General features: G+C 34.7%; 214 protein-coding genes, 9 tRNA genes, 1 rRNA gene, 1 other RNA gene and 15 pseudogenes (1 of these 240 only partly in view). 121 read left to right on the top strand and 119 right to left on the bottom strand.

Going from position 1 to position 230,686, the window contains the following annotated elements; genetic code table 11:
• Positions 1-31 precede the first annotated feature (31 nt).
• From AAGD87_RS01775 to ruvC, 4 genes are read left to right on the top strand one after another with little or no spacing between them, the layout of a single operon-like run.
• The gene (locus AAGD87_RS01775) at positions 32-715 is read left to right on the top strand and encodes a TenA family protein (RefSeq protein ID WP_038249063.1); all 684 of its coding nucleotides are present in this window, start codon (positions 32-34) and stop codon (positions 713-715) included.
• 44 nt (positions 716-759) lie between these two features.
• Positions 760-1,410, top strand: coding sequence for a TenA family protein (locus AAGD87_RS01770; protein WP_264339253.1), 651 nt, complete (start codon positions 760-762; stop codon positions 1,408-1,410).
• A gap of 57 nt (positions 1,411-1,467) precedes the next feature.
• A complete protein-coding gene (locus AAGD87_RS01765; RefSeq protein ID WP_006279354.1) occupies positions 1,468-2,295 on the top strand; it encodes a cytochrome c oxidase subunit 3 in 828 nt (275 codons plus the stop codon).
• Positions 2,296-2,784 carry a crossover junction endodeoxyribonuclease RuvC gene (gene ruvC / locus AAGD87_RS01760; RefSeq protein WP_038199503.1) on the top strand — a complete coding sequence of 163 codons (489 nt, stop codon included), beginning with the start codon at positions 2,296-2,298 and terminating at the stop codon, positions 2,782-2,784.
• Between the two features lie 44 nt (positions 2,785-2,828).
• Here the strand turns inward: ruvC and ruvX are convergent, their stop codons facing one another.
• Positions 2,829-3,296: a Holliday junction resolvase RuvX gene (ruvX, locus tag AAGD87_RS01755; protein ID WP_264339254.1), complete on the bottom strand. Its 468-nt coding sequence runs from the start codon at positions 3,294-3,296 to the stop codon at positions 2,829-2,831.
• Between the two features lie 370 nt (positions 3,297-3,666).
• A pseudogene (locus AAGD87_RS01750) lies at positions 3,667-4,976 on the bottom strand (IS4 family transposase).
• Positions 4,977-5,895: 919 nt separating this feature from the next.
• Between AAGD87_RS01750 and gatB the strand changes: the two are divergent.
• Positions 5,896-7,317: an Asp-tRNA(Asn)/Glu-tRNA(Gln) amidotransferase subunit GatB gene (gene gatB / locus AAGD87_RS01745; protein ID WP_341817684.1), complete on the top strand. Its 1,422-nt coding sequence runs from the start codon at positions 5,896-5,898 to the stop codon at positions 7,315-7,317.
• 73 nt (positions 7,318-7,390) lie between these two features.
• Entirely contained in the window at positions 7,391-10,219 is a 2,829-nt protein-coding gene (locus tag AAGD87_RS01740) for an ankyrin repeat domain-containing protein (RefSeq protein WP_341817683.1), read from the top strand.
• A gap of 83 nt (positions 10,220-10,302) precedes the next feature.
• Here AAGD87_RS01740 and AAGD87_RS01735 read toward each other — a convergent pair whose 3' ends face one another.
• The 7 genes and pseudogenes from AAGD87_RS01735 to AAGD87_RS01705 form a co-directional block, all read right to left on the bottom strand.
• Complete coding sequence (locus tag AAGD87_RS01735) at positions 10,303-10,722, bottom strand: DedA family protein (protein WP_155968794.1); 420 nt, start codon at positions 10,720-10,722, stop codon at positions 10,303-10,305.
• 6 nt (positions 10,723-10,728) lie between these two features.
• On the bottom strand, positions 10,729-12,102 hold the full coding sequence (gene cysS / locus AAGD87_RS01730) for a cysteine--tRNA ligase (protein ID WP_265023951.1): 1,374 nt from the start codon (positions 12,100-12,102) through the stop codon (positions 10,729-10,731).
• On the bottom strand, positions 12,095-12,751 hold the full coding sequence (locus AAGD87_RS01725; RefSeq protein WP_007549323.1) for an exopolysaccharide biosynthesis protein: 657 nt from the start codon (positions 12,749-12,751) through the stop codon (positions 12,095-12,097). The genes cysS and AAGD87_RS01725 overlap by 8 nt, the downstream gene beginning before the upstream one ends.
• 211 nt (positions 12,752-12,962) lie before the next feature.
• Positions 12,963-14,272: pseudogene (locus tag AAGD87_RS01720) on the bottom strand (IS4 family transposase).
• 88 nt (positions 14,273-14,360) lie between these two features.
• Positions 14,361-14,921 (bottom strand): annotated as a pseudogene (locus AAGD87_RS01715) (exopolysaccharide biosynthesis protein); the annotation flags it as partial.
• 166 nt (positions 14,922-15,087) lie between these two features.
• Positions 15,088-15,255, bottom strand: a complete 168-nt coding sequence (locus AAGD87_RS01710; protein WP_006013840.1) for a twin-arginine translocase TatA/TatE family subunit — start codon at positions 15,253-15,255, stop codon at positions 15,088-15,090.
• Positions 15,256-15,383: 128 nt separating this feature from the next.
• Entirely contained in the window at positions 15,384-16,157 is a 774-nt protein-coding gene (locus AAGD87_RS01705; RefSeq protein WP_006280146.1) for an ABC transporter ATP-binding protein, read from the bottom strand.
• 147 nt (positions 16,158-16,304) lie between these two features.
• On the opposite strand from AAGD87_RS01705, the gene AAGD87_RS01700 reads away from it, so the two are divergent.
• A tRNA-Arg gene (locus AAGD87_RS01700) sits at positions 16,305-16,381 on the top strand.
• A 101-nt stretch (positions 16,382-16,482) separates the two neighbouring features.
• Here AAGD87_RS01700 and uvrC read toward each other — a convergent pair.
• From uvrC to AAGD87_RS01660, 8 genes are all read right to left on the bottom strand, one after another.
• Positions 16,483-18,300: an excinuclease ABC subunit UvrC gene (uvrC, locus tag AAGD87_RS01695; protein ID WP_341817682.1), complete on the bottom strand. Its 1,818-nt coding sequence runs from the start codon at positions 18,298-18,300 to the stop codon at positions 16,483-16,485.
• Positions 18,284-20,401, bottom strand: a complete 2,118-nt coding sequence (gene glyS, locus AAGD87_RS01690) for a glycine--tRNA ligase subunit beta (protein ID WP_338482050.1) — start codon at positions 20,399-20,401, stop codon at positions 18,284-18,286. Before glyS ends, uvrC begins: the two co-directional genes overlap by 17 nt.
• 3 nt (positions 20,402-20,404) lie before the next feature.
• On the bottom strand, positions 20,405-21,244 hold the full coding sequence (locus AAGD87_RS01685; protein ID WP_264339262.1) for a glycine--tRNA ligase subunit alpha: 840 nt from the start codon (positions 21,242-21,244) through the stop codon (positions 20,405-20,407).
• A 44-nt stretch (positions 21,245-21,288) separates the two neighbouring features.
• A complete protein-coding gene (locus AAGD87_RS01680; protein ID WP_341817681.1) occupies positions 21,289-22,047 on the bottom strand; it encodes a phosphatidylglycerophosphatase in 759 nt (252 codons plus the stop codon).
• A 146-nt stretch (positions 22,048-22,193) separates the two neighbouring features.
• The gene (gene hemB, locus AAGD87_RS01675) at positions 22,194-23,189 is read right to left on the bottom strand and encodes a porphobilinogen synthase (RefSeq protein ID WP_264339263.1); all 996 of its coding nucleotides are present in this window, start codon (positions 23,187-23,189) and stop codon (positions 22,194-22,196) included.
• The gene (nuoH, locus tag AAGD87_RS01670; protein ID WP_341817680.1) at positions 23,182-24,207 is read right to left on the bottom strand and encodes an NADH-quinone oxidoreductase subunit NuoH; all 1,026 of its coding nucleotides are present in this window, start codon (positions 24,205-24,207) and stop codon (positions 23,182-23,184) included. Before nuoH ends, hemB begins: the two co-directional genes overlap by 8 nt.
• The gene (gene nuoG, locus AAGD87_RS01665) at positions 24,191-26,239 is read right to left on the bottom strand and encodes an NADH-quinone oxidoreductase subunit NuoG (protein ID WP_338482047.1); all 2,049 of its coding nucleotides are present in this window, start codon (positions 26,237-26,239) and stop codon (positions 24,191-24,193) included. The genes nuoH and nuoG overlap by 17 nt, the downstream gene beginning before the upstream one ends.
• 5 nt (positions 26,240-26,244) lie before the next feature.
• The gene (locus AAGD87_RS01660; RefSeq protein ID WP_006279675.1) at positions 26,245-26,457 is read right to left on the bottom strand and encodes a hypothetical protein; all 213 of its coding nucleotides are present in this window, start codon (positions 26,455-26,457) and stop codon (positions 26,245-26,247) included.
• 261 nt (positions 26,458-26,718) lie between these two features.
• Between AAGD87_RS01660 and AAGD87_RS01655 the strand changes: the two are divergent.
• Positions 26,719-28,028: pseudogene (locus tag AAGD87_RS01655) on the top strand (IS4 family transposase).
• 141 nt (positions 28,029-28,169) lie between these two features.
• Here AAGD87_RS01655 and glmU read toward each other — a convergent pair.
• Positions 28,170-29,462: a bifunctional UDP-N-acetylglucosamine diphosphorylase/glucosamine-1-phosphate N-acetyltransferase GlmU gene (gene glmU / locus AAGD87_RS01650; protein ID WP_341817679.1), complete on the bottom strand. Its 1,293-nt coding sequence runs from the start codon at positions 29,460-29,462 to the stop codon at positions 28,170-28,172.
• Positions 29,463-30,506: a phenylalanine--tRNA ligase subunit alpha gene (pheS, locus tag AAGD87_RS01645; protein WP_265024249.1), complete on the bottom strand. Its 1,044-nt coding sequence runs from the start codon at positions 30,504-30,506 to the stop codon at positions 29,463-29,465.
• A 146-nt stretch (positions 30,507-30,652) separates the two neighbouring features.
• Here pheS and AAGD87_RS01640 point away from each other — a divergent pair, with 146 nt between their 5' ends.
• From AAGD87_RS01640 to ispG, 17 genes are all read left to right on the top strand, one after another.
• Positions 30,653-30,883, top strand: coding sequence for a hypothetical protein (locus AAGD87_RS01640; RefSeq protein ID WP_341817678.1), 231 nt, complete (start codon positions 30,653-30,655; stop codon positions 30,881-30,883).
• Between the two features lie 32 nt (positions 30,884-30,915).
• Positions 30,916-32,457: a hypothetical protein gene (locus AAGD87_RS01635; RefSeq protein ID WP_341817677.1), complete on the top strand. Its 1,542-nt coding sequence runs from the start codon at positions 30,916-30,918 to the stop codon at positions 32,455-32,457.
• 67 nt (positions 32,458-32,524) lie between these two features.
• Positions 32,525-33,121, top strand: a complete 597-nt coding sequence (locus AAGD87_RS01630; RefSeq protein WP_151808045.1) for a riboflavin synthase — start codon at positions 32,525-32,527, stop codon at positions 33,119-33,121.
• Positions 33,122-33,178: 57 nt separating this feature from the next.
• Positions 33,179-33,769 carry a CvpA family protein gene (locus tag AAGD87_RS01625; protein WP_015588828.1) on the top strand — a complete coding sequence of 197 codons (591 nt, stop codon included), beginning with the start codon at positions 33,179-33,181 and terminating at the stop codon, positions 33,767-33,769.
• 124 nt (positions 33,770-33,893) lie between these two features.
• Positions 33,894-34,224: a transfer-messenger RNA gene (ssrA, locus tag AAGD87_RS01620) on the top strand.
• A gap of 22 nt (positions 34,225-34,246) precedes the next feature.
• Complete coding sequence (locus tag AAGD87_RS01615) at positions 34,247-34,684, top strand: ClpXP protease specificity-enhancing factor SspB (RefSeq protein WP_006279412.1); 438 nt, start codon at positions 34,247-34,249, stop codon at positions 34,682-34,684.
• 200 nt (positions 34,685-34,884) lie between these two features.
• Positions 34,885-35,103, top strand: a complete 219-nt coding sequence (locus AAGD87_RS01610; protein ID WP_006279413.1) for a hypothetical protein — start codon at positions 34,885-34,887, stop codon at positions 35,101-35,103.
• A complete protein-coding gene (locus AAGD87_RS01605; RefSeq protein ID WP_306700832.1) occupies positions 35,084-35,377 on the top strand; it encodes a type II toxin-antitoxin system RelE family toxin in 294 nt (97 codons plus the stop codon). Before AAGD87_RS01610 ends, AAGD87_RS01605 begins: the two co-directional genes overlap by 20 nt.
• A gap of 102 nt (positions 35,378-35,479) precedes the next feature.
• Entirely contained in the window at positions 35,480-35,701 is a 222-nt protein-coding gene (locus tag AAGD87_RS01600; protein WP_095742622.1) for a hypothetical protein, read from the top strand.
• Complete coding sequence (locus tag AAGD87_RS01595) at positions 35,682-35,993, top strand: type II toxin-antitoxin system RelE family toxin (protein WP_253303024.1); 312 nt, start codon at positions 35,682-35,684, stop codon at positions 35,991-35,993. Before AAGD87_RS01600 ends, AAGD87_RS01595 begins: the two co-directional genes overlap by 20 nt.
• A gap of 83 nt (positions 35,994-36,076) precedes the next feature.
• Positions 36,077-36,298: a hypothetical protein gene (locus AAGD87_RS01590; RefSeq protein WP_006279415.1), complete on the top strand. Its 222-nt coding sequence runs from the start codon at positions 36,077-36,079 to the stop codon at positions 36,296-36,298.
• Positions 36,289-36,564 carry a type II toxin-antitoxin system RelE family toxin gene (locus AAGD87_RS01585; RefSeq protein WP_264723710.1) on the top strand — a complete coding sequence of 92 codons (276 nt, stop codon included), beginning with the start codon at positions 36,289-36,291 and terminating at the stop codon, positions 36,562-36,564. The genes AAGD87_RS01590 and AAGD87_RS01585 overlap by 10 nt, the downstream gene beginning before the upstream one ends.
• A 171-nt stretch (positions 36,565-36,735) precedes the next feature.
• Positions 36,736-37,014: a YggT family protein gene (locus AAGD87_RS01580; RefSeq protein ID WP_006279515.1), complete on the top strand. Its 279-nt coding sequence runs from the start codon at positions 36,736-36,738 to the stop codon at positions 37,012-37,014.
• Positions 37,015-39,129 (top strand): FtsK/SpoIIIE family DNA translocase, encoded by a 2,115-nt coding sequence (locus AAGD87_RS01575; RefSeq protein WP_182309617.1) that lies wholly within the window; start codon positions 37,015-37,017, stop codon positions 39,127-39,129.
• 154 nt (positions 39,130-39,283) lie between these two features.
• Complete coding sequence (locus tag AAGD87_RS01570) at positions 39,284-39,820, top strand: hypothetical protein (protein WP_155968266.1); 537 nt, start codon at positions 39,284-39,286, stop codon at positions 39,818-39,820.
• 197 nt (positions 39,821-40,017) lie between these two features.
• Complete coding sequence (locus AAGD87_RS01565; protein WP_070356736.1) at positions 40,018-40,638, top strand: TRP75-related protein; 621 nt, start codon at positions 40,018-40,020, stop codon at positions 40,636-40,638.
• Between the two features lie 25 nt (positions 40,639-40,663).
• On the top strand, positions 40,664-41,944 hold the full coding sequence (gene ispG / locus AAGD87_RS01560; RefSeq protein WP_341817676.1) for a flavodoxin-dependent (E)-4-hydroxy-3-methylbut-2-enyl-diphosphate synthase: 1,281 nt from the start codon (positions 40,664-40,666) through the stop codon (positions 41,942-41,944).
• 101 nt (positions 41,945-42,045) lie between these two features.
• Here the strand turns inward: ispG and AAGD87_RS01555 are convergent.
• The 11 genes and pseudogenes from AAGD87_RS01555 to AAGD87_RS01520 all read right to left on the bottom strand — a co-directional run bounded on the left by AAGD87_RS01555 (position 42,046) and on the right by AAGD87_RS01520 (position 50,653).
• A pseudogene (locus tag AAGD87_RS01555) lies at positions 42,046-43,355 on the bottom strand (IS4 family transposase).
• 242 nt (positions 43,356-43,597) lie between these two features.
• Positions 43,598-43,762 carry an IS3 family transposase gene (locus tag AAGD87_RS07750; protein WP_080717620.1) on the bottom strand — a complete coding sequence of 55 codons (165 nt, stop codon included), beginning with the start codon at positions 43,760-43,762 and terminating at the stop codon, positions 43,598-43,600.
• Positions 43,752-43,916 carry a DDE-type integrase/transposase/recombinase gene (locus AAGD87_RS07745; protein ID WP_156768648.1) on the bottom strand — a complete coding sequence of 55 codons (165 nt, stop codon included), beginning with the start codon at positions 43,914-43,916 and terminating at the stop codon, positions 43,752-43,754. The genes AAGD87_RS07750 and AAGD87_RS07745 overlap by 11 nt, the downstream gene beginning before the upstream one ends.
• An 84-nt stretch (positions 43,917-44,000) precedes the next feature.
• On the bottom strand, positions 44,001-44,216 hold the full coding sequence (locus AAGD87_RS07740) for an IS3 family transposase (RefSeq protein ID WP_353286574.1): 216 nt from the start codon (positions 44,214-44,216) through the stop codon (positions 44,001-44,003).
• 122 nt (positions 44,217-44,338) lie between these two features.
• Positions 44,339-44,641, bottom strand: a complete 303-nt coding sequence (locus AAGD87_RS01550) for a transposase (RefSeq protein WP_151807816.1) — start codon at positions 44,639-44,641, stop codon at positions 44,339-44,341.
• A gap of 337 nt (positions 44,642-44,978) precedes the next feature.
• The gene (locus AAGD87_RS01545; protein ID WP_010962372.1) at positions 44,979-45,236 is read right to left on the bottom strand and encodes a hypothetical protein; all 258 of its coding nucleotides are present in this window, start codon (positions 45,234-45,236) and stop codon (positions 44,979-44,981) included.
• A 93-nt stretch (positions 45,237-45,329) separates the two neighbouring features.
• Positions 45,330-47,717 (bottom strand): DNA topoisomerase (ATP-hydrolyzing) subunit B, encoded by a 2,388-nt coding sequence (gyrB, locus tag AAGD87_RS01540; RefSeq protein ID WP_265024254.1) that lies wholly within the window; start codon positions 47,715-47,717, stop codon positions 45,330-45,332.
• A gap of 22 nt (positions 47,718-47,739) precedes the next feature.
• A complete protein-coding gene (locus AAGD87_RS01535; protein WP_341817675.1) occupies positions 47,740-47,868 on the bottom strand; it encodes a hypothetical protein in 129 nt (42 codons plus the stop codon).
• A 761-nt stretch (positions 47,869-48,629) separates the two neighbouring features.
• Positions 48,630-49,238: an SCO family protein gene (locus AAGD87_RS01530; protein WP_155968286.1), complete on the bottom strand. Its 609-nt coding sequence runs from the start codon at positions 49,236-49,238 to the stop codon at positions 48,630-48,632.
• A 44-nt stretch (positions 49,239-49,282) separates the two neighbouring features.
• Entirely contained in the window at positions 49,283-49,978 is a 696-nt protein-coding gene (dnaQ, locus tag AAGD87_RS01525) for a DNA polymerase III subunit epsilon (RefSeq protein WP_006280142.1), read from the bottom strand.
• A 24-nt stretch (positions 49,979-50,002) separates the two neighbouring features.
• On the bottom strand, positions 50,003-50,653 hold the full coding sequence (locus AAGD87_RS01520; protein ID WP_006280141.1) for a Tim44/TimA family putative adaptor protein: 651 nt from the start codon (positions 50,651-50,653) through the stop codon (positions 50,003-50,005).
• Between the two features lie 164 nt (positions 50,654-50,817).
• Between AAGD87_RS01520 and secB the strand changes: the two genes are divergently transcribed.
• The 4 genes from secB to AAGD87_RS01500 all read left to right on the top strand — a co-directional run bounded on the left by secB (position 50,818) and on the right by AAGD87_RS01500 (position 57,545).
• Positions 50,818-51,321, top strand: coding sequence for a protein-export chaperone SecB (gene secB, locus AAGD87_RS01515; RefSeq protein ID WP_341817674.1), 504 nt, complete (start codon positions 50,818-50,820; stop codon positions 51,319-51,321).
• Positions 51,322-51,335: 14 nt separating this feature from the next.
• On the top strand, positions 51,336-53,930 hold the full coding sequence (gene acnA, locus AAGD87_RS01510; RefSeq protein WP_338482065.1) for an aconitate hydratase AcnA: 2,595 nt from the start codon (positions 51,336-51,338) through the stop codon (positions 53,928-53,930).
• Between the two features lie 134 nt (positions 53,931-54,064).
• Positions 54,065-57,205: a bifunctional proline dehydrogenase/L-glutamate gamma-semialdehyde dehydrogenase PutA gene (gene putA / locus AAGD87_RS01505; protein WP_341817673.1), complete on the top strand. Its 3,141-nt coding sequence runs from the start codon at positions 54,065-54,067 to the stop codon at positions 57,203-57,205.
• A gap of 190 nt (positions 57,206-57,395) precedes the next feature.
• Positions 57,396-57,545, top strand: a complete 150-nt coding sequence (locus AAGD87_RS01500; protein WP_341817672.1) for a hypothetical protein — start codon at positions 57,396-57,398, stop codon at positions 57,543-57,545.
• 73 nt (positions 57,546-57,618) lie between these two features.
• On the opposite strand, the gene AAGD87_RS01495 is transcribed toward AAGD87_RS01500, so the two are convergent.
• Positions 57,619-57,915 carry an IS3 family transposase gene (locus AAGD87_RS01495; protein ID WP_231115910.1) on the bottom strand — a complete coding sequence of 99 codons (297 nt, stop codon included), beginning with the start codon at positions 57,913-57,915 and terminating at the stop codon, positions 57,619-57,621.
• Between the two features lie 122 nt (positions 57,916-58,037).
• The gene (locus AAGD87_RS01490; protein ID WP_007548709.1) at positions 58,038-58,331 is read right to left on the bottom strand and encodes a transposase; all 294 of its coding nucleotides are present in this window, start codon (positions 58,329-58,331) and stop codon (positions 58,038-58,040) included.
• A 194-nt stretch (positions 58,332-58,525) separates the two neighbouring features.
• Between AAGD87_RS01490 and AAGD87_RS01485 the strand changes: the two genes are divergently transcribed.
• From AAGD87_RS01485 to AAGD87_RS01465, 5 genes are all read left to right on the top strand, one after another.
• The gene (locus AAGD87_RS01485) at positions 58,526-58,801 is read left to right on the top strand and encodes an HNH endonuclease (protein ID WP_341817671.1); all 276 of its coding nucleotides are present in this window, start codon (positions 58,526-58,528) and stop codon (positions 58,799-58,801) included.
• On the top strand, positions 58,798-59,208 hold the full coding sequence (locus AAGD87_RS01480; RefSeq protein ID WP_410541884.1) for a hypothetical protein: 411 nt from the start codon (positions 58,798-58,800) through the stop codon (positions 59,206-59,208). Before AAGD87_RS01485 ends, AAGD87_RS01480 begins: the two co-directional genes overlap by 4 nt.
• Positions 59,209-59,290: 82 nt before the next feature.
• Positions 59,291-60,301 carry an Mrp/NBP35 family ATP-binding protein gene (locus AAGD87_RS01475; RefSeq protein WP_265023942.1) on the top strand — a complete coding sequence of 337 codons (1,011 nt, stop codon included), beginning with the start codon at positions 59,291-59,293 and terminating at the stop codon, positions 60,299-60,301.
• A 530-nt stretch (positions 60,302-60,831) separates the two neighbouring features.
• A complete protein-coding gene (gene ubiH, locus AAGD87_RS01470) occupies positions 60,832-61,980 on the top strand; it encodes a 2-octaprenyl-6-methoxyphenyl hydroxylase (protein ID WP_341817670.1) in 1,149 nt (382 codons plus the stop codon).
• Positions 61,981-62,425: 445 nt separating this feature from the next.
• Entirely contained in the window at positions 62,426-63,388 is a 963-nt protein-coding gene (locus AAGD87_RS01465; protein WP_012673056.1) for an IS481-like element ISWpi4 family transposase, read from the top strand.
• 2 nt (positions 63,389-63,390) lie between these two features.
• Here AAGD87_RS01465 and pth read toward each other — a convergent pair whose 3' ends face one another.
• Both pth and AAGD87_RS01455 read right to left on the bottom strand, forming a co-directional pair.
• Positions 63,391-63,939, bottom strand: a complete 549-nt coding sequence (pth, locus tag AAGD87_RS01460; protein WP_065094970.1) for an aminoacyl-tRNA hydrolase — start codon at positions 63,937-63,939, stop codon at positions 63,391-63,393.
• Complete coding sequence (locus AAGD87_RS01455) at positions 63,939-64,550, bottom strand: 50S ribosomal protein L25/general stress protein Ctc (RefSeq protein WP_010962412.1); 612 nt, start codon at positions 64,548-64,550, stop codon at positions 63,939-63,941. The genes pth and AAGD87_RS01455 overlap by 1 nt, the downstream gene beginning before the upstream one ends.
• A 145-nt stretch (positions 64,551-64,695) precedes the next feature.
• Between AAGD87_RS01455 and AAGD87_RS01450 the strand changes: the two genes are divergently transcribed.
• Positions 64,696-64,995, top strand: a complete 300-nt coding sequence (locus tag AAGD87_RS01450) for an NADH dehydrogenase ubiquinone Fe-S protein 4 (protein ID WP_010962411.1) — start codon at positions 64,696-64,698, stop codon at positions 64,993-64,995.
• 300 nt (positions 64,996-65,295) lie between these two features.
• Here the strand turns inward: AAGD87_RS01450 and AAGD87_RS01445 are convergent, their stop codons facing one another.
• Both AAGD87_RS01445 and rsmH read right to left on the bottom strand, forming a co-directional pair.
• Complete coding sequence (locus tag AAGD87_RS01445; RefSeq protein WP_007548286.1) at positions 65,296-65,607, bottom strand: hypothetical protein; 312 nt, start codon at positions 65,605-65,607, stop codon at positions 65,296-65,298.
• Entirely contained in the window at positions 65,604-66,548 is a 945-nt protein-coding gene (gene rsmH, locus AAGD87_RS01440) for a 16S rRNA (cytosine(1402)-N(4))-methyltransferase RsmH (RefSeq protein ID WP_182309154.1), read from the bottom strand. The genes AAGD87_RS01445 and rsmH overlap by 4 nt, the downstream gene beginning before the upstream one ends.
• Before the next feature lie 218 nt (positions 66,549-66,766).
• On the opposite strand from rsmH, the gene AAGD87_RS01435 reads away from it, so the two are divergent.
• Positions 66,767-68,014 carry an MFS transporter gene (locus AAGD87_RS01435; RefSeq protein WP_264339267.1) on the top strand — a complete coding sequence of 416 codons (1,248 nt, stop codon included), beginning with the start codon at positions 66,767-66,769 and terminating at the stop codon, positions 68,012-68,014.
• 27 nt (positions 68,015-68,041) lie between these two features.
• On the opposite strand, the gene map is transcribed toward AAGD87_RS01435, so the two are convergent.
• Both map and ftsA read right to left on the bottom strand, forming a co-directional pair.
• Positions 68,042-68,824 (bottom strand): type I methionyl aminopeptidase, encoded by a 783-nt coding sequence (gene map, locus AAGD87_RS01430; RefSeq protein ID WP_155968820.1) that lies wholly within the window; start codon positions 68,822-68,824, stop codon positions 68,042-68,044.
• A 132-nt stretch (positions 68,825-68,956) separates the two neighbouring features.
• A complete protein-coding gene (gene ftsA, locus AAGD87_RS01425) occupies positions 68,957-70,195 on the bottom strand; it encodes a cell division protein FtsA (protein ID WP_155968818.1) in 1,239 nt (412 codons plus the stop codon).
• 138 nt (positions 70,196-70,333) lie between these two features.
• Here ftsA and def point away from each other — a divergent pair, with 138 nt between their 5' ends.
• Together def and AAGD87_RS01415 are read left to right on the top strand one after the other, a co-directional pair.
• Positions 70,334-70,873 (top strand): peptide deformylase, encoded by a 540-nt coding sequence (gene def / locus AAGD87_RS01420; protein WP_182309147.1) that lies wholly within the window; start codon positions 70,334-70,336, stop codon positions 70,871-70,873.
• Positions 70,863-71,684 carry a uracil-DNA glycosylase family protein gene (locus AAGD87_RS01415; protein WP_182309146.1) on the top strand — a complete coding sequence of 274 codons (822 nt, stop codon included), beginning with the start codon at positions 70,863-70,865 and terminating at the stop codon, positions 71,682-71,684. The genes def and AAGD87_RS01415 overlap by 11 nt, the downstream gene beginning before the upstream one ends.
• A gap of 764 nt (positions 71,685-72,448) precedes the next feature.
• Here AAGD87_RS01415 and AAGD87_RS01410 read toward each other — a convergent pair.
• The 6 genes and pseudogenes from AAGD87_RS01410 to AAGD87_RS01385 all read right to left on the bottom strand — a co-directional run.
• Positions 72,449-72,727, bottom strand: a pseudogene (locus AAGD87_RS01410) (IS4 family transposase); the annotation flags it as partial.
• 14 nt (positions 72,728-72,741) lie between these two features.
• Positions 72,742-74,051, bottom strand: a pseudogene (locus AAGD87_RS01405) (IS4 family transposase).
• A gap of 426 nt (positions 74,052-74,477) precedes the next feature.
• Positions 74,478-75,254 (bottom strand): hypothetical protein, encoded by a 777-nt coding sequence (locus tag AAGD87_RS01400; RefSeq protein ID WP_264339289.1) that lies wholly within the window; start codon positions 75,252-75,254, stop codon positions 74,478-74,480.
• 65 nt (positions 75,255-75,319) lie between these two features.
• Entirely contained in the window at positions 75,320-75,709 is a 390-nt protein-coding gene (locus AAGD87_RS01395) for a phage tail protein (RefSeq protein WP_265023954.1), read from the bottom strand.
• Positions 75,684-76,094: a DUF3168 domain-containing protein gene (locus AAGD87_RS01390; protein ID WP_341817668.1), complete on the bottom strand. Its 411-nt coding sequence runs from the start codon at positions 76,092-76,094 to the stop codon at positions 75,684-75,686. The genes AAGD87_RS01395 and AAGD87_RS01390 overlap by 26 nt, the downstream gene beginning before the upstream one ends.
• 306 nt (positions 76,095-76,400) lie before the next feature.
• Positions 76,401-76,697 (bottom strand): head-tail connector protein, encoded by a 297-nt coding sequence (locus AAGD87_RS01385; protein ID WP_341817667.1) that lies wholly within the window; start codon positions 76,695-76,697, stop codon positions 76,401-76,403.
• A gap of 87 nt (positions 76,698-76,784) precedes the next feature.
• Between AAGD87_RS01385 and AAGD87_RS01380 the strand changes: the two are divergent.
• Positions 76,785-78,094: pseudogene (locus AAGD87_RS01380) on the top strand (IS4 family transposase).
• 60 nt (positions 78,095-78,154) lie between these two features.
• On the opposite strand, the gene tldD reads toward AAGD87_RS01380, so the two are convergent.
• Positions 78,155-79,573 (bottom strand): metalloprotease TldD, encoded by a 1,419-nt coding sequence (tldD, locus tag AAGD87_RS01375; protein ID WP_341817666.1) that lies wholly within the window; start codon positions 79,571-79,573, stop codon positions 78,155-78,157.
• Between the two features lie 62 nt (positions 79,574-79,635).
• Here tldD and AAGD87_RS01370 point away from each other — a divergent pair.
• The 4 genes from AAGD87_RS01370 to AAGD87_RS01355 all read left to right on the top strand — a co-directional run bounded on the left by AAGD87_RS01370 (position 79,636) and on the right by AAGD87_RS01355 (position 82,028).
• Positions 79,636-79,720, top strand: a tRNA-Leu gene (locus AAGD87_RS01370).
• 70 nt (positions 79,721-79,790) lie between these two features.
• Positions 79,791-80,288 carry a hypothetical protein gene (locus tag AAGD87_RS01365; protein ID WP_010962975.1) on the top strand — a complete coding sequence of 166 codons (498 nt, stop codon included), beginning with the start codon at positions 79,791-79,793 and terminating at the stop codon, positions 80,286-80,288.
• Between the two features lie 253 nt (positions 80,289-80,541).
• Positions 80,542-81,249: a uroporphyrinogen-III synthase gene (locus tag AAGD87_RS01360; RefSeq protein ID WP_010962976.1), complete on the top strand. Its 708-nt coding sequence runs from the start codon at positions 80,542-80,544 to the stop codon at positions 81,247-81,249.
• Positions 81,249-82,028, top strand: coding sequence for an exodeoxyribonuclease III (locus AAGD87_RS01355; RefSeq protein ID WP_006280373.1), 780 nt, complete (start codon positions 81,249-81,251; stop codon positions 82,026-82,028). Before AAGD87_RS01360 ends, AAGD87_RS01355 begins: the two co-directional genes overlap by 1 nt.
• A gap of 36 nt (positions 82,029-82,064) precedes the next feature.
• Here AAGD87_RS01355 and AAGD87_RS01350 read toward each other — a convergent pair whose 3' ends face one another.
• The 13 genes from AAGD87_RS01350 to AAGD87_RS01300 all read right to left on the bottom strand — a co-directional run bounded on the left by AAGD87_RS01350 (position 82,065) and on the right by AAGD87_RS01300 (position 93,955).
• Positions 82,065-83,204 carry a hypothetical protein gene (locus AAGD87_RS01350; RefSeq protein WP_264339616.1) on the bottom strand — a complete coding sequence of 380 codons (1,140 nt, stop codon included), beginning with the start codon at positions 83,202-83,204 and terminating at the stop codon, positions 82,065-82,067.
• A 49-nt stretch (positions 83,205-83,253) separates the two neighbouring features.
• Entirely contained in the window at positions 83,254-85,839 is a 2,586-nt protein-coding gene (gene polA, locus AAGD87_RS01345; protein WP_338481758.1) for a DNA polymerase I, read from the bottom strand.
• A 214-nt stretch (positions 85,840-86,053) separates the two neighbouring features.
• Positions 86,054-86,218 (bottom strand): IS3 family transposase, encoded by a 165-nt coding sequence (locus AAGD87_RS07735; protein WP_010082072.1) that lies wholly within the window; start codon positions 86,216-86,218, stop codon positions 86,054-86,056.
• Positions 86,211-86,372 (bottom strand): DDE-type integrase/transposase/recombinase, encoded by a 162-nt coding sequence (locus tag AAGD87_RS07730; protein ID WP_010082071.1) that lies wholly within the window; start codon positions 86,370-86,372, stop codon positions 86,211-86,213. The genes AAGD87_RS07735 and AAGD87_RS07730 overlap by 8 nt, the downstream gene beginning before the upstream one ends.
• 3 nt (positions 86,373-86,375) lie before the next feature.
• Entirely contained in the window at positions 86,376-86,723 is a 348-nt protein-coding gene (locus AAGD87_RS01340) for an IS3 family transposase (RefSeq protein ID WP_082246251.1), read from the bottom strand.
• Positions 86,724-86,794: 71 nt separating this feature from the next.
• Positions 86,795-87,088: a transposase gene (locus AAGD87_RS01335; protein ID WP_007548709.1), complete on the bottom strand. Its 294-nt coding sequence runs from the start codon at positions 87,086-87,088 to the stop codon at positions 86,795-86,797.
• Positions 87,089-87,320: 232 nt separating this feature from the next.
• Positions 87,321-88,127 (bottom strand): SDR family oxidoreductase, encoded by an 807-nt coding sequence (locus AAGD87_RS01330; protein WP_182309590.1) that lies wholly within the window; start codon positions 88,125-88,127, stop codon positions 87,321-87,323.
• A 5-nt stretch (positions 88,128-88,132) separates the two neighbouring features.
• Positions 88,133-88,777 carry an alpha/beta hydrolase gene (locus AAGD87_RS01325; RefSeq protein WP_319606718.1) on the bottom strand — a complete coding sequence of 215 codons (645 nt, stop codon included), beginning with the start codon at positions 88,775-88,777 and terminating at the stop codon, positions 88,133-88,135.
• A 397-nt stretch (positions 88,778-89,174) separates the two neighbouring features.
• Positions 89,175-89,540: a hypothetical protein gene (locus AAGD87_RS01320; protein ID WP_064125381.1), complete on the bottom strand. Its 366-nt coding sequence runs from the start codon at positions 89,538-89,540 to the stop codon at positions 89,175-89,177.
• A gap of 121 nt (positions 89,541-89,661) precedes the next feature.
• Positions 89,662-91,329: an aminopeptidase P family protein gene (locus AAGD87_RS01315; protein WP_341817665.1), complete on the bottom strand. Its 1,668-nt coding sequence runs from the start codon at positions 91,327-91,329 to the stop codon at positions 89,662-89,664.
• An 8-nt stretch (positions 91,330-91,337) separates the two neighbouring features.
• Entirely contained in the window at positions 91,338-93,260 is a 1,923-nt protein-coding gene (mnmG, locus tag AAGD87_RS01310; RefSeq protein WP_264339611.1) for a tRNA uridine-5-carboxymethylaminomethyl(34) synthesis enzyme MnmG, read from the bottom strand.
• A 110-nt stretch (positions 93,261-93,370) separates the two neighbouring features.
• Complete coding sequence (locus tag AAGD87_RS01305) at positions 93,371-93,814, bottom strand: hypothetical protein (RefSeq protein WP_264339610.1); 444 nt, start codon at positions 93,812-93,814, stop codon at positions 93,371-93,373.
• Positions 93,815-93,879: 65 nt separating this feature from the next.
• Positions 93,880-93,955: transfer RNA gene (locus AAGD87_RS01300), tRNA-His, on the bottom strand.
• A gap of 150 nt (positions 93,956-94,105) precedes the next feature.
• On the opposite strand from AAGD87_RS01300, the gene murJ reads away from it, so the two are divergent.
• Together murJ and AAGD87_RS01290 are read left to right on the top strand one after the other, a co-directional pair.
• A complete protein-coding gene (murJ, locus tag AAGD87_RS01295) occupies positions 94,106-95,593 on the top strand; it encodes a murein biosynthesis integral membrane protein MurJ (protein WP_264339609.1) in 1,488 nt (495 codons plus the stop codon).
• 3 nt (positions 95,594-95,596) lie between these two features.
• Complete coding sequence (locus tag AAGD87_RS01290) at positions 95,597-98,140, top strand: AsmA-like C-terminal region-containing protein (protein ID WP_338481766.1); 2,544 nt, start codon at positions 95,597-95,599, stop codon at positions 98,138-98,140.
• A 54-nt stretch (positions 98,141-98,194) separates the two neighbouring features.
• Here AAGD87_RS01290 and AAGD87_RS01285 read toward each other — a convergent pair.
• Positions 98,195-98,419: pseudogene (locus AAGD87_RS01285) on the bottom strand (phage portal protein); the annotation flags it as partial.
• A gap of 90 nt (positions 98,420-98,509) precedes the next feature.
• Here AAGD87_RS01285 and AAGD87_RS01280 point away from each other — a divergent pair.
• A pseudogene (locus AAGD87_RS01280) lies at positions 98,510-99,819 on the top strand (IS4 family transposase).
• Here AAGD87_RS01280 and AAGD87_RS01275 read toward each other — a convergent pair.
• Both AAGD87_RS01275 and hemF read right to left on the bottom strand, forming a co-directional pair.
• Complete coding sequence (locus AAGD87_RS01275) at positions 99,796-99,969, bottom strand: hypothetical protein (RefSeq protein ID WP_264339667.1); 174 nt, start codon at positions 99,967-99,969, stop codon at positions 99,796-99,798. The pseudogene AAGD87_RS01280 and the gene AAGD87_RS01275 overlap by 24 nt on opposite strands.
• An 81-nt stretch (positions 99,970-100,050) precedes the next feature.
• Positions 100,051-100,875: an oxygen-dependent coproporphyrinogen oxidase gene (gene hemF, locus AAGD87_RS01270; protein ID WP_155969192.1), complete on the bottom strand. Its 825-nt coding sequence runs from the start codon at positions 100,873-100,875 to the stop codon at positions 100,051-100,053.
• A 160-nt stretch (positions 100,876-101,035) separates the two neighbouring features.
• Here hemF and AAGD87_RS01265 point away from each other — a divergent pair, with 160 nt between their 5' ends.
• From AAGD87_RS01265 to AAGD87_RS01255, 3 genes are all read left to right on the top strand, one after another.
• Entirely contained in the window at positions 101,036-103,516 is a 2,481-nt protein-coding gene (locus AAGD87_RS01265) for a response regulator (RefSeq protein ID WP_341817664.1), read from the top strand.
• Positions 103,517-103,606: 90 nt separating this feature from the next.
• Positions 103,607-104,449: a ParA family protein gene (locus tag AAGD87_RS01260; protein ID WP_006280226.1), complete on the top strand. Its 843-nt coding sequence runs from the start codon at positions 103,607-103,609 to the stop codon at positions 104,447-104,449.
• On the top strand, positions 104,446-105,297 hold the full coding sequence (locus AAGD87_RS01255) for a ParB/RepB/Spo0J family partition protein (protein ID WP_264339670.1): 852 nt from the start codon (positions 104,446-104,448) through the stop codon (positions 105,295-105,297). The genes AAGD87_RS01260 and AAGD87_RS01255 overlap by 4 nt, the downstream gene beginning before the upstream one ends.
• A gap of 800 nt (positions 105,298-106,097) precedes the next feature.
• On the opposite strand, the gene AAGD87_RS01250 is transcribed toward AAGD87_RS01255, so the two are convergent.
• Complete coding sequence (locus AAGD87_RS01250) at positions 106,098-106,712, bottom strand: hypothetical protein (protein ID WP_264339671.1); 615 nt, start codon at positions 106,710-106,712, stop codon at positions 106,098-106,100.
• A gap of 153 nt (positions 106,713-106,865) precedes the next feature.
• Here AAGD87_RS01250 and AAGD87_RS01245 point away from each other — a divergent pair.
• The 17 genes from AAGD87_RS01245 to rnc all read left to right on the top strand — a co-directional run bounded on the left by AAGD87_RS01245 (position 106,866) and on the right by rnc (position 124,973).
• Positions 106,866-108,370: ribosomal RNA gene (locus tag AAGD87_RS01245) — 16S ribosomal RNA — on the top strand.
• A 99-nt stretch (positions 108,371-108,469) separates the two neighbouring features.
• Positions 108,470-108,847 carry a succinate dehydrogenase, cytochrome b556 subunit gene (gene sdhC / locus AAGD87_RS01240; protein WP_007548462.1) on the top strand — a complete coding sequence of 126 codons (378 nt, stop codon included), beginning with the start codon at positions 108,470-108,472 and terminating at the stop codon, positions 108,845-108,847.
• Entirely contained in the window at positions 108,844-109,200 is a 357-nt protein-coding gene (gene sdhD, locus AAGD87_RS01235; protein WP_010963113.1) for a succinate dehydrogenase, hydrophobic membrane anchor protein, read from the top strand. The genes sdhC and sdhD overlap by 4 nt, the downstream gene beginning before the upstream one ends.
• An 84-nt stretch (positions 109,201-109,284) precedes the next feature.
• Positions 109,285-110,523, top strand: a complete 1,239-nt coding sequence (locus AAGD87_RS01230) for a hypothetical protein (protein ID WP_264339673.1) — start codon at positions 109,285-109,287, stop codon at positions 110,521-110,523.
• Positions 110,524-110,635: 112 nt separating this feature from the next.
• Positions 110,636-111,925 (top strand): sugar phosphate nucleotidyltransferase, encoded by a 1,290-nt coding sequence (locus AAGD87_RS01225; RefSeq protein ID WP_006280310.1) that lies wholly within the window; start codon positions 110,636-110,638, stop codon positions 111,923-111,925.
• A gap of 133 nt (positions 111,926-112,058) precedes the next feature.
• A complete protein-coding gene (locus AAGD87_RS01220; protein WP_012673387.1) occupies positions 112,059-113,288 on the top strand; it encodes a lipoprotein-releasing ABC transporter permease subunit in 1,230 nt (409 codons plus the stop codon).
• Entirely contained in the window at positions 113,281-114,012 is a 732-nt protein-coding gene (locus AAGD87_RS01215; protein ID WP_038250643.1) for a hypothetical protein, read from the top strand. Before AAGD87_RS01220 ends, AAGD87_RS01215 begins: the two co-directional genes overlap by 8 nt.
• Complete coding sequence (locus AAGD87_RS01210; RefSeq protein WP_264339675.1) at positions 114,009-115,229, top strand: heme biosynthesis protein HemY; 1,221 nt, start codon at positions 114,009-114,011, stop codon at positions 115,227-115,229. Before AAGD87_RS01215 ends, AAGD87_RS01210 begins: the two co-directional genes overlap by 4 nt.
• 198 nt (positions 115,230-115,427) lie before the next feature.
• The gene (gene atpG / locus AAGD87_RS01205) at positions 115,428-116,300 is read left to right on the top strand and encodes an ATP synthase F1 subunit gamma (RefSeq protein ID WP_341817663.1); all 873 of its coding nucleotides are present in this window, start codon (positions 115,428-115,430) and stop codon (positions 116,298-116,300) included.
• A gap of 18 nt (positions 116,301-116,318) precedes the next feature.
• The gene (locus tag AAGD87_RS01200; RefSeq protein WP_341817662.1) at positions 116,319-117,653 is read left to right on the top strand and encodes a TldD/PmbA family protein; all 1,335 of its coding nucleotides are present in this window, start codon (positions 116,319-116,321) and stop codon (positions 117,651-117,653) included.
• A 174-nt stretch (positions 117,654-117,827) separates the two neighbouring features.
• Entirely contained in the window at positions 117,828-118,079 is a 252-nt protein-coding gene (locus AAGD87_RS01195) for a cold-shock protein (RefSeq protein WP_006279919.1), read from the top strand.
• Between the two features lie 35 nt (positions 118,080-118,114).
• Positions 118,115-119,341 carry a DEAD/DEAH box helicase gene (locus AAGD87_RS01190; protein ID WP_338481939.1) on the top strand — a complete coding sequence of 409 codons (1,227 nt, stop codon included), beginning with the start codon at positions 118,115-118,117 and terminating at the stop codon, positions 119,339-119,341.
• A 203-nt stretch (positions 119,342-119,544) separates the two neighbouring features.
• Positions 119,545-121,851 (top strand): AAA family ATPase, encoded by a 2,307-nt coding sequence (locus AAGD87_RS01185; RefSeq protein ID WP_155969133.1) that lies wholly within the window; start codon positions 119,545-119,547, stop codon positions 121,849-121,851.
• A 64-nt stretch (positions 121,852-121,915) separates the two neighbouring features.
• Complete coding sequence (locus AAGD87_RS01180; RefSeq protein WP_341817792.1) at positions 121,916-122,812, top strand: class I fructose-bisphosphate aldolase; 897 nt, start codon at positions 121,916-121,918, stop codon at positions 122,810-122,812.
• Positions 122,813-122,817: 5 nt separating this feature from the next.
• A tRNA-Cys gene (locus tag AAGD87_RS01175) sits at positions 122,818-122,889 on the top strand.
• A gap of 130 nt (positions 122,890-123,019) precedes the next feature.
• The gene (locus AAGD87_RS01170; protein ID WP_338481942.1) at positions 123,020-124,087 is read left to right on the top strand and encodes a quinone-dependent dihydroorotate dehydrogenase; all 1,068 of its coding nucleotides are present in this window, start codon (positions 123,020-123,022) and stop codon (positions 124,085-124,087) included.
• Between the two features lie 187 nt (positions 124,088-124,274).
• Positions 124,275-124,973, top strand: a complete 699-nt coding sequence (gene rnc, locus AAGD87_RS01165) for a ribonuclease III (protein ID WP_006279914.1) — start codon at positions 124,275-124,277, stop codon at positions 124,971-124,973.
• 442 nt (positions 124,974-125,415) lie between these two features.
• On the opposite strand, the gene AAGD87_RS01155 is transcribed toward rnc, so the two are convergent.
• The 3 genes from AAGD87_RS01155 to AAGD87_RS01145 all read right to left on the bottom strand — a co-directional run bounded on the left by AAGD87_RS01155 (position 125,416) and on the right by AAGD87_RS01145 (position 128,280).
• Complete coding sequence (locus AAGD87_RS01155) at positions 125,416-125,958, bottom strand: hypothetical protein (RefSeq protein WP_264339681.1); 543 nt, start codon at positions 125,956-125,958, stop codon at positions 125,416-125,418.
• Between the two features lie 109 nt (positions 125,959-126,067).
• Positions 126,068-126,598: a phospholipase D family protein gene (locus AAGD87_RS01150; RefSeq protein WP_015589462.1), complete on the bottom strand. Its 531-nt coding sequence runs from the start codon at positions 126,596-126,598 to the stop codon at positions 126,068-126,070.
• Positions 126,599-127,455: 857 nt separating this feature from the next.
• Complete coding sequence (locus AAGD87_RS01145; RefSeq protein ID WP_022626161.1) at positions 127,456-128,280, bottom strand: hypothetical protein; 825 nt, start codon at positions 128,278-128,280, stop codon at positions 127,456-127,458.
• A gap of 159 nt (positions 128,281-128,439) precedes the next feature.
• Between AAGD87_RS01145 and AAGD87_RS01140 the strand changes: the two genes are divergently transcribed.
• From AAGD87_RS01140 to AAGD87_RS01125, 4 genes are read left to right on the top strand one after another with little or no spacing between them, the layout of a single operon-like run.
• A complete protein-coding gene (locus AAGD87_RS01140) occupies positions 128,440-129,078 on the top strand; it encodes an HAD family hydrolase (RefSeq protein ID WP_264339684.1) in 639 nt (212 codons plus the stop codon).
• Positions 129,078-129,572 (top strand): RDD family protein, encoded by a 495-nt coding sequence (locus tag AAGD87_RS01135; RefSeq protein WP_077188432.1) that lies wholly within the window; start codon positions 129,078-129,080, stop codon positions 129,570-129,572. Before AAGD87_RS01140 ends, AAGD87_RS01135 begins: the two co-directional genes overlap by 1 nt.
• 59 nt (positions 129,573-129,631) lie before the next feature.
• Entirely contained in the window at positions 129,632-130,108 is a 477-nt protein-coding gene (gene bfr / locus AAGD87_RS01130) for a bacterioferritin (RefSeq protein ID WP_077188433.1), read from the top strand.
• Between the two features lies 1 nt (position 130,109).
• Positions 130,110-130,727: an SURF1 family protein gene (locus AAGD87_RS01125; RefSeq protein ID WP_213863315.1), complete on the top strand. Its 618-nt coding sequence runs from the start codon at positions 130,110-130,112 to the stop codon at positions 130,725-130,727.
• A gap of 30 nt (positions 130,728-130,757) precedes the next feature.
• Here the strand turns inward: AAGD87_RS01125 and AAGD87_RS01120 are convergent, their stop codons facing one another.
• Together AAGD87_RS01120 and AAGD87_RS01115 are read right to left on the bottom strand one after the other, a co-directional pair.
• Positions 130,758-132,476 (bottom strand): monovalent cation:proton antiporter-2 (CPA2) family protein, encoded by a 1,719-nt coding sequence (locus AAGD87_RS01120; protein WP_010963130.1) that lies wholly within the window; start codon positions 132,474-132,476, stop codon positions 130,758-130,760.
• A 5-nt stretch (positions 132,477-132,481) separates the two neighbouring features.
• Complete coding sequence (locus AAGD87_RS01115; protein ID WP_006279694.1) at positions 132,482-133,054, bottom strand: thioredoxin family protein; 573 nt, start codon at positions 133,052-133,054, stop codon at positions 132,482-132,484.
• A 108-nt stretch (positions 133,055-133,162) separates the two neighbouring features.
• Here AAGD87_RS01115 and tmk point away from each other — a divergent pair, with 108 nt between their 5' ends.
• A complete protein-coding gene (gene tmk, locus AAGD87_RS01110; protein WP_182309943.1) occupies positions 133,163-133,753 on the top strand; it encodes a dTMP kinase in 591 nt (196 codons plus the stop codon).
• Here tmk and AAGD87_RS01105 read toward each other — a convergent pair.
• The 5 genes from AAGD87_RS01105 to AAGD87_RS01085 form a co-directional block, all read right to left on the bottom strand.
• The gene (locus AAGD87_RS01105; protein ID WP_338481950.1) at positions 133,746-134,000 is read right to left on the bottom strand and encodes a hypothetical protein; all 255 of its coding nucleotides are present in this window, start codon (positions 133,998-134,000) and stop codon (positions 133,746-133,748) included. The two genes, tmk and AAGD87_RS01105, sit on opposite strands and share 8 nt — an antisense overlap.
• Before the next feature lie 95 nt (positions 134,001-134,095).
• Positions 134,096-134,518, bottom strand: a complete 423-nt coding sequence (locus tag AAGD87_RS01100) for a hypothetical protein (RefSeq protein WP_341817661.1) — start codon at positions 134,516-134,518, stop codon at positions 134,096-134,098.
• Positions 134,519-134,672: 154 nt separating this feature from the next.
• A complete protein-coding gene (ftsH, locus tag AAGD87_RS01095) occupies positions 134,673-136,511 on the bottom strand; it encodes an ATP-dependent zinc metalloprotease FtsH (protein WP_012673393.1) in 1,839 nt (612 codons plus the stop codon).
• Between the two features lie 12 nt (positions 136,512-136,523).
• Positions 136,524-137,819: a tRNA lysidine(34) synthetase TilS gene (gene tilS / locus AAGD87_RS01090; RefSeq protein ID WP_007548788.1), complete on the bottom strand. Its 1,296-nt coding sequence runs from the start codon at positions 137,817-137,819 to the stop codon at positions 136,524-136,526.
• Between the two features lie 184 nt (positions 137,820-138,003).
• On the bottom strand, positions 138,004-138,483 hold the full coding sequence (locus AAGD87_RS01085) for an OmpA family protein (RefSeq protein ID WP_182309861.1): 480 nt from the start codon (positions 138,481-138,483) through the stop codon (positions 138,004-138,006).
• Positions 138,484-138,758: 275 nt separating this feature from the next.
• On the opposite strand from AAGD87_RS01085, the gene AAGD87_RS01080 reads away from it, so the two are divergent.
• The 9 genes from AAGD87_RS01080 to AAGD87_RS01040 all read left to right on the top strand — a co-directional run bounded on the left by AAGD87_RS01080 (position 138,759) and on the right by AAGD87_RS01040 (position 148,528).
• The gene (locus AAGD87_RS01080) at positions 138,759-140,186 is read left to right on the top strand and encodes a carboxypeptidase (RefSeq protein WP_341817660.1); all 1,428 of its coding nucleotides are present in this window, start codon (positions 138,759-138,761) and stop codon (positions 140,184-140,186) included.
• A 23-nt stretch (positions 140,187-140,209) separates the two neighbouring features.
• Entirely contained in the window at positions 140,210-141,286 is a 1,077-nt protein-coding gene (locus tag AAGD87_RS01075; protein WP_007548791.1) for a rod shape-determining protein, read from the top strand.
• A gap of 316 nt (positions 141,287-141,602) precedes the next feature.
• Positions 141,603-142,715, top strand: coding sequence for a tRNA 2-thiouridine(34) synthase MnmA (gene mnmA, locus AAGD87_RS01070; protein ID WP_182309863.1), 1,113 nt, complete (start codon positions 141,603-141,605; stop codon positions 142,713-142,715).
• 949 nt (positions 142,716-143,664) lie between these two features.
• On the top strand, positions 143,665-144,879 hold the full coding sequence (locus tag AAGD87_RS01065) for a hypothetical protein (RefSeq protein WP_264339702.1): 1,215 nt from the start codon (positions 143,665-143,667) through the stop codon (positions 144,877-144,879).
• 69 nt (positions 144,880-144,948) lie between these two features.
• Positions 144,949-145,455 carry an inorganic diphosphatase gene (gene ppa / locus AAGD87_RS01060; RefSeq protein WP_151807542.1) on the top strand — a complete coding sequence of 169 codons (507 nt, stop codon included), beginning with the start codon at positions 144,949-144,951 and terminating at the stop codon, positions 145,453-145,455.
• A gap of 399 nt (positions 145,456-145,854) precedes the next feature.
• Positions 145,855-145,945, top strand: a tRNA-Ser gene (locus AAGD87_RS01055).
• Between the two features lie 184 nt (positions 145,946-146,129).
• Positions 146,130-147,275 (top strand): SurA N-terminal domain-containing protein, encoded by a 1,146-nt coding sequence (locus AAGD87_RS01050; protein WP_182309700.1) that lies wholly within the window; start codon positions 146,130-146,132, stop codon positions 147,273-147,275.
• A 97-nt stretch (positions 147,276-147,372) separates the two neighbouring features.
• A complete protein-coding gene (locus AAGD87_RS01045) occupies positions 147,373-147,993 on the top strand; it encodes an oxidoreductase (RefSeq protein WP_182309699.1) in 621 nt (206 codons plus the stop codon).
• Positions 147,977-148,528: a 5-formyltetrahydrofolate cyclo-ligase gene (locus tag AAGD87_RS01040; RefSeq protein ID WP_341817659.1), complete on the top strand. Its 552-nt coding sequence runs from the start codon at positions 147,977-147,979 to the stop codon at positions 148,526-148,528. The genes AAGD87_RS01045 and AAGD87_RS01040 overlap by 17 nt, the downstream gene beginning before the upstream one ends.
• 188 nt (positions 148,529-148,716) lie before the next feature.
• Here AAGD87_RS01040 and AAGD87_RS01035 read toward each other — a convergent pair whose 3' ends face one another.
• The gene (locus AAGD87_RS01035) at positions 148,717-149,703 is read right to left on the bottom strand and encodes a hypothetical protein (RefSeq protein WP_341817658.1); all 987 of its coding nucleotides are present in this window, start codon (positions 149,701-149,703) and stop codon (positions 148,717-148,719) included.
• A 136-nt stretch (positions 149,704-149,839) separates the two neighbouring features.
• On the opposite strand from AAGD87_RS01035, the gene elbB reads away from it, so the two are divergent.
• Positions 149,840-150,547 (top strand): isoprenoid biosynthesis glyoxalase ElbB, encoded by a 708-nt coding sequence (gene elbB, locus AAGD87_RS01030; RefSeq protein ID WP_039963711.1) that lies wholly within the window; start codon positions 149,840-149,842, stop codon positions 150,545-150,547.
• Positions 150,548-150,722: 175 nt separating this feature from the next.
• Positions 150,723-151,031 carry a hypothetical protein gene (locus AAGD87_RS01025; RefSeq protein ID WP_010081942.1) on the top strand — a complete coding sequence of 103 codons (309 nt, stop codon included), beginning with the start codon at positions 150,723-150,725 and terminating at the stop codon, positions 151,029-151,031.
• A 2-nt stretch (positions 151,032-151,033) separates the two neighbouring features.
• On the opposite strand, the gene AAGD87_RS01020 is transcribed toward AAGD87_RS01025, so the two are convergent.
• Entirely contained in the window at positions 151,034-152,599 is a 1,566-nt protein-coding gene (locus AAGD87_RS01020; RefSeq protein ID WP_265024186.1) for a peptidoglycan D,D-transpeptidase FtsI family protein, read from the bottom strand.
• 2 nt (positions 152,600-152,601) lie between these two features.
• Between AAGD87_RS01020 and ispH the strand changes: the two genes are divergently transcribed.
• From ispH to AAGD87_RS01005, 3 genes are all read left to right on the top strand, one after another.
• Positions 152,602-153,531, top strand: a complete 930-nt coding sequence (gene ispH, locus AAGD87_RS01015; RefSeq protein ID WP_264339733.1) for a 4-hydroxy-3-methylbut-2-enyl diphosphate reductase — start codon at positions 152,602-152,604, stop codon at positions 153,529-153,531.
• Between the two features lie 1,593 nt (positions 153,532-155,124).
• Positions 155,125-155,322, top strand: coding sequence for a hypothetical protein (locus tag AAGD87_RS01010; RefSeq protein ID WP_155968442.1), 198 nt, complete (start codon positions 155,125-155,127; stop codon positions 155,320-155,322).
• A gap of 303 nt (positions 155,323-155,625) precedes the next feature.
• Positions 155,626-156,525 carry a DMT family transporter gene (locus AAGD87_RS01005; RefSeq protein WP_141457073.1) on the top strand — a complete coding sequence of 300 codons (900 nt, stop codon included), beginning with the start codon at positions 155,626-155,628 and terminating at the stop codon, positions 156,523-156,525.
• Positions 156,526-156,649: 124 nt separating this feature from the next.
• On the opposite strand, the pseudogene AAGD87_RS01000 reads toward AAGD87_RS01005, so the two are convergent.
• Together AAGD87_RS01000 and AAGD87_RS00995 are read right to left on the bottom strand one after the other, a co-directional pair.
• A pseudogene (locus AAGD87_RS01000) lies at positions 156,650-157,407 on the bottom strand (IS4 family transposase); the annotation flags it as partial.
• 104 nt (positions 157,408-157,511) lie between these two features.
• Positions 157,512-158,063, bottom strand: a pseudogene (locus AAGD87_RS00995) (IS4-like element ISWen1 family transposase); the annotation flags it as partial.
• Between the two features lie 233 nt (positions 158,064-158,296).
• On the opposite strand from AAGD87_RS00995, the gene AAGD87_RS00990 reads away from it, so the two are divergent.
• The 4 genes from AAGD87_RS00990 to sucD all read left to right on the top strand — a co-directional run bounded on the left by AAGD87_RS00990 (position 158,297) and on the right by sucD (position 160,838).
• A tRNA-Pro gene (locus tag AAGD87_RS00990) sits at positions 158,297-158,370 on the top strand.
• A 199-nt stretch (positions 158,371-158,569) separates the two neighbouring features.
• The gene (gene rpsU / locus AAGD87_RS00985; protein WP_006279819.1) at positions 158,570-158,770 is read left to right on the top strand and encodes a 30S ribosomal protein S21; all 201 of its coding nucleotides are present in this window, start codon (positions 158,570-158,572) and stop codon (positions 158,768-158,770) included.
• Between the two features lie 37 nt (positions 158,771-158,807).
• Positions 158,808-159,959, top strand: a complete 1,152-nt coding sequence (gene sucC, locus AAGD87_RS00980; protein WP_341817657.1) for an ADP-forming succinate--CoA ligase subunit beta — start codon at positions 158,808-158,810, stop codon at positions 159,957-159,959.
• A 3-nt stretch (positions 159,960-159,962) separates the two neighbouring features.
• Positions 159,963-160,838, top strand: coding sequence for a succinate--CoA ligase subunit alpha (sucD, locus tag AAGD87_RS00975; protein WP_264339708.1), 876 nt, complete (start codon positions 159,963-159,965; stop codon positions 160,836-160,838).
• Between the two features lie 8 nt (positions 160,839-160,846).
• Here the strand turns inward: sucD and dapF are convergent, their stop codons facing one another.
• Together dapF and AAGD87_RS00965 are read right to left on the bottom strand one after the other, a co-directional pair.
• The gene (dapF, locus tag AAGD87_RS00970) at positions 160,847-161,635 is read right to left on the bottom strand and encodes a diaminopimelate epimerase (RefSeq protein ID WP_338482134.1); all 789 of its coding nucleotides are present in this window, start codon (positions 161,633-161,635) and stop codon (positions 160,847-160,849) included.
• Entirely contained in the window at positions 161,616-162,203 is a 588-nt protein-coding gene (locus tag AAGD87_RS00965) for a nitroreductase family protein (protein ID WP_151807513.1), read from the bottom strand. Before AAGD87_RS00965 ends, dapF begins: the two co-directional genes overlap by 20 nt.
• Positions 162,204-162,288: 85 nt before the next feature.
• On the opposite strand from AAGD87_RS00965, the gene AAGD87_RS00960 reads away from it, so the two are divergent.
• The 6 genes from AAGD87_RS00960 (at position 162,289) to petA (ending at position 167,839) form a co-directional block, all read left to right on the top strand.
• A complete protein-coding gene (locus AAGD87_RS00960) occupies positions 162,289-162,816 on the top strand; it encodes a biotin transporter BioY (RefSeq protein ID WP_338481770.1) in 528 nt (175 codons plus the stop codon).
• Positions 162,813-163,202 (top strand): DUF1284 domain-containing protein, encoded by a 390-nt coding sequence (locus AAGD87_RS00955; RefSeq protein ID WP_319606716.1) that lies wholly within the window; start codon positions 162,813-162,815, stop codon positions 163,200-163,202. Before AAGD87_RS00960 ends, AAGD87_RS00955 begins: the two co-directional genes overlap by 4 nt.
• Before the next feature lie 160 nt (positions 163,203-163,362).
• The gene (locus AAGD87_RS00950) at positions 163,363-164,238 is read left to right on the top strand and encodes a tetratricopeptide repeat protein (protein WP_264339711.1); all 876 of its coding nucleotides are present in this window, start codon (positions 163,363-163,365) and stop codon (positions 164,236-164,238) included.
• A gap of 81 nt (positions 164,239-164,319) precedes the next feature.
• Positions 164,320-164,392, top strand: a tRNA-Val gene (locus AAGD87_RS00945).
• A gap of 52 nt (positions 164,393-164,444) precedes the next feature.
• Positions 164,445-167,153: a DNA topoisomerase (ATP-hydrolyzing) subunit A gene (gyrA, locus tag AAGD87_RS00940; protein ID WP_341817656.1), complete on the top strand. Its 2,709-nt coding sequence runs from the start codon at positions 164,445-164,447 to the stop codon at positions 167,151-167,153.
• A gap of 86 nt (positions 167,154-167,239) precedes the next feature.
• On the top strand, positions 167,240-167,839 hold the full coding sequence (petA, locus tag AAGD87_RS00935; RefSeq protein ID WP_182309809.1) for a ubiquinol-cytochrome c reductase iron-sulfur subunit: 600 nt from the start codon (positions 167,240-167,242) through the stop codon (positions 167,837-167,839).
• 9 nt (positions 167,840-167,848) lie between these two features.
• Here petA and priA read toward each other — a convergent pair whose 3' ends face one another.
• Positions 167,849-170,191 (bottom strand): primosomal protein N', encoded by a 2,343-nt coding sequence (gene priA, locus AAGD87_RS00930; RefSeq protein ID WP_341817655.1) that lies wholly within the window; start codon positions 170,189-170,191, stop codon positions 167,849-167,851.
• A gap of 144 nt (positions 170,192-170,335) precedes the next feature.
• On the opposite strand from priA, the gene AAGD87_RS00925 reads away from it, so the two are divergent.
• A complete protein-coding gene (locus tag AAGD87_RS00925) occupies positions 170,336-172,120 on the top strand; it encodes a hypothetical protein (RefSeq protein WP_010963093.1) in 1,785 nt (594 codons plus the stop codon).
• Here the strand turns inward: AAGD87_RS00925 and AAGD87_RS00920 are convergent.
• From AAGD87_RS00920 to AAGD87_RS00905, 4 genes are all read right to left on the bottom strand, one after another.
• Positions 172,096-172,224, bottom strand: a complete 129-nt coding sequence (locus tag AAGD87_RS00920) for a hypothetical protein (RefSeq protein WP_259366097.1) — start codon at positions 172,222-172,224, stop codon at positions 172,096-172,098. The two genes, AAGD87_RS00925 and AAGD87_RS00920, sit on opposite strands and share 25 nt — an antisense overlap.
• 72 nt (positions 172,225-172,296) lie before the next feature.
• The gene (thyX, locus tag AAGD87_RS00915; protein WP_341817654.1) at positions 172,297-173,151 is read right to left on the bottom strand and encodes an FAD-dependent thymidylate synthase; all 855 of its coding nucleotides are present in this window, start codon (positions 173,149-173,151) and stop codon (positions 172,297-172,299) included.
• 9 nt (positions 173,152-173,160) lie between these two features.
• The gene (gene murA / locus AAGD87_RS00910; RefSeq protein WP_006279833.1) at positions 173,161-174,438 is read right to left on the bottom strand and encodes a UDP-N-acetylglucosamine 1-carboxyvinyltransferase; all 1,278 of its coding nucleotides are present in this window, start codon (positions 174,436-174,438) and stop codon (positions 173,161-173,163) included.
• A gap of 155 nt (positions 174,439-174,593) precedes the next feature.
• Positions 174,594-175,169, bottom strand: coding sequence for a CPBP family intramembrane glutamic endopeptidase (locus tag AAGD87_RS00905; protein WP_341817653.1), 576 nt, complete (start codon positions 175,167-175,169; stop codon positions 174,594-174,596).
• Between the two features lie 106 nt (positions 175,170-175,275).
• Between AAGD87_RS00905 and AAGD87_RS00900 the strand changes: the two genes are divergently transcribed.
• A complete protein-coding gene (locus AAGD87_RS00900; protein ID WP_265024127.1) occupies positions 175,276-175,500 on the top strand; it encodes a hypothetical protein in 225 nt (74 codons plus the stop codon).
• Positions 175,501-175,669: 169 nt separating this feature from the next.
• On the opposite strand, the gene fabF is transcribed toward AAGD87_RS00900, so the two are convergent.
• Entirely contained in the window at positions 175,670-176,941 is a 1,272-nt protein-coding gene (gene fabF / locus AAGD87_RS00895; protein WP_010082030.1) for a beta-ketoacyl-ACP synthase II, read from the bottom strand.
• Between the two features lie 13 nt (positions 176,942-176,954).
• The gene (acpP, locus tag AAGD87_RS00890; protein ID WP_213863337.1) at positions 176,955-177,179 is read right to left on the bottom strand and encodes an acyl carrier protein; all 225 of its coding nucleotides are present in this window, start codon (positions 177,177-177,179) and stop codon (positions 176,955-176,957) included.
• Between the two features lie 181 nt (positions 177,180-177,360).
• Here acpP and AAGD87_RS00885 point away from each other — a divergent pair, with 181 nt between their 5' ends.
• Positions 177,361-178,368 (top strand): polyprenyl synthetase family protein, encoded by a 1,008-nt coding sequence (locus AAGD87_RS00885; protein ID WP_341817652.1) that lies wholly within the window; start codon positions 177,361-177,363, stop codon positions 178,366-178,368.
• The gene (locus tag AAGD87_RS00880; RefSeq protein ID WP_010963087.1) at positions 178,361-179,302 is read left to right on the top strand and encodes an FKBP-type peptidyl-prolyl cis-trans isomerase; all 942 of its coding nucleotides are present in this window, start codon (positions 178,361-178,363) and stop codon (positions 179,300-179,302) included. The genes AAGD87_RS00885 and AAGD87_RS00880 overlap by 8 nt, the downstream gene beginning before the upstream one ends.
• A 68-nt stretch (positions 179,303-179,370) precedes the next feature.
• On the opposite strand, the gene hslU is transcribed toward AAGD87_RS00880, so the two are convergent.
• Both hslU and hslV read right to left on the bottom strand, forming a co-directional pair.
• Positions 179,371-180,861, bottom strand: coding sequence for an ATP-dependent protease ATPase subunit HslU (gene hslU, locus AAGD87_RS00875; protein ID WP_264339718.1), 1,491 nt, complete (start codon positions 180,859-180,861; stop codon positions 179,371-179,373).
• A gap of 1 nt (position 180,862) precedes the next feature.
• A complete protein-coding gene (gene hslV / locus AAGD87_RS00870) occupies positions 180,863-181,417 on the bottom strand; it encodes an ATP-dependent protease subunit HslV (RefSeq protein ID WP_182309841.1) in 555 nt (184 codons plus the stop codon).
• Positions 181,418-181,532: 115 nt separating this feature from the next.
• Between hslV and gshA the strand changes: the two genes are divergently transcribed.
• A complete protein-coding gene (gene gshA / locus AAGD87_RS00865; protein WP_264339719.1) occupies positions 181,533-182,693 on the top strand; it encodes a glutamate--cysteine ligase in 1,161 nt (386 codons plus the stop codon).
• 3 nt (positions 182,694-182,696) lie between these two features.
• Here the strand turns inward: gshA and AAGD87_RS00860 are convergent, their stop codons facing one another.
• The 3 genes from AAGD87_RS00860 to AAGD87_RS00850 all read right to left on the bottom strand — a co-directional run bounded on the left by AAGD87_RS00860 (position 182,697) and on the right by AAGD87_RS00850 (position 185,310).
• Positions 182,697-183,494: a hypothetical protein gene (locus AAGD87_RS00860; RefSeq protein ID WP_341817651.1), complete on the bottom strand. Its 798-nt coding sequence runs from the start codon at positions 183,492-183,494 to the stop codon at positions 182,697-182,699.
• 70 nt (positions 183,495-183,564) lie between these two features.
• The gene (hemH, locus tag AAGD87_RS00855; RefSeq protein WP_007548918.1) at positions 183,565-184,512 is read right to left on the bottom strand and encodes a ferrochelatase; all 948 of its coding nucleotides are present in this window, start codon (positions 184,510-184,512) and stop codon (positions 183,565-183,567) included.
• Positions 184,513-185,310: a hypothetical protein gene (locus AAGD87_RS00850; RefSeq protein WP_264339722.1), complete on the bottom strand. Its 798-nt coding sequence runs from the start codon at positions 185,308-185,310 to the stop codon at positions 184,513-184,515.
• Positions 185,311-185,423: 113 nt separating this feature from the next.
• Here AAGD87_RS00850 and ndk point away from each other — a divergent pair, with 113 nt between their 5' ends.
• A complete protein-coding gene (gene ndk, locus AAGD87_RS00845) occupies positions 185,424-185,843 on the top strand; it encodes a nucleoside-diphosphate kinase (RefSeq protein ID WP_182309846.1) in 420 nt (139 codons plus the stop codon).
• 311 nt (positions 185,844-186,154) lie between these two features.
• Here the strand turns inward: ndk and AAGD87_RS00840 are convergent, their stop codons facing one another.
• On the bottom strand, positions 186,155-186,331 hold the full coding sequence (locus AAGD87_RS00840; protein ID WP_179945710.1) for a hypothetical protein: 177 nt from the start codon (positions 186,329-186,331) through the stop codon (positions 186,155-186,157).
• Positions 186,332-186,938: 607 nt separating this feature from the next.
• Between AAGD87_RS00840 and recR the strand changes: the two genes are divergently transcribed.
• Positions 186,939-187,544 (top strand): recombination mediator RecR, encoded by a 606-nt coding sequence (gene recR, locus AAGD87_RS00835; protein ID WP_006280217.1) that lies wholly within the window; start codon positions 186,939-186,941, stop codon positions 187,542-187,544.
• Positions 187,545-187,547: 3 nt separating this feature from the next.
• Entirely contained in the window at positions 187,548-188,768 is a 1,221-nt protein-coding gene (locus tag AAGD87_RS00830; RefSeq protein WP_341817650.1) for a P-loop NTPase fold protein, read from the top strand.
• Positions 188,769-188,813: 45 nt separating this feature from the next.
• Here the strand turns inward: AAGD87_RS00830 and AAGD87_RS00825 are convergent, their stop codons facing one another.
• Together AAGD87_RS00825 and AAGD87_RS00820 are read right to left on the bottom strand one after the other, a co-directional pair.
• Complete coding sequence (locus AAGD87_RS00825) at positions 188,814-189,638, bottom strand: hypothetical protein (protein WP_341817649.1); 825 nt, start codon at positions 189,636-189,638, stop codon at positions 188,814-188,816.
• Between the two features lie 69 nt (positions 189,639-189,707).
• Positions 189,708-191,072 carry a pyruvate dehydrogenase complex dihydrolipoamide acetyltransferase gene (locus AAGD87_RS00820; RefSeq protein ID WP_341817648.1) on the bottom strand — a complete coding sequence of 455 codons (1,365 nt, stop codon included), beginning with the start codon at positions 191,070-191,072 and terminating at the stop codon, positions 189,708-189,710.
• A 70-nt stretch (positions 191,073-191,142) separates the two neighbouring features.
• On the opposite strand from AAGD87_RS00820, the gene AAGD87_RS00815 reads away from it, so the two are divergent.
• A complete protein-coding gene (locus AAGD87_RS00815) occupies positions 191,143-191,634 on the top strand; it encodes an SH3 domain-containing protein (protein WP_007551030.1) in 492 nt (163 codons plus the stop codon).
• On the opposite strand, the gene AAGD87_RS00810 is transcribed toward AAGD87_RS00815, so the two are convergent.
• The 7 genes from AAGD87_RS00810 to AAGD87_RS00780 form a co-directional block, all read right to left on the bottom strand.
• Positions 191,631-192,116 (bottom strand): hypothetical protein, encoded by a 486-nt coding sequence (locus AAGD87_RS00810; protein WP_265024126.1) that lies wholly within the window; start codon positions 192,114-192,116, stop codon positions 191,631-191,633. The genes AAGD87_RS00815 and AAGD87_RS00810 overlap by 4 nt on opposite strands.
• A 120-nt stretch (positions 192,117-192,236) precedes the next feature.
• Complete coding sequence (locus tag AAGD87_RS00805) at positions 192,237-195,074, bottom strand: hypothetical protein (RefSeq protein ID WP_341817647.1); 2,838 nt, start codon at positions 195,072-195,074, stop codon at positions 192,237-192,239.
• Positions 195,034-197,388, bottom strand: coding sequence for a type VI secretion protein (locus AAGD87_RS00800; RefSeq protein WP_141456684.1), 2,355 nt, complete (start codon positions 197,386-197,388; stop codon positions 195,034-195,036). Before AAGD87_RS00800 ends, AAGD87_RS00805 begins: the two co-directional genes overlap by 41 nt.
• Before the next feature lie 44 nt (positions 197,389-197,432).
• Positions 197,433-197,807 (bottom strand): hypothetical protein, encoded by a 375-nt coding sequence (locus AAGD87_RS00795; protein WP_022626145.1) that lies wholly within the window; start codon positions 197,805-197,807, stop codon positions 197,433-197,435.
• 94 nt (positions 197,808-197,901) lie between these two features.
• Positions 197,902-199,302, bottom strand: a complete 1,401-nt coding sequence (locus AAGD87_RS00790; protein WP_341817646.1) for a hypothetical protein — start codon at positions 199,300-199,302, stop codon at positions 197,902-197,904.
• Between the two features lie 123 nt (positions 199,303-199,425).
• Positions 199,426-200,454, bottom strand: coding sequence for a nitronate monooxygenase (locus AAGD87_RS00785; protein ID WP_341817645.1), 1,029 nt, complete (start codon positions 200,452-200,454; stop codon positions 199,426-199,428).
• Between the two features lie 5 nt (positions 200,455-200,459).
• Positions 200,460-200,981, bottom strand: coding sequence for a cytochrome b (locus AAGD87_RS00780; protein ID WP_010082022.1), 522 nt, complete (start codon positions 200,979-200,981; stop codon positions 200,460-200,462).
• Between the two features lie 836 nt (positions 200,982-201,817).
• On the opposite strand from AAGD87_RS00780, the gene AAGD87_RS00775 reads away from it, so the two are divergent.
• The 5 genes from AAGD87_RS00775 (at position 201,818) to AAGD87_RS00755 (ending at position 204,300) form a co-directional block, all read left to right on the top strand.
• Positions 201,818-203,014 (top strand): phosphoglycerate kinase, encoded by a 1,197-nt coding sequence (locus AAGD87_RS00775; protein WP_341817644.1) that lies wholly within the window; start codon positions 201,818-201,820, stop codon positions 203,012-203,014.
• Positions 203,015-203,063: 49 nt separating this feature from the next.
• Positions 203,064-203,351, top strand: coding sequence for a hypothetical protein (locus tag AAGD87_RS00770; protein ID WP_012673373.1), 288 nt, complete (start codon positions 203,064-203,066; stop codon positions 203,349-203,351).
• Entirely contained in the window at positions 203,348-203,692 is a 345-nt protein-coding gene (locus tag AAGD87_RS00765; RefSeq protein ID WP_264339560.1) for an EndoU domain-containing protein, read from the top strand. The genes AAGD87_RS00770 and AAGD87_RS00765 overlap by 4 nt, the downstream gene beginning before the upstream one ends.
• On the top strand, positions 203,670-203,858 hold the full coding sequence (locus AAGD87_RS00760; protein WP_041573545.1) for a hypothetical protein: 189 nt from the start codon (positions 203,670-203,672) through the stop codon (positions 203,856-203,858). Before AAGD87_RS00765 ends, AAGD87_RS00760 begins: the two co-directional genes overlap by 23 nt.
• 97 nt (positions 203,859-203,955) lie before the next feature.
• Positions 203,956-204,300: a diacylglycerol kinase gene (locus tag AAGD87_RS00755; protein WP_341817643.1), complete on the top strand. Its 345-nt coding sequence runs from the start codon at positions 203,956-203,958 to the stop codon at positions 204,298-204,300.
• Between the two features lie 121 nt (positions 204,301-204,421).
• Here the strand turns inward: AAGD87_RS00755 and AAGD87_RS00750 are convergent, their stop codons facing one another.
• The 8 genes from AAGD87_RS00750 to AAGD87_RS00715 form a co-directional block, all read right to left on the bottom strand.
• A complete protein-coding gene (locus tag AAGD87_RS00750; protein ID WP_182309806.1) occupies positions 204,422-205,366 on the bottom strand; it encodes an RluA family pseudouridine synthase in 945 nt (314 codons plus the stop codon).
• Entirely contained in the window at positions 205,357-207,054 is a 1,698-nt protein-coding gene (locus AAGD87_RS00745) for a hypothetical protein (RefSeq protein WP_341817642.1), read from the bottom strand. Before AAGD87_RS00745 ends, AAGD87_RS00750 begins: the two co-directional genes overlap by 10 nt.
• A 61-nt stretch (positions 207,055-207,115) precedes the next feature.
• Positions 207,116-208,795: a ComEC/Rec2 family competence protein gene (locus AAGD87_RS00740; protein ID WP_338482150.1), complete on the bottom strand. Its 1,680-nt coding sequence runs from the start codon at positions 208,793-208,795 to the stop codon at positions 207,116-207,118.
• 61 nt (positions 208,796-208,856) lie between these two features.
• Positions 208,857-209,249, bottom strand: a complete 393-nt coding sequence (locus AAGD87_RS00735; protein ID WP_338481864.1) for a transposase — start codon at positions 209,247-209,249, stop codon at positions 208,857-208,859.
• Between the two features lie 19 nt (positions 209,250-209,268).
• Complete coding sequence (locus tag AAGD87_RS00730; RefSeq protein WP_010082383.1) at positions 209,269-209,469, bottom strand: hypothetical protein; 201 nt, start codon at positions 209,467-209,469, stop codon at positions 209,269-209,271.
• On the bottom strand, positions 209,453-209,782 hold the full coding sequence (locus AAGD87_RS00725) for a transposase (protein WP_007548762.1): 330 nt from the start codon (positions 209,780-209,782) through the stop codon (positions 209,453-209,455). Before AAGD87_RS00725 ends, AAGD87_RS00730 begins: the two co-directional genes overlap by 17 nt.
• Positions 209,783-210,154: 372 nt before the next feature.
• A complete protein-coding gene (gene ltrA, locus AAGD87_RS00720; RefSeq protein WP_341817641.1) occupies positions 210,155-211,297 on the bottom strand; it encodes a group II intron reverse transcriptase/maturase in 1,143 nt (380 codons plus the stop codon).
• A gap of 43 nt (positions 211,298-211,340) precedes the next feature.
• Positions 211,341-211,490 carry a hypothetical protein gene (locus AAGD87_RS00715; RefSeq protein ID WP_341817640.1) on the bottom strand — a complete coding sequence of 50 codons (150 nt, stop codon included), beginning with the start codon at positions 211,488-211,490 and terminating at the stop codon, positions 211,341-211,343.
• Between the two features lie 154 nt (positions 211,491-211,644).
• On the opposite strand from AAGD87_RS00715, the pseudogene AAGD87_RS00710 reads away from it, so the two are divergent.
• Positions 211,645-212,954, top strand: a pseudogene (locus tag AAGD87_RS00710) (IS4 family transposase).
• 284 nt (positions 212,955-213,238) lie between these two features.
• On the opposite strand, the pseudogene AAGD87_RS07725 reads toward AAGD87_RS00710, so the two are convergent.
• Positions 213,239-213,727, bottom strand: a pseudogene (locus AAGD87_RS07725) (competence protein ComEC); the annotation flags it as partial.
• Between the two features lie 62 nt (positions 213,728-213,789).
• On the opposite strand from AAGD87_RS07725, the gene AAGD87_RS00700 reads away from it, so the two are divergent.
• Positions 213,790-213,866: transfer RNA gene (locus AAGD87_RS00700), tRNA-Met, on the top strand.
• A 3-nt stretch (positions 213,867-213,869) separates the two neighbouring features.
• On the opposite strand, the gene pdxH is transcribed toward AAGD87_RS00700, so the two are convergent.
• A complete protein-coding gene (gene pdxH / locus AAGD87_RS00695; protein ID WP_022626142.1) occupies positions 213,870-214,463 on the bottom strand; it encodes a pyridoxamine 5'-phosphate oxidase in 594 nt (197 codons plus the stop codon).
• A 16-nt stretch (positions 214,464-214,479) separates the two neighbouring features.
• Positions 214,480-215,295 carry a bifunctional DNA-formamidopyrimidine glycosylase/DNA-(apurinic or apyrimidinic site) lyase gene (mutM, locus tag AAGD87_RS00690; RefSeq protein ID WP_341817791.1) on the bottom strand — a complete coding sequence of 272 codons (816 nt, stop codon included), beginning with the start codon at positions 215,293-215,295 and terminating at the stop codon, positions 214,480-214,482.
• Positions 215,296-215,542: 247 nt separating this feature from the next.
• Between mutM and AAGD87_RS00685 the strand changes: the two genes are divergently transcribed.
• Positions 215,543-215,615, top strand: a tRNA-Thr gene (locus AAGD87_RS00685).
• Positions 215,616-215,668: 53 nt separating this feature from the next.
• Here AAGD87_RS00685 and AAGD87_RS00680 read toward each other — a convergent pair.
• The 3 genes from AAGD87_RS00680 to AAGD87_RS00670 all read right to left on the bottom strand — a co-directional run bounded on the left by AAGD87_RS00680 (position 215,669) and on the right by AAGD87_RS00670 (position 217,986).
• Positions 215,669-217,195, bottom strand: coding sequence for an acyl-CoA carboxylase subunit beta (locus AAGD87_RS00680; protein ID WP_264339556.1), 1,527 nt, complete (start codon positions 217,193-217,195; stop codon positions 215,669-215,671).
• Positions 217,196-217,302: 107 nt separating this feature from the next.
• Positions 217,303-217,605 carry a hypothetical protein gene (locus tag AAGD87_RS00675; RefSeq protein WP_231115838.1) on the bottom strand — a complete coding sequence of 101 codons (303 nt, stop codon included), beginning with the start codon at positions 217,603-217,605 and terminating at the stop codon, positions 217,303-217,305.
• 24 nt (positions 217,606-217,629) lie between these two features.
• Positions 217,630-217,986 carry a hypothetical protein gene (locus AAGD87_RS00670; protein WP_227738564.1) on the bottom strand — a complete coding sequence of 119 codons (357 nt, stop codon included), beginning with the start codon at positions 217,984-217,986 and terminating at the stop codon, positions 217,630-217,632.
• Positions 217,987-218,307: 321 nt separating this feature from the next.
• On the opposite strand from AAGD87_RS00670, the pseudogene AAGD87_RS00665 reads away from it, so the two are divergent.
• A pseudogene (locus tag AAGD87_RS00665) lies at positions 218,308-219,443 on the top strand (transposase).
• Between the two features lie 350 nt (positions 219,444-219,793).
• Entirely contained in the window at positions 219,794-221,119 is a 1,326-nt protein-coding gene (gene der, locus AAGD87_RS00660; RefSeq protein WP_012673406.1) for a ribosome biogenesis GTPase Der, read from the top strand.
• Positions 221,120-221,129: 10 nt separating this feature from the next.
• Here der and AAGD87_RS00655 read toward each other — a convergent pair whose 3' ends face one another.
• Positions 221,130-221,252, bottom strand: a complete 123-nt coding sequence (locus tag AAGD87_RS00655; protein WP_255511218.1) for a hypothetical protein — start codon at positions 221,250-221,252, stop codon at positions 221,130-221,132.
• On the opposite strand from AAGD87_RS00655, the gene AAGD87_RS00650 reads away from it, so the two are divergent.
• From AAGD87_RS00650 to AAGD87_RS00635, 4 genes are all read left to right on the top strand, one after another.
• Positions 221,194-221,637, top strand: coding sequence for a disulfide bond formation protein B (locus AAGD87_RS00650; protein ID WP_341817790.1), 444 nt, complete (start codon positions 221,194-221,196; stop codon positions 221,635-221,637). The two genes, AAGD87_RS00655 and AAGD87_RS00650, sit on opposite strands and share 59 nt — an antisense overlap.
• Entirely contained in the window at positions 221,612-222,154 is a 543-nt protein-coding gene (locus AAGD87_RS00645; protein WP_006279362.1) for a demethoxyubiquinone hydroxylase family protein, read from the top strand. Before AAGD87_RS00650 ends, AAGD87_RS00645 begins: the two co-directional genes overlap by 26 nt.
• 580 nt (positions 222,155-222,734) lie before the next feature.
• Positions 222,735-223,715 (top strand): phospho-N-acetylmuramoyl-pentapeptide-transferase, encoded by a 981-nt coding sequence (gene mraY, locus AAGD87_RS00640; RefSeq protein ID WP_341817638.1) that lies wholly within the window; start codon positions 222,735-222,737, stop codon positions 223,713-223,715.
• A gap of 6 nt (positions 223,716-223,721) precedes the next feature.
• A complete protein-coding gene (locus AAGD87_RS00635; RefSeq protein WP_341817637.1) occupies positions 223,722-224,318 on the top strand; it encodes a ribonuclease HII in 597 nt (198 codons plus the stop codon).
• A 14-nt stretch (positions 224,319-224,332) separates the two neighbouring features.
• Here AAGD87_RS00635 and virB9 read toward each other — a convergent pair whose 3' ends face one another.
• From virB9 to AAGD87_RS00620, 3 genes are all read right to left on the bottom strand, one after another.
• A complete protein-coding gene (gene virB9, locus AAGD87_RS00630) occupies positions 224,333-225,118 on the bottom strand; it encodes a P-type conjugative transfer protein VirB9 (RefSeq protein WP_064125428.1) in 786 nt (261 codons plus the stop codon).
• A gap of 185 nt (positions 225,119-225,303) precedes the next feature.
• Positions 225,304-225,759 carry an outer membrane lipid asymmetry maintenance protein MlaD gene (locus AAGD87_RS00625; RefSeq protein ID WP_264339538.1) on the bottom strand — a complete coding sequence of 152 codons (456 nt, stop codon included), beginning with the start codon at positions 225,757-225,759 and terminating at the stop codon, positions 225,304-225,306.
• A 2-nt stretch (positions 225,760-225,761) separates the two neighbouring features.
• The gene (locus AAGD87_RS00620) at positions 225,762-226,076 is read right to left on the bottom strand and encodes an NADH-ubiquinone oxidoreductase subunit NDUFA12 family protein (protein WP_182309790.1); all 315 of its coding nucleotides are present in this window, start codon (positions 226,074-226,076) and stop codon (positions 225,762-225,764) included.
• A gap of 64 nt (positions 226,077-226,140) precedes the next feature.
• On the opposite strand from AAGD87_RS00620, the gene AAGD87_RS00615 reads away from it, so the two are divergent.
• Genes AAGD87_RS00615 through purF form a run of 3 tightly spaced genes read left to right on the top strand, consistent with a single transcriptional unit; the run spans position 226,141 to position 230,175 of the window.
• A complete protein-coding gene (locus AAGD87_RS00615; protein WP_155969254.1) occupies positions 226,141-227,607 on the top strand; it encodes a proton-conducting transporter membrane subunit in 1,467 nt (488 codons plus the stop codon).
• Between the two features lie 53 nt (positions 227,608-227,660).
• A complete protein-coding gene (gene rodA, locus AAGD87_RS00610; RefSeq protein ID WP_341817636.1) occupies positions 227,661-228,764 on the top strand; it encodes a rod shape-determining protein RodA in 1,104 nt (367 codons plus the stop codon).
• 25 nt (positions 228,765-228,789) lie between these two features.
• Positions 228,790-230,175 carry an amidophosphoribosyltransferase gene (gene purF / locus AAGD87_RS00605; protein WP_065094852.1) on the top strand — a complete coding sequence of 462 codons (1,386 nt, stop codon included), beginning with the start codon at positions 228,790-228,792 and terminating at the stop codon, positions 230,173-230,175.
• A gap of 19 nt (positions 230,176-230,194) precedes the next feature.
• Here the strand turns inward: purF and AAGD87_RS00600 are convergent, their stop codons facing one another.
• A protein-coding gene (locus tag AAGD87_RS00600; protein ID WP_264339539.1) for a DNA-3-methyladenine glycosylase crosses the window boundary here: on the bottom strand, positions 230,195-230,686 show its 3' portion. Its footprint extends 18 nt past the window's final position; only the last 492 of its 510 coding nucleotides appear in the window; its start codon lies off the right edge, out of view — the gene reads right to left on this strand; the stop codon is at positions 230,195-230,197.

The following is a 230,686-nucleotide window of genomic DNA, read 5'->3' as shown; positions in this document are numbered from 1 at the left end:
TATATTCAATTTTTATTGTGAGGCTTATAAAGTGTATAACGAAATAGAAGGAGAACTGTACAACGTAATTGTAAAAGAGTTTTCTGATCTTATTGATAAAATAAAAGAACACCCTTTTAATGTTGAATTGATAAATAATACATTAGATTATGAAAAATTCAAATTCTACCTTCAGCAGGATTTTCTGTATTGTATAGATTGCGCTCGTGCTTTTTTAATTGTTGCAGCTAGAGTTGATGATATTGAAATGATGAGTAGTTTAATCAATTTGGCACAAGGAGCATTTTATGTTCGAGAACAGTATAAAAAATATTTTGAAGATTGTGATCTATCTGATGATCACAAAAAGTCAAGAGCTTGTTCTGCCTTTACTGACTTTTTCATGAGTGCCGCATATCACAATTCTGTTAATGAAGCTTTAGTAGCATCTTATTCTTGCTTTAACATATACCAAATCGTTATACGCCATATGGTAAATGAGATAACAACTAAAGGGGTTAAAAATAACAAATACAAAGAGTGGATCAACATTTATAGTAGCGAAACAGTAAATGCTGTAATTGATGAGGTTACTGATATTACAAATAAGCTATATAAAAAAGCTAGTGACTGTGAAAAAAAGAGGATGTATGAGTTTTTTAAGAAAGGGCTGGAATTAGAAATAATGTTTTGGGATGAGGCATATTACTCTAATATATCTAGCAAAGAATATTAGCAGCGGATTATTTACGTTAACTTGATCTTTTATCGGTAACTACAGTGTTCAGTGGCATAATTAGGAGCTGTTACGGGTCAAATCTTTTAAAGGATATAATTGAGCATCCTTTTAATGTTGAGTTAGCGAATAACACCCTAAATATAGAGAACTTCAAATTCTATGCTCAACAAAAGACGTTGTTCTTAGGTGATTATATTCGTACCACCTTAATTACTGCATCCAAAATGGAAGATTATAGTAGTATTATCTCGCTTGCTGAAGTAGCCCAAAGAGTAGTGACTGTTAATAGAATGCTATATGACTACTACTTTACTATGTACGGTATAAGTCGCGAAAAGAAATCTCTTGAGTGTTTTAATTTCACTAATTTTCTTTTATCCATCTCGCATAGTAATACCTATGAGGCTATGACGGTTTTGTATTCTTGCATGTTTATATACGAGACTGTCGTTGATAGCATGAAAAATAGATTCAAGAAAAATAATAGATATAGGGATTGGTTTAATTTTTGTTACAGTGATTCAGTAAAGTCTGGATGCATTATTTTGGAAAATATTGTTGATGGATATTGCAGCAGAGCAAGAGAAAACGAAAAGAGCAGAATGCTTGAGTTGTTTAGAATAACTGCACAATTTGTGTTAGATTTTTTGAACGGTGCATATAATTTTTCAAGATTCAATCCAATTTCCTAAGGAACATTGACAATTTTAAGCTAATTTGTATCCTTAATAAGTATTTTTTAAAATGCTATGAAAAGTAAAGAACATGATTTTCATTTAGTGGATCCAAGCCCTTGGCCAATTGCTGTATCAGCAGCAATTCTTATTCTTGCACTTGGATTAGTTGGCGCGCTTCATAAACAAATTGTCGGAATGTTTTGTTTAGTTTTGGGAATCTCCGCAGTATCAGGGGTGCTGTTTTATTGGTGGAGAGATGTAATAAGGGAGGCCATTTATGACAAATGTCACACTGCCATTGTAAAACATGGACTCAAATTTGCAATGTACTTGTTTATTCTCTCGGAGGTCGTATTTTTTATAGTGTTCTTTTGTTCATTCTTTAAAGCCTGGCTTGATCCAGTTTTTTTATTTGAGGCGTTTTCTCCTGCAAAAAAAGTTGAATGGCCCCCTGAGGGAATTTTGCCACCTGATCCGTGGTCACTACCATTCATGAATACATTAATATTATTGCTTTCTGGTACAACAATTACTTGGGCAAATCACTCTTTACTTAAAAATGATAAAAAGAGCATGATTAAAATGCTGTCCATAACTATATTGCTTGGAGTTTTTTTTATAATAGTGCAAGCAATAGAGTATCATGAAGCGAGTTTTTCTCTACAAGAAACAGGAGAAAAGCTTATTTATACATCCAATTTTTATATGATTACCGGTTTTCACTGCGCACACGTTATAATAGGAATAATATTTTTATCAGTGTGTTTATTTAGAGCACGGAAAGGCCAATTTACACTTCAGGACCATTTGTGCTTTGAGTTTGCCTCCTGGTATTGGCACTTTGTAGATGTAGTCTGGATATTTTTATTTTTGTTTGTCTATTGGTTAAGCGTTTATTAAGTGGTTAAAATAATAGGTCTAGATCCAGGAATAAGCAAGACTGGGTGGGCCATTATCAGCCTGAACGAAAAAAATAATATTGAATTTTTGGGCGGCGGTACCATATCAACTGATGGTAAATTGGGTACAGGTGAACGCCTACATATAATTTTTGAACAATTAAAGAAAGTAATTTCCCTATACTCTCCGAATGAAGCTGCGGTGGAGAAAATTTTTGTTAATAAAAATCCTAAATCTTCACTAACTTTAGGATATGCAAGAGGGGTTGTAATTTTAGCGTTAAAAATAACAAAGCTAACTATGAATGAATATGATGCAAACTATGTAAAAAAAAGCATTACCGGAAATGGCCATGCTGATAAGGATCAGATTATATTTATGGTGAAGCAAATAGTTAAAAATTTGAGTATAAAATGCCACCATGCTGCTGACGCTCTTGCTGTAGCAATTTGTCATGCTTATACGAAAGGTTCTTGTTTTGTTGAGTAACTTTTATATGGGATTCAGTTTGAAGATTTCCAGATCTGGAAAAACTATTTGATTGTATTTATCTTGTCTAACGTTCGTTGCAAAATAATACATGCGGAGATTTTATCATCTATTTTTTTCGATTTTGTGATTGATATTCCAGTAATTTTTAGTGTATGAGTTGCGATAGATGTTGAGAAGCTTTCGTCTTGTAAGTATATATTTACTTTATATTTTTTTATTATTTTATTTGCGAATTGGATTATAGTTTTACACCATTTAGTTTCTTGCTCGTCCATTTTTAATGGTAGTCCTATTACCATTGATCCAGATTCATTTTCTTTGAATATTCTATGCAGATAACCTAAATCTTTGCTCATATTTCTTCTGTGATATATGCTATGAGCTGTGGCTATGAGCTGTGTTTTATCGCTAAATGCTATGCCTATTTGCTTTTCTCCCATGTCAAGGCACATTATGCGCTTATCTTTTGGAATAGACTTTAGAAACTCATCTGGATTTCTATGTAGCATCTATTAGACTTCCTTTAAAGTGACCTTACCAAAAAAGTGGAGAGAAAGTTAAGAAAATTTTTTACAAAAAGAATAATGAATCAAATTGCTCAGGAATGCAATAGACTTCTTGCATAACCCAAACTAAGTAGAAAAAAGGTATCATCTAAGTAGCTGACACTGGTTTCCATCCAAAAGGGCAGTGTCCCTATGATGTCATTCCAGTGCTTGACACTGGAATCCAGACTTCAATTGTTATACTTGTAAATAAGTCTGGAACGTTCATCTCAAAATGTAGTATTTTTGTTGAAATAGCTCAACTGGATTCCAGCGTCACGCGCTGGAATGACACCTTTGTGTTTGCATAGCTGTACGAACCATACGCGTCAAGTTAAGAGATTGTGAGCAAATTTAGAGAGGTTAAAGTGGATACTCTAGCCCTTCTACGTTTGTCTTTTAATGAAAATCGCGACCAAGTTATAGTGAGTTTTTTAAGAAATGCTTTTAAACTATTAATTTTGGTTAATACTAAAAATAACTCTCTAACCCGCCTTTTTAGCTCAATAAATGCCTTTGTTAAGCTAAGTTCTGTATTCTTTTTCACTTCTGTGCAACCAACTATGCCGTGAAATATAAGAATTGCGCACAATTTAGCATATAGTTCACATAATACTCTGCATGGCTTTCCTTTTAGCTTATCAAGCCTGATATGGCTTTTATACAATTTAAATAATAACTCAATTTGCCACCTTACTCTGTAAATCGTTAATACTTGCTCAGCACTAATTTTATTTTCTGGAACATTAGTTATAAATATTGACCAGTTCAACAATTTTTGATTTCTTTTAGAGGATCTGCGATCTTGCTAATCTATTAGCTTTCCTTCTTCTGCCCATAGACTGTTCTTCAGTTAGTTTCTGACATATAATTCTTACTCTAATTTTTGCTTCTTTTCCTAACAATACCTCGTTTTCTAAAAATAACTTATCCTCTCAACATTCTAATAACTCCATTTTTTGATTTGTTTCTACATCATATATGTTGGTATCGACGACTTATGAAATAAGCTCCTATTTCATTGATTTGTTTAAAAGAACTTGGCACAAAATAACCGAGATCAGATATTAGCAAATCATTGCTTAATATATTACTTAAATGTTTCCTATATCCCTGGTCTGATCTTACCCCCTCCGTTAAATTAAGTTGGTCTATTATCTGATTCATGTAGTCGAAAACTAATTGTAACTTTATTCCAGACTTAGTATTGCTTTCATAGCCACTGTAGCTAGTACCATAACCTTTATACATCTCTTCCATACTGTTAGGTAGAGTAATATAGCTACTGTCCAATAATTTAACACTATTAAATTGCTGTAAGATTTTGCAATCAACTTGCAAGATATTTTTAAAGAGAATCACAGATTCATTATACATCCTTTTCATAAATTCCACTGCTTCTTCAGTAAATCTAAAATCCAAACCTTGTTTTGTTATATCTATCGAGTCCTCGTTTAGTAATTGACACATTGTTTCTACGCTACAATTATCAACTCCTATATTACCCAAGACCATGGCTTTTACGAATGATGAACCTTTTAGCTTTCTCTTTCTTTTTATAAACCTTGTTGTAATTGAGATTTTCTCTGCTTTTTCATTAAAAAATTCTTTGAGCTTTTTTGATAAGCAAGTTATTTTATTCATTGGTTCTCTCACTAAAAGTATATCTGGGAGAACTTATACCTTATTATTCTATCTCTTTCATACCTTTATTTCCTTAACTTGACGCGTATGGCTGTACGAACATTGTGATTTGAGAGCAATCTCCACAAGGGAGGATGTCATTCCAGTGCCCAGACACTGGAATCCAGGAAAAAGAATGGTGTCATCCAAGTAGCTGACACTGGGATCCAGAAGACTTAATTTCAACCAAATAATAAAGGCTGGATCCCAGTGCTTGGCACTGGAATGACAGCAATCCTACGTCATACCGCGATTCATTCGCGGTATCTCGGCCGCTAACAAGTAGCGGGATGACGGTTATCGTTTAGCTACAAACATTAAGAAATTTACCAAACGAAAAAAAAGGCAAAAGAAGCCCCGTGGTTGGCTAATTACTTACATTATACTTTCAAGTATGGCGTTTTTTTATTCTAAACACTTAATAACCGCGATTCAGTTGCTTTTAAACCGCAACTAATCTAAATCATAAACGTTAAGAAATTTACTAAACAGAAAAAAAGGCAAAAGAAACCCTAGGGTAGCTAGTTATTCACTATCCATTTTTTAAGTTGGCGTTTTTTTATGTTTTAAACGCTTTATAAGCGCGTTTCAGCTTATGTAGGTAGAAGTTTTATAAAGACATAAGGTGCACATAGTGCAAAAAATTAAACATGAGACGCCAGATACGTGAGTTTTTTTGTCATTTAATCTGTACAGAGAAGATAAATAAATAGCTTCAATTTTATGATAAGAGGGCTGGCGAAGCTTGTCAAGTAATCTTTTGCATTTAACCCGTTTCTATGGGTAAAACAATCTGCATACCACTTAGCTAACATGAGTTTTGTTTTGACTTTTTGTGCTAATTTTGCAGAATATTAAGATTATCATTTAAATAAAATACATGACGAAAGAGGATTGGGAAGCAGTAATTGGGCTTGAGGTGCACGCTCAAGTTTCTTCTAATACGAAGCTATTTTCTAGCTCATCAACGGAGTTTGGTGCTGAGCATAACACTCAAGTTTCTCTAGTTGATGCGGCAATGCCAGGTACGCTGCCAATACTAAATTATTACTGCATAGAGCAAGCAATACGCACCGGTCTTGCACTTTCTGCAGAAATTAATAAGTATTCTTACTTTGATCGGAAAAATTATTTTTATCCTGATTTACCGCAAGGGTACCAGATAACCCAGTTTTTTGAGCCAATAGTTAAAAATGGTAGAATATTTATCAACGATAATGAAAAAGAAATAAGAATCGCGAGAATTCATTTAGAGCAAGATGCAGGAAAGAGCGTTCATGAGGAAAGCAAAACTTATGTGGATTTAAATCGTGCAGGGGTTGCTTTAATGGAAATTGTTTCAGAACCAGATCTCCGTTCATCTGCGGAAGCTGCAGAATGCATGAAAAAATTGAGGCAGATTTTGCGTTATATTGGTTCGTGTGATGGTGATATGGAAAAGGGATCACTTCGTTGTGATGCAAATGTTTCTGTCCGCCTAAAAGGCAGTAGCACATTTGGCACTCGTTGTGAGATAAAAAATCTGAACTCGATACGTTATATTGTGCAAGCTATAGACTATGAAATACAAAGACAAATTGAAATTTTAGAAAGTGGAGAAGAAATAAGTCAAGATACCTTATTGTTTGACGTTGCTTCGGGAAAAACAAAAGTGATGCGAAACAAAGAGGATGCAAGCGACTATAGATACTTCCCTGAGCCTGATTTATTACCTGTTGAGGTAAGCCAGGAGAAAATTGATTTAATTCAATCATCTTTGCCCGAGTTGCCAGATCAAAAAAAGCTGCGATACATTGAGGAATTGGGTATCAACGAATACGATGCAAACGTCATTACCTCCGATAAAGCAATTGCTGATTATTTTGAGGAATTGATAAAAAAACATGATTCAAAGCTCGCGGTCACCTGGTTAACTATAGAGCTTTTCGGTCGTTTAAATAAAGCAAATATTGATATTGTAAGCTCTCCAATCAAAGCCAATGCCCTGTCCGAGCTCTTAGATTTTATCGTTGATGGAACGATCTCTGCTAAACTTGGTAAACAAGTTTTTGATATTATGTTTGAAACTGGCAAACCTGCATCTTTAATTATAGAAGAGCAAGACCTAAAACAAATAACCGATAGAGGTCAAATATCAGGAGTTATCGACACAATCGTCAATAACAACCAAGATAAAGTTCAAGAATACAAAAGCGGTAAAACAAAGTTATACGGATTCTTTGTCGGCGAAGTTATGAAACTTACCAAAGGAAAAGCCAGCCCTGATGTGGTGAATTCAATTTTGAGTGAGAGATTAGAGTGAGGTGCCTGTAAGATTATCCTGCTCGGCGGTTAAGCGCACCTTTCATGGTATTATGTATCAAGCGAGATGGCTAATGCTGTTTCCTAAACATGCAGTAGATAGAGAGTATTCTTTCCGCCTATTCACAGAGAAAAAATCAGCTAAGGATTTTGATGATATTGTTCTTCGGTATGAACAAGATGGGAAAATAGTACATAGATTCATACAAGTCAAGCACAGGCAGGGTAGGCACAAAAAGATCAGTATAGGTGACTTATTAACACCGGGAAAGAATGGTGCGTTTGGCTTAATAAAATATCTCATTGCTTATTTAAAGATCAAAAGTAGTGGAGAGTTTGAGGGTGAAATAGAGGATTTTGTCATTATTACAAATGATGATTTTGATTCCGCGGATTCGACATCGCATCCAGTAAGAAAGCTGAGAATGATGCCGAGTGGGAAGAATAAAGGAAAGGAAATTTCAGTCATAAGAATAGACACACAAGATGAGTTTCTGGATGTAGGTGATGGTGTAAGATATAAATTTGATGATAGCATTATCTCATATTTGCAGGAGAATAAGAATTTTATAAAGCGTGAGGTAGGTAGAGAAGTCAGCGATAAAGAAATAGAAGACTTTTTAAATAAATTAGTATTTGCAGTCAATTTGCCAAGCGGAACTGAACTTAGTGAAATTATTAAGAGTGAATTGGGCAAGGAATTCAGCAATACTGATGCAAAGCACTTTTACAGCCGTTACCAGGAAGAAGTGCTGATTTTGCTGGAGAAAGAAGAAGAGGAGTTTCTATCATATGAGAAAGCAAAAGCTCTTCTTGAAGAAATAAGAGAGGAAATTTTAGGGGCGGTTTGGTTTGGCATAATAGAGCCAGTGGCATCTTTTACTGGTAGAGGCAGAGTGTTAACAGCTCTGCATAATATGCTACAAAGAAGTACAAAAAAACAAGCGGTGATATCGCAGGTTGCCTCTATTAGCGGTCTTGGAGGAGTAGGTAAAAGTGAGTTGGCTAGGAAATATACTTACAAATATGGAAAGGATTATTATGTTAATGCTATCTGGATAGATGCTGAAAGCACTGAAACTATGAAAAATTCTTTCCTGGATTTAGCTAATAATAGATTAGGCATTCCTACCAAAGATAGGCACGAAAGGGACAAGACGATAGAAAACATTGTTAGAGAAGTATATGCTTTTTTTGCAAGAAGGGGAAGGAGAAGCCTGTTCATTTTTGATAATGCTGAGGGATATGAAGACATTAAAAGGTTTTTACCTTCATCTTTACACCCTAGACATAAAAAACCTTACATTTTAATTACTTCTCGTAATAAAGATTGGAGAATAGCAGAAGACGAGGAAAAAATAAAAACAATACAGCTAGGTGTATTCAAAAAAACGGAGGCTATAAGGTTTGTCAAGAGGGCTTTAAATATAAAAGATAATTTACAAGATGAAGAAATAAAAAAACTAACAGAGGAGTTACAATATTTCCCACTAGCTTTGGGGCAAGCAATTGCATATATAAATGAAAGCAACATTGTATTAAGTCGCAGAGGTGAAGAAAGAGTTGAGGTTAGTGACTACCTAAAAAGGTATGAAAAAGAAGCAGAGAAACTGCTCGACTTTGAGTCTAAATATAAAAGTGACCGTTATACTAAAACAACATTCATAGCTTGGAAAATTACGATTGATGCTATAGCAAAAAGAGAATGTGGGCCAGAAGCATTGAAGATTCTAGAAGTAATGGCTTATCTTGCTCCTGACAAGATTCATATAGAAGAAGTCTTTTCAAAGTTAATAGCAGAGGATAAGGAAAAGTTATGGAAGGCTGTTGAGCTACTCGATAGATATTCAATAATTGACTTAAAAAAAGGAGTGGCAAACATTCACAGACTAGTGCAGAAAGTAACTGAGTTGAATTTACAAAAGGCAGTCCGGGAAGAAGAAGTTCTTAGAAAAGCTCTGGAATTGATAAATAGTGGTGATATAGCAATCAGTCACATTGTGTCTATTTGGGAATATGCAAGTAAATATGGTAAGTTGATTGATGATTTTTACTTTAACTCATCTTGTATACATAGGAAACCATTTTTTATAAAGAAAAGTACTCCTTTGCACTTGCTTGCTGCAAGTGGTGATTTTAAAGCAATTAAGGCTATACTCACACATATATCAACACATTTCCCAGGTAAATTGATAATGGCTGTTAATGTTGAAAATAATTCTGGTCACGCTCCATTACACTTTGCTGTTTATAATGGAAGATTAGATGTAGTAAAGTACCTTGTTAGTAAAGGTGCTGACATTAGTGCTAAGAGCAAAGACGGCAGTACTCTGTTGCACTATGCTGCTCAGGGTGGAAGCTTGAATGTAGTAGAATACTTGATAGATGAAAAGGGTACAGACATTAACATAAAAGATAATGACGGTACAACTCCTCTACACTCGGTTGCTTATCTAGGCTACTTAGCTGTAGTGAAAAAGTTTATAGAGAAAGGAGCTGATATTAATTCTAGGGATATTTATTATAAAACACCTCTGCATTTAGCTGCTAGTAATAGTGATTTAGATGTAGTAGAACATCTTGTAAACAAAGGCGCTAATGTCAATGCTATGGATAAAGATGGCTTGACTCCATTACACTGTGCTGTTTTTCGTGAAAATTTGGAAATAGTAGAATACCTTGCCGAAAAAGGTGTTAATACCAAGAACAAAGATGACGATACGCCACTACACTTTGCTGCCGTAATGGGAAAAGTTGCTGTGGCAAAAATACTGCTAAAACACAACGCCGATGTTAACGCTAAAAATAATGAAGGAAAAACAGCATTGTATTATGCAGCTAATAATAATCACCAAGAGCTTGTGGAATTGCTTTTAGCTCATGGTGCATCCTATGACTACTGAATTTTGCATTTAATTTATAGCTCCGCTTCTATCAAGGCATAGAATGACGGAAGTGGGCTTTAATAGCTGTAATACTATAGCTGTTATACTCCAAAAGTAAGTATTAGATATAATAAATAGAAGAAATTAGATAGAATGATTAAAGGGGCAAGGATATAAAGGTTTAACTTGAAATAACCTGATAAAATTTGAATCACACTTCCAAGTGCTGGCACCCACGAAAGTAATAAAGTTGCAAAAATTAGCAAATTTTTTGTAACTTTTGGCGTTGTATATTCGTTTTCTAATTTGTGGTATGATTTTCGTATAGAGATTGTTATTCTACCTAAGTACCAGTTAACTATTCCACCAAGGCTTGATCCTAGTACTCCAAAAAATAACATAAGTAGTGGAGTGTGATACGACCTGAAATAAAGCATGGTATTGAACACAAAACCTTGATGTATGGGTAAGACTAATGATGATACTAGACTATCTGTGAATAACAGGAAGTAGTTTTCCATATGAATTTACCAGGTTGTTGTACCATCTTCATTGTCAGAAATTGTAATCCCCATTTGTTTCAACTGATTTCTTATTTTGTCTGCAGTATCGTAATTTTTATTTTTTTTTGCAATTTTTCTTAAGTCTATCAACCTTTCTATTTCTTGATGATTTACATCCACAGCAAACCACTTTTCATAACTTGACTCAAGAAGACCAATAAATCTGGCACTCTTAACAAAACTCTCAGTTAATTTAAGCTTTTCACTTTCATTACTCATTTTGTTGATTTTTGCAGCCATTTCATGTAATATAGCTAGAGCTTCAGGAATGTTTAAGTCGTTTTTTAAAGCGTCTATAAAATCTTTAGAAATCTCTGCGTTACTTTCATCAATATTTGTTGTATCTAAACCACGTGATAATCGATTAAATTTATTTAAGGTTTCCTGTGCATCAGAAATAACGTTTTCTGTCCAATCAAGTGGTTTTCTGTAGTGAGTTTTGAGCAGTGCATAGCGTATTACTTCACCCTTTATTCCACTATCTAGCAAATCCCTTACTTTGACTATATTAAATAAGGACTTGCTCATTTTCTCTTCATTTACTGTAAGAAAACCGTTATGTATCCAGTATTTTGCAAACATTGATCCAGCAAATGCAGACTTACTCTGTGCAATTTCATTTTCATGGTGAGGAAATTGTAAATCTATGCCGCCACCATGAATATCAAAATCTTTGCCAAGGTAAGCATATGACATTGCTGAGCATTCTATATGCCATCCAGGTCTGCCCTCTCCCCATGGGCTATTCCAATAACTTGAAAGTTTGTAGTCAATATCATTTGCAGGCTTCCACAGCACAAAATCTCCCGGGTGCTTTTTATTTTCATTAACTTCAACTCTGCTACCTGGAACCAATTCATCAGTTTTTTTTCCTGATAAAGCACCATATTCATGGTAAGATTCTATATTAAAATACACATGTTTGTCAGATTCATAAGCGTGGCCTGATTGCAGCAAATGTTCAATTAATTTTATAATATAATCTACGTTTTTCGTTGCTTTTGGCTCGTGTGTTGGCTCTGCACAATTTATGCTTCTCATATCTTCATGAAAAGCCTTGGTGTAATATGTGCTGATACTTTCTATGTTGCTATTTTTTTCACTTGCTGCATTAATTATCTTATCATCAATGTCGGTTATGTTACGCACATAGGTAACTTTGCCATAACAAAACTTAAGTAGCTGAAATAACACATCATACACAACAACAGACCGTGCATTGCCTATATGTGCTGTGTCATATACTGTTGGTCCGCAAACATACATTTTCACATGATCTTTATCGATTGGTGTAAAAAGTTCCTTTTTTTTTGTTAAGGTGTTGTAAAGCCTAACCATATACGAAGCTTTTGAGAAAAGAAAATGCCCCAATTATAAGTTGTGGCCCTTTGACTACTACAACAAGAGTAAGCAATAGCCCACACAATGATATTAGAACTCCCAATATGGATAGAAACCCATCTTTACTCATGATACCAAGCGAAATAAGAGTCGTACCAATTGCAGGAATGAAGTTAGTAAGAGGTAGTGGAAGAGCTATTGATAACGCACAAAGCAGCATTATAAAAGCTAAAATTTTTTCACCGGGCCCATAGAAAATAAAAGACATTCTTGGTCTCATGAACTTTTCTATTTTTTTTAATGCTGGAGAAGTTTTTTCCACCACAAGAGCTAGTGTTGAACGCTGAAAAGATTTTCTTTCTAGCCAACTGGGCATCCAAGGAGAATCAAATCCAAATAAAAGCTGCAGTGAGAATAAGATTAAAGGTATAGAAAGAATAGTTGTATAACCAGGTGGAACCGGTATAGGCACCGATAGCGGCAAGGAGAAGATGATTATTAAAATACCAAAACCACGCTCATGCAAAGCTGTTTTAATGTCAAACAAAGTTACTTTATCGCTATCATTGTTATTGGTATCTGCAACTTCTTTTAGAATATCAGAAGCTAATTTATCACTTTTAGTCAACTTATCATTTTTTGACACGAAAAACCTTTGATAAAAATAATTCTTAACACAATTATTGTTTTATTTCAATATGCATTATTCATTTTGCGCTAGTAATTCGTTCTTTTGTTAAAGTGTTGTAAAGCTTTTAAGAAGAGAAAGTGCTCCGGTTATAAGTTGTGGTCCTTTGACTATTACAACAAGAGTAAGCAACAACGCGCACAATGATACTAAAACCATACGCGTCAAGTTAAGAGATTGTGAGCAAATTTAGAGAGGTTAAAGTGGATACTCTAGCCCTTCTACGTTTGTCTTTTAATGAAAATCGCGACCAAGTTATAGTGAGTTTTTTAAGAAATGCTTTTAAACTATTAATTTTGGTTAATACTAAAAATAACTCTCTAACCCGCCTTTTTAGCTCAATAAATGCCTTTGTTAAGCTAAGTTCTGTATTCTTTTTCACTTCTGTGCAACCAACTATGCCGTGAAATATAAGAATTGCGCACAATTTAGCATATAGTTCACATAATACTCTGCATGGCTTTCCTTTTAGCTTATCAAGCCTGATATGGCTTTTATACAATTTAAATAATAACTCAATTTGCCACCTTACTCTGTAAATCGTTAATACTTGCTCAGCACTAATTTTATTTTCTGGAACATTAGTTATAAATATTGACCAGTTCAACAATTTTTGATTTCTTTTAGAGGATCTGCGATCTTGCTAATCTATTAGCTTTCCTTCTTCTGCCCATAGACTGTTCTTCAGTTAGTTTCTGACATATAATTCTTACTCTAATTTTTGCTTCTTTTCCTAACAATACCTCGTTTTCTAAAAATAACTTATCCTCTCAACATTCTAATAACTCCATTTTTTGATTTGTTTCTACATCATATATGTTGGTATCGACGACTTATGAAATAAGCTCCTATTTCATTGATTTGTTTAAAAGAACTTGGCACAAAATAACCGAGATCAGATATTAGCAAATCATTGCTTAATATATTACTTAAATGTTTCCTATATCCCTGGTCTGATCTTACCCCCTCCGTTAAATTAAGTTGGTCTATTATCTGATTCATGTAGTCGAAAACTAATTGTAACTTTATTCCAGACTTAGTATTGCTTTCATAGCCACTGTAGCTAGTACCATAACCTTTATACATCTCTTCCATACTGTTAGGTAGAGTAATATAGCTACTGTCCAATAATTTAACACTATTAAATTGCTGTAAGATTTTGCAATCAACTTGCAAGATATTTTTAAAGAGAATCACAGATTCATTATACATCCTTTTCATAAATTCCACTGCTTCTTCAGTAAATCTAAAATCCAAACCTTGTTTTGTTATATCTATCGAGTCCTCGTTTAGTAATTGACACATTGTTTCTACGCTACAATTATCAACTCCTATATTACCCAAGACCATGGCTTTTACGAATGATGAACCTTTTAGCTTTCTCTTTCTTTTTATAAACCTTGTTGTAATTGAGATTTTCTCTGCTTTTTCATTAAAAAATTCTTTGAGCTTTTTTGATAAGCAAGTTATTTTATTCATTGGTTCTCTCACTAAAAGTATATCTGGGAGAACTTATACCTTATTATTCTATCTCTTTCATACCTTTATTTCCTTAACTTGACGCGTATGATACTAAAACTCCCAATATGGATAGAAACCCGTCTTTACTCATAATGCTAAGTGAAATAAGAGTTGTGCCAATTGCAGGAAGGAAGTGAGTAAAAGGTAATGGAAGAGCTATTATTATTGCACAAAGCAACATCATAAAAGCCAGAATCTTCTCACCAGGCCCATAGAAAATGAAAGACAGTCTTGGCTTCATGAATTTTTCTATTTTTTCTAATACAGGGGAAGTTTTCTCTACCACAAGAGCTAGTGTTGAACGCTGAAAAGATCTTCTTTCTAGCCAACTGGGCATCCAAGGAGAATCAAATCCAAATAGAAGCTGCAGTGAGAATAAGATTAAAGGTATAGAAAGAATAGTTGTATAACCAGGTGGAACCGGTATAGGCACCGATAGCGGCAAGGAGAAGATGATTATTAAAATACCAAAACCGCGCTCATGCAAAGCTGTTTTAATGTCAAACAAAGTTACTTTATTGCTATCATTGTTATTGGTATCTGCAACCTCTTTTAGAATATCAGAAGCTAGTTTTTTATCTTTAGTTAGTTTCTCACTTTTTTGCACAATTATCCTTTAATAAAATATTCCTCTTAAGCTAACATAGTTGTTGCTGTATTTCAATATTTGTTATTTATTTCATACCAACACTTCATCTCTTTCATTCTTTAACCTGACTAAGTTTTTAAACAGATGACATGCACTAAGGTGCATGTCACGAAGTATGAGGACGCTAACGATCTGGTTCATTAGACGATAATTTTTCTGAGTCCTTAAGCTCCTGTTTAAGGTTTTTGATGCCTTTTCCTAAATCACCCATAACTTGCGGTAATCTGCCTGCACCAAACAGAACTAAAATTATTATTAAGACTAGAAACAATTGCCATGGTCCTAAACTCATTTTCACCTCCATTTAAAATATTGACCTTTAAATATTAAAACTTGACTGAAGTCAAGTAACACATAGATTATATCACCTTTATTTAATTATAAATCAAGGTTTTTTAATTATTTTATAACAATCCCAAACTAGATTATTTTCTTGCAGCGAATAAGTGGAAACTTTTCGCTTAACTGTAGAGTAGAAGAGAGCTCACTAAAAAACTTTGCTAGCGTATCATCTTTAGGCTTATGGTATATATCGCTAGAAACTCCTGATTGAATAATTTTACCATTTTTCATTACGTAGATAAAATCTGCAACTTTCAATGCTTCTTGCGGGTCATGAGTTACCATTAGCACAGGGATATTTTTACTTCTGAAAAGGGACAATATATGTTGTCTTATTCGGCACTTGAGCAGTATATCTAAATTAGAAAATGGTTCATCTAACAACACAACATCAGGGTTTTGTGCCATCACTCTTGCTATTGCAACTAATTGTTGCTGTCCTCCAGATAAGGCGTTAGGGTACATATTTTCATATTTTTCTATATTGAGTAACTTCAAGATTTCCAATGCAATTAGGTGCTTTTCTCTCTTGGAAGAGCTGCGGATAGCAAAGGTTATATTTTCTACTACTGTTTTATGAGGAAATAATGCAGAATGCTGAAAAATCAATCCGATATTTCTATGCTCTATAGCGACTGATGCCTTATTACTTGCAACTAACCTATCATTTATAAAAATAGTTCCAGATTTTGGATTTTCTATCCCCGCAATTAATTTCAAAATTGTTGACTTGCCACAGCCAGAATGCCCCAATAAACATGCAACATTTCCTTTCTTTACTTTAATGTTTATATTGCTTAAAGCAAAGTCGTTTTGATTGTTATAGAAATAACCAATATTGTTAACTAGCATTAATCTTACTTAAACCATGTTATTAAATATAATAGCATTATACTCAAGAAGTACAGAAATGTTTTTTGTCGTCATAAATTGGTTATGCAAGAAATCTAGAAAAGAAAGGATTTTTTGCTATAACTTTACATGAATGGTAGGAAACACGGGACTATAGCTCAGCAGGATAGAGCGTTGGACTCCTAATCCGAAGGTCGTGCGTTCGAATCGCACTAGTCCCACCACATTGCTTCACAAATTTTATGGAGATTTTTTTTCACAAATACGCACACCTTTTTTTGCGGTTTTAAGATATAAATTCCCTAATAATAAAACGGGTTTTGTGTCATTCCAGTACTCCTCTCTTATAATTTACGTGTTTAAGAATAACTTCTGCTAAACCTTTACTAATTCCAGGTATGTTTTGAATTTCAGCCAGAGAAGCTTTGCTTATATTTTTCACTGAACCAAAATAAGACATCAACGCTTTTTTTCTTTTGTTGCCAATGCCGGGTATTTTGCTTAATTGTGAAACTATAAACTGTTTATCGCGTTTTTTTCTATGTGAAGTTATCGCAAAACGGTGGGCTTCATTACGCAGCGATTGTAAGTAAAGCATGACTTTGCTGTCATTTGCCAGACTGAATTCTTCCCTGCCCAGCATATAAAATCTTTCATTTCCTGCGTTACGATCAGGACCTTTTGCCATACAAGCAAAAGGAACGTTTATATTCAATACTTCCAGTACATTCTGTACTATGGAAACATGTCCTGGTCCACCATCAATCAGTAAAAAATCAGGTATTATGCCTTTTATATTGCCGGAGAAACGTCTGGTTAGCACTTCCCTCATCATTTTATAGTCATCGCCTGAAAATTTTTCCTTTATAGTAAATTTTCTGTACTCACTTTTTAAAAAACCCTCCTGCCCTGCAACAACCATTACACCAATTTGTTGGTTTCCAAATATATGGCTATTGTCATAAACCTCAATACGCTTTGGAATATTTGGTAACAAGAAGATTTTGCTAAGCTCTTCAAGCTTTTCTAGGTTATTTCTATAATCGATAAGCTTCTGCTCTAAGCTATGCTGAGAGTTATCATAAACAAATTTCAATAAATCACGCTCTTTTTTATTCTTTGCATGCAGAACTTTTACTGGCTTTTGAGCAACCTGATATAGTGCTTGTTCTATAATTTCCTTATCCACAATAGAATCTGGAACGTAAATTTGTATTGGAGGTATGTTAGCTGAATTATAAAAATTGACCAAAAAGGTGGATAAAATTTCATCATTTGAGTGATCACCACAGTTCTCGGCAAAGTAAGGAGTGCTGCCGTAGTTGTCTTTATTTCTAAACGATAACACACTAATACATGCTAGATCCTCTTCACGTACAATACTGAAGAAATCTGCATCTTTTTCAAAAGAAAAATCCGTGTGCTGTATTTGAATTTGCTCAAGAAACTTTACCCGATCTCTATATATAGCAGCAAGCTCATAGTTTTCTTCACTGCTGCACTTTCTCATTGTGAAAAGTAACTGTTCTTTCACTTCCTTATTTCTTCCAAGCAATGTATTTCGTGCCTGTTTTACTGATTGGCAGTAGTCGTCTTTTGTGATTTTGTTTATGCATGGTGCTGAGCAGCGCTTAATTTGATATTCAATACATGGTCTTTTTGTTGAGGAAAAGTATTGATCTGAACATACTCTTAGGAGAAAAGCTTTTTGCAATGACAATATAGTTTGCTTAACAGCAGCGGCAGATGTAAAGGGACCATAATAATAAAACTCATTCTTCTTAAATTTGCCTCTATATTTTGCTATTCTTGGATAATCGTGCTTGGAAATTGTTATATAAGGATAAGATTTTCCATCCTTAAGCACAATATTATAAAGTGGTTTCAATGATTTTATTAGCTGTGCTTCAAGAAGCAGTGCTTCGATTTCATTCTCAGTGATGAATATTTCAACCTTAATAACCTGTGAGAGCATAACTCTAATTCGTTCAGAAAGGTTTTCGAATTGAAGGTAGTCGGATAACCTTGACTTTAAGTTTTTTGCTTTTCCAACATATAAAACTTTATTCTTATCTCCGACCATCTTATACACGCCACAGGACTGTGGAGATGATTTGATTTGTTCTTTATATTGCCTGAGCATTTATCCATTGCTTAACCTGTATGAGGTTAAAATCTGCTACTAAATGAAAGATGGAAACTACATTTTCAAGCAAAGATAATCTGTTTCTTCTCAGCTTATCAGAATCACAGTTAATCTTTATACTGTCCATAAACTGATTGATAAACGGAGCAAAACCAGCAAGTTCATCAAGTGCTACATTAAAGTGGTTATTTTTTATCGCTTGTTTTATGTTTTTACAAGCAGTTATAGCACAATTTGATAGCGCAATTTCTTCACTTTCAATCAAAAACCTCTTACCGTAAGATGCACTATAAGTAGTGCCATCACTTTTCCTTGCTTTGCTCATCATGTTACTGACTCTTTTGTAAGTGCTTAGAATTTGTTCACCTTCTGGAGTACTAAGATAACGATCCAATATAACAGTTTGCTTTTCTGCTGTCAGCAGATCATTAATATCGATTTTATATAGTATTGAATCTACAACATCTTGCCTTATATCTCTATTTTTTAAAATAACCTTGAATCTTTCTAAGCAAAATCTAAATACTAGTTCTGAAATTTGTTTTCTATTCGGCTTATCAACTGACGCTGTATTTTTATTAAATAGAAGCCTTGAATATAAAGATACTGACTTGTCTATCATTAGCCTAATTGGAACATGCAAATTATTTTCAAGTATTGTCCTAATTATACCAATTGTCATTCTCCGCAAACCAAATTGATCATACGAACCAGAGATTTTCTCACCTGCTGCAATTAAACCAACTAAGCTATCCACTTTGTCTGCAATTGACACAGCAATTGCAGAAGGAGATTTAGGACACTCCTGCTCTGGCCCGATTGGCTTATAATGCTCAGTTATAGCTTCCACTATTTCTCTATCTTCTTGAAAATAAGAAGCATAATATCCACCCATTACTCCTTGTAATTCTGGAAACTCTCTTACTATCGATGTTGCCAAATCAGTTTTTGCCAAATATGCAGCACGTTCAACTTTTATCAGCGAAGCATGTGGAATAAATATAGCTATATACTTTGACAGAGCCGTAATACGCTTCACCTTTTCCCCCACGCTGCCAAGTGAAGCATGAAATAATATCGAACCTAATTTTTTGACATAATGATCCAGATCTTCCTTTTTGTCCTGAGATATCAAAAATTGTGCATCAGCAAGACGTGCTTCTAATATTCTTTCGTGCCCTTTAACAACTTCACCATTGTTGACGTTGACAACAGTGACAAAGTGTGAAATTCTCTTTCCATTACTTAAAGCAAGGTATTTTTGTTGTGTATTAACTATACTAAGTATTACTTCCTTCGGTAATCCAAATGACTTTTCTTGATTCACTTCACCAAACAGTACGATTGGCCACTCTATAAGCCCTGTCAATTCATTTAGTAAATAATCATTTTTCTCAAGTTGTAAATTCTGCTCTTTTGTGAATTTATTAATCTGATCTAGTATAAATTGCTTTCTTTTGTCCATTTGGAGAATTACACTGTTTTTTTCTAGCAATTCAAAATAGTCTTTAGGTGCTTTAACAGTTAACGCTGTACCACTTGAGAGAAATCGATGGCCATATGTTGTGTTAGATGCTGTGATCCCTGCAAAAGACACAGGTATTATTTCGTCATTTAAAATGCATAAAATGTTTTTGATTGGCCTAACCCACCTTTCTTTTCCTTTGCCCCATCTCATGCTCTTCAACCAAGAAAAGTTTTTGAGCATTTCCTCCAGTTGATTTTTGAGGAATTCTCTGATGTTAAATGAGCAGCTTTCTCTTTTAATGAAGTAAAAATCCTCATTATTTACTTTTCGAACGAGCAAATCTTCTTCATTTTTCTGATATTTTCTTAAAAAACCTTCGATAGCACTTTTTGGTGCGTTAATGTTTGGTCCCTTAACTTCGTTATTGGAATCCTTTAGCTCCAAAGCATTTATGTTGTCAACAAATAGAGTAATGCGACGTGCCGTTATAAAAACCTCCATTGATGTAAATTTTACATTATTTTTGTTAAAAACATTGGCAATACAGCTTTTAACTTGAGTTGCAACTACATTCTGCATTCTCGGTGGTATTTCTTCTGAAAGGCACTCAAATAATAACTGCAACGACATACGCTATTTACTCATGTACAATTCACAACATTTTTTTGTTAGCTCTCTAACTTTACCAATATAAGCTGTACGTTCATTCACACCAAGCACACCTCTTGCATCAAGCAGATTAAGTAGGTGACTAGTTTTAATACATTGGTCATAGGCTGCCATTGGTAGCTCCTTTTCAATAAGGAACTTACACAATTTTTCCGTATCTTCGAATTGCTGCTGTACCACTTTAGTATCATAATAATCTAACGCTAGATAAGAAAATTCATATTCTCTTTGTTTAAAAATATCTCCGTAAGTTACACCGTTATCGTTCCAAATTATATCGTAAACATTATCTACACCTTGTATGCACATTGCTAAACGTTCCAACCCATATGCCACCTCACCAGGAATCATCTTGCAGTCAATCCCTCCAACTTGCTGTATATAAGTAAGCTGTGTTACTTCCATTCCATTGCATGTAACTTCCCATCCAAGTCCTGATGCACCAACACTTGGATTTTCCCAATCATCTTCAACAAACTTAATATCATATTTTTCTGTAGATATGCCAAGAACTTTTAAGCTATCTAAATAGACGTCTTGTAAATTATTACCAGATGGCTTTATTATAACTTGATATTGGTGATGTTGATACAAGCGATTAGGATTATCACTATAGCGTCCATCTGCTGGCCTAATTACTGGTTGTAGATATGCAATTTTTGTCGGTTTTGTATCAATTGCAGACATAATTGTTGCAGGATGTAATGTGCCAGCACCAACTTCAGATGTGTATGGGTGAAGTATAACACATCCTTCACTAGCCCAAAAATCTTGTAACTCTTTTATTATACTTTGTAAGTTCACACAAATTGCACACTTTTTATACTAAATATATAAATAAATAAGTACTATTCAATACCTATTTTTTTAACAGTATCATGTAAATAATCACCTAAGACTGCTGAACTTTCTCTCACATACTGAATTATGCTTTTATTTAGGACAATTGCATCATGCATAGTTAAATCGCAGAATATAAATGCTGTTAAAGACAGTAAAATCACCGCATAAAATGTGTGAAAAATCCCCTCAAATGTAATTGACATTGCATTATTATAGCTGAGCTGTATTGAACTTATTGGCCATGGTTTTATCACTTCTACGACATTAAAAAATACGTAAGGTATCATAAGAAAAAAGAAAAAGTGCATAAAATCATTAAACCAAAATGGGCATTGAAACATCTGCTTACATATATTCCCATAGAGTTTACTTACAGCATAATAAATTGACATTATTGCTGGCATTGAAAGTGCTACAGTCAGTACTTGCCCTGACGCTATTTGTATTACTATTTCTTCACCACTGTTTGCTGAAGGGTCTTGAGCATGAAAAATAAATATTCCAATTAATTGCATTACTAACATAACTATTGCCAATTTTGTAAAAACAGCAGCTACGACTATTCCTGAGTCTGGCATTTTATATAGTAAGTATTCGCCTCCATATGTAAGAATTAATATAACATCGACAATAAATAATATTAAAAAAGAAGACCAATAGTTCTGCCAACTTGGTAAATATCCTATTCCTAAAAGAGAGCTTACTGTTTTAGCAGGAAAAACCTTGCCTAGCATCTTCCCCAAAAATTTAAAAAAAATCCCCATGTTCTAAGTAACACTTGGTTTATATTATTTATAATACTGTATTGTAACGGACTTATCAATAACTTAAAACATGTATTGGAAGATTTTAGGTAATATGCAGCAACAGTAGAAGAACGTGCGCCAAAAATTTAATAATTTTATAGGGCTTATGCACTTAAATTTTTTGCAATATCAAGTGCAGCGTAAGTGAATATTGCACTTGCACCCGCACGTTTGAAACCAATCAAAGACTCATAAATCACCTTGTCATAATCTAGCCAGCCATTATTTGCAGCAGCTTTTATCATTGCGTACTCACCGCTTACTTGGTAAGCAAAAATCGGAAAATTAAACTTATCACTTGCTGTTTTGATAATATCTAAATATGGCATACCTGGTTTAATCATAATAAAGTCTGCACCTTCATTTATATCCATTTCAATTTCGCACATTGCTTCGCGCGCATTTTTATAATCCATTTGATAACCACTTTTGTCTATAGAATGTGATAGCCCACATGAACCAACGACTTGCCTGAATGGAGCATAGAAGCTAGAGCAGTATTTCACTGCATAAGATAATATTAATACGTCTTGAAAGTTGTTATCATCTAATGATTTTCTGATTCTTCCTATTCTACCATCCATCATATCAGAAGGAGCAACTATATCACATCCTGCTTTCGCTAAAGCAAACGCTTGCTTACACAGCACTGATATAGTTTCATCGTTTTCTACATCCATCTGATTATCTTTTAAAATGCCGTCATGGCCATGAATAGTGTATGGATCCAGTGCAACGTCTGCAATAATACCAATTTCAGGTACCTTTAATTTTACAGCACGGATTGCTTTGCAGATTAAGTTGTCAGAATTATATGCTCCCTCAGCGTTTTCAGATTTTAGTTTACTATCAACTACAGGAAAAATTGCAACAGCATTAATTCCTAAATCTTTAGCTTCCTTAACTATAGACACTAATCCATCTATTGAATAACACTTTACGCCTGGTAAGCCAGAAATTGGTTCAGTTGTTTCTTCTCTGTCATGAACAAACAGAGGAAGAACCAGATCATTTACTGATAAACTATTTTCACTTGTTAAATTGCGAACCCATTTGCTCGAGCGCCTGCGTCTTAATCTTGTATTTGGGAAATTAAACATTGGATCCAGGCAAATTCCCAGTAAAGAGCAACACCCCTGAAATGAGTATCACCCAAAACACTGATATTGGTAAAAATACTTTCCAACCAAGGCGCATTAGCTGATCATATCGATAACGAGGTATTGTTGCTCTAATCCAAATAAATACGAATAAAAGTATAATTATCTTCAAAACGAACCAAATTAAACCTGGAATTTTATAAAGCAAACCAAGTTCTAACGGAGGATACCACCCTCCTAGAAAGAATATCGTCATCATAGCACTTGCTAAAATCATATTTGCATATTCTCCAAGAAAAAAGAGGGCAAAAGGCATGGATGAATATTCAACGTTATATCCAGAGACAAGCTCTGCTTCAGCTTCTGGTAAATCAAATGGGTGACGATTAGTTTCTGCAAGCAAAGAAATAAAAAATATTATTCCTATAGGCATTAGTAGCAAATCAACCCAAAATGGCATATTGTGTTTCGCTACCACCATCTCTCCAAGATTTAATGTTCCAGTGGTAATAACGACTGCAGCAACTATTAAGCCTATTGAAACTTCATATGAAATCATCTGAGCAGCCGACCGTATAGCGCCAAGGAATGCATAATTGGAGTTGCTTGACCAGCCTGCAATAATCACGCCGTATACTCCCAGCGACGATATAGCTAGCACGTAAAGCACTCCAACATTAATATTTGCTATAACCTTAGGAATAACTATTTGCTGGCCATTTTCTACAATTACTTCAGCACCAAACGGTATAACTGCCCAGGCAATTAATGCCAAGATAAAGGTAAGCATTGGAGCCATAATGAACAGTATGGTGCTCGCTCTAAATGGTATTATCGGCTCTTTAATCAGTAGTTTAATAGCATCTGCAAATGGCTGCAATAGCCCAAAAGGTCCAACTACACTTGGGCCGTGCCTCAGTTGAATTGCAGCAAGGACCTTACGCTCAAAGTATGTCAAATATGCAACTGAAAGTAGTAGCGGTACTAAAATAAATAAAATATTAACTAGCGTGTTCATAAAAAGCTTTAGTACAATCTGCCATTATTTTTGAAGCGCGACTTATTGAATCCGTCATATAAAAATTACACTCCTTTAAAGTAAAAGGTGTATTACTTAAATTTATTTTACCATTGCTAATTGGCACCCATGTGTTTTTTATCACTTGATCAGCATTTCTAAACTGTGGACCGATAGTATCTAATTTTTTTCTCACGTCAAATAAACTATCATATGGTAAGGAGAGATCCAAATATTGCGAGAGATTTTTAATAATTAACCAGTCCTCCTTTGCTTCACCTGGAGGAAATACAGCTAAATTTGTTCTTTGCACTCGACCTTCAGTGTTTACATAAGTTGCATATTTTTCTGTATATGCAGCACCAGGCAAGATAACATCTGCCACATGTGCACCCTTATCACCGTGATGACCTTGATAAATTACAAATGTGTTTTCTAACTTTGATGTGTCAAATTCATCTGCACCAAGAAGATAAACAACTTCTATTTCACCACTTTCTGCATGTTCCAATATTTGATTAATATCCCTTTCGCCTTTTTTAGGAACAAACCCAATATCTAGCCCACCAACTCTTGCTGCAGCTTTATGCAGCACATTAAAGCCATTCCAGTCATCTCTGATCATGTTAAATTTTTCTGCAATTTTGCCAGCCAGAACTAGAACTAATTCAGAATCATCTCTTACTAATGCATCTTGACCGATAATCAGCATAGGGTTTTGAGCAGCTACCAGCAGCTCACAGAATTTATGACTTCCATTTGCTATTTCACTCAAAATATCAGGATTATCGCCCAATTTCTCAACATGATACAAATATTCAATGTTAGGACCAACACTTGCAACAGGAAAGTTGCCCTGTAAATATCTCTTTCTCAATCTTACGTTAATGATCGGTGCTTCTATCCTTGGGTTTGTATTTATAAGCAGACACAAATCCGCATTCTCTATACCTTCAATAGTGGTATTGAACACATACGATCCACGATTATTTGGTATAAGTTTTGCACCATCTTGCCTACAGTCTATATTCCCCGAGCCGAGCTTCTGCATCATTTCTTTAAGTAGAAGCATAGACTCACAATCTGCTAAATCACCTGCAATTGCAGCTATTTTATTTGATTTTGTATTCTTTAATTTCTTTGCAGCAACAGTTAATGCCTCATTCCAATCAACTGGGGCTAATTTACCATCTTTTTTTACATAAGGTCGATCAAGACGCTGAACTTTTAGTCCATCATAGGCAAAGCGGGTTTTATCTGATATCCATTCTTCATTTACCTCTTCGCTCAGCCTTGGCAATATCCTCATAACTTCCGGGCCACGATAATCAACTCTAATACTACTTCCCACAGCATCTAGTACATCTATAGTTTCGCAATGTGATAGCTCCCATGGACGCGCTGTAAAGGAGTAAGGCTTTGAAGTTAAAGCCCCTACCGGGCAGAGATCTATGATATTTCCGGATAATTCAGAACTAATATGCCTTTTTATGTAAGTGCTAATCTCTACATTTTCTCCCCTTCCGATTCCTCCAAGTTCATTTGTACCTGCAACATCAGACAAAAATCTAACACACCGAGTGCAATGAATGCATCGATTCATCGCAGTCTCAATCAATGGTCCAAAGTGTTTTTTTGGCACAGCCCTCTTATGCTCATCAAGTCTGCTGGTTCCTTTCCCATAAGCCATCGTGATATCTTGCAAATCGCATTCACCACCCTGATCGCAAATTGGGCAATCAAGCGGGTGGTTAATTAGCAAAAACTCAAGCACACCTTCACGTGCTTTTTTAACCTTAGGGGTATCAGTGTGAATAACCATCCCTTCTGCAACTGGCATTGCACAAGAGGCTACTGGTTTTGGAGGTCCACCCTCCACTTCAACCAAACACATTCTGCAATTACCAGCAATTGCTAAACGCTCATGATAACAAAAACGTGGAATTTCAACGCCCACGACTTCACAAGCTTGAATTATAGTGAGCCCATGCTCTACTTCACATTCCTTAGAATTAATAGTAACTTTAACCACAACTATTATACAGCTTCCCACTTTATAGGATTGCCGCTTACCTCATCTTCAACCAGATTGCCGTTGTCATATTGAGCAGACATATAATTCATGCGCGAGTCACGATCTATATATCTAACAGGTTTTACCGGTTTATCTTTATACATTTTTTGCTCGGCCTTCTTACGCTGAGTAGGGTTATTTTTACTAGCTGTCTTTGCTTTCCCACCTGCTGCCATATAAACTCCTAAAAACTTTTCATTCTATTTTAACACTTAAGTATACAGCGTCAATATTTAATAACTTTAAAATTTCAATAGATCTCTTATTATAATCATTTTACAATCATTGTTTAAATAAAAAGTTACCCCTTGATGCCATTCCAGCGCATGACGCACAGCTGTACGAACCATATGCGTCAAGTTAAGGAAATAAAGGTATGAAAGAGATAGAATAATAAGGTATAAGTTCTCCCAGATATACTTTTAGTGAGAGAACCAATGAATAAAATAACTTGCTTATCAAAAAAGCTCAAAGAATTTTTTAATGAAAAAGCAGAGAAAATCTCAATTACAACAAGGTTTATAAAAAGAAAGAGAAAGCTAAAAGGTTCATCATTCGTAAAAGCCATGGTCTTGGGTAATATAGGAGTTGATAATTGTAGCGTAGAAACAATGTGTCAATTACTAAACGAGGACTCGATAGATATAACAAAACAAGGTTTGGATTTTAGATTTACTGAAGAAGCAGTGGAATTTATGAAAAGGATGTATAATGAATCTGTGATTCTCTTTAAAAATATCTTGCAAGTTGATTGCAAAATCTTACAGCAATTTAATAGTGTTAAATTATTGGACAGTAGCTATATTACTCTACCTAACAGTATGGAAGAGATGTATAAAGGTTATGGTACTAGCTACAGTGGCTATGAAAGCAATACTAAGTCTGGAATAAAGTTACAATTAGTTTTCGACTACATGAATCAGATAATAGACCAACTTAATTTAACGGAGGGGGTAAGATCAGACCAGGGATATAGGAAACATTTAAGTAATATATTAAGCAATGATTTGCTAATATCTGATCTCGGTTATTTTGTGCCAAGTTCTTTTAAACAAATCAATGAAATAGGAGCTTATTTCATAAGTCGTCGATACCAACATATATGATGTAGAAACAAATCAAAAAATGGAGTTATTAGAATGTTGAGAGGATAAGTTATTTTTAGAAAACGAGGTATTGTTAGGAAAAGAAGCAAAAATTAGAGTAAGAATTATATGTCAGAAACTAACTGAAGAACAGTCTATGGGCAGAAGAAGGAAAGCTAATAGATTAGCAAGATCGCAGATCCTCTAAAAGAAATCAAAAATTGTTGAACTGGTCAATATTTATAACTAATGTTCCAGAAAATAAAATTAGTGCTGAGCAAGTATTAACGATTTACAGAGTAAGGTGGCAAATTGAGTTATTATTTAAATTGTATAAAAGCCATATCAGGCTTGATAAGCTAAAAGGAAAGCCATGCAGAGTATTATGTGAACTATATGCTAAATTGTGCGCAATTCTTATATTTCACGGCATAGTTGGTTGCACAGAAGTGAAAAAGAATACAGAACTTAGCTTAACAAAGGCATTTATTGAGCTAAAAAGGCGGGTTAGAGAGTTATTTTTAGTATTAACCAAAATTAATAGTTTAAAAGCATTTCTTAAAAAACTCACTATAACTTGGTCGCGATTTTCATTAAAAGACAAACGTAGAAGGGCTAGAGTATCCACTTTAACCTCTCTAAATTTGCTCACAATCTCTTAACTTGACGCGTATGGTTATGATAAGGGGGCTGGCGGAGTTTGTCAAGGAAGTTTTTTTGTTTCTATTCCCAATAAAAGTTTGTTATATGGTTATGCAAGAAGTCTAATATTAAAAATGACACAACAACATAATTAAATTAGACTACTTTATTCTCTTAGTTACTTGCTTTTCTCTTGCTATTGCAAGGCTTTTTTCTGGTACATCCTCAACTATAACACTACCTGCTGCAATTACAGATTCATCATGAATATTAAGCGGCGCAATTAGTGAGCTATTGGCGCCAACAAAGCAATTGCTCCCTATATTCGTTTCATGTTTATTTTTCCCATCATAATTACAAACAATAGTGCCTGCTCCTATATTACTCTCCTGCCCTACTTTAGCATTTCCTATATAACTTAAGTGTTTTATTCTAGTGTTTTGACCAACTTCACTTGTTTTCACTTCCACAAAATTTCCTATTTTTGCCTTATTACCAATTGTTGTGTTTCCGCGTATTCTGGTAAATGGACCGACCTCAGCATTACTTTTAATTAAGCAGTTTTCTAAATGCGAAAATGGCAGTATTTTCGCACCAGACTCTATTTTCACTCCAGTACCGAAAAAAACATATGGGTAAATAACTGAATCTCTGGCAATTTGCGTATCAAGAGAAAAGAAAACAGTCTCTGGTGCAACAAGCGTTACTCCGGAGTCGGTAAAAATTTTTCTTCTATTTTCTTGAAAGTAAAACTCAGCTTTTATAAGGTCATTTCTGTTATTTATTCCCGTTGCTTCTTCTCCACCGGTAATAACGTAACCGACATTTAAATTACTCTTCACTGCAATGGAAACTATATCGGTCAAGTAATATTCATGAGTTGAGCTATTGCACTCTATTTTCTCCACCAATTCACGTAAATTCTTTGCACATGCAACCATTATTCCAGCATTTGCAAGAAATTCTTCATGATTATTTTTATCACTCTTTGCTTCTACGATTTCTCTTAAGGAACCATTCTCAATAATTAACCTACCGTATTCTTTATTGCTTGTCCTAAAACCTAGGCAAACTAGAGCCTTGCCTTCTAAATAACTAATCATTTTAGTTATTGTGCTGCTTTTTATGAGCGGAGTATCCCCATACTGCACAACAACTATGCTTGAATCTGGCAATTCTCTTAGGTTTCTCATCGCAGTTTTGACCGCATCTCCCGTGCCAAGTGTTAATTCTTGTGTAATTAACTGTATATCCTTAAAACACTTTAGTCTTTCAATTAAAGGCTGATCAACTACAACAGCAATATTTTCAGGATTTAACTGTTTTGCATTGTAAATGACATGCTGGAGCATGGAAAAACTGCCTATTTTGTGTAGGAACTTAGGCAAATCTGAATTCATCCGCCTGCCATGCCCTGCAGCAAGTATAACGAACGTATGAGTTTTACTTATCACTTATCTTAAAGATGAAAAATGAAAACCGTAATGATCAAGCCAGCTGATTTTGTTGTCATAAAAGCTCCTCAAGTCGCTAATTTGATATTTTAGCATTGCAAGCCTTTCTATACCAATGCCAAACGCAAAACCGTTGTATTTAGTATGGTCTATTCCAACATTTTGAAATACATTTGGATGCGTCATACCGCATCCCAGTACTTCTATCCATTTACTACCTTTATAACTTATGTCCACTTCCGCAGAAGGCTCGGTAAAAGGGAAAAAACTATTACGAAAACGTATCTTCAGCCCTTTATCGCCAAAGAACTTATTAAGGAAGTGATGAATAGTAAATTTTAACTGGCCCATATTGACATTCTCATCGACATATAACCCCTCTATTTGATGGAACATAGGGGTGTGAGTTGCATCAAAGTCGTTTCTGTATACTCTACCTGCGGCTACTATTTTAATTGGGAATTTTTTTGTTTTTTCCATGGTTCTAATCTGTACAGATGAAGTGTGAGTGCGCAGTACCATTCTTTTATCGTTTATTTTATTCTTTAAGTAGAAGGTATCTTGCTCCTCTCGTGCAGGATGATGACTTGGAGTATTCAGTGCATCAAATACATGAAATTCATCTTCAATATCAGGGCCATCAACTGCTTTAAAACCCATATGTGCAAAAATAAGCTTTACTTCATTTATAACCTTACTGAGTGGATGGACCTTGCCCATTTTTTCTGGTCTAACGGGCAACGTGATATCAACTGCCTCGTTCTGCAATTTAAAGTTAACTTCTTCTGTTTTTAGCACATTTTCCCTATTCATGATAAGATGATCTATCTTATCACGTAAAGCGTTAATCACTGCACCTAAATCACGCTTTTTCTCTGCATTTTCTATCTTTTTTAAGTTATCAAAATACGCTCTAACTACACCCTTTTTTCCCAAATATAATAGCCTAACTTTTTCTAAATCTTGCAAAGAAGAAGCATTCTCAATTTCGGAAACTGCTTTATCTTCAAGTGAAAGTATGTCATCTAATAACTCTTTATTCATCTTAAAAACGCTGGCTTAAACTTTCATTATAGTGAAATTTTAAATATCATCAACAATCCGAAAAATTGCCCTATTCTGATTATTAATTTATTGACTAATTAATCTTTTTTATTTACCTTTGCGTTGATGAATTTGCTGTATCAACTATGCACAACAGTAACACTGAAACTAAGAATAAGTATAAAATAGAGGATTTACCTAAGCTCTTTAAGGAAAAATCCAGAAACATAAGTAAAGCATTTTCTAGCGAAACAATTAAGATCAGTGCTATTCGCTCGAGAAGTATTGAAAGCAATATACAAAAATTTTCATTTGAGCTAACAGCAACAGATAAAGACACCTTTAATATAAGATTATTTCGAATAAACCCTTTATAGCTCTTTTTACAATAATCCGAACAGATCATAATATGCTACTGCTCTACCATAGCCATAAGCACATATCTTATCCTATTCGGACTATTGCGAGAAGTGCTATAATTGATTTTTTCAAAATCTGCCTTTCCCGGGAAAAAAAATTTACAGCCAACATAAAAGTGCCCAAAGAAAGCAGTGAACTATATAATAACTACTGTAAAACTAACAGTTATAAAACTGTAGAAGAATTCGTAAATAGTGCTCCGCCTCAAATCCTTCTGCAGGGCACAACGATAACGCTACAAACAGACGTTGAAAACATTAACCTGGACAACTTGTACCAAATCGAGTTATTTCTAAATGAGAAGCTACAACATGCAGAAAAAACTGAAAATGAAGACAAAAAAGAACAGAGTGAAACTAACCAAAAAAATGCACAAAATAAACAAATCGTACCAGTTACAGGCCTGTTTGGCTATAATTTAACAAGTAGTAAAAAGCAAGTGATGCGGGTTCCAATAGTTGTTGCTGCAATGCGTGACAATTTTTTTTGGTTTGGATCTTCTTTTCGGCTATCCAATTTTTTTAATACAATACAATTCTTCTTTCAACAGCCACCAAAACTGTCCATACGAAACCAGAGGGCTTTGACTTACCATCCAACACTTCAAGAGACAAAACAGGACAAGGTAACACAAAAAGATGGAATCGACGAAAGAAGAATAGAAGACGTCACAATGCTTATTTCTGATTTCGGTCAAACTACTTCGCACACAGAGTATTTTAAGGCTAACAGAAAAAAGAAGTCAAAAAAGCAGACCAAAGAACTATCAGAGAAAGAAAAACCATTAGCCATAAAACAAGCACAAAATGATGCTAGAGTAGCTATGATAGATAACCAAATTGAGCACAGGGGGAAAAAACTCGATAAAATATTTATTGAAGTGATGAGTGGATACAAAAATCAAGATCCAGAAACATTTTGCAATATTTTCAGCTCAGTATTCAATATTGTTTACTTTCAAGATAAACAATTACATGCAATATTAGAGCCAGGCGAAATATCAGAAGTATTACAGATACTCGAAAGGCCACAACCTCTTAGTAACTCACTTTTAGGTAAAGAATATTTACAAAAACAAGTATATAGAAAAAAAGAGCAATTGCTTAAATTAGTTTCAGGTGTTTATATACAACAACCTTCTCCACAACATGAAAATACTCCTCATAAATCTACAAACCCTTTACCAATTAAAGATCTTTCACCAGCAACAAATGAAGCTAAAACTCTACCACCTACTAACATTACACTCAAATCACCGTTAAAAACTGTATTTTCCTCAAAAAAGGCTTATTTTTGTCTATTTATAATAGTAGCATCTGCATCAACACTTTGCTTATGGCATTTTCCATTAGGAAAAGTGTCAATGTTAAAAGGATTAGTGCCACCAGAAAAAAGGGAAAGTATTGGGTTAGCATTGAACATAGGGTTGCCAATATTAATCGCGCTGTGTATTTTGAATTTAGCTCGCTTTATATATTCTGAATATTCTATAGAATCTATTGAACAGAACAAATCTCCTTCTCGCATTTAAACTTACCCAAAATGTAAACAAGTTGTCCTAAGAGATCTTTCATGGTAAAATTATTTATTTTCACCATATGTTTAAAGGAATTATCACGGATATCGGGACTATAACTGATACTACCACTCACTCCAACTCTGATCAAATTTTCCATATCAAGACACAAAATTTATCCTCTATAAATAAAGGAGATTCAATAGCTTGCTCTGGTGTGTGTTTAACTGTTGTTGATATAATGAGCGATATATTTACAGTCCAAGCATCTCAAGAAACTATGAAGGTTGCTAACTTAAATACGTGGAGAATAGGAAAAAAAATAAATCTCGAACAAGCAATGAGATTAAGCGATAAGATCGATGGCCACCTGGTTCAGGGTCATGTTGATGGGATAGTAAAATTTTTAACAATTAATCAAAATTTAGATTCTCATGAAATCAAACTATCGTGCCCACAAGAATTAATTAAATTTGTTGCAAAAAAAAGCTCCGTTACACTAGATGGGGTTTCCCTCACAGTGAATTCAGTTATTAATCAGGAATTTACAGTAAATATCACTCCCTATACATGGGAAAATACAACTTTTCAGTACAACAAAGTAAATGATTATTTGAATTTAGAAATTGACATGATCGCTAGGTATTTAGATCAATTGATGCAGCATAAATACAATTAATTTTACAACCTTGTTATTTACAACTATTATATCTTGAAAACCATATAGATATAAAACATGCTTTTCGATAGCCTAATTATCTTCATTGTTGTTCTATGCGTAATAATCTCGGTAACTAGAGGCTTTATAAAAGAGCTATGCGCACTAATGTTTCTATTTTTATCGGTCTTTCTGACAGCTAATCACTATGATTTTTTTACTCCAAATTATAGTAAATATTTTGATTCTAAAGTTACACTAAACATACTTTCTACAATCTCTGTATTTATTATACTTAATCTTATATTCATGATAATAAATAACTGGCTAATGTACATATTATTACCCATAAGGTTGGGGTTTATCGATAGAGTTACTGGAATCTTTCTCGGAGTGCTTAAAGGAATATTGCTCTCTTATGTATTATTTTTTGCTGTGCACTTATATTGCTACACAGTATATGACAAAAAAGAGGGAGAGTATAAAATAGAAGCAGAAGACATATTGCCTAATTGGATAATAAATTCACACTCTTATCAGGCTTTATTTGTGACAGCAGAAGAAGTAATTGACATGTATGTACCAGAGTCGTTGATACTAAAAATAAAAGAGATCGGTGGAGAAATGGTTGATCAAGAAAAACCTAAAAACAATAAAAAAGAAGAGTAAATATTTATTTATAAATATTTTCATTGGGAGTATTCAAAAAGCCATATGTGTCAGGTTAAGAGCACAGAATTTTTTACTGGAAATATTAATTTTGTTTTAGCAATAAATCAACTTAAGGTCATAATATCTTGACATTTATTTAATGTTGCTATATAATAGCTATGTACATTTTGTGTACTATAGCAATAAAATTACCTTGTAATAGGTGTATTGGACCCGAGGGCAGTACTCGGCGCCTCCACCATGTTTTTTAATTATACGGGGGCGATTAAGGATCGACATGCATAGTAAAGATGGTAGCTTTGCTCGGTTAGACACCACCGCTAAGAGTTCATAATTTAAATGCAAACGATAATTTTGCTGCTGAAGAATATCGTGTTGCTGCTTAATTTAGCACAACCGGTTTATTACTAAAGCACGGTTTAGGGAACGCCGGGTAACAGAAGTTCCCCCAAAATTTACGTATGTGAAAGTTATATGGAGCAAACAGATTACAAAAAACTGCTTAATTCTGCTAAGTTTCAAGTTATCAAAAAGACTTTAGATGTTATATCAGGTAATGGTTTTATCCCTCACTTAGAAATATTATTTTTCACATATTTTAATGGTGTGACCATGCCAGATCGTTTGAAAAAGTCATACCCTACTCAAATGCTTATTATATTACAGCATCAATTCTATGATTTAAAAGTTTCTGAGGATAAATTTAGCGTCAGTTTGAGTTTTCAAGGAAAACAAGAGCGAATTACTATACCGTTTTTTGCTATTAGTGAGTTTCGTGATAAAATTTCAGGAGATGTTTTAATATTTGACAAAATCAGTATCGACTCTGATAAAGAATACAAAAGTGAAAAATGTACTGAAAAACTATCAAACGGTAGTATTATATCCATAGATCAACTGCGTGATGAGTAACTGCTCATCTTTATAAACAAAAAATATTAATAGAAAAAAGTGGTCTAACTTAAGTAATAGAATAGAGGGTAGATAAATATGCTAAATCTTTAATTATTTATTAACGCAGGTGGCAAAATTTTTCTTACATATCATCAACTTCCTTTATTGAAAAATTCAGAAAAATGTTGTATAATTATTAGTAGACTTTGGTAAAACATATGACAGATTCAGGAATTAGTATAACTTTTGACCCAAAAACTTCACATAACCTTACTAAGTTAGCTGAAATCACCAAGGAATCCGTTCAAGAACTAGCAAAAAGGTTAGTCATCGAAGGAATCGAGTGCGAAGTAGAAGATATTGCGTTATATAAAACTATTAAGGAATGTGAGGATGTAGACTGGAACACAGTACTATCTGAAAGGGAGAGGACATAAACTGAAATACGATATTGTCTACTCAAAAAACTTTACTGAAAGAGATTTTCTAAATCTTCCAAAAACAATAAGATCAAGGATTACAAAAGCGATAAACGAGCGGCTTACAACTGATCCAATTAAATTTGGTAAACCATTACGTGGCAGGCTAAAAGGGTATAGAAGAATAAGGGTTAGTGATTATCGAATTATTTATACTGTAAATATTGCAAAACATAAGGTGTTTGTTGCTACAGCAGGACATAGAGACACCATTTATGAGAAGGCTACTTGATAAACATTAAATATATTTTTATACAGCCCTCCTTCCTTTCTTTATTGAAAAATTAAAAAAAATGTTGTAAAATAGCTATAGTAGTAGACTTTGGTAAAGCTTATGGTAAATTCAAAAGTTAGTGTAACTTTCAACCCAGAAACTTCGCAGCATCTTGTTGAACTAGCTAGAGCCACCAAGCAGTCTGTTCAAAAATTAACAGAAAAGCTAGTCAAGGAAGCAATCGAACTTGAAGCGGAAGATATTGCATTTTCCAAAATTATTAGGGAGTTAAATTCTGATGATGCAGAAGAAGTAGAGGATAGTGAAGACATCTGGAAATAAGCAATACACCATTAAATATCTAAAGCATGTTCTTAAAAGAAATTTGCCTTCCTTGCCGGAAGATGTAAAGCCAAGTATTAAAGATGCAATAAAAGAGTATCTTGAGACTGATCCTATTGGTAACGGTGTGTTGCTACGCAAGAGATTAAAGGAACATAGAAGAATAAAAGTTGCTGATGATTATCGTATTGTCTACCGTGTAAATATTGTAAAACGTATAGTAATTATTGTTTCAATAGGACACAGGGACAATATTTACAAGCAGGCAATATTGGACCTACTGAAACATTAAATATATTTTTATACACCACTCCTTTCTTTATTGAAAAATTAAAAAAAATGTTGTATAATTATTAGTGGACTTTGGTAAAACATATGGCAAATTCAGGCATTAACATAGCTCTTAGCGAAGAAACTTTAAAGCATCTTGCTGAATTATCTGAATTTACTAAACAGCCCGTTCAAGAATTAGCAGGAAAACTATTTAGAGAAGCAGTTGAGCTTGAAATGGAGGATTTTTTAGTATCTAAAATTTCTGATGAGCGTGATGTTGAAGGTGCAGAAACAGTTGATTTTGAAGATATTAAGTGGGATTAGAGCGTTACAAGGTTAAGTCTCTAAAGAGTGTTGTTGAAAAAGATTTACCAAACCTTCCAAAGACAATAAGGCTAAAAGTTCAAAAGGCTATAAAAGAACGTCTTACAGTTGACCCAATAAATTTTGGTGAACCACTACATCATAACTTAAAAGGACGTAGAAGGCTAAGAGTTGGTGACTATCGTGTAATTTACAGAGTAAATCAATTAGATCATATAGTAACTATCACAGAGATAGGACATAGAGATGATATTTATAAGAAATAAATATCAACATTAATATATATTATACACCCCTCCTTCCTTGTCCATTCTCTACTTTAGGTGGCTTTGCGCAGCTCAAAAAATGAAGTTTTTTTTGGTTCAGCAAAAACAACATTTTGAGTTTGAAAAGGCTAAATACTTGTCTTTTATATAACTTTCGTGTAATAGATATGTATGCATCCAATCATATATCTACTCAATACGTTACTTGATCTTTATAGCTTCATTCTAATATGTTGGGTTGTCCTAAACTGGCTGGTTAAACTTAATATGGTGAACATATATAATGAAACTGTCAGTAGCATAATGCACATCTTGAACCAATTGACATATCCACCACTAAAGATTATTAGAAGATATATACCACCGTTCAACGGATTAGATTTATCTATAATGATATTGCTAATAACAATTCACTTTGTAAAATATACAGTAGCTTACTACTTTAGGTAGATGTTAAAAAAATATCTAAAATCAGCAATATATCTATCCCTTTTAATATATATATATATATCAGTTTTTAGCTATAACTATAAAGATCCTTCCTTAAACACGGCTACAAATGAGGAAGTGACAAATTTAGGTGGAATAGTAGGTTCATATTTAGCTGATATATTGGTTCAATTTCTTGGATTAACTAGTGTTACAATAGCTACAACCATAGTTTACTTGTTGATCTTCAGGCCAGCAAAAATACTGCTGAAAATTCTCTATTTAATATTAATCAATTTAGGGGTATGTGCTATATTACCACAACTTTCGCTAGGCATCACAGCAAGGTACAGACACAGTGGAATAATAGGGAATGCACTCGTTAATAACTGCCCGTTTTATGTATTTGTGATAGTAACATTAATAGGTCTTGTAGGATCTGTTGGTTGGAAGAGAACAATTTACTCTCTATTCTTCTTATGTAAAAAAATAGCTTGCTTATTTGTAAATGTTCCATTCTTCAGATCACATAAAACTGCTGAATATTCAGTTGCACCATTAGTAGTAGAAGAAAAACATAAAACTAAAATCACTACTAAACAACAACCAAAAGAAAGACAGAAAAAAGCCACCAAAGAAATTTTCAGTGAGTTCGAATTTCCAAGCATTCATTTACTTTCCAAAGCAGAGGAGTCTTTGCAGAGAAAACAGCTGAATGAAATGGAGAGCAATAAAAATTTATCTCTGCTGGAACAAGTCCTGAGTGATTTTGGCGTGCAAGGAAAAATTATCAGTGTATGCTATGGGCCGGTTGTGACTTTATACAAACTTGAACCACAAGCTGGTACGAAATCTGCAAGAGTAATTGGCCTTGCAGATGACATTGCACGTTCGATGAGTGCACTCTCTGCACGTATTTCAATAATTCGTGGGCAAAATGCTATGGGAATAGAGTTGCCGAACAAGGAACGGGAAATTGTAATGCTGCGTGATTTGCTTGAATCACCAGAATACCAAAATGCAAACTTAAATCTTCCAATTGCGCTTGGCAAAGAAATAAGTGGAAAACCAGTTATTGCAGATCTAACTAAAATGCCTCACTTGCTCGTTGCTGGAACCACAGGGTCTGGTAAATCAGTTGCGATTAACACTATGATTCTTTCACTCGTTTATCGATTAAGTCCTGACGAATGCAAGATGATAATGATCGACCCCAAAATGCTTGAGCTTTCAATATATGATGCAATACCACATCTAATAACGCCAGTAGTAACAGAGCCAAAAAAGGCTGTAGTCGCTCTTAAGTGGATAGTGAAAGAAATGGAAAACCGCTATCGCATGATGTCGTATTTGAATGTACGCAATGTTATAAACTATAATCAAAAAATCACAGAAGCGATGAATAGTGGAATAGAATTGGAGCGCGTTGTGCAGATTGGCTTTAACTCAACAACAGGCAAACCTCTGTTTGAAAAAATACCAATCAAGATGGAAACATTTCCGTATATTGTAGTGATCGTGGATGAAATGGCAGATTTGATGCTTGTTGCCGGCAAAGAAATAGAGTGCTCTATTCAACGCTTAGCTCAGATGGCTCGTGCTGCAGGAATACACATCATAATGGCAACACAACGCCCATCTGTGGATGTGATCACAGGTGTGATAAAGGCGAACTTTCCAACGAGAATCAGTTTTGCTGTTACTTCTAAGATAGATAGCCGTACAATACTTGGCGAACAAGGGGCTGAACAATTGCTCGGCATGGGTGACATGCTCTATATGGCCTCTGGTGGTAAGATCATTCGAGTTCACGGCCCATTTGTAAGTGATAATGAGGTGCAAGATATAGTTGATCATCTGAAAATGCAAGGTGAGCCAAACTACATGGAGGAAATCACTAAAGAAGATGAAAATTCTTCTACAGAGTCACACGATGAAACGGAGGATGAAGAAAATGACCTCTATAACCAAGCAGTGGCCATCATTCAAAGAGATCAAAAAGTTTCAACCAGTTACATTCAAAGGCAGCTTAGAATAGGCTATAACAGAGCAGCAAACATCGTTGAAAGAATGGAAAAGGAAGGTATTGTCAGCGCTCCAAATTACTCAGGGAAAAGAGAGATATTGGTTGAATAACAATCTTGTAATACCTTAATTTAAGTTTCCGCACTTTCAAAAAGCAAGTCAAACAAAATTATTAAAAGGTCAATACATAATGACAGTTAATTTAATAATAATTTAAACATTAGGAATGTAAAATTATAATATATTAATTAACTAGGGGGTTAAAATGGTAAAAGGAATTTTGTGCAATTGGTTAGGTGTAACAGAATTGCAAGAAAGTCAAAAAATTGATGCTGAGCAGTTTGAAAAAGTTTTTGGTGCATTAAAAGAATGGCAAGAAGCTCAAAAGATAGATGCTAAACAGTTTGAAGAGGTATTTAGTGCATTAAAAGAATGGCAAGAAGCTCAAAAGATAGATGTTGAGCAGTTTGAAAAAGTTTTTAGTGCATTAGAAGACAAGATTGGTACTAAGCAGTTTCAAGCTATGCAAGAGCACTTAAACGGCCTGCAAGAAAAAGTGGAAACACTTGCAGAGGCAGTAGCAGATCAACAAAAAATAATGGCAATTTGTATCATAGTCAGTGCTGTTGCCGCAATAGCAATAACTAGTTTTGTTGCATTCTGTATCTATCAGGGAGTTAAGCTTGATAAAGAGAAGAAAAACGACTTATCTAAAGATACGCCAGACGCAAAACTTAGTAATGTAGATACTACCGATGGTACTGAAAAACTACAGAATAACTTAAAAGTTGCAAACATATAGCTGCATAACACTTTTCTTGAAAAGGTGTTACGCAACTTGTAACACCTTACTCTTCTCTTAGTCTGCGTAGGTTTTTTTGATAGCAAACATATCACTTTTTAGAAAAATATTTGTATTGTAAAGTTAGTAAAGATTCTGGTTTACTTAAAGTTTGTTAATTGCTATCTTTTAAAACACGATATTTACTATAGCACCATATGCTTAGGGTTTTTTCTAAAATTTTATTTATATTAATGTTTTTGGTTTCTAGCTTTTTTACTGTGCATAGTGCTGAAGCTAAATCTAAGCTCAGTAAGAGATACATACCTCCTGGTAACCCTGGTGGTGCAAACTTTCATACAGATGAGGATTTTGCTGAGTCATATAAACTGTATGAGAAGCGTAGGGAATTGCTCAAGAAAAAAAAATTACAAGATCGAGCTATAAATAAAGAAGATCTAATCAAAAAATTAAAAGAGAAAAAAATTGCTAGTCTTGATAATGAGCCAAATGACATGGAAGCTTGCATAGTCGACGATGAAGAGAGCACTATGATAAATCAGCATGGTATTAATATCGCACGTTTAAGGGGTGCTGTATTTATAGATCAAGAGTCAGTTTTCCAGTATGAAAATAAGCAGCATGAAAGTGAACAACAAGAAGAGAAGAAAGTTACTTCAACACGAGAAAAGAAAGTTTCTCCTATAAATGTCACTATAAAAGAAACTCCATCAAGAAGAACGTGCTCACATGATTCTATTGCTAATTTGGATAACGTAGATGCTTATAGTTTGAATGGTTCAAGTTCATTTGGCAGTGTAGCTGACACAGTAAAATAGTATCACAATATTGGCCATTAATAATATGCTAGATAAAGACCTGATGTTGAATGATAATACATATGAATTATCGCAGATTTCCAGGCACAAAACTCATGTTGTAGAAGTTGGAAAAGTAAAGATAGGCGGAAATAATCCTGTAGTTGTACAATCTATGGCGCTTGGTGTGCATATAGATTCTGATAATATAAAAAGTAGCGCAAAACATTATGCAAAAGAAATAACAGAACTAGCGCGTACAGGTTCAGAATTGGTGCGAATTGCCTTGAACTCAGAGGAGGTAGCAAGAGCCATACCTTATATAGTAGAAGAGATAAATAAAGAAGGTTTTGACGGTAAAATATTGGTAGGCTGTGGTCAGTATGAGCTAGATAAATTAGTTCAAGATTATCCAGACAACATCAAAATGCTGGGTAAAATTAGGATAAACCCAGGCAATATAGGTTTTGGCAACAAACGTGATGAGAAGTTTGAAAGGGTTATAGAGTATGCAATAATGCACGATCTTCCGGTTAGAATTGGGGTAAATTGGGGTAGTCTTGATAAATACCTTTTGCAAAAATTGATGGATGAAAACTCTTCGCTTAGTAATTCAAGGCCTTCTGACGTTATACTGCGCAAAGCACTTGTAATGTCTGCTCTTGATAGTGCAAAAAAAGCTGAAGAAATTGGTCTAAATTCAAACAAAATAATCATTTCATGTAAAGTTAGCAAAGTACAAGATTTAATTTTAGTTTATATGGCACTTGCAAAATCTTCCAATTATGCGCTGCATTTGGGTTTAACTGAGGCTGGTATGGGCAATAAAGGTGTGGTAAATACCGCAGCAGGGCTTACTTATTTATTGCAAAATGGCATTGGAGATACAATACGGGCTTCTTTGACTCAACGTCCTGGTGAATCGCGTACTAATGAAGTGGTGGTGTGTCAGGAAATATTGCAGTCTATAGGCTTGCGACACTTTAACCCTCAGGTTAATTCATGTCCTGGTTGTGGGCGCACGAGTAGCGATCGTTTTCGTATATTAACTGAAGAGGTGAATGGCTATATAAAAACTCATATGCCGATGTGGAAGAAAAAAAATCCAGGTGTAGAGCATATGAACATTGCTGTTATGGGATGCATAGTAAATGGTCCTGGAGAAAGCAAACACGCAAATTTGGGAATCAGCTTACCTGGATATGGAGAAAAACCTGTTTCAGCAGTCTACAAAAACGGCAAATATTTCAAAACTTTACAAGGTGATAATGTCTCTGAAGAATTTAAGGCAATTATTGATAATTATGTGAAGAAGCATTACACGTAACCTTTCACGGTTAATTAATAGATAAATCGCAAATAAAAAAGAAAATTAAACCTTGTTTTTCTTTTTTCGTTGGGAATGTTCAAAAAAGCATACGCGTCAAGTTAAGAGATTGTGAGCAAATTTAGAGAGGTTAAAGTGGATACTCTAGCCCTTCTACGTTTGTCTTTTAATGAAAATCGCGACCAAGTTATAGTGAGTTTTTTAAGAAATGCTTTTAAACTATTAATTTTGGTTAATACTAAAAATAACTCTCTAACCCGCCTTTTTAGCTCAATAAATGCCTTTGTTAAGCTAAGTTCTGTATTCTTTTTCACTTCTGTGCAACCAACTATGCCGTGAAATATAAGAATTGCGCACAATTTAGCATATAGTTCACATAATACTCTGCATGGCTTTCCTTTTAGCTTATCAAGCCTGATATGGCTTTTATACAATTTAAATAATAACTCAATTTGCCACCTTACTCTGTAAATCGTTAATACTTGCTCAGCACTAATTTTATTTTCTGGAACATTAGTTATAAATATTGACCAGTTCAACAATTTTTGATTTCTTTTAGAGGATCTGCGATCTTGCTAATCTATTAGCTTTCCTTCTTCTGCCCATAGACTGTTCTTCAGTTAGTTTCTGACATATAATTCTTACTCTAATTTTTGCTTCTTTTCCTAACAATACCTCGTTTTCTAAAAATAACTTATCCTCTCAACATTCTAATAACTCCATTTTTTGATTTGTTTCTACATCATATATGTTGGTATCGACGACTTATGAAATAAGCTCCTATTTCATTGATTTGTTTAAAAGAACTTGGCACAAAATAACCGAGATCAGATATTAGCAAATCATTGCTTAATATATTACTTAAATGTTTCCTATATCCCTGGTCTGATCTTACCCCCTCCGTTAAATTAAGTTGGTCTATTATCTGATTCATGTAGTCGAAAACTAATTGTAACTTTATTCCAGACTTAGTATTGCTTTCATAGCCACTGTAGCTAGTACCATAACCTTTATACATCTCTTCCATACTGTTAGGTAGAGTAATATAGCTACTGTCCAATAATTTAACACTATTAAATTGCTGTAAGATTTTGCAATCAACTTGCAAGATATTTTTAAAGAGAATCACAGATTCATTATACATCCTTTTCATAAATTCCACTGCTTCTTCAGTAAATCTAAAATCCAAACCTTGTTTTGTTATATCTATCGAGTCCTCGTTTAGTAATTGACACATTGTTTCTACGCTACAATTATCAACTCCTATATTACCCAAGACCATGGCTTTTACGAATGATGAACCTTTTAGCTTTCTCTTTCTTTTTATAAACCTTGTTGTAATTGAGATTTTCTCTGCTTTTTCATTAAAAAATTCTTTGAGCTTTTTTGATAAGCAAGTTATTTTATTCATTGGTTCTCTCACTAAAAGTATATCTGGGAGAACTTATACCTTATTATTCTATCTCTTTCATACCTTTATTTCCTTAACTTGACGCGTATGGTTCAAAAAAGTGTGTCAAACCGAAAAAAAAGTAATAAATTGATATAAAAAAAATGGAGGTTTGACTGACCTTACCCAGAAAAAGTGGAGAGAAAGTTTGGAATGTTTTTCACAAAGAGAATGATGAATCAAAATGCTCAGGAATGCAATAGTTAATAGTGACGTTGTTTGTTATAAAAAATTTCTATATATTCAAATATAGCAGTTTTGATATGCTGTTTAGAGTGCCGAGAGGTGTCTATTGGTAACTCCCTTTTTAGAGAACTGAAGAAGCTTTCCACAACAGAATTGTCGTAACAACAACCTTTATAACTCATCTATGTTTTTTATGGATAAGAGATATTGATAACCTTGCGAAGTATATTGTGAACCTTGATCACTATGTAATAGTAGATTTTTGGCAGGTTTACGCTTGTTAACGGCCATTAATAAAGAGTCCATAACCAATTGTTTATTTATTGAACTGCTCATTAACTACCATGCGTGAATATAGATCGATTATTGTTGCCAAATATAGCCATCCTTCTTTGGTTTTTATATAAGTAATCCCATACTTTATTTGGTTGATCGACAATAAAGTTTTGGTCTAATATATTGGGAGCTACTGTCCGTTTGTTGTTTCTTAATTTTAAATTTTCTTCTCAATATAGCCTGAATACCATTTTTCTGCATAATACTTTGCACTGTTTTTAAGTTGCAACTTTTACCCAAAGCCTTCAATTCAGCATGAATTTTAGGAGCTCCATATCTACATTTAGAAACTTGATATATTTTTTGAATAGCTGCGAGTAGCTCTTTATTTGCTGATTCTCTACTGCTTATTTTTCTTGTGGTCCACTTATAGTAGCCACTAGCAGAAAATCCTACATAATTCCTGTACTTTATAGCAGTTACTATATAAAAAAATATTTTACTCTTTTTGACTGGCCAGGGCTTTTTTTTAAATGTCTCTTTCCCTTGTTACTCTTGCTTTGTAAATCAAACCTCTCTTTGTCGTAAGGAGCCATGTTACCTCTACCTGGAAATGCATTTGCCGCTGACTTTTTTTCGTTATATTTCTTCATCCATTTTCCTAATACACTATCCCTTATTCCTAGATCTCTTGCTACTTTTGCAACTGGTTGACCTACCTTTCTTTGTTCATTTGCCAGCTTAACAGCTTCCAATTTGAATTCTGCCGTATATTCTCTTACCATTTCTAATCCTCCAAAATTTTATTTTACCCGAAAAAACTCCTTTCTTTCTCTCCACTTTTTCTGGGTAAGGTCACTTGGCAACAGTTGCTCTACTTTCTCCTTCATCCAATGCTTCCATTGCTTTTTTCCTTAAGTCGTAACTATACGCTGCTGGCATACAAACCCCTCTACCATAAATCCATTCTTACCTTATTGGGATTATTATGAGAAGAGCTATAACTCTATGGGAGGGAAGCAAAATCTGGGATTCGGCCTTAATGGCATTAGCGTTGCATCAGCTTCACCCTCCCTGTGAGGTATTTTAGCTCTAATGCCTCACATCATAAAGATACAAGTGTCAAGCTACTTGGATGACAGGGGAGGGAGGCACTGGGATGACAGGAGAAGGTAGTGGGATGACACCCTGACAACCGTCATCCCGCTGCTTGTTAGCGGGATCTAGAGATACCGCGAATGAATCGCGGCATGACGTAGGACTGCTTTCATTCCAGTGCTTGACACTGGAATCCAGCCTTTCTGCAATCTCATCGAAAACGTTGTAACCACTTTCTATGCTAGTTTGCTTGTGAGCAACCTGGATTCCAGTGTCAAGCACTGGAATGACACCGTTATAAAGGAACCAGTGTCAGCTACTTGAATGACACAGTCTTTGCTTAAACCCGTAACGTTCGTACATTTTGCTAAAAGTTCAAATATCAACATCATGCACATTAAGTGCATTGCTATTAATAAAATCACGGCGTGGTTCAACTATATCACCCATTAATATTGAAAATATGGAATCAGCTTCTTCACAATCTTTTATTTCAACCTTTAATAAAGTTCTAGCCTCAGGATTTAACGTAGTATCCCATAGCTGATCAGCATTCATTTCACCAAGACCTTTAAATCTCTGCAGAGTTAAACCTTTTTTACCATAGTCCATTATTATTTTTGCAAGCGTACTTGGAGAAGTGATTCTTATTTCAGTTTCTTGTGACTTTAAAAATGAATCACCATTAAATAAATTACTTATACCATCAAGCAAACTTAATATGTTTTGCATATCTTTGCCTTCAAGCATACTAAGTGCAAATATATATTTGTCTGCCAATCCTTGAAACAATTTAGAGATATGAATTTCTTTTTCTTCATCTTTTATTTCCACTTCCCAAGTGTATTCGCTGTACATTAACTTCAAATACTTTAATATCTCATCAGCCGATGATAGAGCATTCTTTTTGCTTAAAATTAGCAATGACTCTAGGAGATTTTGTGGTATTTCTCTATCATAATTTTTGCTAATATTAGAAGTGCTAACGCATTTATTCAAAATAAGGCGCAAGTCGTTAAATTCTGTAGCTGTACCACTTAGTGTTAGTCTTTTAACTGCTGAGTTTATTATATACTCTTCAAAAGTTTCGTCATCTTTAATATAAGTGTCTTTGGCATTCTTTGTAACTTTATAGAGAGGTGGCTGTGCTATGTATAAGTAACCTTTTTCAATAACTTCACGCATATGTCTAAAAAAGAAAGTTAGAATCAAAGTTCTTATATGTGAACCATCAACATCTGCATCTGTCATGATGATAATTTTATGATATCTAGCTTTTTCAATATCGAAGTGTTCACTCCCTATTCCAGCACCAATTGCAGTGATTAAAGAGCCTATTTCTGCAGATGAAAAAATACGATCTAAACTTACACGTTCTACGTTTAGAATTTTTCCTCTTAAGGCAAGCACTGCTTGTGTTTTACGATTACGCCCCTGCTTTGCAGTACCACCTGCTGAATTACCCTCTACTATAAATAATTCCGATAACTCAGGGGCTTTTTCCTGGCAATCAGCAAGCTTTCCTGGCAGAGTTGCAATATCAATATTGTTTTTGCTTTTAACTAACTCTCGTGCTTTTCTTGCGGCTTCTCTTCCTTTTGCTGACCTAATTGCTCTTTCTACTATGCTTGCTGCCAATTTGGGATCAGTTTCAAGGATTGTGCTCAATTTATCAGAAACTATACTTTCTACAACTGCACGTGCTTCAGAACTAACTAGTTTATCTTTTGTTTGTGAAGAAAATTTAGGATCAGGCATCTTGAGAGATAAAACACAAGTTAAACCTTCTCTAACGTCCTCTCCAGTTAAATTTACTTTTGCTTTCTTTAAAAACCCTTCATTAGTTGCATAGGTATTGATACATCTAGTTAGTGCAGATCTAAATCCTGCCAAATGCGTACCACCATCTCGTTGCCGTATATTATTAGTGAAACACAACATATTCTCATAGTAGGAATCATTCCATTCCATCGATATTTCCAAGCTGATGCCAAGATCGTCTGCATCTCCTTTCATACTGGCAATTTTAGTTACATGTGTCTTATTCTTATCTAAATACTGCACAAAATTTGCTGTACCAAAATTGTCTTTAGATTGATTGCTCTGATTGAAATGAGATTCTGTATATGGTTCATTGCGCAGATCACGTAAAGTAATGTCGATATTTGAATTTAAAAATGCTAATTCTCTTATACGACTTTCAAGCGTTGAGTAACTGAAATTAATGCCATTAAAAGTCTCTGTTGATGGCATGAACGTGACTTTAGTTCCTCTTTTGTTTGTATTTTCGTTGACTACCTTTAAAGGTTCAATAGACTCACCATCTTCAAAACGCATAAAGTGTTCTTTCTTATTGCGCCAAATAGTTAATTCCAACCAGCTTGATAATGCATTCACAACTGAGATTCCAACACCATGTAATCCCCCAGAAACTTTATAGGTATTACTGTCAAATTTACCACCAGCATGGAGTTGAGTCATTATTACCTCTGCTGCTGATATTCCTTCTTCTTCATGAATGTCAGTTGGAATGCCACGACCATTGTCGGTTACTGATACTGAACCATCTTTATTTATGCTAACTTCAATTTTATCACAATATCCAGCTAAAGATTCATCTATTGCGTTATCAACAACCTCATATACCATGTGGTGCAAGCCAGATCCATCGTCAGTGTCACCAATGTACATACCTGGACGTTTCCTTACAGCATCAAGACCCCTTAAGATTTTTATTGCATCGGCATTATAACTATTTTCCATGGTATTGCTTCGTTTATGAATGTTAATTAATATTACATTCATATATGCTGATTAGCAACATTTTTAAACTGATAACCCATATTATAGCCTTTCTTATAATAGTCCGAATGCGATAAGATATGTGTTTATGGCTATAGCAGGCCAGTAGCATATTACGGTCTGTTCGGATTATTGTAAAAAGAGCTATAAAAGCACAACTTTACGAATGTTTATTTTTGAAGACAGCAAATAGTGTCATTCCAATGTGTCTTCCATAACTGTACGAACATTCATTTTTGAAGGTAAATTGCACAACAGATGATGTCATTCCAGTGCTTGACACTGGAATGGCTTTGTTGCATCGCTAGCTATGATGGATTAAAGATAAAAAAGATGGAGAATATCAGTAGCTTATTATTCTGGTATTTATAACAAGAACGGTCAGTGAATACCTAAATTTGAGTAAAAGAAATTTCACTACCACTCACTAATCCGGCTAAAATTCAAGAATTTCAATGCTTTAGCTATTTTCAATAGAATTAAATTTATTAATGTAAATAATAAATTACTATTCTTAAATTTGATCAGATTGATTGCAAAAAAACAAGATTTTCAATAGGTTACTTATAATCCTAACTATAGTTAGCCTTTCATAAGTAGCGATGCAACAAAGCCCACTGGAATCCAGAAATTTTGCTTATAACTGAGCTGATGAGCTAAAGGTAGTTGTCTTACGCTAAAACAAACGTTTTTAATTAAGTTGCATAGAAGCTGGATCCCAGTGTCTGGGCACTGGGATGACACCCCACTGGTGGGAATTGCTCCCAAACTACAACGTTCGTACAGTTGTGTGTGTCTTCCCATGGAGATTGCTCTCAAATCATAATGCTCATGCAGTTGCATGCTCGACTAATTAACAGAAAAATCTATAATTCAGTTTACGTATTTTCTTATCTCAGCCAAAATCTTATCAGATTGACTTTCGTCTGAATTTAAATCAGCTGCAAAGTGTGTAACATATTTTCCTCCAGGGCCAATAAGGTACATTATTGAAGAATGGTTGATTTCTTCTTCTCCACCAACTTTGCTAGCATATACTTTATACTTTGCAATTACTTCGTCTATTTTTTCTCTTTCACCAGTTAACATTTGTATTCTGTGGTCAAATTGCTGCTGAAATTCTTTAAGTCTTTCCGTGCTATCGCGCTCAGGATCGACTGTGATGAAGAATGTTTGTAGCTTGTTGTTAGTTTTCTCATCTAACTTTGCAAGTGTTTCTGAAATTATTCCAAGGTTCATAGGGCAAATTCTTTTGCATGAGGAAAACCCAAAGAAAATCATCATGTATTTATCTTTAAAATCACTACTGCGCAAGATCTGTCCGTCCTGATTAATTAAAGAAAAATCTCCGCCTATCTTAACTTCTGCGTTGTGAATCGCTGCTGGGGCAAATATGCCTTTTTTAGTGAAATAACAATAACCTAAAAAAACAACTGCTAATGCTACTAGCATATTAGATAACAATCTTATAAACCTTACCATTAGGGTGCTCTCAGTAAAATTAAATTGTATCTTTATTGGTTGATCTATTCAATATATTTATTCCAAAGTGTATTGTTAATTTTGTCTAACAGTTTCTTATGTTCATCAATTTCTTCACTATTTGGTGAATGTTCTCTGGGAGTTAGATTACGCACTTTATGCTGAACGAATGTAGAGTTACTGTCCTGATTGCATTCATTATCAAACAGAAAGGTTTGTAACCCTCCTGTAAGTTCAACATATACCTTTGCAAGCAATTGAGCATCAACTAGTGCTCCGTGCAATTCTCTATTCTCTAGCGATATATCAAAACGCTTACATAATGCATTCAAAGAAGCAGGTGATCCTGCGAATTTTTTCCTCGCAAGAGGTAATGTATCTAGCACTCTATCTGAGGAAATTAACCCAGCATTCAGCTTGCTTAGCTCCATGTTAAGGAACTTAACATCGAATTCAGCGTTGTGAATTACCAAAATATCATTAGATATAAAGTCAAGAAATTCAAGTGCAACATCTGAAAATAATGGTTTATCTTCTAAAAATTCTTCACTAATACCGTGAATCTTAAACGAGTGATAAGGTATATCTCTTTCTGGGTTAAGGTACCGATGGAATACTTTACCTGTTGGAATACGATTAATTAATTCCACACACCCTATTTCAATAATTCGATGACCAGATTCAGTGTCAAGACCTGTCGTTTCAGTGTCAAGTACTAGTTCGCGTAGCTTGCTTTCCATGGTTAACTCTAAATAAAACTAATCTTACTTGTCATTTGTCTTATCGTTACTTGTCTTTTTATAGTGAATAGAAACAAGCAACCAGCTTGGGTCTGATGAATTAACATTTTTTTTGAATTGCCATACATCCTCAACTTTATTAATAGTGGATGTACTACCTGATATGATATCTCCTTCATTGTTCTTAACGAAGTTAATTTGCTCTGAAAGGAAATATACTGCAATAAACACTACATTTTTTACTAGCTTTATTTCTAAAATCTTTTGTGAAACGATAGAAACAATGATAGACTCGTGCACCTCTTTACGATGTTTAATCTTCTCTGCAAAATTATCATATAAGTCTTTATCGAGAAGTGGTTTTAACTGAGACAAATTTCCTTGATTGAAATACTTTATTATTAATTCAAAAGCTATGCTTGAACCTTCTATAAAGTGGGAAATAGAAAAATCTTTATTTTTTTTTAATATTTGTTCATAAGTAACTTTTATTGAATTTTCATCATTGCTATCAATGTAACCCTCAATGTTTTCTACTACGTCTTCTCTACTTCGGCTTACATCCAATACACTAGTTAGCTTTTTTAGGTTGAGGTTGGCTGACCTTCCTAAAGAATTATACAAACGTGAAAAAATGAACGCCGCTAATAAAGCATATATTACAAGCTCTATCATAGTAACTCAACTCCTTGGCATATAAAGTATCCGAACATTATTAATTATTAATGAAAATATGTTTTTCATATCAACTTATAATCAGGTTTGCTATTCGTTTGTAAATGAATATATTATATAAGAAAGTATTAAATATCTCAACTTAATTAAAGGAGACGTAAGAAATGCCACAACAAAAAATGAGAATTCACAGTCAATATGTTAAAGATCTATCATTTGAGAATCCGAATTCGCCATTCCTTTCTTCTAGTAAAGCTCCAGATATTAACGTAATGGTTAATATCAATTCAGCAAAATTAGAAGGGACGAAAAACAAAGAAGAAGTGAATGAAGAAAAATCTTTCCATGAAATTACTTTGCATATAGAAGTCAAAGCAACGGTAAAAGATGAAGGCATAAAAGATGGCGTAGCTTTCATTTGTGAAACGAAATATTGTGGCATTTTTTCAATAGAAAATTTAAAAGAGTTGAGTGAGGAAGAAGTAAGACAAGCTTTGTTTATTGGCGGACCTACTTTTCTTTTCCCTTTTGCAAGAGAAATAATTGCAAGAGTTACAAGTAGTGGTGGATTTCCCCCACTGATGCTAGATCCTATAGATTTTGAAACTATGTATGAGCAGCAAGGTCAACAACAAAAAAGTAACGGTAGTAATTCCAATTTTAACTAATATAGTGTGATAGGATGAACAATTCTTTAAATGCAAAAACGACTTTAAACATTGACGGGAAGTCATACAACTATTTTAGCCTAAGTAGTGCTAGTGAATTTTTAGGAATAGATGTGACTAAATTGCCTTGCTCACTTAAGGTTCTGCTTGAAAATTTATTGCGCAATGAAGATGGAGTAAACGTAAAGCTAGATGACATAAGAGTACTAGCAGACTGCGTTAATAAACACACTAATCACGAAATTAGCTATAAACCAGCAAGGGTGTTGATGCAAGATTTTACAGGGGTTCCTGCTGTTGTTGATCTAGCTTCAATGCGGGACTATGTTAAGAAAAATGGAGGAAACCCAAGCAATATAAATCCGTCTGTACCGGTTGATCTTGTGATTGACCATTCTGTTCAAGTAGATAGTTATGGAAGTGTTTCTGCATTCAGTAAGAATGTTGAGCTAGAAGTAAAAAGAAATTTGGAGAGATATCAATTTTTAAAGTGGGGAGAATCGTCCTTCACAAATTTTAGAGTAGTGCCGCCTGGCACAGGGATTTGCCACCAAGTGAATCTTGAATATTTAGCGCAAGTTGTGTGTAATAATGATGGAGTCATATATCCTGATACTTTAGTTGGTACTGACAGCCATACTACAATGGTTAACGGATTATCAGTTCTTGGTTGGGGTGTTGGAGGCATAGAAGCTGAGTCTGTGATGCTTGGTCAACCAATTAGTATGGTGATTCCAGAAGTAGTTGGATTTAAATTAATTGGCAGATTGTCGGAAGGAGTAACTGCGACCGATTTAGTGCTGACGGTTACCAATATCCTAAGAACAAAAGGCGTTGTTGGTAAGTTTGTAGAATTTTATGGTGATGGTTTAGATTATTTATCTTTGGCAGATAGAGCCACTATAGCAAACATGGCCCCGGAGTATGGCGCAACTTGTGGATTTTTTCCAATTGATCAAAAAACGCTAGATTATTTAAGCTTAACCGGAAGGCCAGAAAAGCTGATTAAGCTAGTTGAGGCTTATGCGAAAGAGCAAGGACTGTGGCGTAGTAGTGACGAGTTAGCATTTTTTGACACACTAGAGCTTGATTTATCAAGCGTGGAGCCAGTAATGGCTGGTCCCAAAAGACCACAAGATAAGGTTTTTCTTTCACAAGTGGCAGAGTCTTTTTCTAAATCATTTTTAGTTAATGAGTCAAAGGAAAGTGATAAACTCCAAGATGGAAGTGTAGTTATTGCAGCAATAACAAGCTGCACTAATACTTCTAATCCAAGTGTGATGATTGCTGCAGGTCTTGTAGCTCGTAATGCAATTAAACTTGGATTAAAATCAAAGCCTTGGGTTAAAACTTCTCTTGCTCCAGGGTCACAAGTTGTAACAGAATATTTAGAAAAGTCTGGATTGCAGGTAGATCTAAATGCTTTGGGTTTTAATCTAGTTGGATATGGTTGCACAACTTGCATTGGGAATTCTGGTCCACTTAATAAAGATATAGAAGATGGCATTAAAAACAAAAACTTAACCGTTGCTGCAGTTTTATCTGGCAATCGTAACTTTGAAGGAAGAATTCATCCGTTAGTCAAAGCTAATTACTTGGCATCTCCGCCACTTGTTGTTGCATATGCACTTGCTGGTACTGTGCAAATTGATCTGACAAAAGATTCAATATGCAAAGATAAGAATGGAAATGATGTCTATCTCAAAGATATATGGCCAACAAACAATGAAATCGAAGATTGTGTTAAAAGTGTGGTAACACGTGAGATGTTCATACAAAAGTATAAGGATGTTTTTTCTGGTGATGAACATTGGCGAAAGATAAAGTGTGAAAAAAGTGAAATCTATAATTGGGATGCAAACAGCACTTACATACAAAATCCGCCTTATTTTGATAACTTATCACCTAAAAATAATAAAATCGATATAAAGGGTGCACAAATATTGGCAATGTTTGGCGATAGCATAACTACTGATCATATTTCCCCTGCGGGAAATATTGCCTCGAGTAGTCCTGCCGGTCTATATTTAAAAGGGCTTGGAATTGAACCACAGGATTTCAATTCATATGGGTCTCGCCGTGGTAATCACAATGTAATGATGCGTGGCACTTTTGCTAACATTAGAATAAAAAATGAAATGGTTAGCACCGAAGGTGGATATACAAAATATATTCCTTCTCAAGAAATTATGTCAATTTTTGATGCAGCAATGCGTTACAAGGAAAATAATGTACCTCTAATCATTGTTGCAGGAAAAGAATATGGCACAGGTTCAAGTAGGGATTGGGCAGCAAAGGGTACTTTATTGTTGGGGGTTAAAGTTGTCATTGCAGAAAGCTTTGAGCGTATACATAGGTCCAACTTAGTTGGTATGGGTGTTCTTCCACTTGTATTTCAAAATGGAATAACCAGAAAGATATTTGATGGTAGTAAGGTAATAAGCATAAAAGGTGAAATAGTGCCAGGTGGAAATCTAGAATGTATCATCAAAAGAAAGGATAATTCAAGGCAATCAATTCAACTCAAATGCTGTGTACAAACCGCAACTGAGACTAAATACTTGATGTGTGGTGGAGTGTTGAGCTACATACTTGCACAATCTTTTTGATTTAGTGAAGTTATTGCATGGACTTCTTTTAGCCAGCCCTGATCCCTTTGTAAATAGCAATTTGCTCTGCGCAAAGTTATGATATAATTTCACCATACATATGGTGTCGGAGTATTTTTTGGAGATAATTATATATGATAAGCTCTATACAAGAACCTAATGAACTCAGAAAACGTTTACAAGGATTTTATCGTACTGATGAAAAGAGTTATATACGTTATCTTGTAGAAAAAGCAGAGCTTTCGGCTGATTCAAAAAATAGAATTTATAATATTGCAAAACAAGTTATTGAAAAAATCAAACACAATAAATTAAGTATTGTAGATTCCTTTATGCAGCAATACTCGCTTTCCAATGATGAAGGAATAGCGCTTATGTGTCTTGCTGAGTCACTACTTAGAATACCAGATGATTATACAATAGACGAGCTAATCAAAGATAAAATTGCCAATCAAGAATGGAGTAAGCACTTAGGACATTCCTCTTCATTGTTTGTTAATGCTTCTACATGGAGTTTAATGATAGGGAGCAGTATATTGAGAGATAATGAAGGCGATTCGAAGTTCTATTACGCAATTTCTAAGTTACTTAAGAATTTAGGAGAACCGATCATTCGCAAAGCAGTAAAACAAGCAATGTCTATGCTTGGTAATCATTTTGTTGTTGGAGAAACCATAGAAGAAGCTTTAAGGTACGCAAAACTAGATGACAATAGTAAGTTTTTATACTCTTTTGATATGCTTGGCGAAGCTGCTCACACAACTGAGGATGCAGAAGAGTATTTTAATTCATACATGCACTCAATAAAAGCTATAGGTGAATCCACTGAAATAAATGATTGTTTTAAATCCCATGGAATTTCAATCAAACTTTCTGCTTTACACCCACGTTATGAATTTAGTCAATTTGGCCGAATTGCTGGTGAGATATTCACTAAGGTTTTAGAGCTCTGCCGCGAGGCAAAAAAATACAACATTTCACTATGCATAGACGCAGAAGAAACAGAAAGGCTTGAAATTTCCTTAATCTTGTTTGAACAATTACGGCTTGATGAATCACTTTCTGAGTGGGAAGGGCTCGGCTTGGCTGTACAAGCATATCAAAAACGTGCTTTATCTGTTCTTGACTTTGTAGAGGATGTTGCTATTCGATCAAAGCACAAAATTATGGTGAGGCTTGTAAAAGGTGCATATTGGGATTCAGAAATCAAGTGTACGCAAGAATTGGGATTAAATGATTACTCAGTATTTACAAGAAAAAGCTATACTGACGTATCTTACCTCGTGTGCGCACAGAAACTTTTGAGTAAACCAAACAGCTTTTACCCATGCTTTGGAACTCATAACGTCTATACTTTTGCTTCTATCATGGAACTTGCTGATAAAAACCACCCTGGATTTGAATTTCAACGCTTACATGGAATGGCAAAAGACTTATATGATTATGCAATGTCAGAGCTTGTAACAAATGTTAGCTGTCGTGTCTACGCACCCGTTGGGGAACATAGTGACTTGTTGCCTTATCTTATAAGACGCCTTCTTGAAAATGGAGCTAATAGTTCGTTTGTTAATCAAATAAGTGATCCTAACGTTAAAATCGATGAGTTAATTTCAGATCCACTGGAAAAAGCTATAAATTTTAATTATGAACCTCATCCAGGCATTCCATTACCACAAGATATTTTGGGACCAGAAAGAAAAAATTCCTTGGGGATGGATATTAGTGATTCTGTGATAGTCTCACAATTTGCAGATGATATAAAGGGTTTTAGTGAAAAAAAGTGGCAAGTTGGACCAATAATTGATGGAAAAGCACTATTTGATAATGCTGAATTTATCGAAGTAGTGAATCCTGCACATTTGGAAAATGTAATTGGAGAAGTGTCAAGTGCAACAAGCGATCAAGCTTTAAACGCTCTTGAAATAGCACATAGTGCTTTTGCTAAGTGGCAGAATGTTTCAGCAGAAGAGCGCGCTAAATGCCTTGAAAAAGCTGCAGATTTGCTTGAGGAAAGGATGAAAGAGTTAATTTACATTCTGATTGTGGAAGCAGGAAAAATTTTATCCGATGCAATAGCAGAAGTAAGAGAGGCAATCGACTTTCTGCGTTATTATGCAATGATAGCAAAAAATGAACTGAGCGACTGGAAAAAATTGCCGGGCCCAACAGGTGAAGATAACTTCATCTTTTTTGAAGGCAGAGGAGTTTTCTTATGCATATCACCGTGGAATTTTCCGCTCGCTATCTTCATTGGGCAGGTCTCAGCTGCACTTGCAGCAGGTAATGCAGTGCTGGCAAAACCGGCAGAGCAAACGCCGATTATTGCCTACGAAGCTGTTAAGATACTACATGAAGCTGGGATACCAAAGAATGTGTTACACCTCATTCCTGGGGATGGTGGATATTTAGGCAAAATATTAGTTCCAGACAATAGAATTGCCGGAGTAGCTTTTACTGGCTCAACACAAACTGCTCAAATAATCAATAAAATGCTTGCAAATAGGGATGGTCCTATCGTACCACTTATTGCTGAAACAGGAGGGCTCAATGCTATGATAGTTGATAGCTCTGCTCTCTTAGAGCAAGTGACTACGGATGTTTTGCTTTCTGCGTTTCGCAGCGCTGGCCAACGCTGTTCTGCGCTTAGAGTGCTGTTTATTCAAGAGGACATAGCAGAGAAGCAGATAAAAATGATATGCGGTGCAGCGCAAGAACTCAAGATTGGTGACCCAATACAAATTAGTACTGATATTGGTCCAATAATTGATAAAGCATCTATCGATATGCTCACTCAACATACGCAAAAAATGTCAGAGGATAAAGATTCAAATCTGTTATTTAAAGTACCCATGGATACAAATTCTCATAATGGTTATTTCTTTCCTCCATATATTTATGAGATACAAAAAATTTCGCAATTAAAGCAAGAAGTATTTGGTCCTATTTTACATATCATACGTTTTAACAAGTCACAATTAAATGAAGTTATAAGTGATATAAATAGTACTGGATATGGGCTTACGTTTTCTTTGCAGAGTCGTATACAAAGTCAAATTGACACTATAAGTAAAAAAATATCAGTTGGAAATGTCTACATCAACCGTAACCAGATAGGTGCAGCAGTTGGGATACAACCATTTGGTGGTAGAGGACTATCTGGCACTGGGCCAAAAGCTGGTGGTCCTCATTATTTACAGCGTTTTTCTACAGAAAAAGTTGTAAGTGTTAACACTACAGCATTTGGTGGTAACACTACACTTATGTGTTTGGATTAATTTGCGGGCCCTAATTTTTCTTACCCCTAAACTAGACGTTCGTGCAGTTATGTACACAGCGCTAAAATCCGAAAAGGACCAGCTCATGCACTGAAATAAATCGTATCCGTTCAGCCAATGGCGTCAACTTAAGAACTTTCATTAGCAAACTCTCCTAAAGACATGATGGCGTTTAGGCTTATCTACTTTATTGCGGCTGTCCCGGTCGGATTTTAACTTTATAGCTCTTTTTACAATAATCCGAACAGACCGTAATATGCTACTGGCCTGCTATAGCCATAAACACATATCTTATCGCATTCGGACTATTATAAGAAAGGCTATAATAGTAGATTTTTAACAGGTTTACGCCTATTAATGGCCATTAATAAAGAGTTCATAACCAATTGTTTATTTATTGCACTACTCATTAACTACCATACGTGAGAATTATTGCTGCCAAATATAGCCATCCCTCCTTGGTTTTGATGTAAGTAATCCCATACTTTATTTGGTTGATCAACAATAAAGTTTTGATCTAGTATATTGGGAGCTACAGCTCTATTATCTGTTTGTTGTTTTTTAATTTTAAACTTTCTTTTCAGTATAGCCCTGATGTCATTTTTCTGCATAATACTTTGCACCGTTTTCAAATTGCAACTTTTACCCAAAGCCTTCAATTCAGCATGAATTTTAGGAGCTCCATATCTACATTTAGAAACTTGATATATTTTTTGAATAGCTTCGAGTAGCTCTTTATTTGCTGATTCTCTACTGCTTATTTTTCTTGTGGTCCACTTATAGTAGCCACTAGCAGAAAATCCTACATAATTCCTGTACTTTATAGCAGTTACTATATAAAAAAATATTTTACTCTTTTTGACTGGCCAGGGCTTTTTTTTAAATGTCTCTTTCCCTTGTTACTCTTGCTTTGTAAATCAAACCTCTCTTTGTCATAAGGTGCTACATCTGGAAATGCATTTGCCGCTGACTTTTTTTCGTTATATTTCTTCATCCATTTTCCTAATACACTATCCCTTATTCCTAGATCTCTTGCTACTTTTGCAACTGGTTGACCTACCTTTCTTTGTTCATTTGCCAGTTTAACAGCTTCCAATTTGAATTCTGCTGTATATTCTCTTACCATTTCTAATCCTCCAAAATTTTATTTTACCCAAAAAAACTCTTTTCTTTCTCTCCACTTTTTCTGGGTAAGGTCAGTCTTTAGGCACCCAAACAAAGGGAAATGCTGGATAAAAAGAAAATACTTTAAAAAGTATAATAACGATAACTGGAGTTTTATGACAAGTAACAAGATACATCTTATTATACACAGCGATCATGTTATTAAACAAAGTGCAAAAAACCAGATCTCCATATGATGGTGATTGGGTATATTGGGGTAAACGTCTGAGAAAAATACCAGATAAGCCATTAAGAGTAATAAAACTATTGAAGTTACAACAAAGTAAATGTGATAATTGTAGACTATGGTTTAAAAGTGATGATACAATAGAAATACATCACAAAGACCGGAATAGACGAAACAATATGATCAAAAACTTATCTTTGTTACATGGACATTGTCACGATGAATTATACAGGAGGTGTGCATGAAAAGCACCAAATTGGAGAGAAGCCTTATGAGGCGCAAAGTCTCACGTACGGTTTTGAAGTCGAGTGAGGAGGGGCGACCTTCTTCACTTAGACAACAGCATGCAAGTGAAACTAGTGAAGAGGATCTAAAAAAAGTGGTAGGAAGTGATGTAATTATTGGCAAGGCTTATAATGAGTTGAATCAATATAATTGGAGTGAAGAAGAGCGTTTTACTTATGATCAAGATAAGAAACGTGAGGATGATAATTTATCCTGCATCATGCAAAGTAGAATTGAAGGAAAAATTGAAGGAAAAATTGAAGTTGCAAAAAACTTACTTAAAGCTGGCATCTCTATTGATATTATCTCTCAGACAACCAGCCTTCCTCAAGCTAAAATTGAACAACTTCAGGAAGAAATTGCCTAAAAGGCTTGTTGGTTTTTGAATTTATTTCGTGTAACATTGTTGCAATGATACCCTTCCTGGCGCATCAAACAACAGAGGTCTAATGATCAACGAAGAAATTGTAAGAGAGAACTTAAAAAAAGTCATAGAGCAAAAAAGCGGTAAAGATGTGATCGCTCTTGGCATAATATCCTCAATCATTATTAAAGGCTGGGACATTGGTTTTGCGCTTGAAGTTGCCGGTGACACGCAAGCAAACGAAGAATTAAGAAGAAATTGTGAGCAAGCTGTTAAAGCTATACCGGGGGTGACAAAAGTGATCGTGGTTGCTACTTGTCAAAAACAAACTGGGCAACAAAAAGCTAAATTACATATCGAAGGAGTGAAAAATATAATTATTGTGGCCTCTGGTAAAGGAGGCGTAGGTAAATCCACAGTTGCGCTAAATCTTGCTCTCTCATTAGCAAAGTTAAAACACAAAGTTGCGCTGGTTGATGCAGATATATATGGTCCTTCAATTCCTAAAATGCTTAGCACTGAAAAATTAAAGCCAGAAATACAGGGTGGAAAAGCAATACCTATAGAAAGGTATGGACTGCATACTATTTCAATCGGCTATTTTGTTGACAAGGATCGTGCAGCAATATGGCGCGGACCTATGATTACAAAAGCACTTTATAATCTGCTCATGGGAACAAAATGGTCCGATATAGAGTATTTGATAGTTGATACACCACCTGGAACTGGCGATGTGCATTTAAGTCTTATGGAAAATTTTAACTTAACCGGGGCGATAATAGTTTCAACTCCACAGGAGCTCTCTTTAATCGATGCTCGCAAAATTTATGATATGCTTAAAAAGCTCAGTATACCGATTATTGGCATTGTGGAAAATATGAGTTATTTCATTCAAAATGACTCAGAAATATACATATTTGGAAAAGACGGCGCAAAAAGAATGTCTGAGGAGCTGAGCATCAAACTCCTAGGCAGGATTCCTCTGGATCCACAAATATGTCATGCTTCTGATTGTGGAAATCCTTTAATGCTAAGTGAAGATTTGGCAGAGATTTATGAAGACATTGCTAAAGATGTTATAGCTAAAGTGGCTTAGGTTTACCTACAATTTGAAAAACCGTCATTCCGCTACTAGTTAGCGGAATTTATACCGCGAATGAATCCACAACTGTACGAACATTGTCTACCAGAAGGGTGTCATCCCAGTCTGGGATCCAGGAATTTTATTAAGTATAAAAATAGCTGTTTTATGTTAAAATACAACGTTTTGATGATTATGGAAAGGCTGGATTCCAGACTGGAATGACATCATCCTTTTTTCTGAATTCCAGTGTCAGCTACTTCCATGACATCATTATAAAGTAAAATGAGATCCCAGTGTCACGCACTGGGATGACAAGAAGAGGGCTACTGGGATGACAGGGGAGTTGCCTTTTTTCTACTTAGTTTGGGTTATGCAAGAAATCTAATATGATTACTTCTATGCTTAGCCATTTTCAAGACAGGTTCTAAGAGACTTAATTTGTATATAGGAAAACCTTAAAGTCTTTTACTCATAGTATACAAAGTTTGTTTAAACTATTTTCAAAATAGATAAAATATAATTTTACAATTAGCGTAAATAAAATGAATTATGATGTAATCATTTCAGGTGGTGGGTTGCTTGGTCTTATTACTGCAATTGGCCTCAGTTGTAACTCTGTGTCTGTAGCTGTAATTGAAAAAAATAGTTTGCCACGTGTAGTAGATGACAACCGAGCATTTGCTATTTCTCAAGGCTCGAAAAAAATATTGGAAAAATTAGGGATTTGGCAGTTTATAGAAAGCGAAGCTGAGCCAATACTTGATATATGCATATTAGATGCGGTTACTGTGCATTACAATCATAAAATGGTTGGTGAAGAGCCAATGGGTTATGTTATTAACAATGCTACTATATGGAATGCAATCAACAATAATTTTCTGAATAAACTAAATATATACTCTCCACATTCCTATAAAACAATTGCTTGTGATTCAGGATATGTGGAAGTTATTCTTGATAATAACCAGGAATTAATATCATCGCTACTTATCTGCGCTGAAGGCAAAAACTCTAAACTACCAGAGTTATTTTCTATACCGACAGTGAAATTTGATTATAAACAAAGTAGCATAGTATTTAATGTAAAGCATGAACTGCATCACCAAAACTTAGCTGTAGAGGGTTTTTTTCCTGGCGGTCCATTTGCAATTCTACCGATGAAGGGTGGCCATACTTCTTCAATAGTCTGGACAGAAAAATCTGAAATTTCAAAAATGCTAATGGATCTGTCTGAAGAAGAATTTATTATAGAGCTTAAAAAAAGATTTGGTTCTTATTTAGGAGAGATAAAACTAGAGGGTGAAAGAAAACTTTATCCTTTAAGTTTTGTTTTCGCAAAAAAGTTATATAAGGGTAGAGTTTTGCTTATCGGCGATGCAGCACATTCAATTCATCCAGTTGCAGGTCAAGGGCTTAATCTTGGAATTAGAGATGTAGAAAGTATTATAAAGCACGTAGTTGCTGCAAAAGCATCTGGTATTGATGTTGGCAGTAGTTATTTATTAAAGAAAATTTCACGTAACAGATACTTTGATAATTTTACAATGGCGCTTGCAACTGATGGATTAAATAGGATGTTCTCCAACAGAATATTCTGCGCTAAAGCACTAAGAAATCTTGGCTTGATTGCAGTTGAAAATTCAAATTTTCTCAAAAAAAGCTTCATTCGGCATGCTATGGGGTTTATATAAACCACTATTTTATAGTTAATGCAAGTCAGGTTTCCCACGTTATACCGCCGCGGTATCTTGGCCGCTAACACGTAGCGGGATGACGAATGTATCTGTTTAGCAGTTGTGTTAAAAGTCAATAGAAAAATTGATGTAGCTGTGGATAAGTACTTTTATCTGTATAAACGTGCTTATCCACAGCTATACTGGCTCTTAGATAGAAACAGACAGAGAGTTATATTCCTCAGTAAAAACCCTGTCATCTCTGACTAAAGAGTTAGCAAGAATAAGCAATTTCCTCATGGCAGCAGTGGAAGCAATTTTATATGGCTTTTTATATTGACTATATAATCTAGTAAAGAAAGGTTTGATATAGGAATTAGGGGGGGAGGGGGGGGGGATGTATGGTCCCAGAGTGTGATGGTATGATAAAATATGAGAAAACAATACCATCAAAGGAGGAATTATGGGACAAATATTACATGGGTGCGCCAAAACAACAGAGACAATTCGTAGAGCAATACAAAATAGTAAAGAGAGCATAGCAAAACTCTCCAGGTACTATAACCTTAATCCAAAAACTATCATTAAATGGAGAAAACGGTCTTTTGCCAAAGACGCTGATATGGGTCCGAAGCATGCAAGATCAACTGTTTTAACTTTAGAAGAGGAGGCTGTAATTGTTGCATTTCGTAAGCATACTCTATTGCCATTAGATGATTGTCTCTACGCTTTGCAAACCTCAATCCCACACTTGACTCGCTCTAGTCTACATCGTTGCTTACAGAGGCACAGCATTAGCAGACTACCAGATGTTGATGGCGAAGTTAAACCAAAAAAGAAATTCAAACAATATCCTATAGGCTATTTCCATATTGATATTGCAGAAGTCAGAACAGAAGAAGGAAAGTTATATTTGTTTGTTGCAATAGATAGAACATCCAAATTTACGTATGTTGAGTTGCATAAAAGTGCTACAAAACCTATAGCTGCTGAGTTTCTACGTAATTTGATTAAAATTTTACCATATAAAATCCACACTATTTTGACAGATAACAGTGTACAATTTACCAACCAAAAACGCCATAAATACGCTTTTCAACATATATTTGATAGAGCTTGTGAAGAAAATGACATTGAACACCGTCTAACAAAAGTTAGCCATCCTTGGACAAATGGGCAAGTTGAGCGTATGAACAAAACTTTAAAGAATGCCACTGTTAAGAAGTATTACTATCAGTCTCACCAGCAACTCAAAGAGCATCTTTATGACTTTGTTATGGCCTACAATTATGCTAAAAGACTCAAAACTCTTAAGGGTCTTACACCTTTTGAGTTTATATCTTTACAGTGGACAAAATCTCCTGAATTGTTCATACTAAATCCACACCATCACACTCTGGGACCATACACTCCCTGTGTTTCGTAATATTATACAATCAAATTGATAAAAGCTGTATTATCTCCTTGCAGCATTAAGTGTATATTTTTTGCTATTTTTTCCACTAAGGGAGTAACATTATCAAAATTTGAAAATTTTGATAACACATAATCTGCTAAGCTTCTTTGATCTTCAGGTCTACCCACTCCAAATCTCAAGCGCCAATAATCGTTGCCAATAAAACTATCTATGGATTTAAGTCCATTATGTCCAGCAGAGCTACCACCTTTCTTTATTTTTATTCTTCCAAGTTCCAAATCAGCGTCATCGTGTATGACAACAATATTATCTAGCGATAATTTGTAAAAATTTCGTATTTTTGCAACAGGGATGCCTGAATTATTCATAAATGAATAAGGCTTTATTAACATGATTTTATTATCATTAATTATGCCAGAGGTTATTAGATAATCGGCTTTTTTAGAGAACGACTGGAAATTCCAATATTTGCAAATTGTATCAACTACGATGAAGCCGATATTATGATAAGTTAACTCATATTGACCACCAGGGTTACCAAGCCCAACTATCAGGTGCACTATTCCTCTGTTTCTGCTTGAGGTTCTTCAACGTCACTATCGGCAGCAGAAATTGTAACAATGGTAAAATTTTCTTCTTCATGAGCTACAAACTTAACACCTTCTGGTAATTTTACATCATTGATATGTATAGATTGGCCAATCATTTTACCGGATAAATCAACTTCAATAACCTGAGGTATTTTATCAGGAGAGCATTTAACAGCAATAGAACGACACAAAACATTAAGCACTCCACCTAATTTGATTCCTGGAGCTTTACTTTCATTCACAAATGATAGAGGTATGTCTATTTTAATTTCACTGCCTTTATCAACAAACTGAAAATCAACATGTTGCACAGTATCCTTTACTACATGCAATTGGATATCGCGAACAAGAGCATATTCCTTTTTGCCCGAAATATTCAGCTCTATCAAATGTGCAGAAAGAGAACCTGATTTATATTGCTTCGTGAATTCCTTTGCAGACAATGTCAAATTTACATTATCATGGCCCTTTCCATATATTATTCCAGGGATGTTTCCTTTCTTCCTTAGAGAATGCATCGCTTTTGTTTTTGTTATATCACGTAACTCTGCATTAATTGTTACTATTTCCTGTTGCGTCATCGATTACTCCTATTCAGCTAATCCTTTTAATATAATTTAATAATAATATAACATAAAAATATTTATTTCAAACTTCATTCTTTCATACTAATTGTTTGTGAAAGGATTTATTTAGATATATATTTAAACTTATTTAACAAGAACTATGGGCATTGACGATAAAGTAGTTTTTAGGATTTATAAACCAACAAGAACTGCAACACAATCTGGTTTAGGTAATACAAATTTCTGGCACCTAAAAATTGAATCTGGCTCTTACTACATTGAACCTTTGATGGGGTGGGTTGGCTCAAAAGATCCAAAAAAACAGATTGTATTAAAGTTTGATTCTCTTGAAAAAGCAGTATTCTACGCAAAAAAACGCAACGTTAAATACATAATTGAAATGCCAAAAAATGTTAAGAGGCTGCCAAAATCTTACGCAAGCAATTTCATACTAAAGTAAGTTGCACAACAAATGGTGTTATGCAAGTAGCTGACACTGCTCTCCTTTGTCATCCCAGTGCCCAGACACTGGGATCCAGGAATTTTATTAAGTTGGTAAGCATAAAAATAGCTGTTTTACGTTAAAATACAATGTTTTGATGATTATGGAAAGGCTGGATCCCAGTGTCAAGCACTGGGATGACACCATTTGTTGTAAACTCACTTTTACTCTATGGTTATACTACCTTGCCGCTATCCTGAACGAATACAAAGTAAGTTTTATTGTGATGTGCTCATCTGTAAAAAATAAGACTTAATCTCACTGTTGATCATGGATTTTAAGTTGTGCTAGTACACTGCGGCCATTTAGAGAGTCAAGATTTTTAACCTGGCTAGCCAGTATTAAAGAGTTATTTTTCAGGTATTTCTTTACAAGGCTTGCAAGCCTTTTTGGATTATTCAAATAGCTCCATTCTGCTTGTAAAACTTTTATATCACTTTGCACTAAATTAATTTCACTTTTTATTTTTATTAGCTCTCTATTTAATGACTGAACATGTAATTTTACCTTAAATAGTCCTACAATGCTAAGAAAAAACATAACTATTGAGATGATGCAGAAAGTTCTCATGACAACCTCTGTATAGCTCTTAGTTTTGCTGAGCGTGAACGCGGATTTGCACTTACTTCTTCTATACTTGCTTCGATCACTTTTTTATTTAGAAGAGAGAATGTCTTGCAATCAGTAGCACATAAATCTTTAAAAAAAGTTTTGACTATACGATCTTCTAAGGAATGAAAGGTGACGACAATTAATTTGCCATTCTCACTTAAAATCTCAGATGCAGCTTTAATGCCCTTTTCAAGTTCTCCCAGCTCATCGTTTACCCATATTCTGATTGCCTGAAATGTTCTGGTTGCAGGATCAATTTTGCTTTTTCCACGAAATACCACGGAACGTACAATATCCGCAAGCTCAAATGTAGTTTTGATAGTTTTCTTCTTCCGTGCATTTACTATTGCTCTTGCGATTTTGCGAGAATGACGTTCGCCTCCGTAGTTATATATAGTATTTGCGATTTCTTCTTCGCGTAAAGCGTTAACAAACGTTGAAGCGTTTATATAAGAAGAGTTATCCATGCTCATATCGAGTGGACCATCATGTAAAAATGAGAACCCTCTATCTCCGTTATCAAGCTGCATAGATGAAACTCCGATGTCAAAGACCACTCCATCCACTCCGTTTGATGTCATTCCAGCGCGTGACCAGTTATTTTTTCCAGTATCAAGTACTGGGATGACAGGAGATGGCTCAACGCTGCTTAGTATACTTTTAATATTACTAAACTTCTCAATGAATAGTTTTATTCTATCTGGATATCTAACGCTTAAATCATCATAAAACTTAGTTACCGTTTCATCTCTATCAATTGCATATACTTTGCAATCAGCTGACTCCAATATTGCTTTGCTATACCCTCCAGCTCCAAATGTGGCGTCCACGTATATGCCACCATCCTGCGGTGATAGTAGTGATAGCATCTCTTTTAACAAAACTGGAGTGTGTGTCATATCAAAAAATTTAAGTACAGTTGGTGTAGATATCCTACTCTACTCTACTCTTCACATCAATTTTATTTATGTACATAGATTTTCTTGCCAAAATATGGTATCTTATCGGAATATATGAGCAATAATATTAAAATTAAGGTTTAATATTGTTAATATAATATTCACATAACGTTCACATTTTTTTTTATATATAAGATCAAACAGGCTATAGGGAAATTATGCAGCAAATAACAAAAGTAATATTTTCAAGTTTGATTTGTAACACTTTATTGTGGTATGACCACATGCTTTTTGGCCACTTAATAAACATAATAGGTGGTGTGTTTTTTCCATCGGATGATCAACTAACCAGCGTATTGAAGGCTTTTGGAGTGTTTGCAGTGGGTTTCTTAATGAGACCAGTCGGTGCTGCTATATTTGGTCACATTGGTGATAAGCATGGCAGAAGAGTTGCCTTATTGCTCTCGATTATATTAATGACTTTATCAACCATATTAATTGCTTTTGTTCCAGGTTATCAAAGCATTGGAATACTAGCGTCAATGCTGGTAGTTTGTTTAAGGCTATTGCAGGGTATATCCCTTGGAGGAGAAGCAGGAAATGCACCATTTTTAATAGAACATGCTCCTAAAAACAAAAAAGGATTTTTTGGCAGCATTGAAGTATTAAGTGCAATTCTTGGTTCAATATTAAGCCTGATGGCGGTACTCATATGCAAAAAAGTATCTGATTTTGAATCTTGGGGGTGGAGATTACCTTTCATTTTCAGTTTAGCAATGGGATTAATCAGCATATATATGAGATATATACTTGATGAAAGCCCAGAGTATAAAAGACAAAAAAATCCGTCTAAATTGCCATTAAAAGAGTTATTAAACAATTACAAAAAGCCTGTTCTAATATCAATAGGTATTGACTTGGTTGAAAATGCGTCTCTCTATATATATTTGGTCTTTTTCAATGTGCTTACGAATAAAATATTAACAGTAAATACTCATTTTAATCATATAGTGGAAATACTGAGTCAAATTGCACTTGGAGGATTGACAATATTGTTTGCAATACTTTCTGATAAGGTAGGAAGAGAAAAAGTTATGAAGTTTGCATTTATAGCTTTTGTAATAGTGAGTTATCCAGTTTTTTCAATGTTATGTAGTGGCAATTACTTGCTGGCACACATTCTTTTTATAATTCCAATAGCTGCATCGCTTGGTCCTCTCAGTGCACTTATGTGCGAATTATTTCCAACAAAGGTTCGGTACAGTGGATTTGGTTTATCAAGAAATATAGCTGCTGGATTTTTTGGCGGCCTTGCACCATTTATATGCACAACAATTATCAAGGTTACAGGACAAGAGACTTCAGCTAGTTTTTACATGATTTTCTGTGCATTAATTGGGCTAGTTGCTATATCGCAAATTAAGGGTGAGCTTTCTTCAAAATTACCCAAAGTAAACCAAGTATAGTTGCAGTATAGCAGAATTTAAAAAAATCTAATTATAAGGTGGGAAATGCCAATTCTTAGGTGATAATGTGAATATTTCAGCACCATCTTTTGTTACTCCAATCGTATGCTCAAATTGAGCAGAAAGTGAAAGATCGCGTGTTGTTACTGTCCAGTCATCGAGTTTACTGAGCAGAGTCTCATGTTTTCCAGCATTAATCATTGGCTCTATTGTAAAAAACATACCTTCCTTCAAGACGAGATTTTCATCTTGATCATAGAAATGCACTACATTTGGTGGAGCATGAAAGACTTTTCCTATACCATGTCCGCAGTAGCTGCGTACGATAGAATATCCAAAATCTCTAATATATTTCTCTATAGCAAGCCCTATTTCATTTAACTTATTGCCGGGCTTAACTTGTTTGATTGCTTCCATCAATGCATGATAAGTAGCGTCACACAAGCGTTTTGCTTTTATTGATGGCTTGCCAACCCAAAACATGCGACTTGTATCACCATGCCAGCCATTTAAAATCACCGTGACATCAATATTTAAAATATCTCCATCTTTAAGTGGTTTATTATCGGGAACACCATGGCACACAACTGCATTTTTTGAAGTGCAAATCGATTTTGGATACCCCCTATAGTTTAGTGGTGCTGGAATTGCACCTGCATTAATTATAAAATCATGACATAGATCATTTAACTCATTAGTTGTCACCCCTACCTTTACGTACGGTGCAATGAAATCAAGAGTTTCAGCAGCAAGCCTGCCAGCCTTGCGCATAAATTCAAAATCTTCTTGTGAGTGTATAGTTATGTTCATATTTTCCATGTCTTATTGTAATTGGTACGCTTACTCGCAAGTACATAAACATAATAATTTTACATATTATAAAAATAAGTCCTATGGATCCTAGTGTCAAGTCATTTGTATGAAAGGTGGTAAAACAGAAATCTAGACTGTAACTTTTGATTTAACCCAATTATACAATTTACTCATTTTACCATCCTGACCTAAAATACCAGAATTATTTTTATAAAAAGTGTCAACTATTAGCTTTATAGAGCCTATAGCAGCAGAAAATACAGGATTTTTATCATATTCGCCATCAAGACCGCTACAAGACTCAGGGCACCCAATTCGAACTTGCTTATTGAATATATAGCCTGCAATTTCCTTCATGCTTGTGAGTTGACTAGTTCCGCCTGTAATCACTACTTTATTAATTGGATCTTTCTGCTCTTGAAATTGCTCTCTTACCATTTCAAGTATTTCTTCAACTCTTGGTCTTATGATGTTAATAAGCTCAGATTTGAATACTTGAGTAGGTTCATCATTTTCGTTGTTTTGCATTGTAATGTACTCATTCTCATCTATTGAAGTTACGATAGTGCTACCATACAGTATTTTTATATACTCTGCACGTTCTATGCTTGTGCATAGCCCGTAAGCAATATCTCGAGTGATATGAACGCCACCAATTGGAACGCTGCTTGCATACACAAGTTTCCCTCTTTTGAAAATTCCAATTGCAGTGCACCCACCGCCTATATCAACAATAGCAGTCCCGAGCTCTTTTTCATCTTCACTGAGACACGCAAGACCTGCAGAATATGCAGAAGCAATACAACCTGCCATATTTAATCCACCATTATTGGTAATACAGTTTTCAATATTGGTAAGCGCTGGACGCGAAGCAGTGACAACATTAACATCAGCAGATAGTCTTTTTCCGTACAATCCACCAACTTCTTTTATGTCAGTCATGTCATCTAAGTGATATTTCAGTGGTATATTGTGAATGATAACATTTTCTTCAATATATTTCTCAAACGTCTGAAAAACTACACGTTTTATATCCCGGTCAGAAATTTCATGATTAGCTGCAATAATTTCATTATGTACATTGAAAGATGAGATGCCACATCCAGCAATGCTCACATATATCTGGTCTATAGTTTCCTCTGACACTTGCTCAGCTAAACCTATAGTTGATGAGATGGAGTAATTTGCGTGTTTTACATTAGTTATCGACCCACCGTTTACACCTTCTGCAATCTTATAGCCCGTTCCTGTTACTTTATAGCTGAAGTTGCCATTTATTTTAACGATTAGACAAATAATCTTTGTTGTACCTATGTCTAAAACAGCAAAAACATTTCTCTTTGGTTTTGCTATTACTGCAGAGTACATTAGTTAACCTTATTACGCAATTTCATTTAAATTGTAGCTTTCTTTAATAATTTATATTTCTATTATAGATATAGCAACATTTTAATATACACTAAATTCTGGACAAAAGGAAAAGCAAAACATAGAATTATAATTTTTATGTCCATATTACCAATTGTAATTGCCCCTGATGAAAGACTAATCACACGTGCCAGTGAAGTAACAGATATAAACGATAAAATTAAAGAATTAGTAAACGACATGTTCGAAACTATGTATGATGCAGAAGGTCTTGGCCTTGCTGCAGTGCAAGTTGGAGTGTTAAAGAGAATTTTTGTTATGGATATTCAGCTAGAAACGATTGAAAATGAGCCAGCAGGATATGGCTCAACTGGCAAATTTTACATGATTAATCCTGAGATTACAGAATTATCCGATGAACAAGTGACTCTCAAGGAAGGGTGCCTTTCAATTCCAGAGCAAAGCTATGAAATTAAGCGTCCAAAGTATTTAACTGTGAAATACAGAGACTTAAATAACGAAGAACAGACGCTAAAAGCTAGTGGTTGGCTTGCAAGGTGTATTCAGCATGAATTAGATCACTTAAACGGCATATTATATATTAGACATTTATCTAAATTAAAGTATGATATGGCCATGAAAAAAGCACAAAAGGTTAAAAAGCATTATGAGCAATAAAGACCTAGAATTATTAAAATTTTACCATGAAGTGGGCGTTGATTGCACACTAATGGAGGGTGAAGAGGAAAAAAAATTGGAGAGCAAAGAGAGTGTACAACCCTCTGTTATCCAAACTGGGACCAAGAAGAAAGATGCAGATATGCGCTGGAATGACACTAAAGATGGAAAAGACATGTTTCCAAGTGATTGGATAATTGAAGCAAGGAAACTTGCAGGTAAATGTGGTAGTGTAGATGAATTAAGAAGTGCAGTTGAATCATTTGAAGGTTGTGAGATAAAAAAAACTGCAACTAATACTGTCTTTTCCGATGGTAATCCAAATGCAAAAATTATGCTCGTTGGTGAAGCTCCAGGAGCAAATGAAGACCTTCAAGGCATACCATTTTGTGGTGCAAGTGGAATGTTGCTCGATAAAATGTTAAATGCAATCAATCTTGATCGCACTAAGGTATACATAAGCAATGCTGTATTTTGGCGTCCACCTGGCAATAGAAAGCCAACCGACCTAGAGCTTGATATGTGCAGACCATTTGTCGAAAAACACGTTGCACTAGTTTCACCACAAATTTTAATTTTGGTCGGGGGAATCGCATGTTATAGCCTTCTTGACAGCACAAAAACTATATCGAATTTGCGTGGCAGATTTCATACGTACACTAACCAATATTTGTCCAATTCAATCACCACAGCCGCTATATTTCATCCAGCTTACCTACTTCGCCAACCGGCACAAAAACGTTTAGCCTGGGAGGATTTGAAGAAGATTAGGGAGTATCTTGATAACACCAATAACTGTACGAATACTTAACACCACTGGTGTCGGAAAGTAGCCTGCAGAAACGAAAAAACTTCCTTGACAAACTCCGCCAGCCCCCTTATCATGAAACTGAAGCTATTGTATTTGCTTTCGCCAATCTGCAGATTAAAAGGTAAGGATTACTTAATGTATCGGCGTCTTATGTTCAATTTTTTGCAGTATATAGATACTGTATGTCTTTACAAAACTTCATCTACATCTAGATTTTTATCTAAATAAGCTGAACGCGCTTATAAAGCGTTACAAGACATCAAAAAATGCCAATACTCGACAGAGATAGTAAAAGACTAGCTAACTCGGGGATTCTTTGTCTTTTTTTCTGCTTAGTAAATTTCTTAAACATTTGCAGCGTAGGTTAGTTGCAATTAAAAGCAGCTAAATTTCGCTTGTCAAGCGTTTAAAACATAAAAAACGCCAATATTTTAAAGCAGATAATAACCCCAGGGCTTCTTTTGCCTTTTTTTTTATTTGGTAAATTTCTTAATGTTTATAGCTAAACGACAATCGTCATCCCGCAGCGGGATCTATGCTTTGAGATACCGCGAATAAATCGCGGTATGACGTAGAGCTCGCGTTAGCTATACTTTTATGCTTACCAACTCAGTATCCAATCAAAATCCTGGATTTCAGTGTCAAGCACTGAAATGACACCAAAAGGGCTACTGCTGTTTTGGATGGAAACCAGTGTCAGCTACTTGAATCTGCCACGCAAATTGCCTGCAAATTGCAATGTTCGTACAGCCATACGCGTCAAGTTAAGAGATTGTGAGCAAATTTAGAGAGGTTAAAGTGGATACTCTAGCCCTTCTACGTTTGTCTTTTAATGAAAATCGCGACCAAGTTATAGTGAGTTTTTTAAGAAATGCTTTTAAACTATTAATTTTGGTTAATACTAAAAATAACTCTCTAACCCGCCTTTTTAGCTCAATAAATGCCTTTGTTAAGCTAAGTTCTGTATTCTTTTTCACTTCTGTGCAACCAACTATGCCGTGAAATATAAGAATTGCGCACAATTTAGCATATAGTTCACATAATCATACGCGTCAAGTTAAGAGATTGTGAGCAAATTTAGAGAGGTTAAAGTGGATACTCTAGCCCTTCTACGTTTGTCTTTTAATGAAAATCGCGACCAAGTTATAGTGAGTTTTTTAAGAAATGCTTTTAAACTATTAATTTTGGTTAATACTAAAAATAACTCTCTAACCCGCCTTTTTAGCTCAATAAATGCCTTTGTTAAGCTAAGTTCTGTATTCTTTTTCACTTCTGTGCAACCAACTATGCCGTGAAATATAAGAATTGCGCACAATTTAGCATATAGTTCACATAATACTCTGCATGGCTTTCCTTTTAGCTTATCAAGCCTGATATGGCTTTTATACAATTTAAATAATAACTCAATTTGCCACCTTACTCTGTAAATCGTTAATACTTGCTCAGCACTAATTTTATTTTCTGGAACATTAGTTATAAATATTGACCAGTTCAACAATTTTTGATTTCTTTTAGAGGATCTGCGATCTTGCTAATCTATTAGCTTTCCTTCTTCTGCCCATAGACTGTTCTTCAGTTAGTTTCTGACATATAATTCTTACTCTAATTTTTGCTTCTTTTCCTAACAATACCTCGTTTTCTAAAAATAACTTATCCTCTCAACATTCTAATAACTCCATTTTTTGATTTGTTTCTACATCATATATGTTGGTATCGACGACTTATGAAATAAGCTCCTATTTCATTGATTTGTTTAAAAGAACTTGGCACAAAATAACCGAGATCAGATATTAGCAAATCATTGCTTAATATATTACTTAAATGTTTCCTATATCCCTGGTCTGATCTTACCCCCTCCGTTAAATTAAGTTGGTCTATTATCTGATTCATGTAGTCGAAAACTAATTGTAACTTTATTCCAGACTTAGTATTGCTTTCATAGCCACTGTAGCTAGTACCATAACCTTTATACATCTCTTCCATACTGTTAGGTAGAGTAATATAGCTACTGTCCAATAATTTAACACTATTAAATTGCTGTAAGATTTTGCAATCAACTTGCAAGATATTTTTAAAGAGAATCACAGATTCATTATACATCCTTTTCATAAATTCCACTGCTTCTTCAGTAAATCTAAAATCCAAACCTTGTTTTGTTATATCTATCGAGTCCTCGTTTAGTAATTGACACATTGTTTCTACGCTACAATTATCAACTCCTATATTACCCAAGACCATGGCTTTTACGAATGATGAACCTTTTAGCTTTCTCTTTCTTTTTATAAACCTTGTTGTAATTGAGATTTTCTCTGCTTTTTCATTAAAAAATTCTTTGAGCTTTTTTGATAAGCAAGTTATTTTATTCATTGGTTCTCTCACTAAAAGTATATCTGGGAGAACTTATACCTTATTATTCTATCTCTTTCATACCTTTATTTCCTTAACTTGACGCGTATGTTGGCTAGACTTTGCCTAAGTTGGATTTTCACCAACTGTATTCTAAACGCTTACTTGGCGCACCCATAACAAAAATGCCTGAAAAACGTTAATAATTATATACTATTATTAATAATTATTCAACCATATTTTAAGCTTACAATTTTGAGCTTAACTGACGCTTATGGATAGGGGCAACTCTATCACCCTGTGTTATGTTTATTTTCTAACGGACGCTGATTTTTGTATCGTAATTTCTTGCTATAAATTGGTTATATAAGAGCTGGCTTCTAAAATTTTATAACCCTAATTTGAATTAACAGACAGTAGAATCGAAAGATTATTACAAGGAGAAATCTACACAGATCGACCCTTTTGTGAATCTGCGTTTCTGCTTTCTTCAACTTGTTTTGCAAAAGATGTTTCCTGTTTCTGAAGTGGTTTAGCAATTTCGCGCACAATGGCAGTAACTGCTGTTAAAAATGTTTTTAACAATGCACCTAAAACTCCACCAACTGCTTCCCTGCCATGTATATGAGCTTGCTTTTCGTTACCGTCAGCAGTTTCCCCTGCCCTCCTTCTTGGATCCATCCTATGAGCAATCACCGAAAACAACACTCCCCTGATTGAAGACTTCACTCGTTTCTTTGCTTCATCATCATGTGTTGTTTCATGTCCATGACTTAAGTGTTTAGCGTTCATTAACTCCTTCTGTTGCTGGGCAAACATGCTACTTAACACTTCTTCTATTGCTTGCTTCCTTCTTTTCTCTCTAACTCTTTTCATAGATTCTGATTTATCGCGAGTATGCTTTGTGGTTTCAAATTCTGCATCAATATCTTCGGACGCAGCCTGACTATATAAAGTCTCTATGAGCCTATCTATACTTCGCTTTATTTGCATAGTCCTTTCGTAACTATCTAAATTGTCAATTCCTTCGTCGATCTGATTTAGAATATCCTCAAAAGCTTTTAAATATTCTTGAATATACTGTATTATGTATTGCTTATCTTCCTCTTTGTGTTGTTCTTCTTGATTTTGCTGATTTTCATTTTCTAAACTTCTCTCTCTTTTATCATCGTTATTTTCTTCAATATTATCACCGTCTTCCTCGAAAAGGTCTTTGTCGTTCATGATTTTTTTTAATTTAGTTAAAATTCTCACCAGTTACTATTGTATATGAAAAAATTAAATTAACATTAATGAAAAGCGTTTACAACTTCAGCACTAGTTAAAACGACAGTAAAACTGTCAAAAGTAACAGGATCATAATACCTCTCATACAATTCAACTGAACACCTAAGCCTGATTTTTTCCTTAGTGTTAAAACTAATTTCATAATCATTATTAGAGTTTAATATAGCAGAATTACGTAATAATTCATCAGCTAATACAGAGTCTAAAATTCCATTAATTTTTATCGTAATATGTCTGCTTCCAGCAGAATCCAATACTTTTCTCCAGCCAAAAGAAGAAATATCTTTTACCTCTTCTCTGTTATTACGCAAAGTAAACCTTAGGTTTCGTATATTATTTAACACAATAAAATTATTGTCATGATCTTTAATTTTTAGCTGTAATTTGCTCATTATCACCTCCTTTTATTAAAATATCAAAATTAATTGTTGAATGTAAAATTTCATCGTGCTGATCCATAGCACAATTACTTTCTAAAATGACCTCATTATTAAAATCTTCAATGCTCTTAAGTATCAAGTTAATATGCCTTATAATGGCAAACATACTGTTTATATGATAAGTATATATGTCGCATGAAAATCTTGCCTTTGTAGCAAAATTGGACAGCATATGCAGGTTGCTATAATTCACTGCGCGCAATCTCAAGTAAGGAATGGTGACCTGTTTAGGTAAGTAGTCATAAATGTTAGTAACATATTTTCTTAAATCAGAATTTGCTTTTAGTGCTTCATAAACGCTATTGTACAACTCGTTTATAGCTTGAATTTTTTCCATGATTAACCCTCAAAAGATATATAGAAACTCGTCATCCCGCTGCTTGTTAGCGGGATCTATGTTAAGAGATACCGCGAATGAATCGCGGTATGACGATAAGGTTTATACCTCGTCATCCCGCTACTTGTTAGCGGGATCTATCCGTGACGGTATGACGTAGGACTGCTGTCATTCCGCTACGTGTTAGCGGCTGAGATACCGCGGCGGTATGACGATAAGGTTTATACCTCGTCATCCCGCTGCTTGTTAGCGGGATCTATCCGTAACGGTATGACGTAGTAGCCCAGTTTGGATGACAAGAAAGAGCTACAACACAACCTTTGGTTCGCGAAACGGAGAATAAACCTTCTTCACTTCAGATAAATGGCTACTTACCTCCGATTCACGATTTTTGTAAAGAGCAGAAACATGCCGCATAATACCTAGTTTTATCTGCTCAGGAACATTGTCATAACCAGCTTCGTATACAACATCAACTCTTATTGCATTCAAACAATTGAAAAACTCAACGTAGCCCCCTACATCACTAAAATAATACTTAAGTGTTCTCTTCTCTTGATTTTTAGACATCATTGCAGTAGCCAATACTATCTTACTCACCATACGCGTCAAGTTAAGGAAATAAAGGTATGAAAGAGATAGAATAATAAGGTATAAGTTCTCCCAGATATACTTTTAGTGAGAGAACCAATGAATAAAATAACTTGCTTATCAAAAAAGCTCAAAGAATTTTTTAATGAAAAAGCAGAGAAAATCTCAATTACAACAAGGTTTATAAAAAGAAAGAGAAAGCTAAAAGGTTCATCATTCGTAAAAGCCATGGTCTTGGGTAATATAGGAGTTGATAATTGTAGCGTAGAAACAATGTGTCAATTACTAAACGAGGACTCGATAGATATAACAAAACAAGGTTTGGATTTTAGATTTACTGAAGAAGCAGTGGAATTTATGAAAAGGATGTATAATGAATCTGTGATTCTCTTTAAAAATATCTTGCAAGTTGATTGCAAAATCTTACAGCAATTTAATAGTGTTAAATTATTGGACAGTAGCTATATTACTCTACCTAACAGTATGGAAGAGATGTATAAAGGTTATGGTACTAGCTACAGTGGCTATGAAAGCAATACTAAGTCTGGAATAAAGTTACAATTAGTTTTCGACTACATGAATCAGATAATAGACCAACTTAATTTAACGGAGGGGGTAAGATCAGACCAGGGATATAGGAAACATTTAAGTAATATATTAAGCAATGATTTGCTAATATCTGATCTCGGTTATTTTGTGCCAAGTTCTTTTAAACAAATCAATGAAATAGGAGCTTATTTCATAAGTCGTCGATACCAACATATATGATGTAGAAACAAATCAAAAAATGGAGTTATTAGAATGTTGAGAGGATAAGTTATTTTTAGAAAACGAGGTATTGTTAGGAAAAGAAGCAAAAATTAGAGTAAGAATTATATGTCAGAAACTAACTGAAGAACAGTCTATGGGCAGAAGAAGGAAAGCTAATAGATTAGCAAGATCGCAGATCCTCTAAAAGAAATCAAAAATTGTTGAACTGGTCAATATTTATAACTAATGTTCCAGAAAATAAAATTAGTGCTGAGCAAGTATTAACGATTTACAGAGTAAGGTGGCAAATTGAGTTATTATTTAAATTGTATAAAAGCCATATCAGGCTTGATAAGCTAAAAGGAAAGCCATGCAGAGTATTATGTGAACTATATGCTAAATTGTGCGCAATTCTTATATTTCACGGCATAGTTGGTTGCACAGAAGTGAAAAAGAATACAGAACTTAGCTTAACAAAGGCATTTATTGAGCTAAAAAGGCGGGTTAGAGAGTTATTTTTAGTATTAACCAAAATTAATAGTTTAAAAGCATTTCTTAAAAAACTCACTATAACTTGGTCGCGATTTTCATTAAAAGACAAACGTAGAAGGGCTAGAGTATCCACTTTAACCTCTCTAAATTTGCTCACAATCTCTTAACTTGACGCGTATGGTTTGTACAGCTGTGCGCCGTGCGCTGGAATCCGTTTTAGCCCTTATCTATATCTCAGTTCCACCAACAGTTATTGCGTCGACTTTGAGTGTCGGCTGACCAACTCCAACGGGCACATTTTGTCCATCTTTCGAGCATGTGCCAACACCAGGATCTAACTTTAAGTCATTACCAACCATAGATACTTTTTTCAACACTGTTGGACCGTCACCAATTAGTGTTGCTCCTTTTACTGGCTGTGTAATTTTGCCATTTTCTATTAGGTAAGCTTCCGAAGATGAAAAAACAAATTTTCCTGACGTTATATCAACCTGCCCACCACCGAAATTTACTGCATATAGACCTTTCTTTACGCTAGATATTATTTCCTTCGGTGTATACTTTCCGGGCAACATATAGGTGTTTGTCATGCGCGGCATAATAACTTCTTTATAACTTTCTCTTCTACCATTACCAGTTGGGCTTACACCCATGAGTTTAGCGTTCATATGATCCTGCATGTATCCTTTTAGGATCCCATCCTCTATCAATATATTATAACTGGGTGGAGTGCCTTCATCGTCTACGCTGATAGAGCCGCGCAAATTGGGCAGAGTTCCGTCATCAACTACTGTGATGTCACTAGCTGCTACTTGTTTACCCACAGAATTTGAAAATGCTGAGACTTTTTTGCGATTGAAGTCGCCCTCAAGTCCATGACCCACGGCTTCGTGTAACAATATTCCTGGCCAGCCTGGACCTAAAACGACTGTCATTTCTCCGGCTGGAGTTGGAATTGCTTCAAGATTTACCAGTGCTTGTTCTAACGCTTGGTTTGCAACTTCTTTCCACTTTTTCTCAGAAATAAACTTACTATAAGAGTCCCTTCCACCATGCCCTGCAGAACCTCTTTCGGTACGGCCATCTTTTTCTACAATGACTAGCACATTAAAACGTACCAGAGGCCTGATATCGCTTAATCTGTGATCACTCTTTATTATTTGTACAACTTGCCATTCTCCACTTAGAGTTATTTTTACTTGCTTCACGCAGTTATTTTTGGACCTTACATACTCATTAACCTCATTGAGTAGCTTAATCTTTGAATTCAGATCCATTTCATTTATAGGGTTAATCCTCGAATATAGGCTTTTTGTCTCTTCGTTTAAATTTATTGAATTTGTCTTGTTTAAAGACACTGAGCTTTTTACCATAGAAGCAGCATTACTAATTTCTTTTTCGCTGATCTCAGAAGAACAAACGAAAGATGTACTATCTTCACAAAAAGACCTTAAACCAAATCCCCTTCTAGTATTCAAGTCCATGTGTTTTAATATGTTATCCTCAAAAACCAGGGACTCCGACTGGCAAAATTCTAGAAACAGCTCACCACCATCGCTATTGCTCAAAGCGTTATTGACTATTTTATATACGTTATTAATATTAACATTGTTTTGAGCAAAAAATATTTGATCTAGATTTGGCATTACCTTTGAACTAAAAATTGTTTAAGTATATTATTTAACTTTAACATAGTAAACTATAAAAAGCCCGGGTGGCGGAATTGGTAGACGCGCTAGCTTCAGGTGCTAGTAACTTTTTAAGTTGTGGAAGTTCAAGTCTTCTCTCGGGCACTCTTAGCTTCCATATTGCTTATTGAATTAATTAATGTTATAATATAACATATTAGGTAATATTTATGCTATGTATGGTGAAAAAGATAAGTTAGCCTACAGAAAGAAGGTACGAACTTACTCGAAACGCTTAGTTACTACACTATCTACTATCTCTTTCATTGGATACATAGCGGCATTGGTCTTGAATATTCCTGTCTTAAGTCTGTATTTTAGTATTGCCGGCACTATATTCAGTGCACTTTCGTTTGCTTTAAATATATGGTCACTAAATGATCATTCCCGACAACAGAATCTTAATAAGAAATCTGGCATAAAAAACACTCCAGGACAAAAAAAGTTAACAAAGATCTATCTTGATATAGCATCCAGTGCTTCATTTCTAATAGGAGGTATTGCATCTATGTCGCTTTTTGAGTCTTCTGTTATTTATTTTGTTTCTACGCCTTTTTTTATTCTAGGCTGTGTTATTATGGCAGCTAATATCGTTCAAACTATGATTAGTGAACCACAGACAAAAAACGTCCTTGAGAATCTCTCTTCAAATACTGCAAGAGTACAAGCTTAAGTATTAACTTATTTAACTTATACAGGAATATTAGCTATATAATTCCACTGAAGGAAGCCATTCAAAAGAGTTCGATGTAATTAGCGTCAAAAAAGTGTAAGCAGAAATTGTGGGCTTATTGAGGTAGGAGCGCTTAGTACTCCTACTTCCACATCAATTACTTGAATAATTGCTCAAGCTATCAAAATAAAAGTTTTTATTCAGTAATTTGTGTATAAAGGGTACTATTTTACTGGTAGTAAAATAAATCAGAATGAAGTCTATTTTATTAACGAGGCCTTTATTGGATTCGTTCAATACAAGAAATATATTGAGAAAGTATGGATACAAAGTTTATATAGAACCAGTATTCACAATAAAGTACTTAAATCCTGATATATCTGCACACGAATTTGACGTTGTAATATCCACAAGTAAAAACAGTGTAAAGGCTTTTAGTCAAATATGCAAAGTGGATGACTTTCCGATTATTACAGTTGGTAATTCAACCATGCAGGCTGCAAAAAATTTGGGATTTTCTGATATAATCTCAGCAGACAGCAACGTTGATGGTCTGATATCATTCATAAAAGCTCACTATTCAAGTGCAATAAAGTTCTTATATATAAGAGGACAAGAAGTATCATGTGACCTAAAAAAGAGATTATCTGAAGAAGATTTTAACGTAAGAGAAGTTGTACTCTATAAAACAATCATTAAAAGGAGTCTAACTAATAGGTGTAAAAATTTACTGTTGGATGGTAAAATTGGTAGTGTTGCTTTTTTTTCCTCACAGACAGCAAGGGTATTTTGTTCATTAGTTCTAAAAAGTGGGCTATCTCATGTGATGAATAATACAGTTGCATATACCATGAGTAAAAACATTGCTGATAGTTTAAAGTTAATCAAGTGGAAAAAAATTATAACATCGAGGTTGCCTACTGGGGAGAGTTTAATTGATATAATTAATAAGGATTGCTGATGCTAAAGATTGCAACTTGGAATGTAAACTCCATACGTAAAAGAGTTAACCAACTTTGTAGTTTTATAGTTGATAGTCAGATAGATATAGTTTTGCTGCAAGAGATAAAATGTACGGAAGAGCAATTTCCTTATGCGGAGATAGAAAAGTTAGGATATGAATATGCTATCTATGGACAAGTTGCAAGAAATGGCGTTTGTGTTTTATCTAAATATCCGATACTGGAGAAGTTTAAGATTGATATCGTAGAAGGTTATCAAGAAGCGCGTTATATAGAGTGCATAATAAAGCACAATAATCAGAAGGTAAGGGTGGGAAGTGTATACGTTCCAAACGGTCAAAGCCCGGACTCTCAAGCATTTGAATATAAACTCAAGTTTTTTGATAATCTATATGAAAGGATGAGCACTTTGTTAAAGAATGAAGAGTTAACTATTATAGCTGGCGATTATAATGTTGCACCGGATGAAATTGATGTCTTTGATTCAAACTTATTGAATGGCCAAGTGTGCTTTCATATAAGAGAACGTGAGAAGTTAAGAGCGATCTTGAATCTTGGGTTTAAAGATGCGTTTAGAATATCTCACCCAAATTTGCAACAATTCACTTGGTGGCATTATCAAGGCAATTCACTCAGAAATAATCAAGGAATGCGAATAGATTATATGCTGTTATCACCACAAGCTGTAGATAAATTGGAAACATGCTACATAGATGATAGATTGCGTAAGCTAGAAAATCCGTCTGACCATACTCCTGTTGTATGTGCTATAGAATAATAGTAGACCTCTTACACAACTCACTTTTTGGCAAACCTAAGGAGTCTTACTTGTCTGCCGCACTGTGTTTTTAGCTTGCTGACCAACACTAATTTTTTCAAGCATAGGGTTAGGTTGTTGTTCACTCTTTTCATTTTTCTGGGAAACTTTCTCAGGAACATGCTGTTGTTCACTCTTTTCTTTTCCTTGGGAAATTTGTTCAGAAACAGAGGTGCATTTCTCAGCTCCTTTGACTGAAGTTTTTAAAATTGTATTGATACCATCAAGAACTTTCCCATCCCATCCTTCTTTTTTCTTTTCATCTTGCGAATGAGGGTTATATAAAGTACCTTTTTTGTCATTTGAAAAAAGAACCTCCACTCCTCCTTTTATGACGAATATTGCACCAATAGCAGCAACAACTACTCCGAGTGTAGTAGGACCAAAAATTAACATTGGAATAGTGGAAAGAAGGACAGGAAAAAAGATCTTGCTTAAGAACGTTGTTACCATCTCTTCATCACTAAGTGGTGGTTCATCTTCCTCTTTTTTGTCTTTACCTAAGAATGGTATTTTTTCTTTCACCCCATCCATAAAGGAGCCAGAAATATTTTTCGGGTCTATTTTGATCCCTCCAATTAGCAGCAGCGGCATTTCCAATACGAACTTTATGGATGAATCTTTAGCTTCTGTACCGCGTATATCAGCTACACAGTCATCTACTACTTCTTTTATTTTACCATTCTTGAGATTCTCCTCATTAGCTAATTTTTTCTCTCTAATTTTCTCAAATACGGAAAGTAAAAACTGAGAAAAATTCTCTTCACTGAGTGATTTTATATCTTCTGGATTGACATTGTTGAATATCTTTCCACTATTCTCAAATACAAAAGTAAAAATTTTCTTTTCATTTTCATCCTGTAATCGAGGTAACCGTTCCTTTAATGACTTCAGATCACTCTGTAATTTTTGTTTTTCTTTCAATTTCTGTTTCTTCTTTTCTATTTCCTGTTCCTTCTTTTCTATTTCCTGTTTCGTTTGCTCTTCTAGTTTTTCTGGATTTTTAAAAATATCTAGGAAAGTACGATAGATTAACTGATGTTTCTCTTTTTCAAATTTAAAAACTTTCTCATCTTTGTTAGTTACCTGAGTAGGTAACTTTGGAGGTTTTGAACTTTTTACTTGTGGGCCTATCATGGCTGACCTATTTGCATTTGCTATGTTCTATTCTAACATATTTTTCGTATTAGTTCAAATGATTTATACTCCTAGAATTCACGATGTTTAAGTCATAATTAAGGGAATTTAGACCCCAGTTGTCGCCAACTTTTATTTCTACTTCAAGTGGTACAGAAATTTCTATTGCATTTTCCATTATATCTTTCATAAGTTTTGCTGTTTCTTGTACCTTTTCGTCCTCTACTTCAACCAGTAGTTCATCGTGAACCTGGAGGATTATTTTACCTACTTTCAATTGGTCAAAAAGCTGAATTGTCGCACGTTTTATTATATCAGCAGCGGTTCCTTGCAGTGGTGCGTTTATTGCTGCCCTTTCTGCAAATTGTCTTATATAAGGAATTGTATTGTTTATGTCTCTTACAAAGCATCTCCTGCCAAACAAAGTTTCTACATAACCATGCAATCTTGCGATAGACACTGCTTTTTCCATATAGGCCTTTATTTCTGGGTAACAGGAAAAATAGTAATTAATGTATTCAGCAGCTTCCGCAATGGTAATTCCAAGCCGCTTTGCAAGACCAAATGGGCTAATGCCATATATAATTCCAAAATTGATGGATTTTGCTTTGCGTCTTAATTGCTCATCTATTTCTTGCACTCCAAAAACTTGCCTAGCGGTGATCTCATGAATATCTTGTCCGTTTGCAAAAGCTTCTTTAAATGCTGCAACGTTTGCAACGTGTGCCAGGAGTCTTAACTCTATTTGTGAATAGTCAGCAGAAATTATCTTATGCCCTTTTGGCGCAATAAATGCTTGTCTGATAAGATTTCCCTCTTCGCTTCTGATAGGAATATTCTGTAAATTAGGATTGCTGGAGCTCAGCCTTCCAGTTGCAGTTGCAGTCGTTGAAAAGCTTGTGTGTATTCTACCATCAAGTGGATCAACTTGCTTTATTAATGCATCAGTGTAGGTGCCTTTTAATTTACTTAAATGTCGCCAATTTAAGATTTTACTTGCGATTTCTACCCCTTCTTCTTCGAGTGCCTCTAGAACTTCATAATTGGTGCTATACGATCCAGATTTTTTTGACTTTTTCTTTTTATTAAGCCCCATTTTGTTAAACAAAACATCACTTAATTGTTTTGGCGAAGCAATATTAAATCTTTCTCCTGCCAAATTATATATCTCATCTTCAAGCACGGCAATTACCTGCTGAAATTTATCGGACAGCTCCTGTAATTTTTGTATGTTCAGTAATATCCCATTTTTCTCCATATCAAATATTACTTTCATAAGTGGCTTATCGAAGCGCTCGTAAATTGTGAGCAATTTTTCCTGAAATAACCTTTGCTTTAGCTTTTCATGAATTGCTATTAAAGTTTTTGCCGAGAAAATTTCTGCATTTTCACTCAAATTATGCGCAACTATGTTTGGAATACTGTGATCATGCTTTCCTGTATCCAAGCTATACGACATTATCATCAAATCATCAACTGAATCTAGCATCTTCTCTACTGTAGGGAAGATTTTCCTGATTTCTTTAATGTTATGTATTATTTTAAGCGCCCCATTTGAGAGTAAAGTTGAGTTAATTATAATGAGTGCATCTTGTATGCTGTCTTGCTCTATATAAAAAATATTACTTTCGCTATAAGATAAGGAAATTTTATTTAATAAGTTGTCTTCAAAGTGGCAATGAATTGCAATTCTGCCTTCATATCTACAATGCTCCAAAAATTTCTCTAACTCTTCACTACTATATTCTATTTTCTCTTTTGTGCTAGACCCATTATAGGAAAAAAGCTTTTCCACTTTCCCTATTAAGGAATTGAATTCATACTTCTTTAAAAAGGATAATAGTTTTTCCATATTTGGAGAATGGACTTCATATTTTGCAATATCATGTTGAAGGTCTACTTTTTCGCATAGTGATAAAAGTTCTCTTGAAATTAGAGCTTTTTCCTTATGTTCGGTGAGAATATTACGAATCCTCGTTTGCTCGATATTATCAATGTTCTCTATAATATTATTCAATGAATCAAATTCATCCAGTAATTTAGCTGCAGTCTTCGGACCTATTCCCGGAACGCCTGGAATGTTGTCAGATGCATCACCAGTTAGAGAAAATAAATCAAGAAGCTTGTGTGAGTTTACACCAAATTTTTCTATTACTTGTTTTTCATCTATGTATATATTTTTAATAGGATCAAATATTAGAATGTTGTAATTCAAAAGCTGGAACAAATCTTTATCTGATGAAACGACTACCACTTTAAAGTCTTGGTGGTTGGCGTATTTTGCAGCTAGTGTTGCGATTATATCATCTGCTTCATAACCTTCAATCTCTTCATAGCTGAGGTTAAAAGCTTCTACCGCTTCCCTCAGTATGGTGAACTGTGGAGTTAGATCCTCAGGAGGCGTTACTCTGTTCGCTTTGTACTCAGGATATAAATTGTGCCTAAAATTCTTTTTCCCTGCATCAAGTGCTATAGTTAAGTAGTCCGAATGGGCAATGTACTTAAGAACCATATTCAGAAAGCCATATACACCACCTATTGGCATTCCTGTTGTGGTAATTAAGTGAGGTAGTACATAGTAAGCTCTGAAAAGAAAACCATAGCCATCGATGATTGTGAAAGTTTTTTCTTTCATTGTAGATATTTATGCGTGCTTTTGATGGTCCACTATTTAGCTGAGAAAATCAAGTTTTTGTTTTTCTGCTTTTGAGCGTTGTAAGAGATTTTACCGAAAATAGTATTCATGATGGGGATGTACACATATGACCTTACCCAGAAAAAGTGGAGAGAAAGTGTGGAATGTTTTTCACAAAGAGAATGATGAATCAAAATGCTCAGGAATGCAATAGTTAATAGTGACGTTGTTTGTTATAAAAAATTTCTATGTATTCAAATATTGCAGTTCTAGTTTGTTGAGCAGAGTGTTGTGAAGTATCAATAAGTATTTCTCTTTTCAATGAGCTAAAGAAGCTTTCTGCAACAGAATTGTCGTAACAACAGCCTTTATTACTCATCTATATTCTTTACAGCTAAGAGATATTGATACCCTTGCGCAGTATATTGTGAACCTTGGTCACTGTGCAGCAGTAGATTTTTAACAGGTTTACGCCTATTAATGGCCATTAATAAAGAGTTCATAACCAATTGTTTATTTATTGCACTACTCATTAACTACCATACGTGAGAATTATTGCTGCCAAATATAGCCATCCCTCCTTGGTTTTGATGTAAGTAATCCCATACTTTATTTGGTTGATCAACAATAAAGTTTTGATCTAATATATTGGGAGCTACAGCTCTATTATCTGTTTGTTGTTTTTTAATTTTAAACTTTCTTCTCAGTATAGCCCTGATGTCATTTTTCTGCATAATACTTTGCACCGTTTTCAAATTGCAACTTTTACCCAAAGCCTTCAATTCAGCATGAATTTTAGGAGCTCCATATCTACATTTAGAAACTTGATATATTTTTTGAATAGCTTCGAGTAGCTCTTTATTTGCTGATTCTCTACTGCTTATTTTTCTTGTGGTCCACTTATAGTAGCCACTAGCAGAAAATCCTACATAATTCCTGTACTTTATAGCAGTTACTATATAAAAAAATATTTTACTCTTTTTGACTGGCCAGGGCTTTTTTTTAAATGTCTCTTTCCCTTGTTACTCTTGCTTTGTAAATCAAACCTCTCTTTGTCATAAGGTGCTACATCTGGAAATGCATTTGCCGCTGACTTTTTTTCGTTATATTTCTTCATCCATTTTCCTAATACACTATCCCTTATTCCTAGATCTCTTGCTACTTTTGCAACTGGTTGACCTACCTTTCTTTGTTCATTTGCCAGCTTAACAGCTTCCAATTTGAATTCTGCTGTATATTCTCTTACCATTTCTAATCCTCCAAAATTTTATTTTACCCAAAAAAACTCTTTTCTTTCTCTCCACTTTTTCTGGGTAAGGTCACTATTTCTTAAGTAATTTACACTTCAGAGTTTATCTACTTTAAAGTTTACTCTATTCTGTTTCAGCATTTGTCATAAATCCTTAATTATTTCTGACTTTTTAGTTCAGTTTTTAACCATTCTTTCCTTAACTTAATGGCAGTGACAATAAGCCTATCTATCATTCTGATGTGATTTCAGTTTTGTTTACGTGCAAACTCTCTAATCCCACCTTGTAGTTAGGATAAATTAGAGAGACATTAAGATCTTTTTTAATTTTAACATTACTTACTTTTTTTGATCCTAAATAAAAACTCTGTGCATAATCTGGTAACTCAATTGGCTCTGGAGGGCTAACATTGAGAAGTTTGGCCGCATACATTATCACTTCAGATCGTGTAGTGGGTAAATCGTCTGCACAATTGTATATTTCACCAGGTTTTATGTTTTGCATGGAAGAAAATAAAATATTCGATATATCTTCAACGTGAATACGAGAAAAAAAATGCCCTTCTTTTTTCACATTTCTTGCTTTGCCAAGCTGCAAGTCAATTAACACGTTCCTACCAGGACCGTATATTCCAGCTAAACGAAAAATATGTACAGGCAATCTGCTATTTAGCCACTTCCTTTCAGATTTAAGGCGCTTTTCTCCTCTGATTTCTATAGGTTTTGTTTTAGATTCCTCATCAACCCAATTACCAGAGTGATCACCATAGACGCTAGTTGCAGACAAATAACCAAGCCATTTAACATTTTGCAGGCAATCACCGTATCTCTCCACAACATCATCGCCATCTGGAGGAATAGAAATTAAAACGTGCGTTGCACTTTTAAGCAGACCTTGGCTAACTTTCTCATAATTACAGAGGATTACATTTTGTATATTTTTACTTCTTGATGTGCCACTAACTTTCCAACCTAAGTTCAGTAGTTTTTTCGATAAAAATTTAGCTACATATCCATAACCAAAGCAAAACAAGTGCATGAAAATTAATTTTTAAAGTTCTTCTTGATAAATTCTACTCCTAATTTTATTCCCTCTTCATTGATAATATGCCCTAATCCATGAATTGGGTGCCCTTCAACATTTACTCCATTTTCTTTCAGAGCTTTAACCGCTAAGTCGAGGGACGAAAAAGGTACCACGTCGTCAGCATCACCATGGATAACACATATGTTAGGTTTTGATTTGATCTCTGGTGCAGTTTTTGAAGGTAAAAGAAACCTACCAGAGTATGCAACAACTGATGCACAGGATTGAGAGCGGGTGAGAGCTGTATGTATTGCAAGCATTGCTCCTTGAGAAAATCCAACTAAAGAAAGTTGCGTATCTTTTAAATTAAGCTCCTTTAATTTTGTATCAATGAAATGATTTACAATTGATGTAGCATTTTTTACTCCATTATATAGCGCTTCCTCACTACGATCTTCCAAACTGAACCACTGATAACCATCACCTATTTCTCTCTCAAACGGAGCATTGGGTACTGCAAAATATGAACCCAGTAAAAACTTGCTCATAACTTTGGCAAGGTGAATAAAATTATCGCCACTTGAGCCCCAACCATGTAAAAAAATAATCAAATTTTTCTTATTTCCGCCTGCACAAATTTCTGGGCCTTTAAGTTCAATCATTTCTTTTCCTTTTGCGTTTATATTTTTATTTAACACTAATTTTCACATTTGTAAAACCAATGTGCAATTACGTTCCCGATACTACAGATAAAGTAACTTAGGTTCATCGACGATTTGAAAAACCGTCATTCCGCTACTCGTTAGCGGCTGAGATACCGCGAATGAATCGCGGTATGACGTAGGGAAAACCTTAGCTATAAACCTCAGAAATAAGAAAACAAACTAGAAAAAATACCTCACTATAACTGCAGCCTTAAGCAACGTACCTTATTTATTTACGAAAACTGGTATAAATGCTATGCAAGTAGCTACACTACTTGCATGGCATCAATAATTGACCTCGACTTACCGTCCAACTAGAAAGTTGTATATAGAATGACAGAAATCCAGATGTTATTTACTTACTTTCGATCTTTTCTATCAATTTTTTAACTAAGCCTCTTAGCTTTTTACTGGATTCATCAAGCTCTTGAATCTGCGAGCTGTGCTCTTTCATTAGTTCCTTATAGTTACCTCTTATGTAGTCAATCATTTCCTTCATCTGAGCAATCATCTTGTTAACATCCATACTGCCCAAATCAGGTATCATGCCAGGCATAGCCCCTTCTAACATACCGCCAGCCATAAGCTGCTGAGACATTTGCATAAATGGTTTTAAAGTCTGATTAAGCAATTCAGGATCCTTGGCTAATTTTTCTATTTGCTCTTTGCAAGTATCCATATACTGCTTCATAAATTCATCTTCTTGCCCTTTGTCTATCATAATTATAACCTACCTAAAAATACGTGTTCTTTATTATATATTATTTTAAAATTAAAAACAATACAAAATACCTGTCACAATTGCATTAATACTTTTTAAATAATAAAAAATGCTCCTTTGCTTATAAAGGGTCACATACCTTCTTTAACCATTCCTTATCTTTTACGCTATTTTCTAAGTTTTTATAGACAAATTGATGGTAGCCATTTATCCATTCAATTTCATCCTTAGTAAGCATTTGCACATTTATTAGTCTTCTATCATATGGAATAGAGGTCAGTTGTTTAAAGTTTAAGAAGCCATTCTCTTGCCTGTCAACATACATCAGATTTTCAATTCTTATTCCATACTCTCCCGGAATGTAATAGCCAGGTTCGTTGGATAGTATCATACCTGGTACTAATTTTACTTTATTACTTTTTGATATTGCTTGTGGTCCTTCGTGTACTGATAGGTAACTTCCTACTCCATGCCCTGTACCATGCATATAGTCCATTCCAAATTTCCATAAATGCGTACGTGCCAATATATCCAATTCTCCACCAGTAGTGCCGGGGGGAAAGACGACACTTGCTATAGCAATGTGAGCTTTGAGTACTATTGTATAGTGGGTTATTTGTTCATCAGTTGGATTACCAACTACTACAGTTCTTGTCACATCAGTTGTGCCGCCAAGGTACTGGCCACCAGAGTCAATCAAATATAGTCCATTTTTCTGAATTACCTTATTCGTCTTACTGCTTGCACGATAGTGAATTATTGCACCATTTTCATTAAATGCGGAAATTGTTGGAAAGCTCAATTGTTTAAACAAATTCTGCTCTTTTCTGTATTCTAAAATCTTTTCTTCAGCTTCAAGTTCTGTACCAACATTATTTTCAAGCCAATATAGAAAATTTGTAACTGCCACTCCATCTCTGATATGCGCATTTATAGCCCCAGCTATTTCAGTTTGGTTTTTTGCTGCTTTATAAATTAGACAAGGATCTTCTCTCTCAGCTACCTGTTTATCTTTTATTACAGCCATGATACTCATTGGAGTTGTGTTTGGATCTATAACTATTGAATTTAGCTTGTGCAGCGAATTTTCTAGCTCACTAATATCAAAAATATTTATATGGTTGCCTAAATTTGCTTCTATAGTTGAATGTTCTTTATCTTGAATAAACAAATCAACATTACCGCTTTTATACAATATAGCACGGCCCAATATACATGGAGTATATTTAGCATTTTCATTTCTTAAATTTAATAACCAAGAAATTGAATTTGGATCAGTTAAAAGTACTGCTTCAGCTTCTTTATCTATACTTTTAGCGACTTTTTCACATTTGTCCTTACTACTTTTACCAGCATATTTAATAGAATGTAAAACCACTGCTTGTTTTCGATAGTCACTTTTTTTTCCAGCTAAACAGGGTATTAATTTACAGATATTCTCATACTTTCTTATATCTTCGATGGTAAAATATTGCAAATAATAACCTAGTGAGGCAGTCGATGTTAAGTTTGCTTTTATCCATTCGCGTGGATCCTCTTCTTGTATATTATATACTTGAAAATTGCCCCGATCGAGCTGATTGCGAGCTTGTGTAATATAGCGTCCATCCGTAAAAAATGGGCACTTGTTGTCTTTTGTAACGATAAGTAGCCCATTTGTTCCTGTAAAGCCACACAGCTTTGTTAGCTCCTCTGAATACTCATTTAAATATTCATCTTTAGTATGCAACATAAATGCATCAACGTTTATCTCGTGCATAAAAGAACGAAATTCTTCGATTTTTGACATAGAACACCTCATACAAAATTAGCAGCCACTTTCGTTTTCCTGTTTCTCAAATACACTAATATGCTCACTATCGCTGCAGGAGTGATGCCTTGTATTTGCTTTGCAATGCCAATCGTCGCTGGTTTTATCGTCTGCAACTTTTCTATTACTTCACTTGACAGGCCTTTAACTTGTGAATAGTTAAAATCAATTGGAATTTGAGTGTTAATTTCCTCTCGTAAAAACTTCATATCCGCTTCTTGTCTTATTAGATAAGGTTTGTATTTTGCTTCAATTTCAACCGCTTCACATATTTCATTCTTAGTTATGCTACCCATTGCGGTGCCATCCCAGCGCGTGATGCTGCTTAACTCCGGCCATATTTCTTGTAATTTATTCCAGTCGATGTTTGGATAGCTAAGTAAATCTAGTGCCGTTTTTCTTATCCCATCATAAGATATTTTGATACCATAAGACCTAAGCTGCTCAGGAGTAATCGTCAGACTCCCTAACTTCTCTTCAAGCTGCTTAATGGATTCAAGTTTATTCTGTAAAACAGAGTATCTCTCATGCGAAACAAGGGAAATATCATAACCTTTTTGTGTTAATCTTCTATCTGCATTGTCTGACCTGATAGCTAGCCTATATTCTGCACGTGAGGTAAATAATCTATAAGGTTCGATCACCCCTTTGGTGACTAGATCATCTATCATTACGCCGATATATGAGTCTGTGCGATGAAGAACAAAGCTTTCTTTTTTTTCAGATGCAGAGAGTGCTGCATTAATTCCGGCAATAATTCCTTGCCCTGCTGCTTCTTCATATCCAGTAGTGCCATTAATTTGGCCAGCAAAATATAGGCCTTTAATTTTCTTAGTTTCAAGAGTATGGCTTAGTTCTCGTGGATCAATATAGTCATACTCAACTGCATATCCAGGTCTTAGTATTTCTGCATTTTCAAGTCCCTTGATACTCTTTATCATTTCACACTGCACTTCAATAGGCAATGAATTTGAAATTCCGTTCGGGTATATAGTATCATCATTCAAGCCCTCTGGTTCTAAAAATATTTGATGACTACTTTTTTCTGCGAATTTTTTAACCTTAGTTTCAATGGATGGGCAGTATCTTGGTGCTATAATATCATCCAAATACGAAGAAGCTGACCTGTGCAGATTCTCTCTAATTATTTTATGCGTGTTTTCATTAGTATGGGTAATAAAGCATGATACCTGAGGTTGGTTAATTTTTTCTGTGAGATAAGAAAACGGCACAGGTGGATTATCACCCACTTGTTCTTGCAATATTGACCAGTTTATAGTGCCACGATCAAGCCTTGGCGGAGTTCCGGTGCGCAATCTACCTAATTTAAAATTATATTTCTTCAACGTATTTGCAAGTTCTACTGCAGGCTTATCTCCCATTCTCCCTGAAGGAGTTACCTGCTCTCCTATATGAATTACACCTTGCAGGAAAGTTCCCGTAGTTAAAACAACTTTACCTGTTAGTATATGTTCCCCTGAGCTTGTTATTACAGCTTTAATGCACAATTCTCCATTGTTATTACTCTCTATAAGGAAATCGTCAACCGACTCTTCTTTTACCGTCAAATTGTTATAATTTAGAATAATTTCCTGTATTGCTTGCTTGTACAATTTTCGGTCTGCCTGTGCACGTGGTCCCCACACCGCCGCACCTCTGCTGCTATTTAAAATGACTGAGTGTATACTTGCTTGATCGATTGCTCTTCCCATTATTCCATCAAGAGCGTCAACTTCCCTGACTACAACGCCCTTTGCAACTCCTCCGATTGCTGGATTGCAGGACATTTCCCCTATAGTTGAAATTTTATGAGTTATAAGCAGCGTGTTTGCACCAAGGCGAGCTGCAGCAGCAGCAGCTTCGCACCCTGCATGACCACCACCTACTACTACTACATCATATTTATGCATGCCTTCTTGAGTAATTCTTACTCTACTAATATTCTAACTATTAGCGGTTAATGTCAAATCTTGTTATTCCAATGTTGCACACTGGAATAACAGAAACCTTTTTGGTTAGCTTAAACGTCCTGCTTTTTTGAAGAAAAACACTCAACTATAGGAGAGATGATGTATTCATTTACTTTTTCAGCAGCAGATAGTGTAGCTATGGCTGCAAAGACCCCTGCAATTGGTGCTATGGCTCCTATTACAGCACCTGCTAAAGCTGCAGAGCCCATTCCAAGCATTGCGCCAGGAAAAATAGCAGTTGCGGCTGCAGCAAGGCCAACTCCAATTGCAGCACTTGCAACGCAGAAACAAGCAAGCATGAAAAGATCTGTTTTGGAGAATTCTCCTATTTTTACATCATTGTATATCAAATATGCAGCGAATAATATTGAAGGAACGGCAGCAACAATTCCACCTATAACCAAAGGTGACAAAGCTGTAAAACTCAATCCCAAACCTGTCAATGCTCCTATTACTGATACTGCACCTAAAAGTATTAAATCTCCTTTATCCATACAACCTCCATAATAAATTGATATATTACCATTTGTTCATATTTCTGTAAAGTAGAAAACTTTAGTGGGGCGAGCGACCAGGATCGAACTGGCGACATTCAGTACCACAAACTGACGCTCTACCAACTGAGCTACGCCCGCCAAGGTATAAAATTTCTAACATAAGAGCGCAAATAGTCAATTGATTATTTAACTCTCCTTTTGCAGAGGGTTTTAAGTTTAGCCAATAAATATTTTCATTGATACTTTTACCATTATAATTAATTGTATTGACACTAATGAAGTAGTGGTATGTTTAAAAGTATTTTCACATTTAGTTTTTTTACGGCTATTTCAAGGATCTCAGGGTTAATAAGAGATGTATTGATTGCTACGGTTATTGGTGCAAACTCTCTTGCAGACATATTTTTTTCTTCGTTTCGCTTTGCCAATCTATTTCGAGCATTTTTTGCAGAAGGAGCGTTCACTACCTCATTCATACCGTTATATTCGACAGAATCATATGATAATAAAAAGGCATTTAATTTTGCAAGTAGTGTAATATCCATTACGTTTATCATCTTAGTAATTTTTTGCCTTATCATGCAAACTTTCTCCCCTTATATGATTCAAATTTTTGCTCCTGGATTTGACCAAAGTAAGTTTACCCTTACTGTTACTTTATCAAGAATTATGATGCCATACATAATCTTTGTTTCAATTGCATCACTTATTGGTGGAATGCTGCAAGTAAAGCAGCATTTTGCTTCAACAGCTATTGCACCAATCGTTTTGAATCTCTGTTTAATCATCAGTTTGTTTGTGCCTTACGTAAAAACTCCAGCGCACAACCTTTCTATAGCTGTCCTTATAGGAGGAATTTTCCAGCTACTTTTGATACTATTTAGTGCATACAAGTTAAAGGCAGCTTTTTCTTTTAGCCTTGAATTAAGCAATGAAGTAAGGTTGTTTTTTAAGCGTGTGGTACCTGCAATTATCAACAATTGTGTAACTCAAATAAGCTTATGGATTGATACAATCATGGCGAGTTTTATACCAAATGCGGTGTCCTATATATATTATGCCGATAGACTAAATCAACTACCGCAGGGAATAATCGGTACTGCAATTGGTACAGTGCTTCTTCCTTTAATTTCAAAACAGGTGGATAATACTGAAAATATAGTCAAAATACAGAACAAGGCTCTCAACATAGGATTAATGTTAATTATGCCAACAACTGCTGCCTTTATCATTATTCCCGACATAATTTTACTTACGCTTTTTTCTTACGGCCGGTTTGATCATTATGCAGTGCAGCAAACTGTTCCCACTTTAATAGCATTTTCTCTTTCTTTACCTGCATTTATTATAAATAAAGTATTGCTACCTACATTTTTTGCTAAAGGCAATCTGAAAATACCAACCATATTTTCGCTAATGTGTCTTGGAATTAATGTAGTGCTAAACCTTTTGTTAATGAACGAGTATCAGCATACGGGGATTGCTATTGCTACTTCCGTTTCCACTTGGATAAACTCTATTCTATTAATTAGTTATTTAACAATAAATAAAATGTATAAGGTTAGCCAAGCGTTATTGTTAAATGTCATGAAAATTTTTGTAGCAACGGCAGTCATGTCAATAGCCCTTTATATTTTTAATTCTTTGTTGGCAGGATTATTTTTTGATAAAATGTTGGCTCGTATTGTTTATTTAACGACTTTAATAGCTTTGAGTGTTATTGTTTATTTTGGTATTCTCTATTTAATATTTAAGGGAAACTTTAAGCATGTGTAAATTATGAGACTTTCTTTATATGCTATATTATCAATCTCACTGCTATTAATTCTCATGCATGTTGCTGCAACTTTTAAGGATTGGAGTGGCTACAGGAAATATATCATAAAAGAGTTAGAGAAGACGTATGATGCTAAAGTGCATATTGGGGGAAAAATTAAAGTTTCGTTGATTACCCCAAAGCTCACTATTTATAATGTATACGTACAATACAACGAAAATAAAGAGCAAAAGTTGTCAGATTTAATTAGTGTAAGAAAAATTGAAATAAGGCCATCGTTCCTATCGTTGTTTTTATTTTCGTTGCAACCAAAGTCAATCACATTGTTTGGCATGAAAAGCAACAAAGAAAATTTACTTAATATTATAAATACAAACGCCAGTGGTAACACAGTCAATATAGTAATAAAAGACAGCCAAGTAAGTTTCAAGAATGATTTCGCTGATATTGTTAACATAAAGGAAGTTGCTGTAAAAAAAAATAAGCAGTTTTTTGGTAAAGTAAAGGTAGGTGATAATAATTACGATTTTTCAGGAAAGGTTAATATCACAAAAAGGAATGTACACATTAGTGTTGAATCAAATTTTGTAAATTTGCTATTTACAGGTAATAGAAATCAAGAAGAACTCCAGGGTAATTTAACATTAACAATTAATAACAGTTCCGGTTCTGTGAGTGATTTAGCAAAAATCATTAATCTTAGCTTTCTCTCTTGTGTTATTCCTAGCGAAAATATCAAGATATCATCCAATATAAGTCTTAATGAAAGTGAGTTTACGGCAACTGACTTAAAAATTGATTCCAAAAGCATGCAAGCCAGCGGTACAATACAAAATGATAGAAAAGGCAATCACACTAATTTCAATATTAGCTTCAGTAAAGTTGATTTAGATTCCATACAAAATGATTCACAAAGAACAATGAATATGAAGGATCTTCTGGAATGTTTTAGAGCAGTTGTGCCAAAGAACTTGAGCTTAAATTTTAATATGGAAGCTTCTAACATTCAATATCAAAACAAAATATTGGACAATTTCCGTGCTGTACTAAAATCCACTGATGGCAAAGTAAAAGTTAATACGCTTCTTAAATTTCCTGGAATCAATAATATATCTTACTTATCAGGAGAGATCTCAAACAATAATGTCCTATCTGAATTCAACGGCGATTTATTAGTCGAAGGAAATGATTTTGGGTCATTCATTTCATGTTTTTTCCCTTCTATAAAGATGAAAGAAAACCAGAAAAATCAATTTACACTAAGTTCTAAACTGCACCTTGCACCAAGAATATTATCTATCTCAGACATTAGACTGCTAAATAATAAGGAATCCTTGCAAGGGTCAATTAGAGTAAGCCATACAAAAAAACACAATGTGGTCAATGGTGAATTTAGCATGCATAATCTTGATGCAGATAAATATGATCATTCATTATTTAGCAGTTTACCTAAAATGCAATGGCTGAAAAATTTTCAGTATGATGCAAATATAAAGGCCCGTGTTAATAACCTTACATTGAATGATACGAAAATTAAAAATTTGGATTTTTTGCTGAAAATGGAAAAAGGTAAGCTAGTTGCAGATAAAATAAAACTATCTGGAGAAGATTTCGATATTACCGGTAATGCAAAAATATTAGCAGATCAAAAATACGCCAAACCTTTATTAGATGTTAACCTTACGGGCAGTAAATTTAATGGAAAAATTATTACATTACCAAATTTAGTAGAGACGAAAAGAAATTCAAGAAATGAGATAGATCAAATTCAATGGTCAACAAAGCAGCTTGATTTTTTGGATGACAAAGAAGGCTTTGATGCAAATGTGCAAATCAATACTGCAGAATTTAAAACCGAGCATAATGTTTTGAAAGATTTTAATTTGGATGCGGTAATGAGAAACAACACTATCACTATCAGGCAGGCAAGTTACGTATTAGAACGCGGGCAAGTGTTTTTTCAGGGTTATTTAAGATCAGACTCAATAAATACAAGGTTTTCTATTGTAAATTTGGACACTAAAAAGATTGGTAAGGTTATAGGAATTGACAATGTAAATGGTCAGGTAAGCTTAAATGGTGAAATCAAAACTCAAGGAAAAAGTTTTCATGATTGGGCTAGTAACTTATCAGGAGATATAAATTTACAAGCACAGGGAATAGAATTTACTAATGTGGATTTTAATTCATTTATCACTAATTTGTTAAGCAGTAAGAATAAGTCTGAAATTTCCACACTTGCTTATATTGATATATATAATGGTAAAACATTTTTTGAAAATATTAGCGGAAAAGCAAGTATTAAGAGTGGTATATGTTCAACTAGTTTACAGTTCGGGATTGATCAAGCATCAGGATCAATCTCTTCTAATTTAACCTTATCTAACTTCACTTTAAATTCTATATTCAGGTTCTTTTTCATATCACCAGGTTATAGTAATCCAATCTATATCGATATGCATTTGGATGGCCCTATTTGGCGTCCTAAGATGAGTTTTGATGTAGACCAAATCTTCACCGCTCTGGTTGGCAAGAAAAATAGTTGATTTACTTAGGCGTACGGTTTAGGGGACAATGAACTCATCTGAACGGATACAAACTTAACCTAACTCATCACCACCTGGCAGTGGTGGCAAGCCAAATGCTTCTCTCTTTTCGTTGAGCGTCATGAAGCTTGCGTTTTCTACGTATTTCCACAACTTTTGTCTTTTTTCCATGAGAATTTCTATTGCATCTTTGTCATACGACAAGCACAGATCTTCACCAAATTTTGGTGTTAGCCAAGAATTCAGGTGACAGATAATATTTTCTAGCGTTGGTAAAACCATACGCGTCAAGTTAAGGAAATAAAGGTATGAAAGAGATAGAATAATAAGGTATAAGTTCTCCCAGATATACTTTTAGTGAGAGAACCAATGAATAAAATAACTTGCTTATCAAAAAAGCTCAAAGAATTTTTTAATGAAAAAGCAGAGAAAATCTCAATTACAACAAGGTTTATAAAAAGAAAGAGAAAGCTAAAAGGTTCATCATTCGTAAAAGCCATGGTCTTGGGTAATATAGGAGTTGATAATTGTAGCGTAGAAACAATGTGTCAATTACTAAACGAGGACTCGATAGATATAACAAAACAAGGTTTGGATTTTAGATTTACTGAAGAAGCAGTGGAATTTATGAAAAGGATGTATAATGAATCTGTGATTCTCTTTAAAAATATCTTGCAAGTTGATTGCAAAATCTTACAGCAATTTAATAGTGTTAAATTATTGGACAGTAGCTATATTACTCTACCTAACAGTATGGAAGAGATGTATAAAGGTTATGGTACTAGCTACAGTGGCTATGAAAGCAATACTAAGTCTGGAATAAAGTTACAATTAGTTTTCGACTACATGAATCAGATAATAGACCAACTTAATTTAACGGAGGGGGTAAGATCAGACCAGGGATATAGGAAACATTTAAGTAATATATTAAGCAATGATTTGCTAATATCTGATCTCGGTTATTTTGTGCCAAGTTCTTTTAAACAAATCAATGAAATAGGAGCTTATTTCATAAGTCGTCGATACCAACATATATGATGTAGAAACAAATCAAAAAATGGAGTTATTAGAATGTTGAGAGGATAAGTTATTTTTAGAAAACGAGGTATTGTTAGGAAAAGAAGCAAAAATTAGAGTAAGAATTATATGTCAGAAACTAACTGAAGAACAGTCTATGGGCAGAAGAAGGAAAGCTAATAGATTAGCAAGATCGCAGATCCTCTAAAAGAAATCAAAAATTGTTGAACTGGTCAATATTTATAACTAATGTTCCAGAAAATAAAATTAGTGCTGAGCAAGTATTAACGATTTACAGAGTAAGGTGGCAAATTGAGTTATTATTTAAATTGTATAAAAGCCATATCAGGCTTGATAAGCTAAAAGGAAAGCCATGCAGAGTATTATGTGAACTATATGCTAAATTGTGCGCAATTCTTATATTTCACGGCATAGTTGGTTGCACAGAAGTGAAAAAGAATACAGAACTTAGCTTAACAAAGGCATTTATTGAGCTAAAAAGGCGGGTTAGAGAGTTATTTTTAGTATTAACCAAAATTAATAGTTTAAAAGCATTTCTTAAAAAACTCACTATAACTTGGTCGCGATTTTCATTAAAAGACAAACGTAGAAGGGCTAGAGTATCCACTTTAACCTCTCTAAATTTGCTCACAATCTCTTAACTTGACGCGTATGGTATTCTTGAGAGACATAGTCTTTGAAAAGAATTTTCTAAAACTATTTAATGCATCATAGAGAATTAGAGTCAGTTTAACACCTTTTATGTCATTGTTTTTGACAGATTTAATTAAAAAATTATCTATTATGCCCATGATTATACCCCCTATATAAAAGCTCACTACCATGGTACAATTTTAAACTATGATGATTTATTTTCTACTAATAGCAGCTCTCTATAACCACTTAACAAGTGGTGGCATTGACATCATAATTGCATCTGGATTGCCGTCAGTCATTAAACCAAACCTTGTGCCACGATCGTATAACAGATTGAATTCTACATATCTGCCACGTTTTATTAATTGATTTTCTCGTTGTTCTTTTGTCCAAGATTTTTGCATATGTTTACGTATGACGTGCGAATAAATTTCCAAAAAGGCTTCACCTACTGCTTTTGTGAACTCAAAATCATTTTCCCAATTACCAGAACTCAGATTATCATAGAAAATACCACCAATGCCACGTGGCTCTTTTCTGTGTTGTAAGAAAAAATAATTGTCACATTGCTCTTTAAATTTTGGATAATATCCGGTGTCAAATCTATCACATGTCATTTTGATTGATTCATGAATATACTTGCAATCTTCTTCATTTCTATATATTGGCGTAAAATCCATTCCTCCACCAAACCATTGTTTTGAAGTATATATCAGCCTTGTGTTCATATGTGCTGCAGGGATAAGGGGCGATTGCATATGAGACACTAAAGATATACCGCTTGCCCAGAACTCTCCGTTACTTTCACTTGCACCAGGAATTTCATTAATGGCTGAATCTGCAAATTTTCCGTGTACTTTTGAAACGTTTACTCCAACTTTTTCAAAAACATTACCAAAAATAATTGTAGATTCACCACCTCCACCACCTGGGCGATCCCACTTTCTCTTTTCGATCTTTGGCTCTGCGGATGATTGTTTTTCAATTAATAAGAAAGATTCTATGATCTTATCTCTTAGTGCACAGAACCATTTAAATGCTTGTGTTTTTTGTTTTTCCATAATATCCTCTTGCTAGCTTATTAACATTGTTATATCTGATATTTAAGGAACTTAATTAGATTTGGATGATAATTATCTATCAAAGACGTTAATAAATCTATAATAATTAAATCAATATAATAGAACATTTTCGTATGTACAACAATGCCAAGTAACAATAATGAATAAAAGATACATAGATAACAAAAAAGAGAACAGGGTTGACTTCATACTAAGAAATTATGGAATGTCAATTGTTGTGATGGCAGTTATTATGCTCTTACCTCCAGTAGCAATATCGATACTCTACTTTTTTGATATATATAGTCAGCATATTAATATAGAGATTAATTTATTAGTTAGCATTCTAACAACTCTCTTTATGATGTATAATGTAAAACGCTACAGATACCTACTTAATACTATAGAATTTCAAAATGCAATATTTGCAAATGCACTAAATCATAATACAGAATTTTGCCTTATTTTACATAAAGATGAAGGTATTATTTATGCTGATGCAAGGTTCTACGAAAGGTTTAAAGATCATATAGATGATGACATTACGTTAGACAAGATTCTTGAAATAGGAGATGTTTCAGAAGCAGACAAAAAAGTACTCTATCATGCACTAAAAAATAACTCTTCTGTACAGGTATGCATTTCCTTAAACAAGAAGAATAGAGTATCTAACTTTCTTTTGCTCTTTGAGCCGATACCAGATAATCCCCAAATTGCTATAAATAGTAATAAGATTTTAAATTTATCATTAGTGCCAATAGCAAGGCCAGATGGGTATTTTGTATTAAAAGCAACACAGATAAACAAGGAGCAGATATATGAAGAGTTAATAGAAAAACACAGCATAGGAACTTACATTGCAAATGCCAAAGGGGTGATTTTATCTGTAAATAAAAGATTTTTAGACATATTTGAACTAAAAAAACTGGAAAAAGGTAGCTCAATCAGTGATTTTATATCTCAATCTAAATATAACAATACAACAACCGATAATGAAATTTTGTTTTTTACTATAAGTGGTATTCCATTCAAGGCTTATATGAGCACTGCTATATTTTGTGATAAATACAACCATAGCTATATATATGGCTTTATAACACCAACCGAATCAAATATTGTTGATTATCAATTACACCCTTGTTTTGCAAATTCATCAATTGCTATTGCACAATGTGACATAAACGGCAACTTTGTAAAGAAAAATACGGCACTAATAAAGCTTGCAGGGTCAGATAATAATTCAATCTTTACGTTGATATTGGATAGTTATCATGTGAAAATACGTGAATATTTTTCGAGTAATAGAATAAATAATGCGTCTTTTGATGTACAGCTCAACGGCGGTAATAACATAAAAATATATTTCAATAAGTTTCTTCATAATAAAATGATCTTCATACTTTGTTATTTTATTGACAATACTGAACACAAAAACCTAGAGATAAAGCTTGAGCATTATCAAAAGATGCAAGCTATAGGGCAGTTAGCAGGTGGTATTGCGCATGATTTCAACAATATATTGACTGGGATAATAGGATTTTGCGATTTGCTTTTACTCCAACACTCAGCTGGTGAACCATCTTTTGGAGATATAATACAGATACAGCAAAATGCAAAGCGTGGATCAAATTTAGTAAGACAATTGCTTGCTTTCTCAAGAAGACAGACCTTGCAGCCAAAAATTATTGATGTAAATAATACTATAGCTAATCTTTATGAAATGATAAAAAGATTAATAGGTGAAAATATAAAATTTAATATTTATTATGGTAGAGACTTGGGTGCTGTTAGGGCTGATCAAGGGCAATTAGAGCAAGTTATACTTAACTTAGCAGTCAATGCTAGTGCTGCTATGGAAAAGGGCGGAGAATTAACTATACGAACCTTTAATCAAAAGATTGACTCATTAAATTCTACACCTCAGGATATGTTTTCTCCAGACAAGGAAACGATCGAACATGGAAATTATGTTGTGATTGAAGTAATTGATACTGGATGTGGAATGACAAGTGATACAATTGGAAAGGTATTTGACCCATTTTTTTCTACCAAAGATATTACCTCTGGTACAGGTCTTGGCCTCTCTACTGTATATGGCATTATTAAACAAACTGAAGGATACATCTATGTTGCTAGCAAAGTAAATCATGGAACTAAATTTAGCATATTTTTGCCCATGGTTTACATATCAGATGAAAATCTGAGAGAGGAAGATAGTGAAGAAATAGAAAGACCGGTAGTAAGTGAAATTAAAGGTAATGGTATAATTTTATTGATTGAAGATGAAGATTCAGTAAGGGAATTCATTGCTAAAGCACTAAAAAGGAAAGGATTTGATGTAATAGAAGCAAGCATAGGCAGCGAGGCGCTAGAAATAATCAGTAAAAAAAGTCAACACATAGATCTTATAATCACTGATGTAATCATGCCAGAGGTGAGCGGCCCAGAAATAGTTAAAGAAGCATTGATCCATAGGCCAAATATCAACGTTATTTTTATTTCTGGGTATGCAGAAGATGCTTTTTTAAAGAGTGATGACATCAATATAGAAGATTTTCACTTTTTGCCAAAACCATTCACTCTGAATGAATTAGGAAACAAGGTTCAAAGTGTGTTACACAAAGCAAAAAAGACAGTCTAATTTTAGTGTGGTTAACAACAAAAAAATTTTCTAATGCAAAAGTTTCTTGCATATATACAATAGAATTATTTTATACATAAGATAAAAGGCGTGAGCAAGATTATTGCAATAGTAAATCAAAAGGGTGGAGTTGGCAAAACCACAACTAGTATAAATTTATCGACAGCCTTTGCTGCTGTGGGAAAAAGCACTTTATTGGTAGATCTTGATCCTCAAGGAAATGCTAGCACCGGGCTCGGGATTTCTTATCGTAGTAGGGAAGAAAAAAATATATACAAAATACTACTAAGCAGCGAAAATAAATTGATAGAATCGGCAATTTTCAATATAAAGGAAATTCCAAATTTATCACTAATTTCGTCAGTAGTTGATTTATCAGCTGCAGAAATTGAATTATCGCAACTTGAGCGAGGAAAATTTGTGCTAAAAAGCGCATTAGAGAAGATACGCGATAATTATGAGTATATAATCATCGATTGCCCTCCATCACTTGGGCTTCTAACCATAAATGCTTTGACTGCTGCTAATTCTATTATTGTCCCTCTTCAGTGTGAATTTTTTGCTTTGGAGGGATTAAGCCATTTAGTTAAAACTGTAGAGCTGATAAAAAGAAATAACCTAAACCCTTTTTTGGCAATAGAAGGGATAGTGTTAACAATGTATGACAGGCGCAACAAACTCAGTGAACAGATTAAAAACGATATTTGCCAGTATTTAAATGATAAAGTATACAAAACTATCATCCCATTGTATGAGACTGTTATTCCACGTAACGTACGGTTATCAGAAGCGCCTTCTCATGGAAAACCCGCTATTGTGTATGATCTTAAGTGTCCTGGTGCACAAGCATATATAAGTTTGGCAAGGGAAATTTTAAAAAAGCACGCGAGCAGTTGTAAGGAGAAGAAACTAGTAAGCGAGGGCGTAGTATGAAGGATGATAGACGCCTTGGCAGAGGTCTTGCCGGCCTCATAGGCGATAATTATGATAATAAAGAAGATCGACAAGGGCATTTGCCTATTTCATTACTGCACCCAAGCAAATTTCAACCGAGGAAACATTTTGACGAGGAGTCATTAAGAGAACTTGCAAATTCGATAAAGAAAAGTGGCATTATACAGCCTATCGTGGTACGCAAAGATTCAAATGATGATGGTTATGAAATAATAGCTGGAGAACGTCGTTGGCGAGCAAGCAAGATTGCAAATCTTGATAGTGCACCGGTTATCATAAAAGATCTGAGCGACAAGGAATGCTTGGAAGTATCCATTATTGAAAACATACAAAGGCAAGATATTAATCCAATAGAGGAAGGTGAAGCTTACAGAAAACTGATAGATGAGTTTTTCTATACACATGAGGAATTAGCTTCAGCTATAGGCAAAAGCCGCAGCCACATAACCAATATGATTCGGATGTTGTTGCTCCCTGATAGGGTGAAAACAATGATCAATGAGAAAAAATTGTCTATGGGTCATGCAAGAGCGTTGATTAATGTTGAAAATGCGGAAAGTATTGCAGAAAAAATAGTTTCTCAGGGCTTAAGCGTTAGACAAACTGAAAAACTGATAAAGGACCTACATCAAAACAACAATCAAAAAGAGCAGAGATATACTAGAAATCAAGATATGACAGTAATAGAAGGCGCTATATCTTCTCAACTTGGTTTAAAGATCAAAATTAATGACAACAATTCTAAGGGTAAAGTTATGATACGGTATGATAATCCAAATGAATTGGATTTGATATTGAAAATTTTGAATAGGAAACTTGAGGCATAGCTAGTAGTTGGCTAGCAAAGCAACAAACCAATATCAACTGTTGGTGTCATGAAAGTAGCTGACACTGGAATCCAGGAATTTTATTAAGTTGGTAAGCATAAAAGTATAACTTCTACGTCATACCGCCGCGGTATCCGCTAACAAGCAGCGGGGTGACGATGTCAGGGTAGCTGTCATCCCAGTGCCCTGACTACTTGGATCCAGGAAAAAGAATGGTGTCATCCCAGTGCGTGATACCCTAGTAGAAATCGTTTTTGTAATTGCAACATTCGTGCAATCTTTAGCCATAAATATTTAAAAAATTTACCAAATGAAAAAAAAGGCAAAAGAAACCCTGGGGTTATTATCCGCTTTAAAATATTGGCGTTTTTTATGTTTTAAACGCTTGACAAGCAAGATTAAGCTGCTTTTAATTGCAACTAACTTACGCTGCAAATGTTTAAGAAGTTTACTAAGCAGAAAAAAAGACAAAGAATCCCCGAGTTAGCTAGTCTTTTACTATCTCTGTCGAGTATTGGCATTTTTTGATGTCTTGTAACGCTTTATAAGCGCGTTCAGCTTATTTAGATAAAAATCTAGATGTAGATGAAGTTTTGTAAAGACATACAGTATCTATATACTGCAAAAAATTGAACATAAGACGCCGATACATTAAGTAATCCTTACCTTTTAATCTGCAGATTGGCGAAAGCAAATACAATAGCTTCACTATCATGATAAGGGGGCTGGCGAAGGGTGTCAAGTAAGTTTTTTCGTTTCATCCGATGCGCTGCCAAAAGCTATGCAAAAAGTCCAATGAGTTAACTCCCATATATCCTGAGTAATTCTTGTGCATTAGCTTTGATTAGGATAGGGCATTTTCTATCATTTAATAGGGAACGCAATATTTCAGTTGCACCCTTAACGTCGTTATTGTGTATCTTTACTACAGCAATAGCTTCTTGGCTTGAATAAGGATACACTGTGCTTGATTCTAAATTATCAATTTTGTCTTTATTTATTTTTTCACCGTTGGAGTGAAGTAAGCTCATTACTTCTAAATATTGTGCTAACTCACGCAAAACACCAGGAGCATCTTTATCATCTGCCAAATCATTATAAATAGATGCTGTGTCTGTTGGCATTGAATCTGAGATATGATTGAATGCGCGTTCAAAATTTGCTAAATACTCCCAATTTGAATCTATTTCTTCTAGCAGCGGCTTATTATCTTTTTTTAAGAATAATACTTCGTAAAACTTGTCACCTGCAGTTATAGATTGTTTTGTGTTATCAATGTTGCGCAATAAGTATAATGTGATGCCAACTAACATTGGCGCGAGTGCAAGCAGAAAGATGTATTTTTTCATGGTAATATTCCAAATAGTTATATATTTATACATTAATGCTTTTGATTTGCAAAAACATATTGACATAGTGATTATATCACATAATAATATTCTTAAAGTTGTTTGAATAGTTGGAGATTAAAATATTTCTAAAGTAGAAATAAAGACAGCAGTATTAAGCTAAATTATTTTTTGTCGGATTTATCCGATGTACCCTCAACCTTTTATAGGTTGAAGTCTAAATTTGAGAGTTTGATCCTGGCTCAGAATGAACGCTGGCGGCAGGCCTAACACATGCAAGTCGAACGGAGTTATATTGTAGCTTGCTATGGTATAACTTAGTGGCAGACGGGTGAGTAATGTATAGGAATCTACCTAGTAGTACGGAATAATTGTTGGAAACGGCAACTAATACCGTATACGCCCTACGGGGGAAAAATTTATTGCTATTAGATGAGCCTATATTAGATTAGCTAGTTGGTGGAGTAATAGCCTACCAAGGCAATGATCTATAGCTGATCTGAGAGGATGATCAGCCACACTGGAACTGAGATACGGTCCAGACTCCTACGGGAGGCAGCAGTGGGGAATATTGGACAATGGGCGAAAGCCTGATCCAGCCATGCCGCATGAGTGAAGAAGGCCTTTGGGTTGTAAAGCTCTTTTAGTGAGGAAGATAATGACGGTACTCACAGAAGAAGTCCTGGCTAACTCCGTGCCAGCAGCCGCGGTAATACGGAGAGGGCTAGCGTTATTCGGAATTATTGGGCGTAAAGGGCGCGTAGGCGGATTAGTAAGTTAAAAGTGAAATCCCAAGGCTCAACCTTGGAATTGCTTTTAAAACTGCTAATCTAGAGATTGAAAGAGGATAGAGGAATTCCTAGTGTAGAGGTGAAATTCGTAAATATTAGGAGGAACACCAGTGGCGAAGGCGTCTATCTGGTTCAAATCTGACGCTGAGGCGCGAAGGCGTGGGGAGCAAACAGGATTAGATACCCTGGTAGTCCACGCTGTAAACGATGAATGTTAAATATGGGAAGTTTTACTTTCTGTATTACAGCTAACGCGTTAAACATTCCGCCTGGGGACTACGGTCGCAAGATTAAAACTCAAAGGAATTGACGGGGACCCGCACAAGCGGTGGAGCATGTGGTTTAATTCGATGCAACGCGAAAAACCTTACCACTCCTTGACATGGAAATTATACCTATTCGAAGGGATAGGGTCGGTTCGGCCGGGTTTCACACAGGTGTTGCATGGCTGTCGTCAGCTCGTGTCGTGAGATGTTGGGTTAAGTCCCGCAACGAGCGCAACCCTCATCCTTAGTTACCATCAGGTAATGCTGGGGACTTTAAGGAAACTGCCAGTGATAAACTGGAGGAAGGTGGGGATGATGTCAAGTCATCATGGCCCTTATGGAGTGGGCTACACACGTGCTACAATGGTGGCTACAATGGGCTGCAAAGTCGCGAGGCTAAGCTAATCCCTTAAAAGCCATCTCAGTTCGGATTGTACTCTGCAACTCGAGTGCATGAAGTTGGAATCGCTAGTAATCGTGGATCAGCACGCCACGGTGAATACGTTCTCGGGTCTTGTACACACTGCCCGTCACGCCATGGGAATTGGTTTCACTCGAAGCTAACGACCTAACCGCAGGGAGGGAGTTATTTAAAGTGGGATCGGTGACTGGGGTGAAGTCGTAACAAGGTAGCAGTAGGGGAATCTGCAGCTGGATTACCTCCTTAGGCTTTGCACATAATTTACCATTTTTAATGATGGTGTTGTTATGTGCTATACTGCTGTCTTTACTTCTACTTTATTTTAATTTCCCGATAACGGATTTTATGAGTGATAGACCTCTTTCTCCACATTTACAAATATATAAAGTACAAGTTACTAGTTTTTTCTCTATTATGCATAGATTGACTGGTATCTTGCTATTCCTTTTATTAATGATACTTTCTTGGTATTTCATATTACATGTTTACTTTCCTGAGTTACTTATAGTAAGGTACTTAAATGCATTATTATTCACTCCTGTTGCTAAATTAGCTTATGTCTTATGTTTTATAAGTTTTGTATATCATTTTCTTAATGGTATTCGTCATTTATTGTGGGATGCTGGGCTTAATTTAGAAATTACTGGCGTTTCAAGGAGTGCTATACTGCTGACAGTAACGCTACTTCTTTCTACTATGGCTTTTTTATTTATGTTTATATGAGTCAGTCTGGAAATTCAGTACATCATTGGTGGGTTCAGCGTGTTTCTGCGGTAATTTTACTGTTCCTGTTTCCTTGGTTTATCTATTCATTTTCTTGCACATTTTATACTGATAGCTCTTTGTCTTTTAGTGAAAAATTTATTAATCACCCTCTAGAGCTTTTATTTTTTGTTGTATTGTTGTTTTGCATTTTTTGGCACGCAGTTCTTGGAATGCAGGTAGTATGCGAAGATTATATACACAGCGTACCTTTGAGGATTTTTACAATTACATGCATAAAGTACTTATCAAGCATTACTTATATAACCCTCGCTTTTACAATCTTTATCTTCTACAGGCATATTTTCTTGTAAAATCACCGGTGCTGTGTTAATATATTATTAGTGTACTAGTTTTATTATTGAACTATAGCATTATAGCAATTTTGGTTTGACAATATGTTTGAAGCATTAAAAAAGGGAGCAATAGATCTTACACTTAAAGCAAAAGGTCTGCTTACTTCACCTGAATCTCAAGTTTACGTCGAAGACCTTAGAAAGGTAATGATGTATGATGGAAGGAAATGCCAGTATCCAAAAAATTATGATCAAATTGTACAGTCTGCTAAAATCATAGAAAACAGGGATATGCATGGAAATGCTATACTAGATAAAGATAAAAATCCAACCTATAAACTTTTGTATGGTCAAAAAGATGAGAATGGAGAACAACCAAGTTTCAGATTATCTTTAGTTACCAAAGATAAAGATAATGATAGATCTTATTTTACTATCAATTATATAGACAATCAGGGTAAGCAAATTCCGATAAATGAGTTGCATAAGTCATATTTTGAGCCATTAGGCTTTTCGAGAATGGATTTGAAAAAACACGTGCCAATTTTTGAAGCTGAAAAAACTAAAGATCCTCAATATCCGTTTGAATTAACTAACTCTTCTGTGCTAACTAAAGAGGTAAAAAATAAAGAAGGTAAAGTTCAGGAAGTTGTTGATGAAAAAGGAAGAAATGGAGAATTATTATACACTAGTGATTACAAAAAGCTAAGCACCCATTTTTCAGAAATTAGAGATCAGAATGGTAATTTAGAGCTAGATAAAAGTCTTATATCTGTTCCTATCGTTTTTGCTACAAGCTTGGCTAAAGTTTGTACTAAATTGTTGACTTCTCTTCCTATAAAGTTAGGGGAGCATTTAATAAGCAAACAAAACCCAATTGCAAAGTCTTTTGGTTATCTTTTATTCACTCCTGCAGCGGCAGTAAAAAATTTAGTGGATATGGGAGCTACCATACTTAAGGCTCCAATTTTATTGTTTGTAGCAAATGAGAAAAAATATGGTGATGCTTACTACACCATGTGGAAACACCAACTGAAAGGATGTTTGGAAGAAGCAAAAAGTGACTTTAATGTTATTAAAGGTGAAGAAAGGCTAAAGCCGGATCATGGGAATCGTGATTCACTAGTGGGCACATGGGATGAGCTTAACGCTAGAAGGCCAAAGAAACAAGGGGATGATAAAGAAGTTAGCAAGAGTAATGAAATACTAAAGAGTCCTGAGGAAGAACAAAATAAGGGTAATGAAATATTAAGTGATAAAAGAAAAGGTCATGTTGAGGAATTACAAAATAGAAGAAATTCACAGCAAGGGCAAGGCGCTACACATGATCACTCTCATTAGCAATTACTTTAAATCAACATTTACTTTCTTTATTAACTATTCCACAACAAAAACTTGCATGTATTTTGCCCTCAGTATAAGATATTAATTATTTAATTAATATCTTAACTAAATGCGCCCTGTAATATTGTGTGGTGGTAGTGGTAGCAGACTTTGGCCTTTATCTAAGCCAAAGCAATTTCAGAAAATATTTAGTCAGAACACTATGTTTCACAACACTTTGTTGAGGCTAAAAAGCGATTATATGCCGCCCATAATTGCTACAAATATACAGTACGAGTCATTAGTGATGGAGGAATTGCATGCACTGCAAGAATATAAAGTGATTTTCGAACCAGTGAAAATTGGAACAGCAGCGGCAATATTAATTGCTGCACTTCTCTGCAATGAAAACGAGACAATGTTAATTCTGCCTTCAGACCATTTTATAGGTGATTTGAATAGTTTTTATGCTTCTACTCAAAAAGCGTCTAAGTTAGCCTCTGAAACTAACTCTATAGTCACTTTTGGGGTTAAGCCTCATGAATTCAATTCTGAATACGGCTATATAAATGCAGTATATGATCAGAAAGAAAAATGTCATATAGTGAAAGATTTTACAGAAAAGCCCGAGCGTAAGTTAAGTAACGATCATTATTGGAACTCTGGAATATTTGTGTTTAAAGCAAAACGCTACATAGATGAGATTAAAAAATCTGCCCCGAATCTTTACAATTTATGTTTTAAATATTTCACACCGCAAGAGAGATTTCTGTATTTAAAACAACGAGATTTTGCAGGAATTGAAGGCATATCCATTGATTACTTGGTGATGGAGAAAGCAAAAAACGTTGCAATGATAGAAGCTAATTTCGATTGGTTGGATGTTGGAACTTGGAATTCAGTTTTAGAATTGAGTGAGAAGTTTAGTAAAGAACCGGTGTCATTTCAGCATGTGATTAGAGAAAAAGAACCAGTTTCAACGACAAAAAGTAATAAAAATTTATTGGGTGGAGCTTGTAAGCAACCAAACAAAAGTCTAATTTCATTTATTCATAAAGTTAAGAAAGTAAAGGTGATAAGGAAAGAAGTTAAACCATGGGGATTTTGTAGTATAATTTTAATGAGCGAAAATTTTCTTATAAAATATCTTTTTATAAATCCATTAAGCTGCACTTCTAAGCAATTCCATCACTATAGAGATGAATACCATATAGTGCTATCAGGAGTTGGGTATGTTAGTTTAGAAGACAAAGAATATGCTATAGCAAAAGACCATATGATAGAAATCCCAAGGGAAGTTTCCCATAGGATTGAAAATAGAAGCATAAGCTCTCCACTTGAAATAGTTGAATTTCAGATAGGAGAGCATTTATCTGATAATGATATAGTGAGGTTAGATGATGTATATGGAAGATTTTGAAATTCTAATGTTAAAGATACTCTATAAGCCTGCTAAATTTAAGGAAGCAAAAATCTCTAGTTTTCAAATAAAGAAAAGTCTACAATTATACGAAGTTTCAAAAATATAATGTTTAACCTCAAAATATTTTGTAATGTCCATTGCCTTTGAAATTACTATGGCTGCTTGCTATTTGCGAGCGAAAAATGCCAGATTTTGCTCTATAATGACTTTGTTCTCTATTATCGGCATTGCCCTTGGAGTTGCAACACTAATAGTGGTGATGTCTGTGATGAACGGATTCAGAGCAAAGTTGCTTGACTCAATACTCGGCATTGATGGCCATATTAATGTTTATTTTGATAGGAACATAAATTCAGATTACTACGCAGTTTCAAAATCTATTGAGAGAATTCCTGGTATATTAAAAGCTACTCCTATGACCAATGATCAAGTTATTATTGTAGCAAACGGTAAAATTGCAGGTAGCGTAGTGCGAGGTGTATCAACTAAAGACTTGCTTGATAGTACTGCCGTTACAAATAATGTAATTATAGGTGATGTAAAAAAATTTGATGAAGGAATAATAATAGGAGCACGCTTAGCAGAAGCTTTGAACGTTGACTATGGCGACGAAATTACGTTTATATCATCTGAAGAATTTGATGCATTACTTGGTGAAATGCCGCGAATGAAAAAATATAAAGTTATAGCAATATTTGATATGGGTATGTTTGAGTATGATAATACCTTGATATATATGCCTCTAAAATCAGCACAAGCCTTTTTTAATTATAAAAATAGCATAAAAAATATAGAAGTACTTGTAGACGACGTTACTAGAGCTGATAAGCTGGCAGATGCTATAGAAAAAGAAATAGGAATGGAAGCTGAAAGTTGGCAATCACAGCAAAGCCATTATTTTAGTGCTTTAAAAACTGAAAGAAATGTGATGTTTTTAATTCTCACTTTGATTATAGTTGTAGCAGCGTTTAATATTATCTCAAATTTAATGATGATAGTGCAAGAAAAGAAATCCGCGATTGCAATTATGCGTACATTTGGTGCAACAAGTGGAAGCATTATGCGTATATTTTGCGCTTGTGGTCTATTAATCGGTTTTACGGGAACTTGTCTTGGCTGTATTATAGGTGTCGTTTTTTCTCTCAATATCGAAAGCATTAGAGTGTTTTTAGAAAACATTACTAACGTCAAGCTGTTTGATCCTATGATATACTTTTTTTCAAGTTTGCCAGTGATATTAGTACCCCAAGACGTAGTAAATATTTCTGCACTTGCGTTACTCTTATCATTTTTAGCGACAATTGCTCCTGCGTTGCAGGCAGCTGCACAAGATCCTGCGGAGATACTACGTTATGAATGATACTCAGCAAAAGTACATAGGTTGGTTCTTAATTGTATTGTTATTTACCGGTTACATCACAATAAATAACATAATCTTTTTAAAAATAAATCAGCAAGAGAGTGAAAACAATGTGAAAGCTTTAACGGAAAACATGGATGAATTTAGAATGTTGCTTGAAGTTAATCAATCTAGAATAGAAAAAAAGATATTTGACCTCAAGAGAAGTCAGCATACTCAATGTGAGCAAGGTGATAATAACTCAAGATGTAAGAACCTTGCAAAATTGCTATTACTTGTGGTTAAAATGAAGAATTCGTTATTGCGAGAAGCAAAATTTGATAACCATATAAATTCAATAAAGCCTTTGATATCAGAGCTTGACGATCCAGAGATAGAAAATGCAGTAGATGAATTAGAAAATTTGAAAGAGATAAATACCTTACACGAATTGAAGTTATCTTTTGAAAAAACTATTGATACTATCGATTACAACAAAAGTACATTGTCTAAAAAAATCATTTCAAACTGGATAAAGGTAGACGACCGAAATGATCCATTAAGAGTAAAATTCGCAGAAATTGAGGAGTCAATAAATGATAATGATTGGCAAAATATAACTGTTACAGTAAGCAATTTAACGCATTCAGAATTCAAGCCATGGCTGAATAAATTGAATGGTTTTATTGTAGCTTCTAAGAATATTTCAACAATATATCATCACTTATTACAATATATCTCATGATTTATTTTATAATTTTCGCTTTTTCGTTTTTATTTGGTATATGGGTCAAGGTAAGTGGTGAAGTAATAAAATTGGAATTAGGCAATTACACTATAAGTATTGATCTATATTTCATTATTTTTACTTGTGTAGTTTTATTATTTTTATTAATTACACTTGTACGCTTTTTTTCCTCCATTTCATCAACATTTGCCAACATAAGAAATAGAAGAAGGGATAGGGAAGAATTGCTTCTCTTTGAAGCTTTCTTTAGCATAGACTTAGACAATATAGAGAATGCCCAAAAGCTAGTTAAAAGTCTGAGTGAGGAGAGCGATAGGTTGTCTTTAATAAAGCTCTTTAACTCAGGTAAGACGGGAAATTACAGCTTTTTCAGTAACGGTTTAACAAATATTGCAAATAAAAATCGTAACTTAGCTCTACTTCTAGCCAATAAGCTGATTGTCCACCTCAAACAAGAAAAAGTAGTCTTTCAAAAATTTATAGAATATTGCTCTAGTTCAATTAACGATAAAATGCTATCTATTCCCTTTCAAATAGAGCATTGCATATTGAAAGAAGATTGGATTAATGCAATTTTGAGGTTGAAGGAAGCAGTTAAGTCCAATATTTTTCTCCCCTTTGATCATAAAGAAATGTTTGCAGTGTTTTATTGCGCTTTAGCAAAGCAATATGAAAGTAAAGGAAATTTTAAGGAGGCTATAAAGTCTTTATTTAGAGCACAACGTTATAGTGCAATTTTTCAGCCCATCAATTATTTAAAGGCAGAATTATATATTAAACTTGGAAAAATCAGAAAAGCTTCTGCAGTGCTAGAGGCAGAGTATACAGTAAATCCTACTCCTCAGTCAGCTAAAATGTACATCAATTTAAATAGTAAAGGTGCTGAAAGACTATACAACTTACGCCCTGATTATTATTTTAGTTACTGTTTACTTGCTTTGTCCTCAATGAGTTCAGGTAAATATGATCTTGCAAGTCAATATTTAGACACTGCTATGAAAAAAGCTAATTACATGTCAATCTACTTTATTGTAATACAACTCAAGGTTACATTGCAAGAACACGACAAGGTAATTTATTGGCTAAACAAGATGGGCTCAGAAGCTTTGCCTGATCCAAGCTGGAAATGTAAAAATTGTAATAGGGAACTAGAACAATGGGATCATAAGTGTTCAAGTTGTAATAGTTTTAATTGTGTTTATTATATATTATAAAATTCCACAAAGTGTAGAAATTACCATTAGACTACTTTCACATTGATATTGCTGAAGTTAGAGCACTTTCTTAATATAATCCTTATCTCCAAACAATAAACCTGCAAGTTTCTTAGCTAGACTTGGTTTTAATGTCAAAAAAACTTGCTTTTAGACACTAACAGTTATATATTTTAATAAATCAGGGTTGTATACAAAATGAAGAGCTTAAAGGAATTATCCTTAAGAATTAAGAATATTAGGTCTGTACAGAAAACCACGAAAATAATGCAAATGGTTTCTGCAGCAAAGTTTTTACAAAGCCAAAAGAAGTTATTAAATTCAAAATTATATGTATCTAAGCTGCATAACATTATTTTTTCATTAATGCTATCAGTTGATCAAGAATTACTGGCAAAAATTCTAAATGTCAGTAACGACGGTTCTTACCTAGTATTCATTATTGCTTCTGATCGTGGCTTGTGCGGCAACTTTAACTCTTCTATTGTCAAATTTAGTCAAGAGCGTGTAAATAAGTCAATCGCAAATGGCAAAAAAGTAGATATTGTATTTCTTGGTAAAAAAGCTTTTGATGTAGGTAAAAATAGATTTGACTCTAAAAGTATCTTAAAAATTGAAAATAGTAAGGGAATCACGTTAAAGCACGTAGAAGCTTTGGTTGATGGTATAGATTTAAGTAAATACGATAAAGTTAAAGTTTTTTATAGTAAATTCTATAATACCTTCACGCAAAAACCAATGTTGGAAACAATAAAACCATGGAGTAAAGACTCATCCTTGATTGATAGCTCTCTGGCTGGTCCAACAACAGATTACGGCTATGAGTATGAACCACAAAATATTGAATTTATTTTAAAATCTTTAGTTCAAGATTACGTTGTAATTGCTCTTTACTCTGCTTTACTTGAAAGTGCAACGAGTGAGAATAGTGCTAGAATGGTTGCTATGGAATCAGCAAACAGAAACACTAAAGAGATACTGAACAAATTAGCATTGCTTTATAATCGTTCTCGTCAAGCAGCGATTACGACTGATTTAATTGAAGTTATAGGTGGTGCAGAATCTTTATAGAAATCTAAGGAATAGAAAATGAATATATTAAATATTGCAGCAGATATTACTAAACTAATAAAAAAGCAAAATCAAGATGCGGAAGTTACAATATATGAAACTAATAAGACTTCAGTTTCTCAGCGTCTATCAAAAATTGAGCAAATATCACAATCTAAAAATTGCACTGTAGGAATCAGAGCTATAGCAGGTAAAAACAAAGCTGCGTATATTTCTACAAACGATTTGAATAATCTGAGTGATACAGTAAGCCAAGTGGTAGAAATGGCAAAGAATGCGCCAGAAGATCCTTGCATTAATTTTGCTGTAAATGGTAGTAATTATATCTCTTCTGCAGATTTAAGTATCTCAGATAATAATGTTGTAACCGTTGATAACCTAAAAGAAATTGCTGAAGCTGCAGAAAATTCAGCCCTTGCACATAAGAGTATCACTAATTCTGAAGGAGCCTCTTCTTCATACGCTTTAGTGAATACAGTATTATCGACTGTTTCTGGTTTTATTGGCTCGTTTAGTAAATCAACCTTTGCTAATCAGGTCTCTGTTGTTGCTGGAAGAGAAAGTGAAATGAAGGTTGGTTACGATTATGATATAGCATGTAATTTTAGTGATTTAAAGTTGCCAGAGTTAATGGGAAAAGAAGCAGCAAAAAGAGCAGTTGATCAATTGAATTCACGTACAATGAAAACTGGTAAATTTCCAGTTATTTTTGAAAAAAGAGCAGCAAAAAGGCTAGTAAAAAGTTTTGCTTCTGCTATAAATGGGAGCAGTATTATAAGCAACAGTTCTTTCTTGAGGGGTAGTTTAAACGCTCAGATTTTCAACGATAGAATTAATATTATCGATGATCCATTGTTGCCAAGAGGCATAGCATCGAGACCATTTGATGGAGAAGGGATAACTAGCAAGAAAAATATATTTGTAAAAAACGGAATATTACAAAATTGGATTTTAGACTTATACTCGGCTAGAAAATTAGACTCAGAAACAACCGGAAGTGCAACTCGTGCAAGTAATGCTGCAGTTATTCCTGCAGCTAGTAACCTCTACATTGAGAATGGTGATGTATCGTTTGAAGAATTAATTCAGGAAGTGAAAGAGGGAATATATGTAACTGATTTATTTGGTTTTGGTGTCAATTTAATCAATGGCGATTACAGCCAAGGCGCTTCCGGATTTTTTATAGAAAATGGAAAAATAACGTATCCAATACATGAGATTACCATTGCTAGCAATTTGAAGGATATGTTTAGCAATTTAGTCGTTGCAGATGATCTAACTTTTTGTGGGCAATTTAATTCACCAACGATTAAAGTTAGCGAAATGACGGTTGCAGGTTCGCTTAACGATTAAAAAATTTATTTGCATCAAGTACAACAATTGTGTATTATTGTCATGTAATGTTAAGAATAGACTATGGAGTATAAAGGTTTAGTTTCAATAGCTAAGCTTAAAGCATTCTCAATCGTAATTTCAAAGTTTTTCATCACATTAGTAATGTTAGTTAATAATTTAGGAGTTGTTTAAATGGAATTTGGTAATGTAAAATGGTTTAATGCCGAAAAAGGCTATGGTTTCATCAAGCCAGAAGGTAAAGGGGGTGACGTTTTTGTACATATTAGCACATTGGAACGTTCGGGAATAAGACCTGAGGCACTTAAAGGAGAGAATAAAGAGAAGGGAATAAAAGGAGAAAGGGTGAGTTATGAGGTTAAAGAGGAGCGCGGTAGAAACGGAGAAGATAAAAAATCTGCAATAAATTTAAGATTGGAAGATTAATCTATTATGAAGTCTTTTAACAGGATTAACGTATTGTGAATAATTTTCATGAGATGGGTCTCCCAGCTTCGCTTAGACAAGCTCTAGATAAAAATAATCTTTTCGTCCCAACTCCGATTCAAATACAAGCGATTCCCTTAGCGCTACAAGGTAAAGATATTCTCGGATCTGCTCAAACGGGGACTGGAAAAACTTTAGCATTTGCTATTCCGTTGGTTGCTAAGTTGCTGAATGAGCCTAACACTGGTTCAGCTTTAGTCATCGTGCCAACCAGAGAGCTTGCGCATCAGGTAACAAATGAGATAAGAAAACTCTTATCTCAAAATTCTGCACTAAGGGTCGCTTTGTTGATTGGTGGTGAGCCTATTTTTAGGCAGCTAAATCAGCTTCAGAAAAAACCACAAATTGTAATAGGTACTCCTGGTCGTATTATAGACCATATTGAGCGTAAAACTTTGATTACTCGCAATGTTAGCGTTCTTGTGCTTGATGAAACGGATCGTATGTTTGATATGGGCTTTGGAGTTCAGATTGAAGAAATTATGAAGCATTTGCCTAAAATAAGGCAAACTCTTATGTTTTCTGCAACTCTTCCTGGAGATATAGTAAAACTTGCTGAGAAGTACCTTAATCGACCAGAACGTATTTCTGTTGATTGTGAGGTTACAACTTCTGTAAAAATTAAGCAAGAAATTGTTTATGCATCAGAATCAGAAAAATATGAAAAGCTTGTTACACAACTATGTCAGCGCGAAGGATCAATCATTATCTTTGTCAAAACAAAGCGAGGAGCGGATCAGCTAGCTAACAGATTGCACAAAGATGACTATAGCGCTTTAGCAATTCATGGTGATTTAAGGCAGCACAAGCGCGAAAGGGTCATTAATTCTTTTCGTCATGGCCGTAATCAAATCATGGTTGCAACAGATGTTGCTTCTCGCGGCCTTGATATTCCCCACATTCAACATGTTATCAATTATGATGCACCACAATCGCAAGCTGACTATATTCATCGTATAGGTAGAACTGCACGCGCTGGAGCTGAAGGGTATGCGCTATCTTTTGTTACACCTCAAGATAAGAGAAGACTGCCTGCACTGGCAGACAAAGAAGGAGAGCTAAATTTTGATTGTAGTGTGCAATTTAAAAAACGTAACAGCAAAAAGGTCTTTAAAAGGCCAAGTACGTTAAAGACTAAATACGGTAGAAAAAAGATCAATGCATTTAAGAAGAAAAGCAGAGTACTAGAAAAAGCGTATTAAATAGGATTTACCTACAATTTGATAAGCGTAAAACTCGTCATTCCGCTACTCATTAGCGGAATCTATGCTGAGATATTGCGGTGCTATGACGTAGATCCAGAGTGGGATTCAAATTGGCTACAGCGAACTGCTGGATTTCAATTTTTTTAATAATTGTGTGCTATTCATTATATATGAGTTCCCACTTTTAAAGAGAATAGGAGATGATTTCCAAAAACTTAGAGGCAAGTTTGAATAGAGCACTATTCATTGCTTCTAATTTTAATCTTAAATATGCGAAAGTAGAACATTTATTGCTGGCGTTAACTAAAGACGTGGATGTAAATTACGTTTTATCAAGATGTAATATCAGAGCCGATGAAATCATCAGTATGGATAACATTCTATCAAGATGCAATATTAAGGCTAATGATTATAATAATAATATAAAAGGGTTTTTACAAAGCAGTTCTGAATTGATTATCAGTGGAGTTAAACCTAGCTCAATGTTTCAATGCATAATACACAGAGCAATAATACGGGCTCATAGCTTGGGGAAAAAAGAAATAAATGGAGCAAGTGTTCTAGTAGAAATTTTGTCTGGGCAAGATTTATACGTTGAAGATCTATTGCAGAAACAAAGTGCGAAAGATTCCAATTTGATTTACCACATATCTAACATGAAATACTCTAACGATATAGATGAATACACCACTAATCATAAAGTAAAACTTGATAAAAATAATGATGCTCCTACTACAGTAAATAAAGGTGAGCTACTAAAAGATGAGGAAATTCTACAAAGTTATTGTAAAAATTTAAATGACTATGCAAGAAGCAAAAAAATAGATTATGTTATTGGTCGTGATTATGAATTAAATCGCACTATAGAAATATTATTGAGGCGTAGAAAAAACAACCCTTTATATGTTGGAGATCCAGGTGTTGGCAAAACCACAATAGTTGAGGGTTTGGTACTCAAAATCATTGAAAACAGTGTTCCAAGTGCGCTCAGGTCCAGTATAATTTATGCTTTGGATTTAGGGTCACTCCTTGCAGGGACACGCTATAGAGGTGATTTTGAAGAGAGAATAAAATCTATAATAAAAGCGATTGAGGCAAAACCAGGTGCTATCCTTTTTATTGACGAAATACACACTATCATTGGAGCAGGTTCTACAAGTGGTAGCTTTCTTGATGCAGGTAACCTACTCAAACCTGCGCTTGCAAGAGGTACACTGCGTTGTATAGGTGCAACTACATATAGAGAATACAGCAATAGTTTTGAAAAAGATAAAGCATTAGCGAGGAGGTTTCAAAAAATTAATGTTAAGGAATCTTCTGTTAACGAAACGATAAAGATACTAGATGGTATAAAGCACTACTATGAAGGGTATCATGGAGTATATTATACAAAGAATGCCATTAGGTCTGCGGCTGAACTTTCGCATAAGTATATTACTGGGCGAATATTACCTGATAAAGCGGTTGATGTTATTGATGAGGCAGGGGCATATTGTAAATTGCTAAGAAACAGGGGTAAAATTGTAAATAGTAGAGATATTAAGAATACCATTACTAGAATTACAAATGTGCCTTGCGGATCTGAATCTGATGATTTGCAGAAAGTAAAGTCTTTAAAAGCTAATCTAGAGAAGGTGATTTTTGGCCAAGAGCAGGCAATAGAATCTCTTGTTAATTCTATTAAAATTGCTAAATCTGGGTTGAGAAATTACAATAAGCCTTTAGCAAATTATCTTTTTGCAGGGCCAACCGGTGTTGGTAAAACCGAGCTAGCAAAACAATTAGCAGAAAGCATGGGCATGAATCTTATACGCTTTGATATGTCCGAATATATTGAGTCTCATACGATATCAAGGATGATTGGTTCTCCTCCTGGATATGTAGGTTATGATCAGGGTGGATTACTCACAGAGTCTGTATCTAATAATCAATATAGTGTTGTGCTGCTTGATGAAATTGAAAAGGCTCATAGCGATATCTATAATATATTGCTACAAATTATGGATTATGGTTGCGTTACAGACACTTACGGACGTAAAGTTAACTTTTCCAATATAATCTTAATTATGACAACTAATGCAGGAGCAGCTGAACGCAGCAAAAGTTTTGTTGGCTTTGGGCATAAAAAATTTAACACTGGTGATAGTGAAAAAGCGATAGAACAGGTTTTTAGCCCTGAATTTCGTAATCGTCTTGATGCGATTATTTCTTTTTCTGACTTAAATGCGGATATAATTCTGCATATTGTAGATAAATTTATTCAGGAACTGAAAAAGCAGCTGACGCAAAAAGGCATAAACTGCTTGGTAGAGGATGAAGTGAAATCTTATCTTGTACAAATGGGTTATAGTAAGGAAATGGGAGCACGTCCGATAGAGAGACTTATTGAAAAAGAGATAAAAAGTTACTTAGCGGAAGAAATACTGAATCGTAAATTAATAAAAGGAAAGAAATTAAGAATCTATATGAATAAAGTAGAAAATAAAATTGCTTTTGATATAGTTTAAAATCCTTGTATTGAACTTCATCTTTGTTACAATCTATAACTTAAATTCAATTTGAATTATAGTGATAAGTGATAAAGTAAAACAAGTCCTAAGCTACTACGAAAGTGAAAACCCTGGGGTAAAAGCAAATCTTACTCGTATTCTCATGCATGGAAAGCTTGGCGGCACTGGCAAGTTAGTGATTCTGCCAGTAGATCAAGGATTTGAGCATGGTCCAATTAAAAGTTTTGAAGTTAACCCTGATGCTTATGACCCACATTATCATTTTCAGCTTGCGGTTGATTCGGGAGTAAGTGCATATGCTGCTCCACTTGGTATGATTGAAGCTGGTGCTGCAACTTATGCTGGAATGCTCCCACTTATTTTGAAACTTAATAGTTCCAACTCTTTACATTCAAAGGATCTAACCTCTGATCAGGCAATAACCTCTTCTGTGAAAGATGCGCTGCGTTTGGGATGCTTAGCTGTCGGATTTACTATATATCCTGGTTCTGCTAAGTGTTTCGATATGATGGAGGAAGCCCGTGGAATCATAGCTGAAGCCAAATCTTATGGGCTTGCAGTAGTGCTATGGTCTTATCCACGCGGTGAAGGGATTTCTAAAGAAGGTGAAACAGCAGTTGATGTTATTGCCTATGCTGCGCACATGGCAGCTTTGCTTGGCACTAATATAATAAAAGTAAAACTTCCAACTAAATATTTGGAAAGGGAGAAAATAGAAACAGAAAATATTGAATCATTATCTAAAAGAATTGAATATGTTAAAAGGTCTTGTTTTGCAGGGAAAAGAATAGTAGTTTTTTCTGGTGGTGAATCGAAGGAAGTAGATAACATATACAATGAAGCGAAAGAAATTAAGCAGGGTGGCGGTAATGGTTCAATCATTGGACGTAACACTTTTCAACGCAAAAGGGAGGAGGCTTTATCTATGCTAAAAGATATAATGGATATCTACACATAAAAAACGGCTGGGTGGCAGAATGGCTTATGCGGAGGACTGCAAATCCTTTTATACCGGTTCAATTCCGGTCCCGGCCTCTTTCATTCTCTATATCTTGTAAAAGTTGCTCAATTCAACAGTAGCTTTAAGTGTGTAACCTATAGAGAAAGCTTATCCATAGTAAAATCAATTTCTTTTCAAGTTATGGTTATACTCTTATAGCGTTTCATGGTAAAAAATAAACTAAAAATAAGCAAAGTGTTTTACAAACGTAATTTACTATTTTTACTACCGCCCGAAGTTGCTCACTCTTTGGCAATTATGGCATTAAAGAAAATACCTTATAAGAATCCTATAGAGCTACCAGAATCTTTGAGTGTGAATTTTTTTGGTAATAAGCTCAGAAGCCCCGTAGGTCTGGCTGCAGGTTTTGACAAGAATGCAGAAGTTATAAGGCCTATGCTCTCATTTGGTTTTGGGTTTATTGAAACTGGTACTGTAACTCGTAATCCACAATATGGAAACAAAAAGCCAAGAATTTTTCGGTTAATTAAAGATCAAGGGGTAATTAACAGATTGGGATTTAACAATAAAGGAATAGACTACTTTCTTAAACAAATAGATAAAACCAAGCTTGATGATTGCATTTTTGGCATCAACATAGGAAAAAACAGTACATCAAAGGACCAAATCAGCGATTATGTTGACTTAATAAAGATAGTATATGGAAAAAGCAATTATATAGTGCTGAACATCTCATCCCCAAACACGCCTAATTTACGCAATCTGCACAATAAGCAAGAATTATCGGAATTGTTGAAATCCGTAACTCTAACCCGGAAATCAATTGATAATTCTAAATCCATACCAATAATATTAAAAATCTCACCAGATATAGATCAGCAAACGAAAGAAAATATCGCTGAGCTTGCGTTGGAATATAAGATTGACGGATTAACAGTGAGCAACACTACGATCAGTCGGAATAACTTACATTCCCACCACAACGAGAGTGGTGGGTTGAGTGGCAAACCGCTGTTTAAACTTTCAACCGAGTTATTGAGCGATATGTACAAACTTACTAAGGGCAAAATATTGTTGGTAGGATGCGGAGGAATCTCAAGTGGTGCTGATGCATATAAAAAAATAAAGGCAGGAGCTTCTTTGGTGCAGTTGTACACTGCTCTCATATACCACGGACCTCAAGTTGTAAACAAAATTAATCTAGAACTTGCAGAACTAATAAGGAGAGATGGATTTAGTAACATTAGTGAGGTGGTGGGTTGTATACATTAAACATCTTCTCTGTCACCTAAGTAGCCGACACTGGAATAACATCGATGAATCATTATTCAAATAATGGTTATGCAAGAAGTCTATTAAACTGTATATTTTGGAAGTTGTTGGTATTATTTTAATAAAACAAAACTAATTCTTTGGTATAAAGGTGTGGTAGGAAGTGTTATTCTTTTAAATAATGGGTATGAAGAGTTTGAATGATGCAATATCTAAGATCATTGATTATAAATTTACAAATTATGCAATATTAGAAGAGGCACTAACTCACCCAAGCGTAAATAAAAGGAATAGCAAAAACCAGATTGTAAGCTACGAAAGACTAGAGTTTTTGGGCGATAGTGTTTTGAATATGGTTGTATCTGCCACACTGTTTAAACTATTTCCTGAAGAAAAAGAAGGAGCATTGGCAAAAAGAAAGACGGATTTAGTTTGTGGCAACACCATTGCTAATGTTGCTAAAGAAATAAAATTAGGCAGCTTTATCATCATGAATAATAGTGAACGCTGCAATGGAGGGAGATGTAACTTAAAAAATTTAGAAAACTCGCTTGAAGCACTAATAGGTGCAATTTATATTGATGGCGGGCTTGAAAATGTTGAAAAATTTATTATCCAATATTGGGAAAAGCTAGCTAAAGGCATGCTTGACCCCCCTCAAGATCCTAAAACCTCACTGCAAGAGTGGACTCAGAAAAACAAATTGCCTTTACCAGAGTATGAGCTTGTAAAACAAACTGGACCAGCGCACAATCCTGAATTTACTATATCAGTTTGCATAGAAGATTATGGTAAAGTTTCTGCATGCGCTTCTAGTAAAAAGATTGCTGAACAAAAAGCTGCTGAGTTGATGCTAGAAAAAATTGGAAAAGACGCTTCAGTTTAGGCAAAATAGGCATTAATGTAAATTTTAAGGAAGCTAATAGCGTTTAGGGTAAATGGTCAATTTAAGGAGAAGCATAGTATTATTCATAAAAAAGTTGATCTACCAAAAATCAAGCCTTATGTAGTGGAATATCAATGGCTGTTGTCGGAGATGCGGAAAAAAAGAAGTAGCAAGTTACCAAAAGGTGTTATGCCAGATACATTTGGTCCAAGAGTTGTTTTGTGAAGTTGACAGAGTCAAGGAGAATGAAAGTTTTAAAAAATAGCATATTTTTTAATTATAAAAATTTGATATTATAGCCTTTCTTATAATAGTCCGAATGCGATAAGATATGTGTTTATGGCTATAGCAGGCCAGTAGCATATTACGGTCTGTTCGGATTATTGTAAAAAGAGCTATAACTGTTGTTGGTTGATTGAGTAAAAACCAGTGAATGGTCACGTTAAAACATATTTTTAAATTTCTGCCAAAATCCTGGTTTATTATCATTAACCTTTGTAAATGTTATATTTAAACTGTATTTCGGATCATTTGGCACGTCGTATTTTATGCTAAATGTTGAAACTTTATCGTTATTGTAAATATGTACATCATCATATGATAGCTTTGTTGTGTAACACTTTACATACTTTTGCTTATCATGCACTAAATCACCTGACTCCCTTTCTAGTTCCACAAATTTCGTTTTTTTCTGACATTCCTTCATTTTTATTAAATCCTTATCTAGTGATATTGAAACTGGCAACGTATTTCCAGCATATTCTTTAGCTAAAAGTTCACTTTGAGGATACATTTTTATTTCCCTGCCAAAATGTGAGTCTATGAAATTATTACTCCAAAATTTATCGCCAGAATGCACGTACTCATCAGTAGCATACGGCACCCCACCATGATTGCATTGAACTTTGTAATCTCCAACACCGTTGTTTTGAAAAAAATCATGAATAGCAGTGTAGCTACCGGCAGCATCATTTATATAATCCATTACTTTATTCCTTAAATTTTTAGTTCATTATATCATAATCATTATGCCAATCAATCAAAAAAGCTCTCCCTTGCTGTTTTTAAAACTGATTTTGAGCAAGCGCTCTCGATTAGTTGGGAGCGTATTTGTAAGATTGTGACATTCGTGCCTCCCAGTTTTTCACATACTGCTGAATCAATTCAGGATAATCTGTAATAATTAATAAATTTTCAGCATTTCCTTTTTTAGCTGTCTTACTAAGGTTAAATGACCCTGTGATGACTTTTTGATTGTCAACAATCATTATCTTATTATGAGCAATCTTTGGCTTATCATCGATCCAAATTGGTACTCCACCTGAAAATAATTCATTTATAACACTATATTTTGAGTAGAGTTGCGATTTATCTAAGATGACTTTAACATCAACACCGCGTTCTTTAGCATTAATCAAAGATTTTGCAACTGTTCCAAGAGTAAATGTATATTCTTGAACTAAGATAGATTTTTTAGACTGATCTATTACGTTGATTATCGGTACAGCACAATCTTCTCCAGGTGAAAAGCAAACCGTAGCTTTTGGGCAGGGCGAAAATATAAAACCCGCATAGTAATACAGAGAAAAACACATTAACAAGAATAAAAAGTGAAAAAGCCTCACAACAACCCACCCCCGGATATACGGCGATAGGCTACATTATAATTTAATCACCTGTCAATAGACTTCTTGCATAGTTTTTGGCAACAACCGTTAGAAACGAAAAAACTTACTTGACAAACTCCGCCAGCCCCCTTATCATGAAACTGAAGGTATTCAGTTATCTTCATCTGTGCAGATTAAACAGCAAGAAAACAACGTAGTTGGCGTCTTATTTTTAATTTTTTGCACTATGTGCACCTTATGTCTTCACAATATTTCTAGGTTTTTACCTACACAAGCTGAAACGCGCTTATAAGTCGTTTAAGACAGTATAGTACGCCAATTTGCAGGATTAGGGAGTGACAACTAGCTAACACGGGGTTTCTTTTGCCTTTTTTTCTGCTTAGTAAATTTCTTAAACATTTAAACTAAGGTGAGTTGCATTTAAAAGCAGCTAAATTGCAGTGTTTAAGACTTAAAAAACGCCAATGTTCTAAAATAGATATTAGCTGGGGCTTCTTTTGCCTTTTTTTTTGCTTGGTAAATTTCTTAATGTTTATAGCTAACATGAAGCTAAGTACGAACTTTGTTAAATACAACAAATGGTGTCATCCCAGTGCTCCTTTTTTTGTCATCCGAGTAGCTGACACTGGGATCTATTTTGCATGTAACTCCAATTGTGTTTTGGCATAAAACGCGACGCGTATTAGACTTATTTGCAAGCAAAGCTTGCTAGATCCAAGTAGTCAGGGCACTGGTATGACATCATAGGGACACTGGGATGACACCCTGACAATCGTCATCCCGCTACTTGTTAGCGGATGAGATACCGCGGCGGTATGACGGTTCGTGGCGGTATAATGAAGCTTGAAAGCGGATCACCTTTCACGACCCGTGTTTACTTCATTCACTTTAGGAGTATTAACAGGCGTTATTGCCGGGTTCTCAAGCTTTGTTGCCTGCTTCAAACCCTCGCTTACACTTTTGTCCTTTAAAATTTCATCAAGCTGCTTACTCTTTTGTTGCTCTTCGTTATTTGACGTATCTCTTTGAGCATCTTCTTTCATGCCACGAGCATTCTCTACATCCTTTTCACCTTCACCTAAAAATTTTTCTAATATTTTCTTAACAAAGCGCTTCAGAAGACTCAAAAACCCTTCTTCTTTTTGATTTTCTTGTGGTTGAGGCGTGTTATCTTTTTTGTCCGGCTCAGTGTTGAGCTTCTCTTTTACAGAACTCTTGCTCACTGAGGGATTAACGGTTTGTGAATCGTGCTCTGATGCTGTTTGCACAGAAGCTTCAGTAGTCTTTTTTTGTGTATTATGTTCAAGGTCTTTAACTGCTGTTGTAGTTTTTCTCGGAGTGTCTTGGAGTTTTTTGTCACTTTTTGGCTCTGCAACTTTTTCACTTGTGAAGATGCCCTTCCCTTTATATTGTTGGTCAAGCTCAGCAATTCTTTCAAAATCTTGACGTACTTTTTCATCTGCACGTCCTTTTTGACTTTCAAATTTCTGACTCAATTCTGCAACGTTTTTCATTTTGTTCTCAAGCTCCTTACTTTTCACAGCTTTTAGAGCCTCTGTTCCTTTTGCGATATAATTAACCTTCTTTTCTAATGAGGTACCTTCTGGAAAAGCACCTGGAGAACGTTCAAAAACATCTTTAAACTTTTTTTCAACACTTTCTTTAGATGTCTGGGCCATACCTGTTACCTATTAAAACATATCATATAACCAGTATGTTAGCTAATTATATAAAAAACAGTTAACATAACTTGTGGTAAAGAGTAAGAGCGTCCTATTTATATTTTTTTTATTAAAATGTTATTTACTTATTAATTTAAAATATATAACAATATAGAAATGAAAAACAGCCCATTAGCAGTAGTATTCGATTGGGATAATACCTTAGTTGACACTCAAGATAACATTTTTAATGCTATTAAGCATACCATAAACTCAATGGGGTATAGTAATAAAGCTGCTGATAGAAATTCCCACGAGTCAAGAAAGAGCTATATGGTCAATTTATTTGGCGATCAGTGGAAAAAAGCGAACCAGATATATCAACAATACTTAGATAATGCGCTATTACAAAACATTGCTCTGAATCAAGGAGTAGAGAAAATGTTGCAGACACTGAAAAGCCACAATATTTATCTAGCAATAGTAAGTAATAAGAAAAATACTAATTTACGTAAAGAAGTTGCCTATTTTAAACTAGATTCCTACTTTGAAAGAGTGGTTGGGTCATGCGATACTGCAGAAGATAAACCATCTGTAACCCCACTGCTATTTGCATTAGAAGAGAGTACGTTGCCTATAAATAGAGAAAATGTGTTTTTCGTTGGTGATAGCATCACAGATGTTCTGTGTGCACAAAATGCCAATTGTTTACCTATTATATACGGTCAATCAATAAGCGGTTATGAAGATTTGTTATGTTTTCAACATTTTGATAAACTTACAGATTTTGTAATAAAGTATTTAGAAGATAGGTAATGACCGCTGTTACAGAGATTGCCAGTATAACAAGACGCTTTTGCGCGTATTTAATAGATGTAGCAATTTTATTAATTCCAACTTTATTAATTATACTGCTATTAGAGGATTCTCCGTTGATCTTACATCTATCATACATGTGTGTAAATTGTAGTTACTTCACATATTTTATATCTTCAAAGGCCCAAGCAACTCCCGGTCAACAGTTAATGAATATGTATACTATCAATTTAGATAATTCTAAAATAGACTTGAATTTAGCGTTTGACAGAAGCTCTTCCCAGTTTTTTCTTCCTTTGTTAAACAGTGTAGTAGTTGTCCTTACTGAATTTTTGCGAGATCAGGAAGTATTAGTGAATGTCTTGAGTGCATTGAAAGTAATTATAGTGCTACTCACTCTCTGCTGGTATCTAGTTGCTTGCTTCTCTAAGAAAAAACAGACATACCACGACATGCTATTTAATACGGTTGTTATCAAAGGAACTATTAAATGAGTTGCTATAACTATCGTTATCATATAAATTATGCTGATGAATTGAACTAAGGGAAGATTATGAATGAAGAGATAGTAAAACATTTGAACAAATTATTGACCAATGAGCTGACTTCTGTACGCCAGTATCTTTTGCATTTTGCGATTCTCAAAAACAATGGAATTAATAGACTTGCAGAAAAGGTAAAAAATGAGCTTAACGAAGAACTTGAACATGCAAACAAGTTGGCAGAAAGAATTTTGTTATTTAAAGGAGTCCCAAATTTTCAGGATACAAACGAAATATCAAAGTATGATGGAAAGTTTACAAAAGACACAATACGGAAAATCTTAGAAGCTAATTTGAAATTAGAGGGAAAAGGTATTAAGGATATCAAAGAAACGATTTCTATCGCTGAGAAAGAAAAGGATTTTGTTAGTGTAATGTTATTAGAAGAGATGTTAAAAAATGAAGAAGAGCACTTTCATTGGATTGAGAAACAGATCGATCTTATTGAACTAATGGGTGTTGAAAACTATTTAAGAACACAAATATAGAGTGTTAAAAAAGATAGTATTTATTTTAATTATACCTTGCTCACTTCTTTTTTTATTAGGGTTATGGCAAATATTCAGATTGAACTGGAAGAATAATATTATTAAAAGTATGAGTCTTCCAGTGGTTCATCTATTGCCCAATAACGACCTTGAAAAATTTAACTATAGGCATGTCAAGATTGATGGGATTCTAAGTGACATAGAACTATATGTTTTTGCAGGGCAACACGGCTATCACGTGCTGTCTCCTATGTTGCTCACCACTGGACGTTACATGTTGGTGAATAAAGGAATAGTCGGAGAAAAAAAGGAGAAAAAAGTAAAAATTGAAAAAGTAGTTGCAGATGGAATTTTATATTGCGATAGCAATAAAAGTAAAAATTGGTTTATCAAGAACGATACTGCTTCGAATACATGGTTTACCCTGAGTACAGAAGAAATTTCCAATGAGTTAGGTATTAAGCTAGAGAAGTGTGTATTGTGGCCGAACAATTTTGGCAGCAAAGTAGCTATACAGCCAATGAAGCATTTGGAATATGCAATCACTTGGTTTGCACTTTCCTTAATTTGGTTGATTATGTGCGTAATTTACTATAGGCAAAACCTCAATAAAGCTTGAAGCTTTCTGTACATAAAATTAGAGAAGTAGTTATTCATCTTTATCACTACCAAGGTCTTTTAACATACTGTAATTGCCTTTTCTGAATCTACTTTTTAAAGACGTAACTCCACTTTCGCTAATACCACTAAGGCTCAGTGCAGCTCCACCTAGCTGCAATCCTATCTCAGATGTTTCAGGAATAATTTTACTAGCTCCTAGATCTCTATAAACCTCCACATTACTCAGATCTGGTAAGCGTATTACAATATTTACATGCGGAAAATTTGCTGCAACTAAAGAAACAACTTTTTTTATAGTAACTTCATTCTTTATTGAAATAACGAGAGCTTGAGCTCTTTCTATTCCTACCGATTTTAAAATTTCACATCTTGTAACATCTCCAAGATATATAGGAAAACTATCACTTTTTCCTTCTTTGACTATTTTCGATTGAATATCTACAACAACGTAACTTAAATGCTCTGCCGTAAGCATTTTTGTTACCATATATCCCACTCTACCAAATCCAGCAACTATCACATGGTTATAAAGATCTTGTGTATCTGTTTCAACAGCTTCATCATCTAATATTGTTTTCTCAGTGCTAAATGAGTTTGCTATCCAATCTCCAAGCCCCGATAAAAGAGGAGTGAAAGCCATGGTTACTGTAGTTACCATCATAAGTACTTGAGCGATTTCACTTGGTAGCACATTTAGCTCATCTGCTAAGCGAAACAAAATAAACGCAAATTCACCGCCTTGTGAAAGCAGTAACCCAGCTTGTATAGCAGGTGCACTCTTAAACCCAAAAAATCTACACAATATATATATAATAGATGTTTTTAAAACGATAAGGATAATCGATAATAAAGTAATTAGTGGTAACTTATTGAGTAAAAGTTCGGTATTGATGGACATACCAACAGTCATGAAAAATAAGCCAAGAAACAAATCTTTAAATGGCAATACTGCGTGTTCTACTGAGTGTCTATATTCTGTTTCTGCAACTAACAATCCAGCAACAAATGCACCTAATGCTAACGATAAATGGAATTGCTCAGTAATAAATGCTGCTCCTAATACTATTAAAAGCGTTGTTGATATAAAGATCTCATTACTTTCCATTTTAGCAATAACCGAAAATAAAGGTCTAAGCAATAATCTACCAGTTATAAATATCAGCACTAATGCAATAGCTGCTTGCACCAATGAACCTGCCAATGAGCTTATCAGGCTGTGCTCAGAATTGCCAGTAAGTAAAGGTACCAATACTATTAATGGTACCACTGCAAAATCTTGCATTAATAGCACTGCTATCGACAATCTACCAACCTGACTTGCTTGAGAACCTTTTTCTTGCAGAACCTGCAACACTATTGCTGTTGAGGATAGCGCAAGCCCACCACCAATAACTGTTGCTATATTCGTATTCACTCCGAAAGCAAGAGCGATGCACCATATTGCTACCATGGTAACTATAACTTGAAGAGAACCGAACCCAAATACATGAATACGCATAGCGATCAGGCGTTCAAATGTCAATTCAAGGCCTATAATGAATAATAGAAAAACTACACCAAATTCTGCAAGATTATCCATTGCTTCAGCTGAGTGTATCAGATTAAATCCGTGAGAACCAATAACTGCACCTGCAACGAAGTAACCAAGCACTGGACTAATATTCATTTTCCAAAATGCTATGACTATAAACACAGCAGCAGAAAGCAAAATTATAATATCAAACAAATGCTGAGAGCCACTGTGCATGATATTTAACCTGTAGAATTAGACCATTTAATTGAGCAGCCAATACTTGATTTTTGGTCAATTGGAGAATTACCAGTTTCTGCAATAAATTTCATAGCTTGAAATAAGTCACTACTTCCTACTTCATAGCTTTGAACCTTTTCTTTTTTTGTGTCGTTAAAACGTCCACGATAGCAAAGGTTTAAATTGGAATTAAAGCCGAAAAAGTCAGGAGTGCAAACAGCCCCGTATTCTTTAGCTATTTTCTGTGTACTATCAATTAAATATGGAAATGTAAACTTATTTTCCTTGGCAAAATTAATCATATTTTCAAAGGAATCTTCTGGATATTCATTTACATCATTTGGCATTATTGCAATGGTGTTTACCTGATAATCTTTTTTCAATTGATCAACATCGCTTACCAGATTGCTAATAATTGACTGAACGTAAGGACAGTGATTGCATATAAACATTATAATAAGACCATTTTTTCCACAACAGTCACTTAATGCATAATATTTATTGTCTACTCCCAAAAGATTAAAATCTTTTGCAGTAAAACTAAAATCGACTTTAGGAGTATTCAGAGCAACCATAGACTATTATTATACCATATGTAATTTACGGTCTTATTATTTAAATGTCAAACGGTTTCTATGTATACTGTTTGCATATTCTTTTTTAGTATTATAATTATAAAACTTATGTTCATAACTTTCGAAGGAATAGACGGCTCTGGTAAAACAACACAATCTAAGCTACTTGCAAATCATTTTAAGCAAATTCACGGCGAAAATAATGTGGTATTGACTCGAGAACCAGGTGGTACTGATTTTGCAGAAAAGATAAGAGGAGTGTTGTTAACAAATAATATTGATCCTATTTCTGAACTCTTGCTACTTATCTCGATGAGGCACGAACATATGAAAAAATTAATATTACCAGCTCTTGCAGAAGGAAAAATAGTGATTTGTGATCGGTTTATTGATTCAACTATTGCATATCAAGGATATGGGTTTGGAGTTGACTTAGGGCTAATAAGGGACTTACATAAGCTAGTGGAAATTAAATATCCAGATATTACATTCATTCTAGATATTGATGTTAAAGTTGGGTTAAATAGAGCAAAAGACAAGAATAAATATGAAGAAATGGATGTTAATTTTTACAATAAGGTCAGAAAAGGATTTCAGGAAATAGCCATAAAAGAGCCCGTTAGGTGCAGTGTTATCACTGGAATTGAAACAAAAAATGATAATCACGTACACAATGAAATTATTGATAAAATCACCTAGCTTGTGATAGAAAATTATCAATTTCAGGTAACATTATTTCATATGAATAACTTTTTGTTTGAGTAGCTAAAAAATCCTGTATTTTGTCTGGATCTTCTTCACTTATCATCTTATATGCCCTTGCGAGGTTCATTAATTCACTTCTATTTTTTTTATTGCTTACTTCAGTAATAGTAAAAAATTGATCAAAATGGTCTAAGAGGTCTTTATTTTTTATTGAAGACACAATATCGTCAATTTCTTTCACATATAATGCAAGTTTGTGTGCTTTACTACGATCTTCAAAACAAAGATTAACAAGCACGTTACGAAACCTATCTTTCGTAGTACTTCTCACTTCTGCTAATAAGGACTTAATATAGCCTTTCTTATAATAGTCCGAATGCGATAAGATATGTGTTTATGGCTATAGCAGGCCAGTAGCATATTACGGTCTGTTCGGATTATTGTAAAAAGAGCTATATTTTCTTGGCAATGCACTCTCTTTACCGATTCAGCCGGTTCAACCATACCAAGAACATTCTTTACCAAAGATTTTTCTTCACAACTAAATATGAACATGTAATAACCCATCGATAAAGTGAAGAGCAAGAACATAGCCGGAAGTAAAAACGGAGCTAATACATTTTGTGACGCAGGGAAAATAAACCAGGTAACAGTTGCTATTGACACAGTTACAAATAATCCTGATAAACATAATTGTGCTTTTCTTCTATAATTCTGATCAATAACTGTACTTACACCAATAGAAGCTATATCAATCATTACTCACACCTCATTAAACATTAATACTAACTGAATGATAGCATTATTGTGATGAAAATGCAATATTATGAATATTTTAATACAATTTATATTGACAGTTACAATTCTGAATGTTTTATTGCAGCGTTAGCTGATTAGCATTTTTAAGATGAGGTCAACTCTCATAGAGAGAGGATTTTTTTATTTTCTCATTCTTCTCATTTTCCTCTCTAACAATTTTTTTTCCATTTAATATGTCCTTTATTTCATCTCCTGTTAAAGTTTCAAACTCCAGTAGATTTTCGGCAATGAGATCTAAGCCTTTCTTATGCTTGGTCAAAATGTCTTTTGCTTTTTCATAGCAAGAAGATACAACTTTCTTCACTTCTTCATCTATAAGTTTTAACGTATCTTCAGAAATTATCTCAGAACCATGTATGGTTTGTTCGCGATTGTGATAGATCGGGCCTATTTTGTCACTCATTCCCCATTTTGTTACCATAGCGCGTGATAAATCAGATGCTTGTTTTATATCCGAAGATGCACCGCTTGTGACTTTATCGTAGCCAAAAATTAGCTCTTCTGCCACTCTTCCACCCATTGCAACAGTTATATCTGCTAGCATCTTTTCTCTTGTGAGGGACACTCTATCTGTTTCTGGTAGTCTCATAACTAAACCGAGTGCCCTACCGCGTGGAATAATTGTTGCCTTGTGTATAGGATCAGAAGCAGGCATATTAACAGCAATCATCGCATGACCAGCTTCATGGTATGCAGTCAGTCTCTTTTCCTCTTCTGTCATAATGAGAGATCGCCTTTCTACGCCCATCATCACTTTATCACGTGCATATTCGAAATCATCCATGGTAACAATCTTCTTGTTTCTTCTTGCAGCGATAAGTGCAGATTCATTCACCAAATTTGCTAGATCAGCCCCTGAAAAACCTGGTGTTCCTCTTGCAACTGTTTTCACGTTTACATCTGGTGCTATTGATATTTTCTTTATATGAGTATTTAATATCTTTTCACGCCCATTTATATCGGGTAAAGAAATAGTAATCTGTCGGTCAAAACGACCAGGTCTAAGCAGTGCTGGATCTAAGACATCCGGACGGTTAGTCGCAGCAATTATTATTACACCTTCATTAGACTCAAAGCCATCCATCTCAACTAATAACTGATTTAATGTTTGTTCTCTTTCATCATTGCCGCCACCAAGACCAATGCCACGATGTCTACCCACCGCATCTATTTCATCTATAAAAATTATACAAGGAGCATTTTTCTTGCCTTGATCAAACATATCACGAACACGACTTGCACCAACACCCACAAACATTTCAACAAAATCAGATCCAGAAATACTAAAGAATGGCACATTAGCTTCTCCTGCAATTGCACGAGCAAGTAAAGTTTTACCAGTTCCAGGAGAGCCAATCAAAAGGCACCCTTTTGGTATTTTTCCACCTAATATTTGAAATTTTTGCCTTTGTTTAAGAAAATCAACGATCTCTACTAGCTCTTCTTTTGCTTCATCAATTCCGGCAACATCATCAAATGTTACTTTTTTTCCACTAGTCATGAGTCTAGCCCTTGACTTGCCAAAGCTTATAGTTCTGTTGCCCCCCGCTTGTGTTTGTTTAAGAAAGAATAGCAAGAAGCCAATAAAGATAAATGTTGGGACCCATGAGATAAGTAATCCACCAATTACGTTCATGGCAGAATCTCCAGTTGAAAAGGAGAATCTCACTTTTCTATCATGTAAATTTTTTATTAGGTCGCTATATATGACACCGCTTGAATTGAAACTTGAACCGTCCCTGAACTTGCCTTCAATGCTCTGGTTTTTTATGACAATATTTTCTACATCATTGTCTTCTAGTCTAGTTAAAAATTCCGAAAAAGGTATAATTGTTTTACTTTTACCTACATTTCCGCTGAACTGAATATAAGCAACTGAAATAAGAACAATAATTACTAACCAGATCAATAAGCCTTCTAAAAATTTTTTCATTTCTATTTCTAACTAAATACTAATCAAGCTTACCAAATTTTGTTTTATCGTGCTATTAATAATGCATTGAACCTTATCGTCATTGGTATTTTTTCCGTTATAATTTACATCAGGATAAGCAAGCACCTTTCCATCTTTTAGCACTACAGGCAAAGAATAGAAAACTTCAGGGCAGCAGTTGTAATCCTTCAGAAATTCAGGAACTTTTTGTGTTTTTTTTAATGGAGCGATGATAACTGAACACTCTTGATTTCCGAGTATTGTGCAGCTAAATCTGTTATCCCATTGAGTAGGTTCATTTAAAGGTAGGTTTAAGGTAATTTCTTGTATCTTTGACGATTCTCTAATTATCAAGATATTTTCTCCATGTTTTCTTATTTTACACCCAGAAAGTGTACAGTTAACATTACTATCCTTTTGCAATATTTTATTAAATATTACGATAAGGCTGTTGTACCTTGGTTTATAATGTTTACTGGCAATTGCCATTATGGAGTAAAGAAGAAGCCTCAAGGCTATTTCCTCTGGCAATTGATAAAACTCACTTAGTTTAATTTCAATATAACCAAGATCATGCACATTAACGCAGTCATTAAACGCAAGGCGTGTGTAGTGCATCAACGCTTTTGCAGCTCTTTTCATATGAAGGGCTGTGAGGCATATTCGCTCTGTTAAAATCTCTTGATTATCACTTGCTTTAAGTAAGTTACGGTATAAAGTTCGCCTGTATTTTAAGTCATAGTTGCTTCTATCTTCGATCCATTTTAACCGATGAAGCTTAGCGTACTTTTCTATTTCACTACGACTAAAATTTAACAATGGCCTAAATATATAAATACCATTTAGGAAAGACTTGTAGTCCATTGATGATAATCCATCTACGCCACTACCTCGCTCTAATCTTAACAAGAACGTTTCTGCTTGATCATCTTTGTGATGAGCAACAAGTAAATATTTAACATTATTATTTTTACACCACTCTGCTAGTAACTTATACCGTGCTTTTCGTGCCTGTAACTGAATATTGCCTTTAATATTTTGCTTCTCCCAATTTAATATGAACGATTCCTTTGCTCCAAGTTCCTTTGCATAACTTACAACAAAATCAGCTTCTTTTTGAGACTCTGGACGTAACCCATGATTTACTGTTAATGCTGTAGGAAGTGAAAGCTTGTTTTTTTTTGCCCAGTTAGTCATTAAGTGCAGTAAGACTATACTATCTACACCACCTGATACTGCAACTGCAACTTGATTGTTATAGAAAGCAAAACTATTAACCACATTTTGAAATAATAACTCTAATTCCATTATGTCTCTTGATGGCCAGACAGGTCAGATCTCTTACGTCATACCGCGACTTATTTGTGGTATATATAGATCCCGCTAACAAGCAACGAAATATGACAAGTTTGTCCTTTTTTGTCTACCCCAGTGCCCTTTCTTTATGTCATCCCAGTGTTTGACACTGGGATCCAGGTTTTAATGCAAGAAACTATTTCTTTATTCCAGAAAATGAAAATTCCACTCTACGATTTTTAGCATGCTCTTTTTCATATTTAGAATTTCTAGAATCATCTTTTACATTAACCAAAGGCTCAGTTTCACCTTTAGAAGCAGTTTTTATTCTGTTTTCTATGTAGGGTGTACAACTAACCATAAATTTTTTAGCTGCATCTGCCCTTCTAGCGCCTAGCGCAAGATTATATTCATGAGAACCACGGTTGTCAGTGTGACCAGTTAAAGTAACCTTCGCGTTAGGGTTATCTTGTAACACCTCCATTACGTCAAGTAATGCATCTGCACTTACTTCAGCAATACTAGATTCATCATAACCAAAGAAAACTCTTTTATCACCTATCTGCTTAACAACAGAATTTATTTTATTTGTTGTATTTGCTCCTTTTTTTGGGCAAGAACTTACACCAGTAAGTAATAAACAAAAACAGCACATTATAACCAGTCTACTCCACATTACTAAACCTCCATAAATTTTAAATAGTGCGTAACTTTAATTTCAGTAGCTAATATCTCTCCATATTGTAATATAGTCAAGAGAAATAAAATACTAAATACTTTTTCTACAACCTTACAATTAATTTTCCTATAATATGCTGGACTCTGAGTAGAAAAATCCAATAAAAGAATAAAAAGTACAATTTTTTATTGTACTTTAAGCAAATATACTTTTAACTTTATTATTAATCTATTACGGTATTAAACAGATGTTTTCTAAAATAATGAACAAATATGCAATCTTATAAGTTTTTAGAGGAAGTATTATATAGGGTAAAGAATATCGAAAATACGCTAAAAGTACTAAACCAAAGCCAATTGAATATAGAGGACAAAGTTGAACAAATGAGTCTTCTAGAAGAAATCAGACATGAAATTATCTCTCATGACGCAATAAAGGAATCATTAGCAGATGCTCTTGGTAACAAAAAAAGTTCAAATACTCAGCAGCTAAAGTTAATAGAGAGAATACATAAAAGCAACAGTGCTGTTCCTATTGATTTAGTAAAGTCTTTATCCAAAGCTAAGGTTGAATGCCAAAATTTATGGAAGCTATCTCATTCTGAAACCAGTAACTTAGAAAAACTAAAAGAACGTTTTACTGATTTAATCACACTCATTCGCGAAGTAGCTTCTATAAAATCGCAGCAATTAAAATGCTCAAAATACGACTCACTGCTTGCTGACTATGACTCTGATATCACAGAAAAGAATATAAGGGAAGTATTCCCCAAGGTAGGCAAATTTTTTAGCGAAAATGTAGATAAAATAATTGAAAAGCAGAAAAAGGATAAAGATAAGGTTACTAATATACAAAAAGTTGCTACTCAGAAACAGATTGAACTTGGCTCATTATGTTTACAGCAAATGGGTATTGCACTAAATGAGATTCGTACTTCTTATTACTACCCTATAGATTATGATGAATCTGATTTTTGTTATGGTTTATTTTCACTTTTACGGCATAGTGGTTATGCAATTTATCAAAAATGTTTAGCGCAAAATTCTATAAGTAGTCCAATTACGAGACATGTTATGTATGAAACTCAAGGGTTATTCATGGAAAGGATGATTGGAACATCCAGAGAATTTATTGAGTTTATTCAACCACACATAAAAGAGAAATTTGCTATAAAAGGCAAAACTAACGAGAAAGTTAGCAGTGTTGAAAATTTGTACTTGATTTTCAATGAAATAAACCTTTCTTCTTTTTTAAAAAATGCAGATGAATTTAGTCTGTTAGCTCATATTATGTTGAGAACTAGGTTAGAACAAGATATAATAAATGGTACATTGGAAGTCAAAGACCTGCATGATGCGTGGCTGGAAGGTATGAAGCACTATAAAATTCCAGTAAAAGCTGAAAATGAGCTAAACACTTATTTTCAAGATGAATATTGGGCAAGCGGTGTTATGGGCTACTTTCCTATAAAAATTATTGCTTTAATTGCTGCTGTGCAGATTTTCTCTTGCGTTAAAAAGAATCATTACGAATCATTAAGTGCTATAATAAAAGGAGATTTTAGTTTACTTATCAGTTGGTTATCTCAAAATATATACAGTGCAAAGTGTGGCCTGGAACTGCTAAAAAAAGTAACAGGTAAGGGTTTAGACGTTGAGTGTGTTACTTACTACTTATCTGAAAAGTATAATTTGTCTTAATAAATGGTTTTCTTGAGTTATGTATGAATTTTGTTCGAAAATTAACCGGAAAGTTTTATAGCCTTTTCACTTTCAAAGGTTTATTCGCTAGCGATATTGCTATAGATCTTGGCACTGCAAACACTTTAGTTTATCAGAAAAATCAGGGAATAGTGCTTGATGAGCCTTCAGTTGTAGCAAGAATAAAAGAAAAAGGAAGTTACGTTCCTTATGCTTTTGGTAAAAAAGCTAAAATGATGCTTGGGAAAACGCCTGGAGAAATAGAGGCGATAAGGCCCTTAAAGGATGGAGTTATTGCTGATTTTAAAAGTGCGGAAGAAATGCTAAAATATTTCATACGCAGTGCAAACACAAAATTCACTGTTAATAAACCTAATATTATCATATGCGTTCCATCTGGATCCACGCCAGTTGAAAGGCGTGCTATACAAGATGCAGCAGAAAGTGCTGGTGCAAATGAAGTATTTTTAATTGAAGAACCAATGGCTGCAGCAATCGGAGCTGGGCTCCCGGTTACTGAACCTGAGGGTTCTATGATTGTTGATATAGGAGGCGGTACAACTGAAGTTGCAATTATTTCTTTAGGTGGAATTGTTTATTCACGTTCTGCCAGAGTAGGTGGCGATATTATGGATGAAGCAATAAAATCATATATTCGTGAAAATCATAAGTTATTAATCGGTGAAACAACCGCTGAGAAAATTAAGAAAAGCATAGGTTCAGCCAGTCTGCCAGGTGAAAATAACAAAGAGGGAATGATAATTAAGGGCAGGGATTTAGTGAGTGGCATGCCAAAAGAAATGCTTTTATCAGAATACCAAGTTGCAGAGAGTTTAATAGAGCCTGTACATCAGATAATTTCTGCTATTAAGACTGCGCTGGAGAGCACTCCACCTGAACTTTCTTCTGATATAGTCGATAGAGGAATAGTTTTATCCGGTGGTGGTGGATTATTACGTAATCTAGGTAAAGTTATCAGTGAAACAACAAAATTACCGGTTCGTGTTGCAGATGACCCACTTTGTTGTGTTGCCTTAGGTAGTGGAAAAGTGCTTGAAAACATGGATTATTTTGGCCATGTTTTATTCAAGCAAGATTAAATTATTTTTGAAGGTAGTTTATCGAATTGTTTTGATGGAATTATGTAATATAAATGAGATCCCAGTGTCATGCACCAAGTAATTTGAAGGCAACTTCTAGCAGAAAAGGGTGTCATCCGAGTAGCTAACACTGGGATCCAGGAAACTTGATTACAAATAAATATGCTGTTTTAATGAATTTGTGTAATAGAAGCTAGATTCCAGTGTCAGCTACTTTCATGACATCATCTACTATGTAAATTGCCCCCAAATCAAAACGTTTGCACAGTTGTATGTTGGAATGACACAAGATTTGCGTTTATAAATTAAGGCGATTATGCTAAAAGAATTTGAAATTGAACCTCTGCTAAAAGATAAAGCTCCGCACCAGACCAAGGCTATTGTTGCAATGTCCGGGGGAGTTGATAGCTCGGTTGCTGCAGCACTGCTACATAACCTTGGGTACCAGGTGATAGGTGTAACTCTTCAGCTATATGGCACTGATGGCAATGCTAACGCAAGAAAGGGTGCATGCTGCGCTGGACAGGATATTTATGACGCTAAGCGTGTAGCTGAAAGTGTTGGCTTTCCTCACTATATTTTAAACTACGAGGAAATATTCAAAAAGGAAGTAATAGAGGATTTTGCGAGTACCTATATGCGTGGGGAAACTCCCATACCATGCGTGAGATGTAACCAAACGGTAAAATTTCGTGATCTATTGCAAGTTACAAAAAATCTTGGTGCGGATGTGCTCGTAACAGGACATTACGTGAGAAGGTTAGAAAAAAATGGTGAGGTAAAGTTGTGTAGAAGCATTGATAAGAGTAAAGATCAAAGCTATTTTCTGTTTGCTACAACAAAGGAGCAGTTAAAGCTTTTGCGATTTCCACTAGGTGGGTTCTATAAAAGTGATATAAGAAAATTAGCAGAATATTTCAGCTTACAAATTTCTGAAAAGCCAGACAGTCAAGATATATGCTTTGTTTCCGAAAGCTATAGTAAAACAATAGCTAAATTAGCTCCACAATCCGTACAGAAAGGCAGAATTGTGGATGTGAATGGAAAAGTGCTAGGTGAGCACAGTGGCATAGTAAATTTTACAGTGGGGCAAAGAAAGGGCTTGGGTATCGCACACAATGAACCTCTTTATGTGATAAAAATTAATACAGAAAATAATGAGGTTATAGTAGGTCCGATCAACGTATTAATGCAAAAAAAAATATTGATCAAGGAGTTAAATTGGTTAGAACAACCAAAGGAAGGTATGGAAGTAACTGTGAAGCTGAGATCATCACATGCGGGAAGTTTAGCAACAATACATTCAATTGACGAAAAAAATAAAGCCTGTGTCATTTTAAACGACGATTACTTTGGCATCAGTCCAGGTCAAGCCTGTGTAGCGTATAAAGATGAGCAAGTAATTGGCGGTGGATGGATATGCTCTTAACTAAAAGCTTTAATGCAGAGTGTAAACATACAATAGACTTCTTGCATAACCATATAACATTGGGAATAGAAACAAAAAAACTTGCTTGACAAACTCCGCCAGCCCCCTTATCATGAAAGTGAAGCTATTTATTTATCTTCTCTGTACAGATTAAATGACAAAAAAACTCACGTATCTGGCGTCTCATGTTTAATTTTTTGCACTATGTGCACTCTATGTCTTTATCAAATTTCTGGGTTTTTACCTACACAAGCTGAAATACGCTTATAAAGCATTTAAAACATTAAAAAACGCCAACTTAAAAAATGGATAGTGAATAACTAGCTACCCTAGGGTTTCTTTTGCCTTTTTTTCTGTTTAGTAAATTTCTTAACGTTTATAATTTAGATTAGTTGCGGCTTAAAAGCAGCTAAATCGCGGTTATTAAGTGTTTAGAATAAAAAAACGCCATACTTGAAAGTATAATGTAAGTAATTAGCCAACCACGGGGCCTCTTTTGCCTTTTTTTTCATTTGGTAAATTTCTTAATGTTTGTAGCTAAACGACAACCGTCATCCCGCTGCTTGTTAGCGGCTAAGAGATACCGCGAATGAATCGCGGTATGACGGTTCGCGGCGGCATAAAGATAAGTCTCGTCATCCCGCTGCGTGTTAGCGGAATCTCTTGTTAGCGCTGCGGCGGTATGACGGTTCGCGGTGGCATGACGATAAGCCTTGTCATCCCGCTACGTGTTAGCGGGATCTATGTTGAGAGATACCGCGAATGAATCGCGGTATGACGGTGTAGATAGTATCCCGCTGCGTGTTAGCGGGATCTCTTGTTAGTGCCGCGGCGGTATAGCTATACCTTTTTCTACTTAGTTTGGGTTATGCAAGAAGTCTAATAACATTTATTGCTATTTTGCCATGTATCCCTTATACTATAAAGTAGAACATTATAGGTTTCAGCAATGATAAAAGAAATTGAAGAACTAATAAAAATTGTTGGTAAGGGTAATTTATTAGAGACGTTATTTATTTTTTTAGGTAGCTTTCAACATGCTGACTTAGATCGTTTTATGGATCACAGGAATCACATAGGTCTGTCTGCATTCATACAGAAGCAAGATGAACAATTAGATTACTATTTTAACTTAAAATTTAGTCTACAAGGGCTGTTTTTAATTTATGCTCTAGCTTATCGAATTCTAAGTGAAAACAATAACCTGAATACTAAAGATGTCATAGATAAAATATATGAAGTTATTAAAGGATCTGAGTTAAATGAATATATAAATGAAGTAGTAGATGGAAGAAAATTAGATTTACTTAACATCTTAGCAAATCCAAAGAGAGAACCAATATTTAAAACAGAAGAAGATTTTGAAAATAAAGTACTCATTGGTCTTAGAAAGTTACTAAGTGAAGGAAATACATTAAACAAATATGACAGAGAATTTGCATTAAATAAGTGCGTTATCAGCAGCTATTATTCCATTCATGACATAAAAGCAGATAAAGATATAGCATTGTTCTTTTCTTTGGGTGGTCACTATAAAGAACTTTCGTCATCTAACAAAACAGTAAAAAGAGAAGTATTAGAGATATGTGAGAATCAGTTAATAGAGAGCTATATAATGTTCTTAGCTGGCAAACTACACATGATCGGATTATCAAGTAGAGATAAATATACAATCGACCATGAGAATGTGGATCGGCAAGAGAAAGCATTGAAAATGGATGGATTAATATATCCTATAAATACAAAAAACACCCTAGAGCAACTGTTAAAAAACCAAAATAGTGATGAATTTGAACAATTAATAACGAGCCCTGATAATATATACTACTCAGTGCTGCAAGAAGAGAATGAATGTAGGCCAAATCCTATCACCAGCAAGAAAAAAGAAAAAGACCATAAAAACACAGTCTGTAAACTTATTTTAGGTATGTTTGTATTATCTGTTGGGTTATATGTTGCTGATTATTTCTTTATGGAGCAAAAATTATTTAATCCAATAAAAGGTGTCCTACCACAGGATAATTTTGCTAATCTAGTAATTGCTGCAGTGCTTACTATCGTAATAGTATATGCTTTATTTCAATTATCACAGGAATCACCACTTTCAACAGTCAATAAGATGACGAATGAAAATTTAGGACCGCTCCATGCAAAACAAGCTTAGAACTACATAAATGTGGCAACTTAAAAGCACATATTGTATAATGCTTATTCTTAAGTTAAGAGGTGATTTATGGATTTAAGTAAAATAACAGCGGGACCAAATGCGGTGAATGTGGTAATTGAAATAAGTGCAAATGCTGAGCCTGTAAAGTATGAATTTAATAAAGAGCTTGGGTTGTTACAAGTTGACAGATTTTTGTCTACCTCAATGACTTATCCTTGCAATTATGGGTTTATACCAAATACCTGTGCAGGTGATGGTGATCCTGTGGATGTTTTGGTGCTAACTCAATTTCCCTTAGCATCTAGTGTTTTAATATCGGTGCGTCCAATAGGCGCATTACTCACTAAAGATGAAAAAGGAGAAGATGAGAAAATATTAGCTGTGCCTGTTTCCAGTGTTGATAGCTATTATGACAATATAAAGGACTATTCTGACTTATCTAAAAGCCTACTAGATAAAATTACTCATTTCTTTTCTCATTATAAAGATCTAGAAAAGGGAAAAACGGTAGCAGTTGGAGAATGGGTTGGTGTGGAAGAAGCAAAGAAAATCATTGAAAAAAGCAGAAATTAGTTTTTATTGATTTATAGCTAAAGTGGCTTAGGTTTGCCCACAATTTGAAAAACAACAAATTCGTCATTCCGCTACTTGTTAGCGGAATCTATACCGCGCACAACTGTACGAACATTGCAATATGGCACATAGTAAACGATGTCATTCCAGTGCGTGACACTGGGATCCAGACTTTCCGTAAAAACGTTATATTTTAACATAACACTTATATGCTCACCAACTTAGTGCTAATCAAAATCCTGGATCCCAGTGTCTGGGCACTGGGATGACAAGAAAGGGAGCACTGGAATTTTTGTTTCAGCATTAGCCATGCATCTGAACAGATACAAATATTGCAATTAAAAGCATTAGACAGGTGGTAGAGGTCTTGGTATTATATAATCTTTAGGTTCTAAATTTGGAAGGGTGGCCGAGCGGCTGAAGGCGGCGGTTTGCTAAACCGTTATACGACCCAAAAGTCGTATCGAGGGTTCGAATCCCTCTCCTTCCGTATACTGTTTTTAGCACGGTTTAAATTCGCTATATTAGCATGTTTTTAGCCTATTTACCAGCGTACCTGATTTTGTTGCAATGGTTTTTATTTCCATTGTCACTGAGATCACTATTAAAAAGTTGGCTAGCATTGACTAAGTATTTATTATAGAATTGGTTATTAACTAAACAACTTTACTTGTATGTATAAAATACTAATTTTACTGTTGATAGTGTTGCCACTTAGGTTGCTTGCAACCGAGATTGAAATTGTTGCAGATGTAAATGGTGAACCAATTTCAAATTTAGATATCGAAAAACGCATCAACTTTATAAATTCATTGTTTGGCACTCAAAGTGTTAATCAAAAAGAAGCAAAGCCTCAAGTGCTTAGGGAGCTAATAGACGAAATTATCATTATCAATGAAGCACAGAGGCTGAATATAAAATTGAGCAACGAGGAGTTAGATAATGCTATTATGTTATTTTTAACCCAAAGTTTTAAACTTAAGGCTAATGAAGTTGATCAATACATAGAGAAGCATAATATAGATCTTGGTATTTTAAGAAAACAAATAAAATGTCAGTTACTGTGGAGCAAAATTATTGAAGTAAGAATTGTGCCATTTATTAATATAAGCGATAAAGAAGTAGATGATGTAAAAAGGCAAACAGAAAAGCCGGATTATCTTATCACGTTCCAAGAGTTTATAATTCCTGATCAAAAAGACAAGGACGTTTATGGTATAGCTGAAGATTTAGTAAAAAAATTACGCAACAGTAATAACCCAGAATCTCCAATAAAGATGCGTAAAGCAACAGTTAATTTAAGTCAGCTAAAAGGAAAACTCAAGAGCGTTTTAGAAGGATTAGAAACCAGCGACATAGCAGGTCCATTCAGTTTCAGTGAAGGTTACTCCGTTATAAAAGTAATAGATAAAGTACAACTTAATCATGCACTGCTGGAAAGCACTTTAAAATTAAAACAGATTGTGGTTGAAGGTTCAGAAAGTTTATTAGATAATCTCAAGGAGCAAAAGGTCAGTTGTTTAAATTTTGATAAATTGGCAGATAATTTTAAGCTGCCAAACGCAAAAGAATTTGAAATAAAAATGCGAGATTTAAATCCTGATTTACAGATTTTATTTAGTAAAACAAGTGTGAATGAAATAGTAGAATTGAGAGAAAATGGCACTGCAAAGTTGATGATGTTGTGTGATATCAAGAGTAATGTAGCGGGTATAGAAGCAATCAAACAGAAAATGTACCAACAAAAGATTATGATACAAAGCAACTTGTTATTAGATGATATGCGTAAAAATGCAGCTATCAGTTATCGGTATAGTTGAAGTCAGAGAGTGTCCTTGTCTTTGTGTATAGAACTATATAAATTACTTTGTTCTATAAAATTTCAAAAAATTTGAACAAATGCAGTTAAAATAGCACATGAAGAATATAATGCTAATTGGTGGTGGAGTTGGAAATGCAGTGTTATTTTCGATAGGGAAGGCATGTCTTGAAAATAATAACAAGGTTTTGTACTTTGCTGGCTATAAGAAGTTAAGTGATGTATTTAAACGAGCACTGATAGAGCGTGCATCAAATGCAGTAGTTTGGGCATGTGAAGAAGGATTGATAGAAACAAGCAGAGATCAAGATAAATCCTTTCATGGTAATATAGTTGATGCAATAGTCTCTTATCAACAAGGAAGATTAGGTATTAATTTGAACGTTATAGATAAAATTATCACTATTGGTTCTGACAAAATGATGAAAGCTGTGAATGAAGCTAGAAAAACAATTTTAAAGCCATATCTAAAATCAGGCCACATAGCAATATCATCAGTTAATTCTCCTATGCAGTGTATGATGAAAGAAATCTGCGCTCAGTGTGTGCAGCAACATATAAATGCGAAAACAGGAGAAAGAAGTTTTGTTTATAGTTGCAGTAATCAAGACCAGGATATGGAGTTTATTGACTTTGACTTTTTAAGTGAGCGTTTGAAGCAAAATAGTTTACAAGAAAAACTTACTGCGAAATGGATAGATCATGTTCAAAGATATTAAACAGCACAAAAAGGAAATAAGAGAGCAATATAAAGCTATAAGAAAAGATATTGATGAAAGTTATTCCAGTTATGCAGCAAATTCCCTTATTAATCTCTTTAATCAGAACTTAAGCTACGTTAAAGGCAAAACAATTGCGGCTTACATTCCAATGGACGGGGAAATAGATGTTGTGCCTTTGATGCATAGTTTACTCGATTTAGATTATAAAGTAGCAATTCCTAATAAAAATAAGTTACTAAAATTTGAGGAATGGAACAAAACAAATGAAGACGTAATTCCTGACGTAATCATTACTCCTGTTATTGCTTTTGATGATCATTTTAATAGATTAGGTTTTGGCGGTGGTTGGTATGACACAATGATGAAAAAATTACGGCCGCTTGGAAAAATATTTATAGGTGTAGCCTATGAGAAACAATATTGTAAAAATCTACCTGTAGAACAACATGATCAAAAATTGGATATTATAATCACTGAGATGTGTGTTAGATGTGGAAGTGGGTTGCTCAAAAAAGTGGATAAAAAAGAATAGATCTCTACCTTTCCCATTCCCTCCCTCTCCAAGCCATCAGAGGGTTTTGGTTTCTCCTGTACTCGCTTGTTCAGAACTTGGACTATCTAATTGAGGAACTGGTGACTTCATTTGGTTATAGCTCTTTTTACAATAATCCGAACAGACCGTAATATGCTACTGGCCTGCTATAGCCATAAACACATATCTTATCGCATTCGGACTATTATAAGAAAGGCTATAACTTTATCATTAACCATTTTTTCTACCTCCTCTATTTTACCCTCACCAATGGCCATAATTTTAGATTGAAATTTCTCCATAAGTTCCTCAAGTGCTTCCTTATCACTTTCATAAGTACTAGTACCTTTTTCTCTAAGCTTTTTCATGTCATCTTCTGAAAAATTTTGAATAGTTCCATTCTTTACTAACTCTTGTATAGCAGATCGCTGCCCTTCATTTTGAAGCATGCCTATGACCTTTGCTTTACTCTGGGCGTTTTTTATTTTTTCACCTTCTTCGGACATATTATAGCCTATAATCTCTTGAGCCAAACTGTTGTATAATTTACTAAAGTTATCTTTTTTTGGCCCAACCTCAGGCAATTTATCCCCTAAATTTTTAGATAAACTTTTCACTGCTTTTCCTGCATCAATCGCACCTTCTTTTATTTTTTCCCCTGCCTTTACTATACCTATTCCTACATAACGTGCTCCAATAGCCACAAGCGCTATTAATGTAGCAAGCACAATAAGTGGAGAAAATGCTGCTCCTAATACCATTACGGCAGAAGCTATTCCAATTTTTTTATTTGCAGATGCTGATTTAAAATAATTGACTAGATTGTCCAGTGGACCTTTATTATTATTTATAACATTACTTATTGCTTGTTGGTTAACAGATTTTAACGCCTCTTCTATTATTTTTGAGTCAACATTTTCAGAAGTTAAATCTTTAAGTGCTTCTTCAATGAGTTTTATAAATAATTCTTTATTTACCTCCTTTTGCAAGCCTTGGTCATTAATTGCTAAACCTAAATCTTTGAGGTTCATCCCTTTAACTTGTTCTGATAGGGTTGTAAATAACTCTTTTTTCCCCTCTTGTGAGGATTGTGCAATACTTTCTATTATATCTGAAATAGCTTTTCTTAGTTCTGGATAGTCAGTGTCAAAAAACATACTATTGCTAGATTCCATATTCAGCTTCGTTGATTATAAATATGCCTAATTATACATACTAATCATTAATTATATTATAATTGATATAACATACCCCTTTCCAAATATAGAATTTGTATTAAAATATCTAGATTATATGAAATCAAGGTACTTTATGGGTGAAAAAAAATTAAAAGCTGCTGTGGTCTTATCAGGGTGTGGTCACCTTGACGGTGTAGAGGTAAGAGAAGCGGTTTTAAGTTTGCTTGTGCTTGATCAGCAGGAAGTGGATGTTAAATGCTTTGCACCTGATATCAATATCACACAAGTTATGAATCATAGAACAAAAGAGGCAACAAAAGAAAAAAGGAATGTACTTGTGGAAGCAGCAAGAATCGCAAGAGGCGAAATATATGACTTAAAAGAAGCCAAAGCTGAAAATTTTGACATGCTAGTTGTACCTGGTGGATACGGGGTTGCGAAAAATTTATCTGACTTAGCTGAAAGTAAAGACATGGTGACAGTAATGCCTGAATTTGAAAGATTAGTTTCAGAATTTTTTGTTACAAAAAAGCCAATAGGAGCGATATGCATATCTCCAGCCATCATTGTTTCAATTTTAAGTAGCAAGATAGGTAAAGAAGAAAGTAAGGTTAAGGTAACTATAGGAGATGACAGAGAACAGTTGATAGAAAGGCTTGGCGGCGAGCACATAAAATGCGATACAGAGTTATCAATAGAAGACGAAGAACATAATGTATTTTCCTGTTCTGCTTATATGCGTAGCGACGAAAGTACATACTCTGTATATCAAGGGATAAAGCATATGATTGACAGCATGGTAAAAAAGATTAACAAAAAAACTAAACAGCCATTCCTATAAGGTGTACTAAATAAGACTTCTCTATTAATCACACAATTAACTGTTGAATTTTACATTTCTAGCTGTATTATGGCTACGTAGCTAAAGTAACTTAGGTTTATCGACGCTTTACTACTTGTTAGCGGTGTGGTGTAGTGGCCATATATGTTTAGTTCTTTTTTTTAAGGTATTTTATATGTCAGATCTTTTCTATATTGAAACTACGTGTTGTGTGGACGGTCAGTGTGATGTCTATACAGGGGAAGTGAGTTTTAATGATGTCATGTTAGGCAAGTTCAGTCTAAATTCGTGCAGCGGGAAAGAAGCTATGATAAATCTAGACATTATTACATTCGATATTAATATCGCTATTGATGGTCAAAATGGAAAGACAATAAAAAAAGACCTTAAAGGTCTTGAATTTGTAACTAAAGATGATGGTTCTTGGTATATTAATAAGGATTTTGGTGATGATAAATTTGAAGTTGTAGTAAAGCAATCATAATTTTACATCTCAGGTGTAACATTTAGTATAGGCGCTATTCTATTTATAATGTTCTTTACTATAGGCGCAGCAATTATTCCCCCGGTATGGTGCATCCCTTGAGGCTCATCAATAGCAATTAGCACTATGTACCTTGGGTCAAGCATAGTTAGCACTCCTATAAATGATGCTATGTTTGCATCTTTGCTATATTTACCATCTACAACTTTTTCCGCCGATCCAGTTTTTCCTCCTATTGAATATGCCTTTATTTTTGCTTTTCTGCCAGTGCCATCTGTTACTGCTGCACGTAATAATTTTCTCATTTCCCTGGAAGTTCTTCTTGAGATAATTTGCTCTCCTATACTTCTTTTATTCAACATCAAGGTTGCGTTATGAAATATCCCATTATTGATTAATGCTGCTGCAGTTTGTGCAAGATGTATAGGAGTTACAGCTATGCCATAACCATAAGATGCTGTTATTAAAGTGTTTTCACTCCATTTATCCGGGATTATCGGTGTGGATTTTTCTGGTATTTCTATTTTCAAAGGAGAAAATAGCTTCATAGCTTTAAAGTATTCTACCTGTTTTTCAATACCTAGTTTGACTGCAATTTTTGCTGCACCAATGTTGGATGATTTTACAAATATATCTTGCACAGTAATTTTTGGAATTTTAGATTTATGAAAATCATGAATTTTATACTTTCCAATGGTGATTGGTGTTGATACGTCATATAAATCGCTAGTTTTTGTAGCGTTCGCATCAAGCGCTGCGGCTATTGTAAAGTATTTTAATACCGACCCCATCTCATATACCCCAAGACTGGCACGATTAAACTTTTGTATGTCTTCTGCCTTATTCTGTAAGTTGGGATTAAAATCAGGTAGGCTGACCATCGAGATGACTTCACTATTTCTCACATTTAAAACAATTCCTACTCCGCCAAGTGCCTGATATCTGCTTACAGCTTTAGTTAGCTCTTCATGCACTATGCTTTGCACTCGTGTATCTAAGGATAGTATTATGGGCTTTTCTTGCTCATTGTTTTTACTTATATACGCCTCAACTCCTGCAATACCATTGCCATCTATGTCAGTGTAACCAAGCACGTGTGAAAATAAATTACTGTGAGGATATATACGCTTTATGTCGTCATAAAAATTTACTCCTGGTACACCAGCGTTTTTGATCGCTAGTAATTCTTTTGGAGTCAAGTGCCGCTTTATCCAAGCAAATTTCTTTTCTGAAGTAAGTACTCTATATAAGTTCTTGTATTCGAGGTCATGCAAAGTAGAACACAGTTGTGCTGCTATACTTTCCGGATTCTTTACTTTGGTTGCATCTATATATAGTGATGTTGTGGGCACATTTGTTGCTATTACCACTCCATTTCTATCTAAAATATCAGGTTGTTTATGTACTATATTATCTTTTCTAAAATTTTCTGAAGTAGTAGGTTGATCAAATGTTAAAGAGAATATGCGAAAAATAATTATTATATAAAATATAAATAATGGTACTATAAAACACAGTGAGCGGAGCTTATTTTTAAGTAATGCTTGCATATTTACTTGATTTGACAAAAATGGAAATCATCTTAGCTGAACCACGAGGTTTTTGTGCCGGGGTAAAAAGAGCTGTGGACATATTAGCTATTACTTTAGAAAAATACAAAAACGAGCGCCAAGTTTATGTGCTACACGAAATTGTTCACAATAAATATATAGTAGAGGACTTTAAGAAACAAGGAGTGGTTTTTGTAAGCAGTATCGAGGAAATTGAAGATAATGAAGGAATACTGATCTTCAGCGCGCACGGAGTATCAAAAAATATAGAAGATGAGGCAAAAAGAAAGGGTATTCAAGTGATTGATGCAACATGTCCTTTAGTTAGCAAAGTGCATAAAGAAGCAAAAAGGTATGAAAACAGTGGTAAAGAATTAATTCTCATTGGGCATGAAAACCATCCAGAAGTTAAGGGAATTAGGGGAAGAGTAAACAATCCTATCACTTTAGTGCAAACTTTGCAGGATGTATATGATTTAAAGGTTAAAGATCCAGATAATTTGTCTTATGTTACACAAACTACGTTAAGCATCGACGATACCCGTGACATTATTGCTGCCTTGAAATTAAGGTTTCCAGGCATAACAGGTCCAGATTTAAAGGACATATGCTATGCAACGCAAAATAGACAAAATGCTGTTAAAAAGCTAGCTGAAATTGTAGACATGGTATTAGTTGTAGGAAGTAAAAATAGCTCAAATTCAAACCGCTTATTAGATCTGTGCACTGCTAGAGGAAAAAGAGCCTACTTGATTGATAATTACAGCTGTGTGAATAAAAGCTGGTTTCAGGGCGTAGAAAAGATAGGGATCACTGCAGGTGCTTCCGCTCCTGACATATTAGTTGATGAATTAATAGACTACCTAAAAGTAAACCTGAGTGTAAAAATTTCAGTTATGCCAGGTGGTATTACTGAAAATGTTCAGTTTAAAATACCGAATCTGGTTTAAAACACAACTTATCTACTAAACTTCTCTTGAAATCACACAAACCAGCATCTATAGCTAAGACATCATACCGCGATTCATTAGACTTCTTGCATAACAATATAACAAACTTTTATTGGGAATAGAAACGAAAAAACTTGCTTGACAAACTCCGCCAGCCCTCTTATCATGAAACTGAAGCTATTGTATTTGCTTTCGCCAATCTGCAGATTAAAAGGTAAGGATTACTTAATGTATCGGCGTCTTATGTTCAATTTTTTGCAGTATATAGATACTGTATGTCTTTACAAAACTTCATCTACATCTAGATTTTTATCTAAATAAGCTGAACGCGCTTATAAAGCGTTACAAGACATCAAAAAATGCCAATACTCGACAGAGATAGTAAAAGACTAGCTAACTCGGGGATTCTTTGTCTTTTTTTCTGCTTAGTAAATTTCTTAAACATTTGCAGCGTAGGTTAGTTGCAATTAAAAGCGGCTGAATCTCGCTTGTCAAGCGTTTAAAACATAAAAAACGCCAATATTTTAAAGCGGATAATAACCCCAGGGCTTCTTTTGCCTTTTTTTTCGTTTGGTAAATTTCTTAAATATTTACGGCTAATATGAAGCTAAGTACGAACTTTGTTAAACACAACAAATGGTGTCATTCCAGTCTGGAATCCAGAAAAAAGAATGGTGTCATCCCAGTGCCCAAACACTGGGATCCAGTTTTCTTTACAAATTCACCAAAAGTGTTTCATTCTATAACATAAAACCCATACTCACCAAATCCAATGCATTACTTGCAATTAAGTTTCCTGGATCCCAGTGTCTGGGCACTGGGATAACAAAGGAGGACGTTATTCCAGTGCCAAGCACTGACCATTTCTGGTCTCTTAAATTGCAACTAATCTAAGTATTAAAAAATTTACCAAGCGAAAAAAAAGGCAAAAAAAGCCCGATGGTTGGCTAGTTACTTACATTATACTTTCAAGTATGGCGTTTTTTTATTCTAAACGCTTAATAACCGTGACTCAGCCGCTTTTAAGCCGCAACTAATCTAAATTATAAACGTTAAGAAATTTACTAAACAGAAAAAAAGGCAAAGAAACCCTAGGGTAGCTAATTATTCACTATCCATTTTTTAAGTTGGCGTTTTTTGATGTTTTAAATAGCGTATTTCAGCTTGTGTAGCTAGAAATTTGATAAAGACATGAGGTGCACATAGTGCAAAAAATTAAGCATGATTTACGCCAAATACATTAAGTTTTTTTGTCATTAATCCACTGCAGAGATTGCGAAGATAAATAAATAGCTTCAGTTTCATGATATGTATAACAATGTTACAAAAAATAATATCATAGAATTCAATAGGATAATTCCTAGAAAACCCCTACATACTAAAAAAAGCAAAATGCTGTTAAAATGAGCTTAAGAATAAATAGCAAACATCTAACATAACAATTCTATTTGTAAATCAGGTGAGACTTATCCTATAGAAAGCTTTCGAACTACGCAAGCGTATCTTTTGCCTTTAGTATTTCTTTAAACCTGCTGCAAAAGAGTAGGAATGGTTATAAAATAGGGAGGTATAGCAAGAGAATAGAGAGGGAAGATGAGCTTAAACTACCATAATCTAAAAGAACATCCGAGAAATTTTCGAGATGTAACAGGTTTGAAAATAGAAGAATTCGAAAAGGTTGTAGAAAAAGTGCGCCCAGAGTGGGAAAAAGTTCAAGAACAGAAGAAATGCCATGGAAGAACGTCAAGATTGCCTGTATTGGAAGATAAAATACTCTGTATAATTCTATAGACCTGCTGCAAAAGAGGAGATATTAAAGAGAGATGTAGCAAGAGGGAATGAGCTTAAATTATCAAATCAACGTTATTCTACTTTACCTCACTAGCATTTTCCTTACCTTGAGCCTTACTATTACTCACAAATATAAACGTTCGTTACATAGCTCTTAATATGTCTAAAGAGACGAAATTTCCCGAATTATTTATAATGAACCCTTACGATCACATTCTGGGGACGTACATCAGAAAACTTTTATATTATTAGTTTTGTAGTAAAATTATATGAGTACATCGTATCTATTAAATCAGAAGCTTTATGGATTACAGATTGAGAGCTTATTTGTTTGGGGTTATCTGGTTTATACTTAGCTTACTTAGTAGTGTAGCTAATGATACTATATCAAAATATCTAAGTTTACATCTTCAGAGTTTTGAAATAATTTTTTTCCGCTTTCTGTTTACCACTATTACCCTTGTACCTTTTATGTTTTACTATGGAATAGAAACTTTTAAAACAAGTCAAATATCTACTCAAATAACCAGGGGTGGGTTGTTGTTTTGTGGAATGACCTTATGGACTTACGGGTTGACTGTTTTCCCCATAGTAACTGCAACGATTATAAGTTTTTCTATACCATTATTTGTTATACTTCTTGCAATTCCTTTTCTGGAAGAAAATATAATTTGGCAAAGATGGGTAGTAGCTGTCATTGGTTTTATTGGTATTGCTATTACTACTAAAGCTTATAGTGAGGATTTTAATCCTAAAATTCTTATTTTTATTGTATCTGCATTGATCTTTGCTATATTGGATATACTTAATAAGAAACTTGTAATAAAAGAGTCAGTAATAAGTATGTTATTTTATTCAGCTCTAACGACAACTATTTTTTCTACTCCACCTTTGTTATTTTATTGGCATATGCCTTCCTTGTTGGAGTTAGTATTACTGCTGATTTTAGGAATAAGTTCAAACCTAATTCTGTTCTTCATGTTAAAAGCTTTTGCTCTTACTGATGCTACTGCACTTGCACCGTATAGATACATAGAGCTAATAATTTCTGCAATAGTAACATACGTTATATTTAATGAATTACCTGATAAAAGTGCTTTATATGGTACTTTGATATTAATACCATCAACCTTATTTATAGCTTATTCGGAAGGTAAGGCAATTAAGAAAAATAATGTAACAACAAAAGTTTATAATTGTTAATGGTATTTATTTTAGATGCTAAGCTATATTTTTAAGGTGATAATAAAATGCACATAACTATTATAGGAGTAGGGTATGTAGGATTAGTATCTGGTACAATGTTATCTGAGCCATACGCGTCAAGTTAAGAGATTGTGAGCAAATTTAGAGAGGTTAAAGTGGATACTCTAGCCCTTCTACGTTTGTCTTTTAATGAAAATCGCGACCAAGTTATAGTGAGTTTTTTAAGAAATGCTTTTAAACTATTAATTTTGGTTAATACTAAAAATAACTCTCTAACCCGCCTTTTTAGCTCAATAAATGCCTTTGTTAAGCTAAGTTCTGTATTCTTTTTCACTTCTGTGCAACCAACTATGCCGTGAAATATAAGAATTGCGCACAATTTAGCATATAGTTCACATAATACTCTGCATGGCTTTCCTTTTAGCTTATCAAGCCTGATATGGCTTTTATACAATTTAAATAATAACTCAATTTGCCACCTTACTCTGTAAATCGTTAATACTTGCTCAGCACTAATTTTATTTTCTGGAACATTAGTTATAAATATTGACCAGTTCAACAATTTTTGATTTCTTTTAGAGGATCTGCGATCTTGCTAATCTATTAGCTTTCCTTCTTCTGCCCATAGACTGTTCTTCAGTTAGTTTCTGACATATAATTCTTACTCTAATTTTTGCTTCTTTTCCTAACAATACCTCGTTTTCTAAAAATAACTTATCCTCTCAACATTCTAATAACTCCATTTTTTGATTTGTTTCTACATCATATATGTTGGTATCGACGACTTATGAAATAAGCTCCTATTTCATTGATTTGTTTAAAAGAACTTGGCACAAAATAACCGAGATCAGATATTAGCAAATCATTGCTTAATATATTATAGCTCTTTTTACAATAATCCGAACAGACCGTAATATGCTACTGGCCTGCTATAGCCATAAACACATATCTTATCGCATTCGGACTATTATAAGAAAGGCTATACTTAAATGTTTCCTATATCCCTGGTCTGATCTTACCCCCTCCGTTAAATTAAGTTGGTCTATTATCTGATTCATGTAGTCGAAAACTAATTGTAACTTTATTCCAGACTTAGTATTGCTTTCATAGCCACTGTAGCTAGTACCATAACCTTTATACATCTCTTCCATACTGTTAGGTAGAGTAATATAGCTACTGTCCAATAATTTAACACTATTAAATTGCTGTAAGATTTTGCAATCAACTTGCAAGATATTTTTAAAGAGAATCACAGATTCATTATACATCCTTTTCATAAATTCCACTGCTTCTTCAGTAAATCTAAAATCCAAACCTTGTTTTGTTATATCTATCGAGTCCTCGTTTAGTAATTGACACATTGTTTCTACGCTACAATTATCAACTCCTATATTACCCAAGACCATGGCTTTTACGAATGATGAACCTTTTAGCTTTCTCTTTCTTTTTATAAACCTTGTTGTAATTGAGATTTTCTCTGCTTTTTCATTAAAAAATTCTTTGAGCTTTTTTGATAAGCAAGTTATTTTATTCATTGGTTCTCTCACTAAAAGTATATCTGGGAGAACTTATACCTTATTATTCTATCTCTTTCATACCTTTATTTCCTTAACTTGACGCGTATGCTCTACGAAGCAGTCTGTTGTTAAAGAGTAGCTAATAAAAAACATATTCTAAGATAATATTAAATCTCGTATTATATTTTTTCTAAAGTAAACAAATGAATCTTGCATTTTGCCTGAGTTATTGATACTCTGAGTAAAGAAGTCGGGGCGTAGCGCAGCCTGGTAGCGCATTTGGTTTGGGACCAAAGGGTCGGGAGTTCAAATCTCTCCGCCCCGATGTTAGTATAATTGTAAGAACGCTGTAACATAAGAGCAATCTCCATCAGTAAGCAAGTAGCGGACACTGGAATGACATCATTTGTCATGTAAATTACGGCATATTACATTTTAACGCTCAAGTTTATAAAATAATTGACAATGTTAATTTTCTAATTTATAAATAGATTTTGAAATGATTACCGAAGGAGGTATAGAGTTTGATAGAAGTATCAGTCCATTATGGTGATGTAGACAGAGCTCTTCCAGTCTTGAAAAAAACAATTCAAAAGGAAGGAAGAGGGTTGAAAATGAAAAAACAATATCATGAAAAAAAATCAGAAAAAAGAGCTAAAAAGAAAGCTGAAGCTAAAAAAAAGAGGTACCAACAAGAGTGCAGAAGGCAGCGTTATGGTTGGTAGTTTATACTCAAGTTAATAGTTTATCATTGGTTATTTTATGAATATTCACGAATATCAAGCGAAAGAAGTTTTACATAAATTTAATGTCCCAGTGCCAAAAGGTTTTGTTGCTACATCTGCGGAAGAAGTAAAGACTCAAGTAAGTCAATTAAAATCTGACGTGTTTGTAGTTAAAGCTCAAATTCATGCAGGTGGTAGGGGTAAAGCCGGTGGCGTAAAGCTAGCAAAGTCAGCTGAAGAAGCTCAACAGTTTGTAAAGGACATGATTGGTATGACTTTAGTTACTCATCAAACAGGGCCAAGCGGGCAGCAAGTAAGAAAAGTATACGTTGAAGAAGGCTCAAGCATTAAGAAAGAGTATTATTTAAGCCTGGTAATCGACCCGAAGCTCAGTAGGCCAATATTCATATTTTCCTCAGAAGGTGGAATGGACATTGAAGAAGTGGCGAAAAATTCTCCCGCAAAAATTGTGAAATTTGATATTGATTCTGCTACAAGCTTTGATAGCAGCAAGTTGAGCAGCAGTTTTAATTTGAGTTCAGAACAAATAGAAAAAATAACAAATGTTGCAAAAAATATATATGATGCGTTTATTGCAACTGATGCGAGCCAAATTGAAATTAATCCACTGGTTGAAACAAATTCTGGAGATTTTATTGCGCTCGATGCGAAAATTAATTTCGATGATAATGCTTTATATCGTCACCCAGAAATTATGAAACTTCGTGATTATGATGAAGAAGTGAAAGAAGAGATAGAGGCTTCAAAGTATGGGCTCAGTTACATCAAAATGGATGGCAGTATTGGTTGCATGGTAAATGGTGCAGGTCTTGCTATGGCAACAATGGATATAATAAAATACTACGGAGCAGAGCCTGCTAACTTTTTGGATGTTGGTGGTGGAGCGAGTAAAGAAACTGTAACTGAAGCATTTAAAATTATATTGTCTGATAGCAACGTAAAAGGAATTCTGGTTAACATATTTGGTGGTATAATGCGTTGCGATATTATTGCAAGTGGAATTGTTGCTGCTGCAAAAGAAATGAGCATTAAAGTTCCTCTAGTGGTTAGATTATCAGGTACTAATTTTGAAGAAGGAAAAAAAATTTTAGAAGAGTCGGGATTAAATATTATTGCTGCAGATGAACTGGGTGATGCTGCACAAAAGATAGTAAAAGAGGTAAAATAAAGCATGTCCGTTTTAGTAAATAAAGATACAAGATTAATATGCCAGGGTTTTACTGGTGCACAAGGTACGTTTCATTCAGAGCAAGCTATTGACTACGGGACGAAAATGGTTGGCGGTGTAACTCCTGGAAAGGGTGGGAGCACTCACCTTAATTTACCGGTTTTTAATACTGTAGCAGAAGCCAAAGAAAAAACCGGTGCAAATGCTACAGTTATATATGTACCTGCTAAATTTGCTGCTGCTGCAATACTTGAAGCAATAGATGCAAAAATAGAATTGATAATTTGTATTACAGAGGGCATTCCTATACTTGATATGGTGAAAGTTAAGCGTGCGCTTATCGGCTCAAAAAGTCGATTGATTGGTCCTAACTGCCCGGGAATTATTACACCTGAAGAATGCAAAATAGGAATTATGCCTGGTCATATCCATAAGCGTGGACACATAGGAATTATGTCTCGCTCTGGAACTTTAACTTACGAAGCAGTAGCACAAACAACCGCTGTTGGTCTTGGTCAATCCACATGTATCGGAATTGGGGGAGATCCAGTTCATGGTATGACATTTGTCGACTGTATGGAGCTCTTTTTAAAAGATAACGATACTCATGGTATTGTAGTTATTGGTGAAATAGGTGGAAACGAAGAAGAAGATGTATCACATTTTGTGAAAACAGAAAAAACTAAAAAGCCAATCGTTGGTTTTGTAGCAGGCCAAACGGCACCTCCAGGAAGACGTATGGGACACGCTGGAGCAATCATCTCTTCCAGCGGTGGAAGTGCTGGTGCAAAACTAGAAGTTATGCGAAGCGCTGGAATTGCAATTGCAGAGACTCCTGCGGTGATTGGTAAAAAAGTTTTGGAAGTAATGCATCACTAGAATTAGGGTTACAAAAATCCTATATCACCGGTCATGAATACGTTATTTGCCCATTCGATTAATAACTTACCTCCTGGTAAATCTACTGAAGTCTGTTGGGCAGTCAGATATCCACGTAGTGTGGATGCAACAAGTGCCGCACAGGCTGCACTACCGCATGATGCGGTAATGCCTGTACCTCTTTCCCAAACTCTTAAAGTTATTTCTCCAGACTTTTCAACTTGTGCAATACTAATATTAATTTTCTGAGGAAATAATACGTGATTTTCCAGCTTTGGTCCTAAACTTTGCAATGGTATTTCATTTACGTTATCAACAAAAAAAACTATGTGAGGATTACCAATATTTACTGCAACGGGCTCTTTTAGCATTTCAAGCTCTATAGGTAAGTAAAGAGTGTCACACTCAGTAGATAAGGGAATTTCATGCCATTTTAGCAAAGGTTTACCCATGTTAACCTTTATGGATTTATCACCCACTTTAAAACACTCTAAAATGCGTTTGTTTACCAGCTCAATAGTGATATACTCAGTACCTTTTTCTGACATTAGCAAATATCCAACGCAACGTGCTGCATTTCCGCACATTTCAGCTTTGCTACCATCAGCATTATAGATATGCATAAAGCAATCGGCTAAACTGGAGTTTGTTATCACTATGACTTGATCGCAACCGTTTTGGTTAGCAATTTTTTTATAGTTCCAATTTAAATCATTTGCTGAACGTGAGTCTATGATAACGAAGTTGTTACCAGTTCCGTGCATTTTGATAAAATTTTCAGGACCTTGGCCACTCATCATAAAAAAACATTTCTTCTATTGGTCTCCTTTTTTTCTTACTTGTTTCAGCGCCCTCTTCTTCGTAACCAACCGCTATCACTGACATTACGTTAAAGTCATTGGGTATATTGAACTCTTTCACTATTTTATCTCTATCAAATCCACCCATTTGATGGGCCATTAAGTTCATAACTGCAGCTTGTAACATAAGTCCATAATTTGCTGCACCAGTATCATGATTAGCCCAAAGATTTTCTCCTTTACCTTGTTTACGGAAGTTTTTAGCACTTAAAGATATGATTAACACTTGTGCATCTTTTGCCCATTTTTGATTAGATTCATCAAGGCAATTTAGCAGCTTTTCCCATGCGCTTTGATTGTTCTGTTTGTTGCATATTACGTATCTCCAGGGTTCATCACCAAAACATGAGGGAGTCAGCCTTACAGCTTCCATTAAAATATCCATGTCTTCCTGAGATATTGCTCTTGTAGGATCGTATGAACGTCCGCTGTGTCTTGCTTTCATCAACGATAATAGATCTTGTTTACTCATCATTTTTAATTTAATAGTGCATAAATAATTCATTGTAGCACAATATAAGCAAAATTTAAATTGCAAAACCTCTCATACACATATATTACATTTAATAAGTTATTTTTATTGGGAAGGTATGTTTATAACACAATCTAGCAGCAGATCAACACTGGCTGAAATATTGTCTTGCATTTTACTTTTATTCTTGATGGCTCAAATAAGCATACCATTGCAGCCTGTGCCTATCACATTGCAAACTTTAGGAGTAATGCTTATTGGGCTTAAATTTAACCGCAGAACAGCATTTTATTCTGTGCTTACATATCTATCACTTGGTGCAGCAGGATTGCCTGTTCTTGCGAATTTTTCTGGTGGTTATCACATTTTTCTCGGACCAACAGGTGGATATTTAATTGGCTGTTTAGCTGCCGTTATGGTAATGAGCAAAGTAAATGAATTACTGAACTCTAAGTATAAATCATTTGTGTGTAATTCTTTAAGTTGTCTGGCTGGTACAGTTATAATCTTTATTTGTGGTGTTAGTTGGCTTGCTGTTTACTTGGGTCTGAGACAAGCAATAATGGTGGGTGTTTTGCCATTTATCCTTCCTGGTTTGATAAAAATTTTTCTACTTGTAGCAGCTTTGCAATATTTGAAAAAATGATAAAATTCCGCCCTCATCATTTCATGTGCACCCTCGCGTTTCGGGGATATGGGTATTCTCAGGGTTTTGTAGAAAATTATAAAAAGATAGCAAGCAAAGTAATTAGTACTCAAATCGAAGTAGTTGGTAACCTTGATAGTATCTGTAGTGCTTGTCCAAATCAGACTAAACAAGGTAAATGCACCACACAAGCTAAAGTTTTAGAGCTAGATAGAAGGCATATGGAAATTTTAGGAGTAAAAATTGGCGAGACTTTAACTTGGAATGAGGCAGTAAAAAAGATTAGAGAGAAAATGTCTTTAGAGAAATTCGAGTACGCATGTGAGGGGTGCAATTGGCAGCCATATGGAATATGTAAAAATGCCCTTTTAAATCTACAAAGGTAGTTGACAAAATGTTAAGATAAATCGAAGCATTTTTGTGGAAATGAAGCGAAATATAGAAGACAAAAGATAAGTGCGTTCTACACAGCATATTCGTCCCGCTAATTAATAATATCTTTATTATTGTATGAGATAGGTAATTTAGCATTTATGAATTTGTAATGTGTTGCGCATAGCTAAAAGAAATAAGGTTTACTGGTTACACGCTGCAGCCAATGCCACAACACTAGGACCTATGTTTATCTGCATGTTAATTTGCGTTGTGATTTTATGGAGGTCTTCTGTTACCTATGCTAGTGAAAATTTGGAGATACAGAAGGCCTTTGATAGTGTTGTCAAGCATATAAAAGCTGATAAAAAATATAAAGATCTTGATGTTATTGAGAGAAAAAGTGACAAATTTAATATCAAAATTTCGCAGAATTCTGGCAAGAGTTTTGACATATACTCTACTTTAAAAAAAGCAAAAGATTCCTTTGAGTTAGGAGATAATGAAACAGCTATTTCTCTCCTTAATCAGATTACCGCAAAGTTTCCTTATCATAAAAATGCTTTGATTGGACTAGGGAATATTTATTACGCTAATAAAGAATACAAAAAAGCTGTAGAGATTTACACAAGACTGTTAAAAGAACACCCTAGTAACCCTTACATATTAAAAAATTTTCTGACGATAATCTCACAATATGATCCTGATCTGGCGTTGAGTGAAATGTTAAAATTGTATGATATACATAAAAATTATGCTCCTTTATTAGCAAATTTAGGTCTGATCTATATGAAAAAGGAGGATTATGTAAAAGGTAAAGAGTATATGATAACTGCTATTTCCCTCGATGAAAACAATATTTTTTATACTTATAATTTAGCTGTTATTCTAGATAAACTTTCAGATTTTCAAAATGCTACAATATTCTACTTAAAGTTGTTAAACATGGCTACAACTTCGAAAGATGTGAGTGAAAAAATACCTTTATACAAAGTGACAGCAAGACTAAAATTTATAAAACTTCACAGCACGCACCCAAAGATTTCATAAAAGCTTATAGCTTACCTAAAGCTAATTTATCGCTATTTTTGTTTACAATAATAATATTGAGCTATAGAATTAGATCTAAAGGGGCAATTAGCTCAGCTGGTAGAGCATCTCGTTTACACCGAGGAGGTCGGCAGTTCAAGTCTGTCATTGCCCATTTGCTTAACTGAATGTTAGTATTATTAATTACTTCAATTAAAGTATAGAAAATGCAGGATAATATAGTACCAATCTCAATAGTAAAAGAGCTGGAAGATTCTTATCTTTCCTACGCAATGAGCGTTATCATAAGCAGGGCTATACCTGACGTGCGGGATGGATTTAAACCTGTTCATAGGCGTATATTATATGCAATGTCGAGAGCTGGATTCGATGCCGGTAAGCCATATAAAAAAGCGGCTCGTATAGTTGGGGACGTAATGGGGAAATATCACCCACATGGTGATGCAGCTATTTACGATTCCTTGGTTAGGATGGCTCAAGATTTCTCTCTTCTTTTACCGCTTATTGATGGGCAAGGTAACTTTGGTTCGATAGATGGAGATCCACCAGCTTCAATGCGATACACAGAAGCAAGACTTCAAAAAGTGTCACACTTTTTACTGAATGATATTGATGAAGATACAGTTAATTTTAGGCCAAACTACGATGGAAATGAAACAGAACCAGTTGTGCTGCCTGCAGAGTTTCCGAATCTATTGGTAAACGGTGCAAGTGGTGTTGCAGTTGGTATGGCAACCAATATTCCTTCTCATAATCTTGGAGAAATAATAGATGCTTGTATATTATATGTAGATAATTCTGAAGTTACTTTGGATGAGTTACTTGAAGTGATGCCAGGGCCGGATTTCCCAACTGGGGGAACGATTCTTGGAAGGTCTGGAATAAAATCAGCATTTGCAACTGGTCGTGGATCAATTGTTGTGCAAGGCAAGACTCACATAGAAGACCTGCCACAAGATAGGCAAGCAATAGTGATTGATGAAATACCTTACCAGGTAAATAAAGTAAAATTAATTGAGAAGATAGGTGAGCTTGTAAAAGAAAAAAGAATTGATGGCATAACAGAAATTAGGGATGAGTCCGATAAGTCTGGTATTAGAGTAGTAATTGACCTCAGAAGAAATGCTGAAGCAAGTTTTATACTTAATCAAATATTGGGACTAACTCCACTAAGAAGTAGTTTTAGTGTTAACACTTTAGTACTCAATAACAACAGACCTGCTTTGATGTCGTTAAAAGAAATCATAGCTGCTTTTGTTGACTTTAGAAAAGAAGTGTTAATCAGGAGAACAGAATTTCGTCTAAGAAAAACGAGAGAAAAAGCTCATATATATATAGGGCTCTACATTGCGGTCCTCAGCATAGATGAAGTGATAAAAATCATCCGCGGTGCAAAAGATCCTGCGGAAGCAAGTAGAGAACTTTTAAATAAAGAATGGAAAACTTCGAATGAAATCAACACTATCATCGAGTTGATTTCAGATAGCGCAAGCTTTTTGAAAGATGGAGTGTATAGATTAACTGAGCTACAAATTAAAGCTATCCTTGATATGAAACTGCAGCGTTTAACAGGCCTTGAAAAAGACAAATTAGAAGCTGAGCTAAGTTCAATGATCAACCTGATAAAAGAATATATCGCTTTTCTTGGCTCAGAAGAGAAGTTGATGAAGGAAATAAAAAACAATCTACAAGAAATAAAGAACAGATTTGCTGTGCCGCGAAAAACTTCAATAGAGGAATCAGATACGGACATTGAAGCTGAAGATCTAATTCCACAAGAGGATATGGTGATAACCGTAACTATGAATGGTTATATCAAGCGTGTGAAGCTTTCTCACTACAGAACTCAGCGTCGTGGTGGAAAAGGAAAGCTAGGACAAGGATTAAAAGAAGAGGATGTAATCACAAAATTATTTGTTGGGAATACCCACACTAGCCTCTTATTCTTTTCTAATATTGGTCGAGTTTATAGATTAAAAGTTTATAAGTTGCCTCTTGCAGAACCAACTGCACGTGGAAGAGCACTTGTTAACATATTTCCGCTTAGCGATGGTGAAACTATAACTAATATCATGCCATTGCCAAGTGAAAATGACGAAAATCAAAACATAGTTTTTGCTACTGCTCATGGAAACATAAGGCGTAACTCTTTAGCGGACTTTCACTATATTCCAAGCAATGGAAAAATAGCAATAAAGCTCGATGAAGGAGACAAATTAATATCGGTTAAAGTATGCAATGCAATTGATCATGTTTTTCTTTCAACAAGATTCGGCAAAAGTATCAGATTTGTTGTAAGTGATGTGCGTCAATTTAAAAGTCGCAATTCAGATGGCGTAAGAGGTATCAAACTTGCAAAGAATGACAGCGTGATATCCATGACCATATTAAATGGGATAGGTGTAGCAACAGAAACAAAAGAACTTTACTTAAAAGTTCCACTTGCAAAAAGACTGGGAACTGCAATTAATAACTCCATTGATTCTAAATTGGAAAAGACTTTAAATGATTTAGGAATAGATAACGAATTATTCTTAAAACTTGCAGTGAATGAGGAGTTTATATTAACTATTACTGAAAATGGCTTTGGTAAAAGAACTTCTGCGTATGAGTATAGAATAACTAACAGGGGTGGTGTTGGTATCACCAATATTCTTACTACTAGCAGAAATGGTAATGTTATTGCTAGTTTTCCAGTTGAGCAGGGTGATAATATAATGCTTATTACAGATAAAGGAAAGTTAATTCGTATTTCAGTAAATGATATCAGGATTGCAGGACGTAGCACTCAGGGAGTAACTCTATTTAAAACAGAAAGTAGAGAAAAGGTGGTGTCAGTAGCGAAAATTGAAGATCCTGATTCCACTGAAGATAGTATTTCTGAAGTTGAAAACTCTATCTCTTCTCAACTGTAGTACAGGTTAAACAAAAAGCGCAAGTTTTTGTTGATTAATACGCAGTATTTAAATTAAAATATATACTTATGGCTAAGTAAAGATCAATGGACAAAAATTTAACTAAAAATAAAAAACCACTGGCAGACAAAGAGGATAAAAAAACACCTCCTGTTAAAGATCTTACTAAAAATAAGAGTAGGAGAGATTTTATAACATTAACTACATGCGCTATGGCAGGTATAGGAGCTGCAAGTGGACTTTGGCCACTGGTTAAATCTATGAATCCTTCTGCTGAAGTTCTAGCAACTTCCACAGTGGAAGTGAATTTGTCTGGAATTCAGGAAGGACATGGAGTAAAAGTAAAGTGGCAAGGTAAACCAGTATTCATTCGTAGACGCACAAAGCAAGAAATTGAGGCTGCAAGAGCTGTGAATGTGAAGAGCTTGAGGGATCCTCAATTAGATGAGCAGAGAGTATACGAAGGAAAAGACGAATGGTTAATCATGATCGGAATATGTACACATCTTGGGTGTGTACCGGTTGACCACGCTACAAGAGATGGTAATGGTTGGTTCTGTCCTTGCCACGGTTCATATTATGATACATCAGGCCGAGTGATTGGGGGTCCTGCACCAAAAAATATGGTTGTACCTGATTATTTTTTTCCCAGTGAGAATGTTGTGGTAATTGGCAAGAAGGCTTAACGGAACTCGTTAAAAAAAACTCACAGGATCAACATCTATTATCACTGCAATACTCGAATTCAAGTTACAATTTTTAATCCAATATTTCAGCTTTTTTTGTATAGATAAACTGTGTTTATTGTGTATTTTTAATAATACCCTATACCGATACTTATTATTTAAAAAATTTATCGCTGCTGGTGATGGGCCAAGAATTTCAAATTCCTTTTTGTCTACACCTACATTTTTTTCCTGGATACAAGTAGTTAAGCTACTTGGATGACAAAGAAGAGATTTTACTATTTCATTCGCTGCTTTTTGTGTTGCAATCTGATTCTTACCACAAATGATAAGCGCTATTAATCTGCTAAATGGTGGCATTTTGGCTTCACGTCTTGACTTAAGTTCAATTTCATAAAATGAGTCCCTTTTTTGATGCAGCAATGCTTTTATTATTGAACTTTCAGGGTTATTGGTTTGCACTATTACCATTCCTTTTTCATTAAACCTTCCTGACCTGCCTGCAACTTGGTGCAATAATTGATACGTCTTTTCCGCTGCTCTCAAATCAGAATTTTCGAGGCTCAAATCTGCATTCATTACTCCAACCAAAGTTAATTTGGGAAAATTGTGCCCTTTAGCAATTATTTGTGTGCCGATTATAATGTTCACCTCTTCTTTCAACACTAAGTCAATTACGTTACTAACCGACTTTTGATCGCTGCTTATCATCGCAGTTTTTGCGTTTGGTATTAATTTCACCATTTCTTCAAGTAACTTTTCAATTCCTATGCCGTAGAGGGACAACGGCTGTTCACTTTGGCAATTAGAGCATTTTTCTGGAAGTTTCAATTGATAAGAGCAGTGGTGGCACAAAAGAGCATTTTTTTTCTTGTGATATGTAAGCCAAACAGCACAATTTAAGCAGGAAATTTTATATCCACACTTTTTACAAACTGCCAGTTGTGCATACCCTCTGCGGTTTAGAAAAAGCATAACCTGCTGTTTTTTCTCTATGGTTTGTTTGATGCTTTCAAAAAGCTCAGAGGAGATCCATTGCTTGTTGTTCCTCATATCTACTACTTTAATGAGTGGCAATTCTGCACCACCAAATCGTTTAGTTAGCTTTACATGATTGTAATTCCCGTTTTTAACATGATGAATCGTTTCAAGCAGTGGAGTAGCTGATGATAAAATAATCGGAATATTTTCAAATTTGGCTAAGATTATCGCCATATCTCGAGCATTATATATAATTCCCTGTTCTTGTTTAAAAGATGAGTCGTGCTCTTCATCAACGATAATCAATTTTAGGTTTTTATAAGGCAAAAAAAGCGCTGACCGTGCACCAATAATTATCTGCGCATTTCCATTTGCTATATTGAGCCAATTATTCCGGCGAGTTTTTGGAGTGAGCCCTGAGTGCCATTCAACTAAGTTTTTTGATATCTGACCGCGAACACGATTTACCAATTGTGAAGTTAAAACAATTTCAGGTAGGAGGATTAAAATTTGTGTATTACCTTCTCCTGATGTTATTTCAACATATTCTGGTGTCATACTAGTACGTGGCAAAGACGGTATGCTAAATGTTACAGTGGGTTTTGCCTTGAGTATAAAGGTGTCATTCCAGTGCTTGACACTGGAATCCAGGAATTTTGATTGTAAATTAGGTATTGGTTTTAAGTTAAAATAAACATTTGTAATGAGGTTATATGAAAAACTGGATCCCAGTGTCAGGCTACTCGGATGACACCCTCTTGGTAGACCCAAATCACAATGTTCGTACAGTTGTGTCTCTGGGCACTGGGATGGTAAAGTCTGAGCAGCATTTGGAACGGCAGTGTAATTCTTAATCAATTGTGCAATCACAGAGAGATAAACTTCCGTTTTTCCAGATCCTGTCTCACCGTCAAGCAAAGTCACTGAATACTCGTTCAAATTGCTGATTATTTTATCACTAGCTATCTGCTGTTCAGGGCTTAATTGGCAACTTATTTCACTTGTTTCCTGCTTTTGTTCAACACAAACCAATTTATCTATGTGATTTACTTTTAACACTCCTCCCATTATCACTTTGGCAAGCATACCAATAGGTATTAAATTGTATTGTGCAACCCACTCTGCAAATGCAATCAATTTTGGTCTAATATTTGGTAAATCGATTTTTTGCTCAATAAATTTTAATTCTCGGTTACTTTTATCACTGTATTTCCAAACTATTCCGATTAAGCGTTTTTTGCCAAATGGCACCACTACGTAATCTCCAAGTAAAATCTCAGTATTTTCCTCAATTGCATATGAAAATAACTGATCAATTGGAAGTGATAGTAATACGTCAACTGTTTTTGCCATAGTGATTGAGTTTAACATTGTTTTAAAGAGCTTGTAACTTTATTAAGCTTGGCAATATAGATGAATCGGTACAGAGAAAATCTTAACGTTTAACACATTTTTCATAGTACAGACCGTATGATTGATAAATAAAATGATTTATAGAATTTGTGGAGGCTACCAATGGTCAACGACAAGATTACTTTGAACTTTGAAATAGAAAAAGGCGAACCTATAGATCGATACTACTTTTCTGCACATATAAAGCTTACAGATGAAAGCAAAAATCTTTTGCGCGAGAAGCTTGGCAGTACAATTCAATTCGATAATCTAGATGATCACTTCAATCTTAACCATGAGAATTTTTATATCTACTACAACAAATATAGTGAGCACAATGGTAGAAGTGAGCTACACGTTAGGGATGATAACGGTAAATATTTAACCTCCAATCTTCCACTTAATTACTATGGATTCTCAATGGAACTATCACCTGACGGAGCGTCAATTGCAGATTATGGTTTTTATCCTCTGTATGCAATCTATAACCCAAATCACTATGATAAAGCAAAGGAAAAAGTATTTGATGATCACGGTGAATTGTCACCAATTGCATCAAATGTGTTAGATAATTTTTTAAGCAACACAAATAGCTTAACCACACAAGATATATTACAAAATGTATTCTCACAACTGCAGAAGAAAGCTGATGAAGAAGCAGAAAGATTGGCAAGAGAGAGAGAAGCAGAAAGACAAAGGGAGGAAGAGTTAAATGAAAAGAACGAGGAGTTAAAAGAACTTGTAGAAAAGGATGAGATTAAAATATTCAAAGTGGTAAAAGGTAATGATTTAGGTAATGGGCATTCAGCAGTAGTTTTACAACTTGATGGGGAAGAAGGTGACAAGATACCTCTCGACTCTAGTAAATACTACATAGCAGAGTATAGACACCACCCAGAATGGGAAGGCGATGAATATTTAAATTTTGTTAGCCCTGATAGTGATATGCTGGTTAATTATGAAAACTTATTTTTTGTGCTCAATCAAAGCTCCTACTCAGACTTTGAAAGTGGGTTTTATTCAGAAAACAGAACCGATCCCCATAATTATGCTAAATATTCAAAGGAACCATATTTGAGTGGTGACCAGCTATCTGAAAAATTATCTAATGAATTGGAGGAAGATAGCAATCAGATAGGTACTGAATTTACAATTGATGATGAGCAAGTAGACGAAGAAGTTGTGGTAGAGAGTGAAGCCAAGTCTGGGGAGAAAGGAACGGTTGGTGAGGATAACGCAAAAAATACTATACAGGAAGAAGAATCTAACTATATAGATCAAATGCAAGCGGATGATAGCAGCAGTTATAAACCAGCTTTGCAAAGCAATCGTGATGATTATGCTGATACGAAAAAAGCTCTGCAGGAAAAATTGCATGGAGATGAAATACACAAGCAAAGTAATGAGAAAGCTCAAAAAGATATAGAAGTAAAAAAAGTAACTGTGGAAACTGACAGTAGCAGTAATAAGACTGAAAAACAAACAAAACCAACAGAAGATGAACAAGAAACTGTTATGGCAAGTGTGATAGAAAATATGGATAAAAATTCTGATATTGAAGCAGAAACTTCTAACAGTGTTGCAAATTCACAACATCCCTTAAAAATAAAGACAGGAAGTCCTCTTGAAGTGGGAAAGTATAAGGTGGAGCTGCAAGTGACATATGATGATGTAAAGAATTTTTATGATACCGTACGTGGTAAATATCATGCTGGCGATGGATATAACTACGAACAAGTAATGGTTTTATATAATGAAATTGTTAGGCCCGCTCACAATCATCATTACGAGCTGTTTACTCTTGATGAAGCACATGTTGCTAATGATCACCTGTTTATCAAGGGTCAGGATTTTGGAACTCTAAATGATTTTAATGAGATGTTCTATAAAAGTGATGAGTTAATGTGATGTAAAAAGCAAGATTCAATCTGGTGAACGAGAGTTATAGCCTTTCTTATAATAGTCCGAATGCGATAAGATATGTGTTTATGGCTATAGCAGGCCAGTAGCATATTACGGTCTGTTCGGATTATTGTAAAAAGAGCTATAACTGACAGAGGAGATTGACACGTATGCCTTTATCTTTAAGATTGTTTATCAAGTATAGACATCAGCTCGCCCCATTCTCTTTTACCAATATTACTTTCTTCTCTAGTAACGTTTTCCCCTTTAATTAATTTGCGAATTATTTCTAGACCAGTTCTTGAAATACAGGCTGATTCTAGGCAATATTCAACAAAGGCATTGTAGGCCAGTGGAACCCATTTTTTTATTATATCCAGCATAACTTCTGCATAAACTCTGATTTCATATTGGGCATGCTTATCAGCTCTAAGCTTCAAAAAATGAAGGAGATTATGCAGATCTATTTTCCAATAAAATTGCGTGTAGTAATTAAGCATTAGGTTAGTTCTGGCAATTTCTCTTGCAAGCCCCTGCTCAATAAATTTTTCATAATGAGAATATACTAAATTAGAGTCATTTGTTAGAGAATCTATTATTTCCTTTGAGGTATCTGGATCAAAAGCTTCCCCGCTACCTTGTTTATTATTGTCAGATTGTTTTGCAACTTGTTCTGGTTTAGGTGTATAAAATTCATTATCAAGTATTGAATACCTTGCTGAATATTCATTCACATTTGCAGTTCTATGCCTTATCCATTGCCTTGCAACAAAAATTGGAAGTTTCACGTGAAACTTAATTTCACACATTTCAAATGGAGTTGTATGATGATGTCTCATTAAATACTTTATAAGTACTTCATCCTGACTTATCTGTTTTGTTCCCTTGCCATAAGAAACACGAGCAGCTTGAACTATAGCGCTATCAGAGCCCATATAATCCACTACTCGAATAAATCCATGGTCTAATACCTTATGTTCTTCATATAAGATTGCATCTATTTCTTTTACTATAGTTCGTTTGGTTGCTTCATTCATAAAATATCCTCAAGACGAAATGGAGATATCAGCTCCACATGAATTGAGTTTTTCATGCATTGCTTCATATCCTCTCCATAAATGATGTGAATTGTTTATTATAGTTTCTCCACCGGCTACCAAAGAAGCAAGCACCAAAGCTGCTGTTGATCTTAAGTCAGTAGCATATAGATTAGCTCCAGATAAGCTTTTTATTCCACTTATAGTAGCTTTGCTTTTCTCGATGCTGATATTAGCACCTAACTTTCTCAATTCATCTGCATGTGTAAATCTGTTTTCAAAAATGTTCTCTTCAATTACTGATATCCCATCAGCGATGCACATTGCAGACATCAGTTGTGGTTGCATATCACTGGGAAAATTGGGATATGGATCTGTCGCAACGTTAGCAGACTTAATAGAGCCATTTTTTCTGGAAATAACAATGCCTCCATCATACAGTTCAACCATAGCTCCTATAGTCTCCAACTCATTTGTAATACACCTTATATCAGATAGATTTATTCCTTCCAACTCCAACTTACCACCGGTTATTATAGCAGCTAGTGCATAGGTGCCTGCTTCTATGCGATCTGGTATTATTTTATGAACACATCCATTTAGTGCTTCAACTCCTGTTATTATGACCTTTGTATTATCAATTTCAATATCAGCACCCATTTTCTTCAGAAAATCTATTAAATCAAGAACTTCCGGCTCAGTTGCAGCATTGTTTATTGTTGTCACTCCTTCTGCAAATGTTGCTGCCATTATTACATTTTCTGTTGCGCCAACACTTATTTTCTCAAATGTGATTTCTTTTCCTTGTAGCTTTCCTTTCACTGTTGCAATTATATTATAGCCGTCAATTTCAATTTTAGCTCCCATTTCTTCTAATGCTTTAATATGCATATCAACGGGACGCTTTCCAATGTTGCATCCACCAGGAAATGCTGTTCTCGCTTTGCCAAATCTGCTAAGCATTGGACCCAATATTAGAAAAGAAGTTCTTAGCTTACTTGCGGTTTTATATGGCATCACGTGATTGTTGATATTGCTGCAGTCAATTTTCAAAGTATGGTTCGCTTTATAATTTTTATTGTGCATAAAGTTCACTTCTGCTCCAAGACTTTCAAGCAACTTAGACATTAGATGCACATCAATTAAATCAGGTACATTATGCAAAATTACCGGGGAGCTACTTAATAGACTTGCTGCCATTATTGGTAAAACAGCATTTTTTGAGCCATTAATCTTGATTTTTCCGACCAAAGGTTTGTAGTTATTTCTTATTAATATCTTGTGCATTTAATTAGATATAAAGTATAATTCATTAGTTTATTGAAGTCTTACTAAGTATAATAGATTGACCGTAAAAGGCAAAATTTGCTTTTTCTTCCTCATCATCCCAGTGTCATGCTACCTGCATGACACCTGATGCGAATTGCCCCCGAAATTTTATACTATGAATTACTCAAATGACGCTCTCGAGCTTTATCAAACCAAATAACACCAATTGCAACAATGAAATAACCAGCTGCTCCTAATGTAAGGCGAATTACTGCATCGAAAGTTGACAGAGGAGGAGACGGCATTAGAATGCTCAAAACACTATACACAAGATTATTTGTTGCATGAGCAATAGTTACTGGCCAAATCGAGTTGTCTTTTTCAAACAACCAGGTAAACATTATAGACATTGCACAAATATAAAGGGTATAAGCACAAATAGTCGGGAATGTAAAGCCATCCTTCCACAAAGCTGAGCCAGCAACCACATAAGTTGGTATGTGCCATACTGACCAAATAATACCGACAATAATTGCTCTGATATAAAAATTTGATATTTTGCTTTTAAGATTTTTCAAAAGATAGCCACGCCAACCGATCTCTTCACCAAGAGACATAATGATCCACATCACAAAGGTTGATAATAAAACAAATAACATCACTAATGGACTCAAAACTGCACTCAAATCCTTTACACGGTCTAACGTAAAAGACTCTCGGAAAAATGAAAAACCGCAGTAAATTGACAAAAGACCATTGGAAATTAGCATACTTACCAGAATAAGTATAAACCCTAATAGACAGTTTTTTGGCGAACTAAGTTTAAAAAGATCCCTTACCTTCTGTTTATTATAAATGGTTAGCAAAATTGCAACTGAAGCCGGAACAAATGTTGTTAATAATGTTATGTCTTTGAAAGGTAAGCACCAAGCTATAATGCACGTCAAAAAATATGTAATTACAAAAAATAATGTACAATTAATAGTGGTTAAATTCATGCATACGCCCATCAATTCCTTTTCTGCATTATTGATCTTTATTCATAAATTGTCAATAAAATACTTCTTCAGGGATGAATAGAATATTTTTTCTTTTTGAATTGCTATTGATAGTTTAATTTTTATATGTATTCCCTTTCACAACCGTTTGTCATCCCAGTGTCACGTGCTGGGATGACAGTAGGAGAGCTGCTTGCATGACAAGAGGAGGGTACTGGAATGACAAGAGGAAGACACTGGGGTGACATCAACTAAACTTGTCCAAATATGAGCGATGCATTAGTGCCACCAAAACCAAACGAATTAGAAAGTGCATATTGAATTTTATGCTCCTGAGCTTTAAACGGTACAAAATTTAAATCACATCCTTCTGAAGGCTTGTGTAAATTTAAGGTTGGCGGAATAATTCCATTATTTAACGCAAGAATACTGAATATTGCTTCAACGCTCCCTGCAGCACCAAGTAAATGTCCTATAGAAGATTTAGTTGAAGAAACAGGTATTTTATAAACGTAGTCACCGAATAACTGTTTCATTGCTATTACTTCAATTTTATCTCCAAGTGGCGTTGAAGTTCCATGTGCATTGATATACCCTACTTGATTGGGATTAATTTGTGCGCTCTTTAAAGCAAGCTGCATTGCCTTAAATGCGCCTCTTCCTTCTGGATGTGGTGCTGTAATGTGGTGCGCATCTCCTGTGAGTCCGTACCCAACCAGTTCAGCATGTATTTTTGCCCCCCTTTTTTTCGCATGTTCGTATTCCTCCAGCACCAATATACCTGCTCCTTCACCCATAACAAAACCATCGCGTTCTTCATCCCATGGCCTTGAAGCTTCTTCCGGTTTATCGTTAAATTTAGTTGATAACGCCTTCATAGATGCAAAACCTGCAATTCCAACTCTACACAGTGCACTTTCTGCTCCACCTGCAATCATAACATCCGCTTCACCAAGTTTTATAGTTCTTGCTGAGTTTATGATTGCATGCGCACCTGTTGCACATGCGGTTACTGCTGAATCGTTTGGACCTGTAAATTCGTATTTAATAGAAATATGGCCAGATATCAAATTTATTAGACTTGCAGGGACAAAAAATGGACTGACACGTCTGGGCCCTTTTTCCTGCATGGTAATAACATTTTCCTGAATTGACGGAAGACCACCTATACCAGAGCCAATAGTCACACCAACACGTTCCCGATTGATATTTTGGCTTTCCAAAATTAATGAATCATCTACTGCCTGAATAGCTGCTGCAATACCGTAATGGATAAAACGATCTGTCCTTTTTGAGTCTTTCTCAGAAATATAATCTAGTGGATTGAAATGGTGCTCAATGTTGTCTGATTGCAACGGCACCTGCCCTGCAATTTTGCAAGCAAGATCAGAAGAGTCAAATCTATCCGTATTGATTGCTTTTATGCCAGACTCACTTTTTATTAGCCTTGACCAAGTGTTGTCAACATCTGCCGCTAGTGGAGTGATTAAACCAACACCAGTGACTACTACTCTTCTGCTCATTTAACACTAACTATTAGCCTTTTTTATTATTAATGTACTCAACTATTTGCTCCATAGTTTCCATTTTTTGTGCGTCTTCATCTGGAATTTCTATTCCAAACTCTTCTTCTGCTGCCATGATGATTTCAACTGCATCTAAGCTGTCTGTACCATGCTCCGAAAGCTTTGAAGAGCTGTTGAATTTCTCTACATCCTTACTAATATGCTCTAGTATAATCTTTTTCACTTTTTCTTCTATGTCTTCTCTAGTGCTCTTTGCTAGTTCGCTATTCACATTTCTTACCAAAAAAATAACCTATTCTTTGATGTTATAAAAAATTTTTATGTTTGCAATATCTTTTATAACTGGTAAACTACAGTAAAGTTTTCTACTGCCCTAGCTGGCTAGCGTTACGTGCTAAACAATTAACAATTCAAAAATGCTAGACGAAACAACAAAAAATTTGCTTATTGTAGAAGTAAATAAACTCTTACCCGAAAATAGCGAGAATAAGCTTATATCAGCTATGCGTTATATACTCCTTGCTCCTGCAAAACATATACGCTCCTTTTTAGTCGTAGCTTCATCGCGAGTGTTTAACGCGGAAGCTAAAAAAGTAATATCAGTTGCTGCAGCAATTGAATTTGTTCATGCTTACTCTCTAATTCACGATGATTTACCGTGCATGGACAACAGTGATACTCGCAGAAGCCAGCTAAGCTGCCATAAAAAATTTGATGAAGCAACAGCAGTGCTTGCCGGAGATGCACTACTTACTCTGGCTTTTGAGGTATTATCTTCGTTAAATGAGAAACGCTGTGAGATCATAAAAGTTCTTTCTCAGGCAATAGGAATTAGGGGAATGGTGGGAGGACAGGCTTTAGATATTAACAGTGAGCATATAGATTTTAGCCCCCAACCCTCTGTCATTCAAGTAGCTGACACTGGGATCCAGAAGGCTTTGCCTACAAGCATTTCGTGCAAAAAGCCATGCGATAGTGGAGCTGAACATGAAATGGATTCCAGTGTCAGCTACTTGCATGACACCCTTTCTACCTTAAAACTACAACATTCGTACAGCTGTATGTATGACGCTGGAATGACGTCGGGCCAAGCTGATAAAATAAAAGAAATTCATTTGATGAAAACCGCAAAACTATTTGCAGCTTCATGTGAAATAGGTGCTATAATCGGGGGTGCTACAGACAAGCAACGTAAAGCGTTATATAACTATGGAATAAATCTAGGGCTTATCTTTCAAGCTAAGGATGATATTGAAGACTACGAACAAGATAAAACAAATAATCTTATGTCTGTGCTTGGTAAAAGTGAAGTAGAGGACTATATAGACGGCCTCTTTAAACAAGGCTTGGATAATTTGAGTGCGCTTTCAGGGGATACTAATTATTTATATGATTTATTGAATCAAGTAAAGAAAGATGGTTAGAAAAATTATATTACAAATGCTTATTTCCGTAGTAATGATTCTCACTTTAACTTCTGCTTTTGTGTTTACTATTGTCTATATAAACAAAGGTAAACCGGAAAAAAAGGACAAGCTTTATGAGATAAATGCCACGCATGGTGGTTTGATACAGACGATAGCACATTACCTAGTGAAGCCAATACTTGAATCAGCACTTGACCGCTATATTGAAAAGCATGGGCTGACAGAATATTTAGAAGAAATAACGCAGCAAAAGGAAGAAGATTCAATAAATTTTTATGAAATTACTGAAGGCAGTGGCAGCAAGGCTTTTTGTGGCCTGGAAGTCCTATTGCAAATATATAAAATTTCTAATAATAACTCAGCAACACTCCCTAGCAAAGTTTCTGATGTTACTTTGAAAATAGGTCAAGATGACCTAAAAGAAGTGAGTTTAGGGGTAATAGGTATGAAAGAAGGCGGAGAGCGTGTAGTTACTATTGCCAATGAGAACAAAATGAATTTTAATTCTTATTACGTCAAACTGATCGAAGTAAAGGATAAATATCCCGACTCAGTAAATAATCTGATGGTTTTTAATGACTTAATTAACAAGACTGGAAAACAAGTAAGGTGCGGTGATGAGATATCGGTTAAATATAGCGTAAAGGAGCATAATGGGGAATATATAGTCAAAGATCAAACAGTGCAATTTAGGGTTGGCGATAAAAAAATACCACTTGCTATAGAGCTTGGAGTTGTGGGAATGAGAGCTGGTAATAAAAGAACTATTCTTTCTCCGCCTGACCTTTTGACTATTACTGACGATATGTTAATAAAAGACATAGATTATGATGAAGAAAATATCTCAATAATTGACTTAAGCTTAGATGTTAAGCAAGAGGTCGCAGCACACCATTCTACTGTTGAAAAACAGCCTAAAGAATATAGCTGAAATTTTAGGTCTACTGGCTAATCTTCTGAACACTCTCTATACTACTTAAAGTAGGCTTTTCGTTTTTCCTAAAGTATAAACTTAGATAAATCAAGCTGCTTCGAAATTGACTCAAGTTTATCTTTTACATACTTGCTGTCTATAATGAATTTTTCGCTATTTTTCTCAGAAGCAATGAAACTTATTTCATCTAAAAGCTTCTCCATGACAGTGTGAAGCCTTCTTGCGCCTATATTTTCCACTTGCCTATTAACTGTAAACGCTATTTCAGCTATGGTTTTTATACCATCATCAGTGAACTCAAGTGTCACATTTTCTGTTTTCATTAAAGCTATGTACTGCTTTAACAAACTAGATTCTGGTTCCTTTAATATTCTTATTAAATCCTCTTGAGTAAGTGCCTTAAGTTCTACCCTGATCGGTAATCTGCCCTGCAATTCCGGTAAGAGGTCAGATGGTTTAGACTGATGAAAAGCACCAGATGCAATAAATAATATATAGTCTGTTTTTACATGGCCATACTTAGTTGTAACAGTTGTTCCTTCAAGTAATGGTAACAGATCGCGTTGCACTCCTTCTCTGTTTACTTCACCTTTTACTTCTGTACGCGCTGCAATTTTGTCTATTTCATCCAAAAATACTATACCGTCATTACTAACAAGATCAATGGCTTCTTTGATTATCTTATCTTCATCCATTAGCCTTTCACTTTCTTCATTAATTAATATTTCACGCGCTTCTTTTACCTTCACCGTAATAGTTTTTGTTTTTTTGCTCCCGTTAAACATCTTGCCCATTATTTCTGTTACATTCATCACACCAACTTGCCCACCTGGCATGCCTGGTATATCGAAAGTAGGTAACATACTCTTGCTCTCTCTGACGTTAATAGAAACTTCTCCGTCCTCAAACTCTTTATTCCTCAACCTTTCTCTAAAAATTTTTTTACTCTCTTCGGTTGCATTTTCGCCTACCATAGAGTTTACTATTGTTTTCTCAGCTAAAATTAAAGCCTTTTTAGCTAAGGCTTTACGGGCTTTCTCTTTAACTAAAACTATTGCTGCATCAACTAAATCGCGTATTATCGAATCAACGTCACGTCCAACGTACCCTATTTCAGTAAACTTCGTTGCCTCAATTTTTATGAACGGTGCACCGGCAAGTTTTGCTAAGCGACGAGCTATTTCAGTTTTACCAACCCCTGTATGACCGATCATCAATATATTCTTAGGTATGATTTCATCACGCAATGGAAATGGAACCTGATTGCGACGCCAACGATTTCTGAGCGCAATAGCAACAGCACGCTTTGCATCATCCTGTCCGATTATGAATCTGTCCAATTCTTTAACTATCTTCTGTGGTGGCAGGTCATCTAACAAAACTTGAGTGCTGTCATTAACTTGAACATCGCTGTCATTTGAATCAAAACCACTCTTAGTATCTTTATAGAGGTTATCTTTTTCATCGTAGGTGTCACTACTACAAGACCGCCCTTCTGAAAGGGTTATAGGCTGATTGGAAAAATTGGTGCACAAAGTTTTTTGTTCAGAAGACATATCACTCCTCTATTTTTTCAATAATTATATTATGATTTGTATAAACACATATATCAGCAGCTATCTTCATAGCCTTTTTCGCAATTTCCTCTATTGATATTCCTTTAATGTCAATTAAAGCTCTTGCTGCAGATAGAGCAAAATTTCCCCCAGAGCCAATAGCTGCAATTCCATCTTCAGGTTCAAGAACATCACCTGTTCCCGTAATTACTAATGAAATAGATTTATCTGCAACAATCATCATAGCCTCTAATTTTCTTAGATATTTATCCATTCTCCAGTCTTTTGCAAGTTCAACACATGCCCTCATTAATTGCCCTGGGTGCTTGTCAAGTTTAGATTCTAGTCTTTCAAAGAGAGTAAATGCATCGGCTGTTGCTCCAGCAAAACCGGCAATTACAGAATCACCAGAAAGACGCCTAACTTTTTTTGCTCCGGATTTTATAACAGTGTGGCCCAGTGAAACTTGTCCGTCACCTATTACCACTACGCTTTCACCCTTTCTAATTGATAATATAGTAGTGCCATACATTTTACTGTTGTCGTGTTGAATCATTTTTTTATCACTTTAAATAAGAATCTCATTATACTTTAATCTTTAGTCAAATTTGCTAAATATGTTTAATTATAGCTTATAATATAATACCTTCCTTATAACATTTAAAGTGTAGATGCAAAACATAATTCACCCAGATTTGGAAAAAAGTATAAATAATTGGTTCGGAGCAAAATTTAACGGCCTTACATTGCCATTTTATAGCTCTATAGATCTTAGAAACTCTGGCTATAAAATCGTTCCAGTAGACGCTAATTTATTTCCTGCGGGGTTCAATAACTTAAGTGAAGAATCAAGAACGATGGCAGCAAGATTGATAAAAAGCTATTTTAAAAGACATCAATACAAAAAGGTTCTTATAATACCGGAAAATTATACACGCAATAAAATGTATATAGAAAACGTATTTGTTATAGAGAAAATACTACAACTCGCAGGTTTTGAGACTAGAATTGGCCTTTTATATAATGAAGTATACAATTTAATAGAACAGTATGAAACTGTTGTGAAAGAAAACTCTCTGCTAAAGACAACTTCAGGATTTGTGCCTGATGTTATTATACTGAACCGTGATATGACGAGCCACATTCCAGACACGCTGAAAGACGTAAAGCAAGATATAGTACCAAGCCCACTATACGGTTGGCATAGCAGGCAGAAATTTAAGTATTTTGAAATCTATCAAGAATTAGCATCTGAGTTTTGTGGCAAATTTAAAATAGACCCATGGCTAATTTCTGTGCTTACAGAGAGCTGTGATGGAGTTGATTTTGATGATGATTTGTCACTAGGAGCAGTAGCAACTAAAGTTGACCAAATATTATCTCTAGTGCAAAAAAAATATGAGGAATATGAAATAAAAACACAACCTTACGTTTTTATCAAAGCAAGCAATGGCACATATGGGATGGGCATTATAACAGCAACAAGTGGAGAGGAAATATTAAACCTCAATAAAAAAAAGCGTCATAAAATGAAAAAGATAAAAGAAGGAATAGCAATCAATAGCGTTATTATACAAGAAGGTGTACCAACCATTGACATGTTTAAAAGCAGTTCTGCAGAACCGCTAATATACTATATAGGAGATACTCCAACATGTTACTTATACCGATGTAATAGCAGAAAAGATGTATATTCTAGCTTGAATGCCACTGACTGTGAGTTTCATGATGTTAGCCAGGTTGTAGAAGGTAAAATTCTATCACTTTGGAGTATTGTTAGCAAATTAGCAGTACTAGCGTTGGCAGTAGAAATAAAATCTTTTCATCCCTAATTCTTATACCTCTACAGTGCTGTCATTAGAATGACCGTTTATATTATGAACATCATCAAGTTCAGTGGAAGGATCATCATTGACAGGTTGTTGAAACAATTTGTCAAGCTGAACTGCAAGAAATACTGCACTATATATTATGCTGACTGTTACGCTTAAGTTGAAATTATAGATTATACCATTACCTAAGTTTATTGGTATAGTTGGAGTCTCTATCCTTCTTAATATGAAGTTTAATAAACCTAACGACAAAGTTAATGTGCTAATAATAAGGTCCTTCTTACACTCAGCAGACTTTTCAGGATCCTTATTATCCAGATATTCCTTGCATGTATAATAATAGCTTATAGGTTCTGAAATGAACAAAAATAGGATCGTTGAGGTTAAGTTAATATAACTTATTATGTCTGTATTGCTTCCAGTGCAAAAATGGATGATTTTCAACATCATTAGCGCTTCTATGGTGCTGCTTGCAAGATTAGCCGATTTACCCACAATTTTTGCCAGCTCTTTTTTACTCTCAGGGTTTCTGTAATCCTTAATTAGATCCTGTAGAGTAAATGCAGAATGGGCAATGTATAGAATAGATGTCGGAAACTTTACTAGTCGAGCAACATTCCGTATAAGAAAGATATTGGATCTATTATTGTCAATGAACTCGCAGCAAAATTGCAGTGAAATCTTACACAATAGGACTGTTAAACCTGTTGTGATGCAGATTACCTTCCTGAAATCATGATCATAAATATCATGCACCCTTTGTGCGAGTATGTTAGATTTCTTTTTTAGCTTGTTTGGCATGAAATAGTTAATAACTTCCTGTTATTCTATCACATAAAATCCTAAAAGAAAAGCCCTATGAATCAGGACTTTAAGGGAGATTTATGCACAAATCGGCCAGGCATTTTATAAACAAGGGATCGGTACTGAGAGTTGGCACACGAAAGTAATATCCATCCTTGATAATTGCTTTATATTCTATATCAAGTTCAACTAGAGTTTCTGAATGCTCAGAAACAAAAGATATAGGTGATAGAACTACAGGTACACCATCAGCTTTTGCGCGTAATAGCTCACTTTCAGTGCTTGGCTCTAGCCATTTTACAGGACCAATCTTACTCTGATAACATATTGACCAATCTAAGTTATTGATAGCTAACTTTTCTACTATTAACTCTACGCTTCTTTCTACCTGTGAAGCGTAAGGGTCGCCCTTTTTAATGATACTAAGAGGTAAGCTATGGGCTGAAAATAGGACTCTTGGTTTACCGATTTTTCTAGCCAATTTATAGTACTTAGCTATCAGATTAGTGTGAGCTTCAATAAAATCTTGGTTATCATAATAACGGTGAATCATTTTTGTATTGCATTTTAGGCCATACCGTTTAGCATTTTTTTGCCAATTCTCGATGGATGACAGAGTTGTGGTAGTTGAATATTGTGGATACAGTGGCAGCAGAATTACTTCGTCAGGATCAAACTGTTTTACACTTTCAATAACTTCGTCAGCAAATGGACGCCAATAGCGCATGCAGATGAATACCTTGTGTACATGGTTTCTATTTTCGTTTAATTTTAGTTCTAAAGCATTAGCTTGCATTTTTGTATTCTCTAGAATTGGCGATTTACCTCCAATTTCCTCGTATATTTTTCGTGCAGTATTTTCTCGTTTCGCAGATATAAACTTTGCTAAAAGAAACCGAAAGGGATTCGGTAGATTGATTATTCTCCTGTCATAAAAAAGGTTGAATAAAAAAGGACGGACCGCATTTAGTGAATCAGGCCCGCCAAGATTAAATAAGATAACTGCCTTTTTCACCTACGCACTACTACAACAAGTTACTTCTGGGGTGCCTATAAAATTAGCTACACACTCATCAAATTTAGTTATAGGCACTAAATTTCTTACACTGGCATACAATAAGTGGCCTGATCTCTTCAGGTTACTCTTGGTGGATGTGAAGTTCCAATCGAAAAATGTATCGACAAAAAGACTTGGTACCGTTTCAAGAAGTTCAACAGCAGCTAAAGATAGCATTATACAACTTTGCAGGACATTCAGAAGAACCTTGAGGGGAAAAAGTAAAACTTTAACGAAAAGAGAGGTGCTACTTGTTTCATCCAGTAGTCGCCCTGAGTTAGGCGAATTATACTCGGTGTGTTTTCTATTTTGATCAAAGATAGGAAATTTTATAGTATCTTTCTTAAATTCCGCGTCTATTTCTTTTCTACTATGGTTAGTGATTTTTTCCATTAACTTCTCACGCAGATGAAAAGTTCTGACAATAAAACATGTGGCAATCATTAAGGAAGCACATAAAAGTGCGCATTGCATGAGGCTCATACTGCCTAGCATAGCTGGCAGTGCAAAACAAACAAGCGGTGCTATGATTGTCATTTCAAGAAATGGAATAGTGTTTCTTTTCATTGCAAAAGCAGCACCTTTTTTTAATTCTGTATTATGATGTAAGCTATATTCCAAAAAGCTTAAAAAGGCCAAATTAAAAGTTAAAAATCCTTTTGTTCCACAAAAAAGTGATGACTTAAAGTTACTTACTAATTTTTTAGTAGTAGATTCAGCTTGTTTAGTAGTGTTATTTTTACAACATTCACCCATACAATACCTCCTTGATGATTTGTCCTTAATTATAGATAAAAAATCACTTCTATGAAATTAAAATTTGTAATAAAATAAATCTATAAATGTACTATTCTATATAAGGAAATAATATGGCAATTGAGAAGACACTTTCAATCTTAAAACCTGATGCAGTAAAAAATAATATTACAGGCAATATAAATTCCTACATCGAACAATCTGGGCTGAAAATCACAGCACAAAAAATGATGTTACTAACAAAAAAACAAGCAGAGCTGTTTTATGAAATTCATAAAGATAGGCCTTTTTTTGGGGAATTAGTAGAGTTTATGACCTCTGGTTCTGTGGTAGTTCAAGTTTTAGTTGGTGAAAATGCAGTAAGTAAATACAGACAAATCATGGGAGCTACCAATCCAAAGCAGGCAGATAAAGGCACAATCAGGGGTGATTTTGCTGATGATATTAGTGAAAATAGAGTCCACGGCTCGGATAGTCTAGAAAATGCTCGTAAGGAGATAGCTTTCTTTTTTGCTGAATGTGAGTTGGTGTAGTTAACTCAGATTGGCGTCATCCAAGTAGCTGACAACATAGAAACGAAAAAACTTGCTTGACACCCTCCGCCAGCCCCCTTATCATGAAACTGAAGCTATTGTATTTGCTTTCGCCAATCTGCAGATTAAAAGGTAAGGATTACTTAATGTATCGGCGTCTTATGTTCAATTTTTTGCAGTATATAGATACTGTATGTCTTTACAAAACTTCATCTACATCTAGGTTTTTATCTAAATAAGCTGAACGCGCTTATAAAGCGTTACAAGACATCAAAAAATGCCAATACTCGACAGAGATAGTAAAAGACTAGCTAACTCGGGGATTCTTTGTCTTTTTTTCTGCTTAGTAAATTTCTTAAACATTTGCAGCGTAAGTTAGTTGCAATTAAAAGCGGCTGAATCTCGCTTGTCAAGCGTTTAAAACATAAAAAACGCCAATATTTTAAAGCGGATAATAACCCCAGGGCTTCTTTTGCCTTTTTTTTCATTTGGTAAATTTCTTAATATTTATAGCTAAAGTAATTTAAAAGTCCGTGAAGGGTGTCATGCCAGTGCTTGACACTGGCATCCAGTTTTCCATATAATCTCATCAAAAATGTTTATTTTCTAGCTACTTTTATACTTATCAACCCAGTATGCTTACTTACAATTAAAATTTCTGGATCCCAGTGTCTGGGCACTGGGATGACAGCTAGCCTGACAACCGTCATCCCGCTACGTGTTAGCGGCTAAGAGATACCGCGAATGAATCGCGGTATGACGGTTCGCGGCAGTATGACGTAGAGCTCACGTTAGCTATACTTTTATGCTTACAAACTTAATAAAATTCCTGGATCCCAGTGTCTGGGCACTGGGATGACAAAAAAGGAGGCACTAGGATGACAAAGGAGAGCTACTCGGATGATACCTTTTTCTACTTAGTTTGGGTTATGCAAGAAGTCTATTATAATCAGGCTTTAAGTGTGCGGAAGTAATTTTTTGCGTTAGAGTAAAAAATTTTTTCTATAGCTAATCAAAGTGGATCAAGAGAAACTTACCACTTTCTTTACAAAGGGTTTGATGTTACCATTTGACTACCTATTCTGAATTTATTGGATGAACATTAACATAAAAAATCTAGTTCATGCTTTCTCTAAATTGCCAAGTTTAGGGCCATCATCATCACGCAGGTTAGTTATACATTTACTCCAAAACAAAGAAAAAGTTATGCTACCACTTGCATCTTTGATTAAAGAGCTAGCAGATCTTATAATAGAGTGTGAAGTTTGCGGAAATCTAGATACTAAGTCACCTTGTTCTATTTGTACTAACCCAAAACGTGACACTAAGTTACTGTGTGTAGTAGAAGAATTAGGTGATCTATGGGCGTTTGAAAAAGGAAATATATATTCAGGTTTATACCATGTTTTGGGTGGCAGATTGTCTGCAATAAATGGCATAGGTCCAAAAGAACTCAACCTTGACACTATTCTGAAAAAAGTGACAGAGTCTAAAATTGAAGAGATAATTATCGCAATTAATCCGACATTAGAGGGCCAAGTTACTGCACAATATATAATTGAATTGCTAAAAAATTTGGATGTGAAAATATCACGCCTTGCTTGCGGCATACCAATGGGCGGAGAAATTGACTATCTTGATGAAGGAACGCTGAGGATAGCACTTACTTCAAGACAAGAATATGAGTTAAATATAAAATAAGACATGTGCTTAAAAAAACTTATATCGCTAATAACATTCAAAAAGAAAAAAATAGTGCCACCACTTAAAGTGGTGGCTTGGGAAAATGACCGCCTAAACTATAAGCAATTTTCAGGTAAATTCAACACTATAATTAAAACAATTGATCAGTCTTTTACAATAATATCTTTAGAAGGATATGATGGATGGGGCAAGACGTTTTTTTTGAAAGAATGGGTAAAAGAGTTAAAACAGCAAAATGAAATTGTAGCTTATTATAGTGCATGGGATATCAATGCATTGGACCAACCACTTCCTTCTTTTTTAAATTTTCTATTTGAAGATTTATTTGCATCGTATGAAGTAAAAAGAAGCGTTATACAACAGTTCAAGAACATAAACCAAGAGCTATTTTCTCTAAACACACTAGGAAAGCTGATCAGTAAATCTCCACTTGCTATGCTTTCAGTATTTCTTGATGCTGCAAAAGAGGCTGATAAAAAAGACATAGGTTTTGTCTTGAGTGAATTAAGTCTTCTCCAAAGAAGAAAAGAGAGTACTAGAGATTTCAAAATACAGTTAGCGGATGTGGTTAATAAAATCAGAAAAGACAAAAACATTTATATAATGGTGGATAATCTTGATGTGTGCCGTCCTAAATTCGTTGTCGATTTTTTGGAATCTATAAAGTATATGCTTGATGTGGAGGGGCTGGTTTTCATTATTTCTGTAAGTAAAGATAAGAGTAATGTACAAAGAGCAATCAGCACAATACTTGGACCAAATTTTGACCTAAAATCTTTTACTGATCTCTCTTTACATTTGCCAAAACAACCGATAGAAAAATTTACAAAAGAACTATTTGAAAATATTAAATTACCGAAAAAGTCAAAAAATTTGATTGTAGATAGTTTTATATTTTATGCAGAAAGCCTGTCACTATCGTTAAAAACAATAGAATACTGCGTAAAAAAAATAAAGCTGTGTCTTCTGAATCACAAAAGAGAAGAATTACCTGATCCGAATTTGTTTGCATTTTTGGTAATACTGCAATCAATAAATATTGATATATATGAGGAACTAGATTCCTCATGTCAAAGATCCTTGGAAAAAATTGAAAATGAATATAAATCTTTAGTTCTAAATGGTCAAGAAGAATGGGAAAAACTTAAAACCTCTCTAGAAACTGCTTTTGCAGAGAGGGAGTCAAAAATTAACAAAGCTATAAAGGATATACTATTTTGAAAAGATACCCTACCTTCACATATACAAAGATAGGGTAACATTTGATTAACGCCCTTTTACTATGTCATTACCTTGTTCAAACTTTCTGATTAATTCGCTTACATTGACATTAGATAATTTTTTACCTGCAGATTTGTCATTATGTGAAGCATCAGGTTTACGAAGGTCTTCCTTACTGTTACTCCTAGTAATATTACATCTAACAATGTTTGAATTATTAGACTTATCGCTTACATCTGAAATATTGCTTTTTTCACTACATGAAGACGAATTACTCGACATATTGCCTAAGCTAAAGAGCTTTTTACCTTGATAGATTGGATTCCAATCAAGTGGATTATAAGTTTTTTTGCTAGTCTCAACCTTTTGGTTATTTTGCTGTTTAGGAGAAAAACTTGGTTTTTCTCTTTCTTTCTTGCTTAGCGTTTTGAGAAATTTTACGGTTTCTAATTCATCAGTTGCTTGTACTTTATGTAAATCAAAGCTTTTTTGATGGTTATCCTGCTTAACATTTTCCATCATTTTATCTTTTATTGTTCTATCCTCATCATCAGAAGTGCTGCTACTAATATCACTGATACCACTATCCCCTGAATTGCGGCGTTGTTTGTTAGGAGTGCTATGAATGTTGTCTTCCATGAGTTTTTGCATTGTTGGGCCAAATGTTCTTCCAAGATTGCTACTCACTGTTTTATTACTATCATTTGCTTGAGAATGAGGTACATTTCGCTCAAAAATTGCTTTTATTCCAGCAAATTTAGCTTGGGAAGATTTCGGAGGAACAGGTGGGGCAACCATGCCTTTTGAGTTAATCTTTCCTTCATTTTGAGGAAAAATTTTTGGATTATTTTTTTCTACTGTAGTATTCATTTTTTTACCTCTAAACCTATTAACTAATAAAAGTATAAACTTAGAGGTATTAATTTTGTAATAACAATGCTAATAGATTACCGCAGTTTCAATAAGCATCACCAGAGGATTCTCTATATAATGCTTAAAGGCATTTAAAAACTTTGCTCCGAGTGCCCCATCAACTGCTCTATGGTCAACAGAGAGCGTTACTGTCATTATTTCTGCTATTTCTATTTTCTCATTCATAACAATTGGTTGTTTTTTAGATGCACCAACTGCCATAATGCAAGATTGCGGCGGATTGATTATAGCACTGAAGGCTTTTATACCAAACATCCCTAAGTTGGAGATAGTAAACCCTCCTCCTTGAAACTCTTCAGGTTTCAATTTTCCAGATCTTGCTCTGCTTACTAAATCTTTCACTTCTTTTGATATAGATAAAATACCCTTTTTATCAGCATTTTTTACTATAGGAGTAATTAGCCCATCTTCAAGTGCCACAGCGATTGAAATATCTATATTTGAATATCTCAGTATTTTATTATCTATCCACGAAGAATTTATATCAGGAAATTTTTTCATGCTGAAAGCTGCAGCTTTTATGATTAGATCATTAATTGTTACTTTATTGTTTTCATCTGCTGAGTTAATCTCGTTTTTTAACGATATTAACTTATCAACCTGGCAGTATACAGTTAAATAAAAATGTGGAACATTCTGTTTTGATTCAGTCAGGCGCTGTGCTATCACTTGGCGCATGTTGCTTACTTCAACTATGGTATCTTTCTCAGGACTTTCAGTATGTATACCACTGCCTAAAAACTCCAACACATCAGCCTTAATTATGCGACCATATGGTCCTGTACCTTTTAATTGCTGCACATTAACCCCTTCATTTTGAGCTATTTTCTTAGCTAATGGGCTTATTTTTGTTCTACCTTCTGCATAACCCTCTGTCATCTGAGTAGCTGACACTGGGATCCATTCTTCTTTTCTAGATCCCAGTGTCAAGCACTGGGATGACATTGAGGGGTTGGATTCCAGCGTCACGCGCTGGAATGACACCGAAGAATGACTTATTGGCTTTCCGTTTAAATCTTGGTGTTCTGATTTTTGATTATCAACAGCACTTTTTGTCACTTCCTTTTTAACTGCACTATTGATGGAAGTTGAAGTATAGTTGTTAAGTGCACTTTCATCTTCTCCTTCTTCCAGCATTAAAGCTATTGGTTGATTTACAGGCACGCCACTTGTTCCTTCTGTTACTAAAATTTTTGCTAAAACTCCTTCATCTATAGATTCAAACTCCATTATGGCTTTATCAGTCTCTATCTCAGCAATTACGTCGCCTACTTCAACTTTGTCTTGTTCTTTTTTATGCCACTTTACAATTTTTCCTCCAGCTTTGCTCATTGTTGGTGAAAGAGCAGGCATTAATATTTCTATAGGCATTGATTTTGCATTTAAAGATCTATTCAATTTTTAATTTACTCTTTATCTTATGTCAACCTAATCGTGAATTATGATGAATAAGTCTGTTACACTATCCCTCACGTTATCCCAGTGCGTGACACTGGGATCTTGGTTCAGTACTATTATCCTATTGTTTTTATTATTTAGCCATAGCTTGTTTGCTAACAACTTTGTTTCAACCAAATCAAATAAGATCAACATGAGAACGGGGCCAGGGTTTCACTATCCTGTAAAATGGATATACACTTGCAAAAATCTGCCCCTGAAAGTGATAGAAGAGTTTGAGAGTTGGAAAAAGGTCTGCGATATAGATGAAGACTGCGGATGGATAAAAGGCAATCTTCTTAGTGATAAGCGCTACGCGATTGTAAAAGAAGATACTTATGGATATCAAAAACAGAGTGTAGACAGCAAGATTACTATGAAAATAGACAAGTTTGTTGTGATGAAGATAGAAAAATGCAACGAAGAATGGTGCTTTCTTTCCACCCCAAAACGCAAAGCATGGGTACAAAAAAAACATATATATGGGGTTGATTAGGTTGACAAAAGATCTGAATTAACACTAGTTTCTGGGCCTTCTGTAGCATGCTCTTCAGATGAAGCAGAGGGTTCTTGAGGCTCTGGAGACTGTACAGGGCTATCACAGAAACTCCTTAACATCTCCTCAGCGGATGAATCTAAAATTTGTACAATAGACTTTTCACTTTGTTCTCTTAGCGATTGATCCACTCTAGAAATCAACTCAGAAAACTCGCTACCTGATTTTTCAGCTTCACTTTTTATTTTACTTTCTATGCTTGCAATATTACCTTGGTCAATTTCTTCTTTTGTTATGTTGAATGACTTTGCAACATCTTGATATCCAATCTTGCAATTTCCACAACCAATTATGCAAAAAGTAATAGAATCAGATATTTCGCTTGCAGCCCAATTATGTATAGTGTAAGCCAAATAATTGTCATGGTATTTAATGCTAAATTGTTGTTCTATTAACTCAGAAATTTTATTCTTTAGAGACATAAAGCACCCTCCTACATTCGTTATACCTTTTTGTTAAGATACAGCAATTACACCATTTACTACATGCTTTACTTTAATTAATTATTAAAACAAGAGCATCATTTCCAGAGCTATATCTTTTTACCTTGATAATTCTTTTTTGACTTCCTCTTTAATTATCCCACTTATATTCACGTTAAGATCCCCTACCCAAAAATCAGTCATAGTTTCAAGATCGTATAGATCCTCTATTACTTTTTTAATAGCAGCATTTATTTCTTCTTCGTCAAATTCCTTTATAATAGGTCTAATCTTCACATACCCTGGAGAGCCTTTACCATAAATTCCTTTGCTTTTATTAATGCAGCCACCTGCACCAGATCTACTGCTTCTCAAACCACTTCCACACTCTACTGTTTCATACTTGATTTCACCATTTTCTATATATGCTATTTGATTGTCTTGTGTAGACTTCAGTTTATCTGCCTTTACAATTTTCTCCTCTAGCTTTAAATCTTGCTTATGAATTACTGTTTCCTCATAACCCTTACCACCGTATGTTCTATACTCACCTCCACCTGCAACAGTAATCAGTTGCTGGCAATGTTGCTTCTGCGAATTGCACATTTCTATGAAAACAGGTCCCCCGTCCTTATCTGAGAGGTTACTTTCCTGGTTACCCCCTCCCTCTGTGACTTGCACCTTAATTATAGGATAATTAGGATCGATTTTCAGTTTAGCTTTAATATAATCTCCTGGCATCCCTACTCTGCTTTCAGTAGAATGGCATTTTTGATTGTCACAGCCACTACCTTGTATATGACCTGCTTCACCACTTCCCCACGCTTCTATTTTAATACGATCAAATTTTATTGATAAGTCATCTGTATAAACATCTTTATTTTTATGATCATAGGATTTTTCATTATTTTTTTCAAGATCTGGTTTCTTATTTTTCAGCTGTTCCTTGATTATCTCTTTTAATTTTTCTTTTAATTTCTTTTTGAGACCTTCTAAATCGAACCTACACAATTTATCAGCGTAAAAGACCTCCGTTCTGTTTGCTTTTATTGGTGCTTCTGGTTGCGTGACAACGCCATTTGTATTTTGTGAAATCTTTGTATAAAAAGGTTGAGTGTTTTTTTTGTCTACATATCGTGTTGAACGGCTGCATGTTCCAGTAAAGCAGATACAACCATCATCACCTTGATTACATTTTTCTCTATGCTCTACATCCGTCAATTTGTACACTACTTTCAGTCCTTTACTAGATTTAAATGTATCGTCTATCTCATCATTTCTTTTTACACAGTAACTGCATTTCCCCTTTTCCTGTTTATTGTTGTCAGGGAAGAAAACATACCCTTGCTTATTGAATATTATTTTATCTAACTCACTCTGATCTCTGTTTAAGAGATCGGCTCTTTTATTTTCCTTGCTTGGAAGATAATAGAACTGATTTGATTCCTTGGAGTAAACAGCATTGTATTTAGTATATCTTGTTCCCATTAATTTTAGTGGTATTATTTTATTTTCTCTTTTAAGAACAAACTCCTCTGGTTCTGGCTGCCATCCAGAAAGACAAAGCATTTTACTGTTAGAATTTCCTTTATACTTTACTTCTATTTCCGGCTGCCCAGAGTTATTAAATTCACATTGAATAGATTTGTCTTTTAACTTTTTCTCAAAATCATTAAAACTATAAAAACTTCCGCCTTTAGAACATTTAATTTGCACATCAGGAACATAGCCATATTCTTTCAGAACTTTAAATTGTTGCGGATTACTTTCTAATATACCTTCTATAATATTATCAATATTACTATCAGTTGTTTTTGCTACTATTGCTGGTTTTACTACTTTTAAAGATAGGGGGCCAATGTTTATAGGATGGTTGAGGTCAGTATTAACATTAAAAGTACAGGAACCATTACTATAGGTTCCATGTGCTTTAGCACAAGTGCTCTCACTCATCTTCATTTCTACTTTCAATGTATTTGCATTTACTATCTCCACTATCTCAGGTTCTGGAGCAGGTGGTGCAGGAAAACAGCGGATGAACTGTGGATTGTTTTCATCTATACTTTGAGTTCCAAGGTATTCAGCGCAGAGCTTATCTTTTTCTCTATAAGTTTTGAAGTAGTACGTGATGCCATCTTTGTCTAAAATAGAGCGCCACTCAGCTTTATTTTCTCCATACCCTTTAGGGAAATCTAATTTTTCTCCAATCTCTCCGTCTCTTCCTTTCAGATTACCAATGATTACCTTAACCTTAGGATTAAAGTAATCATTGTCTTTATCTGTTATAGGAACAATTCTAACTTGTGGAAGCGACATTGCAAGTTGTTCACAAAATGGAGGGGGGCCAGGTGCAAGTGGAACAGGAGCACATTTTACTGCCGTTTGGTAGCAGGTGTCACAGACTTTTTCCATCTCCCCAGGACGGAAAATATTCTCACCCGAAAATACTCTAGAACCCCATGAAGAAATTCCTGACATACAAGCCCCTTTTTGACTGCAAGCACATATTTTAGGAGAGTTAGCGAATCTTCTTTTTTCCTCATCAGTAACACCGTCTGCCCATTCCCATTTAAGACCCCGAGCAATTTCTCCTCCAGCTTTTGTTTTATCTCCTTCCCAGTCGATAAAAGCTGCAGCAGAAACTCCAGCTCCTGTACCTTGCGTTCCATATATCTGGCGGCAGGATTCCCCACTTTGTAAGTCATAACAATAACTTTGTCCATCATAAGCACATACTCTAATTTTGGGATTAAAGTAACCATCAACTCCTTGATCTTTTATTGCTTGCACCTTAATTTCCTTTACCCAATCTCCACCAACTATTGCTTCCCACCAAGTATTACTTTCTACAAATGTTGGACAATCAGCATATCCTTGATACGAAAGACCAAGTATCAAAAAAAATATCAATAAGAAATTAAGCCTTACACTTCTCATAAAATACTGGTAACCACTCATTAACTTCTTCTCCTTTTTCCTTTATTGCCTCGTACATATACTTTATCGTCTCTTTGTTAGCTGAAAGTACATGTATTTCTTGCATATTCTTTAAATCTAAATTTAAAGTTACTAATCCTTTATACTGTTTTATCAAAAATAAACCTTCCTGCGTTGGCGTCTGCAGAATTATATTCAGCTCCTCTTTTGATAAAGAAAATGCTTTCATGTATAATCTATTTGCATTGACGTTCGGCATCAAGATTCTTGTATCAACATGTTTATCTAAATATTGAGTAAATTTGCTAGCAAATGCGAGATTTAAATTTTCAGTACTTAGGATTACTACAACATTTAGTTCCGTCATTCTTTGCATCCAGTTATCAAACTCTTTCTCTGTAGGAAAAATATTACTTATCTCCCATGCTTCATCCAAAACAAGTATTGCAGGCGAGCCATCACATTTTGCCTCAAAAGAATATAAAAAATAGTAAAGTATCACGGACATACATTCCTTTTGTTTTGTAAGGTTTGCGGTGTTGAGAGATATAATTTTTGTTTCCCAGTCAATATCTGATTCATTACCATCTTGAAATAAGTAAGCAAAGTCACCATCGTCACACCATCTACTTATCTTACCCCCAAGGAGCAAGAGCACCTCAGAAATTTGTGAAATAGAACGTGATTCCTTGGGTATAGCAAATATAGAATCCACAATTTTTCTTATCTTTTCTTCTACGTCCACCAAGCTCGTATCGGCTACCATTCTTCTGATCAGTTCAACCAACATATTGCGATTGGAAGCACTATCTTCAATGTTTAGTGGATTAAATTTTAGGCTTTTGTCCTTATATTTTGGATCGATTATGTAATATTTACCACTCACTGCTTTAGTAAAAATTATTGATTTTCCAGTGTTATCCAATATGACAATTCTTGGGTTAAACTTTCTTGATTCTGATAATAGAAAATTAATGAGTGAAGTTCTGCCTGAATTTGGAGCTCCGAGTATCGTAGTATGGCCATTATTTCTTTTTCCATGAAAATTAAAGAAGTAAGGATTTCCTTTTTTTGAGAAAAAAATCATTACCGCTTCTTTCCACCTTCTTCCTTTTAATGTACCTGACGTAAAATCGTGCAGCATAGCAAAGCTGCAAGCGTATTTTGTTAAGATATTTTTCGGTTGCGTAATAAAAGCAAAATTGCCTGGAAGTTGTGCCCAAAAATGACTTTCCATATGTAAATCAGTTCTAAACATCATGAAGCCAACTAATGACATTATAGAAGATAAATCACTAATACTTTCAGCTAACTTATTCCTATCATCTGCAAATATTGTAAAAATAATTTTCTGTTGGCAGAAGTCTATACTAGAGGTCTTTTCAAGCTCTATTATTTCTTCAATTCCTGAGCTTTTAAGTAAGGTATTATCCTCACTAATTTGCAGCATGTTGATTTGTTTTTTAAATTCTTTTATTGCTTTGTTATTACTAGTAAATATCATTATTTCTGTAATGATAAATTCAGATTCAAGCTGCAAGCATCTATCTATATTACCTAAAGAGATTTCCCGGTATTCTTTTATGCTGAAAATAGAGCCAAATTTCTGTTGATTTTCAAATATTGTTTGAAACGTATTGAAACCAAAAGCTATTTTAAAATTTCTAATATATTGCGACAGGTCCCTTTCATGTATTGGATAATCTTTGTGCGTTAATGTAACAATATAGTGGAGAAATTCTATCATTTCAGAATATATTTTACCTTCACTAAACCTTAGACTCAGTTTTTTAGCTCCAAAAGGTCCTAAATCATTTTGAATTACGTCAGTTATCTTTTGCAACTCCTGATGGCTTTCTTGTAAAGACAACTTATGCTTATTCTTTATTCTATTGAAAAAAAACGAATTATTAGTATGCTTGCCAAAATCGCTAAACAATATTACAATGTATAGTTCATTTATATACTGTAATTTACTATCAGTTAGTTTATTAAACCACGTTGAATGTAGGTTGTCAGAGAAGTCTTCAGTTTTATTCCATTTCAAGCTCAGTTTATTGCGCTTTCTAACGGTATGAATCCAAACGGTAAAACACAGGCTATTAATATTTTTTGATATGCTTTTTCTAATTTCAGTTCTGAGGTCGCTGTAGTTATCAACAGAAGAATAATCTTCTAACTTGATTATTTTTAACAATTCTCCCTGTTTTGTTAGTATGGTTTCTTCATCGTAATGACAAGCATAAGGAACAAAATCTAAATCAATGCTTTCTAGTAATGCTAAGTTGTTCTTTTTTTTAAGCTTAGAGTTAACTGTTGGTACTTTTAACTGCATATGCGTATTCAATAAAGATAATTAAAAAAGATAAAAATACTATCTTAATTTTTATCTTTTTTTTCGCTATCGGATTGTAATTTTATATCTTTTGCAAAGTTAAATTTTTCTTTTAAGTAGTCTGTTGCCTTTTCTGTACTACCGAACATCAGGACCAGTACACCAAACATTATCATAAAAAAGATTAGACCTCTGAACACTACTGCAAGTATCACTGCAGCTATACACAACCCTATGATTGTTGAAGGACTCATATTTTCTACAGTATCTTTAACTGAAAATGAAGAAATAAAATTTTTTACCGTTTCTTGTATACCCTTTAATTCATCACTCGCCGAACTTGCTTCGCTAGAATATGATGCAAAAATGAAACTTAATAAGGCTATAAAAACCAAAACTTTATTCAATTGAATGCGCATCAACTAAACACCTTTTAAACATTCCTCAAATATAACAACTTTTATATCAATAGGCAAGAACTGAATTCACTTATCCACTACAAGTAACACATATTTAATTTTTACCGCTGTGAACATGCTGTAAGCTCTTATCATCAACAAGAGGACTCACATTAATGGATGTTAATTTACTTGATAGGAAGTTTGAATGCAATTCAGCTACTGCTGCTATAGCAAGCACTGCAACCATAGCAAGTAGTCCTGCTCCTATCAATCCTGATGTCATTGCTCCTGCAACAATGCACCCTATTGTGGAGAGAGCACAACCTGCTACAAATGCAACGTGAAGATTTCTGTTATTGGGTTGTTTTTCAAGTGGAGTATCTTCACCCTTTTTCTTATTCAAAGGAAATTTCTGCACGATTGTAATGGCGTTTTTTCTGTCCCTTTTTTCTTCGGGTTGCATTGAATCTTTTGCCTGGCTGCCTGTCATCTGAGTAGTTTGACTATTTGGATCCATACTTTCTTTTTCTCTGGATCCCAGTGTCACGCACTGGGATGACACCTGTGGTGACTCTTTCTCAACTTGATCTTCAATCTTTTTATTATATTTAGAAGGAGATCTTCGTCCACTTGGCCCTTTGGACCTTGTTTTAGTTAGGTGTGCTAATTTTGTCTCTCCTTCATCCTCTGGTTGTAAGCCATTATCTTCTTCAACAGAGCTCAATGTTGAGTTTAAACTTTCCTCAGATGAAGTGCTTGCTATTGATGTTAAACTGTTTTTTCTACTATTTATTGGTGATATCGAGTTTTTTTCACTCAGTACAGGTGAGTCTATTCCACTATCTGAGTCATTGCCACTACTGAGTTTAGAAGTTTGCTTCTCCTCTATTTCTTTCACAACCTTGCTATATTTTTCAAACACTTCCTCTGTAACAGAGGAATTACTAAGTATTTTATTATCACCACTTTTTTTCTCAGCTACATTCAAGGGTGTTTCTTGTGTGTTGTTTTGCTCTTCAATATGTTTTAGCTGCATTTGATCTTCAATATTTTCTTCAACAGCATTTGGTATTGAGCTTACACTGCTGCTCCTGTTAGTAATATCCAAAATTGTTTGTACTATTGCTGCCTTTTTTTTTGAGTCTAGTTTTTTTGACTCTGTTATTTCTGCTTTCAACGCTGGAAGAAAGTGTTGGATATAATTATTATAATGTTCTCTTTTTTTCCCCACTGATTTTTCTAACTCAGCTAATGCTTCAGGACTAGTTCCTTGCATGGATGACTCTAAGTGTTTTGCAATAGCCTGCTCATTTTGTCGTTCTCTCAGTATTTTTTCCAATTCAGCCAATGTTTTAGGACTAGCTCCCTGCTTGAACAACCTTTTGCATTCTTTGGAAGTCTCATCTTGATTTTCTTGATAATTTTCTGCTGTTACCTTTTTGTATATAGTGTTGCTCAATTGTTGGTTAATATCTCCTTCCTTACTCTTAGGTTTTTTAAAGGGACTGTGCATAACATTCCTCCATACATAATAAAATGTATAGATACCTCTTTAGCGTTAATTTTACATTAAAACTGGGCAATTATGCCATATTATAAATAATTGCGGCAACTTGCTTATTGGAAGGTCGCTTAACTATTTGCTTTCTGGGCTTTCTACTTCTACAGATTTGCTATTAATATGATTCTTTGCTTGTTGAACTAACATATCCACTACTTCTTTTACAGGCTTTTCCCTATCAACCATGCCAACACTTTGGCCGGCCATTAAAGATCCTGTTTCAACATCTCCTTCAATCACTGCCCTTCTTAAAGCTCCAGCCCAGAACTTTTCTATTTCAAGCTGCCCATCTTCTTTTGAGATCTGTCCCTTTTGGTATTCATCAATAACTTCTTTTTGACGCTTCATGAAGTCATCGCTTGCTTTGTTGGCTATAGCTCTTACAGGAATTACAGGAAAATCAGCACTTATCTGTACAGAAGGTATTGCATTACGTGCGGCTGATTTAATAAACACTTCCTTAAAATTTTTGTGGGCAATTGACTCATTAGTGCAGACAAATAATGTACCTATTTGACAGCCACTTGCCCCCATTTCCAGGTAATTAACTATCATTTCGCCTCTTCCTATTCCACCTGCAACAAACACTGGTATTTGTTCATTTTTAAAATGAGGCAATATCTCTTGTGCAAGAACAGAAGTGCTGACTGGCCCTATGTGCCCACCTGCTTCCATTCCTTCTATTATTAACGCATCTACTCCCATTTTTACTAACCTTTTCGCAAGGCTTAATGCTGGTGCAAAGCACATAACTTCAATGCCCGCACTCTTGATTTTTTCTATATTAGGCTTCGTTGGCAGTCCACCGGCAAGAACTATGTGGCTCACTTTCGTTTCAATACACACATCTATCAACTCACTCAACTTTGGGTGCATAGTAATTAGGTTTACACCAAATGGCTTGCTAGTTAATTTTTGTGTCTCTATGATTTCTTTTTCCAGTAAGTCTGGGAACATTGCACCACATGCAATCACACCAAAACCACCAGCGTTTGAGATTGCTGAGACCAAGTTTCTCTCTGAAACCCAGCTCATAGCACCACCCATTATAGCAAACTCACTGCCAAGAAAATCTGTTCCTTTTTTCCAGAGGCTACTTAACATATAACCTATATCATACGTTTAAAAATGTTTTGTTTATCTATAAATGTGTGTTTTAAGGCGCCAAGTATATGTAAGATTATAAAGAGTACCATAAAATATGCAAGCATCGAATGTAGCTCATTAGCCGTGTTAGCTAGGTCTTTGTTTTGATTAATCAACAAAGGGATATGAAAAAAATATTTGATCTGTTTGCCAGAAGCAGAAGACATGACATAGCCAGATAGTGGCATTAGCACCATCAAAGAATATAAACCAAAGTGTACTGCTTTACTTATATTGATTACAAACCGAGAAAAATTTGCTGGAAGTGGTGGAACATAAGTAAAGACGCGAAAAAATATGCGTACTATGATTAATCCAAGAATAGTGATACCGCAAGCCTTATGAATAGCGTATATGTTGAACTTAATTTCATTGCTAAGTGGCAGGCTTTTCATATAAAGTCCAGAACAAAGCATACCGATAATAAAAACAGCCATCAACCAATGGATAACCCTTAAACCTAGGCTATATTTATCGTCTTCCATTTTGATTACCCTAAAGTAGCATTTATATAATAGAAAAACTATTTTTCAATCAAAATTATTAAAGCAATTTAGATTTACCGACAATGTAGCTATACAAATTCGACCCAGCCGAGAGTCAAGTAGCAGGCACTGGCATCTAAGTCATAGAAACGGATCAAATGAAAACTTACTTGACACCCTTCGCCAGCCCCCTTATCATGAAACTGAAGCTATTTATTTATCTTCTCTGTACAGATTAAATGACAAAAAAACTCAACGTATCTGGCGTCTCATGTTTAATTTTTTGCACTATGTGCACTCTATGTCTTTATCAAATTTCTAGGTTTTTACCTATACAAGCTGAAATACGCTTATAAAGCATTTAAAACATCAAAAAACGCCAACTTAAAAAATGGATAGTGAATAATTAGCTACCCTAGGGTTTCTTTTGCCTTTTTTTCTGTTTAGTAAATTTCTTAAACATTTATGACTAAAGGTTAGTTGCATTAAAAAGCAGCTAAATCGCGGTTATTAAGCGTTTAGAATAAAAAAACGCCATACTTGAAAGTATAATGTAAGTAATTAGCCAACCACGGGGCTTCTTTTGCCTTTTTTTCTGTTTAGTAAATTTCTTAAATATTTATGGCTAAACGACAATCGTCATCCCTGTAAAGGTCAAGTATCCCGCTACGTGTTAGCGGCTAAGAGATACCCGGCGGTATGACGGTTCGTGATGGCATGACGATAAGGTTCCAGTGTCAAGCGTTTGGCATGCAAATTTCCTTAAACGTTCGTAAGCTTAAAACTTTACTTTAGATCAAACTGCTGTATAGTGACTTTATAGCTTCAATTTTGTAATGAATATACCTAGTATAGAAAATTGTGATCTTCACAATAAAACCGTCTTACTCAGAGTTGACTTCAATGTTCCTATAAAAGATGGAGAAATTCGTGACGTCACTCGTATTTTGAGAGCATTGCCTACTATTCAGTATTTAGTGAATGCGAGTGCAAAGATTATTATTATATCACATTTCGGACGCCCAAAGGCCAGAGACAATAATCTGTCGCTAAAAAATGTAATTGACACTTTATCGCAGTTACTAAATAAAAAAGTGAAATTTATTGACGATTGCGTTGGTGAAAAAGTACAAAGAGCAGTAAGTATTATGGATGCAGGAGATATAATATTACTAGAGAATCTAAGATTTTATGAAGGGGAAAAGGAGAATGATGCAAACTTTGCCAGACAATTAGCATCTCTAGTGGATATATATGTAAATGATGCATTTTCTTGCTCTCACAGAGCTCACGCTTCTATTTCACGCATTACAGAATTTTTACCTTCCTATGCAGGATTTTGCTTGCAAGATGAGCTAAAGTATCTTGAAAAAGCTGTATCGTTTAAAGCTAAACCTATTACTGCGATAGTTGGGGGAGCTAAAATATCAACTAAAATAAAAGTGCTTATGAAGCTAACAGAAAAGGTTAATTACCTAGTTCTAGGTGGTGCAATAGCCAATAATTTTTTGTCATTTAGCAAAGTAAATATAGGGAAATCTTTCTTTCAAAATGGTGTTGACGACCTTCTACATAATATTGTTGAAACAGCAAATAAAAACAATTGCAAAATAGTTGTGCCAGAAGACGTTCTGGTTGCAGTAAACTCTGATTACAGCACTAGTATTTCAAGAAGAACTGAGTCCATTTTGGACGGTGATATAATTTTGGATATCGGACCACAAACTTTGAGTACAATAAGCAGTATAATAGCAAGCAGTAAGACTCTGCTGTGGAATGGACCTATTGGTGTTTTTGAACATTCAGCTTTTGCAAGCGGTACAATAGGGGTAATGAAAATCGTAAGTGACTTAACGCACAAAGGAAAGTTAACCAGCATAATAGGGGGAGGCGATAGTCTATCTGCAATAAGCGCTGCAGGCCTTACCGATAAGGATTTTACATATGTTTCCACTGGTGGAGGAGCATTTTTAGATTGGTTAAGTGGCGATGAAATGCCGGGAGTTGCTGCTCTGCAAAAACGATTAGATTAAAACTTTTTTAAATTATTTCTTATAGGCTAGCTTTTTTGTGAACGTGATTATGTCGAAGACAGTTAAACTAATTTTGTGTTTAATAATACCAATAATAGGATTTATTTTTTATATTAAGGATCATTATTTTCACACCGGCTATGTAGAAGAAAATGTTGAAGTCAATTTTGAACCATTTTTCAGTTCACAACCAGCCACCGTTTCAGAATTAACTGACTTCGATAGAGGAGTGTTGAAAGTTTGTGGAGATTGGGGAGCACATCCAGATAAAGAAGATTTCAAAATTTTACTTAGTTGTCCGCAGCATCAAGAAGTAGTGAAAGGAATATATAAGTGATTACGCCAGATGCGGATTTGGAGTTACTTAAAGATGAACTGGCTAACATTTGGTTTACAAATAGTGGAAGTGAAAAAGAAACTATAGGGTTTGGACATATTTTTTGTGGTGAGCCAAACGATAAACTAGGTGGTATGCATTTTGTAGGTAGATATGTTGAAGCTCAAGAAGATAAATGGGCAGGTGCAATTTGGAATGATAAGTCCCTATGCAATAAATCAGATATTAAGCCGCCAGTTTATACATTTGGAATGAAATATTTAGGTAAGGATGGGGAAGTGAAAGTTAAATGCCCAAATGGATACGCATATAACCTTCATGCCGATAATTTCTGCAACTAAGGCGTTTAAGGAATTAGGAAAAGATGGAATGTGTCTATATGAAATGGAAGATGACGATTATCAATCAGTGTTTGTAAGAAAGAATGATGCTATACTCACGTTCTATCCTGACTTAACACCAAAATGTGATGATAAGAGTACTTATTGTAGTTGCGGTAAATCTTAATTTCAAAACCAATAGGGTGAACAAATGATAAAAATGCTATAGGGTGTAGCAAATCCAAATAAGTTAAAATTTTGATTAAAGGGTTTTGTGAATAATAATGAAGAAGGGCATTATTCGTCTAATAAAAGCAATTCAATACTCTTGTGAAGGAATAAAATCAGCTTTTATATCAGAAATTGCGTTCAGACAGGAGTTACTGCTTTTTATAGTATGTGTCTCAATTTTGTTTGTTTTGGATGTAAGTAATCTAGAACGTGCAGTAATGATAAGCAGTCTATTCCTGGTGTTAATTGTGGAAATTGTTAACACTGCTTTTGAAACGACAATTGAGCGTATTTCCAGTGAACAACACATACTTTCAAAAAAGGTGAAAGATCTAGGTAGTGCAGCAGTTTTTCTTTCATTAATTATAGCCTTTCTTATAATAGTCCGAATGCGATAAGATATGTGTTTATGGCTATAGCAGGCCAGTAGCATATTACGGTCTGTTCGGATTATTGTAAAAAGAGCTATAACTTCCTGATAACATGGATGATAATATTGACAGGTTAATACGAATGTTATTAAGATATGTTGTCAAACTCACCAATTAAAGTTTTTATATCTTGCGGTAAATCAGAGACAAATTCCATGTATCCCTTACTTTTGGGGTGATATAAGCCCAGTGTATAAGCATGTAGTGCTTGTCTATTGAAATTACGAATAAAACTAGAGTTTTTAGCATATTTTGTGCTTTTACTACTATTTTTCCCATAAACTTGATCACCAACTATAGAATGTCCTATGTGGCTCATGTGGACTCGAATTTGGTGCGTTCTACCTGTTTCTAAAGTGCATTTAACGAGGCTTGCTTGTCCTATAACTTTCTCTACTGAGTAATGAGTGATTGCTAATTTGCCCGTTGTTTTTGTAACACACATCATTTCTTTATTACCACGCTTTGGAGCAATGTTAGTTTCTATAGTTCCCTGCTGGGAAGATAATGTTCCCCAAACTACTGCTAAGTATTCCCGCTTTATTTTGCGATTCGATAACAATTCAGACAAAAAACTATGGGCTGCTTCATTTTTTGCAATTACCATTAGCCCACTAGTATCTTTATCGAGTCTATGAACAATTCCTGGTCTTACATTAAGGTGAGCGATAACTGCGTTCAAAAGCGTATCATTGTTTGTCCCAGCACCTGGGTGCACTGTTAATCCACTTTGTTTACTCAGAACTATAATGTCTTCATCTTCATAGACGATATTAAGTTTTATGTCATAATTAGGCTCAATTGATGTGGATATGTCAGGTTGAACGAGATGCACCACATACTCTTCATCTGGTTTTACTATGTAGTCATTATTAATTATCGGTGTGCCAAGTAATTTCACCTGCTCATTTTGTATCAATCTTTGCGCTTTGCTGCGTGATATGTTGCATTTTTCAGCTATATAGGTGTCTAACCTTAATTTCTCTTTATCATTATTAACACTTAAGGTTATTATTGAGTGATCTATCGTGATTTACCCCGCGCCATTTCCCATGCTGCTTGAACATTTGGGTCTGTAAACATTGTTGCACTAGACTCAATTTGCAGATCACCTTGTTTTTTAATATGGCAAATTGTTTGAGAGCCATCTTTCCAGTGGATTGTAACTTTATTATCAAAATCTCGTAATGTTGCCTCAACCTTTTTTTCTTTATTATCTTTTTCTTCCAGCTTAATAGATTCTAATAAATAATATAGAAAGTCACTTGGTTTGCCGTTGATTTTTTCTTTCCATTCATCTGTTTTTTCTTGTTCAGATTTTTTTTGCTCTAACTTTTCCTTCTTTTGCTGCAGCTTATTTTGTTCTGCTTCCAGCTCTAACTTTCTAACTGTGTCACGTAGTTCTTTGACTTTATTTTCTAATACTAATAATTTATTAGTATTATTTCCATTGTTAGCTTCTAAATCAGGCGTACTTGGTTGAGCTTGCTTCTTTTTTATTTCTTCTAATTCATTCCTTACTACGTTTAATTGCTCCTTCAATTCCGTTTTTTCCTCTTCTGTATCCTCTTTTAACTTTTTTAGCATGCTAAGGAACTCGTTATTATTAGACTGCGTAGTTGATTGAAGCCAGCCTACAAAGCGGCTTGGTTCAAATCGTTCAATTTTATCTTCAGCAATTTTAATAGCATTCTCTAACCTAGAAAAAGTACCTTCAATATCTAGTGAATGTGCTTTTTTTGTCAATTCTTTAGTGTTGTTTAAAACTTCTGAAATTTCTGCATGTAGCCAATCTAAATCTTTTTTGATGTCTTCTCTGATTTTTTTTAGGTGATCAAGCGTTTCTTTAATGTTAATATTTGCAGGCTTTAAAAGACTATTATCAAGTAAATCGCAAGCTTTTTTAAGGTTACTGTCAAATGAGTTGCAAAGCGGACTAAGTAGTTTTTTCATTAGAGATATTAGTTCATTTTCCCTTTTACCAAGCTTATTTTCTACTACTGATACAACCATGCCCTTTCCAGACCAGTATGGAAATAGAAGACCTAAAGAACTGTGTTTTCTAATAGTATGATTTTCATGATCCACGCTATTACTTATTAGATTGCTAAGTGTTGATATGATGCATAAAAGAATAGCGACTAATAAAGCTATTAATATTATTGGAGCATTAATGGATTGTGATATTGCTGAAACTACTATAATAGTACCAAATACATATGATCCAGTAAACAAGAGAATCCTATTTCTATTTTCTGCTTCTATATCTTCTAGTATTTCTCTCTGCGTCTTAGAATTTGGTAAAACTATTGAAAGCTTTTTCCTCTTACGATCTAAATTTGTTACAATTTCAATTTTTTTAGCTTCTTGAGCAATCTGGCTGTACTGTTCATCAACTTGATAGTTTCCTATTTTTTTATCTATTTCATTCTCTTTTATTTTTTGTGTATTTATAAAGTTTATAACAGCAGTAAATAAGAGAACTATAAGAGGAATAAAGGCAAGAGGTGCTGGCGTGAACGCAAACCCAGCAATACTTACTGTAACAGGCTGAATAGAAAAGGCAGCAAATGCTATAAGAGTAGCAATGGTACTTGCTATCGATATAGTACCAGAATACTTTCTTATAGAGCTCAAAATTCTACTGGGCTGGTCAGAAAGTTTTCTAAATCCTAAAAAATCAAAATAGTCTTTGAAAGGATCTTTAGTGTCTGTAACCATAACATTTTTCTAGTTTAAACTTATTTAGGTATACATTAACCAAACCTTAAAATCAAGTTTCTTAATTTTTCAACATGTGCCAAGGCCTATTGGAGCGCACTGTATTAATCTTTACGTAACGATTTGTTAACCAAACAGAATGTGTGCCATACGTTTCTAGATCAGCATGTTTAATAATTTTAGCGTTGCAAGCTGAATAGTCGAATTCACTTAATTGAATTATCAGATCAACACTATTACAGTTTCTCAAGATATCTTCTTTTTTATAAGCAAGCAGTACTGATTTATTATTTCCTTTATTATATATACAGCCATACTTTAGTCTTTTATCTGGATTGCTATATTTTGTATGATTCAAAATTTGGTTCTGTCCGTTTTGCTTTGCCCACGTTTTGATAACAAAATTTCTGCTTTTTCTAGTGAGAGAATATAGTAAGTTATCACTCTCCTTTGCAGCAACATTATCAGCATTTATTAGGATGTCGGGGGTTTTATATGCAGCGCTAAAGCAAATACCTAGTACAATAAAAAAAAATCCCAAAAAACGCCAATTTCTTTCCCACAAGCACAGCCACAATAACCCAAATGTTATTATAATAATTGATGAGGCAGGAAAAGTACGAATGGGAATAACCAAATACTGAAGACTAGCGATAGCGTTTGTTATATACAAAATGCTGTCAATTGGGCGCTCTATAAATGGCGCTATAATCCATTCAATACCTAAAGGAATCAATAAGACATAAATTATTCCAAGTGGAATAATAATTAATGTAACTATTGGTATAGCAACTAAATTTGTGATAATGCCACTAATTGAAAAATAATTAAAATTATATATCGTATACGGAACAGTTGCTAAACTTGCTATTACTGAGCTGATCATTATCGACACAAAATATTTCATTATTTTTATTTTGAATAATTTATTAGCATTAATTTGATAACTGGCAACCAGTGCCAAAACAGCAGAAAATGACATCTGAAAGCCTGGCTTTAAAATTGCTTCAGGTTCTATGATAAGTATCACTGCAGCAGCAAACGCAATTGCTATTAACCCTCGATATTTTCTCTCTATCATTATTGCAACGAGTACTAAAATCACCATGATGTAGGCACGCTGAGCAGAAATTTGCATACCGGTAATCAACAAATAAAACGTGGTTGGCAAGATAGTAAGGAATGCAGATATTTTCTTGGTGTTATACTTAAGAGTCAAAGTTTCAGATATTGCGAATAAATTACGAAACACTACAAAAAACAGACCAGCAACGAATGATAAATGCAAACCAGATATGGCAAACAAATGTGCTATACCTGAATCTCGTATCGCGTCCATAGTTTTTTGATCTATGCCATCTTTTTTACCGATCAGTAATGCAGAGATTATATCCGCATGTGGTTTCTTGATATTTTGCTGCAGGTTTTCATAAATGTATTGACGGAAAGATTCTATATATTCTTGAAATTTCCTTGCTTCAGCCTTTTTGTGCAGGACTATTTTGCTTGTTGCAAAGCCTGTTGCACTTATTTTCTGGTAATATGCTATTCTTGCAAAATCGTATGCATACTCCGAGGGCGCAATCTTTAGAGGGAAGAGTTTTGCTGATAATTTTACTTGATCGCCTATTTTAATGCCTTTTTCCACTTTGGTTCTAACTGATATTCTGATGTTATCTAGAGCTCTATCCGGTGTCATTCCAGCGCGTGACGCTGGAATCCATATCTTTTTTTTCTGGATCCCAGTAGGCTTTGTTGCATCGCTCTTCGGATAGTAGGTAACGCACAATAAATTTATGAAGCTATCTCAAATTTAGCCATACCAATATCAGTGAACTTATTGAGCAAATAGCATTTAGTTCCTTCTCTCTATTTGTCTCAGATTTATTCCTAAAACTAAACCCGAATGTTTGTTTCAGTCGCGAGAAAAAACTTTCTATATAAGATCTTTTTCCGTAGTTTGTTTGCCTTTTCCACCTCTTCATTCCATCTTCGCTGCATGATTTTATTAGTCTAATTGCAGCATTTCTCTCAGCCATATAGTCTAACTTTGGATGCTCTGCTGCGTTGTTTTTCGGAGGAATTTTCGTTTTTATACCATATTGATTACACAGCTTATAGAGCTTTTCTCTGTCATATGCCCTATCTGCATATAGTACTTTTATGACATACTGAAAATCGACTTCTTTTAGCAAATCACAAGCTCCATAGTGATCAGCCGTTACTGTATTTTACAGCTATGGCTTTTTTGCTGTTTGTATTCAACATTACATGCAATTTTCTTGTCTGTTCATAGCTGCGATACTTTCTATCTTCGCTATTTTCTTTGCTATGACCAGGAGTGTTGTTGTATATACTAATTCCTGTACTGTCTATAGCAATTTCGATATCTTCCATATTATTTTCTGCAATCATTGATCTTAATATTGAGTTTCTTAAACCTTCTTGATGATTGTGAATAGCTGATAACTTGCAAATTTTTCCCAATTTGCTCAAGGTATCCTGCTATAAACCCAACTGTTTGCCTCAGGCCTATTCTAAATAAACAAGTTATTATGTGCACCAAAATTACAACTTTATCGCTATAAATATTGTTGCCACCTGGTATTTTTGGACCATTCTCGTACCACTTTTCTATGGCTTCGTTGATATAATGAAAAATATTTCCTCTTTTTTCTAGAAATTTGTTATATTCGCTATGGTTACTGACCCTCATTTTTTGTGGCATATTTTTTCTTTCAAGGTTAAATGGCTATTTTATAATGAATTTTGTCAGTAGCCACCAGATTTTTTCAGTTGCTATGCAACAAGGAGAGTAGACCGGCGGAACTTCCCCACCAGTCTCTCGCAGAACTGCACGGAAACCTCTCGGTTTATGCAGCTCCCATTATTTAGCCTTTTGATCCTAACCCAAGTGTCCAGTGATAGAAAATATTTGGAGACCTCTTTCTCACTTTTCCTAGAAATTGCTTTGCTAGTCTTCCGTGATCACGAAGTTTCTTATATTTTGTCCTGACCCATCTTATGAGGTATAGCACTTCTCGCAATAGTCCGAATAGGATAAGATATGTGCTTATGGCTATGGTAGAGCAGTAGCATATTATGATCTGTTCGGATTATTGTAAAAAGAGCTATATCTCTCTATATTTCTGAGAGATGGATACATCTCTGATTTATAAAACCTGCCATAGTACTGAAACCAGCCTCTGACTATTGGATCTATTTTCTTCGATATTTCCTCTAGTGTGGTCCATGTAATCCGATGTATTCTCCATGACTTTATGGTTTTCTTGATCTTCTTCTTGGCTTTGTTACTAATTGCTGGTAGAAATGAGACGAAATAATTCCTCATCTTATTCTTTGCTACTCTAGGTCTAAAAGTATAACCTAGAAAATCAAAGTTCTGTGTAGGAAATTCCTCTCTTCTATCATCATCCTTACAGTACACTATCTGTGTCTTTTCAGGATGTAATTTCAACTTATACTCAGCCAATCTTTCTTCGATCATTACTTTCATAAATTCTGCCTGTTTCTTAGTTCTGCAGTGCACTATCGCATCATCCACATACCTCTCAAATAGTACTGTCGGGTAGTTCTTTTTCATCCATATATCAAACACATGATGCATGAATATATTAGAGATGATTGGGCTAACTGAACCTCCTTGTGGAACTCCTTTATCCCTAACTACCTTACTGCCATCTGCAAGTTGTATAGGGGATTTCATCCACCTTTCAACGTATAGTATGACCCATTTGCAGTCTGTGTGTTTCTTGATAGCCTGCAGTGCTAAATCGTGGTCCAGATTGTCGAAAAATCCAGATATATCAAGATCTACCGTCCAATCATTTTTCCAACATCTCTTCCGTGCTGTGTATACCGCATCCAATGCAGACTTATTTGCTCTATAACCATATGAATCTTCATGAAATTTCGGTTCTACTAACGGTTCAAGATACATTGTAGCGGCTGTTTGCGCTATCCTATCTGATACTGAGGGAACGCATAAAATTCTTTGCCCTCCTCCAGTATTTTTTGGTATTGCTACAGCTTTTACAGGCTCTGGAAAATAACTTCCGGATGACATCCGATTCCATAGTTTGTATAGATTGTCTTTTAGATTTTCCTCAAACTTTGTTATCGAGACCTCATCTACACCTGCTGCACCTTTATTTTTCGATACTTGTTTATAAGCTCTCCAAATAAGTTGCTTCGGTATATCAAAAGACTTTGTTTTATTCATTAACTCCTCCCTTTCGGTTGATAAATAATTAAAACTAAATAACTCAGCCCCTTCGCTCCATTTCCATTACAGAAACTTCTTCGCTACTACGAGCTAATCCGCCCCTGTTTTTCGCATCGGTACTCTCATCCTCAGAGATCAGCTCTTTGGACTTCTCCCTTTTCATCAAAACGACAGGTTCCCGTAGTTCCATGCAATAGCCTAAAATAGATTCACGCCACTTTTATGCCGGACGCCACCCACCCAGTAAACCATACCATACGCGTCAAGTTAAGGAAATAAAGGTATGAAAGAGATAGAATAATAAGGTATAAGTTCTCCCAGATATACTTTTAGTGAGAGAACCAATGAATAAAATAACTTGCTTATCAAAAAAGCTCAAAGAATTTTTTAATGAAAAAGCAGAGAAAATCTCAATTACAACAAGGTTTATAAAAAGAAAGAGAAAGCTAAAAGGTTCATCATTCGTAAAAGCCATGGTCTTGGGTAATATAGGAGTTGATAATTGTAGCGTAGAAACAATGTGTCAATTACTAAACGAGGACTCGATAGATATAACAAAACAAGGTTTGGATTTTAGATTTACTGAAGAAGCAGTGGAATTTATGAAAAGGATGTATAATGAATCTGTGATTCTCTTTAAAAATATCTTGCAAGTTGATTGCAAAATCTTACAGCAATTTAATAGTGTTAAATTATTGGACAGTAGCTATATTACTCTACCTAACAGTATGGAAGAGATGTATAAAGGTTATGGTACTAGCTACAGTGGCTATGAAAGCAATACTAAGTCTGGAATAAAGTTACAATTAGTTTTCGACTACATGAATCAGATAATAGACCAACTTAATTTAACGGAGGGGGTAAGATCAGACCAGGGATATAGGAAACATTTAAGTAATATATTAAGCAATGATTTGCTAATATCTGATCTCGGTTATTTTGTGCCAAGTTCTTTTAAACAAATCAATGAAATAGGAGCTTATTTCATAAGTCGTCGATACCAACATATATGATGTAGAAACAAATCAAAAAATGGAGTTATTAGAATGTTGAGAGGATAAGTTATTTTTAGAAAACGAGGTATTGTTAGGAAAAGAAGCAAAAATTAGAGTAAGAATTATATGTCAGAAACTAACTGAAGAACAGTCTATGGGCAGAAGAAGGAAAGCTAATAGATTAGCAAGATCGCAGATCCTCTAAAAGAAATCAAAAATTGTTGAACTGGTCAATATTTATAACTAATGTTCCAGAAAATAAAATTAGTGCTGAGCAAGTATTAACGATTTACAGAGTAAGGTGGCAAATTGAGTTATTATTTAAATTGTATAAAAGCCATATCAGGCTTGATAAGCTAAAAGGAAAGCCATGCAGAGTATTATGTGAACTATATGCTAAATTGTGCGCAATTCTTATATTTCACGGCATAGTTGGTTGCACAGAAGTGAAAAAGAATACAGAACTTAGCTTAACAAAGGCATTTATTGAGCTAAAAAGGCGGGTTAGAGAGTTATTTTTAGTATTAACCAAAATTAATAGTTTAAAAGCATTTCTTAAAAAACTCACTATAACTTGGTCGCGATTTTCATTAAAAGACAAACGTAGAAGGGCTAGAGTATCCACTTTAACCTCTCTAAATTTGCTCACAATCTCTTAACTTGACGCGTATGCCCAGTAAACAAGCTCCCGGTAGATTTATCCCAGATTAACGACTACCCCCTGGTTTTGACGTCGTCTCTACGCTTTCGACACTTCATCAGTGGTTCACTTGCGTTCGTCTCTCTATTTCACACATGACACATAATTGTGCCTTTTCCATAACGCTCACTACCTTAGCTCTTTACCAAAGCAGCTTATGGCTGTTTGAAGTCTGCTCTTGCAAACCGGCTCCGAGGGGCCCACCCTCATCTATTGCACAGCTTCAACACTTCCCGTGTTTCTACGGCGCACAGCCATCCCAGTATCAAGTACTGGGATGACAAAAGGGGGCGCTGGGATGACAGGAGAGGATTTTGAGATAGTAGGGGATTTTTCAACAGAAAGCAGAAATTGTTTATATGAGCCCCTGTCGTTAATATCCTTCACTGTGGCAACGATATCTTTTACATATCTCTCTTTATCAAGAATTTGAGTATCAACTAAAGCTGTTCTTAATTTACTAGCTGTAAATCCTATGAGCACTGCAATTAAAGCGATACACAATATCGCGTACCTTTTATACAATATTGCAATCAAAATTAGTGTGGGTAAAAGCAAAAGAAAAATAGATATGCAGCTTGGTTCAAAACTTAGGGAAAAATAGGTTAGAATTCCTACACACTGAAAAACAGGAAACCACAGTATCAAGTTATATTGTTCATTGCGCAGATTGTTACGTATATAACTAACTATTATGTCAAGAAAAGTTAATAAGTGTGTCGATATTTGCATGTGGTGAAATTTTATTTTTCTTTTTTCATTATTTGTATATATAATAACTAAATAAGCAACGACGCGGGATGGAGCAGCTCGGTAGCTCGTCAGGCTCATAACCTGAAGGTCGTAGGTTCAAATCCTACTCCCGCAACCATTTTTAAGGATATAGTTGTTCCACTTTCCAATCGCTTCCCTCAACAAGAGTGTATCTAAATCTAATATGCTTCCTATATTCACCTTCTTGCCAAAATTCAATTACTTTTGGGATTACGCAAAATCCCACCCAAAAATCAGGACGAGAAACTTGTGTATTGTGAAATTCTTTTTCCTTCAATTTTATAGCTTGCTCAAAATCTTGCCAATCTTTCAGAATGCTCGATTGTTTTGAGCACCATGCGCTAATTTGACTACCCAGCGCTCGAGAAGAGAAGTATTTGTCAGTTCTTTCATCGTTTAGAAGTTTAACCTCTCCTTCAATTCGCACTTGCCTAGCAAATTCTATCCAATGAAACACTAACGCAGCTTTGGGGTTCTCAGTCAATTCTTTCCCTTTTTTACTGTTTACGTTAGTGAAAAACACAAAACCTTCTTTGCTATATTCCTTTAGTAATACCACTCTTGCAGATGGAATACAGTCTTTGCTACAAGTTGCTAGCGTCATTGCAGTTGGTTGTTCACACGGAGAATTAAGTACTGCTTTGTACCACTTTGAAAACAAATCAAATGGATCTTTTTCAAGTGAAAATATCATATCAAAAAATAAAATCTTAATTCTGGCACGCGTTGCAAAAATAAGTGCTACGGCCATTTTGTCGTATAAGTGTTATGATATTATTGCAAATCTTGCAAGGTTTTTGAACTTTACCATATACGTAAAAGTTATTTTGAAAGTATCCAGCAGATCCAGATGGCTGTGCATAATCTTTCAGTGTTGAACCGCCTGCAGCAATTGCATCACTCAGAGTATTTTTTATTTCAGCAGCAAGTTTTTTGCACTCTCTATAGGTCAAGTTTTTTGCTGACCTGAGTGGTGATATACAGGCTCTAAACAAGCTCTCAGAAGCATATATGTTGCCTACGCCAACTATTGATTTATTGTCCATTAACGCTGATTTGATATTCACTTTTTTGTTTTTCAGCAACTCCTGTAAATAGTCTCCACTGAATTCATCCGTGAGGGGCTCTATTCCAAAATCGCTAAAAAAATCCGTTTCTTGTTCTTTATTTAAAACGATAACTAATCCAAATCTTCTTGGGTCATTAAAAATTATTGAAGTATTGTCAGAAAATAAAAATACCACGTGATCATGCTTATTCCGCATTTGATCGTGGTCAGCATATATAAGCTTTCCGCTCATGCCAAGATGTATGATTACAGCCACACTACCATCTGTATTCCAGATGGTATACTTACCTCTACGCTTGATGTTGCGTATGACTTTGCCCTTTAGCATATCATCAATATTTTTTGTTATTGGGGCACGTAAATTCCAATTATTCACTATAACATTACTGATTTGCTTGTTTTTAATTTTATCAAGCAAAAAATTAGAGATTACTTCCACTTCCGGTAGTTCTGGCATGATACCTCCTTCAAAACTTAAGTTTCTGATGGTAATTTTGTCGTTCTCAAATACATTCGAGTATTCTGCGGTGCTTTCTCCTAAAAATTCCTCACCACAAACGAGTTTTGAAAGGGTTCTCTGTCTACTCTGTTGCTGCTTTTTTCTTTTCAAAATATTTTGCTTTAAAGCTTTCGCTAATCTTTTTTTCTCCTCTTCTTTTTCCTTATTCTTTTTTGTGTTATTCATTATCATAATATATAAACTTGCCGTTGTAGCTCAGGTGGTAGAGTACGTCATTGGTAATGACGAGGTCCCAAGTTCGAGTCTTGGTAACGGCACACTGATTATACTTATAATATTGCATAACTTGTAAGCAAGGCTTAGAAGAAAGTTACAGAGGTAAGTTGTCATGCTTTTTCCATATCCTTTCTACCTTCTTGTTTTTGAGTAGCTCTAATGCTTTACAAAAGTGATACCTTGTTTTACTTGGCACTATAATGTCATCAATGTATCCATATGATGCAGCAAAAAATGGGTTAGCAAATTTTTCTTTATATTCTTTAATTAACGTTTGCTGATCTTTTTCGTGTCGAAATATAATCTCAACTGCACTTTCAGGGCCCATCACAGCTATTTCAGCAGTTGGCCAGGCATAATTTATATCACCTTTTAGATGTTTCGAATTCATAACAATGTATGCACCACCATACGCTTTTCTAGTGATAAGGCTAATTTTCGGCACGGTCGCTTCAGCGTAAGCGTAAAGCAGTTTCGCTCCGTGTTGTATTATATTATTGTATTCTTGATTTGTACCCGGCAAAAATCCTGGAACATCAATAAGTGTGATGATCGGAATGTTAAATGCGTCACAAAACCTTACAAACCTCGCAGCTTTTCTTGAAGAATCAATATCCAAACATCCTGCAAGGTGCATAGGTTGATTTGCAACAATACCGACAGTATTTCCTCCAATTCTACCAAAACCAGTTATGATATTACGAGCAAAATCAGGTTTCAGTTCAAAGAAATTCCTTTCATCACAAACTTTTTCAATGAGTTCATACATATCATAAGGAGTATTAGGATTGGTAGGAATTAGAGTGTTTAAGGATTCATCAATGTCGTCAACATCATTACAGATTGGTGCAGATTTTGGTGATTCTTGATTATTTGCTGGTAAGAAAGTAAAGAATTTACGCATTTTTAGCAGCATTTCAACATCATTATTGAATGCAAAATCCGCTACTCCTGTTTTGCTTGTATGAATTTTTGCTCCACCGAGGTCTTCGAAACTTACATCTTCGTAGGTAACCTTTTTTACTACATCTGGCCCGGTTATAAACATATATGAACTGTTTTTCACCATGAAAGTAAAGTCAGTTAATGCTGGGGAATAAACTGCACCTCCTGCACATGGGCCCATAATTAAAGAAATTTGTGGTATAACACCTGATGCATTTACGTTTCTTTGAAAAATTTCTCCATAACCAGCAAGGGAATTTACTCCTTCCTGAATTCTGGCTCCACCAGAGTCATTTAGTCCGATAATTGGAACCCTGGCATTAATTGCCATATCCATAATTTTGCATATTTTTTTTGCATGTGACGCACCAAGTGATCCACCAAAGACAGTAAAATCCTGAGAATAAACAAAAACTTTTCTGCCATAAATAGTACCATGACCAATCACTACCCCATCACCTAAAAAATTAGCATTTTGCATGCCAAAATCATTTGCATGATGTTTTACGAATTTATCGTATTCTGCAAAAGAACTTTCATCGAGCAATATACTGAGCCTTTCTCTAGCAGTTAATTTCCCTTTTTCATGTTGTTTGGTAATCCTGTCAGAACCGCCTCCTTTTTCAGCTTCTAGTGCTTTGGTTTTTAGATTTTCTAGTATTTTAAAGTCTTGCATACAATAAAGTAGTTTTCAAATTAGTTGTAGACTTTATTAAGTTTACAAACCCTACTAACTATACACATACACTATTGCTATATGCAACAATGTATGTATGATAATTGTTAATGCTCTGGTGATTCATGGTCACTACTTTGAAAATGTTGCGATGTGTCAACACTTTTCATATTAGAAAGAGGTGGACTAACTGCACTGCTTTTCGTTTGTGCAAAACTTTTAGCAGCTTCAACAACCTTGCTTATACGAGGTTCTTTTTCTAGCTCTTTTAGGTACTTTGAGAAGATTTCACAACTTTTGTCATCCATATGTACCATTATTTTACCAAAACTTTCAGCTTTTTCAGAAGATAAAATCATTTCGATCTTTTCATCGCCTACCCTAAAGGTCATTTTTACTTTGCCTTGCATATCATGATATTGCCAGCTTTTTATTCAGATTAGATTATCTCCTTCTCCTATTCGCAATGCACCATATTCTAAGTCCTTAAATTCCGGGGAGTTCATAAATTTTGCAGGAGTGATCACACTTTTTTCTGGACACTGTACATAATAAAATTTATTATCTCTTTCTACTACAATTTCTTTTTTTTTGTCATTTTCAATACTATCACTTACAATTTGTTTTAGACGTGACAAATATTCGCCGCGTTCTTTCAGTATATCTTCTGGCAATAATCTCCGAACTTCTTGGCTCACATCAGTGCCTGTTGAAACTAGATTAAACATTTCTAACATAAGAGGCCGTAGTTTTTCTTTTCCAGTCTCAGTAACATTTTTATCTTGCTCCATGAGGTGGTATAAGATCAGTATCGAATAATCTATTATTGATGACTTTTTTCTCCTTGGAATACATCAACACTAAACATGACCTTGTGCTTTTTTGCATCGTCTATAGATTTTTGAAGTCTCTTTGCTATGTTTTCGATAGCTTCATCATTAGGTAAGTGTTCAGGCAATGGCGTCAACTTAAGGAAAAATATCAGCGATAGTGTATAAAATTTCTCTCTAAATTTTTTATCATTAAATTATCCAAAGAGTGCAAGGGACAGCACTTTTGTTTCTGTTTTATTTCAACAAAGAAGTCTAAAATGTGTCCTTTTTAGGTGAAATATGCAAAAAGGAAAAAACCTTATTCTACAAATTAAAAATATAATATACTCGAAAACTTTTCAGAAAATCCATTGTGTTGAGTTTTACACGAACAAGCTTTTTCGACAGTATTTTCTATGATTTTAAAGTTAGTTAAAAAAAGTTTGGGAATAGAATGTGAACTTATGGAGCCATTGACATGTACCCTCAAAGCAAGCTTTTTCTAAAGCAAGGTATAAGATTTGCCATACAGGCTTTCAAGAATTTAAGCATCCAAACAGCCTATCAGGATGAACCTGAGTTGGAGAGGCTATAGACTTATTGCAGCAGATGGTTCTGGTATGAGATTACCCAGCTCTGGGGAAATTGTATCCGAGTTTGAACCAAATGGAACAACAGGCACCATTGGCAATTTGTTTGTTGATTTGTGTACTTCATTGATTTGCAGTGCTCGTCTTGCAGCTTGGAATATAGGTGAACAAACGTTGGCGGCAGAGCAATTACCCGAAGTTATCACTCAAATGCGTTTATTAAATCAAGAGAAATTATTATTTATCTATGATCGTCTTCAGTAAAATTCATTCAGCAGCATTATGATTTGGAAGTAGATTTTATTTTTTGCTTGCAAAAAAGAAATTATAGTAAGCTATGGGAACGCTGGCGAATTAGATTTTGATTTTATATTAGAAAATGAAAAGCTAAAAAATAAAATGAAAGGACAGAAAGTAAGAGTTATAGTGCTGACATTAGCCAACTGAGAAACAGAGTTTTTGACCGAGAATTTGGAGCAAAGCTTATGTGTTAAGGTGGCACATAGAGGAGTGCTATAAACGACTCAAAGTAGGAGCAGAGTTAGAGAATTTTTCTGGAGAGGCTGTATTACAAGAATTTTGGGCAAACTTGGTCATGTGCAATATATTATCGCTTCATATATGTGATGCACAAGGGCCTTGGAACCCAGATCAAATTACTGAGTATCGTTTAAATTTTTCAGTTTTATTTGGTGTAATGAGGCAGAAACTCTATCAGGTACTTATTGCGCCAAAAAACTTTCAAGCCCTTTTTAAGTATACGCGCTAAAGTTAAAATCCGACCGGGACAGCCGCAATAAAGTAGATAAGCCTAAACGCCATCATGTCTTTAGGAGAGTTTGCTAATGAAAGTTCTTAAGTTGACGTCATTGACTGTTCCGATTCGTTATATGACATAAGAGCATCATATATTTCATGCAATGTATTTGAGATGTTTTTTTCCATATGTTGATTAATATGCCCATATATTGTCGTCTCTTCCGAACACTCTGTATCTTTATGTATATGATTTTGTTGCTTTAATTCTTCTCTATCTACACTCTCTATTTGCTCTGACACTAGCATAACTACCTCATATTTTACATAACGAAATAAAAAAATTCTAACTGTAGTATGCTTATATAATCTACGAAGTCAATAGTTAAATTGAAAAGTTTCGGTTATAATTTACTTCATATAGAACATGCCCTTGAATTATGCTAAAAATCGCCATAGTAGGCCTACCAAATGCTGGAAAATCGACCCTATTCAACAGATTAGTAGGAAGAAAAGCAGCAGTAGTGAGTAACATTCCAGGAGTGACAAGGGATAGGCGAGAGGGAATGGGGAGAATTAGCGATTTGGAGTTTAAAGTTATAGATACAGGAGGATGGAACGACCAAACTAGTTTTTCACTGCAAGTTATTGAGCAAATAGAGTTTTCTTTATCCAGTTCAAACATAATTTTCTTTCTTGTTGACGCAAAAGTGCAAAATGAGCGAAATAAAGAGTTTGCAAAGTGGCTGAAGAGAAAAATAAATAAACCTGTGATACTGATAGCAAATAAATGCGAGAGTCATAAATCCGAAAATGTTGATTATTTGCAGTTTTTTGATTTTCTTGGCCCGGTGTATATCTCTGCCGAGCATAATCTTGGCATGGTTGATCTTTATGATGCATTAGCTGGTGTTATTGAAAATTTTAACGAGAACACTGAGTTACCTAACAATGAACTGAGTAGGCTGAGGATCGCGATCATCGGCCGTCCGAATGTTGGAAAATCAACTTTTTTAAATGGTTTACTTGCAGAAAACAGACTAATAACAAGTTCAGAGCCAGGTACCACACGTGATTCTGTGGATATTACATATGATCATGATGGAGAGTTAATTACTCTAATTGACACTGCCGGAATCCGCAGAAAGGCGAATGTTGTAGATGGCTTAGAATCAAGATTTGTTGAGAAAAGCATGGAATCAATCAAGCGCTCTCATGTGGTAGTTTTAATGCTAGACTCCCTAGTTGGTATTGAGCAGCAGGATTTATCAATTGGTGAAGCTGCAATTAAGGGAGGGAAAGGGATTATTGTTGTTTTAAATAAGTGGGATTTAATAGGTAAGGATGACAGAAGCAGGTTAATAAAATTTGTCAAACAACAGGAAGTAACCAGGTTATTCTTGGAAGTGCCAACTATAACAATTTCTGCGTTAAAAGGCATGCGCTGCGGTGATGTGATAGATAAGTGTCTTGAAGTGAGTGAATCCTTGAACAAGAAGATCAGCACTGCAAAACTGAATAAGTGGCTCATAGATGCTGTAGGAAAACATTCTCACCCTCTTGTAAAAGGCAAAGCAGTTAAAATGAAGTATATCGCTCAAATTGGTACTAAACCTCCAGCTTTTTCTTTGATATGTAACATACCTGAAAGTGTTGATGAAAGTTACAAACGCTATTTAATTAACGATCTCAGAAAAAATTTCTTTGCAGACGGTGTGCCAGTTAGATTGCTTTTGAAAAAAAATAAAAATCCCTATGTAAAATGAATACTCTGCTTTATACTTTCAGGGATAATTTACTTAAAGTTATGTGTAATAATTCCAGAATTCCTGCAATCTTTCTGCTGTCGAGTGCCGCTGCTCTAATTTTTGCATATGTGCTAGAATATTTTTTCAACATGCTGCCATGCAAGTTATGTACATACGAGCGAATAGTTTACTATATCGCCGGATTACTTGCAGTAGCGTGCATGCTTAAAGACAACAAAATTCTAATCTATGCAATGTTTTGCAGCTACCTCATAGGTGCAGTAATATCTTTTTATCATATAGGTCTTGAACTCCACTTATTTCATGATGTTTTAGGTTGTACAGAGCAAGCAAGTGGTAACGTTAGTATAGAAGAGCTCAGAAATAATCTACTAAATCCTAATTACTCTCCATCTTGTGACAGACCTCATTACGTTCTAGGTGTTTCCTTAGCAACATGGAATCTAATTTATCTCATAGTAGCTCTGTTCGTATCAGGTAAGGTGTATTGTGGAGAAAGAAAGAAATCTAAATAATTTAAGGTACAGCAACAATCAGTTCTTGCAACAGGCAATTAGAGTAGATCACGCTGGAGAATATGGAGCTATTTGCATTTATTCTGGTCAAAAATTTATTCTTAAGAAATCTTCTATAATCAATGAAATAATTGAAATGGAAGAGCAGGAAAAAAAGCATTTTCACTATTTTAATGAGAAAATCAAAGAGCAAAAAGTTCGTCCTACTGTTTTGTTGCCTGTTTGGCGTGTTTTAGGAGTGTCGCTTGGCGTTGCAACTGCCATTATGGGCAAAAAAGCTGCTATGGCTTGCACTGCTGCAGTTGAAGAAGTTATCGGGGAGCACTACAAAGAGCAAGTTTCACATTTAGAAGATGGGGAATTAAGAGAAACTATAAGTAAATTTCGCGACGAGGAGTTAGAGCACAAAGATATTGCAATTCAGCACAATGCTGAAAGCGCATTTGGCTACAACATTTTATCATCATTCATAAAAACAGGCTGCAAAACTGCTATTTACTTGTCTAAGTTAATTTAACTAAGCAACTTTCTTAAAGTGTTTTAAATGTTCTGATAACAACAGAAACCAGGAAGGAATTCAAGTGTAACAATTATTTTATAACTATATTTACATATCACCATTATTAATAAATAATTAGTATTTGTAAATTAAATACATCTAAAGTATAGACTGCAAAGGAGGCAAAAGTGCGTTTTAATTTAGAAGAGGGAAATGCTCTTATGTAATACCTGCCACAGGTTCACAACTGTACGAACATTCATTTTTGAAGGTAAATTGCACAGCAAATGGTGTCATTCCAGTCTGGAATCTAGAAATTTTGCTTATAACTGAGCTGATAAGCTAAAGGTAATTGTCTTACACTAAAACAAACGTTTTTAATTAAGTTGCATAGAACCAGTGTCTGGGCACTGGGATGACACCCCACTGGTGGTCCAAACTACAACGTTCGTACAGTTGTGGATTCCAGACTGGGATGACACCCTACTGATGGGCCCAAATCACAATGTTCGTACAGTTGTGGGTCAGGCTATAGGATGACAGAAGTTGACTTTATTAGCTATAGGTGGTATGACACTTAGTCAATTTAAGTAAGCAGATGATCTTAGCTACAAAAATATTTTTTACCTCATTTGTTTTTGGGTTTATTCTTTTTCCCTATTTTATAAAGCTTCTAAAAAAAATAAGCAAAGATGGGCAACCAATTAGATCATGTGGACCAGAAAGTCATTTAATAACAAAAAAGAATGTACCACCTATGGGTGGAATAATAATACTGATTTCTTCTTTATTACCAATTTTACTCTGGGCTCAGTTAACACCAGAAATTTTGCTGCTGATATTGATAACTCTATTTTTTGCTCTACTTGGATTTATTGATGATTATTTAAAATTGAAGACAAATCACTATCGAGGTTTAAGTGCAAAAACCAAAATACTTATTCAGTTTATTGTTGCTCTGGTTGGTGTGTTTATACTTAAGCTATACTCTGCTGAAGGTTTTACAAAAACGTCCCTATTTAAAGGAGTAATAATAGATTTTGGCTATCTATATGTTCCGTTTGCTGCGTTTGTAATTGTCGGCTCTTCTAATGCTGTGAATCTCACAGATGGTTTGGATGGCCTTGCTGCAACTCAAGTCATCACTTCCTTTGCTTTTTTGGGGCTAATTGCATACATAACTCAAGCAGATATGAATATTGCTTTATTCTGCATTGCATTTATAGGAGCTATTCTAAGTTTCTTGTGGTTTAACACACATCCAGCAAAAATATTTATGGGTGATGTTGGTAGCTTGTCGGTAGGCGCAGCTTTAGGGTTAACTAGTGTCCTAATTAAAAGAGAGATGCTTTTTGCCGTTATTGGAATAATCTTTGTAATAGAGACTCTATCTGTGATTATTCAGATATCATATTTTAAATATACAAAGTTTAAATATGGAAAAGGAGAAAGAGTTTTTCTTATGGCACCAATACATCATCACTTTGAAAAGAAGGGATGGTCAGAAAATGTAATCGTTATAAAATTTTGGATAATTTCTATTATCTGTTCAGTTTTTACTATAACTTTCTTATTATAAAAACCTATGAAATACCCAGACTTTACATTAGAAAATAAATTATCAGGAGTGATAGCAGGAGTGGATGAAGTTGGAAGAGGTCCGCTAGCTGGTCCAGTAATATCCGCAGCCGTAGTGTTTATTGATAGAAATACAATTATTGATGGAATCAACGACTCGAAAAAGTTGACTCCTCAATGTAGGCAAGTCCTATATGAAAAAATAACATCCGTTGCAAAATTTGGTATAGGAATGGCAAGCGTAGAAGAAATAAATTCATACAATATCTTGCAAACAACAAAACTTTCAATGAAACGTGCGTTGATAGACTTGGACCTAGAGTTAGATTATGTGCTAGTTGATGGTAATCAACCACCTGAAGTGAAATGGCAAGTGAAATCCATAGTAAATGGTGATAATTTGAGTACATCAATTGCAGCAGCTTCAATCGTTGCAAAAGTTACGAGAGATCGGCTTATGCAAGAATTGCACAATAAGCATCCTGAATATAATTGGTATAAAAATAAAGGATATGGGACAAAAGAGCACCTTAACGCTATTGGCCTTTATGGAATTACAGAACATCATAGAAAAAACTTTGCACCCATATCTCGGGCATTATAGCCTTTAGATAGTAATCACTTACCTTTTTTGAAAGGCATGTTTTCATTAAATAGGCAAACTGTACTCGATCCATTCCTTAAGGTAAACACTGAACTTACCCTTTCGATTATCAGATAGTTGTCAACTGTACGGAAATTTACTAAAGACTCATATCCTGCAGAATCAACCATAAAAACTGCCGGGAAATCAGAGTTTATTTTATTGAATTGTAGATATGTAAATTTTCCATCATCAAAAACCTTGATTGGTATTATTGACTGACTGCCTTTAACGTGCGAGATGGAATAATTAAAATTTAAACCCTTCTTTACAACTTCAATATCGTTTATATCAGGAATAATGGTATGACTAGCTTGTTCGAGGATATCACCGTTATTTGTTGTGTAAATCTCATCACTGCTAAATAGTGGATAAAGAAACCTTACTTCATATGCTAATCTTGGATCATCTAGTCCAGTTGCTTCTTCAGCATGAAGTTCAAAGTAATAAACTCTTTTATTGGTAATTATAGTTGCGTTAGTATCGGCAATATCATCTATAGGCTTAATAAACAATCTGTTACCTTGAGGAAGGAGTTGCCAACCAGTTGAATCACCCATTGAAAGGTTTTGTATTACTTCCCCTGGTTCAAACAATATACTGGACTGATAACCATAAAAACCCGTATACTTATGTATAGCCTGTGGGTTATAATTTATTACCTTTATGTGATTATCTCCAGCTATTGAACGTGGCTCCTGTTTTGCAAGTGCATCACTACCACAGAGGAACAATAGTACGGCAAACAGTAAACCAATCATAATATCAAAATAAATTAATCTTCATTTTATCATTGATAGACATGTACTGCAACTGTTAAGGCACTTTCTATACTATAAACCCCAAAGCAAGCGGTAGAAAAGGCAAGAAATAAGGCAAACTCCTTAAATACTTTAGAACTACAGGAGGCTTCATCTGAATGGGTACACTTGGAATCCTGCCATTTTCACTTTGTAAACATACCAATAATTTTGTCCATTATTCCACCCATATTTGCTTCAGCTTGAGTATACTCTATTTTACCACCGTGCAAGATTAGTTTAATATCTGATCCAGGTAATATATTAACAAATTTACTACCAACAACTCCACTGCTAGTGATCAGAGCTGAACTATCAATTGGCAATTTTATGTCTCTGCTTATACACATGTCGATTCGTGCTACGTAGGTAGCTTTGTCAAGTGATACACCAGTTATGCTTCCAACGTCCACACCAGAGATCTTGACACTATCACCAACTCCTATACCGTTAGCGTTAGCAAAAAGACCATATATTTTATTGCAATCCTTATAGTTTTTCTTTATGTAAGATAGCTTATCAATAGCAAAGAAAATCAGAAAAATAGTGAAAATTAATACAAATAATCCAGCGGTTATTTCAAGTATATTTGACCTTCGCATCTTTAGTTATCAGGACTCCAGCTTTTATAGTAATTTTTCACTTTTTGGTTTGGATAGTATGCACCTTTTGTACCCGTTAAATTAGGAGTATGTTTTACTTTTCTTTTTTTATTATTAACTGGTACTACATTATCAGTATAGTGAAGCCATATATGCCATTCCGGAGGCACTGTTGTAGGTTCAGAGACACTGCTATACATAACCCACCTTTTTCCTTTACTTGATTCATAGTAAGAATTTCCATTTTCATCTCTTCCTACAAATTTATCTTCTCTTCGTAATAGGCGTTTTATTGCGTTACAAATTTTAGATAACATAAGGGTATTAAAACAAAAAGTATTATATATACTAATACTTTAACGATATATTAACAACAATTTAATGCAATTACCAATTTTACAAGTTATTATCCCAATAATTGCATCAATGTTTTGCTTTCTTGCCAAGAAACACAAGGTATCTTGGTTTATTTCTTTTATTGCAACAACAATCACTCTTATCATTTCATCAATACTACTCATTAAAACATATAAAGGCGAAATTATAACTTATCACCTTGGGGATTGGGCTCCCCCGTACGGCATAGAGTTAAGAATCGACGTGTTGAACTCCTTGATTCTAACTTTGGTGAATTTTATAGCGCTGATTAGCGTGCTTTATAGCTTTTATATTAACGAAAAAGAAATTAGCAAAAACAAAATCACTGGTTTTTACTCTCTATTTCTACTGTGCTTAAGCGGACTGTTCGGGATTCTAGTAACAAACGACATATTTAACCTTTACGTTTTCTTGGAAATTTCATCTCTTTCTTCTTATGTATTAGTTTCAATGGGAAGGGATAAAAAAGCCTTGGTTGCAGCATTTGAATATCTAATTAGTGGAACAATAGGTGCAACATTTTATTTATTTGGCATCGGGCTCTTGTATTCAATGACTGGAACGCTCAATATGTCTGACATGGCTGAAAGAATAGTTCCATTATACGATAACAACATCATAAAACTTGGCACGTTGTTCATTTTTGTTGGTCTCTCAATCAAAATGGCACTGTTTCCATTAAGCAGGTGGCTGGTTAATGCATATAGTGAGGCGCCAAGTTTCATTAGCATATTCTTTTCAGGCACAGTGACAAAAGTGATGATATATGTTTTCATCAGAATCTTTTATACTGTTTTTCATCAAAATTTTTTCTTGTTTAAGCCGCTACTGGACAATGTGATAATTATCCTCGCACTTTGCGCTATTGTATTTGGGTCGATATTTGCAATAACCGCAAAAGACATAAAAAGACTGCTTGCTCACTCTAGTATTAGCCAAATTGGTTATATAATTTTAGCACTGAGTTTTAACTCAAAAACAGGTGTATTTGCAGCAATTCTTCACATAGTAAACCACAGCATAATAAAAACATCTTTATTTATGGCTGCAGGATGTATTTCTTACAAATTTGATACAACAAAAATAGAGAATTTATCGGGACTCAAGAAATCAATGCCTTATACAGCACTTGCGTTCACTCTACTCAGTTTAGCATTAATCGGTGTGCCTTTAACAAATGGCTTTGTAAGCAAGTGGTATATAATGAAAGCAATTATCGAATCTCGCGCGTGGATTTCCCTGATAGCTTTTGCTGCCGGTTCTTTTCTTGCACTAATATACATGTGGAAGATGGTAGAGAAAATGTATTTTGAAAATGATGCAACGTCACGCACTAGAATGACACTAGGCAAAATTAATGATGTGCCATTTCCTATGCTTTTCTGTCTATTGTTTATGGCAGCTTTAACAGTAGTAACTGGAATATATAGCACTCCAATTCGGTTAGTAGTTGAGAAGTTGGTTTTTTGATTTTTATCTTTGTTTCATATTTTACTATACTTTAAGGTTATAAGGTCTTTATTGTGGGTAGGCTGAAGAAGATTCATTGGTTATTAGTCATTAACGTGATAGCGCTGTTTTGCGTTGGCATTGTTGTTCAATACTCTTCTGCTGGAGGAAAGTGGGTGCCATTTGCGATTCACCAACTGGTCATATTTTCCTTCTTTTTCCTACTCGCTATAGCTATGTCATTCATAGAGCTAGATTTTTATTTGAAGTACGCCTACTTTTTTTATATAGCAGCAGCGATTTCACTATTAGCAGTAAATTTTTTTGGCTCACACATAATGGGTGCAACAAGGTGGATAAGAATTGGATCAATTAGTTTGCAACCATCAGAATTTGCAAAAGTAGGCTTAATACTTGCGCTTGCTCGCTATTTTGATAAGCAGAGTATGTATAAAATGATGGAATTTAAAAGATTGCTTAAGGCACTTATAATTATTTTCTTACCCGTGTTCTTGGTGTTAAAGCAACCTAATTTAGGCACAGCTATGATAATGTTATTTATAGGGATATCAATTATATTCACAACAATAATAAAAAGATCTCATTCAGTAATATGTGGAACTCTTGGCATTTTTGCAGTACCGGCTATTTGGCCTTTTTTACGTCTTTATCACAAGCAAAGGATATTGTCATTTTTGGATTCATCAGTGGATCCACTTGGAATAGGTTATAATGCGCAGCAATCTCAAATAGCTATTGGTTCAGGAGGTTTGCTTGGTAAGGGCTTTGTTAACGGAAGTCAAACTCAACTTGGATTTTTGCCGGAGAAACGTACAGATTTTGCTTTTGCAGTGCTGAGTGAGGAATGGGGCTTTTTAGGTAGCATGGCTTTAATTTTGCTTTATACCTCATTACTTGGAGTAATTTTCTCTATCGCTTATAGGTCGAAAAATTATTTTTCTAAGTCGGTATCTATCGGCATTTTCGCCTTTTTTAGCGCTCATTTTTTTGTAAACATTGGAATGTCAATAGGCCTCTTGCCTGTGATAGGCGATCCACTGCCATTTCTTTCCTATGGAGGAAGTACAACTGCTGCAAGCTTGATATGCATAGGATTATTGCTGGCAATAAAAGCAGATGAACAACAAAATGCTTGTATTTTACCTATGCTAAAGTAAAATTAAACTTTACTTAATAGTTTTTATGCTAGATGAAATGCGTGAGGAATGTGGGGTATTTGGCATAAGTTGCAACCAAAGTGCTGCTTTTAACTCTATACTTGCTCTCCACGCTTTGCAGCATAGAGGTCAAGAGTCTTTTGGCGTAGTAACCAGTAACAACGATAAGCTGCACTCTTATCACTTTCAAGGTCAAGTGAGCAGCGTATTTGATGATATAGATGAAATAAAGAAATCCTTACCTGGAGATTGTGCAATAGGTCACGTTCGATACTCAACAAGTGGTAATAAGTTTGGAGTGCAGCCCATGCTTGGCAAAAGTGGCAAATTTGGGGATTTTGCCATAGCACATAATGGTAATTTAATTAATATTTCTCCAATACGCGAACAATTAATTAAACAAGAGTGCGTTTTTCAGTCAGATATTGATACAGAAGTAGTAGTGCATCTGACAGCAAGCGGTGAAAAAGATAGCTTCTTAGAGAGTTTTATATATGCATTAAAGCAAATACAAGGTGCTTATTCTTTTGTGGCAATCAATCAAGAAGTAGTTATTGGAGTACGTGATCCGTCTGGAATCAGGCCTCTTGTTTTAGGGAAGTTAAACGGTTCTTATGTTCTTGCATCTGAAACTTGTGCTCTTGATATAGTAAATGCAGAGTTTGTTAGAGAAATAGAACCAGGTGAGTTAGTCACCATTGATCGAAATGGTAATCTAGCTTCAGCATTTCCTTTCCCACAGCAAAAATCAAGTTTTTGTATTTTTGAATACGTTTATTTTTCAAGACCAGACAGCATAATGGAGAATAGGTCCATATATGATATAAGAAAAGAAATAGGAAGAATACTTGCAGAAGAGAGCCCACCAAAAAACAATATGGATATGGTTGTACCAATACCTGATTCTGGAATACCTGCAGCTATTGGATATGCAAAGCATTCAGGGTTACCTATGGAACTGGGAATAATTCGTAATCATTACATAGGAAGAACTTTTATACAACCAACCGCTGAAGTACGTAAAGTTAGAATAAAATTAAAATTCAATGCTAATAAGCACATTTTGAAAGGTAAAAACATAATTTTAATAGATGATAGTATAGTGCGTGGTAGTACGTTAACAAATATAATAGTTATGTTAAAGGATGCAGGAGTAAAAGAGATTCACCTCAAAATTTCAAGCCCACCAATTAAGCATTCTTGTTTTTATGGAATAGATACGCCAGAGTGCAAAGATTTAATTGCTGCAAATAAATCTGTAGAGGAAATTAAGGAAGTTATAGGAGTAGATAGCCTAGCCTTCTTGAGTATTGATGGACTATATCAGGCTGTTAAAGCAGAAAAGCGTAACAATGCTACACCACAATATTGTGATGCTTGTTTCACTGGTGATTATCCGATTGGCAAATAGTCTACGCAAGGTCTTAAGTTTAGAAAATCTTAAACCGCCAAAATTTCTCTTGGCCTTTACTAATTCCGATTCTCGGGGTGCAAATATAATCTGGTTTGAGGTAAGATTCATAAACACAAAATTCGTGGCTTATAGTAAGGTCCTGTTTGTTATGTTCTTTTGTAATATTTAATCTTTTACACAATATTCCTGGCCCACCTAAATTTGCCTCAAGCGGTTCAATGAGCTTTAATCCCCGTATTAACACTGCTGCTGGGAACCCTTCTGCTTCTGTTACAATATTTAAACAGTAATACATTCCATATATAAAGTACACATATGAAAACCCCGGCATACCAAACATTACTGAGGTTCGGTTAGTATAACCCTTAGCTGCATGACAAGCTGGGTCACTCATTCCTATATAGGCTTCAACTTCGGTTATTATTCCACTAAAGTTAGAAAATTTCAGCATCTTTCCTAGTAACTCCCCGGCTACAACCAAAGTTGGCCGCTCGTAGAAATTTCTTGG

It is taken from the genome of Wolbachia endosymbiont (group A) of Pherbina coryleti, assembly GCF_964026875.1.
GTDB lineage: Bacteria > Pseudomonadota > Alphaproteobacteria > Rickettsiales > Anaplasmataceae > Wolbachia > Wolbachia pipientis.
Note: the sequence above shows the minus strand (reverse complement) of the source record. Positions and strands in the feature narration are given on the sequence as shown.

Coding starts and splice junctions, on each gene's coding strand:
- AAGD87_RS01215 (WP_038250643.1), top strand. CDS start 113,281: ATGAATGATACTCAGCAAAAGTACATAGGTTGGTTCTTAATTGTATTG.
- hslV (WP_182309841.1), bottom strand. CDS start 181,417: ATGATTCAACACGACAACAGTAAAATGTATGGCACTACTATATTATCA.
- hemF (WP_155969192.1), bottom strand. CDS start 100,875: ATGGAAAAACAAAAAACACAAGCATTTAAATGGTTCTGTGCACTAAGA.
- AAGD87_RS01490 (WP_007548709.1), bottom strand. CDS start 58,331: ATGGTAAGAGAATATACAGCAGAATTCAAATTGGAAGCTGTTAAACTG.
- AAGD87_RS01075 (WP_007548791.1), top strand. CDS start 140,210: ATGAATTTTGTTCGAAAATTAACCGGAAAGTTTTATAGCCTTTTCACT.
- AAGD87_RS00815 (WP_007551030.1), top strand. CDS start 191,143: ATGATGAATAAGTCTGTTACACTATCCCTCACGTTATCCCAGTGCGTG.
- AAGD87_RS01705 (WP_006280146.1), bottom strand. CDS start 16,157: ATGCTAGTTAACAATATTGGTTATTTCTATAACAATCAAAACGACTTT.
- AAGD87_RS01250 (WP_264339671.1), bottom strand. CDS start 106,712: ATGTCAATATGTTTTTGCAAATCAAAAGCATTAATGTATAAATATATA.
- dapF (WP_338482134.1), bottom strand. CDS start 161,635: ATGAGTGGCCAAGGTCCTGAAAATTTTATCAAAATGCACGGAACTGGT.
- AAGD87_RS01530 (WP_155968286.1), bottom strand. CDS start 49,238: ATGGTAAGGTTTATAAGATTGTTATCTAATATGCTAGTAGCATTAGCA.
- AAGD87_RS01475 (WP_265023942.1), top strand. CDS start 59,291: ATGATCAACGAAGAAATTGTAAGAGAGAACTTAAAAAAAGTCATAGAG.
- gyrA (WP_341817656.1), top strand. CDS start 164,445: ATGCAGGATAATATAGTACCAATCTCAATAGTAAAAGAGCTGGAAGAT.
- AAGD87_RS01265 (WP_341817664.1), top strand. CDS start 101,036: ATGAATAAAAGATACATAGATAACAAAAAAGAGAACAGGGTTGACTTC.
- AAGD87_RS00860 (WP_341817651.1), bottom strand. CDS start 183,494: ATGCCAAACAAGCTAAAAAAGAAATCTAACATACTCGCACAAAGGGTG.
- AAGD87_RS01450 (WP_010962411.1), top strand. CDS start 64,696: ATGGGCATTGACGATAAAGTAGTTTTTAGGATTTATAAACCAACAAGA.
- nuoH (WP_341817680.1), bottom strand. CDS start 24,207: ATGAACACGCTAGTTAATATTTTATTTATTTTAGTACCGCTACTACTT.
- gatB (WP_341817684.1), top strand. CDS start 5,896: ATGACGAAAGAGGATTGGGAAGCAGTAATTGGGCTTGAGGTGCACGCT.
- pheS (WP_265024249.1), bottom strand. CDS start 30,506: ATGAATAAAGAGTTATTAGATGACATACTTTCACTTGAAGATAAAGCA.
- AAGD87_RS01255 (WP_264339670.1), top strand. CDS start 104,446: ATGAAGGATGATAGACGCCTTGGCAGAGGTCTTGCCGGCCTCATAGGC.
- ruvX (WP_264339254.1), bottom strand. CDS start 3,296: ATGCTACATAGAAATCCAGATGAGTTTCTAAAGTCTATTCCAAAAGAT.
- AAGD87_RS01005 (WP_141457073.1), top strand. CDS start 155,626: ATGGATTACAGATTGAGAGCTTATTTGTTTGGGGTTATCTGGTTTATA.
- AAGD87_RS01360 (WP_010962976.1), top strand. CDS start 80,542: ATGAAGTCTATTTTATTAACGAGGCCTTTATTGGATTCGTTCAATACA.
- AAGD87_RS00820 (WP_341817648.1), bottom strand. CDS start 191,072: ATGCCTATAGAAATATTAATGCCTGCTCTTTCACCAACAATGAGCAAA.
- putA (WP_341817673.1), top strand. CDS start 54,065: ATGATAAGCTCTATACAAGAACCTAATGAACTCAGAAAACGTTTACAA.
- AAGD87_RS00775 (WP_341817644.1), top strand. CDS start 201,818: ATGAATATACCTAGTATAGAAAATTGTGATCTTCACAATAAAACCGTC.
- map (WP_155968820.1), bottom strand. CDS start 68,824: ATGAACATAACTATACACTCACAAGAAGATTTTGAATTTATGCGCAAG.
- ubiH (WP_341817670.1), top strand. CDS start 60,832: ATGAATTATGATGTAATCATTTCAGGTGGTGGGTTGCTTGGTCTTATT.
- mnmA (WP_182309863.1), top strand. CDS start 141,603: ATGCTAAAAGAATTTGAAATTGAACCTCTGCTAAAAGATAAAGCTCCG.
- AAGD87_RS01635 (WP_341817677.1), top strand. CDS start 30,916: ATGCTACTGCTCTACCATAGCCATAAGCACATATCTTATCCTATTCGG.
- AAGD87_RS00880 (WP_010963087.1), top strand. CDS start 178,361: ATGGTTAGAAAAATTATATTACAAATGCTTATTTCCGTAGTAATGATT.
- AAGD87_RS07745 (WP_156768648.1), bottom strand. CDS start 43,916: ATGAGCAGTTCAATAAATAAACAATTGGTTATGGACTCTTTATTAATG.
- rsmH (WP_182309154.1), bottom strand. CDS start 66,548: ATGACACACACTCCAGTTTTGTTAAAAGAGATGCTATCACTACTATCA.
- dnaQ (WP_006280142.1), bottom strand. CDS start 49,978: ATGGAAAGCAAGCTACGCGAACTAGTACTTGACACTGAAACGACAGGT.
- AAGD87_RS01225 (WP_006280310.1), top strand. CDS start 110,636: ATGCGCCCTGTAATATTGTGTGGTGGTAGTGGTAGCAGACTTTGGCCT.
- AAGD87_RS01350 (WP_264339616.1), bottom strand. CDS start 83,204: ATGATAGGCCCACAAGTAAAAAGTTCAAAACCTCCAAAGTTACCTACT.
- AAGD87_RS01325 (WP_319606718.1), bottom strand. CDS start 88,777: ATGATTGAACTTAAAGGCCCAGAAATTTGTGCAGGCGGAAATAAGAAA.
- AAGD87_RS01455 (WP_010962412.1), bottom strand. CDS start 64,550: ATGACGCAACAGGAAATAGTAACAATTAATGCAGAGTTACGTGATATA.
- hslU (WP_264339718.1), bottom strand. CDS start 180,861: ATGTCTTCTGAACAAAAAACTTTGTGCACCAATTTTTCCAATCAGCCT.
- murJ (WP_264339609.1), top strand. CDS start 94,106: ATGTTTAAAAGTATTTTCACATTTAGTTTTTTTACGGCTATTTCAAGG.
- AAGD87_RS00785 (WP_341817645.1), bottom strand. CDS start 200,454: ATGTTAAGTAGCCTCTGGAAAAAAGGAACAGATTTTCTTGGCAGTGAG.
- AAGD87_RS01435 (WP_264339267.1), top strand. CDS start 66,767: ATGCAGCAAATAACAAAAGTAATATTTTCAAGTTTGATTTGTAACACT.
- pdxH (WP_022626142.1), bottom strand. CDS start 214,463: ATGATATTTTCACTTGAAAAAGATCCATTTGATTTGTTTTCAAAGTGG.
- ndk (WP_182309846.1), top strand. CDS start 185,424: ATGGCAATTGAGAAGACACTTTCAATCTTAAAACCTGATGCAGTAAAA.
- AAGD87_RS01660 (WP_006279675.1), bottom strand. CDS start 26,457: ATGGCAGCAGGTGGGAAAGCAAAGACAGCTAGTAAAAATAACCCTACT.
- fabF (WP_010082030.1), bottom strand. CDS start 176,941: ATGAGCAGAAGAGTAGTAGTCACTGGTGTTGGTTTAATCACTCCACTA.
- AAGD87_RS00680 (WP_264339556.1), bottom strand. CDS start 217,195: ATGCAAGACTTTAAAATACTAGAAAATCTAAAAACCAAAGCACTAGAA.
- AAGD87_RS00925 (WP_010963093.1), top strand. CDS start 170,336: ATGGTCAACGACAAGATTACTTTGAACTTTGAAATAGAAAAAGGCGAA.
- AAGD87_RS01565 (WP_070356736.1), top strand. CDS start 40,018: ATGCTTAGGGTTTTTTCTAAAATTTTATTTATATTAATGTTTTTGGTT.
- AAGD87_RS01025 (WP_010081942.1), top strand. CDS start 150,723: ATGTCAGATCTTTTCTATATTGAAACTACGTGTTGTGTGGACGGTCAG.
- AAGD87_RS01185 (WP_155969133.1), top strand. CDS start 119,545: ATGATTTCCAAAAACTTAGAGGCAAGTTTGAATAGAGCACTATTCATT.
- sdhD (WP_010963113.1), top strand. CDS start 108,844: ATGAGTCAGTCTGGAAATTCAGTACATCATTGGTGGGTTCAGCGTGTT.
- AAGD87_RS01710 (WP_006013840.1), bottom strand. CDS start 15,255: ATGAGTTTAGGACCATGGCAATTGTTTCTAGTCTTAATAATAATTTTA.
- AAGD87_RS01570 (WP_155968266.1), top strand. CDS start 39,284: ATGGTAAAAGGAATTTTGTGCAATTGGTTAGGTGTAACAGAATTGCAA.
- mraY (WP_341817638.1), top strand. CDS start 222,735: ATGATCTTAGCTACAAAAATATTTTTTACCTCATTTGTTTTTGGGTTT.
- AAGD87_RS01320 (WP_064125381.1), bottom strand. CDS start 89,540: ATGATAGACAAAGGGCAAGAAGATGAATTTATGAAGCAGTATATGGAT.
- hemB (WP_264339263.1), bottom strand. CDS start 23,189: ATGTTTAATTTCCCAAATACAAGATTAAGACGCAGGCGCTCGAGCAAA.
- gyrB (WP_265024254.1), bottom strand. CDS start 47,717: ATGGAAAATAGTTATAATGCCGATGCAATAAAAATCTTAAGGGGTCTT.
- AAGD87_RS01080 (WP_341817660.1), top strand. CDS start 138,759: ATGCAATCTTATAAGTTTTTAGAGGAAGTATTATATAGGGTAAAGAAT.
- mutM (WP_341817791.1), bottom strand. CDS start 215,295: ATGCCAGAACTACCGGAAGTGGAAGTAATCTCTAATTTTTTGCTTGAT.
- ppa (WP_151807542.1), top strand. CDS start 144,949: ATGGATTTAAGTAAAATAACAGCGGGACCAAATGCGGTGAATGTGGTA.
- AAGD87_RS01010 (WP_155968442.1), top strand. CDS start 155,125: ATGAGCTTAAACTACCATAATCTAAAAGAACATCCGAGAAATTTTCGA.
- AAGD87_RS00615 (WP_155969254.1), top strand. CDS start 226,141: ATGCAATTACCAATTTTACAAGTTATTATCCCAATAATTGCATCAATG.
- AAGD87_RS07730 (WP_010082071.1), bottom strand. CDS start 86,372: ATGAGTAGTGCAATAAATAAACAATTGGTTATGAACTCTTTATTAATG.
- AAGD87_RS01535 (WP_341817675.1), bottom strand. CDS start 47,868: ATGCTACTGGCCTGCTATAGCCATAAACACATATCTTATCGCATTCGG.
- AAGD87_RS00900 (WP_265024127.1), top strand. CDS start 175,276: ATGGTTAGCAAAATTGCAACTGAAGCCGGAACAAATGTTGTTAATAAT.
- AAGD87_RS01035 (WP_341817658.1), bottom strand. CDS start 149,703: ATGGAATCTAGCAATAGTATGTTTTTTGACACTGACTATCCAGAACTA.
- polA (WP_338481758.1), bottom strand. CDS start 85,839: ATGAAAGAAAAAACTTTCACAATCATCGATGGCTATGGTTTTCTTTTC.
- AAGD87_RS01040 (WP_341817659.1), top strand. CDS start 147,977: ATGTTCAAAGATATTAAACAGCACAAAAAGGAAATAAGAGAGCAATAT.
- AAGD87_RS01085 (WP_182309861.1), bottom strand. CDS start 138,483: ATGTGGAGTAGACTGGTTATAATGTGCTGTTTTTGTTTATTACTTACT.
- AAGD87_RS01740 (WP_341817683.1), top strand. CDS start 7,391: ATGCTGTTTCCTAAACATGCAGTAGATAGAGAGTATTCTTTCCGCCTA.
- tmk (WP_182309943.1), top strand. CDS start 133,163: ATGTTCATAACTTTCGAAGGAATAGACGGCTCTGGTAAAACAACACAA.
- glyS (WP_338482050.1), bottom strand. CDS start 20,401: ATGTCGTTGCAGTTATTATTTGAGTGCCTTTCAGAAGAAATACCACCG.
- AAGD87_RS01580 (WP_006279515.1), top strand. CDS start 36,736: ATGCATCCAATCATATATCTACTCAATACGTTACTTGATCTTTATAGC.
- AAGD87_RS00960 (WP_338481770.1), top strand. CDS start 162,289: ATGTTTATAACACAATCTAGCAGCAGATCAACACTGGCTGAAATATTG.
- AAGD87_RS00780 (WP_010082022.1), bottom strand. CDS start 200,981: ATGGAAGACGATAAATATAGCCTAGGTTTAAGGGTTATCCATTGGTTG.
- AAGD87_RS01335 (WP_007548709.1), bottom strand. CDS start 87,088: ATGGTAAGAGAATATACAGCAGAATTCAAATTGGAAGCTGTTAAGCTG.
- AAGD87_RS01765 (WP_006279354.1), top strand. CDS start 1,468: ATGAAAAGTAAAGAACATGATTTTCATTTAGTGGATCCAAGCCCTTGG.
- AAGD87_RS00810 (WP_265024126.1), bottom strand. CDS start 192,116: ATGTCTCTAAAGAATAAAATTTCTGAGTTAATAGAACAACAATTTAGC.
- AAGD87_RS01120 (WP_010963130.1), bottom strand. CDS start 132,476: ATGCACAGTGGCTCTCAGCATTTGTTTGATATTATAATTTTGCTTTCT.
- tilS (WP_007548788.1), bottom strand. CDS start 137,819: ATGGAATTAGAGTTATTATTTCAAAATGTGGTTAATAGTTTTGCTTTC.
- petA (WP_182309809.1), top strand. CDS start 167,240: ATGGACAAAAATTTAACTAAAAATAAAAAACCACTGGCAGACAAAGAG.
- purF (WP_065094852.1), top strand. CDS start 228,790: ATGCTAGATGAAATGCGTGAGGAATGTGGGGTATTTGGCATAAGTTGC.
- AAGD87_RS00830 (WP_341817650.1), top strand. CDS start 187,548: ATGTGCTTAAAAAAACTTATATCGCTAATAACATTCAAAAAGAAAAAA.
- tldD (WP_341817666.1), bottom strand. CDS start 79,573: ATGCCAAATCTAGATCAAATATTTTTTGCTCAAAACAATGTTAATATT.
- atpG (WP_341817663.1), top strand. CDS start 115,428: ATGAAGAGCTTAAAGGAATTATCCTTAAGAATTAAGAATATTAGGTCT.
- AAGD87_RS00965 (WP_151807513.1), bottom strand. CDS start 162,203: ATGAATTATTTATGCACTATTAAATTAAAAATGATGAGTAAACAAGAT.
- AAGD87_RS00620 (WP_182309790.1), bottom strand. CDS start 226,076: ATGTTATCTAAAATTTGTAACGCAATAAAACGCCTATTACGAAGAGAA.
- AAGD87_RS01195 (WP_006279919.1), top strand. CDS start 117,828: ATGGAATTTGGTAATGTAAAATGGTTTAATGCCGAAAAAGGCTATGGT.
- AAGD87_RS07750 (WP_080717620.1), bottom strand. CDS start 43,762: ATGAGTTATAAAGGTTGTTGTTACGACAATTCTGTTGTGGAAAGCTTC.
- der (WP_012673406.1), top strand. CDS start 219,794: ATGCTAAAAATCGCCATAGTAGGCCTACCAAATGCTGGAAAATCGACC.
- AAGD87_RS01485 (WP_341817671.1), top strand. CDS start 58,526: ATGTTATTAAACAAAGTGCAAAAAACCAGATCTCCATATGATGGTGAT.
- AAGD87_RS01625 (WP_015588828.1), top strand. CDS start 33,179: ATGCTTTTCGATAGCCTAATTATCTTCATTGTTGTTCTATGCGTAATA.
- AAGD87_RS01390 (WP_341817668.1), bottom strand. CDS start 76,094: ATGGAAAAAATTCAAGCTATAAACGAGTTGTACAATAGCGTTTATGAA.
- AAGD87_RS00670 (WP_227738564.1), bottom strand. CDS start 217,986: ATGGAGCAAGATAAAAATGTTACTGAGACTGGAAAAGAAAAACTACGG.
- AAGD87_RS01465 (WP_012673056.1), top strand. CDS start 62,426: ATGGGACAAATATTACATGGGTGCGCCAAAACAACAGAGACAATTCGT.
- acnA (WP_338482065.1), top strand. CDS start 51,336: ATGAACAATTCTTTAAATGCAAAAACGACTTTAAACATTGACGGGAAG.
- AAGD87_RS00745 (WP_341817642.1), bottom strand. CDS start 207,054: ATGGTTACAGACACTAAAGATCCTTTCAAAGACTATTTTGATTTTTTA.
- AAGD87_RS00625 (WP_264339538.1), bottom strand. CDS start 225,759: ATGCGAAGGTCAAATATACTTGAAATAACCGCTGGATTATTTGTATTA.
- ispG (WP_341817676.1), top strand. CDS start 40,664: ATGCTAGATAAAGACCTGATGTTGAATGATAATACATATGAATTATCG.
- AAGD87_RS01305 (WP_264339610.1), bottom strand. CDS start 93,814: ATGGATAAAGGAGATTTAATACTTTTAGGTGCAGTATCAGTAATAGGA.
- AAGD87_RS01630 (WP_151808045.1), top strand. CDS start 32,525: ATGTTTAAAGGAATTATCACGGATATCGGGACTATAACTGATACTACC.
- uvrC (WP_341817682.1), bottom strand. CDS start 18,300: ATGCTCAGGCAATATAAAGAACAAATCAAATCATCTCCACAGTCCTGT.
- AAGD87_RS00800 (WP_141456684.1), bottom strand. CDS start 197,388: ATGCAGTTAAAAGTACCAACAGTTAACTCTAAGCTTAAAAAAAAGAAC.
- AAGD87_RS01315 (WP_341817665.1), bottom strand. CDS start 91,329: ATGTCAAAAATCGAAGAATTTCGTTCTTTTATGCACGAGATAAACGTT.
- AAGD87_RS01610 (WP_006279413.1), top strand. CDS start 34,885: ATGACAGATTCAGGAATTAGTATAACTTTTGACCCAAAAACTTCACAT.
- AAGD87_RS07735 (WP_010082072.1), bottom strand. CDS start 86,218: ATGAGTAATAAAGGCTGTTGTTACGACAATTCTGTTGCAGAAAGCTTC.
- AAGD87_RS01200 (WP_341817662.1), top strand. CDS start 116,319: ATGAATATATTAAATATTGCAGCAGATATTACTAAACTAATAAAAAAG.
- AAGD87_RS01365 (WP_010962975.1), top strand. CDS start 79,791: ATGTATGGTGAAAAAGATAAGTTAGCCTACAGAAAGAAGGTACGAACT.
- AAGD87_RS01275 (WP_264339667.1), bottom strand. CDS start 99,969: ATGGGCATAATAGATAATTTTTTAATTAAATCTGTCAAAAACAATGAC.
- bfr (WP_077188433.1), top strand. CDS start 129,632: ATGAATGAAGAGATAGTAAAACATTTGAACAAATTATTGACCAATGAG.
- AAGD87_RS01480 (WP_410541884.1), top strand. CDS start 58,798: ATGAAAAGCACCAAATTGGAGAGAAGCCTTATGAGGCGCAAAGTCTCA.
- murA (WP_006279833.1), bottom strand. CDS start 174,438: ATGCACAAGATATTAATAAGAAATAACTACAAACCTTTGGTCGGAAAA.
- AAGD87_RS00635 (WP_341817637.1), top strand. CDS start 223,722: ATGAAATACCCAGACTTTACATTAGAAAATAAATTATCAGGAGTGATA.
- AAGD87_RS00805 (WP_341817647.1), bottom strand. CDS start 195,074: ATGAGTGGTTACCAGTATTTTATGAGAAGTGTAAGGCTTAATTTCTTA.
- rnc (WP_006279914.1), top strand. CDS start 124,275: ATGAAGAGTTTGAATGATGCAATATCTAAGATCATTGATTATAAATTT.
- thyX (WP_341817654.1), bottom strand. CDS start 173,151: ATGAATGAAGCAACCAAACGAACTATAGTAAAAGAAATAGATGCAATC.
- sucC (WP_341817657.1), top strand. CDS start 158,808: ATGAATATTCACGAATATCAAGCGAAAGAAGTTTTACATAAATTTAAT.
- AAGD87_RS01590 (WP_006279415.1), top strand. CDS start 36,077: ATGGCAAATTCAGGCATTAACATAGCTCTTAGCGAAGAAACTTTAAAG.
- gshA (WP_264339719.1), top strand. CDS start 181,533: ATGCAAAACATAATTCACCCAGATTTGGAAAAAAGTATAAATAATTGG.
- virB9 (WP_064125428.1), bottom strand. CDS start 225,118: ATGATTGGTTTACTGTTTGCCGTACTATTGTTCCTCTGTGGTAGTGAT.
- AAGD87_RS00825 (WP_341817649.1), bottom strand. CDS start 189,638: ATGAATACTACAGTAGAAAAAAATAATCCAAAAATTTTTCCTCAAAAT.
- AAGD87_RS01140 (WP_264339684.1), top strand. CDS start 128,440: ATGAAAAACAGCCCATTAGCAGTAGTATTCGATTGGGATAATACCTTA.
- AAGD87_RS01135 (WP_077188432.1), top strand. CDS start 129,078: ATGACCGCTGTTACAGAGATTGCCAGTATAACAAGACGCTTTTGCGCG.
- AAGD87_RS01355 (WP_006280373.1), top strand. CDS start 81,249: ATGCTAAAGATTGCAACTTGGAATGTAAACTCCATACGTAAAAGAGTT.
- sucD (WP_264339708.1), top strand. CDS start 159,963: ATGTCCGTTTTAGTAAATAAAGATACAAGATTAATATGCCAGGGTTTT.
- AAGD87_RS01210 (WP_264339675.1), top strand. CDS start 114,009: ATGATTTATTTTATAATTTTCGCTTTTTCGTTTTTATTTGGTATATGG.
- AAGD87_RS01520 (WP_006280141.1), bottom strand. CDS start 50,653: ATGATAGAGCTTGTAATATATGCTTTATTAGCGGCGTTCATTTTTTCA.
- AAGD87_RS01050 (WP_182309700.1), top strand. CDS start 146,130: ATGTATAAAATACTAATTTTACTGTTGATAGTGTTGCCACTTAGGTTG.
- recR (WP_006280217.1), top strand. CDS start 186,939: ATGAACATTAACATAAAAAATCTAGTTCATGCTTTCTCTAAATTGCCA.
- ftsH (WP_012673393.1), bottom strand. CDS start 136,511: ATGAAAAAATTTTTAGAAGGCTTATTGATCTGGTTAGTAATTATTGTT.
- AAGD87_RS00675 (WP_231115838.1), bottom strand. CDS start 217,605: ATGCAAGGCAAAGTAAAAATGACCTTTAGGGTAGGCGATGAAAAGATC.
- AAGD87_RS01415 (WP_182309146.1), top strand. CDS start 70,863: ATGAGCAATAAAGACCTAGAATTATTAAAATTTTACCATGAAGTGGGC.
- AAGD87_RS01735 (WP_155968794.1), bottom strand. CDS start 10,722: ATGGAAAACTACTTCCTGTTATTCACAGATAGTCTAGTATCATCATTA.
- AAGD87_RS01330 (WP_182309590.1), bottom strand. CDS start 88,127: ATGCACTTGTTTTGCTTTGGTTATGGATATGTAGCTAAATTTTTATCG.
- AAGD87_RS00770 (WP_012673373.1), top strand. CDS start 203,064: ATGTCGAAGACAGTTAAACTAATTTTGTGTTTAATAATACCAATAATA.
- AAGD87_RS01115 (WP_006279694.1), bottom strand. CDS start 133,054: ATGGTTGCTCTGAATACTCCTAAAGTCGATTTTAGTTTTACTGCAAAA.
- AAGD87_RS01680 (WP_341817681.1), bottom strand. CDS start 22,047: ATGGGGATTTTTTTTAAATTTTTGGGGAAGATGCTAGGCAAGGTTTTT.
- AAGD87_RS01640 (WP_341817678.1), top strand. CDS start 30,653: ATGCACAACAGTAACACTGAAACTAAGAATAAGTATAAAATAGAGGAT.
- priA (WP_341817655.1), bottom strand. CDS start 170,191: ATGTTAAACTCAATCACTATGGCAAAAACAGTTGACGTATTACTATCA.
- AAGD87_RS00730 (WP_010082383.1), bottom strand. CDS start 209,469: ATGATTGCAGAAAATAATATGGAAGATATCGAAATTGCTATAGACAGT.
- sdhC (WP_007548462.1), top strand. CDS start 108,470: ATGAGTGATAGACCTCTTTCTCCACATTTACAAATATATAAAGTACAA.
- AAGD87_RS01575 (WP_182309617.1), top strand. CDS start 37,015: ATGTTAAAAAAATATCTAAAATCAGCAATATATCTATCCCTTTTAATA.
- AAGD87_RS01290 (WP_338481766.1), top strand. CDS start 95,597: ATGAGACTTTCTTTATATGCTATATTATCAATCTCACTGCTATTAATT.
- AAGD87_RS01615 (WP_006279412.1), top strand. CDS start 34,247: ATGGAGCAAACAGATTACAAAAAACTGCTTAATTCTGCTAAGTTTCAA.
- ispH (WP_264339733.1), top strand. CDS start 152,602: ATGGAAATCATCTTAGCTGAACCACGAGGTTTTTGTGCCGGGGTAAAA.
- AAGD87_RS01400 (WP_264339289.1), bottom strand. CDS start 75,254: ATGAACGACAAAGACCTTTTCGAGGAAGACGGTGATAATATTGAAGAA.
- AAGD87_RS01155 (WP_264339681.1), bottom strand. CDS start 125,958: ATGGATTATATAAATGATGCTGCCGGTAGCTACACTGCTATTCATGAT.
- AAGD87_RS01230 (WP_264339673.1), top strand. CDS start 109,285: ATGTTTGAAGCATTAAAAAAGGGAGCAATAGATCTTACACTTAAAGCA.
- AAGD87_RS01145 (WP_022626161.1), bottom strand. CDS start 128,280: ATGGCCCAGACATCTAAAGAAAGTGTTGAAAAAAAGTTTAAAGATGTT.
- AAGD87_RS00955 (WP_319606716.1), top strand. CDS start 162,813: ATGATAAAATTCCGCCCTCATCATTTCATGTGCACCCTCGCGTTTCGG.
- AAGD87_RS00885 (WP_341817652.1), top strand. CDS start 177,361: ATGCTAGACGAAACAACAAAAAATTTGCTTATTGTAGAAGTAAATAAA.
- AAGD87_RS00850 (WP_264339722.1), bottom strand. CDS start 185,310: ATGGGTGAATGTTGTAAAAATAACACTACTAAACAAGCTGAATCTACT.
- AAGD87_RS00760 (WP_041573545.1), top strand. CDS start 203,670: ATGCCGATAATTTCTGCAACTAAGGCGTTTAAGGAATTAGGAAAAGAT.
- AAGD87_RS00725 (WP_007548762.1), bottom strand. CDS start 209,782: ATGCCACAAAAAATGAGGGTCAGTAACCATAGCGAATATAACAAATTT.
- elbB (WP_039963711.1), top strand. CDS start 149,840: ATGGGTGAAAAAAAATTAAAAGCTGCTGTGGTCTTATCAGGGTGTGGT.
- AAGD87_RS01445 (WP_007548286.1), bottom strand. CDS start 65,607: ATGAGAACTTTCTGCATCATCTCAATAGTTATGTTTTTTCTTAGCATT.
- AAGD87_RS00920 (WP_259366097.1), bottom strand. CDS start 172,224: ATGCTACTGGCCTGCTATAGCCATAAACACATATCTTATCGCATTCGG.
- AAGD87_RS01550 (WP_151807816.1), bottom strand. CDS start 44,641: ATGGTAAGAGAATATACGGCAGAATTCAAATTGGAAGCTGTTAAGCTG.
- AAGD87_RS00795 (WP_022626145.1), bottom strand. CDS start 197,807: ATGCGCATTCAATTGAATAAAGTTTTGGTTTTTATAGCCTTATTAAGT.
- ftsA (WP_155968818.1), bottom strand. CDS start 70,195: ATGTACTCTGCAGTAATAGCAAAACCAAAGAGAAATGTTTTTGCTGTT.
- AAGD87_RS01220 (WP_012673387.1), top strand. CDS start 112,059: ATGTCCATTGCCTTTGAAATTACTATGGCTGCTTGCTATTTGCGAGCG.
- AAGD87_RS01065 (WP_264339702.1), top strand. CDS start 143,665: ATGATAAAAGAAATTGAAGAACTAATAAAAATTGTTGGTAAGGGTAAT.
- AAGD87_RS00655 (WP_255511218.1), bottom strand. CDS start 221,252: ATGTTGAAAAAATATTCTAGCACATATGCAAAAATTAGAGCAGCGGCA.
- AAGD87_RS01045 (WP_182309699.1), top strand. CDS start 147,373: ATGAAGAATATAATGCTAATTGGTGGTGGAGTTGGAAATGCAGTGTTA.
- AAGD87_RS01100 (WP_341817661.1), bottom strand. CDS start 134,518: ATGATTGATATAGCTTCTATTGGTGTAAGTACAGTTATTGATCAGAAT.
- AAGD87_RS00840 (WP_179945710.1), bottom strand. CDS start 186,331: ATGAAAAAAAAGGCAAAAGAAGCCCTGGGGTTATTATCCGCTTTAAAA.
- AAGD87_RS01600 (WP_095742622.1), top strand. CDS start 35,480: ATGGTAAATTCAAAAGTTAGTGTAACTTTCAACCCAGAAACTTCGCAG.
- ltrA (WP_341817641.1), bottom strand. CDS start 211,297: ATGAATAAAACAAAGTCTTTTGATATACCGAAGCAACTTATTTGGAGA.
- cysS (WP_265023951.1), bottom strand. CDS start 12,102: ATGGTTAGGCTTTACAACACCTTAACAAAAAAAAAGGAACTTTTTACA.
- AAGD87_RS00755 (WP_341817643.1), top strand. CDS start 203,956: ATGAAGAAGGGCATTATTCGTCTAATAAAAGCAATTCAATACTCTTGT.
- secB (WP_341817674.1), top strand. CDS start 50,818: ATGCCACAACAAAAAATGAGAATTCACAGTCAATATGTTAAAGATCTA.
- AAGD87_RS00715 (WP_341817640.1), bottom strand. CDS start 211,490: ATGGAACTACGGGAACCTGTCGTTTTGATGAAAAGGGAGAAGTCCAAA.
- AAGD87_RS01170 (WP_338481942.1), top strand. CDS start 123,020: ATGGTAAAAAATAAACTAAAAATAAGCAAAGTGTTTTACAAACGTAAT.
- AAGD87_RS01395 (WP_265023954.1), bottom strand. CDS start 75,709: ATGAGCAAATTACAGCTAAAAATTAAAGATCATGACAATAATTTTATT.
- mnmG (WP_264339611.1), bottom strand. CDS start 93,260: ATGCATAAATATGATGTAGTAGTAGTAGGTGGTGGTCATGCAGGGTGC.
- AAGD87_RS00790 (WP_341817646.1), bottom strand. CDS start 199,302: ATGCACAGTCCCTTTAAAAAACCTAAGAGTAAGGAAGGAGATATTAAC.
- AAGD87_RS01385 (WP_341817667.1), bottom strand. CDS start 76,697: ATGGTGAGTAAGATAGTATTGGCTACTGCAATGATGTCTAAAAATCAA.
- def (WP_182309147.1), top strand. CDS start 70,334: ATGTCCATATTACCAATTGTAATTGCCCCTGATGAAAGACTAATCACA.